Origin of the sequence: Paenibacillus andongensis (assembly GCF_025369935.1) — a bacterium.
In the GTDB taxonomy this organism is placed as follows: Bacteria; Bacillota; Bacilli; order Paenibacillales; family NBRC-103111; genus Paenibacillus_E; species Paenibacillus_E andongensis.
In genome coordinates this window covers 2,244,730-2,475,415 of the sequence record NZ_CP104467.1, presented here as the reverse complement: position 1 = coordinate 2,475,415, position 230,686 = coordinate 2,244,730, and the positions used below count along the sequence as shown (strand labels likewise).

General features: G+C 44.5%; 176 protein-coding genes, 8 pseudogenes and 1 other annotated feature (2 of these 185 running past the window's edge). Of the genes and pseudogenes, 18 read left to right on the top strand and 166 right to left on the bottom strand.

Features of this window, described 5'->3' with window-relative positions; all coding sequences use genetic code 11:
- The 9 genes from NYR53_RS11130 to NYR53_RS11090 form a co-directional block, all read right to left on the bottom strand.
- Window positions 1-72: the 5' portion of an extracellular solute-binding protein gene (locus NYR53_RS11130; RefSeq protein ID WP_261305220.1), read on the bottom strand. 1,530 nt of this gene lie to the left of the window's left edge; the window shows 72 of its 1,602 coding nt (coding positions 1-72); the start codon lies at window positions 70-72; its stop codon lies off the left edge, out of view.
- Window positions 73-134: 62 nt separating this feature from the next.
- The gene (locus NYR53_RS11125) at window positions 135-1,010 is read right to left on the bottom strand and encodes a carbohydrate ABC transporter permease (protein WP_261305219.1); all 876 of its coding nucleotides are present in this window, start codon (window positions 1,008-1,010) and stop codon (window positions 135-137) included.
- A gap of 23 nt (window positions 1,011-1,033) precedes the next feature.
- The gene (locus NYR53_RS11120) at window positions 1,034-1,930 is read right to left on the bottom strand and encodes an ABC transporter permease (RefSeq protein ID WP_261305218.1); all 897 of its coding nucleotides are present in this window, start codon (window positions 1,928-1,930) and stop codon (window positions 1,034-1,036) included.
- Between the two features lie 179 nt (window positions 1,931-2,109).
- On the bottom strand, window positions 2,110-3,813 hold the full coding sequence (locus NYR53_RS11115; protein ID WP_261305217.1) for a sensor histidine kinase: 1,704 nt from the start codon (window positions 3,811-3,813) through the stop codon (window positions 2,110-2,112).
- Window positions 3,810-5,360 (bottom strand): response regulator transcription factor, encoded by a 1,551-nt coding sequence (locus NYR53_RS11110; protein ID WP_261305216.1) that lies wholly within the window; start codon window positions 5,358-5,360, stop codon window positions 3,810-3,812. Before NYR53_RS11110 ends, NYR53_RS11115 begins: the two co-directional genes overlap by 4 nt.
- A 162-nt stretch (window positions 5,361-5,522) precedes the next feature.
- The gene (locus NYR53_RS11105; protein ID WP_261305215.1) at window positions 5,523-5,711 is read right to left on the bottom strand and encodes an FIMAH domain-containing protein; all 189 of its coding nucleotides are present in this window, start codon (window positions 5,709-5,711) and stop codon (window positions 5,523-5,525) included.
- Window positions 5,712-5,948: 237 nt separating this feature from the next.
- Window positions 5,949-7,517, bottom strand: a complete 1,569-nt coding sequence (gene pckA, locus NYR53_RS11100; RefSeq protein ID WP_261305214.1) for a phosphoenolpyruvate carboxykinase (ATP) — start codon at window positions 7,515-7,517, stop codon at window positions 5,949-5,951.
- Between the two features lie 26 nt (window positions 7,518-7,543).
- Window positions 7,544-8,680: an MFS transporter gene (locus tag NYR53_RS11095; RefSeq protein WP_261305213.1), complete on the bottom strand. Its 1,137-nt coding sequence runs from the start codon at window positions 8,678-8,680 to the stop codon at window positions 7,544-7,546.
- An 18-nt stretch (window positions 8,681-8,698) separates the two neighbouring features.
- A complete protein-coding gene (locus NYR53_RS11090) occupies window positions 8,699-10,009 on the bottom strand; it encodes a CitMHS family transporter (protein WP_261305212.1) in 1,311 nt (436 codons plus the stop codon).
- 442 nt (window positions 10,010-10,451) lie between these two features.
- On the opposite strand from NYR53_RS11090, the gene NYR53_RS11085 reads away from it, so the two are divergent.
- Together NYR53_RS11085 and NYR53_RS11080 are read left to right on the top strand one after the other, a co-directional pair.
- Complete coding sequence (locus NYR53_RS11085) at window positions 10,452-12,047, top strand: ATP-binding protein (RefSeq protein WP_261305211.1); 1,596 nt, start codon at window positions 10,452-10,454, stop codon at window positions 12,045-12,047.
- 13 nt (window positions 12,048-12,060) lie between these two features.
- Window positions 12,061-12,753 (top strand): response regulator, encoded by a 693-nt coding sequence (locus NYR53_RS11080; protein ID WP_261305210.1) that lies wholly within the window; start codon window positions 12,061-12,063, stop codon window positions 12,751-12,753.
- Between the two features lie 223 nt (window positions 12,754-12,976).
- Here NYR53_RS11080 and NYR53_RS11075 read toward each other — a convergent pair whose 3' ends face one another.
- The 5 genes from NYR53_RS11075 to NYR53_RS11055 form a co-directional block, all read right to left on the bottom strand.
- The gene (locus tag NYR53_RS11075) at window positions 12,977-14,320 is read right to left on the bottom strand and encodes a NosD domain-containing protein (RefSeq protein WP_261305209.1); all 1,344 of its coding nucleotides are present in this window, start codon (window positions 14,318-14,320) and stop codon (window positions 12,977-12,979) included.
- Between the two features lie 12 nt (window positions 14,321-14,332).
- Window positions 14,333-15,856 carry a glycoside hydrolase family 32 protein gene (locus NYR53_RS11070; protein WP_261305208.1) on the bottom strand — a complete coding sequence of 508 codons (1,524 nt, stop codon included), beginning with the start codon at window positions 15,854-15,856 and terminating at the stop codon, window positions 14,333-14,335.
- Window positions 15,857-15,882: 26 nt separating this feature from the next.
- Window positions 15,883-16,728 (bottom strand): carbohydrate ABC transporter permease, encoded by an 846-nt coding sequence (locus tag NYR53_RS11065; RefSeq protein WP_261305207.1) that lies wholly within the window; start codon window positions 16,726-16,728, stop codon window positions 15,883-15,885.
- Between the two features lie 15 nt (window positions 16,729-16,743).
- Window positions 16,744-17,625: a carbohydrate ABC transporter permease gene (locus NYR53_RS11060; protein ID WP_261305206.1), complete on the bottom strand. Its 882-nt coding sequence runs from the start codon at window positions 17,623-17,625 to the stop codon at window positions 16,744-16,746.
- 69 nt (window positions 17,626-17,694) lie between these two features.
- On the bottom strand, window positions 17,695-19,074 hold the full coding sequence (locus NYR53_RS11055; protein ID WP_261305205.1) for an ABC transporter substrate-binding protein: 1,380 nt from the start codon (window positions 19,072-19,074) through the stop codon (window positions 17,695-17,697).
- 198 nt (window positions 19,075-19,272) lie between these two features.
- On the opposite strand from NYR53_RS11055, the gene NYR53_RS11050 reads away from it, so the two are divergent.
- Entirely contained in the window at window positions 19,273-20,154 is an 882-nt protein-coding gene (locus tag NYR53_RS11050; protein WP_261305204.1) for an AraC family transcriptional regulator, read from the top strand.
- Window positions 20,155-20,429: 275 nt separating this feature from the next.
- Here NYR53_RS11050 and NYR53_RS11045 read toward each other — a convergent pair whose 3' ends face one another.
- The 19 genes from NYR53_RS11045 to NYR53_RS10955 form a co-directional block, all read right to left on the bottom strand.
- A complete protein-coding gene (locus NYR53_RS11045) occupies window positions 20,430-22,490 on the bottom strand; it encodes a methyl-accepting chemotaxis protein (protein ID WP_261305203.1) in 2,061 nt (686 codons plus the stop codon).
- Window positions 22,491-22,507: 17 nt separating this feature from the next.
- Window positions 22,508-23,485 carry an ABC transporter permease gene (locus NYR53_RS11040; RefSeq protein WP_261305202.1) on the bottom strand — a complete coding sequence of 326 codons (978 nt, stop codon included), beginning with the start codon at window positions 23,483-23,485 and terminating at the stop codon, window positions 22,508-22,510.
- Window positions 23,482-25,038, bottom strand: a complete 1,557-nt coding sequence (locus tag NYR53_RS11035; RefSeq protein ID WP_261305201.1) for a sugar ABC transporter ATP-binding protein — start codon at window positions 25,036-25,038, stop codon at window positions 23,482-23,484. Before NYR53_RS11035 ends, NYR53_RS11040 begins: the two co-directional genes overlap by 4 nt.
- Window positions 25,039-25,143: 105 nt before the next feature.
- Window positions 25,144-26,139 (bottom strand): substrate-binding domain-containing protein, encoded by a 996-nt coding sequence (locus NYR53_RS11030; RefSeq protein ID WP_261305200.1) that lies wholly within the window; start codon window positions 26,137-26,139, stop codon window positions 25,144-25,146.
- Between the two features lie 442 nt (window positions 26,140-26,581).
- Complete coding sequence (locus tag NYR53_RS11025; RefSeq protein WP_261305199.1) at window positions 26,582-28,357, bottom strand: sensor histidine kinase; 1,776 nt, start codon at window positions 28,355-28,357, stop codon at window positions 26,582-26,584.
- 13 nt (window positions 28,358-28,370) lie between these two features.
- The gene (locus NYR53_RS11020; RefSeq protein ID WP_261305198.1) at window positions 28,371-29,975 is read right to left on the bottom strand and encodes a response regulator; all 1,605 of its coding nucleotides are present in this window, start codon (window positions 29,973-29,975) and stop codon (window positions 28,371-28,373) included.
- A gap of 38 nt (window positions 29,976-30,013) precedes the next feature.
- Window positions 30,014-31,021 carry a substrate-binding domain-containing protein gene (locus tag NYR53_RS11015; RefSeq protein WP_261305197.1) on the bottom strand — a complete coding sequence of 336 codons (1,008 nt, stop codon included), beginning with the start codon at window positions 31,019-31,021 and terminating at the stop codon, window positions 30,014-30,016.
- A 428-nt stretch (window positions 31,022-31,449) separates the two neighbouring features.
- Window positions 31,450-32,424 carry a LacI family DNA-binding transcriptional regulator gene (locus tag NYR53_RS11010; protein WP_261305196.1) on the bottom strand — a complete coding sequence of 325 codons (975 nt, stop codon included), beginning with the start codon at window positions 32,422-32,424 and terminating at the stop codon, window positions 31,450-31,452.
- 148 nt (window positions 32,425-32,572) lie between these two features.
- Complete coding sequence (locus tag NYR53_RS11005; protein WP_367618668.1) at window positions 32,573-33,121, bottom strand: sigma-70 family RNA polymerase sigma factor; 549 nt, start codon at window positions 33,119-33,121, stop codon at window positions 32,573-32,575.
- A gap of 82 nt (window positions 33,122-33,203) precedes the next feature.
- A complete protein-coding gene (locus tag NYR53_RS11000; protein WP_261305195.1) occupies window positions 33,204-33,353 on the bottom strand; it encodes a hypothetical protein in 150 nt (49 codons plus the stop codon).
- A 133-nt stretch (window positions 33,354-33,486) separates the two neighbouring features.
- Window positions 33,487-34,638 carry a glycoside hydrolase family 88 protein gene (locus NYR53_RS10995; protein WP_261305194.1) on the bottom strand — a complete coding sequence of 384 codons (1,152 nt, stop codon included), beginning with the start codon at window positions 34,636-34,638 and terminating at the stop codon, window positions 33,487-33,489.
- Window positions 34,639-34,659: 21 nt separating this feature from the next.
- On the bottom strand, window positions 34,660-35,676 hold the full coding sequence (locus NYR53_RS10990) for a zinc-binding alcohol dehydrogenase family protein (protein WP_261305193.1): 1,017 nt from the start codon (window positions 35,674-35,676) through the stop codon (window positions 34,660-34,662).
- Window positions 35,677-35,692: 16 nt separating this feature from the next.
- Window positions 35,693-36,574: a carbohydrate ABC transporter permease gene (locus tag NYR53_RS10985; protein ID WP_261305192.1), complete on the bottom strand. Its 882-nt coding sequence runs from the start codon at window positions 36,572-36,574 to the stop codon at window positions 35,693-35,695.
- Between the two features lie 11 nt (window positions 36,575-36,585).
- Complete coding sequence (locus NYR53_RS10980; protein WP_261306330.1) at window positions 36,586-37,488, bottom strand: ABC transporter permease; 903 nt, start codon at window positions 37,486-37,488, stop codon at window positions 36,586-36,588.
- A 140-nt stretch (window positions 37,489-37,628) separates the two neighbouring features.
- The gene (locus tag NYR53_RS10975) at window positions 37,629-39,260 is read right to left on the bottom strand and encodes a type 2 periplasmic-binding domain-containing protein (RefSeq protein WP_261305191.1); all 1,632 of its coding nucleotides are present in this window, start codon (window positions 39,258-39,260) and stop codon (window positions 37,629-37,631) included.
- A 204-nt stretch (window positions 39,261-39,464) separates the two neighbouring features.
- The gene (locus NYR53_RS10970; RefSeq protein ID WP_261305190.1) at window positions 39,465-41,849 is read right to left on the bottom strand and encodes a helix-turn-helix domain-containing protein; all 2,385 of its coding nucleotides are present in this window, start codon (window positions 41,847-41,849) and stop codon (window positions 39,465-39,467) included.
- 376 nt (window positions 41,850-42,225) lie between these two features.
- Window positions 42,226-43,911: a glycoside hydrolase family 36 protein gene (locus tag NYR53_RS10965; protein ID WP_261305189.1), complete on the bottom strand. Its 1,686-nt coding sequence runs from the start codon at window positions 43,909-43,911 to the stop codon at window positions 42,226-42,228.
- 148 nt (window positions 43,912-44,059) lie between these two features.
- On the bottom strand, window positions 44,060-44,443 hold the full coding sequence (locus NYR53_RS10960) for a cupin domain-containing protein (protein ID WP_261305188.1): 384 nt from the start codon (window positions 44,441-44,443) through the stop codon (window positions 44,060-44,062).
- A gap of 31 nt (window positions 44,444-44,474) precedes the next feature.
- Window positions 44,475-46,364 carry a glycosyl hydrolase family 95 catalytic domain-containing protein gene (locus NYR53_RS10955; protein ID WP_261305187.1) on the bottom strand — a complete coding sequence of 630 codons (1,890 nt, stop codon included), beginning with the start codon at window positions 46,362-46,364 and terminating at the stop codon, window positions 44,475-44,477.
- A gap of 126 nt (window positions 46,365-46,490) precedes the next feature.
- Between NYR53_RS10955 and NYR53_RS10950 the strand changes: the two genes are divergently transcribed.
- Complete coding sequence (locus NYR53_RS10950) at window positions 46,491-46,661, top strand: hypothetical protein (protein WP_261305186.1); 171 nt, start codon at window positions 46,491-46,493, stop codon at window positions 46,659-46,661.
- A gap of 6 nt (window positions 46,662-46,667) precedes the next feature.
- A complete protein-coding gene (locus tag NYR53_RS10945) occupies window positions 46,668-46,850 on the top strand; it encodes a hypothetical protein (protein ID WP_261305185.1) in 183 nt (60 codons plus the stop codon).
- A 136-nt stretch (window positions 46,851-46,986) separates the two neighbouring features.
- Here the strand turns inward: NYR53_RS10945 and NYR53_RS10940 are convergent, their stop codons facing one another.
- The 8 genes from NYR53_RS10940 to NYR53_RS10905 form a co-directional block, all read right to left on the bottom strand.
- Window positions 46,987-48,483, bottom strand: a complete 1,497-nt coding sequence (locus NYR53_RS10940) for an extracellular solute-binding protein (protein ID WP_261305184.1) — start codon at window positions 48,481-48,483, stop codon at window positions 46,987-46,989.
- A 56-nt stretch (window positions 48,484-48,539) separates the two neighbouring features.
- On the bottom strand, window positions 48,540-49,412 hold the full coding sequence (locus tag NYR53_RS10935) for a carbohydrate ABC transporter permease (protein ID WP_261305183.1): 873 nt from the start codon (window positions 49,410-49,412) through the stop codon (window positions 48,540-48,542).
- Window positions 49,413-49,442: 30 nt separating this feature from the next.
- Window positions 49,443-50,300, bottom strand: coding sequence for an ABC transporter permease (locus NYR53_RS10930; RefSeq protein WP_437180172.1), 858 nt, complete (start codon window positions 50,298-50,300; stop codon window positions 49,443-49,445).
- A gap of 502 nt (window positions 50,301-50,802) precedes the next feature.
- On the bottom strand, window positions 50,803-53,079 hold the full coding sequence (locus NYR53_RS10925) for a helix-turn-helix domain-containing protein (RefSeq protein WP_261305181.1): 2,277 nt from the start codon (window positions 53,077-53,079) through the stop codon (window positions 50,803-50,805).
- A gap of 126 nt (window positions 53,080-53,205) precedes the next feature.
- Window positions 53,206-54,036 (bottom strand): carbohydrate ABC transporter permease, encoded by an 831-nt coding sequence (locus tag NYR53_RS10920; protein ID WP_261305180.1) that lies wholly within the window; start codon window positions 54,034-54,036, stop codon window positions 53,206-53,208.
- A gap of 2 nt (window positions 54,037-54,038) precedes the next feature.
- On the bottom strand, window positions 54,039-54,935 hold the full coding sequence (locus NYR53_RS10915; protein ID WP_261305179.1) for a carbohydrate ABC transporter permease: 897 nt from the start codon (window positions 54,933-54,935) through the stop codon (window positions 54,039-54,041).
- 103 nt (window positions 54,936-55,038) lie between these two features.
- Window positions 55,039-56,370 carry an ABC transporter substrate-binding protein gene (locus tag NYR53_RS10910; RefSeq protein ID WP_261305178.1) on the bottom strand — a complete coding sequence of 444 codons (1,332 nt, stop codon included), beginning with the start codon at window positions 56,368-56,370 and terminating at the stop codon, window positions 55,039-55,041.
- 103 nt (window positions 56,371-56,473) lie between these two features.
- Window positions 56,474-57,475 carry a Gfo/Idh/MocA family protein gene (locus NYR53_RS10905; protein WP_261305177.1) on the bottom strand — a complete coding sequence of 334 codons (1,002 nt, stop codon included), beginning with the start codon at window positions 57,473-57,475 and terminating at the stop codon, window positions 56,474-56,476.
- 185 nt (window positions 57,476-57,660) lie between these two features.
- Between NYR53_RS10905 and NYR53_RS10900 the strand changes: the two genes are divergently transcribed.
- Window positions 57,661-58,401, top strand: coding sequence for a helix-turn-helix transcriptional regulator (locus NYR53_RS10900; RefSeq protein WP_261305176.1), 741 nt, complete (start codon window positions 57,661-57,663; stop codon window positions 58,399-58,401).
- Window positions 58,402-58,418: 17 nt separating this feature from the next.
- On the opposite strand, the gene NYR53_RS10895 is transcribed toward NYR53_RS10900, so the two are convergent.
- The 5 genes from NYR53_RS10895 to NYR53_RS10875 all read right to left on the bottom strand — a co-directional run bounded on the left by NYR53_RS10895 (window position 58,419) and on the right by NYR53_RS10875 (window position 64,273).
- Complete coding sequence (locus NYR53_RS10895; RefSeq protein ID WP_261305175.1) at window positions 58,419-59,471, bottom strand: Gfo/Idh/MocA family protein; 1,053 nt, start codon at window positions 59,469-59,471, stop codon at window positions 58,419-58,421.
- Between the two features lie 13 nt (window positions 59,472-59,484).
- Window positions 59,485-59,865 (bottom strand): cupin domain-containing protein, encoded by a 381-nt coding sequence (locus NYR53_RS10890; RefSeq protein WP_261305174.1) that lies wholly within the window; start codon window positions 59,863-59,865, stop codon window positions 59,485-59,487.
- Between the two features lie 307 nt (window positions 59,866-60,172).
- Window positions 60,173-60,334: a hypothetical protein gene (locus NYR53_RS10885; RefSeq protein WP_261305173.1), complete on the bottom strand. Its 162-nt coding sequence runs from the start codon at window positions 60,332-60,334 to the stop codon at window positions 60,173-60,175.
- 238 nt (window positions 60,335-60,572) lie between these two features.
- The gene (locus tag NYR53_RS10880; protein ID WP_261305172.1) at window positions 60,573-61,571 is read right to left on the bottom strand and encodes an aldo/keto reductase; all 999 of its coding nucleotides are present in this window, start codon (window positions 61,569-61,571) and stop codon (window positions 60,573-60,575) included.
- Window positions 61,571-64,273 (bottom strand): UxaA family hydrolase, encoded by a 2,703-nt coding sequence (locus NYR53_RS10875; protein WP_261305171.1) that lies wholly within the window; start codon window positions 64,271-64,273, stop codon window positions 61,571-61,573. Before NYR53_RS10875 ends, NYR53_RS10880 begins: the two co-directional genes overlap by 1 nt.
- Window positions 64,274-64,554: 281 nt before the next feature.
- Here NYR53_RS10875 and NYR53_RS10870 point away from each other — a divergent pair, with 281 nt between their 5' ends.
- Window positions 64,555-65,457 (top strand): helix-turn-helix domain-containing protein, encoded by a 903-nt coding sequence (locus NYR53_RS10870; RefSeq protein WP_261305170.1) that lies wholly within the window; start codon window positions 64,555-64,557, stop codon window positions 65,455-65,457.
- A 98-nt stretch (window positions 65,458-65,555) separates the two neighbouring features.
- Here NYR53_RS10870 and NYR53_RS10865 read toward each other — a convergent pair whose 3' ends face one another.
- The 23 genes from NYR53_RS10865 to NYR53_RS10755 form a co-directional block, all read right to left on the bottom strand.
- Window positions 65,556-66,281 (bottom strand): LutC/YkgG family protein, encoded by a 726-nt coding sequence (locus tag NYR53_RS10865; protein WP_261305169.1) that lies wholly within the window; start codon window positions 66,279-66,281, stop codon window positions 65,556-65,558.
- On the bottom strand, window positions 66,274-67,794 hold the full coding sequence (locus NYR53_RS10860) for a LutB/LldF family L-lactate oxidation iron-sulfur protein (protein WP_261305168.1): 1,521 nt from the start codon (window positions 67,792-67,794) through the stop codon (window positions 66,274-66,276). Before NYR53_RS10860 ends, NYR53_RS10865 begins: the two co-directional genes overlap by 8 nt.
- Window positions 67,791-68,519: a (Fe-S)-binding protein gene (locus NYR53_RS10855; RefSeq protein ID WP_261305167.1), complete on the bottom strand. Its 729-nt coding sequence runs from the start codon at window positions 68,517-68,519 to the stop codon at window positions 67,791-67,793. The genes NYR53_RS10860 and NYR53_RS10855 overlap by 4 nt, the downstream gene beginning before the upstream one ends.
- 350 nt (window positions 68,520-68,869) lie before the next feature.
- Window positions 68,870-69,772, bottom strand: a complete 903-nt coding sequence (locus NYR53_RS10850; RefSeq protein WP_261305166.1) for a fumarylacetoacetate hydrolase family protein — start codon at window positions 69,770-69,772, stop codon at window positions 68,870-68,872.
- Between the two features lie 28 nt (window positions 69,773-69,800).
- Window positions 69,801-70,574: an SDR family NAD(P)-dependent oxidoreductase gene (locus tag NYR53_RS10845; protein ID WP_261305165.1), complete on the bottom strand. Its 774-nt coding sequence runs from the start codon at window positions 70,572-70,574 to the stop codon at window positions 69,801-69,803.
- Between the two features lie 48 nt (window positions 70,575-70,622).
- Window positions 70,623-71,372: an IclR family transcriptional regulator gene (locus NYR53_RS10840; protein ID WP_261305164.1), complete on the bottom strand. Its 750-nt coding sequence runs from the start codon at window positions 71,370-71,372 to the stop codon at window positions 70,623-70,625.
- Window positions 71,373-71,807: 435 nt separating this feature from the next.
- The gene (locus NYR53_RS10835; protein WP_261305163.1) at window positions 71,808-74,042 is read right to left on the bottom strand and encodes a glycoside hydrolase family 88/105 protein; all 2,235 of its coding nucleotides are present in this window, start codon (window positions 74,040-74,042) and stop codon (window positions 71,808-71,810) included.
- A 10-nt stretch (window positions 74,043-74,052) separates the two neighbouring features.
- On the bottom strand, window positions 74,053-75,852 hold the full coding sequence (locus NYR53_RS10830; protein WP_367618639.1) for a hypothetical protein: 1,800 nt from the start codon (window positions 75,850-75,852) through the stop codon (window positions 74,053-74,055).
- A complete protein-coding gene (locus tag NYR53_RS10825) occupies window positions 75,791-76,786 on the bottom strand; it encodes a sugar phosphate isomerase/epimerase family protein (protein ID WP_261305162.1) in 996 nt (331 codons plus the stop codon). The genes NYR53_RS10830 and NYR53_RS10825 overlap by 62 nt, the downstream gene beginning before the upstream one ends.
- Before the next feature lie 13 nt (window positions 76,787-76,799).
- On the bottom strand, window positions 76,800-77,672 hold the full coding sequence (locus NYR53_RS10820; protein WP_261305161.1) for a carbohydrate ABC transporter permease: 873 nt from the start codon (window positions 77,670-77,672) through the stop codon (window positions 76,800-76,802).
- Between the two features lie 26 nt (window positions 77,673-77,698).
- Entirely contained in the window at window positions 77,699-78,595 is an 897-nt protein-coding gene (locus NYR53_RS10815; RefSeq protein ID WP_261305160.1) for an ABC transporter permease, read from the bottom strand.
- Between the two features lie 98 nt (window positions 78,596-78,693).
- Entirely contained in the window at window positions 78,694-80,307 is a 1,614-nt protein-coding gene (locus tag NYR53_RS10810; RefSeq protein WP_261305159.1) for an extracellular solute-binding protein, read from the bottom strand.
- 364 nt (window positions 80,308-80,671) lie between these two features.
- Window positions 80,672-81,937, bottom strand: a complete 1,266-nt coding sequence (locus NYR53_RS10805) for a helix-turn-helix domain-containing protein (RefSeq protein WP_261305158.1) — start codon at window positions 81,935-81,937, stop codon at window positions 80,672-80,674.
- Window positions 81,938-81,967: 30 nt separating this feature from the next.
- Window positions 81,968-82,906 carry a cache domain-containing protein gene (locus NYR53_RS10800; RefSeq protein WP_261305157.1) on the bottom strand — a complete coding sequence of 313 codons (939 nt, stop codon included), beginning with the start codon at window positions 82,904-82,906 and terminating at the stop codon, window positions 81,968-81,970.
- Between the two features lie 437 nt (window positions 82,907-83,343).
- Window positions 83,344-86,454, bottom strand: a complete 3,111-nt coding sequence (locus NYR53_RS10795; RefSeq protein WP_261306328.1) for an S-layer homology domain-containing protein — start codon at window positions 86,452-86,454, stop codon at window positions 83,344-83,346.
- A 131-nt stretch (window positions 86,455-86,585) separates the two neighbouring features.
- On the bottom strand, window positions 86,586-88,292 hold the full coding sequence (locus NYR53_RS10790) for a type 2 periplasmic-binding domain-containing protein (protein ID WP_261305156.1): 1,707 nt from the start codon (window positions 88,290-88,292) through the stop codon (window positions 86,586-86,588).
- A gap of 6 nt (window positions 88,293-88,298) precedes the next feature.
- Window positions 88,299-89,363, bottom strand: coding sequence for a response regulator transcription factor (locus tag NYR53_RS10785; RefSeq protein WP_261305155.1), 1,065 nt, complete (start codon window positions 89,361-89,363; stop codon window positions 88,299-88,301).
- Window positions 89,360-91,162 carry a sensor histidine kinase gene (locus NYR53_RS10780; RefSeq protein ID WP_261305154.1) on the bottom strand — a complete coding sequence of 601 codons (1,803 nt, stop codon included), beginning with the start codon at window positions 91,160-91,162 and terminating at the stop codon, window positions 89,360-89,362. The genes NYR53_RS10785 and NYR53_RS10780 overlap by 4 nt, the downstream gene beginning before the upstream one ends.
- 249 nt (window positions 91,163-91,411) lie before the next feature.
- Entirely contained in the window at window positions 91,412-92,908 is a 1,497-nt protein-coding gene (locus NYR53_RS10775; RefSeq protein ID WP_261305153.1) for a response regulator, read from the bottom strand.
- Window positions 92,905-94,572, bottom strand: a complete 1,668-nt coding sequence (locus tag NYR53_RS10770; RefSeq protein ID WP_261305152.1) for a cache domain-containing sensor histidine kinase — start codon at window positions 94,570-94,572, stop codon at window positions 92,905-92,907. Before NYR53_RS10770 ends, NYR53_RS10775 begins: the two co-directional genes overlap by 4 nt.
- A 99-nt stretch (window positions 94,573-94,671) precedes the next feature.
- Complete coding sequence (locus tag NYR53_RS10765) at window positions 94,672-95,490, bottom strand: carbohydrate ABC transporter permease (protein WP_261305151.1); 819 nt, start codon at window positions 95,488-95,490, stop codon at window positions 94,672-94,674.
- Window positions 95,487-96,425 carry a carbohydrate ABC transporter permease gene (locus NYR53_RS10760; RefSeq protein WP_261305150.1) on the bottom strand — a complete coding sequence of 313 codons (939 nt, stop codon included), beginning with the start codon at window positions 96,423-96,425 and terminating at the stop codon, window positions 95,487-95,489. The genes NYR53_RS10765 and NYR53_RS10760 overlap by 4 nt, the downstream gene beginning before the upstream one ends.
- Window positions 96,426-96,492: 67 nt before the next feature.
- On the bottom strand, window positions 96,493-97,824 hold the full coding sequence (locus NYR53_RS10755) for an ABC transporter substrate-binding protein (protein ID WP_261305149.1): 1,332 nt from the start codon (window positions 97,822-97,824) through the stop codon (window positions 96,493-96,495).
- A 759-nt stretch (window positions 97,825-98,583) separates the two neighbouring features.
- On the opposite strand from NYR53_RS10755, the gene NYR53_RS34430 reads away from it, so the two are divergent.
- The gene (locus tag NYR53_RS34430) at window positions 98,584-98,739 is read left to right on the top strand and encodes a DUF3973 domain-containing protein (RefSeq protein WP_367618667.1); all 156 of its coding nucleotides are present in this window, start codon (window positions 98,584-98,586) and stop codon (window positions 98,737-98,739) included.
- Window positions 98,740-98,933: 194 nt separating this feature from the next.
- Here the strand turns inward: NYR53_RS34430 and NYR53_RS10750 are convergent, their stop codons facing one another.
- From NYR53_RS10750 to xynA, 3 genes are all read right to left on the bottom strand, one after another.
- Window positions 98,934-101,057 (bottom strand): bifunctional metallophosphatase/5'-nucleotidase, encoded by a 2,124-nt coding sequence (locus NYR53_RS10750; RefSeq protein ID WP_261305148.1) that lies wholly within the window; start codon window positions 101,055-101,057, stop codon window positions 98,934-98,936.
- 295 nt (window positions 101,058-101,352) lie between these two features.
- Complete coding sequence (locus NYR53_RS10745; RefSeq protein WP_261305147.1) at window positions 101,353-102,186, bottom strand: formylglycine-generating enzyme family protein; 834 nt, start codon at window positions 102,184-102,186, stop codon at window positions 101,353-101,355.
- Between the two features lie 273 nt (window positions 102,187-102,459).
- Window positions 102,460-103,095, bottom strand: a complete 636-nt coding sequence (gene xynA / locus NYR53_RS10740; protein ID WP_261305146.1) for an endo-1,4-beta-xylanase XynA — start codon at window positions 103,093-103,095, stop codon at window positions 102,460-102,462.
- Window positions 103,096-103,750: 655 nt separating this feature from the next.
- Here xynA and NYR53_RS10735 point away from each other — a divergent pair.
- Window positions 103,751-105,286: a glycoside hydrolase family 43 protein gene (locus NYR53_RS10735; RefSeq protein ID WP_261306327.1), complete on the top strand. Its 1,536-nt coding sequence runs from the start codon at window positions 103,751-103,753 to the stop codon at window positions 105,284-105,286.
- 171 nt (window positions 105,287-105,457) lie between these two features.
- On the opposite strand, the pseudogene NYR53_RS10730 reads toward NYR53_RS10735, so the two are convergent.
- From NYR53_RS10730 to NYR53_RS10600, 26 genes and pseudogenes are all read right to left on the bottom strand, one after another.
- Window positions 105,458-105,753, bottom strand: a pseudogene (locus tag NYR53_RS10730) (RNA polymerase subunit sigma-70); the annotation flags it as partial.
- Between the two features lie 73 nt (window positions 105,754-105,826).
- The gene (locus NYR53_RS10725; protein ID WP_437180143.1) at window positions 105,827-107,302 is read right to left on the bottom strand and encodes a protein adenylyltransferase SelO; all 1,476 of its coding nucleotides are present in this window, start codon (window positions 107,300-107,302) and stop codon (window positions 105,827-105,829) included.
- 35 nt (window positions 107,303-107,337) lie between these two features.
- On the bottom strand, window positions 107,338-109,362 hold the full coding sequence (locus NYR53_RS34340; RefSeq protein ID WP_290428993.1) for a dipeptide ABC transporter ATP-binding protein: 2,025 nt from the start codon (window positions 109,360-109,362) through the stop codon (window positions 107,338-107,340).
- Window positions 109,363-109,379: 17 nt separating this feature from the next.
- Window positions 109,380-110,273, bottom strand: coding sequence for an ABC transporter permease (locus tag NYR53_RS10710; protein ID WP_261305144.1), 894 nt, complete (start codon window positions 110,271-110,273; stop codon window positions 109,380-109,382).
- Between the two features lie 39 nt (window positions 110,274-110,312).
- On the bottom strand, window positions 110,313-111,239 hold the full coding sequence (locus NYR53_RS10705; RefSeq protein ID WP_261305143.1) for an ABC transporter permease: 927 nt from the start codon (window positions 111,237-111,239) through the stop codon (window positions 110,313-110,315).
- Window positions 111,240-111,260: 21 nt separating this feature from the next.
- Window positions 111,261-112,913, bottom strand: a complete 1,653-nt coding sequence (locus NYR53_RS10700) for an ABC transporter substrate-binding protein (RefSeq protein ID WP_261305142.1) — start codon at window positions 112,911-112,913, stop codon at window positions 111,261-111,263.
- 32 nt (window positions 112,914-112,945) lie between these two features.
- Window positions 112,946-114,280 (bottom strand): LLM class flavin-dependent oxidoreductase, encoded by a 1,335-nt coding sequence (locus NYR53_RS10695; RefSeq protein ID WP_261305141.1) that lies wholly within the window; start codon window positions 114,278-114,280, stop codon window positions 112,946-112,948.
- Between the two features lie 134 nt (window positions 114,281-114,414).
- Window positions 114,415-115,305 carry a LysR family transcriptional regulator gene (locus NYR53_RS10690; protein WP_261305140.1) on the bottom strand — a complete coding sequence of 297 codons (891 nt, stop codon included), beginning with the start codon at window positions 115,303-115,305 and terminating at the stop codon, window positions 114,415-114,417.
- A gap of 364 nt (window positions 115,306-115,669) precedes the next feature.
- A complete protein-coding gene (locus NYR53_RS10685; protein ID WP_261305139.1) occupies window positions 115,670-116,869 on the bottom strand; it encodes an MFS transporter in 1,200 nt (399 codons plus the stop codon).
- A gap of 84 nt (window positions 116,870-116,953) precedes the next feature.
- Window positions 116,954-117,436, bottom strand: coding sequence for a thioredoxin family protein (locus NYR53_RS10680; RefSeq protein WP_261305138.1), 483 nt, complete (start codon window positions 117,434-117,436; stop codon window positions 116,954-116,956).
- Window positions 117,408-117,575, bottom strand: coding sequence for a hypothetical protein (locus tag NYR53_RS10675; protein ID WP_261305137.1), 168 nt, complete (start codon window positions 117,573-117,575; stop codon window positions 117,408-117,410). Before NYR53_RS10675 ends, NYR53_RS10680 begins: the two co-directional genes overlap by 29 nt.
- 25 nt (window positions 117,576-117,600) lie before the next feature.
- On the bottom strand, window positions 117,601-118,659 hold the full coding sequence (locus tag NYR53_RS10670) for an LLM class flavin-dependent oxidoreductase (protein ID WP_261305136.1): 1,059 nt from the start codon (window positions 118,657-118,659) through the stop codon (window positions 117,601-117,603).
- A gap of 28 nt (window positions 118,660-118,687) precedes the next feature.
- Complete coding sequence (locus tag NYR53_RS10665; protein ID WP_261305135.1) at window positions 118,688-118,903, bottom strand: hypothetical protein; 216 nt, start codon at window positions 118,901-118,903, stop codon at window positions 118,688-118,690.
- A gap of 20 nt (window positions 118,904-118,923) precedes the next feature.
- Complete coding sequence (locus NYR53_RS10660) at window positions 118,924-119,091, bottom strand: hypothetical protein (protein ID WP_261305134.1); 168 nt, start codon at window positions 119,089-119,091, stop codon at window positions 118,924-118,926.
- Between the two features lie 233 nt (window positions 119,092-119,324).
- Window positions 119,325-119,888 carry a suppressor of fused domain protein gene (locus NYR53_RS10655; RefSeq protein WP_261305133.1) on the bottom strand — a complete coding sequence of 188 codons (564 nt, stop codon included), beginning with the start codon at window positions 119,886-119,888 and terminating at the stop codon, window positions 119,325-119,327.
- A gap of 146 nt (window positions 119,889-120,034) precedes the next feature.
- Window positions 120,035-120,664: a hypothetical protein gene (locus NYR53_RS10650; protein WP_261305132.1), complete on the bottom strand. Its 630-nt coding sequence runs from the start codon at window positions 120,662-120,664 to the stop codon at window positions 120,035-120,037.
- Window positions 120,665-120,708: 44 nt separating this feature from the next.
- Window positions 120,709-121,173 (bottom strand): DUF5662 family protein, encoded by a 465-nt coding sequence (locus tag NYR53_RS10645; protein ID WP_261305131.1) that lies wholly within the window; start codon window positions 121,171-121,173, stop codon window positions 120,709-120,711.
- Between the two features lie 106 nt (window positions 121,174-121,279).
- Window positions 121,280-121,539, bottom strand: a binding site (T-box leader).
- Between the two features lie 177 nt (window positions 121,540-121,716).
- Window positions 121,717-122,214 (bottom strand): hypothetical protein, encoded by a 498-nt coding sequence (locus NYR53_RS10640; RefSeq protein ID WP_261305130.1) that lies wholly within the window; start codon window positions 122,212-122,214, stop codon window positions 121,717-121,719.
- A 361-nt stretch (window positions 122,215-122,575) separates the two neighbouring features.
- Window positions 122,576-123,526 carry a DMT family transporter gene (locus NYR53_RS10635; protein ID WP_261305129.1) on the bottom strand — a complete coding sequence of 317 codons (951 nt, stop codon included), beginning with the start codon at window positions 123,524-123,526 and terminating at the stop codon, window positions 122,576-122,578.
- On the bottom strand, window positions 123,523-124,230 hold the full coding sequence (locus NYR53_RS10630; protein WP_261305128.1) for an ABC transporter ATP-binding protein: 708 nt from the start codon (window positions 124,228-124,230) through the stop codon (window positions 123,523-123,525). The genes NYR53_RS10635 and NYR53_RS10630 overlap by 4 nt, the downstream gene beginning before the upstream one ends.
- A complete protein-coding gene (locus tag NYR53_RS10625; RefSeq protein WP_060647834.1) occupies window positions 124,227-125,012 on the bottom strand; it encodes an ABC transporter ATP-binding protein in 786 nt (261 codons plus the stop codon). Before NYR53_RS10625 ends, NYR53_RS10630 begins: the two co-directional genes overlap by 4 nt.
- A complete protein-coding gene (locus tag NYR53_RS10620) occupies window positions 125,009-126,286 on the bottom strand; it encodes a branched-chain amino acid ABC transporter permease (RefSeq protein ID WP_414858780.1) in 1,278 nt (425 codons plus the stop codon). Before NYR53_RS10620 ends, NYR53_RS10625 begins: the two co-directional genes overlap by 4 nt.
- Before the next feature lie 19 nt (window positions 126,287-126,305).
- Window positions 126,306-127,292, bottom strand: a complete 987-nt coding sequence (locus NYR53_RS10615; RefSeq protein WP_261305127.1) for a branched-chain amino acid ABC transporter permease — start codon at window positions 127,290-127,292, stop codon at window positions 126,306-126,308.
- 95 nt (window positions 127,293-127,387) lie between these two features.
- The gene (locus NYR53_RS10610; RefSeq protein WP_261305126.1) at window positions 127,388-128,608 is read right to left on the bottom strand and encodes a branched-chain amino acid ABC transporter substrate-binding protein; all 1,221 of its coding nucleotides are present in this window, start codon (window positions 128,606-128,608) and stop codon (window positions 127,388-127,390) included.
- Window positions 128,609-129,386: 778 nt separating this feature from the next.
- On the bottom strand, window positions 129,387-130,094 hold the full coding sequence (locus NYR53_RS10605) for an RDD family protein (protein WP_261305125.1): 708 nt from the start codon (window positions 130,092-130,094) through the stop codon (window positions 129,387-129,389).
- Window positions 130,095-130,317: 223 nt separating this feature from the next.
- Window positions 130,318-130,848 (bottom strand): GrpB family protein, encoded by a 531-nt coding sequence (locus NYR53_RS10600; protein WP_261305124.1) that lies wholly within the window; start codon window positions 130,846-130,848, stop codon window positions 130,318-130,320.
- Between the two features lie 167 nt (window positions 130,849-131,015).
- Here NYR53_RS10600 and NYR53_RS10595 point away from each other — a divergent pair, with 167 nt between their 5' ends.
- Window positions 131,016-131,138: a hypothetical protein gene (locus NYR53_RS10595; RefSeq protein WP_261305123.1), complete on the top strand. Its 123-nt coding sequence runs from the start codon at window positions 131,016-131,018 to the stop codon at window positions 131,136-131,138.
- Between the two features lie 77 nt (window positions 131,139-131,215).
- Here NYR53_RS10595 and NYR53_RS10590 read toward each other — a convergent pair whose 3' ends face one another.
- The 8 genes from NYR53_RS10590 to NYR53_RS10555 all read right to left on the bottom strand — a co-directional run bounded on the left by NYR53_RS10590 (window position 131,216) and on the right by NYR53_RS10555 (window position 136,632).
- On the bottom strand, window positions 131,216-132,442 hold the full coding sequence (locus NYR53_RS10590) for an RNA polymerase sigma factor (RefSeq protein WP_261306325.1): 1,227 nt from the start codon (window positions 132,440-132,442) through the stop codon (window positions 131,216-131,218).
- A 5-nt stretch (window positions 132,443-132,447) separates the two neighbouring features.
- The gene (locus tag NYR53_RS10585; protein WP_056626071.1) at window positions 132,448-132,798 is read right to left on the bottom strand and encodes a YciI family protein; all 351 of its coding nucleotides are present in this window, start codon (window positions 132,796-132,798) and stop codon (window positions 132,448-132,450) included.
- A gap of 357 nt (window positions 132,799-133,155) precedes the next feature.
- On the bottom strand, window positions 133,156-133,605 hold the full coding sequence (locus NYR53_RS10580; protein ID WP_261305122.1) for a GNAT family N-acetyltransferase: 450 nt from the start codon (window positions 133,603-133,605) through the stop codon (window positions 133,156-133,158).
- Window positions 133,606-133,795: 190 nt separating this feature from the next.
- Window positions 133,796-134,065: an HAD family hydrolase gene (locus NYR53_RS10575; RefSeq protein WP_261305121.1), complete on the bottom strand. Its 270-nt coding sequence runs from the start codon at window positions 134,063-134,065 to the stop codon at window positions 133,796-133,798.
- 244 nt (window positions 134,066-134,309) lie between these two features.
- The gene (locus NYR53_RS10570) at window positions 134,310-134,537 is read right to left on the bottom strand and encodes a hypothetical protein (RefSeq protein ID WP_028554780.1); all 228 of its coding nucleotides are present in this window, start codon (window positions 134,535-134,537) and stop codon (window positions 134,310-134,312) included.
- A gap of 217 nt (window positions 134,538-134,754) precedes the next feature.
- On the bottom strand, window positions 134,755-135,393 hold the full coding sequence (locus NYR53_RS10565) for a cell wall hydrolase (protein WP_261305120.1): 639 nt from the start codon (window positions 135,391-135,393) through the stop codon (window positions 134,755-134,757).
- A 278-nt stretch (window positions 135,394-135,671) separates the two neighbouring features.
- Window positions 135,672-136,010, bottom strand: a complete 339-nt coding sequence (locus tag NYR53_RS10560) for a hypothetical protein (protein WP_261305119.1) — start codon at window positions 136,008-136,010, stop codon at window positions 135,672-135,674.
- Between the two features lie 142 nt (window positions 136,011-136,152).
- The gene (locus NYR53_RS10555) at window positions 136,153-136,632 is read right to left on the bottom strand and encodes an SDR family NAD(P)-dependent oxidoreductase (protein ID WP_261305118.1); all 480 of its coding nucleotides are present in this window, start codon (window positions 136,630-136,632) and stop codon (window positions 136,153-136,155) included.
- A 390-nt stretch (window positions 136,633-137,022) separates the two neighbouring features.
- Here NYR53_RS10555 and NYR53_RS10550 point away from each other — a divergent pair, with 390 nt between their 5' ends.
- Window positions 137,023-137,439, top strand: coding sequence for a VOC family protein (locus tag NYR53_RS10550; protein WP_261305117.1), 417 nt, complete (start codon window positions 137,023-137,025; stop codon window positions 137,437-137,439).
- Window positions 137,440-137,518: 79 nt separating this feature from the next.
- On the opposite strand, the gene NYR53_RS10545 is transcribed toward NYR53_RS10550, so the two are convergent.
- Both NYR53_RS10545 and NYR53_RS10540 read right to left on the bottom strand, forming a co-directional pair.
- Window positions 137,519-137,944 (bottom strand): SRPBCC family protein, encoded by a 426-nt coding sequence (locus tag NYR53_RS10545; protein WP_261305116.1) that lies wholly within the window; start codon window positions 137,942-137,944, stop codon window positions 137,519-137,521.
- Window positions 137,945-138,020: 76 nt separating this feature from the next.
- Window positions 138,021-138,977 (bottom strand): sigma-70 family RNA polymerase sigma factor, encoded by a 957-nt coding sequence (locus NYR53_RS10540; protein WP_261305115.1) that lies wholly within the window; start codon window positions 138,975-138,977, stop codon window positions 138,021-138,023.
- Between the two features lie 458 nt (window positions 138,978-139,435).
- On the opposite strand from NYR53_RS10540, the gene NYR53_RS10535 reads away from it, so the two are divergent.
- The gene (locus NYR53_RS10535; RefSeq protein ID WP_261305114.1) at window positions 139,436-140,320 is read left to right on the top strand and encodes an AraC family transcriptional regulator; all 885 of its coding nucleotides are present in this window, start codon (window positions 139,436-139,438) and stop codon (window positions 140,318-140,320) included.
- 44 nt (window positions 140,321-140,364) lie between these two features.
- On the opposite strand, the gene NYR53_RS10530 is transcribed toward NYR53_RS10535, so the two are convergent.
- Window positions 140,365-141,537, bottom strand: a complete 1,173-nt coding sequence (locus NYR53_RS10530; RefSeq protein WP_261305113.1) for a glycoside hydrolase family 88 protein — start codon at window positions 141,535-141,537, stop codon at window positions 140,365-140,367.
- A gap of 487 nt (window positions 141,538-142,024) precedes the next feature.
- Between NYR53_RS10530 and NYR53_RS10520 the strand changes: the two are divergent.
- A pseudogene (locus NYR53_RS10520) lies at window positions 142,025-142,249 on the top strand (DDE-type integrase/transposase/recombinase); the annotation flags it as partial.
- A gap of 418 nt (window positions 142,250-142,667) precedes the next feature.
- Here NYR53_RS10520 and NYR53_RS10515 read toward each other — a convergent pair.
- From NYR53_RS10515 to NYR53_RS10405, 23 genes and pseudogenes are all read right to left on the bottom strand, one after another.
- Complete coding sequence (locus NYR53_RS10515; protein ID WP_290428992.1) at window positions 142,668-143,342, bottom strand: ABC transporter ATP-binding protein; 675 nt, start codon at window positions 143,340-143,342, stop codon at window positions 142,668-142,670.
- Between the two features lie 81 nt (window positions 143,343-143,423).
- A pseudogene (sigK, locus tag NYR53_RS10510) lies at window positions 143,424-143,936 on the bottom strand (RNA polymerase sporulation sigma factor SigK); the annotation flags it as partial.
- Window positions 143,937-144,190: 254 nt separating this feature from the next.
- Window positions 144,191-146,455: a glycoside hydrolase family 2 TIM barrel-domain containing protein gene (locus NYR53_RS10500; protein WP_261305112.1), complete on the bottom strand. Its 2,265-nt coding sequence runs from the start codon at window positions 146,453-146,455 to the stop codon at window positions 144,191-144,193.
- 175 nt (window positions 146,456-146,630) lie between these two features.
- Window positions 146,631-148,925: an FAD-dependent oxidoreductase gene (locus tag NYR53_RS10495; RefSeq protein WP_261305111.1), complete on the bottom strand. Its 2,295-nt coding sequence runs from the start codon at window positions 148,923-148,925 to the stop codon at window positions 146,631-146,633.
- Window positions 148,926-149,008: 83 nt separating this feature from the next.
- The gene (locus NYR53_RS10490; protein ID WP_261305110.1) at window positions 149,009-150,562 is read right to left on the bottom strand and encodes a type 2 periplasmic-binding domain-containing protein; all 1,554 of its coding nucleotides are present in this window, start codon (window positions 150,560-150,562) and stop codon (window positions 149,009-149,011) included.
- Window positions 150,563-150,642: 80 nt separating this feature from the next.
- Complete coding sequence (locus NYR53_RS10485) at window positions 150,643-151,503, bottom strand: carbohydrate ABC transporter permease (RefSeq protein ID WP_261305109.1); 861 nt, start codon at window positions 151,501-151,503, stop codon at window positions 150,643-150,645.
- On the bottom strand, window positions 151,497-152,357 hold the full coding sequence (locus NYR53_RS10480) for an ABC transporter permease (protein ID WP_261306323.1): 861 nt from the start codon (window positions 152,355-152,357) through the stop codon (window positions 151,497-151,499). The genes NYR53_RS10485 and NYR53_RS10480 overlap by 7 nt, the downstream gene beginning before the upstream one ends.
- Window positions 152,358-152,667: 310 nt before the next feature.
- On the bottom strand, window positions 152,668-154,257 hold the full coding sequence (locus NYR53_RS10475; protein ID WP_261305108.1) for a cache domain-containing sensor histidine kinase: 1,590 nt from the start codon (window positions 154,255-154,257) through the stop codon (window positions 152,668-152,670).
- Window positions 154,258-154,463: 206 nt separating this feature from the next.
- The gene (locus NYR53_RS10470; RefSeq protein ID WP_261305107.1) at window positions 154,464-155,996 is read right to left on the bottom strand and encodes a response regulator; all 1,533 of its coding nucleotides are present in this window, start codon (window positions 155,994-155,996) and stop codon (window positions 154,464-154,466) included.
- A gap of 221 nt (window positions 155,997-156,217) precedes the next feature.
- Entirely contained in the window at window positions 156,218-158,119 is a 1,902-nt protein-coding gene (locus tag NYR53_RS10465) for a cohesin domain-containing protein (RefSeq protein WP_261305106.1), read from the bottom strand.
- A gap of 40 nt (window positions 158,120-158,159) precedes the next feature.
- Complete coding sequence (locus NYR53_RS10460) at window positions 158,160-164,390, bottom strand: golvesin C-terminal-like domain-containing protein (RefSeq protein ID WP_261305105.1); 6,231 nt, start codon at window positions 164,388-164,390, stop codon at window positions 158,160-158,162.
- Between the two features lie 357 nt (window positions 164,391-164,747).
- A pseudogene (locus tag NYR53_RS34620) lies at window positions 164,748-164,858 on the bottom strand (hypothetical protein); the annotation flags it as partial.
- A 170-nt stretch (window positions 164,859-165,028) separates the two neighbouring features.
- Window positions 165,029-165,541 carry an alpha-amylase family protein gene (locus tag NYR53_RS10455; RefSeq protein ID WP_367618638.1) on the bottom strand — a complete coding sequence of 171 codons (513 nt, stop codon included), beginning with the start codon at window positions 165,539-165,541 and terminating at the stop codon, window positions 165,029-165,031.
- Between the two features lie 68 nt (window positions 165,542-165,609).
- Window positions 165,610-166,950, bottom strand: coding sequence for an alpha-L-fucosidase (locus NYR53_RS10450; protein ID WP_261305103.1), 1,341 nt, complete (start codon window positions 166,948-166,950; stop codon window positions 165,610-165,612).
- A gap of 37 nt (window positions 166,951-166,987) precedes the next feature.
- Window positions 166,988-167,896 (bottom strand): carbohydrate ABC transporter permease, encoded by a 909-nt coding sequence (locus tag NYR53_RS10445; RefSeq protein ID WP_261305102.1) that lies wholly within the window; start codon window positions 167,894-167,896, stop codon window positions 166,988-166,990.
- Window positions 167,897-167,926: 30 nt separating this feature from the next.
- The gene (locus NYR53_RS10440; protein ID WP_261305101.1) at window positions 167,927-168,844 is read right to left on the bottom strand and encodes an ABC transporter permease; all 918 of its coding nucleotides are present in this window, start codon (window positions 168,842-168,844) and stop codon (window positions 167,927-167,929) included.
- Window positions 168,845-168,924: 80 nt separating this feature from the next.
- Window positions 168,925-170,655: a type 2 periplasmic-binding domain-containing protein gene (locus NYR53_RS10435; RefSeq protein WP_261305100.1), complete on the bottom strand. Its 1,731-nt coding sequence runs from the start codon at window positions 170,653-170,655 to the stop codon at window positions 168,925-168,927.
- Window positions 170,656-170,779: 124 nt separating this feature from the next.
- The gene (locus NYR53_RS10430; protein WP_261305099.1) at window positions 170,780-172,429 is read right to left on the bottom strand and encodes a response regulator; all 1,650 of its coding nucleotides are present in this window, start codon (window positions 172,427-172,429) and stop codon (window positions 170,780-170,782) included.
- Between the two features lie 4 nt (window positions 172,430-172,433).
- The gene (locus tag NYR53_RS10425) at window positions 172,434-174,185 is read right to left on the bottom strand and encodes a sensor histidine kinase (RefSeq protein WP_261305098.1); all 1,752 of its coding nucleotides are present in this window, start codon (window positions 174,183-174,185) and stop codon (window positions 172,434-172,436) included.
- Window positions 174,186-174,452: 267 nt separating this feature from the next.
- The gene (locus NYR53_RS10420; RefSeq protein ID WP_261305097.1) at window positions 174,453-175,541 is read right to left on the bottom strand and encodes a peptidylprolyl isomerase; all 1,089 of its coding nucleotides are present in this window, start codon (window positions 175,539-175,541) and stop codon (window positions 174,453-174,455) included.
- 77 nt (window positions 175,542-175,618) lie between these two features.
- Entirely contained in the window at window positions 175,619-175,987 is a 369-nt protein-coding gene (locus tag NYR53_RS10415; RefSeq protein WP_261305096.1) for a hypothetical protein, read from the bottom strand.
- Window positions 175,956-177,944 (bottom strand): right-handed parallel beta-helix repeat-containing protein, encoded by a 1,989-nt coding sequence (locus NYR53_RS10410; protein ID WP_261305095.1) that lies wholly within the window; start codon window positions 177,942-177,944, stop codon window positions 175,956-175,958. Before NYR53_RS10410 ends, NYR53_RS10415 begins: the two co-directional genes overlap by 32 nt.
- Window positions 177,945-178,391: 447 nt before the next feature.
- The gene (locus NYR53_RS10405; RefSeq protein ID WP_261305094.1) at window positions 178,392-179,255 is read right to left on the bottom strand and encodes a helix-turn-helix transcriptional regulator; all 864 of its coding nucleotides are present in this window, start codon (window positions 179,253-179,255) and stop codon (window positions 178,392-178,394) included.
- Between the two features lie 141 nt (window positions 179,256-179,396).
- Between NYR53_RS10405 and NYR53_RS10400 the strand changes: the two genes are divergently transcribed.
- Entirely contained in the window at window positions 179,397-181,415 is a 2,019-nt protein-coding gene (locus NYR53_RS10400) for a beta-galactosidase (protein ID WP_261305093.1), read from the top strand.
- Between the two features lie 466 nt (window positions 181,416-181,881).
- Window positions 181,882-182,166, top strand: coding sequence for a MerR family transcriptional regulator (locus NYR53_RS10395; RefSeq protein WP_261305092.1), 285 nt, complete (start codon window positions 181,882-181,884; stop codon window positions 182,164-182,166).
- 376 nt (window positions 182,167-182,542) lie between these two features.
- Here NYR53_RS10395 and sigK (NYR53_RS10390) read toward each other — a convergent pair whose 3' ends face one another.
- On the bottom strand, window positions 182,543-183,112 hold the full coding sequence (gene sigK, locus NYR53_RS10390) for an RNA polymerase sporulation sigma factor SigK (protein WP_437180142.1): 570 nt from the start codon (window positions 183,110-183,112) through the stop codon (window positions 182,543-182,545).
- Between the two features lie 354 nt (window positions 183,113-183,466).
- Between sigK (NYR53_RS10390) and NYR53_RS10385 the strand changes: the two genes are divergently transcribed.
- Window positions 183,467-184,363: a helix-turn-helix domain-containing protein gene (locus NYR53_RS10385; RefSeq protein WP_261305091.1), complete on the top strand. Its 897-nt coding sequence runs from the start codon at window positions 183,467-183,469 to the stop codon at window positions 184,361-184,363.
- Window positions 184,364-184,530: 167 nt separating this feature from the next.
- Here NYR53_RS10385 and NYR53_RS34615 read toward each other — a convergent pair.
- The 17 genes and pseudogenes from NYR53_RS34615 to NYR53_RS10295 form a co-directional block, all read right to left on the bottom strand.
- Window positions 184,531-185,712 (bottom strand): annotated as a pseudogene (locus NYR53_RS34615) (galactose-binding domain-containing protein); the annotation flags it as partial.
- Window positions 185,649-185,813: a hypothetical protein gene (locus tag NYR53_RS10370; protein WP_261305090.1), complete on the bottom strand. Its 165-nt coding sequence runs from the start codon at window positions 185,811-185,813 to the stop codon at window positions 185,649-185,651. The pseudogene NYR53_RS34615 and the gene NYR53_RS10370, both read right to left, overlap by 64 nt.
- Window positions 185,814-186,116: 303 nt before the next feature.
- Window positions 186,117-187,574 (bottom strand): annotated as a pseudogene (locus NYR53_RS10365) (OmpL47-type beta-barrel domain-containing protein); the annotation flags it as partial.
- 186 nt (window positions 187,575-187,760) lie between these two features.
- Window positions 187,761-191,537, bottom strand: a pseudogene (locus tag NYR53_RS10360) (DUF5695 domain-containing protein); the annotation flags it as partial.
- A gap of 586 nt (window positions 191,538-192,123) precedes the next feature.
- Window positions 192,124-192,993: a carbohydrate ABC transporter permease gene (locus NYR53_RS10355; protein ID WP_261305089.1), complete on the bottom strand. Its 870-nt coding sequence runs from the start codon at window positions 192,991-192,993 to the stop codon at window positions 192,124-192,126.
- Window positions 192,990-193,913 (bottom strand): carbohydrate ABC transporter permease, encoded by a 924-nt coding sequence (locus NYR53_RS10350; protein WP_261305088.1) that lies wholly within the window; start codon window positions 193,911-193,913, stop codon window positions 192,990-192,992. Before NYR53_RS10350 ends, NYR53_RS10355 begins: the two co-directional genes overlap by 4 nt.
- Window positions 193,914-193,985: 72 nt before the next feature.
- Window positions 193,986-195,398, bottom strand: a complete 1,413-nt coding sequence (locus tag NYR53_RS10345; protein ID WP_261305087.1) for an ABC transporter substrate-binding protein — start codon at window positions 195,396-195,398, stop codon at window positions 193,986-193,988.
- 152 nt (window positions 195,399-195,550) lie between these two features.
- Window positions 195,551-197,527, bottom strand: coding sequence for a glycoside hydrolase family 127 protein (locus NYR53_RS10340; protein WP_261305086.1), 1,977 nt, complete (start codon window positions 197,525-197,527; stop codon window positions 195,551-195,553).
- Between the two features lie 247 nt (window positions 197,528-197,774).
- Window positions 197,775-198,008 carry a hypothetical protein gene (locus NYR53_RS10335; RefSeq protein ID WP_261305085.1) on the bottom strand — a complete coding sequence of 78 codons (234 nt, stop codon included), beginning with the start codon at window positions 198,006-198,008 and terminating at the stop codon, window positions 197,775-197,777.
- Window positions 198,009-198,359: 351 nt separating this feature from the next.
- Entirely contained in the window at window positions 198,360-199,244 is an 885-nt protein-coding gene (locus tag NYR53_RS10330) for a phosphotransferase (protein WP_261305084.1), read from the bottom strand.
- Window positions 199,245-199,529: 285 nt separating this feature from the next.
- On the bottom strand, window positions 199,530-200,648 hold the full coding sequence (locus NYR53_RS10325) for a Gfo/Idh/MocA family protein (protein ID WP_261305083.1): 1,119 nt from the start codon (window positions 200,646-200,648) through the stop codon (window positions 199,530-199,532).
- Between the two features lie 117 nt (window positions 200,649-200,765).
- Window positions 200,766-201,059: pseudogene (locus NYR53_RS10320) on the bottom strand (ROK family protein); the annotation flags it as partial.
- The gene (locus tag NYR53_RS10315; protein WP_261305082.1) at window positions 201,058-201,183 is read right to left on the bottom strand and encodes an ROK family protein; all 126 of its coding nucleotides are present in this window, start codon (window positions 201,181-201,183) and stop codon (window positions 201,058-201,060) included. The gene NYR53_RS10315 and the pseudogene NYR53_RS10320, both read right to left, overlap by 2 nt.
- A gap of 30 nt (window positions 201,184-201,213) precedes the next feature.
- On the bottom strand, window positions 201,214-202,704 hold the full coding sequence (locus NYR53_RS10310; protein WP_261305081.1) for a glycoside hydrolase family 32 protein: 1,491 nt from the start codon (window positions 202,702-202,704) through the stop codon (window positions 201,214-201,216).
- Between the two features lie 79 nt (window positions 202,705-202,783).
- Window positions 202,784-204,385, bottom strand: a complete 1,602-nt coding sequence (locus tag NYR53_RS10305) for an ABC transporter substrate-binding protein (protein WP_261305080.1) — start codon at window positions 204,383-204,385, stop codon at window positions 202,784-202,786.
- A gap of 48 nt (window positions 204,386-204,433) precedes the next feature.
- A complete protein-coding gene (locus tag NYR53_RS10300; RefSeq protein ID WP_261305079.1) occupies window positions 204,434-205,315 on the bottom strand; it encodes a carbohydrate ABC transporter permease in 882 nt (293 codons plus the stop codon).
- 17 nt (window positions 205,316-205,332) lie between these two features.
- Window positions 205,333-206,268 (bottom strand): ABC transporter permease, encoded by a 936-nt coding sequence (locus NYR53_RS10295; protein ID WP_261306319.1) that lies wholly within the window; start codon window positions 206,266-206,268, stop codon window positions 205,333-205,335.
- Between the two features lie 546 nt (window positions 206,269-206,814).
- On the opposite strand from NYR53_RS10295, the gene NYR53_RS10290 reads away from it, so the two are divergent.
- Window positions 206,815-207,858: a LacI family DNA-binding transcriptional regulator gene (locus NYR53_RS10290; protein WP_261305078.1), complete on the top strand. Its 1,044-nt coding sequence runs from the start codon at window positions 206,815-206,817 to the stop codon at window positions 207,856-207,858.
- Window positions 207,859-208,084: 226 nt separating this feature from the next.
- Here NYR53_RS10290 and NYR53_RS10285 read toward each other — a convergent pair whose 3' ends face one another.
- The 5 genes from NYR53_RS10285 to NYR53_RS10265 form a co-directional block, all read right to left on the bottom strand.
- Window positions 208,085-208,546, bottom strand: coding sequence for a sugar-binding domain-containing protein (locus NYR53_RS10285; protein ID WP_261305077.1), 462 nt, complete (start codon window positions 208,544-208,546; stop codon window positions 208,085-208,087).
- A gap of 257 nt (window positions 208,547-208,803) precedes the next feature.
- Entirely contained in the window at window positions 208,804-209,997 is a 1,194-nt protein-coding gene (locus tag NYR53_RS10280) for a cytochrome P450 family protein (RefSeq protein WP_261305076.1), read from the bottom strand.
- 14 nt (window positions 209,998-210,011) lie between these two features.
- Window positions 210,012-212,489, bottom strand: coding sequence for a glycoside hydrolase family 3 N-terminal domain-containing protein (locus NYR53_RS10275; RefSeq protein WP_261305075.1), 2,478 nt, complete (start codon window positions 212,487-212,489; stop codon window positions 210,012-210,014).
- 15 nt (window positions 212,490-212,504) lie between these two features.
- Entirely contained in the window at window positions 212,505-212,690 is a 186-nt protein-coding gene (locus NYR53_RS10270; protein ID WP_261305074.1) for a hypothetical protein, read from the bottom strand.
- A 49-nt stretch (window positions 212,691-212,739) separates the two neighbouring features.
- The gene (locus NYR53_RS10265) at window positions 212,740-213,237 is read right to left on the bottom strand and encodes an MFS transporter (protein ID WP_261305073.1); all 498 of its coding nucleotides are present in this window, start codon (window positions 213,235-213,237) and stop codon (window positions 212,740-212,742) included.
- Between NYR53_RS10265 and NYR53_RS10260 the strand changes: the two genes are divergently transcribed.
- Entirely contained in the window at window positions 213,222-213,416 is a 195-nt protein-coding gene (locus NYR53_RS10260) for a hypothetical protein (RefSeq protein WP_261305072.1), read from the top strand. The genes NYR53_RS10265 and NYR53_RS10260 overlap by 16 nt on opposite strands.
- Before the next feature lie 95 nt (window positions 213,417-213,511).
- Here NYR53_RS10260 and NYR53_RS10255 read toward each other — a convergent pair whose 3' ends face one another.
- The 11 genes from NYR53_RS10255 to NYR53_RS10205 all read right to left on the bottom strand — a co-directional run.
- On the bottom strand, window positions 213,512-215,800 hold the full coding sequence (locus NYR53_RS10255; RefSeq protein WP_261305071.1) for a glycoside hydrolase family 3 C-terminal domain-containing protein: 2,289 nt from the start codon (window positions 215,798-215,800) through the stop codon (window positions 213,512-213,514).
- 44 nt (window positions 215,801-215,844) lie between these two features.
- Entirely contained in the window at window positions 215,845-217,398 is a 1,554-nt protein-coding gene (locus NYR53_RS10250) for a GH35 family beta-galactosidase (RefSeq protein ID WP_261305070.1), read from the bottom strand.
- Window positions 217,399-217,471: 73 nt separating this feature from the next.
- Window positions 217,472-217,732, bottom strand: a complete 261-nt coding sequence (locus tag NYR53_RS10245) for a hypothetical protein (protein WP_261305069.1) — start codon at window positions 217,730-217,732, stop codon at window positions 217,472-217,474.
- Window positions 217,662-218,339, bottom strand: coding sequence for a DUF4982 domain-containing protein (locus NYR53_RS10240; RefSeq protein ID WP_261305068.1), 678 nt, complete (start codon window positions 218,337-218,339; stop codon window positions 217,662-217,664). Before NYR53_RS10240 ends, NYR53_RS10245 begins: the two co-directional genes overlap by 71 nt.
- 181 nt (window positions 218,340-218,520) lie before the next feature.
- On the bottom strand, window positions 218,521-221,046 hold the full coding sequence (locus tag NYR53_RS10235) for a glycoside hydrolase family 3 N-terminal domain-containing protein (RefSeq protein WP_261305067.1): 2,526 nt from the start codon (window positions 221,044-221,046) through the stop codon (window positions 218,521-218,523).
- A 594-nt stretch (window positions 221,047-221,640) separates the two neighbouring features.
- On the bottom strand, window positions 221,641-221,901 hold the full coding sequence (locus NYR53_RS34710; protein WP_261305066.1) for a hypothetical protein: 261 nt from the start codon (window positions 221,899-221,901) through the stop codon (window positions 221,641-221,643).
- 3 nt (window positions 221,902-221,904) lie between these two features.
- Window positions 221,905-224,379: a glycoside hydrolase family 3 N-terminal domain-containing protein gene (locus NYR53_RS10225; protein WP_261305065.1), complete on the bottom strand. Its 2,475-nt coding sequence runs from the start codon at window positions 224,377-224,379 to the stop codon at window positions 221,905-221,907.
- Window positions 224,380-224,518: 139 nt separating this feature from the next.
- Window positions 224,519-227,146, bottom strand: coding sequence for a glycoside hydrolase family 3 N-terminal domain-containing protein (locus NYR53_RS10220; protein WP_261305064.1), 2,628 nt, complete (start codon window positions 227,144-227,146; stop codon window positions 224,519-224,521).
- A 205-nt stretch (window positions 227,147-227,351) separates the two neighbouring features.
- Entirely contained in the window at window positions 227,352-228,908 is a 1,557-nt protein-coding gene (locus NYR53_RS10215; RefSeq protein WP_261305063.1) for an ABC transporter substrate-binding protein, read from the bottom strand.
- Between the two features lie 48 nt (window positions 228,909-228,956).
- Complete coding sequence (locus tag NYR53_RS10210; RefSeq protein WP_261305062.1) at window positions 228,957-229,853, bottom strand: carbohydrate ABC transporter permease; 897 nt, start codon at window positions 229,851-229,853, stop codon at window positions 228,957-228,959.
- 17 nt (window positions 229,854-229,870) lie between these two features.
- Window positions 229,871-230,686, bottom strand: the 3' portion of a protein-coding gene (locus NYR53_RS10205; RefSeq protein ID WP_437180141.1) for an ABC transporter permease. The gene runs 105 nt beyond the window's last position; the window shows 816 of its 921 coding nt (coding positions 106-921); the start codon falls outside the window, past its right edge; its stop codon occupies window positions 229,871-229,873.

Below are 230,686 nucleotides of genomic sequence, written 5' to 3'. Positions count from 1 at the left end.
CTGACCGGTACATGCGGTCAGGATCACAAGCGTAACTGCCATAATACTGCCTGCTAACGCTTTCTTCTTCATTGATTCACGCCCTTTTTATATTGTGTATTTATTGATAAAGGCTTCCCCTGTCCTACAACGGATTAACCTTTAACAGCCCCCAGCATAATACCTTGGACGAAAAACCTTTGCACGAACGGATAAATGATCAGCATAGGCAAAATAGACAAGATCACGATAGTCGCATACAATTCTCTGCCCAAATGCTTCGTCGTATCCGTCCTGTTGACCAAAGCCTGCATAGAATCGAGGTTGTTTTCGAGCACGATTTTACGAAGCACGATTTGCAGCACCTGCTTGCCAGGATCCTTAATATAAATCATGGCGTCGAACCATGCGTTCCAATGATAAACCGCTACCCATAGCGCTACCGTTGCCAGAACAGGCTTCGACAAGGGGAGCGTGATCCTGCAGAAAATCGTAAAATAACCCGCGCCGTCCACCTTCGCTGACTCTTCTAGACTTTCCGGCAACGATCGAAAAAAATTTCTCATAATGAGAACGTTGTACGTACCGACCATGGACGGCAGCACTAACGCCCATATCGTGTCCAATAGACCCAAATTTTTGATTAGCAGAAAGGAAGGAATTAAGCCTCCGCTGAAGATCATGGTAAACAAGATGAACATCGTGATCGTTCTGTTAAGCGGCAGATCCAACTTGGAAAGAGGATAAGCCAACATCGAAGTAAATATGAGGCTTAGGGTTACTCCGAGCACCGTCCTCAGCAGCGTGTTTCCATAACCGGTCCACAAGCCTGTGAATTCCAGAGCTAGCTTATAAGCGGCTAAAGAAAAATTCTGAGGCACCAACATCAGCCCGGATGAATAGGCTCCCTTGCCTGAAGATAGGGAGATGACAATCTGATTCCAGAACGGCAGCAAGGTAACCAATAGGATTCCTGATACGAGCGCATACAGCACGATATCAAACCATTTTTCACTTTTCGTTTTCTTCATAAGCCCTCCGCCAGATGCCGGTTTTACCATAATGCATGCTCTTTTCCGCCCATCGTCTTGATAACCTGATTAACTGTTACGATCATGATCAAGGCAACGACCGATTTAAATAACCCTACCGCTGTTGCATAGCTGTACTTCATCTCGACCATGCCTTTTCTGTACACATACGTATCGATTATGTCCGAGACCCGGTATACGTTAACACTATACATATTGAAAATTTGATCGAACCCGGCATCCAGAATTCCCGCCATCGACAAAATTAACAGGATGGCCATGACTGGAGCGAGCATGGGGATCGTAATGTAAATAACCCTTTTGAATCTGCCTGCGCCGTCGATAATGGCCGCTTCATATAATTCACCGTTAATGCCCGAAATGGCGGCGAAATATACGATCGCTCCCCAGCCGAAGCTTTTATAAATTTCCGTCAATACGAGAATGAGCCGAAAATACTGTTCATTTCCCATAAACAAGACAGGATCCATCCCTAGCAGCTTGATAACGGAATTGACGAGCCCGTCTATCGAGAGGATACTCATGAAGATACCCGCCATCACCACCCACGAAATAAAATGCGGTAAATAAGAGATTGTTTGAGCTAATTTTTTGAACTTTGCACTGGCTACTTCATTCAACAGCAGGGCAAACACGACCGGAACAGGGAAGCCGAATATTAATTTGTAAAAGCTGATGATGATCGTATTTTTCAGCACTTGCAAAAATACTGGATCTGAAAACGCATACATAAAATGGTGCATACCAATCCACGGACTATACCATATCCCCTTCATAAGCTGAAAATCCTTAAAGGCCAGCACAGCACCATACATCGGAACATAATGGAAAAGGATGTAATAAGCTATCGCGGGCAGCATCATCACATACAGCACCTTATACTTCTTGAAGCTCCTCATTCTGCTGTCCAGAACGTCCACCTCCTTGTATTTATTGTAGAAGTTTCCGTTCACGCCGACAATTTCAGATTCTTTAGATATGCTTCAATAAATTTGGAACATTATCCGATCGAACGCAAAGGAACGCGCACCGTAGTAACGCTCCATGCATGCGTGTCTTTCATTCGGTCGTGTTCGATTCACATGCCGGGCAATGGCTCCTCTCCTTTCGGAAAGCGAACGGTCATTACTGTTCCTTTCCCCAGGGTGCTTTCAATCGAGATACCGTACTCTTCGCCGAAAAACAGCTTTAACCGGTCGTTTACATTTTTCAACCCATAGCCTCTGGATTCCCGAGACAACACTTCTCGCGCTTTCTCCTCCGTCATGCCGACTCCGTTATCCTCTACCGTGATCTCGATATACCCGTCACGGCTTCGTCCTGTTACCGTGATCGTGCCCCGCCCGTCCGTTTTGCCCGCGATCCCATGCTCGATACAATTTTCTACGATAGGCTGCAAAATCAAACTAATGGTCACATAACGAAAGATGTCTTCTTCAAAATCGTAATGAACGTCGAAGCTGCTTTCTCTCATTATCAGCATGATCTCCACATAGGATCTCATATTGACAACTTCTTCACGTACGGAAATGATAGTGTCCCCTTTGTTCAACGCCGTTCGATAAAATTTGGAGAGCGAGGTGACGATTTTGCTGATCTCCTCCTGTCCAGCCTGAACGGACTTCCACTTAATCGCAGACAGCGTATTGTAAAGGAAATGAGGGTTAATTTGGGATTGGAGAGCCTTAAATTCCGCTTTCTGTCGATCGATCTTGTTCTGATAACCAACCAGAATCAACTCATTTATTTTTTGCAGCATTTGTCCGAATCGATTGGTCAGTATGCCGAATTCGTCTATTGAATTGGAAGAGACGACGATATCCAAATTCCCGTTTTCGATCAGTTTCATTTTATGGATCAACCGTTTGATCGGTATGGTAAACATGTTGGAAAACATCCAAATCATCAGCAGCAGGATTAAAAAACATACGAGTACGATAATAACAGTCGCTTTAATGATGCTCGTTGCATTGATAGATACCTCATGAAGCGGAATAAAATAAGATAACGTCCAGTTCGGATGCTGAATTTGCTCTTCGATAATGAAGTATTCTTGATTTCCGATCTTGGAGGATTTGCCCATAGCCTCAAAAAGGGGGCGTTGTTTGAGGTAGGCGGAATTGCTGTAAACGACATTTGCATTCTTATCTCTTACGACGATACCGAAATTGTTCATTTCTTTGCCCTGCACACCTTCGAACATTTTGCTATAGGTAAGATTCATAGAGACTGTACTGGGATTTCGGAGCTGGAATATGTCCGGTATTTTCCTGGCTACGATCAAGTTTCCATCTTCCCAATACCATTCCGTATTAACGTTAGCCGAGGCGCTCCGGTACCAATTCGTTTCCGATACACGGCTGCTGTTTTGAATGAAATCGCCGTATTCCGGCAGTTTATTTTGCGTGTAAACGGTAAGCTGAATAATCTCCTTGTTCATTCCCTTAATCATGTTGAACGTAGGATCTAGGTAGCTTCTTAAATCATAAGATAAATTGGATACGTCCGTATAATCGTTATTGAATATTTTAAGGATGCCAGTATTGTACACAATGGAATCCATAATCCGGTTATATTGATCCGCCTTATAGTCCATATTGTCAGAAATCGTTCGAATCGTCTCTTGTATTCCCTGTAGAGCCTGTTTTTGGAGCAATAACTTAGACTGATAATAAGAATACAAGCCCAATACCACAATCGGGATCACAATTAGTAATATATAAGAGAAGAACAGTTTTTGCCTAATAGAAGCGAATTGAAAATTCCGGTGGGCCCGCTTCATTCTACTCTCTCCCTATACTTTGCAGGGGTAAGACCATAATAGTTCTTGAATAAAGTACAGAAGTAAGGCAAATTGGAGAACCCCACTTCTTTACTGATGTCAACGATCTTCATATTCGTACTCCTCAAGTAATGGCTGGCTTCCTTAAGTCTTATGCTTGTAATATATTTGACCATACTTTCACCTGTCTCTTTCTTAAACAGATGACTTAAATAGCTTGGGGACAAATGAACACCTGAAGCGATCGTGTCCAAGCTAATATCCTGATTGTACTGTTTGGCGATAAGGTCAATAACTTCCTGGATCACTTTACGATTCTGGTCGATATTGTCGCTAGTCGTATCGGAATCTTCATTATCGAGCAAAGCGTAAATAATCTTCTTGATGTCAGCGGGTGTCCGAATTACATACACGTCTCGAATGACACTTTGAAATTTATGAGCGTGTATGGGGTAATTTGCGCAAATTTCTTTTATAATCTCCACGCACATATGCTTGACGTAAATACTGGAGAAATGATTGTTATCCTGAAGCTCGTCAAAGAACAAGGAGATGTGCCTCTTCCCTTCTTTGAGGTTACGAAGTCGAATCAAGCACTTTATATCCTCCAAATCCCGGTTTATGATTGAGGAAGGATGCTCTTCCTTAACAAAGAACTGATCCGCGAACAATACACTGCCTTCCTCACGACCGAATAGATGATAATCAAGCATTGTCTCCATATCCGCATAGGTATCATGAAGATCCTCTATCTTGTTTATCGATCTGCCGAATACGATCCACGCGGAGGTCATGTCATTATTCGTAAAAAACTGCTGCATCCGGTTGCCAATCTCCAGCAATTCGGAATGTACGAGCGTATGGTGAGATTTTAACAAGATCACGCTTTGATATTCGTTCAGATTGACATGGTCATATGGCGTTTGGATCATGATGCGCAAATCGTTCTCCAGCCGATAGGCCACCCAATCAAATATTTTGAAGTTCGCTTGGATCAAGATCAATTGGAAGCAGTTATATTGGTAATCGAAATCGGATTGTCGCATTCTTGTCTTCATCGGCACATCGACGACTGCCCCATGGATGAGATCCAGCATGATTTGTTCCTTCTCGTATTTGATACTTCGATGATAACCCGCGAGCAGCTTCTCTCTTCTTTCTTTCTCTATTCTTCCGGCTTCGCACGAACTGAACACTTTTCGAATGACGTCTATAAACTCTTCGATGTCGACTGGTTTTAATATATAATGCTCCACGCCAAGCTCGATGGCTTTCTTCGCATATTCGAATTCGCCGTATGCGCTGGAAATGACGATTTTCAACGATTCGTTATGCTTTCTAAGCGATTTCACCAAGCTTATTCCATCCATGATCGGCATTCTAATATCCGTAATCAGTACATCCACTTCATGCTGAAGAAGATAATCAAGCGCCTCTTTACCATTTTGAGCTTCGGTAACGCTAACATTAAAGTTGTATTTGGAGAGCAGAAATTTGATCCCGTCACGTTCAAATTTTTCGTCGTCCACGATCAACACGTTAAACATTGGAATCCTCCCACTCTAATTAATGTTTTCTTTCGTTTGCACACGTATAGTCCAATTAGAAAGTGGCTGCCTCAATGGCAGCCGTTCTAAGTCCAGAGAGCAAAAGCATCCGCCAATCCGGGCCGGATGCTTTTGTGTATGTATTGCACGATGCTGTATTGTTTACTTCGCGGACCATTCTGTGATCAAAGCATTGGCGTCCGTTCTGAGGACGAACATCACGGCTTCGGAGACATTATTCGCCTGCGGCTTGTTATTCAGGTGCTTCAGAAAGTCCTGCATATGTTTGGCCGCATTGTCCTTGTCGCCTTTGTCCAATTGATGCAAAGCCAGGTTCAAACTGTTGCGCATTTAATTCGGGAAACGCTTTCAACAATCATTATAATGAATTGATGAAATTTCAAGTATAGATTTATTTATGATCCTCATGTCATTTTTTACGGTTTTAACCCTACTGGAAAAGGGGAACGGCGGTCCTAATTAAGAATCCCCATTTAAGGATCATAACGAGAGAAAGGCCTAACATCCCAAAATGACGTTTGGGGTGTTAGACCTCTTTTCTTGTAAATATGATTTATAGAAATACAGTTAATCCCTTTTACTTGGACCGGCAGCAATGATTTCTTTATCCACATTGAAAAATTTCTCGAAATTACGAGTAAATCGATCAGCAAGCCCCCAAGCGGATTTCTCATATGCTTCTTGATCCTGCCAAGTATCGCGGGGAACAAGGACATTGCTTGGTACCCCCTCCACGAAATCGGGACAAAGCACACCGAAGATAGGATCGGCTGTAAACGTCGCTTGCTCGATACTTCCATTTAAAGCAGCGGTTACCATGGCACGGGTGTAAGTTAAATTCATCCTCTTTCCTACACCGTAGGGACCGCCGGACCATCCCGTGTTAACTAAATACACATTAACTTGGTGCTCCTCAATTTTATCTCCCAATAACTTTGCATACACAGTTGGATGGAGCGGAAGGAAAGGAGCCCCAAAGCAAGTGGAAAATGTCGCTTCCGGTTCCGTTACTCCTCTCTCCGTACCTGCCAGCTTCGACGTATATCCTGACAAGAAGTGATACATCGCCTGTTCCTTCGTCAGCTTCGAAATAGGAGGCAGCACACCAAAAGCATCAGCTGTTAAGAAAATGATGACGCTCGGATGACCCGCCTTCCCTGGGATGACCGCGCCAGGAATGACATCGATCGGATAAGCGGCCCGCGTATTTTCTGTTATCCGAGTATCGTTATAATCCGCTCTGCCTGTTTCTGGATCCAGGACGACATTTTCTAAAACAGAACCATAACGTATAGCCTGCCAAATTTGCGGTTCCTTTTCTTCGGATAGATTGGCACACTTGGCATAACATCCGCCTTCAAAGTTAAAGACCCCTTGATCGGTCCAGCCATGCTCATCATCCCCAATCAACCCGCGGTTTGGATCAGCGGAAAGCGTCGTTTTCCCCGTTCCGGATAATCCGAAGAATAGGGCCACATCGTCTTTCTCTCCCACATTTGCTGAGCAATGCATGGGAAGAACGTCACGGAAAGGGAGCAAATAATTCAGAACGCTAAAAATCGATTTTTTCATCTCTCCTGCATACTCGGTTCCCCCGATGAGAACCACTTTCTTTTCAAAGGAAAGGCAGATAAACGTTTCAGAGCGCGTACCATCCACTTCTGGATCAGCTTTTAGGCCAGGTAGTGCAATCACCGTGAACTCCGCAATATGGGTTTGCAATTCTTCCTCTGTCGGACGGACAAATAGCTGCCGAACAAATAAATTATGCCAAGCATATTCGTTCACGACGCGAATGGGTAACCGATACTCCGAATCCGCCCCGGCATAGCCGTCGAATACGAACAAATCCTTATCTGACATATAGTCTTGCGCTTTTTGGAATAGCCGCTCGAACTGAAACTGTGAGATGGGTTGATTCACAGTCCCCCAGTCGATGTGATCCATGACAGAAGGTTCTTGGACAATGTACTTGTCTTTAGGAGAACGGCCCGTATATTTCCCTGTGTATACTTGTAAGGCTCCTGTGGAAGCAACTACCCCTTCCTCCCGTTCCAATGCTGTTTCGACCAGCTTGGATACGGACAAATTAGTAAATACGGTACCTTTTTTCAACTGCTCCAATTTGGCTTCCATCCTCATCAATTCCCTTCGTTATTTATTCAAACATTGCTCGGCTTGTCTCTAGTTAGAAGTGCACCTGAGATCAAAATGGCGCCGCTCATAACAAAAACAGACACTAAGCCTCCCCAGCTCCCGACCACCCCGAAAATCATCGGAGCGATCAATTGGGAAAGCCGATTAGAAGCTAATCTCAATCCAAGCACCTCACCCGTTCTATCCTTGGGTGAAGCATTGTAAGTCGTGGTCATCGAAAGCGGCTGCCCGCAGCCTAGGCCGATCCCCATCAAAGCGCTCAGAAGATAAAATCCATAAACATGTTCGATAGCAGGAAGGAGCAAAAAGGAGAGCCCGGCTGTCAGAATTGAAGCAAGCAGCACCCATGTCCGGCCCATAATGACTGTAAGCTTAGACAGAAACAAACGAACAAGAATCATAGCCAAGCCTTGTATGGCGATAATCCAACCGATTTGCGAGGTAGATATGCCTGCACGCTCTGCAAGCAATGGAAAATAGGCTACGAAAATGTCCCGCGAATAAAGAACTAAAGCGCTGGAAGCAAGCGCTTTTCGCAGCATAGACACTTTGAGAAGCGATAACGAACCCGACATACCGGGAGCTACGTCGGTACGCTCCTTTCTTCGTACAGCTGGCATATAAAAAGAAAATAGGAATGGCATGATACCGATGACAGAGGCAGCAAGAAACGCAAGGGAGTAGGAATATTGTTCCGCCAAATACCCTCCAATGACTGGACCAATGAAACCGCCCCCCGCTACGAACATGCTGAATACACTAAAGTAATGGTCTCTATTCTCTTTGGTAGCAGCATGTCCCAGAATATTTTGCAAAGAGACAATCAGGAACACATGGGATACGCCAACAATGATTTGCGATGCGTAAAGGGAACCTAATGTCGGCAAGGCAAACGGCAGCGCCATACCCACGGCTGTTCCAACCGTACCTAGCAGAACCGGCAAACGATCTCCGATCCGGTCGGCAATTTTACCGACATGAATAGCAAAGATCAGAGGCAAGAACGCATAAGCCGCCGTCAGCATCCCGATATCGAATGTTCCCGCACCAAGGCTGGAAGCATATAGGGTGATCAGCGGCCTCGTGATATTCAGCATAATCTGAAACCCTAGTACTATGAGGAGAACTGTTTTTAACACCATCTATATTCTCCTTCTACATTAAAAAGCGATAATTCCGATCACAAGAGCTGTAATCAGCATAACAATGGTTGTTCCAATGGCCCATTTTAAAGTAAATCGTTGATGATCTCCAAAATTCACTCCCGCAAGTCCAACGAGCAGATACGTCGATGGCACCAAGGGACTGAGCAGGTGCACAGGCTGTCCAAGCAAAGAAGCGCGAGCCATATCCCCTGCTTCAATGCCATAAGCGGCTGTTGCCTTCGTAATCAGAGGCAGAATACCAAAATAAAAAGCATCGTTGGACATGAAGAACGTAAACGGCATGCTAATGATTGCTGTAAAGATCGGCATATGCGGTCCCAATGCATCAGGTATCATAGCAACCAGCGTACCTGCCATCGCATCGACCATTTTCGTACCTGTAAGTATTCCCGTGAAAATTCCTGCAGCGAATACCATTCCTGCAACTGACAAGGCATTGCCTGCATGTGCTGACATACGCTCTTTTTGTTCTTCCAGATTGGGATAGTTGATCATCATCGCAAGTGCAAACGCTATCATAAACAACACAGGAATCGGAAGGATATTCATAACTAAGGAAACAATCAGCGCCGCTGTAAGCGTAAAATTAACCCATAACAGTTTTGGACGTTTGTATTCCGGCACTTCAAGCGTTGCTGCGATTCGGAAACTTGCTATTTCTTCCTCTTTACTCAATGATTCGTGCGAATGCCCAAGTCTCTTACGTTCTTTTTTGCCAAGTATATAGGCGACGAACACGACCCACAAAACCGCTGTAATCATACACGGGATCACCGGAGTAAACACTTGGGATGCATCCAGATGCAAGGCGCTCATCACTCTGGCTGTCGGTCCGCCCCATGGAATGATGTTCATAACCCCGCTGCTTAACATGGTTACAGCCGTCAAGATTAACGGATTCATACCGAGTCTTCGATACAGTGGAAGCATAGCGGCAATAACGATCATGTAAGTGGTGGATCCATCACCGTCCAGGGAGACCAAGAGAGCCAGTACAGCAGTACCTACAACAATTTTAACGGGATCTCCTTTTACTGCCTTTAGTGTTTTGTCGACAACGGGGTCAAACAGTCCCGCATCGATCATAATGCCGAAGTACAAGATACCAAAGACTAGCATGACACCTGTAGGTGCAATCGATTTCACGCCTGAAAGCATGAGGTTGCCCAAATCGGAAGAGAAGCCACCTATTAAAGCAAACACAACCGGAATTAAAATAAGGGCGATCATAGCAGAAAGGCGTTTTGACATAATCAAATACATAAAAGTGGCGATCATTAGAAATCCTAATATGGATAAAAACATGATTTTACTTCCTCCTGTTTTCTAATTATTGAATCTGGAAATGATTCACTTATGCATATTCCCATTCGTGTGGGATGAACGAACCATTGGTCTCTTCTTCTAGCCTATAAGCTGGAAAAGAAGGATAACCGAACTCTAATAGATCCAAGCACGAGTTACATATCTCTTCCAAGTCTTCTACTGACGAAGATTCTTTTAAGCATAATCCGCAATAGTGCTTTTCTTTCATGATCATAGTCCCCCCTTTTTTTCTGTAAGCGATTACAAATAAAGCGCTTTAATTTCAAGAAAAAACGAATATTCCCTCTTGCTTGAATTTTTTTATTTTCTATCTACAATGAAGTATAGGTCAGGGACAAACATATTGAAATATTACGATCAATAACATATTAATCGTCATTAAAATCGTTTTCACAATAAACACAACGGAGGCTTTTCATCCATGCCAAGCTTGTCCTTAACCAGATTGAAACCAATTAAACTAAGAACCAAGATTAATTTACTTGTGCTTTTGAATATGGCTTTGGTCCTCATTTTGTTATTGTCTGCTATTTCTTATATCATTGTAGATCGAAGGTTCAAGGAAACCGGTGAACGGGCGCTCGTTTTGGCAAGAACTGTAGCGGGACTGCCACAAATCATGGAAGGTCTGCAAACTTCGCAGGCTGCCGCAATCCAACCTTTGGCTGATCTGCTTCGCAAACAATCGGGTGCCGAGTTTATCGTAGTTGCCGATAAGAACTTGATCAGATACAGCCATCCAAATCCCGAAAAAATCGGAAAAACACTGAACGCAGATGACCTGCCGTTGGATCAACATGTGTTAAAAGGACGAGAGATTCAAACGACATCTACCGGCAGCTTAGGATTATCGGTTCGAGGTAAAACACCTGTGTTAGATGCGGAAGGCAATCCCATTGGTTTGGTATCTGTCGGATTCTTGGTAAAAGACATTTGGAAAGATTTACTTTCCCTGCTCCTAAACATGTTTCTGATCGGATTCGCCGCTCTGTTCATTGGCCTTGTCGGCGCCTATCTGTTGTCGGGACATATTAAAAAACAAATTTTCAACATGGAACCAGGTGAAATCGCTTTCCTCACGCAGCAGCAAGCTGCAATCTTGGACTCTACCCGCGAAGGAATTATTGCTGTCAACAGCAAAGGGATCATTATGACATGCAACCGGGAAGCCAAGAAATTACTCAATATCGCGGGTGAGGATATCACGGGGCAAGCCGTTCACGAGGTACTTCCGCAAACACGCTTATTAGAAGTATTGAAAGAAGGAGCGGTGCATCAGGATGCGCCGATGATTGTGGGAAATACTTTAATCATTACGAATCGTGTTCCCGTTTATGCAAACGGAAAAATCATTGGTGCCGTAGCCACCTTCAGGGATAAACTTCAGCTCGATCAAATCGGTCAAAAGCTGGCTGATATCGGACAATATATCGATTCATTGCGAAGCCAGAGACATGAATTTATGAACAAGCTGCATCTCATCTCCGGATTGATCAAAATGAAGGAATATGAGATGGTCGAGGAACTCATCGAGGAAATCAACGAGGAACAGCAGCACTTGCTAGACTTTTTTCTTTCGAAGATCCATGATCCGGCAGTTGTCGGTGTTCTAATTGGAAAAATGCACCGTGCCAAGGAAAAGGGAATTCAGTTAATCGTCGATTCCGAATCGACCCTTCCCAATCCATGTCCGCATCGTGACATTATCTTAACGTTCATCGGAAATAGTATCGAAAATGCACTGGAGGCTTTATCTACCACTTACCCTGCTCGCGGGGCGATCATTGTTCAATTCCGAGAGGAAAAAGATCATATCTGTATCTCCGTTCAAGACAACGGTCCTGGCGTAGATCCTGGACTTAAAGATAAGATTTTTCAAGATGGGATCTCGACCAAAGGCACCGGCCGCGGCTTCGGACTTGCCTTGCTGTCAAAAATGATAAAATCTGCCGAAGGGCAGATTTGGATGGAAAGCACATCTTCGGGGGCTATCTTGCATGCCATTTTACCCAAATGAGGAGGATTTAAGTATGACAAACTCACCCTTTCGTGCACTGATCGTAGAGGATGATTTTCGAATTGCCAGAATGCATGGCAAATATATGGAGATGAATAGCGACTATACCTTAATGGGAATCGCCCATAACTATGAGGAAGCACTCGCCCAAATTACGAATCAACCGCCGGATCTGCTGCTGCTCGATGTCTACCTCCCCGACCATTCGGGAATCGAATTACTGCGTACGATACGAAGCCGAAACATTCCCTCGGACACCATTTTGATCACGGCTTCCAAAGAAAGCGATATCGTGGAGGAAGGACTCCGGCTCGGCGTCTTTGACTACTTGATCAAACCCTTTGATTTGGACCATTTACAGAACACACTTACCAAGTACGCCCAATATAAAAGACGTTTGACGCAGGCAACCGAACTGAACCAAGATCTGCTGAACGACTTAATGAAGCTCCGTGCCCCAAAAAGTGCGACCGGTTCACAGCTCCAAAAAGGGATTGATGAAAAAACATTAGAGCTGATTCAAACATGTATTCAAGACTCTACGGACCTGCAAACGGCCGAAGATATCGCTCAGTTAGCTGGCGTCAGTTTATCTACGATACGCAATTATTTGAAATACTTAGCAAAAGAAGGCATCGTTGATGAATTCCTTCAATACGGATCAATTGGCCGCCCGCAAAAGCTATATCGTATGAAAAGAAAATAGTCTGGTATTGGCGCGAACTAAGCGCATATAAAAACAGCATTCCAAAGTACCTTTGAACTGCTGTTTCTATTTTCTTTTTTGATTATTTCAGCACTTTCAGTATAGACACATATGATTATATTTTATAATAATTCTCGATACATCGAGCCGCAAATGTGTCGAGCTACCTTGAGTGCCTCTTTTATTTCCGGGCGATGGATTCGTACTCTGATCCGCTTATTATTTATGCTCCTGGCGTTGGAGTGGATCTGAATGCATTTACAGTCTTGTCCATAACAACCTGTGCATCACTTCCCGAATCAAGAATCGTATTTTGAAGCGATTCTTTTTCTACCAATACTGTTGTTACGGTAAGCGGCTCTGATGCTTCGGTAGTCAACAAAGCGTCTACTTGCGCAGAGAAACAAGAATCACTTATCTTGGCATGAACCTCCGTGGCAACAACATGATTATTAGAAATATAATTTCCATTCCCCGAAACAATACGTATGATTACAGGTGTTGCACCTACCGGCTTGATGTTCTGAGTATTAATTCCTTCAGAAAAGTGATTAGCAATTACAGAATTATTATTGCCACTGATATAGAGGAGACCATACAAATCATCTAAACCATTGTCTATTCCCAGAAAAGGAGTCCAAGGTTCATGGTCACGTAAAAAGTGATTTGAAGAAACCAAGTTTTCCGAACAATTTTCCCTGAATACCACCATTCCTGGATAAAATGAATGAAGTCTATTATTTGTGATACTGGAACGTGTCACACCATCAAAATAGATACTGCTCGCACCTCGTGGAAAAACATTATTCGCTGTAATCAAAAGTCCACCAAAATTTTGAGCGTAAATTGAATATCCTTTAAAACCGGCTCCTATCAAGTTATCGGTTATTTTTGAAGCCTGTCCCCAACCTCGTAGTTCTATACAGTTACCACATTCAGCTATGAAATTATCATGTATAGTCAGTGCATCTGCATGATAAATAGTAATTCCATGCTCTAGATACACAAACCCCATGCCTGTAATCCGAAATGAGTCACAAGCACTTGCAACATAAATACCCGTTTTCCCGTTAGTGTATGTGTTTTCCGGATTTGTTTCTCCTGAACCATTTTCAATAAAATGCAAACCATCCATACAAAAGTCAGAAAACTCTACCGAACTTATTCGGGGATTTCCACTTCGTTCAATATAAAATGCAGCTCCTTTATATTCCTCGTCATTTACTTCTAGGGGAATATCTACGAGTATGCGACTTCCTCCCGGCCACAATTCATGCAAATCCGCCCATTCATTCTCAGAAGTATTAAAACGAATACTCGAAGATGTAAACCCGTGTCCAGAACCCATAATTTTAAGATAACTGATGTCTATAACTACTTGACTGCCAAGATGATAATCTCCCGGTGGAATATAGATAACCGCACCTGGCTTTCCGCCTTTACTCACATCAGTGTCCGTTTGCCTACTTTTAATATCTGCTATAATGCTATTGATTACCTCACCAATATCCTCATACGGATTACCGACAGGCCACTCTGTTACGTCGTAATAATTTTTACTAGCCATAAATAAATTCTCCTATCCATTTAGTGTGCCGTCTGAGGAACATAATTTCCAAATATCGATTGAATTCACGTTTACCGAATTCCCAATTGCAAACAGATCCACAAAAATACTTGAAGGGTCTGGATAGACATTATTGGTCATAGCTACTCGATAATTGTCTGTGAACACTTCTATGACACATGTGTCAATAAAAATATGGAAATTCAGAATCTCACTATCGGAGAAGGTGTCCAGCTTTGCCGATGGAATCCCTTCACTCCATCCGTCTGAGTTGGTCCGATCAAAGCGAAGTTCTTTGGACTTCGTATTGTAAATTAATAGGGTCTGCTGCTTTCTATCTTCGGAAGCCCTTAAAATAAATCCAAACTCTTCCGCAACACATCCGGCCAATTGAAACTCTGCCTTAATTTCTAGGCAATCACTTCCGACGTAATCAGGCAACAGCGATGTTCCTGGGATAACTTTCACATTCTCATAATGATATTGCTCTCTCCGGAGTAACTTCAACTCTTCAACAGGCGGGAATCTCAATCTTCCATCTGCATCCAGTTCTACCGTTCTTGGCGCCGACATCGCTCCGCACCAGTTATTTTGGCTGGTTGGACCGAAGTTTTTAAACCAACGCATCCAATCCCATGCGTTGAGCCAAGCAATGATAACTCTTCTACCCTTATCATCGAGGAACGATTGGGGAGCATAATACTCGTAACCGTAATCAACATCTCCCATAACGTCCCAGTTAAATTTACCAGTCTGGTAATCCATATCACCGACGAGATAAATAGTTTTTCTATCCCCCATGCCCATAGGCGAGAACATCAGGACATAACGTTCACCCAGCGGGAAGAAATCGGGACATTCCCACATCGTCCCCATGGTACCGTCACTTTCTGCTAACACGCCGATATATTCCCAATGCCGCAAATCCTGAGAGTTGTACAATAAGGCCTTACCTTTTCCATCTTTACTTGAGCCGACAACCATATACCAAATACCGTCATGTTTCCATACCTTCGGATCACGAAAATCAGCGGATCCTTCTTCCGGTGGGGATGGAATAACTGGATTCCCGGCGTATTTTTCGAATGTAATTGCATCTTCGCTGGTTGCCAAGCATTGAGTTTGAATCAATTGTCCATCACGAATAATAGTTCCCGTATAGAGAATACTCAATATTCCGCCATCATCAACGGCACTTCCGGAAAAACAGCCTCCCCGCTCGTGTAGATCATAGGCCTCACTTGGGGCCAAGGCGATCGGCAGGTGTTCCCAGTGAACCAAATCCTTGCTTTTCGCATGCCCCCAATGCATAGCCCCCCACTGGGGTCCATACGGGTAATGCTGATAAAACATATGATACTCGCCTTTAAAATAAATGAGTCCATTAGGATCATTGATCCAGTAGGCTGGCGCCATAAAATGATATTTTAACCGCTGGAGATCCTTACTTACGAAATCCTTTATTCTGGCAATAGAGTGCTCGGCATTAAGCAATGCATCTCGGTGAGAGATTGAACCTTTTCTTGTTAACTCCACTATAATCCCCTCCGTGTTTCTAATCTCTATTCCTTCACGGCACCCATCGTCATTCCGCTAACAATGTAATTTTGCATAACAAATGAAAATAGCATGACAGGCACGCTAAAAAGGGTTGCCGCAGCCGTCATGGGTCCTAGATCCAAACCGTAGGCTGTTAAAAACTCAGAAATTCCCACTGGCACGGTTTTAGCCGAAGTGCTGGTTAAAAGTAAAGCGAACAAGAAATCATTCCAAGAAAGCATAAAGCTAAAAATTGCGGTTGTTGCGATTCCAGGCAGCGAGATCGGCAAAATAATACGGATAAATGTTCCAAACATTCCGCATCCATCGACACGCCCGGATTCATCAAGCTCTTTTGGCAAATTGTCGAAAAAACCAATCATCATCCATATGACAAAAGGAATGTTTATGCTAGTGTAGACTAAGACTAGTGCTAATTTTGTATCCATTAAACCTAATTGCCCAATAATACGGTAGAGGGGAATTGCAACACTGATCAGAGGCGTCATACGCACCCCTAAAGTAAACAGCAAAAACAAATTCCCGAGCTTCGATGAAAACCTGGTTAAGCCATAAGCAGCTAATGATCCCAGAAAAACACTCAATAGCGTCCCTGCCAATGCGGTTAGAAGACTGTTAATAAAATATTTGCCGACGGTCAGTTGATGAAACAGGGCATTATAATTGGATAAAGTAAAAACGGAAGGAAACAACGACGGATTTGTGGAGATCACTTCCCTTGGCGGTTTCAATGAAGATAACACAAGGTACGCATATGGGAATAAAGTAACAATCAAAAAGATACATGAGATAATGAGTACAAATAACCCGGCAACTCTAGATTTTTGTTTACTCATGGTTATAACCATCTTGCAGCCTCCTTCCTATCGAACCGCTTTCTTAGTTGGATTCCAGAATTGTTTAAAAAAGAATGAACAAATGGCCAGCAAAATAATCATAAAGATGACAGCCATTGCGCTTGCATAGCCTTCTTGATTGTATCTGGCTACCGATTTATAAATTAATGTACTTACTAACGAAGAGGACCCGCTAGGACCGCCTTGTGTCATAACCCAAATAATATCAAATGATTTAGCTGCATCAATGATACGTATGATAACTGCAACGACAATGACCGGTTTTAAACTCGGCAGCGTGATATGCACGAAGTTCTGAAACTTATTGGCTCCGTCAATGCGCGCCGCTTCATATAAACTTTCAGGTATTCCTTGTATACCCGCTAAAAGTATCAACATCATAAAGGGTGTGGTAAGCCATACGTCGGCAATCATACAGGAGATTAGCGCGTACTTGCTGTCAGATAACCACAAGATACTTTGAGGAGTCTTGACCAAACCGATTTTGTATAAAATGACATTTAAAATGCCAAATTGGTCGTTCAGCATAAACTTCCATATTAACCCGCAAACCAAAGGCGAAATCATTAACGGACTCAGTAGTAAAGTCCGAATGATGTTGGCGCCTTTGAACCCAGTACTCAGCAAAAGCGCAAGGATCATGCCTAATATCAGCTCAATGGCTACTGCGCCAATGACATATTCGATCGTATTAAACAAGGATTGATAGAAGGTATCCGAAGTGAGTGCCTTAGTGTAATGGTGTAAACCTATAAATTTGGAAGGATCGTCATCGTCAAAAAAGCTGTCTTTAAAAAGCAGCAGCATCGGGTAAACAAAAAACAAGATCATGAAAACGAAAGCTGGTAAAAAAAATAAGAAAGAAAACTTCTGATCCCTTGAAGTCATATCCATCATCCTTCTGCGAGAATTGAATGCGGTTAAAAAGGGGCTTGAACGTAAGCCCCTTTCTCCCGTTTATCTGCCTTGTATCTCGTTAATTTTCGCTGCTGCTCTGTCTAATGCTGCTTGCGGAGTTTCTTTTCCGGAGAGTGCTAATTGAATCGCAATGACTAATGCTTCATTTTCGATTTCGTTCCAATGTGGCATTACCGGACGATTCTGAGTTTGGCTGGCAGCCAGCGTAGTTTCAAGCGCTTTCAGATGTGCATATTCCGGTTTTTGGCCGTATTTCTCAAAGACCGATTTTCGTGCAGCCACACCCAATGCTTTCATAAACAATTCATTTTTTTCGTAAATAAATTTCACGTATTGTTTTGCAATATCTTGCTTTTTGGACGTGCTCGGGATCACTTGATACCAAGGTCCAGGTACAACACCTACCCCGGAATCTCCGGCAATCATCGGCGCTGCTCCCACTTTCCCCGCTACTTTCGATTTACCAGGATCGTTAGAAGGGACAAAGAAATGAGCCCACTCCAGCATCATCGCCATTTTTCCATTCCAAAACATTTCAGAAATTTCAGAAGAAGCCATGTTCAGCGCACCTTCTGGTGCAGACTTATCTTCACGCAAAATCTTTGTTTCAAACTCCAGAGCTTTTACATACGGCTCCGAGTTGACTAAGGCTTTATTATCTTTGCCTATAACTAGCGGCTTGGCTCCTGCTTGCGCTGCATGGTCCAACCAACTGGCAACCGAATCCCCGTTATTCATTCCTAATATGCCGGTACCATACAGATCAGTTGTCCCATCATTATTCGTATCACGGGTAAAGAACTTGGCGACATCCCTGTATTGCTGCCAATTCGCAGGCGGCTTCAACTCATATCCATATTTAGCCTTAAATGCGTCTTGTTCCTTCGGATCATTAAACAGATCGGTTCGATACAGTAAAATCTTTGAATTCGTCCAAACTGGCATGCCCAGAATTTTACCGTTTACTTTACCGCCATCGACTACATTTGGCACAAAATCATTTTTAACTTCGTCCGTCATGATGTCATCCATAGCTACCAAGTTTTTGGCCAAAGCAGGAAACCACAAGATATCGATCGTGGCAACATCGTATGCTCCTGAGTTCGCTTTCATTTCTACGTTCAATTTGTCGTAGACACCGATGTAGGGAACCGTCTCAATTTTCACTTCATAGCCGGTCTTTTGCTTGAATTCTTCCGCGGTCTGGGTGGCGACCGTATTAGCCGGACTTCCCCCCTCAACCAAAACCGTTATGGATTTGTCCGACGAGCCAGACGTTCCTTTCTCAGAAGTCTGTTGTCCTTTATTGGACGCAGAGCTTTCAGGGTTCTTTTCATTACTGGAACAGCCAGCCAATATCGCTGAAAAAGACATACACAGTACAAGAACAGCAGATAATAATTTACCTTTTACTTTCATGAAAAACTACCCCCTTATAATTATCGATCCATGCCAAAATTGTGTTTTTGGAAAACGCTTAATTTTCTTGGTAAAACGTTTTCTTTTCTCAGTTAAACGTTTTCTTTTCCACAAAACCAATGATATACTAATATTGAACCATTGTCATTGGCTTAAATTATTATTAATTTGTCAAATATTTTGGTCGGAGGTGATTACTTGAACTTACACAATCTGTCTCCTTATTTACGAATTGCTATGGACAGCTATGTCTCATTTCCTTGGTATTTGGAGGAAAGGGTATTATTTGACTATGAAATCCTTTATCTCAAAGAAGGCAGATTAAAAGTTACTGTAGAGGATGAGGTTTATTTTGGGGAACCGGGCGACATATTTTTCTTTCGCCCCAAACAAAGGCATTCGATCAGCAAAGTTGGAACAGATCTAGTTCGGCAACCCCATTTGCATTTTGATTTGTTCTATCAAGAAGATAGTCCCGATGTCAAAGTTTCTTTTAAAACATTTGAAAATATGACGAACGATGAAATGAAGTGCTTCAGAAGCGACGAGATTGACAGATTAACGATTCCTCTAGCTAGTCATATCCGGTTGCGGCATCATTTAGCTATCGAGAAAATACTTTTTGAAATTATAAGAGAATTTCAAATGAAGCTGCCATTTTATGAATTGAATATTAAGGGATTGTTTATTCAATTATTCACCGCATTATTGCGTGAAAACTATTGGAACAAAAACCCTCACTTACTTTCTAATATCAATGAGCTGGAGCAAGTCCGAATTTTCTTAAAGCATAACATTGGTCAAAAAGTGACTTTGGATGAACTGGCCAAAATATCCGGAATCAGCAAGTACTATCTGATCACCCTGTTTAATCAAACGTTTGGGATGAGTCCTATCCACTATCACCAATTAATGAGAATAGAAAAAGCAAGAGAGATGATCCAGTTCACTGAAGAACCTTTAAAACGAATTGCGGAACTTATCGGATTTCCGGATATTCATTCCTTCAGTAAAGCGTTTAAAAAAATAGAAGGCGTTAATCCTTCTTTTTATCGAAAAAAGAAAACATCTAACTCATAATTACATACCGGGGACGTGGAGATGCCTAACCTTATCCACCATAGAAGGGGCAAATATCCTGCGAATGAGCGAACATTGGACACAAATGTGCTTACATAAAAATAAAAAAGCCTGATTTCTCAAGCCTTTGCTGAATAAATTATGTAGGCACTTTTATTAACCGCTTCTAAGTATGAATAAAAAGGCAGTCTGTAGCTGAAGGCAGACCACCTAATGATGATAATTACACAATTTCATGTAGCGCATTGATCTCCGATAAAGTTGGGTAACATTTACTAATTTTTGAGTTTAAAAGCAGCCACAGATTGCTGTAATCCCTTAGCCATATGCGCTAATTCATTGGAATAAGACGCGACTTCTTGGATTGCCGCCGTCTGCTCCTCGGTAGTCGCCGATATGTGATTTGTTGAGCTAGCCGTACTTCCGTATAAATAAGAGACGGCTTCCATGTTTTCAACCATTCTGTGCATCTTCATTCGAATCATTTTTATTTCATTGGCCATTTCGCCCGATTGCCCGGACACCCCGTCGACTACAGTAAGGATGGTTGTAAAGGAATCACCTGCCTTTTTCGTAAGCAATTCTCCTCGTTGAACAGATTCATCGCCTTCTTCCATCGCTTTCACTGCTTTCGAAATCCCCTCTTGGATCTCCAGGACTAAGGCCTCGATCTCATGATTCGATTTCTCCGAGTTTTCAGCGAGAAGACATATCTCACGAGAAATGACCGAAAATGTTTTTCCATTCGCTCCTGCATGCGCTGCAATAATGCCGGCATTTAAAGCTAGCATTTTCGTTTGCTTGGCAATAGACGCCAGCAAAGTCATGATATGATTGATCTTTTGGGATTTCTCTTGTAGGTCTCGAACAATGACAACCGAATCCAGCGAATTTCGTGATATCAAATTAATTTGATTGATAGCTTCGGCAATATCCGCTTTGCCTTCATGGGCCATTTGCAGTGCATCTTTCGCTGAATGGCTTGCAACTTCTATGCTTTGCGTAATTTTCGTGATATTAACAAACATGTCTGTTGTTGCTTCAACAGCTTCATCGGTTATTGAAAGTTGTCTACTCGTACCACTCGCTACCTCTTGAATCGATTGCGCTACTTCTTCTGTTGCTTTCGCGGATTGTTCCGCATTTTCGGACAATAGAAGAGAGGTATCAGATACGCTTTTGGCACTATTCGATACCTGAGAGAGAATGGCATTTAATTTACTTGCCATACCATTTAAATTTGTACCCATTTGACCAAATTCATCGATCGTTTTTACCGCAATCGTTTGGGTTAAGTCCCCATTGGACATCGATTGAGACAGCCTATTAACTTTCTTAATGTTATTCGTAATGGTTAAACTGTAGAAATAAATCACCATGATCATAAAACAGATCAGAACAATGATAATCAGCAGCGAGACCATAAAATAATGGTTTACACTTTGGTAGAGCTCCTCCTCCGAGATGACAATCGCCAATTTCCATGACGTATTCGGAACCGTCTGATAATAAACTTGATTGATGCCATTATCATCGCTAAAAACGGCTTTCCCCTTGGTATTCAACAGTATTTCTTGACCAATTTGCGCCAAGCTCACATTAGGGTCATTCATGATTTGGTGATTCGTTGAACTTTGGTAATCCTTATTAGCAATAAAGTTCCCATTACGATCCAGCAAAAATGCCCATCCATTTTTCCCAACACGAATATCTGAAATCTTCTGCTGTAAGTTGGTCAAATTGATGTTGGCTGTAACAACCCCTTGAAATTTGTTGTTCGTATAAAAGGGTACTGCCGTTGTTAAAATCATAGCGTTGGCATTCGCATCAAAAAATGGATCTGTCCAAACCAATGTTTCCTTTGTGTTTTTCCCTAGGAGATACCAATCTTTTTCGGGATAATTATATTCTTTCGTATCATAATCATTGGAAAACAGGATGCGACCATTATCTCGATAGGCATAGGAACTGTAATATTGTAAATAATTTTTATATTGATAGGGCTCATACCAAATCCCGACACCAAAGGTATCAGGATTGGTCGACAATAAGCCTTGAATAATTTGAAAATATTTGCCTTTATCAATTTTGTCACCAACAGGTTCAATGGTACGTGCTAAGCTTTCAGGAATTTTACTGTGCGCTGTTAATATGGTTTGCATATTATTAATTGTTGAGTTTAATTGATAGGCCATTTTGTCTTGAATTTCTGCGTTAATGATATTTTTGGAATAGCTATAACTTAACCCCGACAATGCAAACATAGATAAAATTAACCATGGTAGAATCGTGACTAAGGTGCGGGAACGAATGCTTCGGAAACGGAATTTTACCATATTAACAGCCCTTCCTTTTACTTATCGCTGCGTAAACGATCTAATAGCACTGCAAGTACGATAACAATACCTGTTATAACGGTTTGCCAAAAGAAGCTAACATTCAAGAGCGTCAATCCATTTCGAATGACACCCAGGATTAGCACACCGATAATCGTCATCTGAATGCGACCAATTCCTCCTGATAGGCTCGTTCCGCCTAGCACAACGGCAGCAATGGCATCTAGCTCAGCCATGCTTCCTGCATTCGGCTGACCAGAAATCAAGCGCCCCGCAAGCACTACGCCGGCTAATCCAGCACATAATCCACTAATGGCATACACATTAATCAAGGTTTTTTCAACCTTAATTCCTGTTAATCTCGCAGCTTCTTCATTTCCCCCGATGGCATAGATATGTCTGCCAAACATCGTGTATTTCAGCATAATAAATATGACTAAGTAGACAATGAGCATAATGTAAATGGGTGTTGGTACCGTTAGGATCTTCCCTGACCCAAAAAACTTAAACGACTCCGAAGTTAAAATGGTAGGCAACCCTCCGCTAATGACATAAGCAGCGCCTCGGATATAAGTCATACTGCCTAAAGTAACAATAAAGGATGGCAGTTTGGCTCTTGCCGTTAGAAAACCATTGATCCAGCCTGCTGCATACCCCACTGCAAGGCCAACCAGCATCGCGACATAAGGGTTAACGCCTTGTTTGGAAAGCAAGACAGAAACTACGCCTGAAAGTGCGATCGTTGACCCTACGGATAAATCGATCCCGCCAGTCAGAATAACGAGCGTCATACCCGCTGCAAGAATCCCGTTGACGGATGATTGCTTCAATATGTTGAGAATATTTCCTGCATCCGTGAAATTAGGTGCAAAAATAGCAAGAATAATACAAATTGCAACCAATACAATTAGCATACCTAATTGATTCCATATTTTCCTCAAGGATAGTCCGTAATTGTGTTTTTTAGTTACTAAAGCTTCCATTCCAGCACTCATTTGATCTCCCCCGTTGCATAGTACATGATCTTTTCTTGCGTCGCGTCTTCCCGCCCAAGGTTTGCCCGTAATTTACCCTCATGCATAACAAGTATGCGGTCACTCAGCGCTAATATTTCCGGCAGCTCAGAGGATATCATTAATACAGCGAGGCCATTTTTAGCTAATTTATGAATTACTTTATGAATTTCTGTTTTGGCACCAATGTCTACCCCTCTTGTCGGTTCATCTAACAAAAGTACTTTAGGCTGAATGGACAACCATCTCGCAAGCAGCACCTTTTGCTGATTTCCTCCGCTTAAGCTGACTACCTTTTGTTCTTTATTTGCCGTTTTAATCCCTAATTCTTTAATATACTGGTCGGCTTCCTTGCCTATTTGGGACCAATCCAGAAGAGAGGCCTTTCGATATCTAAACATTTCTGCCATCATCATATTTTCTTTGACTGACATATTTAGAAATAGCCCCTGTTCCTTACGACTTTCAGGAACATGAGCAATGCCATGTCGCATAGCATCCTCAGGTGAGGAGATCTTCACCGAAACACCGTTAATGAGAATTTCACCTGCTGATATATCCGATAAGCCAAATATCGCCCTTACTAATTCCGTCCTTCCAGCCCCTACCAGACCTGAAATTCCAACAATTTCTCCGGAATGGACCTCTAGCGAAATATCGTTCACATTTTTGTTATCAGATAAACCTTTAATCTCTAAAACCGGCGTTTTACCTTTAATCCAGTTCGTATGTGAAGGCGGTTTTTGAAATAAATCCTTTAATTCACGACCGACCATAGTCTTCACGAGATGCTCCGGGTTGGTTTCAGTTATAGGAATGGATGTAATCCACTCTCCATCACGCAAGATCGTACAACGATCAGAAATTTTGAAGATTTCATCCATACGATGTGAAATGTAAACAATCGCAACACCTTTTTGCTTTAATTCATTAATAATAATAAACAGCTTATCTATTTCTTTGTGGGTTAACGAAGCTGTGGGTTCATCCATCACCAGAACTTCTGCTTCTATAGATAGGGCTCTCGCGATTTCCACCATTTGTTGTTGGGCGACACTTAAGGTTGAGACATATGATCTAGGATCTAAATCAGATCCGATTGATTTTAATAGGAATTGGGCCCGTTCGTGAACTTTCTTCCAGTCCACCATACCAAACTTATTTTTCGGAAATTTGGTTCCCATTAATACATTCTCACCGATGGTTATATTCGGAGAAAGATTAAGCTCTTGATGAATGACACTGATGCCTTTGTCACGGGCCTCCATGGCATTATGCCATGTAATCGATCGACCTCGGTATATAATCTCGCCTTTATCTGGACGGTGAATCCCTGCCATAATCTTCATCAGCGTTGACTTACCCGCTCCATTCTCACCCATTAAGGCATGCACTTCACCCTTGTGAAGATCAATGTTTATGTTTTTTAATACGTTAACCCCTGAGAAAGACTTGGAGATCGCTCGCATGCTTAGCACTTGTGACGACGTTTCAGAGGAATTATTCTTCCTAACTCCGGCTTGTACAGCTTCCATGTTCTCACTCCAACCCAATTATTAGTTTATATCTATAATAGGACGATTGAATTCCAGCGATGTGGTTCCCCCTGGAGGTAACCATATCGCTGGAATGATTGGATATTACCAGCCTTTATAGTCTTTTACGTTTTCTGTCGTAATGAAATCAGTTGGAAGTTTAATTAATGGTTCTACTTTTTCGCCAGCAAGAACTTTAAATGCCGTTTCAACCGCAATTGTAATCATATTAAAAGGATTTTGTGCGGAGCTTCCAACATAGCTTTTGTTTTCTTTAAGTGTAGTCACAGCATCCGGAGATCCGTCCACACCAACGATAAACATTTCCTTGTCGCGACCGGCTTGCTCTGCAGCAATTTTGGCGCCAATACCTGATGGATCATTAATAGCAAATACCGCGTCGATTTGTCCTTTACCGTTTGCTTGTAAAATGGTCTCCATCTTAGCAAGCGATGTTTCACGATTACCGTTACCATTTTGATTAGCAACTATTTTAATTCCCGGAGCTGCTTTGAGAGCTTCATTAAATCCTGCAATGCGGTCTGTTACAGCGGATACCGGCGGACCATCCAATACGGCGATATTTCCTTTTCCATTCAACCGTTTAACCAAATATTCACCTGCTATTCTTCCTGCTTGAACGTTATCGGAAGTTACACTCGCATTAACGCCGCCTTCCGAAATCGTGTCGACTGAAATGATTGGGATGCCTGCTGCTTTAGCTTGACCTACTGCTGCTGCAATCCCTTTGGTATCTACAGAGCTTAGAATAATCATGCTTACTTTTTTGGTAATAAAATCTTCGATTTGAGCGGTTTGTGTAGCCAAATTATCTTCTGCGCTAACGGCGATCACTTCACCACCGTGTTTCTTAGCAGCTTCAGCTGCACCTTTTGACATTGCTACGAAGAAAGGATTGCTTAAGTTTTGTACAGTCAGACCGATAACAACCTTTTTCCCTGGTGCCGCTGCTTTAACTGTACTAGCTGATGTTTCCGCTGGCGCCCCAGTTGCTGCTGAGGGTTTTGTTTCCACTGCTTTACCACAAGCCGAAAGTGCAAATACAACAAAAAGCAATAAGATCATTTTCATGTTTTTCATATTCAAATTCCTCCGAATGATAGGTGATTTTTTAAAATAAAGTTTGGCGAACGATAGGAAGATATGTGATAATTAACGTGTAATTGTTTTTCTATGAACATGTTTTAGAGTCCAATTGTCTACCACGTTTAGCGACACAGTTAGCCAATTGTAAAACTCTTTAGCATGTTCTTTTCTCCCTCCTTTTTTTTGGATACAACCAAATCCCCCAAATGAAGTCAAGCATGATTGGCACTAATCACTTACCTAAAACCTCACCTCCCTAAAAGAGTAGATGTTTGTTTTTTGTGTCTTCATCATACCTTCGATAAAAACAAAAAATAATAGAAAATCCTCTTCTAACTGTTGAAATTTTTCTATTATGCATCCTTTCGTTGTCTGAATAGAATAAAAAGCCCAAGCCTGATGAAGCTTTCAGGCTTGGGCTTTATTTGGATGGGATCTATTCAATGACTGGCAGCCAAATCTTGACGGTTGTTCCTTTCCCTAGTTCACTCTCGAATTGCAGGCCATATTGATCACCAAAATGCAGCTTGATTCTTTGATCCACATTTCGCACACCTATACCGCTTCCTTTCACAGACATCGGTTCTTCTTGGTACATATTTTCGATCTCCTCCTGCGTCATCCCAATGCCATTATCTGTGACTTGCAGAAGAATGTTATTCTCCATTCGTGTCCCCGTTATTTGAATAAGACCAATCCCCGTATTGTTTCTTATTCCGTGATAAATGGCATTTTCGACAAGAGGCTGTAAAATTATTTTGATCACTTTGTAAGAAAGGATGTTCTTATCCACATTGATATCAAAATCCAATTTGGATTTATAGCGCATTTTTTGGATCGTCAAATAATTTTTGATATGTTCGATTTCGTTTAAAATAGAAATTAATTCTTGACCTTTATTAATACTTAATCGGAATAACTTAGCCAAGGAAGCCGTCATTTGGATAACCTCCTTCGACTTCCCGCCCTCTGCCATCCATATAATGGAATCCAACGTATTATAAAGGAAATGAGGATTAATCTGAGCTTGCAGCACTTGCAGCTCACTCTTTCTTTTTAGCTCCTGTTCCTTTACATTTTGCAGCATCAGCTCTTTGATTTCGGTCGTCATGCGATTAAATCGATTACTCAAATGCCCGATTTCATTTGAACTTTGAATATCGACCTGAATATCGAAATTCCCCCTTTCCACCTCTTTCATCGAACTTTCAAGATGTTTAATTGGTCTTGAAATACGTAAAGATAGAATAAAAGAGAGGACCACCGCAATGATAAGAAACCCTATCCCCCCAACAAAAGTATAGGTTTGCAGCTCCAGCTTATTCGAAACCAGTTCGTCCACATAAGTAACCCCGACAATTTTCCAACCAGTGCTTTGCGAGGTTTTAATCGTGTACATTCGGCTATTTTTACCCTCTGAAGTCACGAAGCTGCTGCCTGGTGTATGCATGACCTGAGAAATCAATTCTGTTTTCTGATTATCTTTAATCTTCTGTTGGTCGGGATGATAAACAATGTTTCCGTCTGCATCCACGATGAAAACATATCCCCTATTTCCAAGCTTAATCTTATTGCAAATATCATTGATGACACTATAGTTCAAATCTACTAGCAGAACACCGAGCTTTTCATCGCCAACATCACTGCTTAGTTCACGACTTAAGGAAATCACTGAATTATAGTCGTTAAGTATCATATTTTGAACATGTGAAGAAGAAATAACAACCTTCCCCTTCGCTTCAATTGCCTTCGTATACCAGCTTTGTTCCACAGGATTGACTTGTGGATTCAGTTTAATCTTTTCATTGTAAGGGATGATCTCACCATTCGTGCCAAAAATAAGAACGGATGAAATATCTTTTCTTGTATTCAACACGGTATTCAGTTGGAAGGATATTTTCTGTTTCAAGTCTTCCTTACTGCTTGACCCTAGAAACACCTGCTTCAATAGATACTCTTTAATATCATAACTGGAAAGCACCATACGTGAAATATTATCCATATACGTGATGTAGCTATCGATATTCGAACTTGCTTGTCCCATGAGTTGATAGGTATAGTCGCGTGAATTTTTCTTCACGGCAGCGGTGGATAGATTATACGACATCCATGCAATCACGATAATTGTGATCACAATTAAGCATGAAAAAGTAACAGCAATGGTAGATTGGATACTTTTGAATCGATAATAGCGTATGAGATTCTTGACCATGTTTTTGCCCCTTCTACACCATTTTGCGATACAAAGTTGGGGTCATACCCGTTGCTTTTTTGAAAATGACATTGAAATAATGAGGGTCCGTATAGCCGATATGATTTGCGATCTCATACGTCTTAAAATCTGTACATTTCAGCAATTCCTTCGCTTTTTCCACACGAATCCGAGTTAGATAGCTGATGAAGGTTTCGCCGGTATGGTTTTTAAAGATCAGGCTAAAGTAACTTGTGCTTAGAACCAGATACTTACAAACCATATCCATAGATAAATTTGCATCCGCGTAATTCTCTTTAATATAGTCTTCCGCCCTCAAAGCTTGTATCTTGCTAAAGTTGTTTCTTGTTTCAAGGATCATATTCGTGGTTCGTGAACAATAATGCTTCAACCAATCTTCCACTTCATCCAGCGTTTTTAGCCCATATATTTCAGTCAATGGGCTTACAGAGGAGCTAGGCATAGGTACACGAATATCAAGCTCATCTAAAATATCCAGAATAGCAACGATAATTTGCTGGATGTGGATATAGCAACGATCCATAGGCAGATACGATTCCTTAAGATTACCAATAATTTTCTCAACGATGTTCTCGGTCTCCTGCTGCGTCCCTGACTTCAGACCAGTGATGAGCTTTTTTTCCCAATGTTTATCGTAAGGAATGCTCTCACCGCTTCCTCCTTCCATATCGCCAGCATGAATAATTCGATTTTTCCCTAGGAAAAATCGATAATCCAGAGCAGATAATGCCCTCTTATACGAATGATGAATTTTTTTGAGAGAAGCGCATAGATCTCCTACTCCAATGGACACTGTAAACTTCAGATACTCTTTTACCGATAGGTTGATCTCTTCGAAAATGCGAACTGCCTCGCAATGAAGCGTTTCTTTATTTTCGCCGAAGAGAATGACAATTGTTTTTTCATTATTGTTTTGGAACACGATTCCATTCGCTTTTCTTGCAATAATTTCCCCGCTTATATTACATACTGCAAAATAAAGCAATTCGCTCTCGCTTTCGGGATAAAATCTTTGCAGCTCACCATGGTCGTCTACATCAATTACACCGACGACATAATGACTTCCGGATAACCCAATTTCCAAATAGGCTAGCTTATCCTCAAGATTACTTTCCCGGAGTTCTCCTGTAACCAGTTGATTCAAGAATCGCTCTCTGACGAGCGGCAAACTCTCTCTAAGCTGCTGCTTAAGCTTGCTTAAATCCTCCACTTTACGATTCTCATCATCAAGATCCGCCTTTACTTTGGAGAGAATGTGGGATAATTCTTCCGCCGTATTCGGCTTTAAGATATAGTCATGCACCTTCAGCTTCAAGGCTTGCTGCGCATATTCAAACTCATCGAAACCTGTCAGAATAATAATTTTGGTACGGGGATAATGCTCAAAGAGATAGCGCGACACTTCTAAACCATCTACCAAAGGCATGTTGATATCCGTTAATACGACATCAGGTTGAAGTTCTTCTAAGGCTAGGAGCACCTGCTGACCATTCTCAAAGTCCCCCACTACCTCAAATCCCAACTCCTGCCAGTTTAGGTTATCCCGTATTCCCTCTCTTACGTTATCTTCATCATCTGCAATGATTAGTTTATACATACACGTCTCCACTACGCATTCATATTTTAAGAAAATTGTTACCAGCCTTTGTACGTTTCTACATTATCTAACGTGATCAAATCGACAGGAATTTTAATTAACGGTTCTATCTTTTCACCTTTAAGAACTTTAAAGCCTTCATCCATCGCCATTTTAATCATATCAAAAGGATACTGTGCGGAGGTTGCAACAAAGCTTTTCTTTTCTTTTATCGCATTCACGGCATCAGGGGCTCCGTCTACACCAACAATAAACATCTCTTTGTCACGATTTGCTTGTTCGACCGCGATTTTAGCACCAACGCCTGAAGGGTCATTCGTTGCAAATACAGCATCGATTTCCCCTCTTTTATAGACTTGCAGCACGGTTTCCATCATGGTAACTGACATTTCACGATTGCCGTATCCATTTTGTTGAGCCACTATTCTAATTCCAGGAGCCGCTTTAATGGCTTCTTTGAACCCCGCGATACGATCCGTTACAGCAGATACTGGAGGACCATCAATAACAACAACATTACCTTTGCCGTTCAAACGCTTAACAATATATTCTCCTGCTAATTTTCCAGCGAGAAAGTTATCTGAGCTGACAACCGTGTTCACACCACCATCTGCGCCTACGTCAACGGCAATGACAGGGATTCCCGCCGCTTTAGCTTGACTAACAGCGCCTGCTATACCTTTGGAGTCTACCGCATTTAGCAAAATCACACTTACTTTTTTTACAATAAAATCCTCAATTTGAGCTGTTTGTTTAGCCAAGTCCCCTTCAGCACTTACAGTAATTACGTCAACACCGTGCAGGATAGCACCTGCGGTAGCGCCTTTAGACATGGCAATAAAGAAGGGATTGTTTAAATTTTGCAAAGTAAATCCAACTACAACTTTTTTCTCTTTATTTGCAGGTTCTACTTCTCCTGTTGCTACAGGTACTATCGTTGCTTCTTCGTTTTTTGAAGGTTCAGAAGTTCTACTTGAAAAGCATGCTGTAAGCGCAAATAAAAGCAATGTAACAAGTACAAATGATACTACTTTTATACTTTTCATTTAATAACCCCTAATATTTTTTATATTCTATTCGACAAGGTTCCCTATTTCACTTTGATTAATATTAACAGAATAGTTTTTAAATAGGAACATTTTCACTCTGCGGTTGAATAAATCCAGACCACCCATGCAGAAAATAAAAACCTCATTTTGCAGGATTTTTCTTGTCGTTCGTATGTTTCAATACACAACCCAGTTAGTGACAAGAAAATCCCAACAATCATTCCAAAGGCGTCATTCAGCGACATGAATATCCCAATAATAAACAGTTTGGTTTATATGAGCTTTTTCCTATTTCCCGTAGCCAAAGGCTTTATATCAGCGTTACTGAGCGCAAACCTGCTACAACTCATTTACATCATTCACTTAACCCACTCCCTTTTCTTGTAGCATTGAAACGTTTCCACTTTTTCGGAAAACAATCCCCGCTAAGTCGTCTCACCGGCTCTATATTCAACAGGAATTCGGTACGTCTCTTGCTCCAGCGTTTCTCCTTCCATTTTGCGAAACAGCAACTTTACTGACATTCGGGCCATTTCTTCGACCGGCTGCCGGATCGTGGAGAGAATCGGATGGAACAATTTATTGTCCTGGATGCCGTCATAACCTATAACTTTCACGTCATCGGGAGTGCGGATTCCATATTGCTTGGCGGTATCGATGTATTTGGCGGCAAACAGATCCGTAATGGCAAATACGCCGTCTACATCCCGGTGCACTTTGGCTTTGAAGAAATTCTCGAAATACTTCTTATGATCCAGAACAGGATCGGGCTCCTCATAGACAATATGCTCGATTCCCAATGACCTGGCTTCGTCGATAAAGCCTTCTTTGCGAAGCATGGTTTCACTGTAAACGGGAGTGATCGATCCGAGAAAGGCCGGTTTTTTCGCGCCTGCTTTCAATAGCTCGCGCAAGGCGATGCGTCCGCCGGTATAATTATCCGAAGTGACGCAAGTGATTTTTTTGGCGAAATGCCGGTCGATGCTAATAATCGGGATATCTGTGCTGACGCTCTCTTCAATGTCGTTGTAGCTGATCCCTATTATTCCCGCCACTTTGTTCTGATTGAGCATATCGAAATAATATAACTCTTTGTCGGGCTTGCCACCGCTGTTGCAGAGAATGAGCTTGAAGCCTTCACGGTCGAGCTCGTCCTCGATATAGTAAGCGAGCTCCGAGAAAAACGGATGCCAGATGCTTGGAAGCAGTAGTGCGACCATGGTCGATTTTTGCATTTTAAAGTTTCTTGCCACTTCGTTTGGTATATACTTTAATTTCTGGATAGCGGCTTTGACTTTTTCCCGCGTTTCGGGCTTTACCTTTGAATGATTATTGATAACCCGTGATACAGTGCCAACTCCGACCCCGGCCAAGTCTGCAACATCTTTGATGCTAGACACTTGATCACCTCCAATGATACCGTTTTCATTATTTCATGTTTTCAACATAACACATACGTGGAAACGTTTCAATGAGGTTAAAAAACATTATCCCCAATCGTCGCAAACTAAAACGGTTGCCGTTTGGCACCCGTTTGTCCCTTCATTTTCACTTGTTCCTCCGGACCTTTGAATTGAATCGATCAACTATCGGCTGCTGACCTCCCGATTTCCGCGACTCATAGGAGCGGCTAATCCCCAGCTCCTTCGCTATCTCCCGATGTGTCCGCTCCTCGCCGCCGAGCTCTAACCCGAACCGTCCAACGACGACTTCCTTCTCGCGATCGTCCAAGATTTCCAGATTACGATAGATTTTGCTCTTCTCTATCTTGAGCTGAACCTTATCCACCACATCATCTGCCTCCGTGCCAAGGATGTCGATCAACGCAATTTCATTCCCCTCTTTGTCCGTTCCGATGGGATCATGCAAAAAAACATCTTTCCTCGTTTTCTTCAGCGATCTCAGATGCATCAAGATCTCGTTCTCGATACAGCGTGCCGCAAATGTGGCGAGCTTGGTCCCTTTGTTCGGCGAGAACGATTCGATCGCCTTGATCAATCCGATCGTCCCGATCGAGATCAAATCCTCGAGATCTTCTCCTGTGTTATCGAATTTTTTGAGGTTGTGTACTCGAAGCAACGTAGTTTCTAATTCTATTGCAAAAAGTGTACATTCTCATCGTTCGCGGATCGTTTTCATATAAAGCCCGCCGAAAAGTTTAAAAATATCAAGTGTTAGATCAAGGCTGATTCCCAGCTTCTTCAACCGGTTCAGCCCCGATAACAAGCCGTTGTTTGATTTTGAACCATTTCAGAATTAAACGATGAATTTCCTTGCTTACACACAAAAAATGCAGCCACAAATCGCAAACTGCGATAAGTTGCTGCATGTCATTACACACAACCTGCAAGAAGGCGTGGTAACGAACAGTTATGGTGTCAAATGTAAGCGCCCTACCCAGACGGCAAATTGCCTACATGATTGTATTTTTTTATATTTCAGTCCATTTTTTGCTCTCGCAATTAAAACATGTTCTTATTCCAACCCATTAATTTAGCGATCGCTTCTAAATAATAATAATCACCATAAATCAACGATACGTTAATATTAGATCCTAGCGGTTTGTGCCCCGTGCCTTGAAGCAAAATGGCTTGGTGGTCTGGCTGATCCCAAGTGGAATAATTGTGCGTCAGGGACCGGAGGATATCCTTAGCCTTATTTATATATAGCTTGGCTTGTGAGGCAGGCACATATTTAGAAATATCGATTAACCCGGAAGCCGCAAGTGCTGCAGCTGATGTGTCACGGGGTGCCTCCTCCCGGTCATCGACGCGGAAATCCCATAAAGGGATATTGTCTTCTTCCAAATTGGCCACAAAGAAGTGGGCCACCCTCTTCGCCGCATCCAAAAATCGAATTTGGCCTGTCATGCGATACATGGCGGAAAATCCGTACAACGCCCAGCCTGTTCCCCGGCTCCAAGCCGATCCTGCCGCGTAGCCTTGACCGCCAATTTCACGGATAAATTCACCCGTTTCTGGATCAAAGCAGCAAATATGACAAGAAGAACCGTCTTCGCGGATAAAATGCTTCAACGCCGTTTCGGCATGAGCCATGGCGATATGTTTAAATCGTGGATCCTTAAGCTCTTCGGATGCCCAGAAAAGCAGCGGAAGGTTCATCATGCAGTCAATAATCGCCCATCCGGTATTTCCTTCATGCCATGCGCCGGGAATCGTATTCCAAGCCCGTATGAAGTTGCCTGCGATATTAAACCGTCCTGCTAAAAAATTAGCCGCCTCGAGACCGATCCGTCTGGCATCTGCATCGCCAGTCAGCTTATATTTAATGACAGCGGTCGGCAAAAACTGAAACCCTACATCATGGTACAAATTCGACGGCTTCACGAAATGCTCTTCGATGTTCCGGTCCCAATGCCATGCCGCTTGCTTGTAATGCTCTTTACCGGTCATATCATACATAATCCACAACATGCCGGGCCAGAAGCCCGATGTCCATGCGTCGGTCGGATTATTGTCGTAAATTCCGTCGCCTCGGGCTACATGCGGGCTTTTATCCCCAATTTGCACCATCATGCGATCTACTTTCGTTTGCAAATCGCTCCAAAGCTTGTCAATGTCGAAACTCAAATTTCCATCTGAAACTTGCTGCATATATGCTCCCCCTGCACGTTATTAATCTAATTGAACCATCGCTTTGATAACCCCAGACTCCGGCTTCAGCCAAGACTCGTACGTGTCGATCATGTGATCCAAGTCCACACGGTGTGTAATAAAGGAATCCGTATCTATGCTGCCGCTCCGAATACTTTCCATAACATATTCGAAATCTTCACGTGTTGCATTACGGCTGCTGAGAATACTTAATTCGCGCTTATGGAAGTCCGGATCGTCGAATGAAATTCTGGATTTGACAAGCCCCACATAGATTAAGCGGCCAGTGTGGGCGACATATTGCGCTGCTTGCTCCATCGATGATACATTGCCGGTAGCATCCAAAACTACCGTCGGATAATCGCCCTGCGTAATTTCCTTAATCTTCGCTGCGGGGTCGTTCTTCGCGCCTACGACATAATCTGCCGGGACCCATTGCTTGCAATAGTCAAGTCGGTCCTCATTGATATCGAGAGCAATCACTTTGGCTCCGGCTAATTTAGCGAATTTCATAACACCGAGCCCGATAGGTCCTGCACCGATGACGAGCACGTATTCGCCTGGCACAATGCTTGCTCTGCGCACGGCATGAGCTCCGATACAAAGGCATTCAACAATCGCGGCCTGTTCCGGCGTTAGGCCGTCCGCTTTAAGCAGTAAGTTCGTCGGAACGGCCATATATTCGCGCATCCCTCCGTCCTCGTGGACACCTAGAACGTTCAAGCTGGTGCAGCAATTCGTTTTTCCTTGCCGGCAAGCTACACAGGTTCCGCAATACCGATAAGGCATAACGGTGACCAGATCCCCGCATGTTAAATCCGTTTCGTTGTCTTGGATGTCAACGATCTCCCCCGACAACTCATGTCCCAGAATTCGTGGGTAAGTGAAATAGGGCTGATTTCCTTTATAAGCATGGAGATCCGTACCGCAAATCCCGATTCGCTTAATTTTAACTAGCGCCTCACCTTCCCGCAGAACCGGTCTTTCCGTTTCCGTCATCACTAACCGATTTGGTTCTTCACAAAGAATCGTTTTCATTCCCAATCACTCCTTATCAGCCTTTTAATGCTCCTACCATGACACCTTTAACAAAATATTTCTGCAGGAATGGATAAATACATAGAACAGGCAAGGTTGCTACCATGATCGTCGCGTATTTGATCGTTTCGCCGATTTGCATGCGATCCCCTGCCGACGCCCCGGCAGACATCGTATCCGTAGAATTGGAGATGAGAATTTCCCGTAGAATGACTTGAAGCGGAAATAAATCTCTATCTTTCAAGAATATCGAAGCGTAAAACCATCCATTCCACTTTTCAACCGAATAATATAGAATCATCACAGCAATTACAGGCATGGACAGCGGAAGAATAAGACGGAACAAGATGGTGAAATGATTAGCTCCATCGATTTTCGCCGACTCTTCCAACGTTTCAGGAATCGCCATAAACGAAGTGCGCATGATAATGAGGTTAAACGTATTCATGGCGAACGGAATGATCGTAGCCCAGAGTGAGTTGACCAAACCTACACCTTTGACAATCAGATAAAGCGGTATCAAGCCACCGTTAAAAAACATCGTGAACACAATAAAAATAAGAAATGCCTTATTCCACATGACATTTTTGCGTGAGAGCACGTAGGCTCCCAAAGCTGTCATCAACACGTTAATGCTGACTCCGACAATTAGAATAAAAAGGGTATTTTTGTAGCCGGTCATAATGCCGGGGTTAGTAAGCACGCTTTTATACGACTCCAGATTAAATCCAAGCGGTCTCCAGAGAATGCCCTTATGTGTTAAAAAGTCATTGCTATCGCTTAAAGAAGCAAAGGCAACATAAAGGAGCGGATACAGAGTAACGACCATTAGCAGAATCAAGCCGATATATACGAATACATCAAAGGATTTTTCACTCAAGCTTCGTTGCTGCATCATAAATGTGTCACCTACCAAAGGCTGCTTTCGCTGAATTTTTTACTGAGTTTGTTCGCCGAAAGCAGAAGAATTAGATTAATGAGTGAGTTGAACAGACCGACGGCAGAGCTATAGCTCCAACCAAATTCAAGTAATCCTTTTCGGTATACGAAGGAGGAAATAACGTCGGCCGTATCGTAAGTTGCAGGATTATATAACAAAATGATTTTCTCAAAGCCTACGTTGAGCAAGTTCCCCATGCGGAGAATGAACATGATCATAATCGTCGGCATAATACCTGGAATCGTAATGTTCCAGATCTGCCTCCACCGTCCAGCCCCGTCCATGCGAGCCGCTTCATACTGCTCTTGGTCGATTCCCATGAGTGCGGCAATGTATATAATCGATTCCCACCCTACTTTTTGCCATATTTCAGATAAAATATAGAGCGGTCGAAACCATTCTGGCTTTTGCAGCAGCGCATGCCCATCTCCACCAAACATCATCGAAAACCAGGAATTCAAAATTCCACCGCTGTTCGTAAAATCCTTCACCATGCCGCAAATGACAACCAGTGAAATAAAATAAGGCATGTATGTCACGGATTGGGCAATACGGCGAAATGTTTGATGACGAACTTCGTTAATGAGAAGCGCTAAAATAATCGGAGCTGGAAATTCAAAAAGTAAAGAATAACAGCTGATGACTACGGTATTTTTCAAGATTCTCCAGAAATAATAAGAATGAAAGAATGACATGAATTGATCAAATCCTACCCAAGGGCTCCCCACGATCCCTTTCATTGGGGAATATTCTTTAAAAGCAATGATCGCGCCGTACATGGGCCCATAGTGAAAGATGAGATAAAACGCGATGACTGGAATCATCATGACATAAAGGTATTTGTTTTGAGCAAAATCTTTGGCCGTTCTCATCGTAAAGGTTTGCTTTGCCTGCTGGTACGCATTCGTTCTCGCTTGCAGCACTTTGTCCATCTACTCATCCCCATTCCGCTGTGATACTTGTTGGAGGCCGGCGGATTCTACTTCTCCGGCCCTCCTTCACACTCTTTCTATTAGCGTTTGTTATAGCGGTCCAATGCCGCCTGTTGGATTTGAAGCGCTCGGTCTAACTTCAAGCCCTTCATTTTTTCCACATACTTGTCAAAATTGTCCACAGAATCGCTTCCAAGAATAATTTTGAGTGTCATCTCATCGACTAATGTGTTAATATCCGTCATTGTCTTGGCCAGCTCAGTGCTTTCTTCCGGGGTTGCCGTAATCGGTGGAAGTGTATACTTGTCTGCATCCGTTTTCTGCCATACAGTAATTGCGTCTTTCTGCTGAGGAATCGTTAAATACTGCTCGATGTATCGCTTATCTTGAACGAATGGTCCGAAGTAGTTCGCCTTGGTATACAACGAGAACGCTTGCGACGGCGCTAACTTATCCGGATTTTTAAACAAGATATCGGTATATTTCGGATAACCATTGTCCATGCTGAAGCTTACGCCCGAAGTACCGAAGTTGAATAGCATATGCCCCTGCTCGGAGTATCCGTAGTCAAGCATTCTTACGGCAAGCTCGGCATTTTTGGAGCCTGCTGAGATGGCAACCATCCCTTGGAAGGAATAAGGGTAATCTTTTTGGCCAAATTTAGGCGTTTCACCTTTTTTCAAAGCCGGGTACTGAACGCCGACAAGGTTTGCATTCGGGTTCTTTGCTGTCAGAAGCGGCATCCACTTGCCAATCCCACCGCCTGCGTTACCGATTGTGGCTCCTGTTGCACCCGAAGCTAAATTGGCATCAATATTTTTACCGTCCGTCGATGCAATGTTCTTATCTAACAACCCTTCCTCGTACCACTTACGGAACGTAGCCAGGAACTGCTTATACTCTGGCTGAGCAGGTCCGAACTTCACTTGGTTGTTATCTAAATAGAAGAGACGCTGAATGCCGAAGGCACCGATAAAAGCGCCATTATAGATTTGCTCGAACGCCCTAGGGACACTTTGGAAGGAAAGCGGAGCTGTTGCACCCTTTTTCTCCTTAAATGCTTTCAGGACATCATGCCATTCATCGATTGTTGTCGGAGCTTGAATTCCAAGTTCATCCAACCAATCCTTACGGATGACCGGCCCTTGGTAAACGCGAAGGTAATCATCCCCGCGGAGGAACGGGAACCCATAATAGCTGCCCGAATCGGTTTTCACCATTTTATCTATTTCAGGATGTTCCTTTAAATACTTCTTCAAATTAGGTGCATACTTATCGATTAGATCGTTCAGCTTGAGAATGTAACCATCATTAATCGCTTTCTCAGGCCCTCCGGGAAACTGCATCCAGTTATACTCGATCAAATCCGGCAAATCTCCTGAAGCTAACATAACATTGAGTCCTTCTTTGGCTTGGTTCACAACAGGTGAAGTGAAATTTAGCTTAACGCCGGTTTGCTTTTGCCATTCTTGAACAAAAGGAACTTCAGCGAAGTTCGGCTTGACGCCTACCAACGTGCTTGGCATTTCCGCCCAATAACTTAGCTTCTTGTCTGTTTGAATCGGATATGTTGTATTCGTCGTTGCGCCATCCTTCTGGCTGGATTGTACGGAAGACGAATCTTTGGGACTTGCGCTGGAGCAAGCCGTAAAGATGCTGCTAAACACAGCGCTTACTAATAGAACGGAAGCTATACGTTTTGTTTTCGACACATTTGTTTCCCCCTAGTTGATAGCAATTTGTGAAGCGCTTAGAACGCTACGTTAATTATTGTAGGATAGTCGGCTGCTGTTTAATATCTTCCATTTCAGCATTTGAATAACCAAAATCGCGAAAACCAATCAACCATTTCGACAAAAAGATAAACAAAACTTCCAATTGCACATATAAAAAGAAAAAGCCACCCGATTGGCAGCTTAAGATTCGCACATTTCCTTGAATTTACCTGGGGTAATCCCTTCGTATTTTTTGAAAGTTCGAATAAATGTATTCACATGACTGTATCCGACAGCAACAGCCACATCAACAATTTGGCTATCCGGTTGCTTTAGAGCTAGTTTCGCCCTGTCGATCCTTATCTTATTAATATAATCCAGCAAACCTTCCCCGGTCTGTTCTTTAAACAATTTGGATAAATAAGCTGCCTTCATTTCAAAATGATCGCCAATCATCGTAATATTTAAATCATTATCTTCATAATGGGATTGAATATACACACAAATGTTTTCGATTAACGAACGAAGAGTTCCCTGCCGTGTGTGCTGTATGTTTTTTTGCCTCACCTGATATGCATGATCACAAACTTGCTTTAGAATGACGATGATTTGTTGATGCATCGTTTGAATCGTACTGCACTGGGTAAGCTCCTCCATCCAATTCGGATTTGCCTCCATCAGACTATTCTGGATGTCACCAATTTCCTTGACCGCTTTCATCATCGTGCTGACCAGATCAAACATGAGACACTTGGCTAAAGGAAGAGCAATCACTTGGTTATATACATTGTTGTTTATAATTTCATCCAACGTTTGCTTGGCCTTATCGAAATCGCCCACTTTTACATTATTGATCAGCTGCTGTTCCACTTGAAGCGGATATTCATAGCCTGCTCCTGGTTCTTTAGGCGCATTCAAAGCAATATCCTCGTAAGAAATAATGCCCTTGCTTCCTACAACGAGTTTATATTCCAGAGTATCCAGCGCTTCCGTATAAGCTTGCGAAATGCCCGCTATCGAATGGTGTACACGGCTAATTGATACAGTCAAAGGAATTTTGTAGTTCATCTGTAAAAAATTTTGAGCCACCGAGGCGACTCGCATTAGCTCCTGCCCTTGCTCTTCCGTTGTTCGTTCCCTTACATTGATCAAACAGGCCATCATATCTTCCACTTCAGTTACATAACCGTGATCGTGTTGGTTCGATATCTCTTTAACGACATTTGCAATAATGAAATACAGCAGCTTGCGTTTTTCCGCCATATCCTTGCCTTGTATGAATTCGAAGAACGACGAACTTTCCTCTTCCTCTAAGCTGAAAAGCAGTACGGCGAATTGATCCGTGTCGAACTGCAAATCAAAGGCAGCTAGTGAATCGTCTACCGTAATATAAGGATTTAATCTGCCTTTTAACAGCCGTGATATGAAGTGAGAACGAAGGATATCATGTTCATGCTGGTTTCGGTTCGCCATTTTATCCATCTCGTCAAACGTCCGATTAATCGCCTGTTGGATGAACTGCAGCTCATTATTCATTTTACCGACCGGCAATCCTCCTTTATCGGTGAAAGAGCGCGTTAACCTGCGGATTGGACTATAATTTTTTATTAATAGAACTAGAGTTAGTACTAGTCCGGCAAAGAAACTGATCGCAATGCTGGTGTATGTCAATACGCGTACTTGCTCTGCTTTTACCCAATAAAGGCGGCTCGGTACGATAGTCATATATTTCATTTCCGATTGATCCGATTGCTGATAGAAGACTTCATACTTTTCCCCGCCGTTCACAAAGTAGAACAAACCTGAAGATCCAGTCATTTTATCGTATGGAAAGTCTGCAGGCAGCGGAATCGATACATTAGAGTTGGAAACAAGCACCTGATTTTCTTTATTTAGAATGAGTACATTTCCTTGATTAAAAAGCTGAATGTTTTTGACGGAGTCGAGAATCCTGGACTGGTCCATCATAATGACATTCGTTGCAATGGACTTCTTGCCCACATTGGGATAACTGCTTATCAAAGCTACCGTTTTCTCCAAACGTCCCCCCTCGACTTTGCGGTCTAACGCAATGAAATGTTGGGTGTTGTACTCATTCAGCATAGAAAGCCATTGATCGTAAGTGAGTACACCGTCCTCATGCAGTAGTTGAAAGGCTACTTTATCTTCTCTTTTCACGCTGGGCATAAGAACCTCATGGTCGGACGCGAGATAAATATAGAATTCGTCCACGAAAGGATACGAGGATTGATATGATTTTAAATCTTGTGTGATTTGATAGACGTCATAAGCATTCTCCATCGGAAAAAGCTGCCTCTTCCCGGAGTACAGCAGCTCCTGAATTTTAAGGTTCCACGACAATTCGAAATTCAATCGCTGCATGTTCTTCAGCTGATGGTCCATCGAATCCTCAACCTGCTTCAAAAGCGCATTATTCGCTTGATGAATTTCATTCTCTAACGTTTGTTTGGATTGATTATAAACGAAAATACTCATGACAATCGGGAGCAGCAGCACTGCTGCATACGATAAAAACCAGGTCAAAACAATGCTATGACGATTAAACCTTAGTCTCCGTAACAACAAACAAATTCCCTCCCACACTAGTTGGCATACAAATTCTCATTGTAGACGAGAGTTGTTAATATAGGATAGATCCTTTAAACATACAAATTATACTTCTAAACTAACTGCCAGCATAGTTAAAAGTTTTGGTGTGATGCAAGATTCCTTAGGCCTACTATTGATCCGACCTTCCTCACTACTCTCGTTTGTCAAACATTTGCACTGGCAGCGCCCCTTCCTTATTACCACTTCACTAATAACAAATCAAGGCACACATAAATAAACGAGGATGCCTTTAGGGGCATCCTCGCGTTGTTACACTTTAAAGCGTTCGATAAGCCTTTGGAGTCTTTCCGCCATTTGAGGGTGATTTTTCCAATAACCTTTATAAGTGGCTCTAAACCTTATAATAAAATACTTTGGCACAATGAGGTTCTAAATTGTTAAGTTTCAGCGCATTCGTGTAGGTACCTATTTCCTCATCAGTCCAAAAATCGTAAACCCGATAGCTCCCGTCCAAGCTGAGTCCGATATCTTTAGGCTGATCGTCAAAGTTGAAGGCGCAAATGACATGACGATGCTCCAATTCGATTCGTCCAATCGTATACGTGTCATCTTCAAAGCGGGCGGCTTTGCCCGTAGGAGGCAACAACTTCTTCAATACCCGTATATTTTTCTCGGATAAAGCTGGGATTAAATCTCCGCTGAGGATCATCCCGCCGGATGCCAGAATAACCGCTTTATGGAATTCGAATTCTTGTTCGGAAAGGGCCGATTTCTTCTCCATGACTTCGCCGCCAAGCGTCTGTTCATGAAACGTTACTTGTTCAAGGACAAGGACATCCGGATCGTTATACCACAACATGTCGTTCTGCCAGTTCCGTGGAAAAAGTTCTTCCGCGTTGCCGCTGACATGTTTCCAGTCCCGTGCAATATCGTTGGTCACCCGGTTCCCGTGTACCAAGCCAAGAAGCGGCCAGAAAGGAGCATTGCACCCAAGAATAAAGCTGTCGTGCCCGACTTCATCGATAATCGCCTTCATTCCACTGCGAAATGCTTCGATTCTTGTTGCCTGTTTGTCGTAACGGTATCCTGGCAAGGCGCCGTATTGCAGGAAATCCAGCTTGAAATAGCGCCACCCCCATTCATCATGCATACCCCTGACAGTTGACCGCAAATAGTTTAGGGCTTCAGGATGCGTCCCGTCCAGCATATACCACTGCTTCTCTGGCCGCTTCTTTTTCTGACCGATTCCATTGAACGGCTTGCCTTCCTGATCTTGAACAAGCCAATCCGGATGCTCAAGCATTAGCTTCGACCCCGGTTCTACGATAAAGGGAGATATATAGCCGGCAGCTTCAATCCCGGTCGCCCGGATGCCTTCACTAATTGTTTTGACGTCCGATCCAAGCGTGACACTCGGTACTAAGAAGTCGCCATCAGCTGCTGCATAGCCCCCGTCAATTTGTATCCGATTCAGTTCAGGGATTCGCCGGACCATACTGCGGGCATTCTCGTAAAGTCCCTCTGCAGTCATGGGACGCAGGCAATAATAAGAACACCATCCCGTAGGAATTTCAGGATACAGCAGGCGGGGGTGGTTCCGATTGAGGCTCTCTGCCAATTGTTGAAAAAGCAAATCGCGATCTGCTCCGGAAGCAAACATGAATTGCTCCAACTCCCATGACTCACCGGGTCCCAGCTCCAAGTCTTCGGTATCCATAATCACTTCGAGATATGAATTTCGGAATCGAAACTCGCCGGAAAATCGGTTGCATGAGGTAAAGGCAATCAACATGTGCTCCTCATGACGAGGAGACAAGGCCAGAAGATTGTATACCGTCCATAAGTTCGCATGAAACGGAGTTTCGGGGATCCGGAAGAAGTCCCGATCTTTTCCGTAAGCCCCGATCACATAGGGCGAAGAAAGCGTCCCTCCGTATTGAGTCAGCATTTGAAAGCCTTCACCGTAAAATGGCGTATCGGGGGCGAAAGGCATCTCCCCGGAAAAAAGTACGACCTCTCTAATCCGCAGTGAATGATCGGACCGGTTCACAACTTTAGCGTTTAGAAGATGATTCACCCATGATTTCTCCAGGATACCACACGTTCGTCAGCTATTGTACAATCGGAAAGTCTGACACTGGCTTTGAGGTTCTTCAAATCATCTAAATACAACATATGGTTACACCTCTCTCAGCGCTTCTTCCAAGGTAACATACTTCTCTTCCTCACTTATCTACGTTAAATTGATTTTTGTTGCGTGACGGTCCGGCATGGCACCAAACGACGACAATAGGATCATCCACACTTGAAATGAGGTGATGGTCCTCTCCCGGCTCAATAATAACGATATCTCCCGTCTTTACGGGATGCATGATGGAGCCTGCTTGTTCTTTGATTTCAACCTCGCCCCTGCCCTGCATGATCAGGAAAGCTTCGCAATCTTCATGCACGTGATAGTCGATGCCTCCCGGCCCATCGTTGGTATGAGCGCGTGCTCCAGGCTTCTCGAAGGCAAGACCTCCATTAGAAATGTAATCCCCAGGCATGATATCTTTCAAAATATGTCCTTCCGTAACATCGGCAAGTTGCTGTAAACGATACGTTTTCATTTGAAAATCGCTCCTTTGAATGGAAATGTCCTTATTCTGTTGCGTTAAAGCTGTACGTCTCACCCGCTGCGGTGTCAAACTCAATCAATGAACCGTTCCAAGGATCGCGCAATCGGCACATACCGCCGAGCGTGGATTCAATCCTAATCGACTCGACAACACCTTTGCGAATTGCGGACGTCACTTTAAAGCCTCCGTGACACCAGAGCGAGAACTCCGCGTCCCACCCGTCCGGGATGGCCGGGAACACGCGAATGACCGGCTCTTTGCCGGGAACGCCCGGGTGGCTTTGACAGAGCGCTAACTGCAAGCCGTGCGCCACATTTCCTAGCCTTTGCGCGCTGACGGCGTTAACACCCTCCCGTACCGTCAGCCGATTGTCGTAATATTTGATTTTCCCTGTATCGGCATAATAGCAGTACTCACGATCGGCATTCACGCATTCCAGCTGTGCCAGTACTGCTTGTTTAAAGGCTTCGGCCTCTCCCATACCGGCTAGCATGACGGAGACGGATGACATCTCGCTCACCGCCTTGCTCCAGTCTCCTCCCAGCATATCCCGTTGAAAGGCGAGAGTGGCTTTGCCTGTCCGGAACCAATCCGGATTTTCTTTCTCAGTTTCTAAGGAACAGAGAATAAAATCCCGCATCGGATCGTTCGAGATGTCCCGATGATCGTCCAGCACCTGCCCGAGCGCGCCGACCCAAATGGCCTCTTCGCCTTCTTTGGTTCGATAGACGGCCTCCGGATGATCGCTTCGCGGAAGCGGAGCGAGGTTCAGGTAAAACTCTTCCCACACCGGACGCATGTCCCGATCAGCATCCAATAGTTCAGCAGCTTTCAGCAGCACCGGCATGATTCCGTGAAGCACCGACATCACTTGAATCGTATCTTTACCCCCGATGTACTTCTCGCCGCTAATCGTATTGGACATATGGTATTTGCCATCATCTTCCTTACGCATGTGCGGATAATTGCGCAGGAATTCCGCGGCTCCTTTGATCATCGGGTATGCCCGCTCTTTCAACCATGACCGGTCTTTGGTGAATTCATAATAAGTCCAATAATGAAAAGCGATGCCGACGATATTCCAGAACATGTGGGTCGTGGAGCCGAAGGGGCCCCAGCCCTTATCGGAGTAGACCAGGTTTCCGTCCACCCATTTTTCATGTCCCTTCCAGTTCCAACGGCTCTCATGCGGATGCTTATTATACGCGTATTGCTTGAATCTTTCGGAGCGTTCCTCCCAAGGCTTGCGCAGCAAGTAAAGTTCTCTCAGCTCGGAAGCGATATCTTCGGGCAGTTCATCCACACCGTTGAACCACACGGTTTCGGGGATATAGATCCCCTTGCTGCCCCACTGCTGCTCCGCCGCTTTGGCGCACGAATCGTACATGCCCGAATACATGTCGAAGTAGGGCTGCATCAATTCATTATGGCCTGTCGGCAGAAGCGCATTGTAGTACAGCCTGAGGTTGCTCCACCACTGCATCGCTCCCCAATGCCTAAAATCCCCGCGCGGGCTCAGCAGCATGCCGCCAAAGTTGGGGGGATACTTTCCGCCCCTGGAGTTCGCCGCCATCAGATACACATAGTACGTGTAATGCTTCTCCACAAATTCGGCGCTGCCGTCATCACTGCTTAAACGGATGTAGGATTTTTGCCAGAACTCGTTCCACCAAAGCTTATGCTCCTGCAGCAATCGCTCATAACCCGTTTTTCTTGCCGCTTCCAACTGATTGACTGCCGCAGAGATGACATCCTCGTTCTCATCGAAGGTGGCGCTGCTTGCGACGTAAATGTCAAATCTCCCCGTTCCCGGTTTGACGCATAGGCGCATTTCCGTCTCATTCGGCTGTCCGAGCACTTTGCTAACCCTAAAATCGGTGACCGGCGCCCTCCCGCCGAGCTCATCGTTCATCCGGATGATCCCGTCGCGGCCGGAGATGCCGACCGCGACCGCCGAAGAGCAGTAATAGCTGCCCTCCCTGAATTCCTGCTTCAAGATCATAACGTCCTTGTGCATGATGAGCTTGGAAACCGCCGAATGACTTTTCGTCGCGACTTCCGCCGGCCGAAGCATCTTCAGCTTGATGTTGATGCCTTGCGGGCTCGCCCTTCCATCTTCGACTTTGATGGCGAACACATCGCTATGGTCATAAGCGAACGCTTCGAGACCGACTCCGTTACCGCGGATGGAGGCCGTCGCATCGAATAAGCTTAAATGCTGGCGTACCGATCCGTCCTGAAACGCGTCTTCCCCGTAATCCACAAAATCGATGTCGACGAAGCCGCAGGCGTAGCCATAATCCAAATGCCGTTGATTGAAGCTGTTCGTAGAGCGGTCATTGGCATACACATCGACGCGGTTCACTTGCAACTTCACGGCCGACGGCGATGTCCATAGCAGGCTTCCCATTCGACCGTTACCGATCGGAAGCCCGCCTTCGCTTCTTTTGACCGTGTGCTCGTAATGCAAATCTCCGCGAGACACAAGCTCTCGGTCATTCATCAATGATTTCACGCTCCAATTGCTATTTCTGTTATTTCTTGTATTTGTTGTACAGCTCGGTATATTCCTTCATGACGTCGCCGCCGCCCGACTGTTTCCACTTGTCCAGCTCTTTGTTCCAGCCCGCTTCGTCAATAACGCCCATGATGAATTTGATTTTTGCGTCGTCGATGATTTTTTTGTTCGTCGACAGCTTCTTCTTGTTGTCGTCGCTGAGAATGAGTCCGCTCGATGCGTCCGCAACGCCGTACTGCTTGATTTCCGCAAGCGTATCCATGGCCTCTTTCGCCAGCGGCGTTCCGTTGTTGATCAAAATACTCCGCATGGCGAGGTGCTGGAGCGGCACGACTTCCTTGTTGTATTTCGTATCGTCCAAAATTTTCTGTACGCCGTTCTCTTCCTTGAAATGAACCCCGTCAATGCCGAGCAGAACCGTCTTCACCATCTTGTCGTCGGCCATCTTGTCGAAGAAGCTTAGAATCTTCTTCAAATCGGCTTCCGTTTTAACGCTCGACTTCGGGAACATATACATGCCCAGGTAGCCGCTGCCCTTGGCAACCCGCTTTTGGCCGGTCGTCGATACGAGCGCCGGAATGATGTGAACGTCTGCGCCAGGCAGCGTTTTGCCAAGGCCGACGAACGTTTCGCCGCGGTAAGCTTCGATGATGTTTCCTCTGATGCCGATTTTCCCGTTGGTCCAATCCTCCGATACTTTGGCGCCCGGCACTGTGGCAAAATCTTGGTTGAGGAGCTTTTCGTCGTACAGCTTTTTCATGAATTTCAAGTAGTCCACAAATTCCTTGGTCATGAAATCGGGAACCATCTGGTTATTGATATAACCCCAACCGGACGGCGCGCCGAACATAAGCGGGAACGTGTAAGTGCCCAAATCTTTATTTTCGGTGATGCCCCATGTGTTCTGCTTCCCGTCTTTATCCGGGTCGTTCGAAGCAAACGCTTTTAGCACATTGTAATAATCGTCCACGGTTTTAGGCGGCTCTTTGATCCCGACATTGTTCAGCCAATCCTTCCGGTAATACATGACGATCCTTTCCGGATAACGGCCCCGGTAAAGACCGTAGATTTTGCCGTTGATCCGGGTATTGTTCAGCGTATCTTTATCCAATTTGCTTAGGTTCGGATAGTCCTTCAAATAGGGCTCAACATCCCAGAAGAACCCGCTTTGCGCGGCGCTGACGATGACTGTATCCTGCGGATTGACGACAAGCATCGCTTGCGGCAGGTCCCCGGATGCCATCGATACATTCAATTTATCTGTATAATTGGAGTTCAGCACCCATGTGATATCGAGCTTCGTATTCGTCTGCTGTTCGATGTATTTCACAACGGGGTTGTCCGCTGTCGGGGGCTCTGCCGTTTCAAATTGGCTCATCATTTTGATTCGAAAAGGCGCTGACGAATCCGTACTGCCCGCTGCAGATGGATTGCTGCTTCCGGAACATCCAGTCAAAGCCGCGATAAGCAGTAACGAGACCGCAGGTGCTATTCTCTTAAACCCTGTACTCATAAAGCATAACCTCCATATTTGTATTGAAATGGTTTTCCGCTTCCGAGCCGTCTTTCCTATTCTTTTACGGACCCGAGCAGCACGCCTTTCGCAAAATGCCGTTGCAAGAAAGGATATACAAGCAGGATGGGAACTGTGGATACGACTGTTACACCCATTTGGATCGTTTTCCCCGGCGGAATCACCCCCTCGAAGTTGTTGGCGGAATCACCTATGCCGGTTTGTGACAAAAGGACGATTTGACGCAGCCATACCTGGATCGGGAACTTGCTTGCATCATTAATATAGAGAAGAGCGTTTAGAAATTGATTCCAATGCCCGACTGCATAGAACAGTGTTAATGTCGCAATCGCCGGCATCGACAGCGGAATCACGATCATGAACAAGATCTGTGGATCGCTAGCGCCGTCGATTCGGGCCGAATCCTCCAGTTCATCCGGCAGCTGAGCGAAAAAGTTTTTCAATATGATCAGATAAAAGGCACTAATGGCCCCGGGAAGCAGTAGTGCCCCATAAGTGTCGAGCAATCCTAGATTTTTCACGACCAAATAGGTCGGAATCATACCTCCGCTGAACAGCATGGAGAAAATGACCATCAGCATGACCGGCTTGCGTATCCTTAGCCGTTTATTGGCCAAAGGAAACGCCATCAAGGCGGTAAGCACAATGTTAATGGCCGTTCCAGCAACTGTGATGAAAATCGTGACCCATAACGAGTGCGGAATCGTATTCGTGCTGAAAATGTACCGGTAAGCGGCGAGTGAAAACGTCTCTGGGATGATCACAAAGCTTTTCTGGAGAGCTTCCTTGGGAGCTGCGAACGAGCCGGTCACGTTGAGCAGAAACGGAACGACAGTAATCACGGCCATCAGAAATAAAAGAAAATAATTAACGCTATCGAACAGCTTACTGCCCCATGATCTGTACATATCTTTGCCCTCACCTCCTCTCCTGTAAGCTTAGTAAATGCCTTCTTCCCCGAATTTTTTGGCCAGCCGGTTTGTGAGCAAAACCAAAACAAGTCCGATCACTGACTTGAACATGCCAACCGCCGCACTGAAGCCGAATTGGCCGCCTAAGATCCCCACCGTGTATACGTAGGTGTCGAACACCTCCCCGACTTCTCGGTTGAGCGTATTCAGCATCAGATAGATTTGTTCGAAGCCGGTATCGAGAAACGATCCCAGCCGCAGAATCAACAGGATGACGATAGTGCTTCGAATCGAAGGCAGTGTAATGTGATATAGCTGCCGCCAGCGGTTCGCCCCATCCATACGGGCCGCCTCATAAAGCTGAGGATTGACGCCAGCCAGCGCCGCCATAAAGATAATCGTTCCCCATCCCGTCTCTTTCCATATGACTTCCAGGGTGACCATCGGTCTAAACCAACGAGTGCTGTCCAGAAAATGTACTTTCTGGAATCCGAGGGACTGCAAGATCTCATTGACAATACCGTTCTCGATCGTAAAGAAAAAGTAAAAAAAGCTAACAACAATAACCCAAGACAGAAAATGCGGAACATAAACCAGCAAAACGACAAACTTCTTGAACACTTCATGCCGGACTTCATTGAGCATTAGCGCGATAATGATAGGTAATGGAAAAAATAGAAAAATGTTGTACGCCGCTAGGATCGCGGTATTTCGCAACAGCATCCAGAAATCGGGACTTGTGAACAACGCATGAAAATGAGCGAAGCCTACCCACTCACTTTTGGCGATTCCGAGGAACGGCATGTAATTCTGAAACGCAATGACCAGCCCCCACATCGGAACATAACGGAAAATCAGAAAATAAATTACACCCGGCAGCAGCATGAGATATAACCAATAGTCCCTTTTGACTTCCTTTAAGAACTTACCCCATACCCCTTCCGTCTTGGCGACGCTACGATGACGATTATTCTCCGCTATCTCTGTCAGCGCTTTCAATAGGATACCTCCCATCTCGTGTTTGATAACGCTAAGGTACTAGAGGGGGAGGCAGATTGTAAATAATCCGCACCGCAGTTCTCTACTGATCATTCTGTTTCCCCGGTTTTCGCGGATAATCTCGAACACAGTAACGAAATGATTATCCAAAAAGTCCCCCCAAAAGTCTTCGAAGTTAAATCCGATTACTTTTGGGGGAGCCTCCTCATATGAGAAAACCTCTATCGAGGCCATTCAAAGATGAGCGACCGCGTTTAGAGGTAGGTTTTATCGCCAAATAGAAAGACGTTTTCGGGAACCGAAAACTTATACTTTCCATTGTGGTCAAAAAAAACGCGCATGCCACGCGCTCATTCGAGAGCGGTCGGCCTGCGCTGTCCACGGTGCTTCACTCGTTATGCTTCACCAAATGATCTCGGTACTGCTTAGGCGTAATGCCTTCCATCTTCTTAAAATAACGAATAAAATTTTGCGAATTGCTGAATCGCAGCTTTTCAGCGATCTCCTGAATTTGATCATCAGTCTCCTCCAGCAGTCTTCTCGCCATATTCAGCCTATAATGGGATAAATAATCGCTAAAGCTGCTCCCCGTTTCTTTTCGGAATATTTGCCCCAAGTAGTTCGGGTTATAATGAAGACGGGAAGCGCAGGCTTCCAACGTCAACTCGGAATGGTATTCATCATGGATGATCTGAATCAATGTTTTGATGACATTCCTCTGCTGGGACTCGCTGCGAGTGAGCATTTCCTCCAAGATCGGTTCCACGACCTGACTGTATATCCAAGTCTCCATTTCTTGGACGGAAATCTGCAACAGCTGATCCAGCTTCTGAAAAATCGGTTTTTCTTTGAACAACGAGATGAACATTTCATCTGATTGATACGAAATTTTGATCAAATCCATCAGCAAAAGAAAAATAAACATGGAACAATACCGATAGCCATAGTGACCCGAACACATTTCCGTAATGATGTTATGAAGCGTGCGCTTCGATTGCTCCACGTCAGCGAATTTAATCGCATCGATTAATTCTTTCACCATATAACCGGGGTATTTACCGGTGTGGCCCGATTCGTTCACATCAAAATCGGAAGCATACAGGATGGCCTCTTTGCCCTGAGTAAACCTTGATTTTAACGCATCCGTTGCCTCGCCAAATGCAGTAAAAGCTTCTACCGGTTGGTAGAACGGACGGCTGATCCCAATGCTTACTTGAAGACGCAAATACTGCTTGACGACCTGCTGGATAGAACGAGACAGTAAATAAAGTTCCTCCTTGAAAGCGTCAACATTTAGATGCTCAGTGCCAAGCAGAACGACTTGCATATGATTCATAATGACGGGATTCAGCACTAACAATTCCGAGGCGGTTTCGCCAAGCATATTTTTTACGGCAAATAATAAAAGATCGCGGTCCGTATCCGAATAACCGGTATCTGTTAATGTATCGATCTGCACCGTGAGCACACAAAAATGGTTCCAGTCTGTATCAGGGCCGAGGGTACTTTCGATTTCCTGAGGCTTCACTTCACCTTGAAACAATTTATAAGCAAAAAAATCGTTCAACTGATTCTTTTGAATATGTAACTGGCCTTTGAGCTTCAGGCTGTCCTGAAAAAAAGCATGCATCCGATTATTCATATAATCCATTTCGTTGCTTTGCAACTGGACATTCAATTTATCCGAGGAGTTGATTGCGACCATATGGTACAACCGTTTGATAGGAGAGTATAGTCTTCGGGTACCGTAAAAGGAAAGAACGAAAAATACGCTAATCACAACAAAACCTGTGATAAAAATAAATAGGCCGATGAACCGGGAGTTTTGCTCGGCCTCTAAAGTCGATACCATCGATAAATAGGTCCATTTGTATTTCTCTGAATGCCGAAAGGTGAACGAATATTTAGATCCATTGATTCTGGTTAAGAAATTACCTTGGGGGGCTTGCTGCACTTGCGATTGCGTCATTTGGGCAATCTGGTTCACGTCTTGATCGCGAAGGTCATACTGCGTTATGTTCCGAATGACTTTGCCCTTGTCGTCAATCATCGTCATTTCGCCTAAATCTTTGCTCGCCATCAACTCACGAAACAAATCGATGCTCGAAATTTTTGTTCTCACGATCCCCTGGAATCGGTCAAATGCTGAAAAGGGCACTTTCAATGTGTACTGGAAAAAATCAGAATCCGCCGATTTATTCCATGTTGAGCCTGAAACGACTTGCCTAAGTTGATTCATTTCTTCACTGGTGTATACCTCGGTTATCGGGAGTACCCCGCCATTTCGTAAAACCCACCCTTTTTCTATATTAATAATTTCCAGACTGTTGATGATCGAGGAATGCGAATATAAAGAGCTAATCTCCGCCACCGCATTTTTAACCTTGACATAATTGTCAAAACTGATCTTAGCAAGGTCATCGTTCAATATGCTTGTAAAGCTCGGAAGCAAAGTAAATTGGATGATGGCGCTTTCAACGGATTGAAAAGAATTTTCCAACTGAAGCTGCGTCTGAAGGAGAAGCTGTGCATTTATTTTGTCGATCTTCTCGTTAATTAAGCCGCTTGTCTTGTAAAAGGCAATGTAACCGAGAATCGAAACGGCGATGATGACCAGTACGATGTTGAAGAAGAGCAGCTTTACGAAGTAACTTGTCCTTCTCATGATCATCCCCCTTTTCGAGATAACATTCGCATTGTAAGAATCTTCTATATAGCTAGTATCATCCCCTGCAATAAAAACAAAAAAAACCGCGTTTAACGCGGTGATTTATGAGATAAATTTCTGATTCTATCCTTTAATTCCACTAGCGGCAATGCCGCCGATCAAATATTTTTGGCCTATGAAGAAAATGACCAGGGGTACGACGGTCACTAAACTTGCGATTGCCATTAAGTTGTTCCACTCGGTCAGGTAACTGTTCCGGAACAGATTAAGTCCCAGCGTAATTGTATAATTTCTTTGGTCGTTTAGGAAAATAAGTGGCCCCATAAAATCGGTCCATGCATGCATCACTTGAAAAATAGCCACAGTCACAAGGGCAGGAGAAACAATCGGCAGCAGAATCCGCCAATAGACTTTGAAGGTGCTGCATCCGTCGATAATGGCTGCCTCATCAAGTTCATAAGGGATCGTTAAGAAATATTGCCGGAGCAGAAAAATATTAAACGCTGAGCCGAAGAAGGAAGGAATGATCAAGCAGCGCAGCGTATCAATCCAACCCAACATTTTAAATTCCACATAGAGCGGAATGAGCGTCACTTCGTAGGGGATCATCATGGAAGCAAGTAGTATGGCGAACCAAACGTTTCTCCCTTTAAAAACGAGCCGTGCGAAACCGAAAGCGACAATTGAGGAGGAAATCACGGTTCCGAGCGTCGTCAATACGACAATGATTACTGTATTTTTGAGAAACAGATTAAACGGGGCAACCGTCCAGGCTGCCTTGTAATTATGGAAAATGAAATGTTCCGGTATCCACTCAGGCGGGAATACGAATATGGCTCCCGGCTCCTTGAGCGAGGTCGACACCATCCAGATGAAAGGGATAATGAATGCGAGCGACGATACAATAAGGAATGCATAAGTTACACTTTTACCGAAGATATTCATGCGATTCATCACTAGCCCTTCCTCTCTGCCTCGTAGTAAACCCATGAGCCCGCCGTTTTAAACACCAATAACGTTAATACCGCGATTATGATGAACAGAATCCATGATAGTGCAGCCGCATAACCCATTTGCAGATCCTGGAATGCTTTATTGTAAATATAGAGCGCATAAAAATAGGTCGAATTCAGCGGGCCCCCTTTGGTCATCACATAACCTTGCGTAAACGTTCGAAACGCACCGATAATCCCCATAATCAAGTTAAAAAAGATCGTAGGCGTAATCATCGGTAGCGTGACCGTCCAGAACTGCCTGAACTTCGTGGCGCCGTCAATGCTGGAAGCATCGTACAACAGATGCGGTATATTTTGCAGTCCAGCCAGAAAAATGACGATTCCCCCGCCCGAGCCCCACACACTCATCATGATTAATGAAGTAAGCGCCCATTGCGGGTCCCCGAGCCAATCCGGACCTTTAATGCCTACGAACGATAAAAAATAATTTAATATTCCGAAGTCAGGTTGCAGCACCCACATCCACAAAACAGCTACCGCAACCCCTGTAATGACGGAAGGCAAATAAAACAAGGTCCGAAATATGCCCATGCCCTTTAATTTCAGATTAAGTAATAACGCCAAAAGCAGTGATACAACCAGCCCTAAAGGAACCGAAACAATGGCATAGGTGATCGTAACCTTGATCGATTTCCAAAATAACGGATCCAACGTAAACATATCGATATAATTTTTGAGCCCGATAAAAACGGGTTTATCGAGCAAGCTCCATTTATAAAAACTGATGATCAACGAAAAAATTAATGGACCGAGGGAAAAGGCAATAAATCCAATGATCCACAACCCAATAAAGCTGAAACCTTCAAACTGTCGAATTGTTCTTTTCTTCCGTTTCATCTGCTCACCGCTTTCGGCTCAATTAAATATCTGTATCCGTAGCCGCTTGTATCAATAGCTGCTAAATCGCAGCTATCGATACAAATTGCGGCAGATTACAGAATTATTTACCGACTTGCAAAGTCGTTTTTATTTCTTTTACTGCGTTATCCAAGGCCTCCTGCGCTGTCATTTTCCCTAAAATCGTTGCTTCCATGGCATTGACGAGTTTCGCATCGATCTTGCTCCACTCCGGGGTAGTATAATAGGAAGGTGTTACCGTCGCATACTTAATCATCCCGAGGAATGGTTTTAAATAAGGATCTTCAGACGTCTTCAGGTCTTGCGCGATCGACGGCATCTCTGGAAGACCGAAGCCTAGCTTGACGAAATCCGTCTGGCCTTCCTTGCTGCCCATATAGTTGGCGAATTTGAATGCCGCATCTTTATTCTTGGACGTTTTGGAAACGACAAATCCACTCGTATGCATGACACCAACAAGCTTGCCGTTCTTACGGGGCATCATCGCAGTGCCAAAGCTAAAATTGCTCATTTTCTTAAAGTCGTTCAACGGCCATAATCCGCTTTCGAACATGGCCACCTTGCCCGTCTTAAACATCTCGGTTCCACCGCCCATCGTGGTAGACGCCGACGGGGACGGCGATACTTTGTACTTATTGACCAGATCAGCATACCACTGTAGGGCTTCCGCCGTTTGCGGCGAATTCATAATACCGTCGACGGTTTTACCGTCATCACTGATTAATTTACCCCCATTGGTCCATACAAACTGCTGCAGTGTGTACGTACCTTTGGCCTCGTTTACGAAGCCGTACACCCCGTTGCCGGTAAGCTTCTGTGCGGCACTCAAGAAATCGTCATACGTCCAATCGTCTTTCGGATAAGGAACACCGGCTTTGTCGAACAGAGCCTTATTGTAGAATATAGCTCTGGTCGATGGAATATTAGGAATGGAATACAGAACGCCGTTCACCTTAGAAGAGTTGAAAATCTCGGGGTAATATTGTTTCGGATCAATCTCACCGCTTTTGATATGAGAGTCCAAAGGCTCTACAGCCCCTTTGTCCACGAGCTGCGGATAGTTCCACCATAAGAAGACGTCTGGAGCGTTGCCGGCGGCAAGTGACGTGAATATTTTCTGCTCGTAGCTGTCCGGTACGGACTCAACCTGTACTTTAATGTTCGGATATTTAGCCTGAAAACCGTCCACGACAGCTTTGTATGTATCCAATCGACTTGCTGTATCCCAGGTCGAGAAACGGAGGGTCACATTCTCACTCGCATCCTTGGTGTCGGTTTTTGGGATATCTTTCGCGGAGTTGTTATTGGATTGACTTGTGTTGCTAGATGGGCTTTCCGGAACTGCTCCTCCGCAAGCCGCAGCAGTGAGCAAAATTGCCAGACTAATTGAAACCGTTGTCATTTTTTTCAACATACGTTTTTCCCCCTCAGATTGGTAATTTTCGGGCTGAAACCTGGCATCCAACGATATTTTTGACTTTCTTCCCTTGAAGATCACCCCCCAACCGAATTTCCTTTCATGTAAATCTGATCCTTCTTTCCTCTTTTATCGACTCGACCGCCCTACACGCAATTTCCCAGCTATGCAGATTATCGCCTATATGGGTCATCGGTTTACGTCCTTCTCGGATCGAGTTAAGCATCTCCACCAGCGAATACTTTAATCCCGTGTAGGTCATATCCGGCAGCGGAATACGTTGTCTGGACCCATCCAGTCTTATGATACAGGGAGTATCGTCATACGATTCGATTGCACCCTCACTGCCGATAAGACGAAAATAGCCGTGCCATGGCGTATCGGTTCCACGATTGATAAAGCTCCCGTAGTAGTGAACCATCACTTCAGGTTCGAATCGGATAATGGCGGAAACGGACCCATTGCTGTCGAGAAAATTCCAGGATGGACTCGCGCTTTCAGCGTAGACGGATACCGCATTGGCACCTAGCAAATACCGCATCAAATCGAAATGATGAATGCACATTTCTTTCATAAACATCTCTTCCATTTGCTTGCGCCATTCGACGAACGAGCTGGATGCGGTATGGTTTCGGGCGAATAACCATTCTACTTCTTCTATGCGGCCGACGACATTGGAATCCACAGCGGCTTTGACCGCTTGAATAGTGGGATTCCAGCGGTAATTTTGGCTGATCATGACATACTTTCCGCTTTTATCGGCAACGTCAGCCATTTCCACAGATTCGCTCCAATCCAGAGAAATCGGTTTTTCCATAATGACATGGAGTCCCGCTTTCAGCATATCCTCCATAATTTTTTTGTGCGTGCCGGGAGGAGTGACCACCACCGCGATGTCCGCCGTCGTTTCCTGAAGCGCCTTATTGTAATCCGTATAAGCGGGGACAGGTTTGCCCCCCAGCAAAGACCGAGCCATTTCCAAATTGTCCACGCTCATATCCACGATCGCGCCCAACTCGACATCTTCCATGGAGAGGATCGTTTTGATCCAGTGCAATCCGTGCAATCCTGTACCGATTTGAATGATTCTGGTTTTATCCATGTTTTTACCTCGCTTTCCATTCACTTCAGTGATAGAGCAATAGTTAAGCGTTTTCAAAAAGTTGCTTATTCAATAACAGCCCGCACTGGAACCAAAACAATTACAATAATGACGACTTGACTATTTGGGTTATAAATGATTGAATTATTTATGAAAAATCGATACCTAAAACCGGAGTGATGTATATGGAGATCATAGCAATGCATTACGGGAAGCACTGCGTTCCAGATTGGAAATGGCATGTTCCCGTCGGTTGTCATCTAGGGTTTACCTTGTGGAGTATTTGGGGTGGAGAAGGTCAAATCAAGCTAGGCAAGAACTGCTATAAATTAAGCATCGGTGATGTTTTTTTTATCAATTATAAGAAGGAGGTCGACGCTTATCAAAATGAACTTGCCAGTCTCGATGTACGTTATATAGATTTTACATTGCGAAATCCGGATATCTTGTGTGACTTGCCTGAGCATCATCATTTTGATCAATATCATTTTGTACTAGAGCTTTTCAATCGCTTTCGTTTATCCGAAGAAAGAAATAACTTGACGCAAATGGAAATATGGCTGCAAGCACTTATTACGGAATATCAAAATTTAACGCCAACATCAGTCGGAGCGTATACAATAAAAATGGATGAGCTATGCCGCATGTTTCAACAACATCCACAGCGGCAATACGATATGAGCGAACTTGCCCAGAACTTTTCTCTTACGACAGATCATTTTATTCGCATTTTTAAACAGGAACGCGGCGTTACGCCCTACGCCTATCTGCAGCGCTGCAGACTGGAAACTGCCAAAACTCTGTTGCGCATGTCTACTCTCAATATCACGGATATTGCGAGCAGTTGCGGCTTTTCTGATATCTATAATTTCTCTCGTTTTTTCCAGTCAAAAACGGGAATGTCTCCAAGCAGATTTCGTAATTGAATTGCTTCATCAATTAATTATTCGAGTTTGACCGGCGTGCCATTTTCAGCGCTTAAGTAAACCATATCTAACATTTGAGTGATCTTAAGTCCCTGTTGAGGTGTGCACGGTACTTCATCATCATTGATAATGGCATCCAGAAATGCTTGCCGAACATTCGGCATCTTAGAAATCTTCATATCTTCTAAAGGAATGTCATGGACTTCTCCGCCGATTTCCAAAATCACTTTATTGCTTGCAGCCTTACCATCTCCAACTACTGTATGCAGGACCGCACCGCCCTTGGAGCCATATATTCGTGTTGTAATCACCTCGTTCTCACGATTGCTCGCCCAGGATGCTTCCAATTCAAGCATAACCCCGCCCGTCATACGAAACATAGCTACCCCCATGTCTTCGAGCTCGAAATTCTGAATACCTTTGCGCTCAGCCTCGTCCTTGGAGACCTTGCAAAACGTGTTTCCTAGTACCCATTCCGGATCGGGGTATCCGCAAAACCACATAGCACGGTCAAGCACATGGACGCCAAGATCAATGAGAGCTCCGCCGCCGCATACTTCTTTTCCAGATGAAAGCGGATACCACCATGGCACTCCTCGTCTTCGCTGCCACAGCGTCCGTACATAATAGATATCGCCGAGCTTGCCTTCGTCGATCACGGATTTTAACGTTTGGCTTTCGTGTAGAAAACGCTGATTGAAGTTGATCATCAACTTCTTGTTGTGCTTTTGAGCGGCCTCAAGCATTTTTCTCCCTTCTGCCGCATTTCTTGCCATAGGCTTTTCACACAGCACATGCACGCCCGCTTCCATCGCCTGAATGGAAAGCCTCATATGCAAAAAATTTGGGACTGCGAGGCTAATCGCATCCAGATTTTCCTCTTTTAGCATCTTATCGAAATCCGTATATTTTTTTGAAATGTTATATTTATCGCCTATCTCTTTCAGTCTTGATTCATCAACGTCGCACAACACAATTTCTTTAACGGTGTCGCTGTTGGCGTAATCTTTAACATGACTTGCTCCTACAGTTAAGCCGACAACACCTACTTTAAGTTTTCTGTCGCTCAAGCTAATTCCCCCATTATTTTATTGCTGAAGCATATATCACGATAATTCTTAAATCCTCGGGACCGTTATTAATAAGACCGTGGCTTCCATTTGCACGGCAGACGCTTATATCGCCGGCTGACATCTCGTATTGGTTGCCGTCAAGCTCCATGATTCCGTGACCAGAAATGCAGTAATACCACTCTTCCATGGGAACATCGCTGTTATGCTGGTGATAGCCGAAGGTAGAACCTGGCGGGATAATATCATCATGAATGAATTTGATGTACTGCTTATCGCTTGATGACACCGCTTGAATAATATCCTTTAGCTGAAAAGGACCTTCGCCGCCATGGCAATTTTGACGAGTCTCATACGCTTGTGACTTGTTTTCGATAAAATCCGTTGTTTTCATAAAGTAACTCCTTTTCAAACATGAGTTGTTTAAATATTTTAGCTAAATTAATCATAGGCTTGACAAACTGGATTGTAAATGTAAAAAGGCGATCATCATTTATGAAAAATCGATATGAACTTGTTTTTGGTTTTCAATTAAATCGTAAGGGCGAACATTTCTTGTTAATTTCGGAACAATGATTTAAACGCAAGTTGCAACTTTATTTCGTATTACTGCCCGTCCCTCGGTTTAATCCTGCTCTGCCAGTTTACGTTATAAAAAACAAAACCGGCACCCCAATCGGAGCACCGGTCCTTCCATCCAATTATCCAACCTCACTCAACCGCCGATACCGATTTTCTTCCACATGCTCCTGCCCATAACCATCAGGTCCCACATGACCGCCAGGAATGAAATACAATTTACCAGTGCCATTGCTCCAGAATTTACGGCTAAAGTCAAGACCTAGTTGGAATGTTGGTGTCATCACATCTTTTCCATTTGTCTTTGCTGCTGACTACGCACTGTGCTTCAGCTATGCACTTTCGCCACCTCAACGGTATGCTGGAGACTTTCACTCCTTAGTCGGCGCGCTGCCAAGCGCACCTAAAAAATCCCGCCCCAAATACATTCTCTTTGGGACGAGATTATTGTTCCAACGCAATGAATCACCCGGGCAGTTCGGTTATGAATCGATCTAGATGATCATGATCTATTCCCACCTACTAAGCAAATCGATTCTCTTCGGGATCTTCCGTATCGTAGCCAAAGGCTTCAAGCGCCGGCCACAGCTCAGGGGCAATCGGGTAATTCGCGAGCTCCAACGTCTGGGCTACCCGTTCCGGTTTACTCATGCCGACGACCGTACTAGCGATCCGCGGGTCACGAAGCGAGAATTGAAGTGCTGCGGCAGCAAGCGGAACATTGTATTCAAGGCACACCTTGGCGAACATTCGCGCTCTCTCCAACATTTGTGGCGGAGCTTCGCTATAGGCATAACGTGCGTATGCATCCGGTCCTTTGGCCAATATGCCACTACCATAAGGAGCGGCGTTAATAACCGCCACGCCCATACGATTCGCGACATCAAGCAAAGGTTCGGCAGCCCGATTGAGCAGCGTATAGCGATTGTGGGTTTCAACGCTACTAAACGCTCCCGTTTCGACATAACGAATGAGCATATCGATCGGACCGCCGGAAATGCCGATGTGATCGATGACTCCCTGCTCTTGAAACTTTTGCAGTACTTCTAACGGTCCGTCCGATCCCATCACATTTTCGAAGGTGGTATGTTCTGGATCGTGGATGTAAACATATTGTAGACGGTCAAGTCCTAAGCGTTCGAGACTTCCTTCGATGGAACGTTTGATCTGTTCGCCGCTGAAGTCGCCAGTCTTAAGGTCGCGGTCGGCTTTGGTGGCCAACACATAACCTGCGGGAAGACCACCATTCGCTTGAATGGCCTTGCCGATTCGCCGTTCGCTCTCGCCATCGCCATATGCGGCAGCCGTATCCAGAAAGTTGATTGGGCTTTCAAAGGCGGTGCGCAACGTCACCAATGCTTGTTCTTCCGATGTGCTGTATTGAAAGGTCTCTGGCATATCCCCGAGCGGAGCGGCTCCAATACATAGCGGTGATATGAGTAGGCCAGTATTGCCAAGCGGCCGTAGAGATAACAATGCGTTCGCCATAGAGTGTTCCTCGCTTTCTGATATTGTCTGCATTATAACGACACACCCAAAAAGCCCCGTGTCATTTGAAAATCGATATTACCTTGCTGATAGAGACGCGGCACATAAGTATGTTCCAGAATTTCTTTGCTGCGCTCGAGAATATGATTCACCCATAAGCTCGGGTTGCCTTCGAGGACCAAATCGACATCTTGCTTATGGTTATTCTGCACAGCCTGTTCTGACGTCACTTGCAGCATGGGGACGAAAGGATGTGTTTGCATCGGACGATCACCGATCAGCGCAATTATTAATTCTACACCTGTGGCAGCGAGTCCAGTAATCGTCTCTACCCCATGCGTTGTTGGAGTCTCCATAATGTGGAAGCCGTTTTGGCGGACGTGTTCCCCGTAGGCAATAGACGGGCGAACTTGAGACGTGCTAAATAAATGATGACTGAACGCATCTTCAGCAAGCAATCCGCTGTTTTCGGGAACGACAACCAAGCCTCCGGCCCCGACAATCATCTTGGTTAGTAACCCCAGCTGCTTGCCGGCATCTTTGTTAATGGCGCCAACGCTTACGATCCCGATGCGCAGCCCTTCCAGACCAACTGTCACCTTCTCCGCAGGATCGGCCGTAACCAATCGATCGGCGAACCAGGTCTCAACCTTCTCGCTCACCTTGGCAATTCCACCATCGAGCTGGATGCTGGCATAACCAAGACGGCTCGCATCGACACCCATCACATCCATCTTATGGCGCATGTAATCGTTATGCGTTTTCTCACAGCCATGCTCCAGAAGCAAACAATGCTCTACCATCGGGTGCGTAATATAGCCGATCATCGTGCGGGCAAAAAGTGATTCGGCTGGTCCCCCCGAGGTGCCGCAGCCTTCCGTGTGCGCCAATGTGACAAAGCGCGAGAGCTCGGGCTGCCCTACTCTTTGCTCGTTCAGGCGCCGAGTGATCATCCCCGCTACCTGTCCGGCACAAAGACTGGTCGGCACGATCAAGCCGATATTGCTACTTGACTGCCGATTCCGATGCCGAGTAAAGGTGAATTGGATCGGGCTAGCCATTTTTGCAGCATTATCTTCAATTTCGATCGGTACTCCTGTCGGTACAGGAGTGTGAAGCAGCGTCTCCAACTGACTCGCATCGTTCTGTTGCCAGTTGCGCCAAATTTGCACTTGGGCATGGCCTGCCTTCTCGCCGACGCTTCGCTGACCAGAGGCAATTTGGAGCGCCAACTCGAATACCTCTTGTCCCAGCTCATCCATCGACTTGCCTTCCAGATACTGCCCCGCGTTCACATCCATATCGTTCGACAGCAATTGGAAGCGGCGAGTTGTCGTGACCACCTTAACCGTAGGCACATATGGAAAGTTGGTAATTGAACCATTTCCTGTTGTAAAGAAGATCATGTTGCAGCCTGCGGCTACCTGTCCGGCGATGCTCTCCAGGTCATTGCCAGGGCTATCCATGAAGTAATAGCCGCCATCCTTCATGAGCTCCCCGTACTCAGTTGCATAATCAATCCGCGTTGTCGGGTCTTTCTTCATAGCGGCGCCTATAGATTTGAGATAGATGTTGTACAAGCCGCGATACATGTTGCCGCCTGACGGGTTACCTTCCGCACTGGTGCCGTGCCATGACGTGCGCTCCTTAAATCGGTTCACAAGTTCCAGAAATTTGCGCGCGGTTTCTACGTTACGTACCTTCGACAAGACATAGGGCTCCGCACCAATCAACTCATCCGTTTCGGCAAGACTAGCCGCACCGCCGTAACGCACCAACTGTTCTGAAACCCAACCGAGCAGTGGATTCGCAGATACTCCGGAAAATGCATCCGAACCGCCGCACTGCAAGCCGATTCGCAAGTGGCGAATGGATTCAGGCGTCCGCTGCATTGTGTTGACCGTAGACAGCCATGCTCGGACTATCGCTTCACCTTTAACCAGCTCCTCTTCAAAGCTGCCTGTGAGGGACACGAACTTATGCAGCACTTCATCGATCGGATAACTATGCTCGCGTGCATAAGCCTCAACCATCTGATTCGTGATCGATTCATTGCCATAATCGACAACCAATACCGCTCCGACGTTCGGGTTGACCATGAAACCTGCGAGCGTCCGCAGCAGCAAGTCCACATTATTCGGCTTCTCTGTGCCGCCCTCCGTGTGAGCGACGGGAACGATTCCATCTATATTCGAACCGTTCTTCCACTCGCCTTGCAGACGAGAGGCAAGCTCATTCACGTAGCTTCCCGTGTGAGAAGTGGTACCCAGCAGTACGATGTAGTTCCGGGTGCCAACCCCGCGATCTTCATGGCGGCGATATCCCATGAAAGTACGCGTATCCTTAAAAACCGGCGATGCCTCAGCCGGCTGGAAGTTCTCTTCATCAAGGATATATGGAGAAACTTGATCAGCAAAATTGGGGTCCGCAGGCACCGCGAATGCCAACTGGCGCACACTGAGCGCTTCCCGTACTGTTTCGTTGACCACATAGTGGCCGGGCTGAATCGGTTTAAGCGCGACGCCGAAAGGCAAATGCCACGAAAGCAGATCTTCGCCAGGTGCAATCGTTTTCACTGCAAATCGATGACCTTCCATAACCGTATAATCCAGGGTAAGGAACTGGCCTTCATACGCAATGACGGTACCGGAGTTCAATTGCTGAATCGCAACAGCACAGTTATCCCCGGGCAAGGGAAGTCTCGCTACTTCTTTAAATTGGTAAACGACGTCCATCGATGACTGGCTCCTTTAGTGAGATTTTCCGATCCATCCAAATACTGCGTTGGGTTATGATAGATTATATTGAGATTCTTCCAGGTTATTGCTGTTTAAACAACAATATTCTCGTCCAGTTAATGCGCTTTCAGGCAAAAGTCTCTGTATAACTCCACACCTATTATTGTACCAAGATCATGGCATTTGTTAATTCTTTACCTTTGCAAAAACATACTCTATTTTGATATTCTATAAATAAGATAAACAATGAAGTGTGATCATCTAGGGAGGATTCGGAAATGCAAAAACCGTTTATAAAGAACTTTACTAACGACGACCTCCTGCCATTTGAAATTGTATTTAAGGACAAAAAGACACCAAATCGTGAACTACCGGAACATCTTCACGATCGCTTTGAATTGGTTTATGTTTATAGTGGAAAAGGTACGTTTTTCTTAAACCAAATGCTCTATGAGATGCATGAAGGAGACCTCTTCATCATCCCTGGCAATACCATTCATCAGGCATTGCCAGATGCCGAATCTCCAATTACGGCCACTGCTGTCTTTTTTGATCCGCAATTGATTGGACATTATTCAGCAGGTGATTCGTTTACGAATATGCAAGTTTTTGAGCGAGCCCGGAAATATAAGAGCTATAAGCTTGTTGTCCCAGCAGCCATGCGCCCTCATCTTGAAGAAAAGCTCAAACAAATGCATGAAGAATTGGAACAACACGAAGCTGGTTTTAGATACGCAGTTCAGCTACATTTAAATAGCCTTCTGATCAGCATTAATCGTTTGATATTAAAAGAATCCCATCATCAATTGGCTGCGTCCGATGTCGGCCCCTCCTGGTTACGAAACATCCTTCAACACTTAGATCAGTTTCACACTGACCCCATCGCTGGACTTTCTTATTTGGCTAAGCACACTTCAGTCTCAGCTGCTCATTTATCCAGGGTGTTTAAACAATTAACCGGGATGAACATCACCGACTACGTGAATGCCAAGCGAATTTCAACTGCAAAGGAGCTGCTTCTAACTACCGACTTAGGTATTGATACGATCGCCCACAATTGCGGTTATGAGAGCTTACCTTATTTTCATAAGTTATTTAAGAAGTTTACTGGCGTTACCCCGGGCCAATATCGAAGAAAAGTAATTAAAGAAATTAGTTTTCAAGTAGACAACATGACATAAACATGTGAATGTATCTCAAGAGCAAATGATGGTTATGGTACAAAGCTCTAAGGATATGCCGATTAACATGAATAGCTCCCTCCCGAATGAGTAGAAAGTTATCCTATAATTAGTGCATAAACAATCCCTGGCCCATGCACGCCAATGGTGAGATCATTCTCGATATCCGCCGAACGGCTTGGCCCCGAAATGAAATGAATACCCGCAGGCAAATTCTCTCTTCCGGCAAGATCAAAATTAATGAGCGTTTCCCCGAGGCGTGTCCCCAATTTCTCCACAGGAATAATGGCCATTAATACGGTAGGAAGAAGACTAACCGACCTACCTTTTGCCCGGGAGGAAAGAACTGTCATCGATCCTGTATACGCGGTTGCATAATCAACGAACACAATGCCAATATCCGCTTCTGCGGCACGAGCCTTCCAGTCCTCATCCTGATCGTGATTCCATACCGTCAGCTTCGCATCTGGCAGCTCTTTTTCCAGATCAAGGGCGCCAAGCTCCGGCTGATCCTGCCGGATGATGTATTTTGCACTCGTCTCCAGAGCTTTGCTCACAATGAACGTTTTGGCGTCTTCCATCGTCGCCAGCCTGACCACATGCCCGCCGGCACTTTGAAAATTTCCCGTAAACCTCTCAATGCGCTCTGCAATCGGCAATTCAAATGCGTTCCAGAAGTCAGGCGCTCCCCGAAACGGATGATTCGGTTTCTCGGTCACTCGCGGTCTTCCAAGCTTGCCGGCAATACCGTTCATAAAGGCTTCTTGCTTTACCCGCGATTCCGCTTCAAGCTGATCCAGCCATTCCTGATGCGTATTAGCCATGCGTACGGCCTCCTTCGCCATTCTCTCGTTCATTCACGATCGCTTCCATCCGCTTCCGAACGGCCGGATCCATCTCCTGCAAGCCATGTCGAATTTCCTGTTCCAGCGTCCCCCATTGATCTCGGAATGACTCCTTCGGCAAGCTCGGCGCAACCCTGTACGTGTTCCAGCCTTTCAAAGGGCCCAGCTTCGAACGTATTTCTCCGTTTCGGACAACAAGCTTTTGCCCTATTTTGCCAAGCTTCAAAACACGTTTAAACCGGCCGGAGCTTCCCATCACCGTCGCGAAGCCCTTCATCCCGACAGATTCCAACAAATTGCCGTGTCCGCTCTCCACCTTGCGGCGGCGTAAAGAAACAAGCATATCGTGCAATGGAATTTTGACCGGACATGCTTCGTAACAGGCGCCGCACAAGCTCGAGGCACCCGCGATATCATCCCACTCGGCTACGTTTTTCTTTAAGGCCGGCGTTAAAACAGCACCGATTGGACCACTGTAGGTTCCACCGTAAGCATGGCCTCCGATATGCCGATAGACGGGACAAGCATTCAAACAAGCGCCGCAGCGGATGCAATTGAGCAATTCCTGGAACTCCGGATCACCAAGCTGGAGAGAACGTCCATTATCCACAATAATGATATGCATTTCCTCCGGACCGTCGGCATCCAGCTCTCTTCTTGGCCCCGTTATGCCCGACATATAGACGGTCAGCTTCTGACCGGTCGCCGATCGAGGCAATAAAGTGGCCATCACCTCCAGATCAGACCAGGACGGAATGATGCGTTCCATACCCATTAACGTAATTTGCGTTTTGGGAACCGTCGTTACCATGCGGGCGTTGCCTTCATTCTCAAAAAGAACCATCGACCCCGTCTCCGCAATCGCGAAGTTACAGCCCGTCATTCCGATGTCAGCCTCGAGAAACTTCTCCCTCAACTTCTTGCGAACGAAACCCGCGAGAATCGAAGTATCCGGCGGCAGCGACTCTCCCGCTACTTCAGAAAGCAAATCCGCGATCTGATACCTGTTCTTATGAATGGCCGGGATAATAATGTGGGAAGGCGTTTCGCCGGCAAGTTGAATGATATACTCGCCAAGATCCGTCTCAATAGCTTCCACCCCGATCGATTCTAGAGCATGATTCAAGTGGAGTTCCTCGGTTACCATAGACTTTGATTTCACAACGGACTTGGCAGCCTTGCGCTCGGCAATAGCCAAAGCGATTTTCACAGCTTCCGCCGACGTCTCGGCGAAGTGGACATGAACACCATTGGCACGAGCGTTATCGGCGAATAAATTTAAGTAAAAGTCCAGATGGGCGATCGTGTGCAGCCGGATTTGTCTTCCTCTTTCCCGCCACTCATCCCAATTGCCGTGTTCTTCCGAGGCATTCTTCTTGCCGCTACGCAATCTCTCGGTCGTGAAACGAACCGCTTTGCGCAAAAACTCATCATTTAACGCCAGGTCCGCTCGTTCTTTTACCGTTTTGGGGGCCGTATGCGCCGTGCTCATGACCGAACCACTCCTTCATATAACAACTCAGCCAAATGCATGACCTTAACGGGCTCATTGCGATGACGCAGATTGCCGGCGATATTCATTAAACACGCCATATCCAGACCTACTAGAATTTCCGCTTCCGTTTCTTTCACATGGTCTACTTTCTCCATTACCATAGCTCCGGAAATATCCGCCATTTTCACAGCGAAAGTACCGCCAAACCCGCAGCAATCTTCAGCAAAAGGGAGCGGCACAAATTGTAATCCATTCACATTTTTTAACAGCTCCATCGGCTCATCCTTGACGCCAAGCAGCCTGCTGCCGTGGCAGGACGGATGATAGGTGACTTTATGCGGAAACACCGCGCCGACATCCGTAACACCAATTACTTGAACAAGAAACTGAGTAAATTCATATGTTTTCTTTTGAAGCTCTAACGCTTTATCCAAATAAACGGGATCATCTTTAAAAAGATTTGAATAATGATGAATCATATAAGTACAAGATCCAGATGGAGAAACGACAAAATCGCTATCTTCAAATGCCTCTAAAATCGTTCTAGCCGTTGTCCTCGCTTCATCCCAATACCCGCTGTTATAGGCCGGTTGGCCACAGCACGTTTGAATTGTAGGGAAATCCAATTTAACGCCGTATCTGGCTAACAGCCGGGTCATCGCTTCACCAACCCTGGGGTAAATGGCATCACTTAGGCAAGTAATGAATAAGGATACTTTCATGATGCACCTCTCTTGAATGATGTGTTTCGGTTGATATGAGATAAACCTCTTTCGAAGTCTTTCGGAGATGAACGACCGCGATTCGAGGTAGGTTTATTTGCCAATAAGAATTTCGTTATCTGACCAAGTCGGGAAACTAATAAAATTCTTATGTGGAAATAAAGAAAATCACTCCTTAGTGTTGTTGGAGGATTTTCTTTATTCTCGCGAAGTGCTATTCTCTTAACATTAATGTTCCATATGATCATCCGGCTAGCGGCTTTAACTGTAAGCGTCCAGGTTATCAGACGTGCGTTCATACATTCAATCGGACCAACCAAGACTGGTCCGATTCCTTTACTGCATCATAATTAGGCTTGTTCGTTTACCATCCGGTTGGTCAAAGATCCGAGCTTCTCGATCTCGATAGTCACAACGTCGCCGTCCTTCAGATACACTTGCTTATCCTCCGGATACCCAAGAACAACCCCTTCTGGCGTGCCTGTAAGAATAATATCGCCTGGCACCAGCGTCATGTGCTGAGAGATGTAGCTGACGATCTCATCGCAATGGAAGATCATATCCGAAGTGTTCGAGCTTTGACGGACTTCACCGTTCACGATGCAGCGGATAGACAAATCGTTCGGGTTGCCTACCTCATCCGCTGTGACAAGATACGGACCGAGCGGACTGAATCCGTCGCACGACTTGCCGAGCAGCCACTGATGAGTTCTCATCTGCAAATCGCGTGCGGACAAATCGTTGACGTTGCAGTAGCCGAATACGTAGTCCAGTGCATTTTCTTTTGCGACATACTTGGCTTCCTTACCGATCACGATAACGAGCTCCGCTTCATAGTCCACCTTGTCGGTCACTTTAATCGGCAGCGGGACGTCATGACCGTTCCCGGTCAGTGTATTGTTGAATTTGTTGAACAAAATCGGAAATTTCGGAATCGGCGCATTCGTTTCTTCCGCGTGCTTGCGATAGTTAAGTCCGACGCAGATCATTTTATTCGGATGCGTCACGCACGGACCGTACGTAATTTCTTCCTCGTTCAGGATGAAGCTTCCGCCGGCAGCCAGCGCTTCGTCCACATAAGCCTGCAGTGCGGATACCGCATCTACGCCCCCCTCGATGACCTGGTGAACGGTTGTCGGAACGCTGCCCTTCGCAGGCACACTTTGTAACGCTTTAGCAATATGTACAACACCGGTGTTTGTTTTTACGCCTAACTGCTGCAATCCGTTCTCAATAAAAGTTAGTAGTTTCATAGGATTATCTCTAGCCTCCGATTATAAATTAGCCGTTCTTGCCGAAGACAACTCCGCCGTCAATGTACAGCGGAGAGCCCATCATGAATTTCGAATCGTCCGATGCGAGGAAGAGCGCCGCCTTGGCCACATCCTCCGGACGAAGCAGATCGCCACTAAGTTGACGCTTTTTAAGCGATTCGTAGCCTGCTTCAATATCGTCGTAGGAGGTGCGTAAGTAATTTTCAACAAATGGCGTAAGAACAGTTCCTGGCATCAGGGCGTTCACACGGATCCCATAAGGCGCGTAATCAACCTGCATGGATTTCGTTAAAGCCAGCACGGCCCCCTTCGTTGCCGAGTAGGAAGCGCGGCGCGCCAGGCCGATCTCCGCGATACATGATGACATGTTAATGATCGAGCCGTTCTTCTGCTCCATCATATGAGGGATCACGTACTTGTTCGGCAAAAATACGCCGCGGATATTGATGTTGATCACACGGTCCCACGCTTCCGGCTCCACCTCGTGAATGGCGCCAACACCGCTAACACCGGCGTTGTTGAACAACACATCGATCCTGCCAAACCTTGCGATCACTTCGTCCACCATCGACTTCACCGATTCAGGGATGGTCACATCGGCTTGAATGAATACAGCCGAACCGCCCCCCGATGTAATTTCATCTACGGTTTCTTGGCCCTTATCCGCGGCCAAATCGTTGACGATAACCGTCGCGCCTTCCTTGGCGAACAGAAGCGCCGTTGCTTTCCCGATCCCTGAACCGGAACCGGTGATGAGAATGATTTTGTTCTGCAGCCTCATTGTGTTCAACTCCTCATTCAAATTTTAGTTTGGCTTACTCTTATTGCTTCAGGACTGTGACAACCTTTGTGCCAGTGCACGAATTTCATTCATGGCCAATTCCCGCTTCTGCTCCCAATCGTGCTTGAACATCGAACAGCTGATCGCGGCGACAACCCGCCCTTCTCCGTCACGTACCGGAGCGGCAACGCAACAGAAGCCCATCACTGCCTCTTCCAGATCGAACGCACATCCGGCTTCCCGTACGGCAACCAGACCGTGGTGCAGCACCTCCCGGGATCTCAGTGTATGAGGGGTGAGGCTGGGCGCAAGCTCATCTGCCGGATATAGTGCATCAAATTCAGCAGGATCGAGCCACGCAAGCATCGCTTTGCCAAGAGCTGTCGCATGAGCGGGCAGCTTCATGCCCGGCTCTGAAGAGATCCTTACAGGAGATGGCATCTCTTCTTTAGCGAGATACAATACATCGTGCTGCTCCAGCTTTGCCAACTGAATCGTCTCGAGAATAACGTGCTTCGTAACAGCTGCTTCCTTTCGAAAACGATCAATAAGACTGAACTGTTTAAAGAACGCGTTACCCCAAGAACCCAGTTTAGATCCTAGCGAATAGGTAGCATCATTTTCGCGAACAATCCATTCAAGCGCTTCCATTGTGTTCAGCAAAGTAAACATGGAGCTTTTGTTTATTTCCAATCGTTTGGATAAATCGATCAGCTTTAACTCAGAGGGCCGCTCGCATATTTGCATCAGCACATCGTTCGCTTTTTCCAACGCAGGAACCCAGTATTTCCTTTCCATGTTTCAGTGCCCCCAAGAAAATGGTTTATTATAATAAACCAAGGTTTTATATATTAACAATTTAATAGTATCATCTATTGTTTTGGGGTGTCAATGATTATCCGGTTCAGTTCCCGGAAAATGGGACACTTGTAATTGATGAAAATATCCACATAGCGTCAAGAGGGAATGGATTCCTACTATAAGGTCCTCCTCCGGTTTCAAAAATCAAAATAATGATACGCAATTATTTGAAATACTTAGCAAAAGAAGGCATCGTTGATGAATTCCTTCAATACGGATCAATTGGCCGCCCGCAAAAGCTATATCGTATGAAAAGAAAATAGTCTGGTATTGGCGAACTAGGCGCATATAAAAACAGCAGTCCAAAGTACCTTTGAACTGCTGTTTCTATTTTTTTTTTGAATAACTAATGCAATTAGAATCAAACTGTGTTTAAGACAAGTAACCCTTCAATTTCGCGACTTCCGTTCCAGCCAGCATCATAATACCAATTCCATGATTATCATTGGTTACAGTACGAAGATCCTCATTGTAGTATTCGGGATGAAACGCATATCTAGAGCCGCTGCACACACCGTGTACGTTGCCTTGGCGGTCTATGGCGATTCGGCTTAGACCGTTCCATGCTAAAAAGGCGGCCTCCGCATAACGATTGGGTTCGCGAAGCCAAGAAAAACGGACGCCCCGAGCAAAAGCATAGGCAAACATCGCCGTGCACGACGCTTCCAAATAGGTTTCTGAAGCATTCAACACCTGATGCCATAGTCCACTGGCCGATTGCAGAGCTAAATAACCTTCACACAGCTCATTAAAAAATTCGAGCAGCGCTGGTCGATCTTCGTGCGTCTCCGGCAAAACTTCCAAAACCTCCGTCAAGGAGAACAACACCCAACCGTTTCCGCGGCCCCATGGTATGCCTGTTGCACGCCCATACTTAAAATCATAAACATGGGACATAATCCGCTGCTCCGGCATGAACAAATAATTTCTAAATCGTAAAAACTGCTTTGCAGCTTCATCCAGCGCACGGGCATCACCCGATATTTCAGCGTAACGACGCAAGAACGGCGTACTCATGTATAAATCATCGGCCCACATGGTATCCGCTGAATATTCCCCCGGACACGTTCGGTAAAACGCTCCGTCCTCACGACGTTCCAACTTGTTCAACATAAAGTCCGCGATCCGGGAGGCCACAGGTAAAAAGGCGTTATCGGCGCATTCCCGGTAGGCTTCGAGCATAGCTGAGCCGAAGGAACCGCAGTTGTCGAGCATTTTCATCATAACCAGCTGCTGGTTGATAGCGGGAAAGCCATACTGCTGAGCGTCCCAGAGAGAATACTCGAACATATCCGTACATGCTTGAACGTGTTCCGTGGCATAACGAATCATGTCCGGTCTATGGAGAAAACGTCCTGTTTGAAGCAACCCGTAAATCGTAACACCGAGCGGATAATCCCAACGGGCATAGTTGGTCATTGTGCCTACAGTCCATTTGTTGCTCAGCATAGAGTTCTCATAATAAGGACGAATCCAGGCATGAGGAAGGTCCAGCCGCCAGTAAGCGTAGTTTGTCTTTTCCTTTACTTCTCTTGTTGTCGCATACAAACGGTCTGTTCGCTGCAAATCGCTTAGCTCGGGTTCCGCCTCCGCTTGGAACGGTCCGACATACAGCCAAGCCGCATCTCCTGATCCATGCACTTGATGGGGAGCATATAGATCAATGGGAGTGCCGCCTATGGAAGCCGTTAACGTATAACCCCAAACGCCTTCACCGCAAATGCTTTTCACAAGCAAATCGTATACTCCGTTAGATAACGGAACCTCAAGTGCATAATGTCCGGCACTATTTTCTTTCACCGTCTCTTTTCCGTTAATCCATACCGTAATGGGGCCCGAAGAGGTGATAACCATATTCACAGGATGGCTTCCGGCTAAATGCTGACGAAAACGGGTCCAAGCAAAAGCAAACTTGCCCGGCTCGCGGCCATACATTCTTTCCAAAGAAGGAAGCTCACGTTCTTCCTCGTTCCACTGGTACTCGGGAAACCAGCTTAGTCCGCTATTCTGTTCATAAGATAGCAGGTCAGGCAGCGCGGTTTCATCCAGAACCACATCCTTGTCCACAGGAGCGGAGAGTACCCATCCCGCCTTTCCTTGTCTTTCCTTAAACGGAGCCAGTACGCTCAATATGCGGACTTTGGCTTCATCCGATCCGATCAAACAGCCAAAGCCGGCAGGTGTATGCTTCATTTTGATGAACAAGGTGTTCCAGCCTTTTGTAAAGGTGATGTTCAGCTTCACGCTTGCGTCCGGACTCATCTCGTCTATGACATTGGAGCGATAGGTTAGACTGCCGTTAAAAAAGAAGCGGACCGGACCTAGGCAGCGGATGATGATATCCAGATTCCGCTCCTCATCGCTCCAAACAACGCCTGCACCATAGGCCCATTGCCCCGGCTTGGCGTTTGGAAACCGCTGGCTTAGGTCGATCTCATACAGACCTTCCTTATTTTGCAGCACACCTGATTGATGAAATGTACGGTAGACAAATCCGGCTTGAGGATTGGCCCCGATGTACCGCTGCGCCAGAACCTTCAGGATTTCGGCGGCATTGTCGCCAAAGCGGTAATGGGCGCTTTCTTGTTCGTGAAAATAAACAGTCATGTTATCTCTCCTAACCATTCGAAGCAGCATTCGGTGAAACCCGAATATTGAATGTATGATTGATCGGTGTAATCAGATTGACAAGCAGCATTTGACAGCCCCTCGGATAAACCATATTGCGGATGGCTGTTGACGAATGCTCAGAAGCAGCACCCTCTATTTCAATCCAATCCCCCTTATTCTCGTATCTGACGCTGCCATTACGCCACATGATTGTATCTTCACCGACGGGCTCACAGCCATCGGTATGCAGCGTCCCCTCCGCTCCGAAAAGAAAGACAACCTGTGTTAACACATCCGCCGGCTTGTCTGACCGAACACGCAGCGTCCATCCTTCCTTGGTCTCTGCCGCTTCAACGAATGTCTCATGCGTCTGTTCATGGGTCATGGACCGTGTGTGATGCGGGAGCAGGTACCACGGGCTTAGAGATTCCGATGCAGTTTCGGGAAGCTCCGCCTGCGGGACTGGGCCATAATAGCCCTTTTTCTCTTGCGCCTTCAGTAGGTATGCACCACTGCGCTCCTGCAGCTCCTTGAACTTGATCGTGCCAGGCTCAAAGTTGGAGCCTACTTGAATGCCTAGCAGTCTGGCATGGCCGTGACGTAACGCGAAGAAAGAGGTAGCCTCCGTCATGACAGTCGCACTGGTTTTGCCGATCCGGTGTCTAGCCACCGGGGCGCCGAATTCCGGGTGAAAGCTGCTGTGCGAGATTTTACCGTTATGACCGGCTTGCTCCATTTTGGATAAGTACAGGGAGCGATTGAAGTCGCCATTGATGATTTTACGGTATTCGGTAGGAAGCTCCGCCGGTTGCACCGAGTTCTCCCGCAAAGCCGGATGAAGCAATAGGTTTAGCATGGCGTTGTTCGGAAGGGCGCCCGGATGGGTAATCGCTTCGCCCGCCAAGCTGGCCATGGCCGCAAACAAAGGATCCCGGTCATGGACCGCCATAAGCTGATAAATGGAATAATAGTCGGCAAGCGTGAACTTTTGTCCAAAATCTTGACGTCCCGAATAGTCCGTCACGATCTCACCGTCAGGGTGAACCAAATACATCATCATCCTCAGATTAGCTCGCACACTCTCGAGCAGCTCCGGCCGCTCCAGATACCGAGCAGCATAGTAAAGATTAATGTCGCTGACCGCGTTATAAATACCGTTGCTGCGCTCCGTCCATTCTCCGTCCGGCGTGATGTCCAGCCCTTCGGACAACCATTCCGAAGCGCGTTCCTTGAGCGCCTCGATTCCGAAGATATCGTATAAGGACCCAAGGGCTGAGCAGATCACCCAACGGTGATTAGGCGTATGGATGCCGCCTGTTAGCAGGGCAGGAATCGTCCGCCCCAGAAAAAGATGAACATCGGCTGCAACGGACACGGCCGGCTGCCAGTCGCTTAACGTGAGCAGCTTGTAGATTTGGGATAGTCCTACCACGTTGAAAGCTGTGTCAGGTGGCGAATGATAGTTGGTCCAGCCTGGTGAAATGGTGCCGTCATCATGTTGGAATTTCAACATAAAACGCGTCAGTTTATTTAGTCGTTTCAACAGGACGTTGTCGTGATAATAAGCAGAATCCGGATTGATTATAGCAGCTGCCCATAAACCCATAATCATGAGAGAATTCGTATGACTGGGCCATGGGATCCCTGTTGCCGGATCAACAACGCCTCCGAAATAGCGGCTTTCGTTATCCATTACCTGACGATCGAAAGCCTCTTGCACCCATTGATCGTTAATCTTCACTAGCTTATGATAGACCATACGGTTTACCCTCTTTCTCCATGGACGCAAATCCTGTTTGCGCTTCAAGTTTATCCAGCAATATCCGATGACTCTGTTCAATATCCTCAGGTGTGCAAGCAGCTTTCAGCTCATAAACTTTAATCGGAGCTGCAGCTATGATAGGAAGGAACCTATCAAAATACGTCATATCCCCGCTATGCAAGTACGGGCACCAGTGATCTGACAGTTCGATCGTCTCATGGATATGGATACCTACGATTTTGCCAATCATCTCATTCGCTTCGCGTGCGTTATCGTAAAGTCCCATTCGTTCCATCATGATGCCATGCCCAATGTCATACCAGAGTCCAAGCGGCGCTCCAGCCAGCGTATCTATGATGGTATTGGCCTCTTGAAGTGTCGGTATTTGATTGCAGCGTGATCTGGTTTCAATACCGAATTGAACTTTGTAACCCCGTTTAACAGACTCGTTACATACTTCTTCCAGGCTTCTCTGAATGTTCTGTATATAAAATTCGATCAGCGCTTCCCGCCGCTCGATCATTTTCTTCCACAACCCGCGATAAGCGGACGAATCCGGCCCTTCCGACTTATAAATGGCCTTCAGCTCGTGATCAATATTGAAATCAAAGGGAACTTCACCTGGATGAACGACAACGGCTTCTGCGCCGTATCTATGGGCATATTCGGCGGAACGAAGGAGCAATTGAACGGCACGTTGGCGCCGCTGCTCGTCTTCGAAGCCGAGAAGGACCGAATCCGTTCCATAATCCGGATCGGCCACATGTGGAAATGTATTATGGACACTGGAAATGCTTATCTCGCCGCGTTCGATCATGGGCTCAATCGTCGTAAGCATGTCTTTCGTCACGTTATAATTCAGTTCTACCTTCGAAAAGCCAAGAGAACGAATCTCCTCGATCATTGAACGGCCGATTGCATGTTTCTTGATATTCCAACAGGTAGAGAATGAAAAAGGTGATTTATTTATCCGATTCATCTATTCTCCCCCTTTACTCTTTAACCGCGCCCAGCATAACTCCGGAAACAAAATAGCGCTGCAGCCAAGGGTAAACGATGAGAATCGGAACTGTAGAGAATATAACAGTAGCGGCTTTTAAGCTTTCTGGCACAACTGTCTGCATCTGGCTGCCTTCCAGTCTCATCAGGTCGTTGACCTGACTGTTCTGTATCATCTGATAAAGCTTCAATTGAAGCGGATAGAGCTCCGGCTTCGTAATATACATTAAAGCATCTTGAAATCCGTTCCATCTTCCCACCGCATAAAAAAGACTCAGTGTGGCCAGCGCCGGCATGGACAAGCGCAAGGTAATCCGCCACAGCATGCCGAAGTAGCTGCATCCGTCTATTTCCGCAGACTCTTCCAATGCCTTAGGTATGCTATTAAAGAAAGAAATGAGAATGATTAGATTAAATGCACTGACTAAACCGGGCAGCACTAAAGACCATACGGAGTTCAGCAGATTCAGGCTGCGCATTAAAATATATTCCGGTATCATGCCTCCGCTAAAAAACATGGTAAAAATGATGATCACCATGAGGATTGAACGCCCCTTAAGCTCTTTCTTCGATAAAGGGTACGCGGCGGCGATGGTCATGATCATACACAATACCGTACTTAACGCCGTCAAGAAGATCGTAAAGCCCAAGGAACGAATCATCGCCATATTCGTAAACACTTTCTTGTACGATTCCAAGTTCACTTCAAGCGGCCATAAGGAAACTTTACCGGATGTAATAGGTGTTGTTCCGCTCAAAGATACCGCAATAATATGGATAAAAGGAATAAGACAGAGCATTACGCTAACTGCCACGCATGCAATAAAAACTGTATCATATACCCGGTTTACTGCCCGTTCATTCATCGTACTGACTCCCCTCTACAGCTCACTTAAATAATGCCGTCACCCGTCAACTTTTTGGAAGCGAAGTTAGCTCCAATTAAGAAAATCAACCCTACGACGGCCTGAAATAATCCGACCACTGTGGCCAGTGTATACTGTCCGGATTCAAGTCCGACTCGATACACGAACGTACTTAAAACTTCCGAATAATCACGAACAATCAGATTTCCAATAATATACGGTCTGTCAAAGCCGATGGATACCATATTGCCTAGGTTAAGAATCAGAAGCGTTGCCACGGTTGTTTTGATTCCCGGCAGCGTGATATGCAAGATGCGCTTCATCCTTCCCGCTCCATCAACCTCAGCTGCTTCAAATAATTCCTTGTTAATTCCCGTTAGAGCTGCCAGATACAGAATCGTTCCCCACCCGGCGCTTTGCCATACCCCCGTTAATAGATAGGTGATCAGCCAGTAATTTTTATCCGATAGAAACGGGATGGATGGATAGCCCATACCGGTGATTATATTGTTAATCATGCCGGATTCATTGCCGAAAACTTGGTAAACGATACCGCCAATAATGACCCAGGATATAAAATGGGGAATATATAAAATCGTTTGGGAAAGCTTCTTAAACCATACGACCTTTATTTCAAACAGGATGATAGCCAAAATAATCGGTGCTGGAAAAGATACCAGAAGATCAAGAAAATTCAGCATAAACGTATTACGCAGCGCCTTGACAAAATCAGGATTTTTGAATACTTCCCGAAATGCCTCAAAACCTATCCAATCACTTCCGTTAATCCCTTTGAAAAAATTGAAATCCTTAAATGCAATTTGTACGCCATACATCGGTCCATATTTAAAGATGAAAAAGTAAACAATCGGCAATGCGACTAAGGCATACAGCTGCCAGTATCGTCGAAGGTATACGTTCATATTAGCTGCTTCCTCCCCTAAGACCCAATCTATTAAAATCAAAGGAGCGCCTACTTCACGCTCCTTTGATTTGGTGCAACCGCGGGCTTACCCTCCAGTTACTTTGTTTGCATTTCCTTCCATGCTGCTTTGCGTTCGTCAGCAATAGCTTGACCGCCGCTGGACATGTAGCCACTCATCATCGAGTCGAATGTAGCATCGAATTCACTTGGTTTCGCCATTGTTGCTTTTACGATCAGCTCTTCCTCTTTCGCAATCAATGTTGTTCCGTATTTGTTTTCAGCTTCAATCGGACGTGGCGAGATAATCTGTTTAATCCCGTCTGTGACAGCGAATTTAAGCACATTTTTAACATCGCTTTGATATCTTTCTGGGAAGTTTTTAATAAAAGCTGCGTCAGTTTTCTCTTGTGTATCAAGAACAAGACCGTTAGCGAGAATACCCATATCGCCGCCGCTGTACGTGTTGTTTTTAGCTTTAGCATCCACGTTGTCGATCACTGCCGGAATTCCATTAGCATCCAAATTGTAGTTCTGACCCTTAACCCCTTTAAGCATGGTTAACAGATTGTCGCCCGACGCCATCCAATCCAGATATTTAACGGCTTCGACAGCATTTTTGCTCGACTTCGGAATCATGATGTACATACCGTTCGGAGCATCGAGCGGCTTAGCGTGTTTACCGTCTTTATTGGTGTACGCATCCACTGGAGTCAGCAACGCAGTCGGGACGTTCTTCTTCAGAGCATCGTAAGTCCCATCGTTGTAGTAAATGTTGATGGTATCCTCACTGAAGAAACCAACTTTGCCGTTGGAAATATCTTTATTCAATGTTTCTTTATTTTTATCCAAACCGAAGTCTCTGCTCATCAAGCCTTCGTTGTACAGCTTGTTCATAAACCGAATGGCCTCCTTGAAGCCCGGATCCAGCAACGGAATTTCACGAATTTGCGTTTTCTCGAAGCGCTCTTGATCACTCATATTACCGATAAAGGACCAGATAATAGGCTCGTACTGGGCAGGGGCAATACTCATACCAAGAGGAATTACTTTGCCGCCTGTTTGTCCCGGATCTTTTTCTTTAAAAGCTTTTAATACGTTATAAAGTTCATCGGTCGTTGTGGGAGCCTTGAGATTCAATTTATCCAACCAGTCTTGACGAATGAAAGACGCATACTTGCCTGTTTCCGCTCGCTTCGCCGGAATCGCATACTGCTTCCCTTGGTATTTACCAACATTCAAAATTTCAGGTCCAAGGAGTTTGCTGACATTCGAACCGTATTGCTTCAACAAATCTGAAAGCTCTGTCAAACCGCCTTGAGACGCATATTTACTGAAAGTACCTTTATCGTATGTGACCACGATATCAGGAACATCCGTGTTGCTAGCCATCAAAACATTCAGCTTGGGTACTTCTTCACTTCGCGGCACCGGAACAAACTCAACATTAATATTGTTCGGCTTGCCGAAATTTTCTTTAACAAAGTTGGTTAGGAACGAGTTCGTAATCGTGACACCTTCCGGCGGATTGCCGCGATCCCAGATCTCCACTTTCAAGTTGCCAGCTTTGGCTGGAGCATTGCTGCTTGCCGGAGCTGCGCTCTGGCCTGCCTGCTCTTTCTTATCAGAAGAACAAGCGGTCAATACGGTCATGCCTGCAAATAACATGGAAAGACTTAGTACGGCGAACTTCTTCGTTTTTCTTTTTTGCATGAATGCCTCACCTTACCCTCTTTTTAAATTTGTCTTAGCTCTCCGAAGCCGACCCGTTTGTGGAACTGCCTCTGGAACACATTATTGCGCTTTTATGCTGACTTCGACAATAAACTAGTTTCACATGATAAACCTCAACCGTTTGAACCACGATGAAGGCGCGAATAAACTTTTTTCAAAATAAACCACAAAGGCATTCGTTCCTCATGATTAACCCAAGAACAACTAACGTTCCGGGAATAAATGTTTGGAAGCCGATATATGCCGGTATAAACAATTTTCCTGATAAACCAAAATGGCACAAGCTGGTCAAAAAAAAGCTTATTCCGCTCAGAATAAACTAACATTCTGGGGAATAAGCAACTTAATACTTTTTCTCTGTATTTTTCAACTTGCGGAAATCCCCAGGCGTCACACCAACAACTTTCTTGAAAACCCTGCCGAAAGTAATGGCGTTGGCATATCCCACATTCATGGCAATATCCTGGATCGTGTCGTTGGTGTTCTCGAGCAATGACTCCGCACGATTCATCCGGAGATGTACAAGAAAATCAACGAATTTCGTATTGAATTCTTCTTTGAATAAGTAGCTGGCATACTTTCCGGAAATTTGAAACCGGTCACTCAGATGCTTCAACGAAAGATCTGGGTTGGAATAATTGTTCTCAATGTACTTTTTGATTTCCTCAATCAAGGCCCTATAACTCTTAGATTCGTTCACCGATACATAAGTCTGGAATAATTCCGTCAACCAATCCGATACGATCCTCTGAACTTCATGAAGACTGGAGGCCTGTATGAGGGAAGTCCACATCTCCTCCCACAGCTTGCCTTTGAACTTGCTTGCCAAGTTCTCCGACAACTCTCCAACTTCTCGCTCCAGTATCTTCATCAAGGTCTCAAGTTGCAAGTGAATTTCTTCATTTCTTAAATTGTCATTGATAAAAGACTGAAAAATCGCATCCAATCTTATCCGCCAGCCATCCCCCGCCAATCGGAATTCACGAACGAATTGAGACATGGACTGAAAATATTGATATCTGTGATAGTGTGATTGTCCGGGCAGATCATCGCTCATCACAACGGCCTCCTGCCCAAGAGAGAGCTTATGATGAAGGGCGGAGCTAGCAGCCTGATACGAAGAATGGATCTCTTCCGGTTTCTTCACGACGGATCCGATACCCATCGTTAATGAAATACGCAGATGTTCATTGATCCAATCATGGCACTTTTCACCAACGGTTCTAAGAATAGTATTGTCAGGAGTATCCTCTTTAAAACAAACGATGGTTCCTAATTTGTCACTGCTTATCCACTCCATCCAGCCGCTCATGTGATGGTCATTAATGATTTCGTTCAATACGTTCATCACGGCGAATTTGAGAATATTTTGATCAGAGGGGGAGAAATTCTGTTGAAATTGACCATAGCGATTAAGCTCGACGATAAAAATAGTGAATCCGCAAGGGGTGACATCCCGGCCAAAGGGCTGCATGCTCTTCATACGTTCGCTTAAGTCCCCCGCGTGTTCCCCTTCAATTAAATCACGGAATAGTTGTCTGCGAAGGACACGTTCATTATTCCGGCGCTCCTTCTCATAATCGGTCGTCTGTTCAATCAGATTCTCCAATGCATAACTGATTACGGCAAGGTCGTCCTTCTAAGAGAGCTTAGGGTTATTATTTTGAAGTTGGAGGAATTGCAACCGATTCATCATCATTGTAATAGGCCGATAATTTCGCCTTGTAACGTAAAAGAGATACACCATTGCTCCAATTATGGTAGCGATTCCAATTACAATCCATATATAGGAGATCAAGGATACCCAGGAAAAAAGCTGACCGGCCTGAATACCGCTTTGGAAGGTCCAGTTCAGGTGTTCCGCATGAATGGTCGTGAGCACTTTACCCTTCTTCAAATAACCTTTGCCCAAAAATTCAAACACTTGGTTACCGCTTTCATCATAGACGTCGAGATAAGAAACATTCCCGCTGATGAGGTCATTGATCAATCTTTCCAATCGGTACGTGCTGACATTGACAACCATTAGCCCATCCTGGCCAAATGGAATTGGTAATGATCGGGTGAGAGAGATTACCTGCACCGGATTTTGCCCATTCGCTGCCGGATACTCGCGGACCTTACTCCAATCGCGACTTTCGGGCTCCTGCAGCCTTTTACGAAGGAAGTCCGAGTCAGCGAAAGCGTTAAGCTCAACCAGACCGCTCTGAGTAAGTACAATGTTACCCTGCTTGCGATAAATATAAATGGAATCAATTAAACCATAGTTTTTGACTAAGGTATTCATGCTGTTGACGACATCATAATAGCGCTCGTTCGACCTTGTATTACCGGACGGATAAAGAAAATCGTCATAGGAGTTCTCCAACTCCAGTTCTTGTAAAACCTTCATCTCCATCTCACTCATCGTGCGATCAACGGTATCCACAATATAGCTTGTCGATATGTGATTGGCTTTGGAAGTTTCACTTCTAGAAAGATCATTCACAACAAGAAATGACATGAAAATCAGCACTGTTATCGTCAGAAGGAAGATCGGCATGTAAGATAATAAAAACTTTTTTGAAAACGTATTCATTTTTAGTCGTCCTCCTTCTGATTATGTATTTGTTATGATTACGTTGATTATAAACTTAACGGGATTAAAATGTCTATGGAAATGGCTTGCTCATTTCACTGTGGGATAATCATAGATAATAATCCTAAGACGTGATAGGTAATCTGATTATTCATAGGGGGGCTGAATAAGTAGCCAATAATAACCTTGGCCACGAATCAATGTATCTTTAAATCAATAAGCTTGTTATTCTCATCCCACATAACTTCTCCACCGAACTATCCTGCCTATTAGCATTAACAGGCTGCCGATTACGCCGGCAGCCTGTTGTTGTTGTGCTCTCGTTTCCCGTCAAATAAGCATCTCGCAATGGCCGCAGGAGCTGGGATCGGAGATCTTTCTTCACAGTACAAAGGAGCTAAGCAGCTTGTATGTGCTTAACTCCTTTATCATTATTCTTAGTTAATAAATCCGGCATACTGCAAAAATCTTTTTAACATCACTACAGCTTCTGCACGAGTTGCATTGGCTTCGGCTACGAATGTGTTGTCCGTTTGACCCTCAACTAGACCAGCTCCCGTCACTTGTGCAACCGCTGTTTGGGCCCAGCTGCTGATGCTGCTACTGTCGGTGAATTTACCGAGCAGCTCTGTTTGTTTCCCGTTTACGCTGTAGCTTTTTCCTGCCAAATCCATCGCCTTGGATAGCATTATAGCCATTTGCTCGCGGCTGATGTTAGCATTCGGATGGAAGGAGCCGTCCTCAAATCCGCTGATCAAACCGGCTTTTGCCGCCTCACCTACGCTACCTGCAAACCAATCCTTGCCGTTAACATCCGTAAAAGCCGCCGTTGCATTACCGTTAAGCCCCAAAGCACGTACCAGCAACGAAGTGAATTCGGCGCGTTTGATCGTTTCGTCAGGAGCAAACTGAGAATCCGTCCGCCCTTTAACCAAGAGTTTGGAGGCCATCAGACCCACATCCGCTTTGGACCAATGGCTTTTCAGATCGTCAAAGGATTTGCTCGACTGAACAACAGTATAGATGCTGTTGCTGCGGTTCTTAATCATGACTTGAGTTTTGCCTCCTACGATTTGGAAGACTGCAGGGACAAAGGTCATTTCCCCGGTTGCCGGGTTATACAAAATGGCTGTCGCAGTGCTTGGATCTGTCGACTGATTAATGATAAGATTGCGAGTTACGTACGTATTTCCAAAATTGTTGATTTCCACTGTCTTGCCGCCTGAACTCGCCGTTATACTAAATTCGAAAACTTGCGCTTTAGATCCGCCAAGGAGGGAAACGCCATTATGTATCGCTTTTTGCGAAATTTGTTCGGCAACAGTTCCTGTCACCTTCTGTATGGTCACGCTGATTTGCACGTTTTTAGCGTCAGTCCCTAGCGTTTGTGCCACCTTCGCCGTATCGATGACCGATGTCGGTAAATGATAAGCTGTACCGTCGTCTTTTTGAATTGAAATGACCGATTGAGGAATGGTTTGTTTCGAATCGGCAAGAACGCTCATAGGCAAGTCGACTTTGGCGACATCGCCATTGCCGGTAACTGCTATCGTGATGCTTTGCTTGCTTGCATCTTTTCCATTCAGTGCGCTTATAGCCTTGCTTAACCAGTCGCTTTCAACTACAACATGATCCACATTTTGACCCGACGGGGACATTTCGTGTTTCGTTTCAGGATTGGATCCTGCTCCCTTTTCGCCTGTCGCTCCACCTGATGTTTGAGGCGTACCCGAGCTTGGGGTTGTTGCGTCATGGGTGACTGCTAACTGGATACTATCGGAATTATAGATAACCTTAACTTTATACTCGCTAGGCAAACCCGCGGTCTCAACCGATGAGAATTGTCCATACCGTTGATCCTTACCATGGGTTATGATAGTGACGACGCCGTTAGGAACATAATTACCCGTAAAATTCAGACGTAATTTCCCATTTGCATTTAAAGCACCCTTAATTTCGAGTAGATCATCTTTACCGTTAAGGTTGAGCTCAAAAGTACCATTGTCAGATTGTGTGTATGTTCCGCCGATAGTCATCTTCCCGTAAACATTTTCAACGACGGTTCCTCCGTTGTTCGTAACATCGCCGCTTCCGAAAGCCGTCTTCGAATCACCCTCAAGTGTTCCTTTGTTGATCTGTGTACCTCCGGAATAAGTATTGTTGCCCTGCAGCTTTAAAGTACCCGTTCCTTCTTTTGTCAGCTTTCCTGTACCGGAGATATCGTTACGCCAGCGATCCAACGCATGGAAACCGCCTTTGTTAGTATCCATTGTCACTGTAACGTCATTGACAAAAGCACCATAACCATCTGCAGCGGCAAAGAGATTAAGCCGTCCCCATCCCTCAGCATCATCAAGCAAAGGATAGCCTGATGGAAGACCAGTAGTAGCCAAAACCCAGCGACGTTGCGTGTTATCAAGGTAAGGCAGGCGTGTTTCCAGCAGGACTTCCGCTCCCTTAGGAACCACCATTGGGTTAGTCGTCGGATTTATCTGGCTAAATCCATATGTCAAACGTTCAGTATAATCCGTTTTATTCTTTGAGTGGTCGCTGAACCGATCTACCGCTGTACCGGTTTGCGTCAACAAATTCGCATGGGCATTGTCATAAGCAGCCTGCTTGATGGCTTGATTAGCCGGATCAGCCAAGGTAGCAGCCGCCAGGGACGTTGCCAAGACACGTCCTCCCATGACATCAAGAGGGGAGTGCATACCGCTTATAATCCGGTTGTTTCCAAGCTCCGAGGCACGGGTCAACAGTTCCTGAAACCTTTCAGGCACAGCATAGGCCAACGACAAAGCGGCGAGATACGAAGCATTGGTATGACCGCTCGGGAAGCCGCCGTCCGAGGCCGGAGTGCTGCTTTTTGCAGGAACCAGGGTAGGGACAATGACCTGCTCGCCAAGCTGACGCCACGGGCGAGGATACTGGTAGAAATTTTTGGATGGATTGCCTGATGCATAGGTGCCACGCAGCGTTCCGATCAGAGTGACCATCTTGCCAAGTTCGGAATTCTCGTCGCCAGCGGCATTGGAACCGTTGCCGTCGTCGTATTTTTTCGTTGTGGCATCAGCCGCAACGCCATTAATCGATGTGTACGTATTCGTAATGTTCCGATACACGTCGGTGAGTGATCCAAGACCTTCCGTGACTGAATAAGTTTGGTTTCTTCGATCATCCAAATAGGCCGCTGTTGCTTGATCAGCCGTGCGGGTAGCTGCGATATTGGCCACATACTGCATGTTAGCATCCAGCACAGCCGGGTTCAGCTTGGTTCCGTTTTTCCAGTAATACACAGCATCCGTAACTTTGTCACCAGGTGTCCAAAGCTTCAGAAACTCGGATAGCGTTCCAATGGCTGCGTTGGGTACCGTCGTATTAGACGACGTATTGGTTTTGTAATTATCTACAAAGTATCCCCAAGATGGCGGTGAAGCCGGAGTCACTGTTGATGGAATTGCTGCCGCATTCGCAAAACTTCCGCCCAAGGAACTAAGAAGTAATGGCAGCGATAATGCAACTGATAAATGTTTTCTTCCTACTTTGATCTTCAAATCGTATCCACTCCTGTAGTTTTTCTATGTTCAAACCTATTATAATTATCCAAAAAAAAAGAGCCCTTAATAATTTATAGATAGACCTATAAATTATTTGGGCTAATTTAAACATTTTGTAAACCTCATGATTGCATTTCCGCCATTTGACGCTTCACGATCTCCCAAATATCTTTGACAAGAAAGACTTGGTCTTTATTTTCTGCATACCATTGATTCATATAATCTTCAAGCTGCTTCCCGTTTGCTTTATTCCAAACAGCCTGTGCGTCTGCTATAGCTTGCTCCGGGCTGTAATGACTGCCGCTGATAATCGCTTTGACATAGAGATCCGATATTTCCTCGAGCAATGCCATTTGGATCATATTCAAACTGTTCGGAAACACAGGCATATATTCTCCCACCGTCAAGCCGGGATACTGCTTGCTTGGATCCAGATACATGTTTTGGGCGTTTTTATATATATCCAGAGCTTTCTTTTGTTCAGGAACTTCCGAGTTCAATTTGTTGGTAATATATTCGCACTTTTTATTAATTTTAGTAACAAACATCCGATAATCCGCGTTATAGCTGACCTCATTTTTTTCTTTATACGTATCCAATACGCTCGGACAGCCATACGCGTTTTTTTGCCAATGAACCCCTTCATCTCCAGCAAATTTTACCGATGTTTCCGGCTTCATCATGAAGTCGATATATCGCGCGTCAGCTTCAGGGGATTTCGTATGGACATTGATTACGGTTGTCATTTGAATCGGATTATTAATTGCGCCTGTGAACGCTCCCATGCTTGTTTTAGGATAAGCCATCGGTGCAATTTCTGCTCCCGGTACATTTTTCTTAAGAATAGCAAGGTCTGATATGGTAAACTCGGTCCAATTGACGCTTGGATTAATATAAATCCCGATCTTTCCCTTAAGAAAATCCTGCTTAGCTTTAGATCCGCTGCTATCGTGCATATAATCTTTATCAATGATGTGATGATCATATAAACGCTTCTTAAATGTAAGAGAAGCCAGTTCGTTTTCCCACTGACGTACTATGTTACCATCCTTAATCCCCCAAGAAAATTGAGTGCTTGATGATGAATCACCAAACATTTCGTTCAGAGCAGTCTCTGAATAATAACTAAGGTTTGTCCCATACGTATCATCCATTCCATCACCGTCCGGATCCAGTTCGGTGAAAGCCTTAGCCACCCTAAAAAATTCCTCTTGCGTTTTAGGCACTTCTAAGTTTAGCTTTTTCAACCAATCCGTCCGAATAAAAAAAGCATGTAAGGGATTAGCTTCATTCAGCTTCCCAATTTCATACAGCTTGCCATCCGATTTGGTGCCAGCTTTCTTTAACTGCGGATATTGCGTGATTAATTTCTCGTATTCCGGCATAAACTTCAAAACATTGTCTAAAGGCAACAATTGGTTTTGTTCATACAAGTTGTTACGAGTAGTTGTATTGTATTCGTTAATGATGTCTGGAGCTGAACCGGAAGCAATCAATTTCATCAGGATTTGCCTCGATTCACTTCGCTGGATGGGAACGAACTTTACGTGTACCGGTCCATTACGATCGATCCAATCGGTCCATCGATTTTCTGCGTAAGATCCCTCAGAAACCGGAATCATACCCCGGTCATAAACAGAAACCGTAATCTCATTTTTGGCTGTATGGTTGCCTGAATCACTTACATTATCATTAAAAAGTGTGTAATTAACTAGCACAACAGCCGCAGCAATAATAAACCCTAACGTAACTCCAATCCACAGCTTCTTATTCAGCATAATCGTTTTCTGATCCTCTTTTTCATCAAAATGATGGCTATACGTATCCATACACGCTTACATGGATATCGAATTGCGGAATTCCTTCGGTGACATTTGGTACTGCTGCCGGAAAACATTGGTGAAATAATTCGGTTCGTCGAAACCGGTAGCGCTGGCAATTTCTGATATTTTCATGTCGGAATTGCGCAGCAGCAGCGCCGCCTTATCCATACGCATGCGGTTTAAGTAGTTTTTAAATCTCTCTCCAGTTGCCTTCTTAAATAAAACGCTAAGGTAGCTTGGATTCATTTGAACGTAAGAGGCCACATCCGTCAAGCTGCAATCCTGTTCATAATGTTCTTCGATATATTTTACAGCTTTATCAATTGTATTTTTACTTTTCGATAACTGCCATCTTTGGAAGCAACTCATGAAGCTGTCACTAAGCACCTTTGTCCACACAAAAATTTTATCGGAAGTTAAATCGGTCATATCCATTGAAGTTTTGTTATACAGACCGCTCTCTTCGATATCCAAATAGTTCTGTGCAGTTCTTTGTAAGGCAACGGCCAATGACAAAGCTTCCAATTTTAATTTGTAATAAGGTAAAGGCTTAAGATAGGCTATAAATTGATCCAATACCTGCTGTAAAATACTGGCTTCTCCAGTTAATATGGCGGAAATGAACTGCGCCTCCAAATCCGAAATTCGCTTTTCCTCTAAGCTAAGCTCTGATTGCTGCTCTTGCTTCGAATGGCGCTCATTTAGCTTCAGAAAGGCTTTATGAAGCACATGACGAACATCTTGTTCCGAACACGGCTTTGTTAAAAAATCAAAAACGCCGAGCTTTACTGCCGCTTGTGCATGTTCAAAATTTCTATAACCGGTCAAAATAATAACGATAAGATCTGGATATTTATTCCGTAAAAGCGAGATGAAATCAATACCGTTCATGATCGGCATGTTAATATCCGTAAGCACCACATCCGGTTTGAATCGATCCAGCATCGGTAACGCATCTTCTCCGTTGCTTGCTTCGCCTACAACGATCCATTCAGGTTGATTGAGCTCAATCATTGTAACCAGACCTTTACGAAAATGAGGCTGATCCTCCACGATTATTACTTTACTGATTATCATACTTTAAACCCTTTCTTTTCAACGTTTCTGAATGGTAAAATGAGACGCATCTTTGTTCCACCATGCAGTACACTGTTAATTTCTAGCCTATAAGGTGCGCCATACATCAGTTTAATCCTTCTTATCACACTATTTACCCCAAGACTGTCTCGACCATCATTCCGATGCAGCGGAGACATGCCATCCACGCCAACAATCTTCGATATACGCTCCTCATGGATCCCGCACCCATTATCCGCTATTTCGATTTCCAACAGATCATCATTTCGAATGGCTTTAATTATCAATTTCTTATGTAATAATCGGTTGCGGAAAGCATGTACAAACACATTTTCTACAAGAGGCTGGAGCAAAGAACGTAATATTTCGCTTTCTTGCGCCTCCTCTTCCACCTCGAAAACTGTTTCTAATTCGGTTTCAAACAGCTCCGTTTGTATTTTGACATAGTTACGGACCTGGCCAATTTCATCCCTGAATGTCGATGGGATGTCTATCGGCATTAACGAGTATTTGAGCATCTCTGATACGGCTGTAACAAGAGAAGCTGTATCTTTGTCATTTTGCATATAAAGCTTCCAATAAATTTCATTTAAAATATTATGGAGGAAGTGTGGATTCAACTGAGCCTGCAGCGCTTTTAGTTCCGCCTTCTTTTCACTCAATTGTGTGAGATAGACTTCATTAATTAAACGCTCAACTTTTTCTGTCATCTCATTAAAGCTTTCTCCGATGTAGGCCAGTTCATCTCTGGATCTGATCTTAATGCGGGTATCGAAATTGCCGGAGCGCACTTTTTGAAGGCCGTTTACTAAATCTTCAAGCGGCCGAAGCAGTTTTTTACTTGCCAGCATAATCAGAAGGCTTATCACAATCACACTGATGACACCAGTGTACAAAATTATTTGTAAAATCGTCTCGTTTTTTGACCGGATCGCCACCAGGGAAGTGCCGCTGACAAGTGAAAACTTAAACGCCTTCGAGTTGCTTTGAACAAATAAATACTGGTCCTTGATTTGAGCATGATTCAAGGCTTTCAACTGATTGAGCTCTTCTTCCGACTTCAAAGCCACATTGCTATATAATAAATCGTTCGACTGATTAAACAAATAAACCTTTCCCAAGTCGTCTTTCGTTAACCCTTCAAGGCTGCTGGAAAAAAAAGTTTCATCTAGTAGGATGATCAGCATGCCATAAGTATGCAAAGAGCTGTCTTTCATCCACCTGGCGGAAACAATCGATGGCCTAACCCCGTTAGGCTCTACCGAACTCGGCAAAGGAAATCTTAACCATACCAAATCCCCGTAGGATTGATTGATCTTAGGAAGAATAGCTTGATAAAAGGTAGCATCCAGCTCGTTAATCGACGGCGTATTAAAACGAAAATAAGACGGGTTCCCCTTTAAATCAAACATATACAATCCCGTAATGTACGGCGCATCCAATTTGATTTGATTGATTATTTCTTTTATTTGTTTTTTTTCGTAGTAGGAGCGAAACGTATCATAGTTTCCAGCTGAATTGATTTCACTGATCTTATTTTCAATTTGAGGATTAAAAACGATTGACTGTGATATACGTTGCATTTCCTGCAGTTTAAGATCTAATTTGGCCAAAGCTTCTTCATTGGTTTGGGAAAACTGCTTGCTAATTTCTTTTTCAAATAAATCAAGGTTATAGTGGTATGTGAAATATCCAGCCGCGCCAAATGCTATCAAAATAATAATGGATAGGCTGATTATGAGCTTGATCTTAAAGCTTCTTCCGATTACGAGCACTATTTTTTCCCACAACCACATCATGATGGATGAATTCACCTCAAAAAACTAATAACTTCAATAATAATTGATCTTCATTAGGACAAAATTATCTCATTGTAAATTACATGTTAATGAAAGCGCCTCTTACCTCAACGAAAAAAGGAGCTGCCTCGCGGCAAGCTCCTCCACTATCGTATCCGTTAAGCTCATTACTGCTTTGATAATTTAATGATGAAACAAACGGATACCCGAATAGGTCATCACAATTCCATATTTTTGAAAATCATTTGATTAGACTTGACTCTTGCGGTAGTCAGACGGATAGCTGGAGCAATTTTCCACGAATAATTTTGTAAAATGCCTAGTGCTGTAATAGCCGACTTTTTCGGCTATTTGTTTTACCTGCAAATTCGTGTTAAGGAGCAGTTCCTTCGCTTTAAGCATTCGGATATTGGTTAAATACTTTACAAACGGGGTCCCCGTTTTTTTGTGGAACAGCATACTTAAGTAGTTCGCTGATACGTTTAGTTGATGAGCAATTTGACCAATACCAACGTCATCCATATAATGTTTTTCCATATATTGAATCACATGCTCGATTAAATCAGCTGTAACGGGCTCTCGCGGTCTTATTTCAAGCAGCTTGCTTTCTCCCAGTTGCCGCAGTTCTCTAATCACTTCGATGTCATCTGAGGATTCTGCCATGTTGATGCCAAGTGCATGAAGCATAAAAAGATGAACAGCAAGCCGTGTTTTATCCGCTGTCAGCAGTTTATCATTGAGCAGCAGTCCCTCCATGTCCCCAACAGCTGTTTGGTAATGCAAATAGGCCTTGAAGTGAAGATGCTGCTTGATCGAGCAAAAGAGATGGCTCATTTTCAATTTCTCCGGCACGCTAGCCTCTTCCGCCAATTCCGAATACCCAATTCGTCGTCCTATGCCGCATACCGCACGGAGACTGTTCCATTGCCCGAGCTGCCCAAGCTGTGCATTCAACTGATCGAAACCGTGACATTCGCCTGACTGGAGAATCGTTATAGCCAATCCGTCATTTCGATAACTCTCCGTAATACCCTCTAGTAAATCAAAAAAACGATGCACCTCTTCCCCAGATTGAGCCCCTTTCAAAGGGTCCCAAGAACCGATAACAGCTAGATCACCGTCAGGCAGTGATACCATAGCGAAATTCATGCCATAAACAAGATGACGATTCAATCGTCCACGAAGATCATCGTAGAATTGACTCGTTAGATCCGAAAGCAATTTGCCCGTATGGATGGAGTCGAACAAGCAGATAGCGCCAATAAACCATCCTTGAACGTAAACACTGTCAAGTTCTTCAAACTTCAACGTTGTGAGTCCGTTACAAAGGGCAAACAAGCTATTTTCAAATTGTTGATTATGCATTCGGATAAATTCCTTATTGTGCTTAGCCGTATTCGTTAGCGCTCTCTCTAAATCGACTGGGTTAACGGGCTTCAATAAATAATCAGATGCACCTAATTTTAGCGCCTCCTGCGCATAAGCAAAGTCGGAGTATCCGCTTAAATTGATCCACTTCGTACATGGGGAAATGGCTTTGCCCAGACGCATCGCCTCAAGTCCACTCATACGGGGCATACGGATGTCAATAATTGCTACATTCGGCTTATGCTCTTTGACCAAATCCAACAGTTCTTCGCCGTTAGAAGCTTCACCCACGAGGTGCCAAGAGGATTCCACATCCTGTATCATACTTCGAATGCTTGCCCGAATAAGGTTTTCGTCATCTGCTATAATTAACTTCATCCTCGTTTCACATCCTTTAGCGGAATGAGAATCTGAACGCTTGTCCCCCCATCCCTTTTACTTTGTAAGATCATGGAAGCGCCGGCAAAAGAAAGTTGTAAGCGCTCTCTAACATTGCGAATACCTAAACCTTCTTGAGCAATACTTGAATCAAAGCCCACTCCGTTATCTGTAATGCGGATCATTATTACCTCTTCCTCTTCACCCTTCTCTAATAATGTCTGAATTTGAATATCCATCCTTAGTTCACAGATATGATCACTTGGCTCTATACCATGAATGATGGCATTTTCGATCATCGGTTGCAGCAGCAGCTTAGGAATTAATATGGAAAGCGCATCCGGGTCACAGGAAATGTGCACTTGAATTTTATCGGCAAAACGAACCTGCTGCAGCCCGCAATACTTGTTGATAAAATCAATTTCCTCCTGTAATTGAGCCCAATCATTATGTTCTAAGGTGTAACGCAGCATTCCGCTTAGCGAAAGAATAGCCCGCTCCAGCTGCATGGTTTGTCCCGTCCGATTCAGTCCAATGAAACCATTTAAGGTATTGTACAGAAAGTGTGGTTGAATTTGTGATTGCAACGCCCGATATTCCGCATTCCGCTGGCCGAGAACGGCCTTATATTCACGATCAATAAGCTCTCCGAGCTTAGATATCATCGTATTCAAATTCATGCCTAACTGAGAAATTTCATCGTTTCCTCTGACTCGATAGAGGGTATTCATATCTCCGCGCTGAACGCGCTTCATGACCAGAATCATTTGCTTAAAAGGAGTCACGATCCAGTGGGATACCGTAAAGTACAAGAATAATGCAATAAGCAGTCCACTGGAAGCAAAAGCAAATCCCAACCAATATACCCGCTGCAAATGCGATTGGATGTAGGCTTCCGGTGAAAGAATAGCGATTACCCACTTGGATCGACTAATCGTTTCACGGACGACCGAATAGGGTTCTTTCACGTCCATGACCTTCCGATTACCCAAGGCGACCTGGCTCACCATATCCTGGGAAATGGCTTGATTGGCATAAATCAACTGGTTATTGTCGTCGAGGATGACCACGATCGATCCCTTGCTTAATCGGATGCCCTTCATCATTTGATCCAAAAGCACCGTGTCGGCATCCGCCATAATAATACCTAACGGACGACTGGAATCAGGGTCCTTAATAAGGCGGGCAACGGAAAAAACCTCCGCTCCCGCAGTTAAATAATTTTGCTTGTGCACACCTGTAAACGCTACGTTCCCATCTGCCTTCAGCGCCTTCATATACCAATCCTGCTGAGCAAACGGAAAGCCTTTCACGATTTGATCCGAGTAGCTGCCCGGAGGTGTAATATAAACAGTACCATCCATCGGCAGAAGAATGGTTCCTAGTATGTCTTTCCGCATGTTTTTCAAATAGTTGGGGAGCGTTTTATTCAGCATTTCTTCCGCTTCATATTGCTCGTAAGGGGTTAAAAGCTGCCACTGAAAAGTGGACTTTAATTTCAAAGCTCGCATGACTTCATTGTTTAAATAAGGCGTCACCGTCATTCGCTCCAGATCGTCTAAATACGTCTGAATATCGAATGTCAATGCCGTTAAAGTCCCCTCGAGCAGAGAGGACTCCTGTTCTTTGATTAAATTGAGATAGTAAGAAGGCAGTTTAATCACAATACCAACAATCGGAATGACAATGGTTATGAAAAAAAGAAGAGATAATCTAAACCGAATCGATTGTCTGATTGTACCCCCTCCTAAAGTTATCCACAGCTAGCCTTTAATCGCTCCGGAAGCAAGTCCTGAAACAAAGTAGCGCTGCAGAAATAAATACACAATCGTCATGGGAATCGCCCCCATAAAGGATCCAGCAGCTACCCAACCGACATTACTGGTATATTGACCAAAGAATGTTGAAAGCGCTACCGTAATGGTTCTCATTTCTGGCTTTTGCAGGAAAAAGATGGAAAACTGATAATCGTTCCAAACAGCAACGCCGGACAAAATAATAACGGTTGCCGTCACAGGTTTGAGCAGTGGTAAAATAACGGTGAAAAATAACTGGAACCGCCCCGCCCCATCGATCATGGCCGCTTCATCTAGGTCCCGAGGAATCGTGCTGATGAAGCCGGTGTACAAGAAAATAGTCATCGGCAGATTAAAGGTGATGAACAATAAAATAATTCCCCAGTATTGATTCATACCGCCAATATCTACCATAAATTTATACAAGGGAACCAAAATAGTCAATGGGGGAACGATTAAGGCAGACACGAAAACCGCATAAATAAATTTGTTCCACGTCGTTTGGCGGCGGGCAAGCGGATAGGCTGCTATGGAGCCGATCATGACGATCAGAATGACCGAAATGACGGTCACGATCATGTTGCTTCGAAAAGCATCTCCAAGATGAGCTTCCTTCCAGGCATCTCTGAAATTATCTATATACAGATACCCCGGCATCATCCATTTGGAACTTAAATCATCGAACGCTTTGAGGGAGGTGGTTATCAAAATGTAGAAGGGTAAAATATGCGCCAAACAAATGATAAGGGAGACGACCGTTAACCAACGCTTACCTTTCTTCTTCATGCGTTAACCTCCCTCTTTCTAAGAAATAGTAACGCTGAAATGCTCACGATGGAGATCATAATAAACATCAAAATGCCGATCGTTGCCGCATATCCGGCATCTTCGCGTCCAAAATAGAGCAAATACATAATAGAAGAAAGTGAGGCGGAGGCATAACCAGGACCACTATTAGTCAGCGCAACAATAACGTCGAACAATTTAAGACCGCCAATGAGATTCAGTACCATGCTGACCGTAAATGCAGGCGCAATGAGGGGCCATGTCACATGCATGAACCGCTGAAAGGCTCCCGCTCCATCAATGGTCGCTGCCTCATAATAATCTCTAGGGATCGACTGCAGGCCTGCTAAATAGAGGACCATCGCGATACCCAAATACTGATACGTATTGACGAAGGTAATAATCCAAACATTGAGATTCGGATCCCCCAATAAATTGGAAGGCTGATCATGAAACAAAAGAATGATGTCATTGATAGCCCCGCCTTGATATTGGAAAAAAAAGTACCAAATATATCCCATGATCAAGGAGCTAATGATAACCGGCAAATAAATGACCGTCCGGACGAGCCCTCGGGTTCGAATGTTCATATTTAAGAATAAGGCGTACAACAGACCAATGACATTTTGAAAAACTGCACTCCCAATGCCATATATCGCCGTATTGCGGATAACCTTAATAATTTCAGGATCTGTGAACATCCGGGTATAGTTGTCAAAGCCGATCCATTTGTAGTTTTGATTGTACCCATCCCAATTCGTAAAAGAGATTTTAATCCCTTTAAAAAAAGGATAAAAAATAAAGATGAAAAATAAAACGAGGGCTGGTATATAGAGCACATTCAATAAAGCTCCGCTGCGCACTAGGCGATTAAAGGTTGTTGATGATTTTTTTTGAGGACTAGCCTGTACAAGCAAGGTCCTTGATTCAGCCATAAGAACACCTTCCTCCTTCATGTAATAGGAAGAAGGGAGGGTGGTTGTCACCCTCCCTATCCCGCTACTACTGATTGCGCAGACGTAAATATTCGGATTTCATTTTGTCAGAAAATTGCTGTGGAGTAACCGTTCCTGCCAGTAAGGCAACACCGGTTTTACACATCACATCCCACATCCCGTTCGGCAGATACACCCGGTCAAAATAAGGGAATACGCGAATGCTTTCAAATTGTTTGTAATACTCCGAAAATTCATGTTTGGATTCAATGTTCTTCAGACCGGCAGGCAATTTAGTCGCGTTGGCGATTTTGGACATGTTCTCAGGCTTTGCAAAGAACGCAATAAGCTTCTTGGATTCGGCCAGATGCTTACCGTCTTTCCAAGCGCCCATCGTATATCGCTCGCCGCCGGAGAAGGATTGGCTATCACCATCTACCATTGATGTCAGCGGTGAAATACCAATTTTGGCGTTCTTATTGTATTTATAAACCTCATCCGCAAAGGATGGCGCTCCGAATACAAAGGCAACCTTCCCTTGTGCGAATAACTGCGGCATGTCGCTGTATTTAGCGGTTAGCACATCTTTATTGATGTAACCCTTTTTGCTCATATCTTGAAGCTTTTGAGCAAGCGGTGTCCACTTATTCCAATCAAACGTACCGTCAAGAAGTGTCTTCGCATCATTCGTTGCAGGACTGATGTACATCGATGTCGCATAGAGATCGGAGAATCCACCGATCATCCCATTATCCACACCCGACATGAAGAATGGCGTAACCGCTCCGCTGCTCGATGTTTTAATCTTCTCCGCAGCTGCCATTAATTCATCAAACGTTTTTGGCGGTTTAAGGCCATACTTGTCAAGAATTTCAGCATTGTAGGAGATGCCGTCTTTCGCTTCACTCATCACGAGTGCCTCGACTTTGCCATCCTTATCGGTGACGACGGGTTTAATCGTATCGGTCATATTTTTAGCCCAAGGCTCATCGCGTAAATCGGCCAGATACTTGCCGTACCGAATGATTGCCCAGCCATGCGTATCGAAAACATCCGGCAAATCATTTGCCGCCATTTTAACTTTCAGAATGTTCTCGTATTCAGCACCAGGGAATTGAAATTCGACGGCAACATTCGGATTTTCCTTCGTGAAATCAGCAGCAATGCCTTTCATCATTTCTTGATTGGGCAATTCGGATATCGTGCTGTATACCGTTAGTTTTATTTTATCCCCACTTGGTTTAGCCTCTGGCGTACTTGTCGTTGTTGTCGGTTTCGTTGTCGCAGCAGCATCTTTGTTGTCTGTTGATGTTACCGAGCTCGGTCGGCTGGAACAGCCCATAAGGACAATGGAGATCGTTAACATAATGGCCACGACACTTAAAAATGTTCTTTTCATTTTTACGAACCCTCCCTTTTCATAATTGACGTGATGGTACTGCGCAGCATCCAGCTGTACAGGTTGTATTTGTATCACACTCTTATCATATCAATTATGGTTGCGCTTACAAGTGTACTAAATCTACAGTGGAAGCGCTATTTTTCATGTGAGGATAAACAACGTTACCGCAAGCCAATTCCGCCATCAACCGTTAATTGTTGCCCTGTAATTGCTTGCAGGGATGAAAATTCTGATTTGACCAGCTGCCGATTATCTTGATCAGCTGCCTTTAAGCTATTTAGATTCAATTTTCATTAAAGTATACAGCTCGGTTCGTTGAAACAAGTAATTTTTTTTACCAAAAAAAGTAAACCAGAATCCTTAAGTTTCTACATTGTTTCGACGTCACCAAACGGGTAGGCTATCAGAATGTACATATTTTTCGTAAAATTATTTCGCAAAAAGTACGTCCTAACGCAAACGGATTATCGGCAGCAGCAGGAACACAAAAACTGTTGAGATTTCTCGCATCGGGCTCTTTGAAAGGGGGACAATAATACAATATCGTATTACTGTAGTGAATGTTGCAGAATTGTAACTGAAGACTATGTGATGTACTTTTTTATTACAGAATATAAGCGCATTTCAGGTTATGTTTATCATGCAGGTGTATGTTCCTTGATTTGCCCTTGATCGGAAGTCGCCCGCAATATTGGAGAAAGATTGCCTGTGAAACACCGTCGAAGGTTCAACTTAATTATTTATAGACAACGAATTATGGTATTACGAGGTGATCCAATGTACTATTGCATCCAGTGTAAAGAACTCCACTTGCGTTCTAAATCGAAACAAATATTAATTTTTAGTTCAGGGTTTCATTACATTAATTCAACTCTTTATAATGCAGGAGTTTGTAAGATTGAAAGAAAGTGAGCTTGTTTAGTTATGGAGACTGTGTACCCTTTAGTTCAATCATCTGGATAAATGGAATGGTTCAAAGCTCTAATACATAATAGCATTGATTGTGTTTATGGACAGGTGCAAAGCTAAAAAGGAAGCGACTAATTACCGCTGCCATCTTTGTATTTACTTGAATCCGGCCAAGCATATTCAAGGCTTGAGCTCTATTATTTCAGTTGTAACAATCGTTCGATGACAATCGCGGTTTGCACTCGGGTAACAACATCCCCTGGAGCAAGATAGGCATTTCCTTTTATATCAGCTTTACCGCGTACAAGCCCGGTGTAGGCTACAGCCTCCCAGTCGTTCTTTGTATGATTACTCAGAGCTTCTTTATCTGCAAATGCATCCAGCGATTTCAAAGATCCTACGTTCATTGGTTGTTTATTGATTACTTTTAATGTTTTTGAGAGAAGCATAGTCATTTGCTCACGAGTTAATTTTGCATTTGCGTCCAATAAGTCTGCTTCTTTAAGATCTGAAGACTTCAAATTTAGTGCTTTTCCAATTACTTGAGTAAACTCTCCAACTAACATTTCTTTTTCCGGTTGGAACTGCTTGCTGCCGTCGGCAAAGCCTAAAATATTCTTACTTTGCAAATCCATCACTGCTAGAACGGCTTCGAATGACTGCCCGTCTAAATCAGAGTAAAGGTTCTTAGGAGTATCCCCAGAAACCTGAATTCGCCCCTCAACTTTGGGAGCAACTGTACCTTTTTGTTGGATGAAATCAGCAACTACCTTCGATAGCACAGGTCCTGCATTTTTGTCTAACAGTACCTTGGAACCCTTCAGTACATCGTACCCGTCGCCACCCTCTGCAACAAAATCAACGACGGAAATTGCATAATGCTTCTTACGATCAAGAGGCTGACCATTCACTTTTACATCAAGTACACGAGCCCCAGGAGTCAGTTTAGGGTTATAAAGAAACTGAATACCGCTTACCTGTGGGAACCGACCAGCACCACTTTCGATTTGGCTTACGCCATTTTCAAGCGCTTGGTAAAGCTGATCCCCTGTAATATCCAGCTTTTCAACATAGTTGGTGAAAGGCATAGCATCCAAAATGTCTCTCTTGGTGAGTGGACCAACCGGGAAAATGCGTTCTGCGCGTATGCCTCCACCATTAATGATTGCTGCATCCGCCTTGGTATAATCCTTCATTGCGTCAGCTACCAGGTCACCGATAGCCGTTTCCTTTTTACGTTGGGACGATTTCATGACATCCAACTCGGTTTGCGTTGAACCGATTTGTATTTCAAGCTCTTTGCTTAGCTTTGAGTTATAGCTGTCCATTACAGCTTTAACGTTCGGATCCGGCTGGTAGCCTTCCTTAGCAACGTCAGTTTTTAGTGCGTATCGGTGATAATTAAAATCAGCTATTTTACCATTTTGAAAGTTAAAATTAATCTCACCAAGATATGTAAACTCGTCTCCAATAAACCAAAGCAGTGTGTTGTGAATTTTTTCTGGGCTATCAAATGTAAATGCTGCATGGTCACCGACAATTAAGTCTATGCCATCGACTTTTTCTGCAACGACTCGAGCATCCGGACTGGCTAAATGCGAAGACACAATAATAAACTCAGCACCTGCTGCCTTCATTTCCGGAATAATCTTTTTCATCGCTTCCACTGGATTTAACACGATAGCGTTCGGTCCCATAGATGTAATTTGTGGTGCTTCCTCGTTAATTAGCCCTGTTATTCCAATTTTGACTCCATTCACTTCTTTAATAATAAACCTTTTCGCTCCTGATTCCTTTGCAAAAACGTCACCCGATCGCTTATCTACAGCGTTAGCGCTGACCCAAGGAAATTGGCTTGCTTTCACCAACTTGGACAACTGATCCGGTCCCATGTCAAAATCGTGATTACCATATGTATCAACATCGAGCTTGCCTGCATTGAATGCGTCCACTATGGGCTGTCCCTGAAATGCAGAAGATAAAACTGAAGTGCCAAGATCATCACCGTTACCAATGAACAGAGAATTAGGCTTCTCAGCCTTGATTTTGTTCGCGATACCAAAATAGTTTGCAATATTATTTGGCTCTTTGGGATTCCCAAAGTTTCCGTGAAAATGTGTGTCGTGAATGATCGTAAAAGTAACTTGTGACAACGCATGCTGAGATTTTTCAAACGTCGGTCCTACAAATTCAGACTTCACAGCACTTGAATCTGCAGAACCACCATCATGAGCAAGAACTGTGACCGGAATAGATAACGATAGTAATCCTGTAAGTACCGTAACTAGTCCTTTCTTAGCATTAGACAGCGGATATCTCATGATTTCACGTCTCCTTCATCTTATAGAATAACTGATGAAATTGTACGATAGAATAATTTTCACTATATCATCAGATCGTGAAGAAATTGTAAAATTTGATCATGTTAGCCTCATGGCTTGTTTTGCATAATCATCGATTCTACTGTATCGTGGAACCGTGACATTGAATCGTTCGTATGTGAAATTGCAGCATTAAAAAAAACGCTCGTAGGCAATATAAATTTGCCTTGCGAACGTTTAGCTTGATGGTGTGCCGCCGTAACTTTCGATTATGCTTGGTATGTTTTGTTCCCGTTTACCGAACTACACGTAAACCTTGATCGGGGCCAAAGCCATTCGCCTCGAACTTGCCCCGAAAAGATAACTCATTGTTGCTAACGTCGCCGATCCAACCGCCGCCCTTCACAACCCGGAAAGAACCGCTATTACTCCCCAAGTCTCCGTACCAGTTCCAGCACCATTCCCTTACATTACCTGACATATCGTAAAGTCCAAACTCGTTGGGTTTCTTGAGACCGATAGATTTTGTTTTATTCTTGTTGTTTTCTATGATAGGCCAGTTCCATTCTCCTGATATGTATTTATCTCCAGCGTTTCTCCAATACCATGCTACTTCATCTGCATTATTGTTTCCGCTGTATGTGTAATTCTTGCTTATCTGACCTCCGCTTGCAGCATATTCCCACTCCGCTTCTGTCGGCAATCGGTAACCATTAGCCCCCTCATTGATCGTTACTGTCCATTTTATATTATCGTTATCACTCTTGTTATTCGGGTCTTTTTTATTTTTGTCTATATTGTAATACGGTTTTAAGCCCTCTTTTATACTCCTTTTATTACAGTACTCAACAACGTCATACCAGCTTACCATTTCTACAGGCAAATTGTCGCCTTTGAATTCTGAGGGATTACTTCCCATTACCTCAATCCACTCTTTTTGAGTTACCTCATATTTGCCGATATAAAAGTTCGATATTGTTACACTTTTTCCATAGTAATTGGACTTTGTGCTCACAAAAGTCCCGCCTTTGACTAATACAAGGCTATCATTCTTTTCAGGCCTTTCTTGCGAACATGCGCTGACAACAATTATTATTGCTATTAAAAGGAAAATTAATAGCTTTCTCATTGATATATCTCCTTTTAAGCTGATAGGAAAAGGTATAGACCGTGACGGCCTGAAACTCGCCTCCGGCAACGTCGAAGGCCGTTCGTCTGACGGGGAACGGCCTTCAACGCATCCGAATTGACGGATCAAACTGGAGGGGAACGGCCGTCGGCCGGACTCCAATTTTTAGCGATCAGTTTCCTCCATAATATATTTTATTTGGTTTCCCTCGAAGGCTGTCCTGGCCGCTCCCTTCACTCTTCTGAAAGGTAATCACTGCTTGCAGTTGATCTGTTACCACACCGTTACGTTAGAGCTCCCACTACTTTGATATCCTTCTGTCGCTAACACCTGGTAAGACCAACTACTCCCCAGATTCATTCCAACATTCTTCCATGCGTTAACGTGGTTGCTAAAAGTGATAGCGACGTTGCTCCCGGTCGCTCTCTTCGACTGTCGGACACTCCAGAACTGGGTGAAAGTTGCAGTGCCGTCAATGGAAGGTGCGTTAGTCCGCGTAGCCGTATATATGTCATATGTGCCGCCGTCACTGGTCACGGTACCTTTATACGTTCCAGTAGGTCTATAAGTGCCCCAGCTATCAACGACATAATATTCTATGAGTGAGTTTCTCGTCCACCCATAGAGAGTCAAATACCCATTGCCGGACGGCGCCCAGACGCCGGCATTGTAGTTTATTGTCCTAGATGGCGATCCGGTAGTCCAGCCTTTACCGACAACAAAATTCCCGCTATTTGTCCATGTAACACTGTAATTCCCGCCAGATCCATTCGTAGCATTTACTGTCCCACCACCATCGGTCCAATTTTGCCAATAGTCTGTCGCTGCATTTGAGGTTGCTGCAAACAAGCTAAAACTCATTGAAGCTGCCATAAATACCGTCAAGATTTTCTTATTAAACTTAAACATAAATTACCTCCTAAAATTTTTATTTGTCATTACTTGCCTACATCATACTACCTAAAGCAGTACATATCTTAGCTTGTGTCATATTCCGTGAAGTCCGATTGTAACCTCCTCCCCAAGAAGGAATTTTCTCTCGAAAATAACCTTCCGTAACATTTTTGTATAATTACAAGACAATTTCTATCTTGTTTAAGTACATTATAGAAAGTAAGCGCATACATAACAACTTACCAAATTAAAGAATCTCCCCCCTATTTTTTGATTCACCTTTAAATATACGGAAACCAAAAAAAACAGCCCCATTAAAGGACGGCTATGCACTTTTTACTTTGCTCACCATCGTCGACAAAATGTAAGCGTTCTCCTTTCGCAACTATTGTACGCCATTACTATATTTTGCGTAAAAATAAGCACTTTTTTCTTAAGGAAATCTATTTTTCAAAAAAAGAAAGCGCTCTATAATGAAGGTGCTTACCGACTTTTTACCAGATATGGTGAAAGGAGTGAATCTTTGGTCTTGCAATGAAGTACCTGCTGATGTCAATTATGCTTCTCTGATGCCATTAACAAACGGTCAATTAGCAATGGCGCCCAATCCTGTAGTGAACCCCCGTGCAAGCGGCAGGTAACGTTTTAAAATAAGGAGGAAAATGAAATGATGATCAAGAAATTAAATGCGCTTATATTAGTTTTTTCTTTACTGATCGGTTGTTTACCAATGACGTCTGCATTTGCTGCCAACAATGCAATTGCAAAAATTCCAGGTAATTCAAATCCACTTATGGACCATAAATTGGGGGCAGATCCCTTTGCGCTGGTCTATAATGGAAGGGTTTACATTTATATGTCAAGCGATGCGTATGTATATAATAGCGACGGGACTGTTAAAGATAATGATTTTAGTGCATTAAATAAAATCAATGTCATATCTTCCGCTGATATGGTGAACTGGACAGATCACGGTTCAATTCCGGTAGCGGGAGCCAATAACGTCAATAACGGCAAGGGCATTGCAAAATGGGCGTCACTCTCATGGGCTCCTGCTGCTGCGCGCAAAACTATAAACGGCAAGGACAAATTCTTCCTTTATTTCGCGAACGGTGCATCGGGTATTGGTGTGTTGACTGCAGACACTCCGATAGGACCATGGACAGATCCGCTCGGAAAAGCTCTTGTTACAGGCAGTACGCCTGGAATAGCCGGAGTTACATGGCTTTTTGATCCGGCAGTATTGATGGATGACGATGGTCAAGGATATTTGTATGTTGGCGGGGGAATACCCAATACTTCGGATCCGGCATCGGTTGCAAATCCCAAAACTGCCAGAGTTTTAAAATTGGGCGCAGATATGACGAGTATTGTTGGAAGCGCAGTAACCATCGATGCTCCTTACATGTTTGAAGACTCCGGAATTCATAAGTATAACGGCAAATATTATTACTCTTATTGCATCAATTTCTCCGGTACACACCCGGCCGCTTATCCGGCAGGTGAAATCGGCTACATGGTGAGCAGCAGTCCTATGGGGCCCTTTACTTATACAGGGCATTTCCTGAAAAATCCAGGTGCATTTTTCGGAGGCGGCGGAAACAACCACCATGCTGTATTTAACTTTAATAACCAGTGGTATGTCGTGTACCACGCACAAACTGTCGCTATGGCTCAATTGGGAGCCGGAAAAGGATACCGATCTCCGCATATCAATAAGCTTGTGTATAATGCGGATGGAACCATACAAGAGGTTCAGGGAGATATGACAGGCATAGCCCAGATCGCCAATCTGAATCCATATAATAGGACCGAGGCTGAAACGATCGGGTGGAATGCAGGTATCACAACTGAGGAAAGTCAAGCAGCAGGCGGACCGGTAAATAATCTTGATGTAGGATATATAAATAATGGAGACTGGGTAGCTGTAGGAAACGCTGACTTCGGTATCGGCGGAGCCAAAACGTTTAAAGCAAATGTAGCATCAGCAACTACAGGAGGCAATATTGAAATACGTCTTGACAGTGTAACCGGTACTCTTGTCGGAACACTACCTGTACCTTCTACAGGCGGGTGGCAAAACTGGAGGGAACTAACAGCTACTATCGGCGGTGCAAAAGGTGTCCACAAAGTTTTCTTTGTGTTTACCGGAACAGGTACAGGCTATTTATTTAATATTGATTACTGGCAGTTTACATCCAATTAACCATAGTTTAGGCCAAGAATGGGACTTGGGATGCCAACGTGGATTATTAGGGATTTAGACCGAAAAGGAGATAAATAAACGTAAACTAAATTCTTTCTTGTTTACAGCACTCATGAGCAAGATTCGTTCCTGATGTTGTTCGGGGGATTACTATTAATTCCCTGAACATCATTCACAATTGCCAAGCTCCAATCCAAACCTGCCCACCACGACCTCCTTTTCCCGTTCATCTAATATATCTAGATTTTATATATCTTCGACTCCTCAATCTTCAGCTGCACCTTATCCACGACATCATCGGCTTCCGTTCCAAGGATGTCGATCAACGTGATCTCGTTGCCCTCTTTGTCCGTCCCAATCGGATCGTGCAAGGATACATCCTTGCGCGTCTTTTTCAATGATCGCAGATGCATCAGAATCTCATTCTCAATACAGCGAGCCGCGAATGTTGCGAGTTTCGTCCCTTGGACAAATGCGCCAATCTAAATTTTAAAAACTCATTATTAACATAATCAATCAGAGAAGTATCTTTGTGCTTTATCAAGTACCGCAAAAGGTACGGTAACAATTTGTCGACAACACAGGAGGTGTTGCATATTCAACCTGCTCAGCGGAATATGCGTATGGGCTTGAAAGAACATCAAGCAGCCGCTCCATCACACTGTAGTCTCCTTGTACTACCGCGGATGTCAATGCTTCTTCTACCCGATGGTTACGCGGGATAATTGCTGGATTATTATTGCTCATTAGTTGATGTGAGAAAGCTTTGGCTTCCTGCTGTCTACTTAATCTAGCCTGCCATAGTTCATACCACTGCCTAAAATCCAGTTTGTCATACATGATCGTATCCTCAGGCCTATCCAAAGTTAAAGCGCGAAAAGTATTCGTATAATCTGCGCGATACGTCTGCATTAGATGGAGTAGCCCTTCAATCAGTGAATCATCCTCTGATTCTTCATTACATATCCCCAGTTTGGACCTCATGCCGGAGAGCCAATTAGAGTGATACTGCTCAGAAAAATCTGAAATCGCATCCTCAATAAGCTTGGCCCCCTGCTTCTCATCGTCATGCAGCAATGGTAGAAGAGTTTCAGCAAATCTAGTGAGATTCCATGCGGCAATGTCCGGCTGTTTGCCATAAGCATAGCGGCCTTCCGAGTCTCTGGAACTGAATACGGTCCCTGGTTCATAAACATCCAAGAATGCGCAAGGACCATAATCAATGGTTTCTCCACTGATCGCTATGTTATCCGTGTTCATCACTCCGTGAACAAACCCAACAAGCTGCCATTTGACAATTAATTGCGCTTGGCGCTTAATCACTTCTTGAAGCAGCGCTAGATAGCGGTTCTCAGCACCAGTAGCCTCAGGAAAATGTCTTAGTACTGTGTAATCAGCTAGCGCACGGAGCTCATCCACCGTGCCAAATTCCGAAGCATATTGAAAAGTTGCAAAGCGAATATGACTGGCGGCGACACGGGTTAGAATTGCACCAGATTGTTCAGTTTCGCGAAGGAAAGTCTCACCTGTTGAAACAACCGCTAAACTTCGGGTAGTTGGAATTCCTAAAGCAAACATAGCTTCACTTATGATATACTCACGCAGCATCGGTCCAAGTCCCGCTCGACCATCCAAATAGCGGGAGTATGGTGTTTTACCTGATCCCTTCAGCTGAATATCAACTCGCTCACCTTGGGGAGTCAACTGTTCGCCAAGGAGATGAGCTCGCCCATCTCCTAGCCTATTAAACTGCCCAAATTGATGACCCGCATAGGCTTGCGCAATGGAGAGTCCTCCATCAGGTATCTGGTTCCCCGCAAATATAGCTAAGCTATCACTACTTCGCAATGCTCCTTCATCCAAACCCAATGATGATGCCAATGGAGCATTCAATATAATTAACTTCGGAGAGCTCACAGGAGTTGGATTGATCTTGGTATAAAAGAAATTCGGCAACCGCGAATAGCTGTTGTCGAATTTCCATCCCGCATCGTTCTTTGCTTGTTTCTCTGACATCATGTCTCCTCCTCATGCAGCTTTACTACTACGATTTAAGGGTAATGGCAGGCCGTCCAGTGCCCTTCCCTGATTGGCAATAAGGCAGGCTGCTCTTCTTTACACTTTGCGGTTGCCGCTGGGCAGCGCGTGTGGAATCTGCAGCCAGACGGTGGATTCGCAGGAGAAGGGATTTCCCCTTCGATCTCGATCCACGCTCTTTTTTGCGAGGGATCCGTAGATGGTATAGAAGAAAGCAAGCCCTTCGTGTAGGGATGGGAAGGATGGAGAAACAGCTCCTCACTAGGTGCTATTTCAACCAGTTTCCCCAAGTACATAACACCAATACGGTCGGATAGATGGCGCACAATGTTTAAGCCATGGGCGATAAATAAGTAGGTTAATCCCAGTTTTTTCTGCAGATCCTGCATTAAATTGACGATTTGAGCCTGTACGGATACATCCAACGCAGATACGGCCTCATCAGCAAGGATAAACTTAGGATTGAGCGCGATGGCTCTAGCAATACCAATGCGCTGTCGTTGCCCGCCCGAAAACTCATGAGGGAACCGATCATACACGGAACGATTCAGCCCTACTAACTCCAATAAGTCTTCTACCTTGGTCCGTTTCTCTGACTTACTTAACGATTCATGGATATCAAAAGGTTCGCCAATAATATCGCCAACCTTCCAACGCGGGTTCACAGAACCGTACGGATCTTGGAAAATGACCTGCATATCTCGGCGTACGTCCTGCAGTCCTTTGTTCGAAAGTTTAGATAAATCTTTCCCTTCGAACAGAACCTCTCCCACTGTTGCCTTCTCCAGCTGCAGCAACACCCGGCCTAAGGTAGACTTGCCGCTCCCCGATTCACCGACTAAACCAAAGGTCTCGCCCTTCTTAATCGAAAAAGAAACATCTTCAACCGCGCGAATATAGGATTTCGAACGACTAAATGTTCCTTTCCCTATGGGGTAAAATTTACTTAACCCTTTCACCTCAAAGAGTGTCTCTCTAGTTAAAGCCTGATCGCCAACGACATCGGAAGATCGGTAATCTATCTTTGTATCTACAACCGCTGCATGTTGCTGCCAATCTGCACGCTCAACTAATTCTTCCGAGTACCAACATGCAGTAAGACGTTCATTCACGAAGCGTAAGGGAGGACTATCTTTCACACAGCGTTCGGTCGCATAAGGACACCTTGGATGAAATCGGCATCCTGATGGCAGATCCGATAGATGGGGAATCGTCCCTTCAATAGAGAACAATCGGGATGACCGATTGCTATCCATCGTCGTAATGGATCGAAGTAACCCTCTCGTATACGGATGATGTGGTCTAGCGAACAATTGCCCCACGCTTGCTTGTTCAACGATTTGTCCAGCGTACATCACGATGATTTTGTCTGCCATCTCTGCAGCAATCCCCAAATCATGGGTGATGAGAAGTATGGACATGTTGAATTCTTCTTTAAGCTCCTGCAGCAGGTGAAGAATCTGCGCTTGAATCGTTACATCAAGCGCAGTTGTTGGTTCATCCGCAATAAGCAGCTGTGGACTGCATGTAAGAGCCATAGCAATCATCGCTCGCTGTAGCATCCCACCTGAAAGCTCACCAGGATATTGGTTCATTCGGATTTCTGGCTCTGGAATGCCAACACGCTTTAATAAATACACAGCTCGCTCCCAGGCTTGTTCCCGATTTCCCTGTTTATGCTGGATCATCACTTCGGTAATTTGATTACCAATGGTAAATACGGGATCGAAAGCAGCCATGGGCTCTTGGAATACCATCGCCATTTTTTTCCCACGTAATGCCCGAAGATCATTCTGTGACAACGTTGTTAAATCATCGCCATCGAGTATGATTTGACCACCGGATATGCGACCATTTTCATAATCGATTAAACGCATGACTGATTTCGAAGTAACCGATTTACCACTGCCGGATTCTCCGACAAGACAAATGGTTTCGCCTACGCCAATTTTCAAAGAAATGTCTTGAATGGCCGTGAACGACCCCTTATTTGTTGTGAATTGTACACTTAAGTTGTCAATCTCAAGCAGTTGCTTCAACTTGCGCCACCTCCTAGCTATGCCCTTCTCTGCTTTGGATCTAAGGAGTCACGTAGTTTATCACCGATTAAATTAACGGATATGACGAATAACGTGATCGCGAGGCCTGGAAATGTACATATCCACCAAGCCATTGTAAGGTAACCTCGTCCTTGTGAGAGGAGCGATCCCCAATCGGGAATCTCTTTGAGTACGCCCAAGCCAAGGAAACTTAGCCCAGCACCGACCAGAATGGATGCACCTAAACCGATCGTGGACATGACCAAGAGTGGCGACCAAGCATTCGTTAGAACATGGCGAAAAAATATACGGAATTTAGACGCGCCTATAGACCGAGAGGCGGTAATGAAAGAGCGATTCTTTATGCTCAGAATCTGACCTCGCATGACCCTGGCATATTGCGGAATGGACGCTGCTGCAACAGCAAAGATCAGATTAAATAAATGAGGGCCAAGAGCAGCAGCTATGGCTAGAGCTAATAGAATGCCAGGAATCGTCATCAACACATCGATAATCCTCATGAAGATCGTGTCAATCACGCCGCCGATGTATCCAGATAGCGCACCGATACTTCCTCCAATGATGCCTCCTGCGAGTACAGAGGAGAAACCAATAATCAGGGAATCACGACTGCCATATACGACAAGACTGAATACATCTCTGCCAAAATAGTCCGTTCCAAACAAATGAGCTTTGCTTGGCGCATGCATGATTTGATCAGCGAGCATCGCTGTAGGGGTGTACGGAGCAATCCATTGCGGAAAAAGCGCACATCCGATAATAAACAAGGCCACGATCGCTGCTAGATAAACCAGAATTTCTGAAGCATTAAATGATCTGGGTATCTTTGTGATTCGAAGATGCCACTTATGTCTCAGCCAAATAGTTCTTGTAGAAAGAACATCTTTCATAGTCACCCTTCTCCTCTCCAATATGCTTTCATATCCGAATTATTGTGTTCGACGAACCCGTGGATCTATGAATACATAAGAAATATCGACTAGCAAATTTACGATGACGTAAATGATGGCTGAGAAAAATACCACACCTTGAACAACAGGCAAGTCTTTGGACATGATGGCGTCTGCGAGAATTCGGCCAATCCCTTGTCTCGAGAAGACGGTTTCGATCACAACGGTACCCGCCATCAAATCTCCGATATGAATGCCAATGATGGTGACCGCGGGAATTAAAGCGTTGCGAAGCGCATGTCGGTACATTACTAATCGTTCAGATAGTCCTTTCGCGCGTAGTGTCACGATGAAATGCTCATTGATGACTTCCAACATCGAGTTACGTACCATCCGAACGATAAATCCAGCTCCCACAAATCCAAGTGTAAGTGAAGGAAGGACAAGTGTAATGAGCCCCTTTGACCCCATTGCTGGGAACCAGCCTAAAGATACGGAAAAAATGAGAATTAACAGAATTCCGGACCAGAACGTCGGCATTGATATACCGAACAACCCGACTATTCGAGCTAACACATCGATCCATCGATTGCGATGTACGGCCGAAAGAACACCAAGCCCTACACCAATGATCGTAGATATGAGCGTACTAGCTAAAGTGAGTGCCAAGGTTGCTGGGAGATGCTTAAGAATTTTGGGCAACACAGGTTCACTGTTTAGTAATGATTTACCGAAATCTCCTTGGATCATAGCCATAAAATAGTGCCCAAATTGGACATAGAAGGGTTCATTCAGTCCGAGCTGTTGTCTTAAATTTGCAATCGCCTCTGGTGTCGTGGAGGAAGGATCCACCATAGAAAGCACAGGATCTCCCGGTAGCACATACAAAATACAAAAGACAAGGATTAAGGAACCAAGAATGACCAGCAATGAAACTACAAGCCGTTCCGTTAATATCCTGTTCATATCGATTAGCTCCCTGTAGCGTTATTTTTGAATAAACGTATCATTAAAGATCGGGTATCCGAGCGAATCAAATTTTAAACCTTTAACAGTCTTCGATGCCGCAACTGTATAAGGGAACACATAAATAGGAATGATGACTGCATTATCGATAATGGATTTCTGTACTTGTTTGTACAGTTCCGCACGTTTCTTATCATCAGGCTCGATAGCCCCTTGTTCCAGCCACTTATCCACTTGTGGATCTGCAAGGCCTGGAAGACTTGGTCTAGCTTTCGGATCGCTTGTGTGATAGAAGGCGTAGAGCGCATTGGGATCCGAGTTCACCTGGCTGTTCCCATAGATATCATAGTCACCTTTAGTAAAAATAACATTGGCTGTATCCTTCGTAATTTCGACTTCAACAACAATCCCCACTTGCTTCAATTGCTGCTGAATAATGACGGCAATATCATTTCGTTTCTCACGGTTAGGTGATCCATCTACATAATGCAAAGTAAGCTTCTTGTCTTCTTTTACACGAATGCCATCTGCGCCTTTGAGCCAACCGAGTTCGTCCAATAATTTGTTCGCTTTAGCAAGATCAGGTTTAATCCCATTTTCTAATGAGGCATCATAACCGAAAACACCAGGTGATAAGGGTGACCAGGCACGTGGATAAGTCCCTAAATAAAGTGTTTTGACAATCGCATCCACATCAATCGCTGATTGAAGCGCTTGTCTGGCCTTCACCTCACCCCAAGGCGCTTTTCGTTGATTAATAAATAACGTATAGGGCAATCCATTGGTATTCACTTGGTGAACTTGGATACTGGAATCTGACTTCAACGAAACAATATTTTGCGGGGGAATCGTCTCACCAGCAAGAACTTGCTTACTTTGAACACTTCCGATTCGAGTCGCTTCTTCAGGAACAATACTAAATGTAATTTGGTCCAAATAAGACTTCCCTTTATTCTCCACAATTTCCGGCGCCCAGTTATAATCAGGACTACGTTTAACTTGAATGGAAGCATTCTCTTCCCATTTCACAAATGAGAATGGACCTGAACCAACCGGATTTTTACCAAATTGATCCCCATATTTCTTGGCCGCTGTTGGTGAAACAATCCCAAGTAACGCTTGACTTAGGTTACCTAGAAATGCTCTAGATGGTGTCTCGAGATTGATTTTTATCGTGAACTCATCAACGACTTCCGCAGATTTATAGGGTTTAAGTAAAGCTACTGAATTGGCTGCTTTCGTTGCCGGATCGAGAATGCGATCATAATTGTATTTCACAGCTTCTGCATTAAATGGCGTCCCATCTTGGAACTTTACGTCTTTACGTAATTTGAACGTGTAACTAAGACCATCAGGAGAAACCGTCCATTCGGTGGCTAGCCACGGTTTAATCGAACCATCAGGTAATTGAACAACCAAACTATCATAGATGGTTCGAAGCACCCTCACTGCTACGGCAAGCCCGCTGCGATGCGGATCTAGGGAGTCAGGGGAAGTTGCCAGCGCATAAGTAAGCTCTCCGCCAACTACCGCCGTTTGTTTGCCCTCTTGCTTCGGCGTTGCTGATTGCGAGGCATCCGAACTGCCATCGTTTGTTGAACCACAGCCTGTTAACACGAGGACAATGGCTAACGATAACGCACTAAACTTGATCCATTTCTTTGATCTATTCATATCTAACGCTCCCCCTTGATTAGTCCATTCAATTAGTTACTTACAGTCTCTTTCACATAGCGATTTGTTGGAAAAGGAAGCCCCAAATTCCCTCTAAGCGTATCCGACTCATATTCAGTTCGATAAATCCCACGTTCCTGTAGAATAGGAATGACCAGATCTACAAAATCGCTCAAACCATTCGGAACGCCTGATCCAACTATAAATCCGTCTGCTGCGCCGCTCTCGTACCATTCTTGTATGCGATCTGCAACTTGTGTTGGGGTACCTATAAATAAAGGTCTTGGTGTTGCGGATTGCAGGGCAACTTGACGAAGGGTTAGCCCTTGTTCCTGCGCATTTTGTTTAATGCGATCCGTCGTGCTTTGGAAGCTGTTTTTACCCAACTCACCTAACTCTGGGAAAGGGGCATCCAGGTCATATTGTGTAAAATCATGGTGTTCGAAGAAACGTCCCAGATACGCTAGTGCTTCCCCAATCGTCACCAAGTTGGCTACTTCCTGGTATTTACGCTCCGCTTCTTCTTCTGTAACGCCAATGATTGGTCCAATTCCAGGCATGACGACTATCTCATCGGGATTTCTACCAAAATTAGTGGCTCTACTTTTCACATCTTCATAAAAGCGTTTCGCATCCTCCACCGTCGGTTGACCTGTAAAGATCGCATCAGCCTCCTTGGCGGCTAAATTTTTCCCATCCTCCGATGATCCCGCTTGGAAAATCACCGGTCTGCCTTGCTTCGATCTACCAATATTAAGTGGTCCCTGCACGGAGAAAAATTCACCCTTATGATCTAATCGGTGGAGTTTATCCGGATCGAAGAATACCCCCGATACTTTATCTCTCGTGAAAGCATCATCTTCCCATGAATCCCATAATCCTTTGGACACCTGTAGATATTCAGATGCAATTCGATAGCGCTTAGGATGATCCGGATGTTCCTCCAGCTTCTTATTGTAGTTCAGCGCCGAGCCCTCCAGCGGGGAAGTAACCACATTCCAACCTGCTCTGCCATCACTGATATGATCGAGTGAAGAGAATTGTCTCGACACCGTGAACGGTTCACTGTAAGACGTAGATAGCGTACCTACCAGACCGATCTTGGAAGTTACGGAAGCCAGTGCGGATAAGATCGTAATCGGCTCAAACCGATTCAAGAAATGGGGAATCGACTTCTCATTGATGAATAGTCCATCTGCGATAAATAGTAAGTCGAATTTACCAGCTTCTGCTTTCTGTGCTTGCTCTTTGTAGTACTTGAAATTCACACTGGCATCCACAATCGCATCTGGATGTTTCCAAGACGACATATTGCCACCAACTCCATGAATGATAGCCCCAAGTTTTAGTTGTTTTTGTTTCGGCATCGTAATTCCTCCTTCATTCAATTAACAATAATTCCTATTGATTTAATTGGTATTAAACTTTGTACTTACTGTATCACCGGCTTAAAAGTCGGTCAATCGTAGATAAAGATGTTCTATTAATGAATAGAATTGTTCTATCTAGCCGTTTTTTTCCAATCGAATTCTTGCAACGCATCCAGAAACAAGTCGGAAAAATCGAGGGATTCTTTCAATGTAATAAGAATGGTACGTAAAGAGAGACCTCCCAATGCCTGAATATCAATAGGTACAAGACGTCCCTCTTTCACTTCTTGACGAACACACAGTTCCGGTAGAAAGGAAATCCCCAGGCCTTTGGCCACAAGCTTCTTGGCTGTTTCCAAATTATCAATGTGGTATTCGATTTGTGGAGGATGATCCAACGTTGCAAAAAGTCGATGGATCTTCACCCAATCCAGTGATCCGCACTCAAAAAAGACTAGTGATTCGCGACTTACATCTTGAATAGTCAAAGGTTTCTTTTTCACAAAAGGATGGCTAGGATGGACGAAAAGGCGAATAGGATCCTCGTAGAAACCCAATATGTCTACATGTGGATGAGTTACATTTCGGACAAAACCGATATCGATTTCTTTATTCAGAAGCATTTCCAGAATGACCTCTGTTGGAGCCGTTGTTAATTTGATTTGAAGATGAGCATATTTGTTTTTAATCCACGGAAGAATTTCGGGGATTATATAATTGGAAACAGATACGGTACAACCGACTCTGAGCTCATTGTAATCCTTATTGACATGTTGAAGCTGTTGCTTCCCCTTCTTATAGCTTTGGAGTATTTGCCCCGCAAAGGGAAGAAACTGCTTTCCTTTATCTGTCAATGTGAAATTTCTACCTTCTCTCTCGAATAGTAAGGTGTTCAAATCACGTTCCAACGATTGAATTCGGGCTGTAACGGAAGGCTGTGACAAGAACAAAGCATCCGCTGCCTTGTTGAAACTGTTATAATGAATGACATAGACGAAAGCTTCGATATTTTCAATATTCATTTGCCCATTACTTCCTCTCCAACATACACATCATTAAGAACTTCGAGAGTACATTGTATGTAAAACATCCAAATAAATCTGACTCGTATATTGATTAGCCATGGTCACAAAATTCAAAACGCGATCAAGAGTCCAAGGTTGATCTAACGTGAATGTCCAATCTATTTTCATAAGAACTCCTCCTCTAAGTTATAATGAAAAAAGGAGACACAATCATCCCAATTAGGATGAAGTATCTCCAGTTATCTGGTTGATTCCGATAATTCCGATTAATTTACTTGTATTTAAATTATAGTGACTCAAACATCCTTTTGTCAACGGTCGACATCATAAATTTTCAAGTTTTCTTTGATGAAAATGACCTTCATCCGAGCAACTTCTGGTCCGTATGCTTAGCATAGCCCACCTTCCTCTTCCATGCAGCTCCAAGCAGAGTTACTCCTGTCAGGAGGAATACGAATTGAATGCCAAGCCAGCCCCCCATGAACCCACCTAGTAAGGGGCCAACGACAATACCGAATTGACTTGACGATTGGTTTAAGCTCACAGCTCTTCCGCGGAAATCCGCTTCTGTATATTTGACGATAAGCGCATTTAGAGCCGGAAAAACAGCAGCAAAAAACAAACCATAACTGAAACGAAGAATGCCAAAGCCAATAAGATGATGAACGCCGAGCTGCAGCAGATTGCCAATACCACCGCCTATCAACCCAATGAACAATACCTTCTCATAACCGATTCGCCCGCCGATGATCCCCCACCGAGGACCCATAATGACCGTGGCTACACCCACAGCTGAGAAAACAATTCCCGAGCTCAGAGTCGCTTTATCTACACTTCCGCCGATTTGCACGACATAAAGTGTCAGCAGCGGCTCCATAATCATAACTGAAGTAGAAACTAGTAAAGTTAGCCCAAATATCCCCATCAGTTTGGTGTTACGAGCCGCATGTTTAAGATCCTTGAAGACACTTATACGAGCTTCATCTAGTCGCTTATGAACTTCTTTCACGCCTACAAGTACGATAAGAGCAGAAATTAACGTAATAAGGCCCGAGGCAACGAAGCACACTCGCAGTCCCATCCAATGACTCAGTACACCTCCGACAAGCGGACCAATAATTCCTCCGGCTGCCGTTGATGTTGAAATCACACCCAGCGCGTATCCGACGTGCTTCACCGGTGTATTCGTGCCAACCAAAGCGATGGAAGCAGGACCAAAGCCTGCCATAAGTCCTTGAAAAATCCGCACAAGAATGAAAGTGAATAGATCATAAACAAAATAATTGGCGAAATGAGCCAAAGCTAAGCCAATACCTGAACGAATTAACATAGGTTTCTTCCCAAATTTATCGGCTAGCGACCCCCAAAATGGCGCACACAACCCACTAATTAGAAAGCTAATGGAAATGGAAATACCTGACCACATTTCAAGCCTATTCTGAATACCCAGATCATTTTTCAAGAAAATTGGAAAAAACGGTACAGATAGGGTATATGCGATATGGCTAATAAATAAACCCAGCCATAAAATATGCAGATTGCGTTTCCAATAGCGTTCCATTTGTCACTCCTTTTGTAACATCCAAGCATGAAAAGAACCTCACAGCGGATGCTGTAAGGAGATTAGGTAGCTAAGATCAACTCACTAGCCTAGTATGGAGCGGATGATTTGGATGATGGCCGTCTTTTCCAACTCACGCGCTTGAGGGCGCTGTTCCTTTAAATAATCAAATAACGCTTTCCTCACGTCTTCATCGACCTCGGCAAGTGCTTTTCCTTCGCCTTCCCATTCGGGATGGGATTCCCAAAACTCATCGATCCAATCGCGGTTTAAATACGTAATTTGGTCCGGACGTTCAGAGAAAAACCCTAATTCCTCGCCCGCTCCGTTAAAAAACACATAGGTTGGAATATGATTGCGCCCATCTGCGTGCAGGTAAGCGGCAGCAATATCTTGATTGTCTGGGTCTCGTGGTAAAATATGCAGTTTCAATTTACCCGTCACTTGTTCGATTTTGCCAAGTAGCGGTAAATTCGCTACCACATCCCCACACCAGTCATGCGCAAGTACTAGAACATCCACGCGTTCGGTAAGCCCGTCAAAATAAGCTATTTCCTGTTCGGTCAAATATATAACGCTCGAAATTCTCATGCAGTCTCTCCACATTTAACTTTGCGTTGCTGACAAATTGCTCGTACGTTACGGCATCTTGAAAGGCTTTCGCTCTTCTTTCCTTCGAAATCCCTTCTGCTTTCTGAATGCTCATTGTGACATCCCTCCAGAAATGGTTTTCATACCGTTAATCCCACCGGTGAATGGTTCCATACTGTACTTGGAATCTCTCGTCGCAAAACAGGTGCAACCTCGGTGGCAAATCGCTCCATCTGTTCGCGCTGCTCAGTTTCGGTCAAGCCATCTACACTGATACTGACCACTTGATGCCCGTAGGCTTCATAATAATTCAGGATCTTCTCGATCACTTGATCTGGACTGCCAATCAGGACTGGCCCATTCTTCACATTGTCCTCCAGATCTTTGAAAGGCGAATTGTTGACCTGAGAGGCCGCCGTTGCATGGAACGCATTGTAATAGGGACGAAAGCGCCCAATCGCTTCTTCCGTGGTGTTAGCCAAATACAAGCTTCCAAATCCTGAGCCTACAACGGCATGTTGCGGATCATGGCCATAAAATGCTAATCGCTCACGATAATGATCGATTAACGCTTTGTATTTAGCTTGTGGATGGAACGTATTCGAGGAGAAAATCGGTTCACCATATTTCGCAGCCAACTCCGTTGACAATGTACTTGATGCACTGCCATGCCATACGGGGATAGCATGCTGAAAGGGTCTTGGCTGTATAGTCACATTGTCCAATGGCGATCTGTAGCGCCCCTGCCAGGTTACATTCTCTTCATTCCACAAACGCTTCAGGAGTGCATAACGTTCCGCAAGAGATTCCCACTGTTCTTCTTCTGTAATTCCGAATAGAGGGTAGTGCCTGGGGTCGTTACCTTTACCAATGATCAATTCAATTCTCCCTCCTGAGAGATGATCGAGTGTAGCATAGTCCTCAGCAACCCGCACAGGATCGAGTACGCTTAGGACGGTAACCGTTGTAAGCAAGCGAATGCGAGAGGTTCTCGCAGCAATTGCGGTCAAAACTACCGGTGGCGAAGATGAGATAAACGGTGCGCCATGCCGTTCCCCCACACCATAGGCATCAAAACCGAGTTCTTCGGCAAGGACGGCCTGTTTGAGCACGTTCTCAAACTTCTGATGGGTTGTCAACGTTTCCCCGCTTACAGCATTCGGTATATTCATCATTAGGCTAAATAAAGCAAATTTCAAGGTATTCAATCCCCTCTCTAGAGCTGGCTCAAAATAATGGCACCCTGTATTTATCCCCTTTTTCTGAATAGAGAATGGCTTCTGAGCTATATAAATCAACTTGCATAAGGGGTGTATGAATGTTCCCTAACGTTAGTTTATTGGTCTTTAATGCATGAAGCAAAGAAGGTATGTGTTTATGATCAGTACCGATTAAATTCACGCTCACCGTTTCTTGATTGAATAGGATATTGGTTTGGATCATAGGTTTTTTCCTCCTTATAATTATTGACCGTCTTGATTGGAGCTATAGGCAGAATTCCCTGAATTGTCGAGTCGAAATCCTTGATTCTCACGTTTCGTATACGATTCGTCCAACAGCTTTTTAAAATCAACCCAACGATCCACTTTATTTAACCTTGCAAGTTTTAAAGAATCCAATAATACGCCCATTTCATATCCACTCCTTTTTGAAAATAAAAATAGCATGGATTCAATGATCCATGCTTCCGGATGACCAGTCAGCTTGTTAATTCCAATTAATTCAATGTGTTTTATAAGTTTTAAATTAACATAGTTTCACATGATTGTCAAAGGAGCAGGTGCCTCATCGGCGATCTGCTCCCTAGTTGTTTGAGCTATCGTTTCCGTTAGTTCAATCCTGCTACTTATTGTACGATTCATTCCTAGTTTGTTTGAATATTCGACGCTAAATTTTTTCTCCTTGGGTTGTATAATTCAAAACCTTCCGTGAACCAGAATTCCTTAAGACCAATTTGGTTATATAGTTGAACTTCTTCTCGATAGATTGGATACATTCCTGCTAAGAAAATCGGTTTGCCTTCTGTAACTATTTTCTGTGATTCCTTATCAAGTCCGGAAGGAGAAAACACAAAGAAACCAGTCATTTCTGAATCACCACTTATCGGCTCATCTGAAGTAAATAGATCCCCGTATGAAAATCTCTTTACTCCTCTTCGTTCAGCGACTAAGCCGGCTATTGCATAACCCCAGGAAAGATCACTGGTTTCCACAGTTAGAATTAATTCAGGTTTTCCATTTATCCATTCATAATGGTCAACTTCTGAGAGTCCATAGGTAATAAAAGTCATCAAACCAGTTTCAGGTAAATCCCGATATATGAATAAATGCACAGGAGTACCGCCATCTTTTGTTTCGATTCTCTTTATTTGATAATTGTCACCAAAAACCTCTTCAATGTGATCCAGAAAAAGTTCAACGTTTTTCATTTTAGCTCCTTATTGGGTATTTCATTACCACGCTATAGTTATCCGTTAGAGTAATCATTAAAGTACGAGAATTGCACCTAATTAGCTCTATAATGACTGCTTATCCACGGCAACCCAGGTTGGAGCCATTGTTTCATAAATTCAAACTACAAATGTATTAGTTCATTAGCTATTATCATAATTCCATTATTTTTGATCTCTTTTAATTCTGTATTAAGCTTAAAGTTATTCAAATTTTTGATTGTTTTCGATAAATCTTTATTTATTATGGCTATTGGATTAATAGAAGGTAATTCACCATTTTGAACCTTCCCAATACTAATTGGGCTTCCATCCATCTCTAAGCAAGATTGAATTATTTCAACCGGGCTTTGCTCCCAGAGATCTTGACATAAATCAATAATTGGCTTGATTTGCCCCTTCCTAAATTGCCACTCACCTTCATCAACTAGGATCTCATACTCCGGTATTATTATAGATAAACTAATTTTGTCGTTTCTGTAGCCCCAAAACATTCTCATATGAGTATATAGTTCACTTGTTAATAATAATTGTTTGTAATTATTACTAACGTGCTCGTCGTAACCAAGAATAAACTTCTTCTCAAGTAATAGTTGATTCCAGTCAATTATTTCGAGCAAAGAATTACTTTCACTATTCCAGTAACCATACTTGAATGGGAATTTAGAAAAGATGAGTGAACAGATTCGATCAATAAAATTCTTGTTTAACGATTTATAAGAGTAACCCACTTCAACTGAAAAATATGGTGGCATTCAAGTGCCTCCTTTTATCAAATGTTATTGAACTAAAGTGTCCGTTAATTCAACGGTCTATTAGTTCGTTGAGGGGATGTTATAAGCTCAAGCTCTCTTTTTGTATCCGGATGGACTACTATGCTATCTGTAAGGTTAAGAGTAGACTCTTTTACTTTTTTTCCCCATTTCCTTGAAAAGGAACGCCAGTCACATACCATTTCAATTACATACTTCTTTGGCATGGGCAATGCCTCTTTTGTGTTGGGGTTAATAACCCAATATTCCCAATGGTGCTTATTCTTTCGCTGGTGACGAAGCCAAGCATATTTCCAATTCAGTTCCTCATCCAAATCCAAAGGTTTTCCGGAATAAAATTTCTTTGCATAGGGAAAAAACTCAGCCGGTGAAAATTTCGAAAAATCATGAATAACTCCCTGAATGTACAAGCCTTCCTTCCAACATTCAATCAAAACGTTGATTTTGTGATTCATGATATATAAGAAATAACTCCAATAAGCTTTCATCATCGTATATATTTCTCCTCTCCAGAATAAATTTCATTCAGCTTGAAAGAAATCATATTTTTAAATTGTTCAGAGAAAACAAAAAGAATCCCACCTCCAAGAACGATGTCTTGGGGACGAGATTCGTCGTGGTGCCACCCCAGGTTCACTAATCCGTCATCAGATTAGCCTTTTCAAGTACGGCATGACACTCCATGATTATACTCTAGCTCTGTAACAGGAGCTCCTGTCACACCACCTCCTGAGCAAATTCAGGTTCCGATGTGATGCTCAGTGACTTGGTTCAACAAGGTATCCTTTACTCCTTTTCAGCAACCGGAGCTCTCTGTAAAAGTACGCCTTGTTTACTCTTCACATCATCGCATTTGTTTAATATTACCAGTGAAATGCTATGTTTGTAAATGCAAAAGCCTTGAAATTATCCTGCTCATTAGCGTAGAAAAGGCAGCCGGTTGATTTCCAGCTGCCTCGATGTGGTCTGTATTCCGCTATCGTTTCCCGTTAGAAAATTAAAAGAGGTAACTGCAACAAAAAAGTCACCTAATGTTACCTGTTTGTTCCTATATCATTTTTGATTAGATTTACTAATTGCTCAATACCACTGTCTGGGTCAGTGCAATAATAAATATAATTGTAATTATCAAATACATCTAACTTCCACCAAAGCCAATGAAGTCTTGATTTGTTTCGTATTTCTGGCTTGGATACAACAAAAAATATCCTTCCTTTATCATCAACAAATAAGTCTCTACCCTTATCAGAATTATAGGCAAATCTAATTGTCTTATTAGCTGAATCTGCTTCTTTAATGGAAATTATTTCAACATTTTTATCCTTATTTAGTTCAAAGTATCTCTGTAAGAGTGCTTGGTTCTTGTAATAAATATCACTTTCATAAAAGTAAAAAGTATTTGCACCTCCAAAATCAGCAAATTTCATTGTAGATGGCACAATAGTTTCAACTTTGTATAGTAATAATCCTATGGCTAATAGTAGTACGGCAATTATAATAAAGAGGTACTTTCTCAATATCATTGTAATCACGCTGACCCTTTTCCTTTAAACTGTTCTTGCAATTAGATTGTTCAAATAAAATTCAGTCATCAAAATAGACGTAATTTAAGGGAAGTAGTTGCTATAATTTATTCAACTCTCCTCCGTTACTTCAACAAACAAAAAAAGAGCTGCTATACACACATAGCAGCTCCTCCACTAAAGTTCTGCGTTAAATTTAGTCAGCTAACCCGAAATACTTAAATCTTTTTTATCACAAGTAATTATGTTTACCCCAGAGTGATCACTTGTTTTTTAATGCTTTCGAACAACTGAACTCTTTTCTATCCCGAAAACTAATACTTTCGTTAATTCACAAAAAATGGAGAATCGTTCTCCATTTCATTTGAATCTATTTACCTTCCTTAGACATTAAACTATGAACGATCATCCCGGTTACGACACAAATAATACCTGTCCAAGACAGACTAGAAGGAAATGCCGCATCGAGTATCACTAATTCGCCAATGACTGTAAAAATGATTTCTCCGGCTTGAGTCGCTTCTACAGCAGCCAGTTGATGTGCGGATCTTTTTACCATTTCTGTCGCTTTGAAAAAAAGAACTGTTGCAACGACTCCCGAACAAACGGCTACTAGAGCAGATTGGCCGATTTGCCCTGCGCTCGGTACGCCAGCATGAACCAAAGCACAGAGAGAAAGCAATATCCATAATGGAAGGCTGGCCAGTGTCATGCCAAGAACACGCTGGTAGGTATCCAGCCGTTCTCCGCAAATCTCCATCATCTTACGATTGCCAAGCGGATAAGCAAAAGCTGCTAGAAGAACAGGCACCACGCCTAAAAGCGCGTCTTTTATGGAGAGGTGGCCGTCATGATCCGTCTGTATAACAATTACCCCAAATAAGATGATGAGAGAAATCAACAGACCTCTTAACGGGGTTTTTTCCTTTATCCTAATAGGCCCACCCTTTGTTACTATTACCTTGCTGAATAATGGAGCAATTAATGAACCCGCAATAATGGTTACCTGCCAGGTAGCCGCAATCAACCACCCAGGACCGTAGGCAGCGGAAAAACACAGCGGCACATAAAATAATCCGAATCCGACCATGCTCCAGCCCATCCATACCCCTAACTGCTTTCTCATATCAAAAAGCAAGGCCCGGAGATTTCCCCTAATCCAGACAATCAACAATAGGATAGGAAACATGAACAGATAACGAAGCGAAGCGCTCCATACCCAGTATCCGCCGGACAGCTCCATGGACCGGTTCATGATGAAAGAGAAGGAGAAAAAAAATGATGCCATTATGCCGTAAAGCATCGGAAGAAATGGTTTCATCCTGCTAGATATGCTTCTTTTACTTGATCGTTGACAAGCAATGTTTTTGCGTCATCCTCCAGAATAATTTCACCGGTCTGTATGACATAACCGCGATGGGCGATTTGCAGCGCTTGGTATGCGTTTTGTTCTACGAGCAGAATCGTCATCCCTATTCGGTTCATCTCCTGAATGATTTCAAAGATTTGATCCACGATGACGGGGGCCAATCCCATCGATGGTTCATCGAGCAGCAATAGCTTAGGTTTCATCATGAGTGCACGGGCTATGGCAAGCATTTGTTGTTCGCCGCCGCTCATGGTGCCACCCGCTTGGTGCAAGCGTTCTCTCAAACGTGGAAAGTAATCGAATGACTGTTCCATACGCTCTTTTATCACTTTTTTATCTTTAACTGAAAATGCGCCCATCTCCAGATTCTCCTTAACAGTTAGCTTTGGGAATATACGCCGGCCCTCCGGGACATGAGCAATGCCTTCCATCGCCGTTTGATGAGGCGGCCAAGCCGAAATATTACGCCTATCAAATAAAATGGAGCCTTCCGTTTTTACCTGACCGCAAATGGATTTAAGTGTTGTGGATTTTCCCGCTCCGTTGCAACCGATTAACGTGACAATTTCCCCTTCATTTACATGCAGTGAAATTCCCCTTAATGCTTGAATACCTCCATAGTAAGCATGGACCTCTTGAAGCTGCAGTAAGCTCATGATTTCACCTCTTGACCTAGGGCATTTTTACCTAAATAGGCTTCGATCACACGCGAATTCGAACGAATCTCATATGGGGATCCTTCAGCTATCTTTTCACCGTGATCCAGAACTAGAATGTGATCAGAAATCTCCATAACGAGTTTCATATCGTGCTCAATCAATATTATCGATACGTCCAGCTCCTGTTGAATGCTTCGAATAAGCTCGGTTAGTTCTTTTGTTTCACGCGGATTCATTCCTGCGGCGGGTTCATCCAGCAGCAGTACTTTTGGTTTAACCGCTAGCGCTCTCGCGATTTCAAGCCGCCTTTGCGCTCCGTAAGAAAGGCTGTTTGCATTTTCATTGAGATGAGGCTCGAGACCAACATATTGCAATAGTCGGTATGCTTCATCCATCGCATTTTGTTCCTCAAGTCGAATTTTAGTAAGTCCGAGTAAAGTGCTTAATATTCCTCCTTTTAAATGAATATGCATGCCGACCATCACATTTTCAAGAACAGTCATATTCCCAAACAGTCTAATATTTTGAAAGGTCCGGGCTATGCCCTTTTCAGTAATTCGATCAGGCTTAATCTTCACAATTGATTTGCCTTCCAATTCGATTTCACCCTCATCAGGCGCATAAATGCCGGTGATCATATTGAAAAACGTCGTTTTTCCGGCACCGTTCGGACCGATAACAGCAGAAATTTCACCTTTTTGAAACTCAAATTGAACTCCGTTAACGGCAACCAATCCGCCAAATCGTTTGAACAAATTATTAACACGCAAAACGGTCATTGGGCGATCCCTCCGCTTTGAGGATTTACTTTCTGCACGGAAGCTGATGAAATTCGTTCCTGAATCAGCTTTTCGTTCACTCTGCGATTTTTCACCGAAATCAATCCGTTTGGCCTAAAGACGGCAAAGAGGATGAGAATGGCTCCAAAAATAAACCTCTGCATCTTGGATGGAGATAAGGCAGATGGAATGTGGACTACGCCTTGCAGTGTTAATTGATTTAACCAATTGGTAAATTCCGTAAGCACCTGCAGGTTGAGAATCGTAATAAGTGCAGCTCCAAGTATAACGCCAGGAACACTCCCCATTCCTCCTAAAACAACCATGACCAAAATCGTTATGGACTCAAGCAATGTAAAGCTGGAAGGATCAATAAACGTTTGTTTGGCTGCGAAGACGACTCCCATCATCCCGGAGAAGGAAGCTCCCACAGCGAACGCTGTCAACTTCGTGCGAATTAATGGAACCCCCATGGATTGTGCGGCAATTTCATTCTCTCGAACTGCCTTCCAGGAACGACCCATTCGAGAATGTTCAAATCTCTTTACTCCTAAAATCACAAAAGCCAAGATCGCTATCACAATGAAATAAAATTGATGAGGATGCGTAAATTCAAATCCGAACAGATTTGGAGGCTTGATCGATGATATGCCCTTTGCGCCGTTCGTAATGTTAACAGGCTTCTCCAGGTTGTTGAAGATGATGCGGATCATTTCCCCGAAGCCCAATGTCACGATAGCGAGATAATCTCCTTTCACCCTAAGGACGGGCAGGCCGAGAATGACTCCGAACAGTGCAGCCATAAAGCCGCCTACAAAAATAAACAGCCAAAACGCAGAGCCCGAAAGAGGAAACAAATCACCTGGAATGAAGTGATTCGCCTGTGCCGTAGAGAAGATACCATATGTATAAGCTCCAATCGCGAAAAAAGCGACAAAACCCAGATCCAGAAGCCCAGCAAAGCCGACCACGATATTCAGCCCGAGCGCCATTGCGATATAAATCCCGCTCTGCGTTGCAACTTCCATATAAGATTCGTAGGCGGGACCTCCTGATGAAGCAAACGGAATAATGAGAATTAATAGGATACCGCCGATGAACCATTTGACTTTACTTGTGAATGAAGTGTAGTAAAGCAACAGCAAAGATGCCAGCAATAATAAAAAGGCGATTACCGATTTAGCCGTCATATATACACTTAGTGCTGTAACCGAGACAAGAAGGACAAGTATCAGAGCTTGCATTTTCGAGTTTTGCGCTAATGCCTGTTTCATTTTATCCATGATGGGTCACCTACACTTTCTCTTTGACGGCTTTGCCAAACAGACCTTCGGGTTTGAATATCAATACGATGATTAGAATCATAAAGGCAAACACATCTTTATACTCCGAACCGAAGCTGCCATTCGTCAGTAAGCCAAGATTAGAAGAAGCGAACATCTCTAATATCCCAATGACCAGTCCACCAAACATTGCACCCCGAATGTTTCCTATACCTCCAAGCACTGCGGCCGTGAACGCTTTCAACCCTAATATATAGCCGATAAATGGATCGATATTACCGTACTGCTGCGCAAATAAAACCCCTGTAGCACCGCCTAAAGCTGATCCGATGAAAAAGGTCAGAATAATGATTTTATTCACGTTAATTGACATCAACGAAGCCGTTTCACGGTCTTGCGCTACCGCCCGCATGGCCACTCCCCATTTGGTACGATTGATAAAAAAATCAAGGCTGATCATCAACAAAACTGCCACTACGATGATGATGATCGTATTGGTTTTCAAAGAAACGTCTCCGAGCCATGATCCAAGAGAAGAAGTGCCGATGGTCAAATTTTTATCGAATAACGTAATACCGCTTATGATGTAGTTTCCTGTTCTCAATTCGGTTATAAAGCGAACGAGATCTTGAACCACGAAGGAAACACCAATCGCGGAGATAAGTGAAATCAGCTTGGGCGCTTTTCGGAGAGGCTTATAAGCAATTCGTTCAATTCCCACCCCTAACAATCCCGTAAACAGCATGGCGATAGCGAGGATTAGAACGTATGCAACCCATCCCGGCATACCACTAAGCCACCCTGTAGATTGAAAAAGGAACAATACCCCTGTCCCGACGAATGCCCCAGTCATAAAAATCTCGCCATGTGCAAAATTGATCAATTCAAGAATACCATATACCATGGTATATCCTAAGGCAACGACCGCATAAATAGCTCCTAAAGCAAGCCCGTCGATCAATACTTGGGGGAGTGAGTGCAGGATGTTTAGGATCATGAAACTTCTCCTTTCGCAGGTGGATAAACCGTAAAGAGGTATATCAATAAAGCACATACCTCTTTACTTTAAGTTGAATGATGTTGAAATTAGGTTTACTTCCCTACTTCAGAAATCATGGTACCCGGATATTTCGGACCTTCAAATTTGTAGATAAATACTTTAGCGTATGTATTGTCGCCTTTGCCATCAAAGGAAACCTTCGTGGCAACACCTTGGAAGTCTTTGGTGGCGCGCACCGCATCACGAACTTTTTCGCGGACAGGCACTTTTCCACCGTCTGCGCTGCTCGCAGTTTTAATGCCGTTAAGAATGATAGTCATACAGTCATATGCGTATGCTGAGTAACCGTCTGGAGCTTTGCCGAATTTGGCTTTGTATTGATCGGCCCATTTCATGCCATCTGCCGTTTTGGTAATATCGGTTGAGATGGAAGCGTACAAGGCGTCTTTTACTTTATCACCGGCTACATCAACCAGGCCTTGAGTATCCCATCCGTCAGCACCCATGAAAGGAGCCGTAATTCCTTTGTCGCGTGCTTGTTTGATAAGCAGACCACCTTCGGCATATAATCCTCCGAAGAATACAAAGTCCGGTTTCTTGCTAAGCGCAATGTTAAGAACTCCGTTGAAATCCTTCTCTCCTATGGTAATCCCCTCATAACCGACAATGGTTGCCCCTTGCTTCGTTGCTGCGTCTTTAAACGCTTCTGCCAAGCCTTGACCGTAGGCAGTTTTATCTTGAATGACGAAAATATTTTTGGCTTTCACTGTTTTAAACGCATAATCAGCCGCCGCAGGACCTTGGAAATCATCTCTTGCAACGATTCGGTTCACGACCTTCAGATTACGGTCGGTTACCTCCGTTGCTGTATTGGACGGCGAAACCATGACAATATTGTTCTTCTCGTAAACGACTGAGGAGGGGATAGCTACGCCTGAGTTCATATGTCCGACGATACCGAGAATCGATTGATCAGCACTGATGATCTCGGCATTGGCAACGCCTTTCTTTGGATCTGCTTGATCGTCATAAGGGACCAGCTGCAGTTCAAAACCCAGCTTGTCAAATTCCGCTTTATGGTCATCCAAAGACATTTGAGCACCTAGCTTAATAGCTTCCCCTTGAACGGCGCTGCCTCCTGACAAAGGGGACTGGGTCGCAATTTTGATGACGCTCTTGGTGACTGCGCTGCTAGGTTTAGTCGTTTCTGCAGTTGAACTTGTGCTTGTACTTGTGCTTGTTCCGCACCCTACCAACAAACCCATGGCAAGCGCTGATACTGAGATCATAAGAGCCGTTTTCTTCAAAATCATGAAACAACCTCCTCAGATAGTTTGATACGCAAAAATACCGATATCGCAGCATTCAGAACTTCGGTTAAGAGACGAAATTCATACAAAAACTACTCAATCGGAATTTTTAATAACATGAACCTTACATAATTATAATAATGAAATCGGAATTTTATGTCAATATACCTAACATAAATTAGACACATTCCAAGAATTAATGCATTACATGTTATATTTCACAACATATAAAGTTATATATTTTTCATTTATCGACAAATTCAACCTTACTATTCCAAAATTAATATACCACCTCACGAATCCGCCATTAATAATTAAATATTGACAAGCTATTAGCTAGAATAGCTGAATTACCTTATTGAGTCTTTGATCTATTCAATATACAAAAAGGCATTCACCCATTTGAGTGAATGCCTTTTACATCAAAACTTCAAGACTTTCTTCCGATTCTCCTAGGCGGTTGTCTTCAAGTGGCATACTTCTCCAAATATTCCCATTATCCTGCCCTTTAGCTTAATCGTTGCCCCTTAACAACTTACGTTTCATTCTAATTTAACCTGGTGTTGAGAAGGGTTTTCAGTTACGTATAACAATACAAGTTCTTGTCATCATTCGGCAAACGATATATGTTCTTGTCACACATAATTCCTGTTGGAGGTCAAGAAAATATATTGTTTGAACCCAAAGTACCGACCAAAGAAAAGCCTTAAACAATGAGTGTTGACATCATTGGCACTTTAATAAGCTTCATTCTCAGCCCCCTTAACTATCCTACTCGCTATTACCCGAAAAAGTAGTAGTACACAAGTCCAGCTACTATAAGAAAATTTAGAGCTTCAAGCCAAAATGAAGTAGTCCGATGAGATACAACAACCTTCATTTCCCGATCCCATGTAGTCTGTCGCAGTTTTTTCTTCAATGTTTGATAGCCACACGCATACGTAATTAAATAAATTATTGGAACGCCAGCGGCCTCCCCACGCCACCAAACAAGAAAGCTTCTTTTGCAAGCTTGTCGTAAAGAAAGCTTAGATCCATCTGGATTTCTTACCTTTACCCCGAATATAAATTTGCCTGGGGTTGTTCCCACTTTGGACAGAAGCAGAGATTCGAGAGGTATCCAGCCCAGCAAAATAATCATTGCCATTACGTATTCCTCTGTCCCCGACACTAACAATGGCCCATACATGATCCAATCCATAACTTGAGTAACAAATGGCATGGACAAACTATCTAATACTTGAATTAAACATACACACAACAAAGTATCCAAATATCTAGCCCATAAACGGAGCCATGGTCTAACATGCGTTTTTTCTTCATTCCAATCAAATTGAGTATATATTTCGGCTGCTAACCATTCTCCGAACTTGTGTTTCCTTAGAAGCGTACCTCTCTTAATTTGCCCTGCACTGATTAGATCCCTAATTTCCTCGGCAGTAAAAGGACCGTATTTATCCTTTTCATGTTTATAGAACCATTCAATCAAATTTTATCGTCCTCGTTCCTCTATCCTCATTATTCATGCACCGAATGACATAAATCATGATATAGTGAAACATTATTTTTCTTTTATAGCCAGAGGTAAATAAATACTTTTCATTAGGGGTTCTTGTTGAATTATCCGTCCCGATAGTTCAAAAAGGCAGCCGATCACAGTCCGGCTACCTTCATGCTTTATTGATTGAACTATCGTTCTCAGTTAGTTCAACCTAATGTGATTTTCCTTTACATATATCAATTTTAGCCTTTTCAATTATTTGTGTTATAAAGGGATGTTTAGCTTTCGTATATGCCGCTCTATCATTAGGATATTCTTCAGCAAGCTTCTTCTTCAAATTACAGTATTGTATTAATACATCTAGATGAGTTTTTAAATAATCTCTAAACAAAATATTATTATTCCAATCTTCACCACCGAATTTATACATATGAAGATGATGTGTACCAGCACCTCTTTCACCTTTTCTAAAAAACCTTCTATTGGGAAGTTCCTTGTGAAAAACGTGCTCATAGTTAATTTTATGTAATGGTCCAATGAATTCATCTACCTTGTTTAAATCACTTACTCCAACCATAAAATCAATAATCGGTTTTGCACCTAATCCTTCTACTGATGTACTACCAATGTGTTCAATTCCAAGGATTCTATTACTTAATACTTCTCTTATTTTCATAGCTTCTTTTTGAGATTGAAAAAACCAATCCGAGCTATACTCCTCAATAATTATGCTATTCTCCATACACGCCTCCAGAAAAATGATTATTTAATTTATTTTAACACTTTTTCATTTCCTTGTGATTGAACATAACTGCCCGATAGTTTAATCATAAGTGAGCAAAAAACTTTAGTAAATCGTGCTATCTTATGCCTGCTGCGTCGGTGATCATAAGCGGGTGCAAATTATCCATGGCACAGCCGTCAACGATGCGTGTTGTTATCGGATCAATCTCACCGAACGAAATCGGCAAAACATCTGAAGTTAATATTGAAATGAAACTTGATGCCGTAACTATCGTGGAGCCCGTGTGAATATGTCAATCGCATTTTGAGAACAAAACAAAAAAAGATCTGTCCCTGGATTTATACATCCATGACGACAGACCTGACTACTCACATTCTCCAGCTTGCTTCTCCAGAAACTCGCGGATGGAGGGATCCATGCACAATCCGATGGCGCGGCTGTACGCGGCACGGGCTTGTTCGAACCTCTGCATCCGCTTGAACAAATGGGCGCTTAGGGCCCAATAAGGTTGATAGCTCTTGACCGCATCGGCCGGCACTTCTTTCAGCAGCGCCATCCCGATTTCGGCCCCACGCGCCTCAGCAACGGCTGCCGCCCGGCCGACGATTGCGCCGATCGTTGGCGCGATACGTACGAGCCCCTCGTACAGCAATGCGATCGCTTCCCACTCCGTTCGGCCAGTCCAGGCACGCTGGGCGTGCACGGATTGAATCGCCGCTTCAAGTTGGAACCGCCCGATGCGGTTTCCTTGCGCAGCAACACGAAGGCAATGTTCCGCCTCCTCGATCATCATGACTGACCAACGAGAATGATCCTGTTCAGTTATCGGAACATAGTCACCTGCCTCATTGCGCCGCACATGGCGGCGTGCTTCGCAGTGCAGCATAAGCGCCATTAATCCCAGCGCTTCCGGTTCTCCCGGCATGAACCGTAAGATCAGTCTTCCCATGAAAATCGCTTCTTCGGCCATTCCTTTCCGGCGTGGATCTACACCTGCCACATCATCCCAGCCGCTTCCATAGGCTGCATAGACAGCTTCAAGTACAGCTTCAAGGCGCTCAGGCCATTCGTCCTTCCCAGGCAAGTCGAATATAATGTCACCGCTTTTCAGTTTCGCTTTCGCGCGGGTAAGCCGCTGCCCCATCGTTGCAGGCTTAACAACGAAGGCAGAAGCAATGCGGGCTGCGTCAAGGCCAAGTACAGACTGGAGCATGAGCGGTGTACGCACGGCTGGATCAATTTCGGGATGGGCGCAAATGAACAGCATCTTGAGCCGTTCATCCGGAAAAGACGCTTCGATTTCGGACCATTTCTGCGTATTTTTCGCCATTGCGATCAAAGTCTGTTCCACACCAGCATGCACCCTGGCATGCCGGGTACTGTCGATCAGTCTGCGCTGCGCAGCAGTAAGCAGCCAGGCCTCGGGATTATTTGGCACTCCTGTCGCAGGCCATGATTCAAGCGCGGCCAGGAAAGCGTCGGCAAGCGCATCCTCCGCTGCGGCTAGGTCACGCCAGCGCACAGCCAGAAAAGCAACCAGACGGCCGTAGGAATCACGGGCCGTCTGTTCAATCAGTTGATGAGCATGCATGGTGCTCATAACGAAACTGGATGCAAGTTAGGGCGAACCTCAACCGAGCTACCGGGACAACGTGCTGCCCATTCCAATGCGGTGTCCAAATCTGGTACGTCGATGATCATCAAACCGCCAAGATGCTCCTTGGTTTCGGTGATCGGGCCATCCTGAACCAGCAATTCACCACCCCTGAGGCTAAGCGTGGTTGCGGTTTCGGGGGCCTCGAGACCTGCACCGTTTACAACAATGCCTGAATCGAGCATCGCTTTGACATAATGGGCCCAGCTTGCGGCATATGCCTCCTTGTGAATCGGATCTTTTCGTTTGGCGAAATCCTCCGTCGTTTCATACATTAACAGTGTGTAATTCATGGTTTTTGCTCCTCTCAACATTCATAATGGGGCTGTTTCATGTCTTCACTATAATGACGATCCAGTTCGATGGATTTCTACATTATGCGAAAATATTTTTTTGAATGTCAGATGGCCCGATGTCGCTTGCTACCATTTCTGCTCCGGAGCATACCTTTGTTATTAAATTTCTCGTCATTCTATTATGTTAAAATAATATCACATATTGGGGATATCCTATCTGTTATTTGAATGAAGGGCTGCCTCGGCAGCTTTTGATATTGAACTATAGTTCTGCGTTAGTTTAATAACATATGCCAAGGATTGAATTACCTGATCTCTATATAATATCCGTCAGTTTCTATATGCTCTTCAGGTTCAGATATTTCCCTCTACATTCACAGACATGTAAACGTCTATGAGATCCTCACTTTCAACTTTAAAACCAAACCGTTCATAAAGACGTTTAGCAGAGCTTCCTTGTAAAACATTTAATGTTACACGTTTTCCTTTTACATCATTTTGTTCAAGCAATTTTTTTAATACATGACTACCGACCCCTTTACCTTGGTAATTGGGATAAATATAGAAATGTTCCAATAAATAACCATCTAACGTTGGTTTAAGAGCTACGCAGCCAACAAAAGAAGAATCTGACTCAATAATCCAAGTGTGATCTGAGTCAAATGAATTACGGAAGCGTTGACGAACCTTCTCTTCATCAAACCTTCCTAACCTAGTTAAATCATTTCGTAGTACAATTGCACGTAAATTAGCAATTGTCTCAACATCGGAATTTTGGGATTGGCGAAGAGTAATCTGTTTCATTTAACGTAACAGCTCCTTTATTCTTTTTTAGACAGCATAGAGGTTGAGCCCCCTTAAAAATCATTGAAATTATTTATTTTAAGGTCATTATGTCCTTCGCATATTATAGCGGTTTAATAAGGGCGTATCTATGTAGTCATTTGTAAAACTAAGATATTAACATTGGATAGCTGCCCGTTAACGGAACAGGCTACCGAGAATAAATCTGCGGTAGCCTGTTTTGGTATTTTATTGAGCTATCGTTCGCTATATTAATTGCAGGAAATTTCATGCGCAGCTGGTCCCAGAACCCCTCCTCTGGTATCCTTCCAGTCCATAACTCTTCACGCATTTCCTTTCTTAAATGAAAAAGCATTTCATAAGGTGTATTCGACTCTTCCGAAAGTTCTTGCCAAAAATGAGGAGAAAAATTGGTAGCAAGTACGCCTGCAACATCGAGAATTATTTCTTTATTATCCACATTTAGCAACCTCCACCAACACGTTTCAAACATATTCGACTTATGCGGTAAAAACACCTCTTGTGCAACATTACTGCCCAATAGCTTAATGAGGCTGCCACTCGTTTTCGCGGCGGCAGCGTCACTTTGTAGTTTATTGAAGTAACGTTCAGCGGTAGTCCTGGTTACTGGTCATTTGCCAAATACTTACCCGATAAGTTAAATCTCATCTCACAACAGCTGCAGGCTTGCCAGAACAACAATTCTAAACGTACTGCTCCGGTAATGCTTTAATAATCTCTTCATATTTTAGAGCGATAGTTATTTCCAAAATATGAACTGGATTTTGATGAGCGTAGGCTAACAGCAGTTCTTTATTGAACTCGTCATCGTTCATTTTCAAGCTTTTTCGAATTAACTCCATCATTGCTTTTTGACTTCTCGTATTTAATTGCTCAATTTTCTCCACAGCCAATTCAATTTCACTCTCCATAACTACACTCCTAAGTCAGATTCGTTTGAGTTCTAACATAGTAATTCGATGTTGTTCCGCGCTTTGTGGCTTGCAGCGTTGTGTATTCCGTAGGGACTAGCGACACCGTCGAATCCGCCATAAATCATCTAAATTAACCATTTTATGAAATTAAGAATTATATTTAAACAGCAAAAAAAGCCGCGATATTCGCGACTTTTTTCATTTGTCCCTACTCTTAAAGGGTAAATACGTGATTACCAATGGTAATCTTGGCGGGTCTTTTTTTGCTCCAAGATGCCTGGGCAATATCAGGATTGTAAAAATAAAGGGCTCCAGTTGTTGGATCCAAACCATTCAAAGCGGCTTTTGCCGCGCGATAGGCTGACAAATTTGGTTTAAGGTTAAACTGACCATCATCAACGGCTGAAAATTGACCTGGTTGATGAATAACCTCAGTGATGGAATCAGGAAATTTTTCGGACTGGACTCGATTAAGAACGACAGCTCCCACGGCAACTTGTCCTAAAAAGGACTCCCCTCGGGCTTCGGAATGAATTATTCGCGCCAATTCGTCCAGCACCGACTGTTTGGGTGAAATCGTATTTTTTAGTTTAGACAAAGTTAAGGAATCGGCTTCACCATCAACTGACAAGCCATAGCCGGCTTGAAATTTCTTTACAGCATTCTTAGTCTGGTTACCGTAGTAACCGGTAATTCCTGTTTTAAAGTAACCGAGTGCGCTTAATCGTTCTTGCATATCCAGTACTTGGTCACTTTGTGTGCCTTGTCCTAACGATTGAGCACCGACTGGTGCGGCTATCCCCATTACACCAAGGGAGCAGACACAGATAAGAGCTTGTAGTTTCTTCTTCATGTTCAAGATAACCTCCTCTTCCTTTTACGCGCCGCATATGGCAACGAATGCAGCATTACAAATTTAGGGGTGTTGATCCGACTCAAGATGTCGCCTAACACGCTCAAAAAATGGGGAACAGAACCAAGCTGTCCCTATAAACTTCGGGAGAAACACCAATTAAGAGTCGCAAATCACAAAAAGGAGCTCTGCCAATTTACTAGCTTCTCCACTATCGTTCTCAGTTAGCTTAGTGCAATTCCTCACAATATAATTATAAATACCTAAGTAATATCGGATTATCCTTTTAGATACTTTTGATAAAAACCATAGTTTGTCCAATACTCAATTTTATCTACAATTGCTTTTGTATTCCTACTTTCAAAATATTCTAATGGTTTTTCCCAATTATAATCATTAATTAAGAATAGTTTATAAGTACCGTTTATATTGCTTTCTGGATACCAACCTAAATCGAGAACAAGATTATATTTACTATTGGTAAGTTGCAATAAATCTTCAACAAAATATGCACCAAAATCATTGCAATTATCAGGTTCGCATTCATAAAAGTTATTTAATTCTACTGTCCATCTTCCCATTAATCTTAATGGTTGAATTTCATATGTTTTATTCATAAACTGCACCTCTTTAATATTAATTTCTCTTAGTAGCTAATATTTCCTACTTCCATTATCCTGAGGGAGTTGAGAAAACGGCAGCCTTTCGCGGCTATTCCATTAATTCAATACGGCTTGGAAAAAAATAAGTGGCAGATTTTCATCTACCACCGCTAACGGTAATGGTTTCTCCTAAAATATAATTAGCAGCATCTGATGCAAGGAAGCAGATGACTTCTGCTATTTCCAGTGGAGTTGCAGCACGTTTCATTGGAACGGAGGCTACTAATCGTTCGAGACGGTTTTCATCAGGGGCAAACTTATCATGGAATGGCGTTTCAACCATTCCGGGGGCGACTCCATTTACAATAATTCCATGTTCAATAAACTCCATAGACATTCCAACTGTCATCGTATTTACCGCACCTTTTGTTGAGGCGTAGTGGATACTTTCGCCTGAACCACCAATACGAGCTGCTGCTGAAGAAAGATTAATAATTTTGCCACTTTTTCTTGGAATCATGTCTTTTAATACCGCCTGTGAACACAGAAGGATGCTTTTTACATTTAATGCGTAGGTCTCATCCCAAAGTTCCTCGGTCATATTCATGAATGTGCTCTGCTTAATACCGATAAGCAAAACGTACGATTAGTGAAGAGAACAGGAGAAATGTAAGCATGAAAAAGACATTTAACCTAATACTGAAATGGCGACGGTTTCGAACTTTTCTTTCGTACTTCGGTTTATCATTAATTTCCATACCGTTCCTCATTCCGTCACTCGATACCCACCCATTAATTGTCATATATTCAGACGAATTCCTTTTTAGAGAGGTTCAATCTTTATCCCTGCACAATAAGAATAAGCAACCTTACGGGAATGGCGGGTATCCGAACTCAATTCCAAGTTATTTTTCAAAAATTTACGCTTCCGAATCCATGAGACCGATGAATTCCCGGATCGGCTGTCGTCTATATAAACGAAGGCATAAATGAACACAAACTAATTTGACGAAGAGGTGTTTTGAAAATGGCATTAACGTCCGCATTCACGAGCTTCAACCTGCCTGTAAAAAACGTAGAACAATCAAAAGCGTTCTTCACCGGACTCGGATTCGAGCTCAACCCGCAATTCCCCGAGAACGAGAATTCGGTAGCCATCGTGATCGGCGACAACCTGCAGATCATGCTGATCAATCAAGCATTCTTTAATACGCTCACGGAGAAGGAATCCGTCGATACGAGCAAGTATGCGCAGATGACGATCGCATTGGCCTTCGAGAGCCGGGAAAAGGTCGATGAAATCGTGAATACCGCGGTCTCCTTGGGCGGGAAATTGCACGCTGAACCTGAAGATCATGGGTTCATGTATCATTGGGGCTTCGTGGACTTGGACGGCCATCTGTGGGCCATTAACTACATGAACATGGATGCGGCACAAGGTTAAGGCTAACGGAGAGCACGCTCGTACTAGGGTTCAAAAAGAAAGACGCCGGGCATCTTCCCCGGCGTCTTCTTCGCGATGATTAGTTTTGTTCGGTATAGGCTTTGAAATTGTCCATGATCGCTTGCCAGCCTGCTTGCTGGAACTCGACGGGATTGGAGCTTTCCGCGTCGAACGTTTCAATGACCTTCGTCTCATTCCCTTGATCGACGAAAGCAATATCCACTCTTCTTCCGTCTTCCATGGTGTAGCCGATCGCCTCATGCCGATTCACGACATCGTAGACGCCGCCAAAATCAAAGCCCATGCTGCCATCCTTCGCTTCCATCCGTGTCAGAAACTTGCCGCCGACCCGCAGATCGTTTTCGGCTCTCGGCGCATGCCAGTCCTCGGACGCTTGATTCCACTTCGTGATGTGATCCGGCTCGGTCCAATAGCGCCATACCTTCTCGACAGGGGCTTGAATGACGACTTGCACGGTTACTTTCGTCGGTTGACTCGTTTCCATTTTAAATAGACACCTCTCTCATGATATTCGTCGTTTGGTTATTCTCAATGATATAGACGTAAGCCAATGACGAAATTCATTGGTCAATTCGCTCAGGCAGCCCAAATCGCGAAAATAATGGCGTATGAATGAAGTTTTGAACGTGCAGGATTTGATTTTCTTTGGTTTCGATGACGTGGATGCCCCAGGGTACCAGGCCAGAGCCCTCTTTGCTCGGCATATACTGGGCCAACGCCGGATAACCGCCATTCACCGTAATGGGCACAAATCGCGAACCTTCGCAATGCCAGCGAGTAAGCGAATAGAAGGCGGACAAATCTTCCTTGCCTCGGATCCACATCTCGAATGGCGGCATCGACATGCAGCCTTCCTCGTGGAACAACGCGACGAGCGCAGCAATATCGAATTGCTCGAAGGCCTCCACATACCGAGACAGCAGCTGCTGCTCCGGTTGAACGTCCATGCTGCTGAGCTCATCCGAGCGAAGCTGCGCCCGGCCCATCGTCTCTCGGGCTCTTTGCAAGGCGCTGTTCACCGCTGTCGGCGACATCGCCAACGTTTCCGCGATCTGCTTGGAGGACCATTCAAATACATCCTTCAAAATGAGTACCGCGCGCTGCCGCGAAGGCAAGTTCTGCAGGAGAGCGATGAAGCACAGTTGAAGGGTATCTCTGCGGACGAGCCGATCCTCCGGATTGCCCCCAAAGTCGGGAGACGGCCAGATCCAGGCAGAGTCCGGCAGCGTGTCGCGCGGCTCGACGATGGCGACGGCCGGGTCGAACAGGTCAACGGGAAGCGCGCGGCGTTTGGATTGTCTCAGCTTGTCCAAGCACAGGTTGGAGGCAATCCGATAGACCCAAGTTTTGAACGAGGAATCCTGTCTGAACGTGCTCCAGCTCTGCCAGACCCGAATACTCGTCTCCTGAACGGCATCGTCCGCATCGTCCATGGAGCCTAGCATTCGGTAACAGAACGAGGTTAAGCCCGGCTTCAAGCTTGCAAATAATGGTTCGTCAAATGCGGTCTCGTTCATCGTGGGCCTCCCTTACTGATCTCCCCGAAGGGTGGTACCTTCATTATATGCAATGAAGCGGACAGCCTCAATCCGAATAAATAGGCAGGATTTAGTACTAATGGATAAAATTGGGAGAGTTACCTATATTGGGACTAGCCAACAAGATTGCCGACGCATTGATCTGCAAATATACATTGGCCCGCAAAAAAAGAGTACCGGAAACAAAGGTTCCGGCCTTTAATATAACAGCCCCGCCGCCTGCCGCGAAGCAATTGTTAATCGCTTGCTGAATGGCTTTTGTGTCAACGGTTATGCCATCCCTTTGGCACCGTATTCCTTAACGTCATATAAATCCTGCATAACTCTCTCTCCTTTTTATTGGCGCCTCAATCAAATCCATCACACTTTGTTGCTAGTTTAATTTCTCAATCCGCCTTGCTATACTATATGGACTAAACTCGATCTAGACGGAGGACATGATGAACTATTTATTCGAACCTGTTCAGCTGCAAAATAGACCTTTATTATACGGTCCGACAAGCCGTTCAACGACATCTTATCCGGGTTTTTACCACTGGCACCAGTGCTGCGAGATTCTTTTTATCCATCAAGGCAATGGATTTGTAATCGCTAATCAGAAGACTTTTGAAATGCGCCCAGGCATGATGTTTTTCTTCCAACCCTTTCAACTTCATAAAGTTTACGCTAATGTAAGCGAGGCCACACCATATGTACGGACGATTATGTTTTTTGATCCTCATTACTTCAATCGGGCACTGCTTCCTTTTCGGTCTCGGCACGCTATTTTTGAGCGGCTATGGAAAAGCGTACGGCATTCCGAGCCACTCGATTTTCAGCCCCGACTCGGCTTTCTGGAACAAGTTTTCGCGATGTACAATGACAGATACCAAACAAAAAATGGTCTCGACGAAGAGGAAGACATGACGATACTGCTTCTCCACATTCTTGAGGCCGCTGCTTTCACTTGCCCGGAGACCCGGCAGCAGAAAGACACTGCGATCGAGGTTCGTCCTTTTTCTTATGCTGAACGGATTATGGACTGGGTTGAAGAACATTACGCCGAAGGGATTCATCTGGAGGCGATAGCAGAACGGCTACATCTCTCCAAGTTCTATATTTCCCGGTTATTCCAACGGGAGACCGGAGGCAATTTGTCAGAATATATTACGGCAAGAAGGATCAAGCAGGCATGCCGACTACTGCAGAACTCCGAATATTCCGTAGAACGGATCTCCGCAGAAGTCGGATACCCTAACGTCTCCTATTTCATCCGACTGTTCAAAAAAGTTATTGGGACGACACCACTTAAATACCGGACTGCATCCCGAGAACTCGAATAAAGATATGAACCTCCAATATGAGGATGGAGCCAGCCGGAGTGAGCCTACCAGAGATACAAGTCATTGCCCTTTAACTTGAAGATTGCTTCCATGAAATAATAATCACCATAAATAATCGGGTGATGGTGTTTCTTCACATGATACGACCCGGATCCGTATTGAACAATGGCGTCCGACGCTTGTGTCCAATCGCTGCGCTTATCGACCGCTATGAGCAGTTTAACCGCTGCATCAATAAAGAGGCGCTGCTCATATGTGCCGACGACCTTCGCAATCTCGATTAACCCGCAGGCTGCAACAACAGCTGCCGTATCGTCTTCCAGTCTTGGTTCTACCGGCTGTCTGAAATCGACCGGAATGACGCCATCTTCCGGAATATTGGCCATGAAATAATGCGCGATTCGTTTTGCCGTCTGTAAATATTCGTCCTTCTGCGTATGAATATAGCTCATCATAAACCCATACAATCCCCAAGCCTGGCCTCTGGTCCACGATGACCCTTCTTCATACCCTTGGCCGCCATAAGTACGAACAACGCCACCATGTTCAGGATCAAATTCCACAATATGATTGACAGAGCCATCCGATCTGACAAAGGCATCAATCGCGGTATCTGCATGCTTCATCGCGATTTGCTTAAAGCGGGGATCCTTCGTTTCTTCCGAAGCCCAGTAGAGAAGCGGAATATTTAACATGCAATCAATAATAGCCCAGCCTCTCGTATCCCCCTCCTGCAAATCGTTCCAAGCCCGGATAAAACCGCCGGCCAAGTTGAACCGTCCAGCCAGAAGGTTCGCCGCATGCAAGGCACGTTTTCTCGATTCCGGATTCTTTGTCAATCTATAATTTGCTACACTTGTCGGCAGCCACATAAACCCGACATCATGGTGCAGCCCATAGTATTCCTCAAAGCACCGATCCAGCTTTTCTTCAGAGATCTCCGCGATTTTTTTGTATTCCTCTCTGCCGGTCTGGTGATACATCAGCCACATCATGCCACCCCAAAAACCGTTAGTCCACCAGTTAATTCCATCTGCCAAGTCTCCCGTCGGGTTTTCTGTTGCACGGTCGTCATATGTGCCATTTACCGTTGTATAAGGGATTTTAAGCTTGGATTTTACGCTAACCCATTCCATTTTAGCTTTAAACTTGCCAATGACGTCCTGTAGCCATTGCTGATCGTTTGCTTGTAACAATTTCTCATTACCTTCTTTCATCACATCGATTTGTTCTTAGTTCAATTATAGCCCGTTGTTAATAGCTAATGTTGCCGTAAATAAACCAAAAATGTTCCTTTATTGCACTATACGGCTCCACAATAAGAGAAAGCTTAGGTGTGCTGGATTTGACGCTTGCGAATTATATAAAATGAAGACTTCTCACTAACTAGAAAAATTGGTGCTAGAGGGCTCCTACTATTATCATTGTTAATGAAGAAAATAAAGGGGTTAAAATCGTTGGTGGTCGCCCTTTAAAAAACTATGTTGCTGGGCTAAAGAGAGTTCTAAATGCAGAAGAACAACAACCAAAACAACAACTATCTCTTTCTAACTTACTCGAAAAAGAGAAGCTTCTGTTTTAAAAAGAAATTGAAGTTATGTATGATGTTGAAACATCGGATCTTACTAACTTTATTGGGAAAGAAACACCGGGTCGTTATTGAATTCCTGGAAATAGTACCTGTATGAGTTGTGGTGCAAAACTATTGAAATGATGAGCGAACGAGGATTAAAGATTTCTCATACAACGATCATGAGATGGGTCCATGAATTTGGATCCGAAATCGACAAATGAATCCGTCCCTTTTTGAAACCTACAAACGATTCTTGGAGGACTGACGAAACCTACATCAAAGTCAAAGGTCAGTGGAAGTATCTATACCGGGCAGTTGATTCTATGGGGAAAACCATTGATTTCATGTTATCTGAAAAATCGTTAAAGGGAATTGAGGCCTTGCATATGATAAGGAAAGGGCAGGCCAATGATAATTCGTCTGTCCTCTCTGCTGTTGAATGGCTCAATAAGATATTTGGTTTAGTGGCATAGACAAAGTATAGTTTGTCGGGTAACTGTGAACTTTTTTAATCCTTGCACCAGAACCAAAAAAGCTATGATAAATTTTCATTATAGCTTGTGACCCGACGAGGGTCATGAATGTTTTTATTGCAAAATCCCAGTTGGGTATTCGCCCGTAGCTGGTTTACCAGCCTTATCCAATCGCATCAACTCCTTCTGACCCCCCTCTCGCGCTTTTGGACGATGGAAGCGCTTTATCTTCTGCTTACAACAAGAAAAACAAACCGGAACCCCCTATTTCCCAAGGAGTCCTGGTCCCATTCTTCACCAACTAAACGCTCTCCAACAACCGCCCATCCCGAAACCTTACAACTCGCTTCGCCTGCTGCGCGATCACATGATCATGCGTGATTAAAATAATCGTCCGACCTTGATCATTCAATCTCGTGAAAATATCCATGATCTCAATGCCCGTCTTCGAGTCCAGCGCCCCCGTCGGCTCATCCGCCAAAATAATGTCCGGATCTCCCGCTAACGTGCGAGCGATCGCCACACGCTGCTGCTGTCCGCCGGATAACTCCGAAGGCATATGTTTCCTTCGATCTATTAAGTCCACTGCTTCCAACGCCTTCATAACAAGCGGCTCTCGTTCCTTCCTCGTCATTCCCCGATAAATCAGCGGCAACTCCACATTCTCGTACGCACTCAATCTTGGAAGCAAATTAAAGCTTTGAAAAACAAATCCGATTTTCCGATTCCGAATCTCAGCCAACTGTGCATCCTTCATCTGGTTAATCGCCTTGCCATCTAGAACATACGATCCCGTATCTGAGACATCCAAACAGCCGATGATATTCATCAGTGTTGATTTCCCCGAGCCTGACGGGCCCATAATTGCGACAATTTCTCCTTGTTCAATTTCCAAGGTCACAACGTCGAGCGCACGTATGGTTTCCCCACCCATCACATATTGCTTACAGACATGATCGATTTGAATTATGCTCATACCATTCTCCTCCATTTAGCGATCCCAAGATCCCAAACAATGAAGAAATGCGATTCATCAAATCTACTGTTACCTGATATCTTACCGCTTCGCCTTATAAAACTCATGATACAGCTTCATGAGCGCCCTTTTCTCAATCCTCGACACATAGCTGCGACTGATTCCCAGCTCCTTCGCAATCTCCCTCTGTGTCCGCTCTTCACCACCAAGCTCCAACCCAAACCGGCCAACGACGACCTCCTTCTCGCGATCGTCCAAGATTTCCAAGTTCCGATAGATTTTACTCTTCTCTATTTTGAGCTGTACCTTATCCACCACATCGTCGGCCTGCGTGCCGAGGATATCAATTAAAGTAATTTCATTTCCCTCTTTGTCCGTTCCGATAGGGTCATGCAAGGACACATCTTTCCTCGTCTTTTTCAGCGAGCGTAAATGCATTAGAATCTCGTTCTCGATACAGCGAGCTGCAAAAGTCGCGAGCTTAGTCCCTTTGTTCGGCGAGAACGACTCGATGGCTTTGATCAATCCGATCGTCCCAATGCTAATCAAATCCTCCAAATCTTCCCCTGTATTGTCGAATTTTTTGACATTGTGAACTCAAAGCAACGTAAATCCTGTTCACAATGCCCAGCAGCTCTTTCGATGTTGGAAGAGCGGGGCTTACATATCGCTCATACAGCGATCATGCGATGGGTTCATGAGTTTGAACCGGAAAAGACAAGCGAATTTCTCCCTATTTGAAGCCGAATAATGATTCCTTTTCTTTCGGGCGCTTCACCACACAATCAATCGGAAAGGGCAGGTTGAATGTAACTACCATTCGTCTGCCCTCTCTGCAGTTGAATTCATTAATAAATTTTTCGCTGTGGAACAGGAACGATTTGCGCTTGCAGCGCCCCCGATCGAATTACCACCTCAGCAGTTATCCCCCCCTTCACCATCGCTATGCAGCGAATTGTCCCTGGCGTTCTGGTTGCCTGAATATACACTGCGCCTCTGCCAGCTTCCAAGCTGAAGGGATTCTCACCAATCAATCTCGCTGGACCCTCGATATGGAATGAAACCACATGATGAGCAAGCTGCAGCGTCTGCCCTTTGCTGTCTCGCAAAGCAACTACTACTCGGGTGCAATCTGCACCGTCTGCGATAAGCTCGAGATCGTCCGCCTGTAGGACCAAGTGATCTGGAATACCCATCGGAAACAGCTCATGCTCGGCTACTGCGATACCGCCGATTTTGCCAACAACCTTGAGACTCGTTAGCAGACTCGATCCCCACTCCCACCAACTGCAGCCTGTGAACATAATCGGCGGATGGGGCAAGCTAGGATAATTCACATAGTCGGGGCGCTCTGAGGCAACCTTAACCCCATTAATAAATAAATCTGCTTCTTCACAATTCGAAAATACAGGAACGACATCCCGAAAGTCCTCATTAAAGGACGGGATCAAATAACGGGCAATAAATACGACAGGCTGCTTGCTAGGTTCCTGCTGACTGCTGTAAAAATGTGCGGCAAACTTCGGCAGTCGGAAAATATCACAGACGCCATGATAGCAAATGCGATCACCGGAACCGAAATCCTGGTGCGTATTATAATCGAAGGCACACCATCCAGCTGCTCCTGCTATGTGAGGAACGCCGTATTGCCCATTCTGAATACGAGCATGACCAAGCGCGTGTTTGATTTGCCGCTCCACACTGTCATACGACTTCGTCGGATACATATGCCCCATATATTCCGTAATGAGATACGGCGAATGGTTTGGCTGCAGGATTTTCCCTTCCCGATTGCGTGAGAAATCGTTGTACGTAAAAACATCTTCCAGAAACTCGCTGTCTTGTATGCAGCGCACGCCACCAGTAGCCCGTGATGGATCCAACTTGTGCGCAAGCGCATTTGTCCGCAAATAGAACTCAGTATCGTCCTGAGACTCATTGATACGAACGCCCCACAAGAAGATCGAAGGGTGATTGCGATCACGTACGATCATTTCCTCCAGCTGAACTAGCGCCTTGTTCTTCCACTCCGCATCACCAATGTATTGCCAGCCTGGCAGCTCCTCGAACACAAGCAAGCCAATCTCATCACAACGATCAAGAAACGAGGGATCCGCTGGATAATGAGAGGAGCGAACGAAGTTGAGCCCTAACTCCTCTTTTAAAATATCCGCATCTTTGCGCTGCCCCCTTTCACACATCGCGCCTCCCAAATACGGGAACATCTGATGGCGATTCAAGCCTCGCAGCTGGAGCGGACGGCCATTGAGATAGAATTTCCCGTCCTTACGGAACTCGGCACTACGTATACCCACCCTGGTATTCAGAACATCGTTTTGGGCGCTATCCACCCCCGTGTCACACAAGGACGTCCTCACTACATACAAATAGGGATCGTCGATGTTCCACAAATGCGGGTTTTTCACGTGCAGCGTCAGCTGACTCACTTCTGTTTCCCCGGCTTCCGCGATGATTGGCGTGATGACTTGCTCAATGACTTTACCCAGGGGAGAGAGCAATGAGGTGTGCAGCATAAGTGTCCTCGCTTCACCCCGATTGTTAATCCGAAATGTGCCATCCATCGAAGCTTCCTGTGCAGTCACATCTTTCCACTCATAAGAGGCCCACTCGATATACACAGCGTTCGTTACGATAAGTCGGACATTCCGATAGATGCCACCGAACAGCATATAATCGACCAATCGCCCTTCCGGCGGGATATCTGGTCTACGTGTCGAATCAACTCTGACAGCAATCACGTTGGATTCCCCACATATAACCCATTCGCTTATCTCGAATGAAAAGGAAGTATAACCCCCTTGATGCTCACCTACTAAGGCTCCATTGACATAAACCTCCGTTACAGACATCACACCATCGAACTCCACAATTAGACTTTTCCCCGTCCAGTCCGCAGGGACCTCAATGTGACGCCGATACCAAGAAACAAACTGATAGTCCGATTCGCTAAAATAGTGATGAGGAACTAGTTTATTGGTATGCGGGAGATTAACCTCCTCGAAATGATCATCTTTATAGTTCTTGTGTTTGCTTTGCGGCTCATCCTGGGCACAGAACAACCACTCCGTGTTAAAATTAAAAATCTGTCTCATAGGCTTAATCCCTTTCTTTTTAGCAGTCTTCCCCTTATTAAATCGCACAAAAGGGCATATGCAAGCGTGTGAAGAAAGCGATCCAATCACGAACGTTGCATATGCCGTTGTGCTAGTTTATCAGATCACAAGCTTATTTCTTGATATTCGTCGGCCAGACCTCTTACAGATGGAATCAAGCTTGGTAGCAACGAATCTCATAGATAGCTGCCGACGGATCCCCATTGGTTGTATCAATAACGACACGCAGCTTTTGGGTTAGAACAGGCTGTTCCAGCGTATGACGGCAATGACGTTGATAATTCCCCTTTACCTCAAGCACTTGCTCCCACTCACCGTTTACAAATGCCTCAAGGCGGTAATCCTTCGGACACTGCGGATCGCGATGGAACGGAGCATACCCATGATATTCCCAAAGGATGTTGCCGGGGAACGTTAGCTCAATCTGTCCAATAGATTGTTGCTCTTCCCATTTCAGTTCAAGCCACTGAGGAAGCGACTCACTCGAATCAGAACGCCATAGGTTCGTAAAACGATAAGGACGCGTTACTCCGTTGATAACGTGCTCAGGACTGTACGCGTGCTGCGGAGGGTCCACTCGGAAGCTGCGTGTCGGCCCGTTCCAATCCCGTCGCATCTTTCCTTGGCCCATTTCATATGCACATGTATGACCTGGCACAATCCCGTCCCCGCAATGCCATGCAATTTGTGGATTCGCAAGTAAATCCAAGCGAGCATAGCTTCCTGACTTCAGCCCATCTGCTTTACTCAGCTGCACATCCCAATCAATCCATTGATATTTCCCTGGCATGATGTGCAGTTCTGTTGTGGCAATCGGCGGGTTCGCTTCGCAACGGTAATCCCAAATATGATCAACTGGGATGATTTTGGATTCAACGATTTGAGGCGTATCGCTCATATTCGTCACACAAACAGAAACCCGATTCAAGACTCCTTCCGAAATAGCAATCCATTGACCCTTCCGCTGATGGAGAATCTCTCTATGATGCCCCAGTTCACCAGATTGGAGCAGCTCCTTGTTCACTTCAGAGCCGCAGCAAGCCGCTTGGCTGCTAGCTGTAACGCTCGCGTTGCGTGCGAGATCTAGCTCGTCTTCGTTCTCCGTATTCAGCAGGAAGCAGCCGTCGCGCAATAACGTTTGCTTGACTTCACGGATTGCCTGACTCGGCAGGTCAGCAAGCGCTAAACCTCTTTGCAAAGCAATGGCTGCCGAGGTTCCAACTGCCTGCCCAATAAGTGCCGTCGTCGACATGACACGGACCGTTCCCAACGCTGCATGCGTCACACTTACATTGCGTCCCGCCATCATCAGATTATCAATATCCTTGGCAATCGTGATCCGAAGCGGAATGCCATAAGGACCGCAATAGCTCTTAATCGCATATTCACTTGTTTCCGTGTATCCCTCCGCACTTGCGGGCTCGGCTGTCGGCGCGAGCAGACCGCCTGGCGTATGCAGATCAATGAACCAACCGCCAAAGGCTATCTCATCCGGAAATACCGTTTTGTTAGCCGGATCGTGTTCGGTCATAAAATATTGTCCCATAATGCGGCGGCTCTCCCTTTTACCTGGCACCTGCCCGATCCAGTCCAGCGCATAATTGGCCGCTTTATCCTTCATCTCCGGATCCTTGTTTTTAATCCAGTCCCATATGCCAAGGACATGACGCGTCAATTCGTGCCGAATATTCTCGGAATCGTAAATGGTATTCCACGGTACGCCGATCTCGATCCACCAGTATCCTCCATGCAGACTTTGAAAAGGCCTACCCTGCTTGTAGAAGTAATCCGGATCTTCATGCTTGACCGCCCATTCCGGCGCTTGAAACGGAACCGGCCGCCCCATATCCTTGGCCCTGAAATGAATGGAATTGCCCATCGTATCTTTGCTTGCCTCGAGCGGAGCATGCGGTTCGTTAAATTCATCTAGAGCCTCTGTACCCCACCGCCATTCGCATCCAGCCTGATCGGCGACAATTCCATCGCCTGTACAGTCGACAAAAATTTTGCCTTCGATCGTAATCTCCGTTTCCGCATTGGCCACCCGCGCCACAACAGCGCTGATGGTACGGTCACTGCTTTTCAGCACGGAGACGATAGAAGTATTTAAGTGAAACGACAAATTCGGCGTACTCATCGCCATATCGTACATCGTCATATCCCAAACGCTATTCGTCCAGCCGTTCTCAAGGATCGGTGCGTGGTTGCGCGCGCGCTCTTCGATGAGCAGTTCCGAAATGATGCCGGTTTCTCGCGCATATGCATGAAAAGCAGCCGCCCCGTGTGGCGTAACGCACACTTCCGAGGAACTATTTCCACCAAAAACCGGACGGTCCTGGATGATGCAAGTTTTTGCTCCGTGCCTAGCTGCCGATACCGCCGTGCAGAAGCCCGCCAATCCACCGCCGCAGACAACCACATCGTATTGTTCCTGTTTATTAACTGTCATCTTCTTAGCCTCCGATTTTCTTACGATGAACATGTAAGGAGGGAAGGAACAAGTCCCCTCCCTCCTTACATGCAAATTATAAATTAGTTTGTATAACCAAGTTCTTTCAAGCGTTTTTGTGCTGCATCCAAATACAGATTATATTTGAATTTCGTTTCCAAATTCTTCAAGAATTCATCGTATTTATCCAACGGGGTTTTACCGTAAATAAATTTAGACAATTCTTCTTTAATAAATCTGGTGGCATCAGCAGCCATAAAGTCCGCTGGCGGGTTAAGCAGACCATTGTACGCTGTCAGTCTCGGCTGTTTCTGCACAAAGTCAATCAACGGGGCTTGAGTAGGAAATTTCGTTTGCAGGTACTCAGCTTCAGGACGACCTGTCATTTGGTAGAGCCATGTATAAGCCCCCTCCTTAGCCAATAAATCTGTAGGAACTACTTTTTCGCCATTTAACGTATAATGCCGTCCCTCCACGCCATAACTGACCAGACGATTGCCCTCTTTGGAGGATACGTAATTAATGTATTCAAAAATTTTATCTAGTTTGGCCGTATCCTTCTCTAATGCTTTGGGAATTCCAAACAAAGTAAAGGATGTTCCTTTTCCTGTGGAAACATCATACTGGCCACCCGGCCCTTTGGGAGGTGCAATCTGCATCCATTCTGCCTTAGGATTGACCTCCTTGATTTGCTTCGCAGGCGCATCCTTCGCTAGATCTGTCCATGAAAAATTACCCATTCCTGCCTTGCCTTGAATGGCTTTCTGAACATATTGCTGACCCGTGGACGCAAGCAATTCAGGGTCTACAAGCCCTGCATCAATCATTTTTTTAATGAAAGCTAGCGCGTTTTTCATATTGGGATCATAAAGTGAGCTTACCATCTTCTTATCTTTTACATAGATTTCCGGCAAACCGTTGTTCGGAATAGGAGAGCCTACGCCAAACGCTCCATAAATAACGGTGAAGGCATCAAATCCTGATCCCGTAATCGCATAGGTATCCTTCTTGCCATTTTTATCAGGATCATCATTCGTAAAGGCTTTCGCAACCGCATACAAATCATCCAACGTAACAGGTGCTTTCAAATTTAAATTATCCAGCCAATCTTTGCGGAGCCAATAACTGTTGGAACTAACACCCGGTTTCTTGGTAATGGTGTATAGCTTTCCGTCTACCTTATCGTTATTCAGTGTATCCTCACCAACAAAGTCAGCAAACGGTTTCAACTTGGTTTTCAAGTAGGGGGTTAGATCTATCAAACTATCCGTCCCAACACTTTTAAGCAGGCTCTCCCTATTCAAGATTTGATAAACATCCGGAGGAGTCCCGCCAGCCAAGCGAACATTCAACTGGTTCTGATAATCTTCATTTGTAGCCGGAGTCGTTAAAATAAGGTTTGTTCCTAATTTTTTATCCAATTCCGTCTTGACGAAGTCATCGCTAGAAGGAACATTCGTGCCCCACCCTACTTCCATCCATTCAATTTTCACTGGTGCTGCTGGTGCTTTGCTTGTTGTTGGTGCATTAGTTGCAGCTGTTTGGCCGGTTTCTGCCCCTTTAGAGCATCCGGCCATGATGACAACAACAGGAAGCGTCATGGCTAGAACCTTTGTTAAGCCCCTTAATTTCTTCATCTTGATCAACCCTTCTATTTTTCTTATTTATTGAATTTGACAAGCATCGGTCACGAAAACCGCAATATCTTATCAAAATATCAACCCTTAATCGCGCCAAGCATCATGCCTTTTGTAAAATATTTCTGAATAAACGGGTACACCATAATCATCGGCGCACTTGCGAAGATGACCACCGCCATCTGCAGCGTAGCTGAAGGCAATGTTGCCTCAGGATTTTCAAAAGCCTGATTGGACTGCAATAAGATGGATCTTACAACGATCTGGAGAGGTTGAAGCTTAAGCGGTGTCACATACAAAATCGCCTGAAAAAATTCATTCCAATGCCCAACCATATAAAATAGGCTCACGGTCATGATGACCGGCATGGACAGGGGTACAATAATTTGCATTAAAATCCTTAGCTCTTTAGCGCCATCTATATTGGCTGACTCAATTAGCTCCTCCGGCAAGCTTTCAATAAAGCTTTTTACAATCAATACATTAAAACTCCAGATCGCTCCTGGGATGATCATGGCCCATACACTGTTCAGCAAACCCAAATATTTAACGGTCAAGTAGGATGGAATGATTCCTCCGCTAAAAAGCATGGTGAAAACAATCATCAACAAGAAAAAACTACGACCAGGAAGCTTTTTTCTACTTAGTGGATAGGCCAGCAGTACCGTTAGAATCATATTAACAATCGTGCCTACTATTGTAATAAAGAGAGTTATTCTGAGCGCATCAGGTATGCGCGGCATCGAGAACAGTTCCTTATAAGCCATAAAAGTGATAGTTTTAGGTATTATGACAAACCCGCCATTTTTCAATAGCTCTGAAAAAGGGGTGAGTGAAACCGATAAAACATACATTAGCGGGAAAAGGGCTGTAATGCCGACTGCTATTAGAAAAATAAAAACGAAGCCGTCAAAAATCTGATCTCCTTTCCCCCTTACCATATGCCTTCACCCCATTTTTTAGCGATTCTATTGGAAAGCAAGACCAATGCACAGCCAATGATAGATTTAAACAAGCCAACTGATGCGGCCAAACTAAAATTCAACTGTTCAAGACCTGTCCGGTACACCCATGTATCAATAATATCTCCCACTGAATAAACATAACTGTTGTACAGGACATAGACCTGTTCAAATCCTGCATCCATAATACTCCCAAGTCTTAAGATTAACAGTATCGTGATGATGGACCGTAAATTAGGAAGCGTAACATGCCAAATGAGGCGAATCCGTTTGCAACCGTCCATCGTTGCTGCTTCATATAGGGAGGGATCGATCCCTGCGATTGCGGCCAGATAAATAATAGCTCCCCAACCCATGTTTTGCCAGATGTCAGAACTGACCAAAATGCTTCTGAACCAATTTTCCGATGTCAGAAACGGAATGGCTTTGCCGCCGGCTTCAACAATCCATCGATTGAAAAGGCCGTTATCCTGTGATAATAAAGCTATTAAAATACCATAAATAATAACCCACGATAGAAAGTGCGGCATATAGCTCAATGTTTGTATGAATCTTTTGAACCATGAAATTCTGCATTCGTTAAGCAATATCGCCAAGATAATTGGTGGAACCATTCCGAATATGAGTTTAAGAGAACTAATCAAAATCGTATTTGTCAGCAGTTGTGAAAAATACGGCGAACTTACAAAAACCTCAAAATACTTATACCAAGGATCAGCCCAAGGGCTCTTTAAAATGCCTTTCGTAATGTTGTACTCTTTGAAGGCAATGATAATCCCAAACATGGGCATGTACTTAAATATCAAATAATAGATTAGTCCAGGAGCAAGCATGAAATATAAAGCTTTATATCTCCATATATTGAGCAAAAATTTACTAAATACAAATTTCCGATTAACCGCGTTAGTCTGTTTTATTGCTAAGTCTTCCTGCATCTCGCGTTCCCTCCATATGACTACTTTCAAGCCTCAGGCTTTCCTAATAAATCGCTTTCATTCACATCCATTCTAGCCCCATATCTCTACCGGCAACACCTGGAATTCAATTTCTTTACCTTATTATATCGCCCCTGCCATGCAGACAGATATACATAAAACCTTCAATTATGTTCTAGATTTTGTCTTGATCAAAATGGAAAAACCGTCAGGCATAATTGCTCTGACGGTCATGATCATCTTTCATAATGGGCAAATCGATACGGACAATCGTCCCCCGATTCATACGGCTTACAATATGAAGGCCGTATTGTTTGCCAAAGTAAATTTGAATCCGTTCATGCACATTCATGATGCCAATACTGTTAAACCCATCTCTCAGTTTCCTGTCTCTACTGGAAATCAACAGCTTGCTGTAATGCTCCTTCTCCATGCCTATTCCGTTATCAATCACATATATTCTCACTGTGTTTTTTATCATTCTACCGCGTATTTCAATGCTGCCGGAGCCTTTCTTTGAAAGCAGACCATGAAAAATGGCATTTTCCACAATGGGCTGCAGTGTAAGCTTGAGAACCTTGCATCTCATTAGTTCCGGATTGATATCAAAATGACAGGTGAATGTATCGCCATATCTGGTTTTTTGAATATTCATATAGCTGTTCAAAGCTTCTATTTCTTCTTCGAGCGCAATAAACTCATACCTTTTGTCAAAGCTGTACGATAATAGATTGACAAGTGAACGAATCGTATCCCGGACTTCCGTATTCCGCCCCTGTTTAGCCAAACTTCCGATACAAGCTAATGTATTATATAAAAAGTGTGGCCCTATCTGGCTTTGCAGCATTTTTAACTCATATTCTTTTTTCTGCACTTCAACTTCTCTAATCTCATGAATTAAAATATGAATCCGGTCCATCATGGAGTTGTAGCTCCTTGCAAGCTGTCCGATTTCATCTTCACGGTTCATTTCAATATTGGATAATCTCCCATATTTGGTGACAGCATTCATTTTATGGACAAGCTTACGTATTGGATTCGTAAAATAATAGGAGATCAGAAAAGAACCAAACAAGAAAACGATAATCCAGAGCAGAGCCGTCACTTCGAAATTGTGATACAGCTTAGAAACGTTCATATTCAAGATGTTTTCATTCATTATGAAAGATGTTCGCCAGCCCAAATTATTTCCTTTCGAATTCGCAACAATAAAATTCTGTGCGCCAAATTCGGTTCGATTGATACCATCGCTCATCTGCTCGATGTTTGAAATAAAATCGCCTTGAATCTTTGGTGGAAAAATTCCTTTTTCATACGGCAGCAGATCACTCTGAGGATCATAAACGATAGGCTCATTCGCTAGGGAACTTAACGTAATGGTCTGCCCACGGCTTGAAGCCATGGGAATGATTTTCTGATTCAAATACTCTAGGCTAATCTCAGCTATGGCCGCCCCTAAATATTTGTTAGCCTTACTCCTGACTGGAAACACGAAGGCCACTGTTCGATCCGATAATGCGGTTTCGTACGGTTCACTCCACTTCAAACCATTACCGCCCTGACTTCCCATTTCATTTAATTTGGACAGCATTTGATTTCCGTATATATCATAAAGTAATTGCTTGCTGCTAAAAACCTTTCCGTCTGATCGCACTAAATAAAGCGTTTTGATAAGATGGCCGTTCATTTCTCCATAATGCTGCAAAATATTTTGCGCCTCATCGCTTGTTCCGTTTTCAAACAGATCTTGCTGTGCTGAAATAAGCAGTAAAATATTTGTAATATTTTCCAGATACATATCCAAAAAGGTATTTGTCCGCAATACCATTAGCTTTGAGTCCTCAATCATCTTGTTTTCAAAGCTTTTTTTCGATATTCCTATGTTATTCCAAGAAATCATCATAAATATCGTGACGGTCAACAAAAAAAGCAATAAAAACTGTTTGGTTGCAATTCCATAGTTTCTATAGCTTTTCATAAAATACTTCATGCTCTTCATCTATCTCATCCCTTTTTAAACTCTAATGGCGTAACTCCCATCCAGTTGCGGAATACGATCGAAAAATACCTATAGCTTGGGATCCCAACCTGTTCAGCTACCTCATATACTTTTAGATTCATATTTTTCAGGAGAAACGCCGCTTTTTCCATACGAAGCCGAGTCACATAATCATTAAATGACTCTCCGACCTCTTCGCTAAATAAACGGCTTAGATAAGACGAGCTTAAGCCGACTTCTTCAGCTACAGAAGAGAGAGTGAGCGGCTGGCTGATCTTCTCCCGTATGATCTTCCCGGCAAGGCGAATTTCCGGACGATACCTTTCTTCCCCACTGAAATTGATATGTATATCATGAATCAATGCAGTAATCATTTCATTGAGTGTTACAGTCTGGAAGATGTGCTGAGACAATATTTCATCATCGTTAAAATCGCCAAGCTCTTTATTCCATAAGACATTCCATCTATGGACCAATTTTTTAAGCTCATTCGGCAGGATACGATGTTCTTTCGCCCAATTGAAAAAGTCTCCATCTATAAATGCGGATAACCCAACCTGATCCCAAATCACCTTTTTCATCTTCTCTTCAATCGTTGCAAGGGCCTTTGGCTCAATGACATGCGTACCTTCTGGTTTCCCCAAAAACACGCGGGTGCTGCTGTCGTAAAAATAAACATTTTTCCAAAGGTTCATTTCTTGAAACGCTTGATTGAATTGTTCAGGCTTTTCCACATCATCGCTAATAGAGGCATAGATATGAATACACTCAGCTTTATGTAAGTGAATATTTCCCAGTTTCTGATTCATATCAGAAATGACCGCTTCAATCGTTTTTATCATCGTTAGACTATCCTTGCTTTGATTTCCAAAATAGACAAAATGCTCACCGATATCTACGGGCACCCATGTAAAATCATGGTCATAGCTCCCGAGTACATGCCGGACTTCGCGATCAACAAATAACCAATCACCATGCTTGGCTTCAACATAAAACCGCACAATACGGAGAGGAAACGCAAGTTCAAGCCCATGATCCGCCAAGCTTTTATATACTTGCATCGTGGAATCGTTGTGAGTCAGCAGTTGTCCCAACAGCTTGGATTGGTTCCACCTGTTTTCTTCCTTTTTCTTCGTGTTGTACGATTTTTCCTTTTCAATCGCACGTCGTGCCTCTACAAGCGTTTGTTCCAATTCGCTGTCATCCATCATGACTTTAATGACATATCCAATCGCCCCTAGCTTCAACGCCTCTCGCGCATACTCGAAGTCACTGTGGCAGGTAAGGATAACGACCTGAATCTGTGGGAATTCCTTCTTTACTGTTCGTATTAATGCCAGTCCATTCATAACGGGCATCGTAATGTCGGTTATGATCACATCGGGTACATATTTCCTGCAAAATTCAAGCGCCTCTTCTCCATTGCCAGCTTCACCTACAAGCACTGCACCGCGAGCTTCCCAATCATACATTTGCAATTCTTGGCGAATGGGAATTTCATCATCCACAATGAGTACGCTTAAAACATGATCATCCATTTCAGGGTCTCCATTCATCGGGATAGGATATCACACTCAAAATGCTTTCTTAGAATTTGAGAAAGCCCCAAAGGATTTTGGGGCTTTCTCAGCTGAAATGATTATTCTTTAATCATAGAGCCTGTATTCGATCAGTGCAATAGCTCAATTAGTTATTGCCGGATTGATCATGCGGCACAGTTACGGTTACAGATGCAGCCGTTTTGTTGAACTCCATATTTTTACATTTGGAATACTACCGTTGGATTTGTGGTGACGTTATTTACACTTTCCTTGTACGTTACCCCATAAGTCATCCCGAAGGTATATGTGCCGGACAACATTTCCTTGCTGATCTCACCGCCGCTTGTATTGCCGATGATCCGCCAGCTTCCTGCATAATATTTCACAGATCCGCCGTCGATCAGATTCCCTTGGCTATCCTTCAGCTGTACCTTGACTTTAACCGTCTGGAATACGACCACTGCGTTTGTTCCGGTATTTTGCACAATTTCCTTGTACGTTCCTTCATACGTCATGCCGAAGGTATAGGAGCCGGACAACAATTCCTTGCTGATCTCGCCGCCGATTGCATTGCCGATGGTCCGCCAGCTTCCTGCATAATACTTCACAGATCCGCCGTCGATCAGATTCACTTGGCTATCCTTCAGCTGTACCTTGACGTTAACCGTCTGGAATACGACCACTGCGTTTGTTCCGGTATTTTGCACAATTTCCTTGTACGTTCCTTCATACGTCATGCCGAAGGTATAGGAGCCAGACAACAATTCCTTGCTGATCTCGCCGCCGCTTGTATTGCCGATGGTCCGCCAGCTTCCTGCATAATATTTTACAGCACCGCCATCGATCAGATTCCCTTGGCTATCCTTCAGTTGCACCTTGACGTTGACCGTCTGGAATACGACCACTTCACTTGTTCCTGTATTTTGCACAATTTCCTTGTACGTTCCTTCATACGTCATCGCGAAAGTGTAGCTTTTATTCGGTAGAGATTTGCTTACCGTTCCGGAAGCATCGGTTACTCCAAAATCCTTCCATCCTCCATCATAGTATTTGACTGTTCCGCCGCCGAGCGGATTCCCGTTGCTGTCATTTAGCTGGACTTTTACAGCTGTTGCGGCAAGAGCAAAGCTGAGATTCTGAGGAAGCTCAACATTCCCTGCTTGATCCGTTGACTTATAAATCAAGTTATATTGGCCCTGCTTGTCGAACGTAACAGCCGACGTATAAAACTGCCATGTTGTCCCGTTATTCAAACTGTACTCTGTTTTCGCCACACCCGACAAGTTATCGGTGCCGGTCAATGTTACCGTTACCGGATTCACGTACGAGCCATTTGGTCCATCCGGCCGTAGAGGCGATACGGCTGCTGCAGTAACAGGCACTGTTTTATCGATATTGCTTACCACATAGTTCGTTACATTCGATACGTTGCCTACGGCATCCGTTCCTCTTGCATACACGGTGTCATTATCGGAAACGAGTACTGGGGCGGTGTATGCTGTCCATGCGCCAGCGCCCACTTTGTATTCCTTCACCGCTGCGTCAGACGGATAGCTGATCGTTACGGTTACATCCGTGTTGGTCGGCGCCGTAATATTCGCTGCCATGGTTGGCGCTGGCAGTTGAACACCGACACTAAAGGCAGTCTGAGTCTGTGTACTGGACTGAACCTGTAACAGATTACCATCTACTGCTATAATTCCACTTAATCGTATTGTCCCTATCCCGCTCTTCAACACTTTAAAATCGATCTGACCTATGGGTTCGGTTTTTGTAAATTGAACAGGGGCTTTATTTAATATGTCATAGGTCAATGCACCATTGGTTGTATCTACGATCGCTCCTCCAAAGGATTCGTACGACGGGGACAGTACAAAACCACTTCCCTGCAAATTTAACAGGCTTGCATCATAATTCAGCGTAAATCCGACCCCATTCAGGTCGAGAATATTCTGTCCCATTATGGTTACCTTTACGGTATCGCCTACGTAATAGCTGGTTTTGTCGGTCGTCGCTATAATTGAAGTATTATTCTGTGCATGGACTTTATGTGTATCCATCACAGCTGCCGTGCCTAATAGAAACATTAGCGCCAGAAGCATTGCCATTAATTTCCGCACAGTACTACCTCCCCTTTTTATTATTGCCATTCTGTGCATTTTACCTTTGACTTCTCAGTAGGATGAGTCTTTTATACACATAGACCATATCCACGATGTCGATCTTTCCGTCCATATTCATGTCTAGTCTCGGGTCAAAATGACTATCGGTGCTTGTCATTCTCAAATGATTGGCGATATTGCTTAGCACCTTTACATAGGTTTGTTCGTTGATGATGGCATCTCCGTCTACATTTGAATTGGCCAGTATGAAGCTATCCTGGTAATCATTCTTAGCAAACGTAAAGCTGCCGTCTTTCTTAGCTATCGCGCTTTCCTTGCGAACTTTAAATATGGCTTTGCCTGTTAGCTGTTTTCCCTTGAATTTAATTTTCAAAAGCTCGACGCTGCTGCCAAGTTGCGGGTTGATCTGATTGTTCAGGTTCAATTTAATGTTAAGGAGACCGTCCGCACGATAGACATTTGAATAGACCGAAGCTGTTACACCAAGATTAGCCAACTGGTCGCTCAGGACAATATCAGTTGTCTCAACGTCAAACAAGCTATTATCGTAGGAGACGCTAAAGTTTCCACCCCATACAGCTGTCGAAGTCATCAAACGAACCGTTGTTTCTTCCCCTGCTTCCATGATCTTGGCTTTATTGTCAAAAGAGACATAGAGTGGATTCGTAACAATCACATTCAACTTCATTGTATTGGTCAAGCTGTCTGTTGACGAATTGCCGGCTGCGTCTCCAGCTGTTACCTTATAAGAGTAAGAGGTGCTAGGTGACAAGCCTGTTACATCATAACTATATACACTTCCCTGGACGGTTTGTATCAAGGCCCCATTTTGATATATTTTGTAATTGGTTACACCAACATTATCGGTTGCCGGCGTCCAGTTTAAAGTAACGCCATTATAGGTCGCATTGCTGACGGTTAAACTACCTCCTCCGTTCCATGAAGGCAGCTGTAAATCTTGAGGGGTGGCCGGCAGATAAAATCGGATCGCATCGGCTATGATATTGCCATAGCTTGATTTATCAGTTAACTCCACATACCCTGAAGTACCTGGAACTAAATGATGCTTCCCAAGCAAGACCCACTTCCCGCCTGGGACAACCCTTTCATCAACCGTATACAGCTTGCTGCCTCCGCTATAGTAGACCGTAAATTGGGCTGCACTTGGACGGTCGCTGCTGCCATCAGGAAGCCAGTAGTACACTTCATAATCGCCTTCAGTAGAGATGGTTGGCGTCCATTTGACTTTATGCGTTCCAGTGCCATCAGCCGAAATGGTACTATAGTTTGCACCGTATTTGTTAGGCTTACTTGTACCAAGATTCCACGTTCCTGTAGCTGTCGCACTAGTATTGTCTATGATGATTTCCACTGGCTCCGTGACAGGTGGAGTCGGCGGTGGTATCTCTGGTGTCACGGGCGGTGTGCTGTTAGGAAGAGCAAATTTGATGGCGTCGCCGATCACGTAACCGCTTGCGTTATCATTCAGTTCCACATAGCCGCTCGTCCCTTCATCAAAGAAGAAGCTGCCGAATAAAACCCACTTGCCCCCTGGGGCAGTTTGATCCACATAGAACACTTGGTAGTCGCCGCTGTAATTAATGGTAAACGGTGCCGCATTCGCTCTGTTGCTGCTGCCGTCAGGGAGCCAGTAGTAAACGTCGTAATTGCCGCTCACCGGGATATACGGTTTCCAGGTTAATTTATTGGCGCCAGCTCCGTTCGTCGCGTTAACGTAACCATCCGAATAATAGTTGGGGTTAAAGCTGGATGACGTCCATTTCCCGGTGCCTTGCGCATCGCTATCATCCATAATGATGCTTCGCATCACGAACTTGACAGCATCACCTACAATGTTGCCTGTCACATTGTCGGTAATTTCAACATACCCCGTGGTGCCGCGCTTAAACGTATACGTGCCAAGCGAAACCCACTGTCCGCCGGGTTTACTCTCATCCACTGTGAGAGCTTTGCTCGCTTTGCCATCGTAAACCGTAAACGCAACGTTCTTCGCCATACTGCTATTTCCATCTGGCAGCCAGTAGTACGCCTCATATTCGCCTGACGCCTGAATAGTCGGTCGCCATCTCATCTTATTGGCGCCTGCTACGCCTCCGGCCACAATAGCATAATCCGCGCCATATTTGTTGGCATTTGTAGAAGCCGTGCTCCAGGTTCCCGTAAATTCCGCACTGCCGTTATCGATAGTGATCTCCGTTGCCGGTTTCACAGGTGCAGGCGGAACCACCGGGGGCGGAGTTGTTGGGGGTACAACAATCGGAAGATCAATGGGATAAGCAACAAGCTCAAAAGCAAACCCCTTCGCCGTATCCAGGTTAATGGAGATATGCTGCCCGCTCACCTGGACAGGCATTTCCTCCAGTCTTGCACCATTCGTCGCCAGCTTGTAAGCCTTAAACTTCGTCGGATCGAGCGTTGTTGTCATACCGAATTCGGCTGTACCATATTTGGCAAGTGTCGGCAATGTCCCTTTTACATAGGTCCGTTTGTTGGCATCCGTCAGATCTTGAATCGTATCTTCCGCGGTCGCTGCCACGTCGGTGGTATAAATGGCCAATATTCTCCCGCTTTTGTCGAGCGGTTGATCATCAAGCGAAGCTGCGGATACGGTTCCTTTATCCACACTTGCCTTTATGGATATAGGACCAAGCTCGAATAAGTTGTTGTTCAACGTTCCTGCGGCTCCAATTACGTAAGGGGTATGGATCAGGTAAGTATTTAAATTAAGATCAAAAATAAGCTCCCCTGTGTCCGAAACCAGTTTATTTTGATTGAGATTAGAGAGCATACTGTTTTTCAGATTGACATCATCAATAGCATTAATAAACGTCTCCGCAACCTGCTTTAAGGTCATGCTTTTCGTAATGGATATCTTATTCTGGGCAGGAATATTACCGCTTGCGATCTGTTCCGGCGTAAGCTCAGGCGTAATTTTATAAATGGCATAGGGTTCTTCAGGCTTATCCGCATACACGGTAACTATCTTGAACAGATGCGGAATATACATTCGGTTACTTTCTGAATCTTCATTTTCCGTTGATGCCGCATGCGTTTTGATCGATGTCTTATCCCTGACAATGACAAATTTAGGCTCGCTTGCAGTGATATGACCTTTTCGGAAAATCAGGTTGCTTTGATATTCCGACATCGTTACCAAGGTATCTGTTGCAGAATCAAATGAGTTTACACCACCTAAAGGACTTTGCTGAACAGCTTCTTTGACATTGGTCGCAAAATTAAACCTGTTCAGCATGTCCCAGCCATTATAAGCACCTGTCGAGGCGACGATCATTCCAAGGTCGTCTCTGCCTTTGGTCGGAAACTCCTGATTAAACTCGGTTAATGCAAAAGGCTTCTGGTATAGTTGCCCAAGAGCAAGACCCGGAATATAATTTTTAAAAATCGTACTGCCATATTGCGGCACATAATTAGCCTTTGATTCCGGAGCAAATATCATACTGTAACGAGGGTGTGACCCCGGGGCAAAAGAAAATGCGGCTCCCCTGCCATCCACAAGCCCATTATATAAATGTGTTTCATGGATATCCGCCTGAGTCCGCCAATAGTTGGCCAAAGAATCATTAATATAGTTTATTCCTCCGATGGGTGCCTTTACTCCAATTACATTCTTAAGGTACGTTTTCATTTCATTATAGGAATTAAAGGTTTTTTGTGTGAAATACTCGGCAAGGTCATCACGAATGCTCGGATCCGCATCCCAAAACGAATCTGGAAATGTTGTGACAGCCGGATGTCCTTTAGCAGCAAGAAACGTATTAAAGTCTGCAAGTAACCATCCCTTTACAATTGGGTTTTTAAAATTAGCATTATAAAGCAGAGATTCATTCATGGGAGACAGCCCCATCAAGATAGGATCATCCTTCAAGGCAAGTCCGGTGTACGGATTAACATGAGTAAGCCACTGCTGAGCAAATGATTGCCAAATCGTTTTGGCATCCGGAAACAGCGTTGCCATATATTTGGCAGCGAATGAGCCGTAGACGCTTAGGCTTGGAACACTTGAGAAATCCGCATACGCCAAAATGTCGACATCGATATAAATGCCTCGTGCCTTCAGCAAAGAAATGAAGTACTCGAAATTATCCAGTTTGGTCGCATCCAATGTAACTGTCGTGGAAGTCGGCTTCACCATAATTCCCTTTGCCCAGTCATACGCTTGGTCTATGGAAGAAAACCGCACCACATTATATCCCATAGCAGCAAGCCGGTCGGCGATAATAACCATTTCGGCCTTAGTTGGATCCGTACCATAGCTGCCGTTAAGATTGCCGCCATAGAACTTTATTTTATTATTGGGCTCATTTGTAAAATAATAATCGCCATTCCCATCGATTTTCACGAAGCCTTTCGATCCGGCAGGGCCGCCATTCATTCCCGACAGATCGAGGGCGCTTCCGGATACGATTGCCGGAGTGGTATCGATCTGACTCCATGCACTTTCGTAGCAACCCATGTCAAATCCGCCGTTATTAGGTGCTGGAAGACTATCCAAGTCTTTAGTCAAACCCATATCTCCCCCTGCATTTACAGCCGGAGATGAGGCAAGCAAATGAAAATCCGATTTCTCCACCGAAACAAACTGAGGGTCATTGGATTTGGAATGGCTTTCTTGCGATTTGTCAAAAGAATAATATCCAGCAGTATTGCCGACAATATGCGCGAAATCATATACCTGGGATGCTCCGTTTTGTTTCCAGTAAACCGCATTGCCTGAAGATCGGTAAATAAGGTTATAATCAGACGCGAAGTTGGTAAGCGCTGATCCAGTGTCCAGATCGACGGCAACGGCATAATCGCCAGAATTTAATGCAATAATGTTGTTTTTTACCTGTAAGTTATCGAGTGTTGCCGCACCGTATACGTTGAGTCCCAGCGCAGCTTCTTTTCCCATACTACTTGTAAATTTGGAATTTGCGATTGTATTATTGTATATTTTCGATCCGCCGATACTGCCGTTTTTGTTTTCCAGCATAATACCATGGCTTCCTGAATCAAGCGTATACATTTTCCCCGTATCGGAAATGAGGTTTCCATAGATATTATTTGCAGTGGAGTCGCCAAATTCAGTCTTAAGGTGTATTCCTGTCCGCCAAATACTTGATATTTTATTATACTTAATGATGTTCATATTGGAAGAATTAACCACAACACCCGTACTATTCATACTTCCTCTGGCATTGGTTCCGCTCTTCCCTTTATAGAAATCCCTTCCAATGTCGTTAACTGTATTGTAATCAATGATATTATTTGAAGGCTTCGAAAGGGTATTGGTCCCCCCAACCTCAATTCCTGTAAGTTCGCCATCATCCGTGCTTAACTTCCCGATGCCGCTGACTTTATTATAAGTGATAGCGCTACCAGTGGAACCGCTTTCAATCCAAATGCCTCTTGAATTTATATCATACACATTATTGTAACTTAACGTAATGCTTGAGGAACCGTTTACTCTAACGCCCGCTCCATCTCCAGCATGAATATCGTTCCCTTTTACAATCACATTTGTACTACCTGGTGCGATGTAGCCTACCTCATCCATGCCTCCTGTCAATTCAAGGTTGTTTACCTCCACATAACTTTGGGAATTTGAATCAAATGCTCTCGTTGGTCCTGTCACAAGTTCCGTCATATTCTCGCTGGAAGTTCCTTTTGACGGTTTATAGTAGATATAATTATTGTTTAAATCTAGCGCCCATGAACCGTTTGCAAGATAACCTTTAACAGGGCCAGGCAGTTGTGAATCCTGCATTTTACCCTTTAATCGTCTACCATTTTCCAAAAGTATTGTTTTGGAAGCAGTTGCAGCCGGCAGCGAAGAATAATACTCTCCGTTTGCATCAGGCCCAATCCAGACTGCTATTGGCGTTGCTCCAGAAATTTTCGGTTTGGGCAGTGTGGTAGAGCCGTAGGCATCGAAAACAATATGACTTGCATTCGTACCGGAGCTTGCAGGTTTTAAAGTCGAGCCATACCAAATCTCTCCTCTTTTGAAAAGCACCTTATCGCCCGGCGACAGGATTTGGCTATTCACCCGGTCCATTGTCCGCCATGGTGTTTCCGTTCTCAAACCGTCATTGGCATCATTTCCAAGCGTTGCATCAACGTAATACACGATTCCGCTGGGGGCCACTTCCGCCCTTGCCGGTTGAGCACCGCTGAATAGCAACGCATTTGAAGCGAATATAAGGATCATTAACCATGATAATACTTTCAATTTTGACCTGCTCATTTATACAGCCTCCTTATAAAATTTCCGATGGGATCGGTCTATAATTCCTTACTACACAAAAATAAATCACCCCTTTCCATAAAACAAAATTGCCGCTTTTAGCTTAGATAAAGTGAACCGTGCGAATTCGATTGAAATCGCTTTCAATAATTATTCTTCACTTATTTTATCACCCAAGAATTGAACTTCGGTATACACAAAAATACAATAAATGTACCAATTCTTGTTCTGCTTCAGCATTTATCGTGAAACAGCCCGACTCGAAAATTGTTAGTTGCACCTTCGATTGTTGTCTTAGTCATCGAGTGGAGTGAAAAAGAGGATGAACGAGCTTTCGCTCATTCACCCTCTTCTGATTTAATGGGGTACAAATTTAACAGCATCCGCGATTACGAATCCTGTTGTCCCTGTATTGCTAATCACCACATTACCCGATGTCCCTGCATTGAATGTGTAACTTCCTACTAAGTTCCACTGTCCTCAGTTTGGTAAGAATGGTTCCGATCTATTCATAGTTCAGCTGGAATCGATTCTATGTCACTGAACATCTCGTGAGACAAAATGAAAAAAACGACTTCCCATGTCTGGAAAAGTCGTCTAACTTCTTAATAGTAGCGTTTAGTACGAAGGCCGATGATTTAACGCTTCCTGTACCAAGGAAGTCTACCTAATGGTACCTCAATTTGCAGGTTTACAGGTCCCTTCACGATACTACCGTCATCTCCTATCCAAGTACCAAATGGGAACATCACAATTCGTGTCCTCATACCCTTCACTACAACGGGTGCAACAAGTAGAGAGCTCCCCAGCATGAATTGATCTTGGATGGTCTCCATGCCTTCTTCGGGAAATTCATAAGCCATGTGACGTAGAATCGGCTCTCCGGTGATAGCTGAGTGCTTGGCAAGATCCAGAATCTCTGAGCCGAACTGCGCATGAAGCTTGGCTGCCTCTACACAGTATCGCAAATGCTCGTCATCCAGAACCCGCCAAGGTGCCGCAGAGAACTGCATCATAGGAAACAACGCAGAGCACTTGGCATAACGAACAAATAATTCCGAGTCCAATCTGGCCGAGGTAAAATTCGTATATTCGCCTCCACCGATCATATCGGGGCATGTATAGGCATAGCCAAGAAGACCTTGCGCCAAGCCGTCAGGGATTAATGCATCAAGCCCATTGCCTTGCCATTCATGATTCTTATCCCCTATTCCATGTGTTACAGACCGTCCGCAAGCCCGTAAGCGTCTTGCTCTACCTCGGTCACACCCTCCCATGTTATAGGATCTGCAAAATGCAGGGCTATGATGGTATCGATCGAATCCCTGCCTTCCACGGGAACCGATATTTCGATCGCCATCTCTGTCTCTTCCACAATGGCATTATTAGAAGTAATATTTTCCCATGCGGCGATAGACTGACTCAACTTAGGCATAACCAATTTTTCGCTAGGCCAATCGATAATGTGAAGATACACAATATTTTGCGAATAGGTTGCTCCTCCCCATTCCCCCGGAATGAACGGCCCTCCACGGGTTTCATACAACGTATATCCGTAACGCTTTAGCCAATCTCCCGCCTGCCTGAGCAAAGCAATTTGCCGATCCTCTATCGCACCATCCCCTGTTGGACCGACATTCAATAAATAGTTTCCGTCGCGGGTAACCGTATTAATAAGATGGTGAATGCACTCCTGCAATGTCAGCATGGGCGCATTGGGGATATAGCCCCATGACTGTGTCAAACAATCGTTGGAGTCCCATGGTTTATCCGTTCTCATGCCGCCAATTCTACGTTCCCGTACGTGAAAGTCTCCTTTCCAACCAGAACGATTATTGATCATGATACCGGGTTGAAGCTCACGTACCATCGCATTTAATTTCTCCGACTCCCAGAAGTAATTGACTTTGAAATAGATATCGTCCGTGGCAAAGTCATCATTCCTGTACCAACCCTTCTCGACTTCCCAGTTAATGCCCCCATGCGCGAGCCATTCCCCGTCATACCACAGGATATCGATTTTTCCGTAACCCGTCATCAACTCTCGGATATGCTCCCAACACTGCTCTTTCATTTGCAGCGCACTTTCCATATACATCTCCGGAAAGAAATATCCGGGAAAGCGCCAATCCATTGGCGAATAATACAATCCGACCTTGAGACCCTCAGCTCTGCAAGCTTCCACGAATTCTGCAACCAAGTCTCTTCCGGCAGCCGAATTCACACTATTGAAACTGCTAGCTTTACTGTCAAATAGGCAGAATCCGTCGTGGTGCTTGGTTGTCAAAACCATATACTTCATGCCGGCTTCTTTCGCCGTACGTGCCCATGCTTTAGGATCGAAACCTTTAGCGTCAAACTGTTCTGCTAGACTGGCATATTCCGATACATCCATGCGTTCGTTAAACATCACCCATTCGCCTCTGCCAAGCAGTGCATATAGGCCCCAATGAATAAACATCCCGAATTTCGAATCGCGAAACCATTGCATATCCGCTTCAGATAGCGGAGGAACTTCAACTGGAACATAATTTTTCTTCATTTCATGAAGCAATTTCACGCTTAATCTCTCCTATTTACCTATTTTTTCTTCGCTCTTAACCTTTAACGCTGCCCAGCACAATTCCCTTGGTGAAATACTTCTGAAGGAAAGGATAGATGACCAAAATTGGCAGCGCGCTTACAAATATTTCCGAAGCCTTGATCGACTTTGAATTCAAATTAGCGAAAATCTTGATTTGATCTGGCGTCATATTGGAAGTATCAGGAACGGTAAGCACAGTATATAAATACGTTTGCAGCGGATAGCCTTCCTTATTACTCATGAATATAAAGCCGTCAAACCAGTTATTCCAGTGAAACACAAAGGCGAACAGAAGAAGCGTGGCCAAGGAAGGCTTGCATAAAGGCAGCAATACTCTTACAAGTGTTTGAAAGTGGCCGGCCCCGTCCAAATAGGCGGATTCCTCGATCTCTTTTGGAAGACTTCGGATAAAATTCATCATGATTAAGATGTGGAACACTTGTACTGCCGGAACAATAACAAGGGAACCCAAATTGTTGTATAATCCAACCCATTTCACTACCATAAACCATGGAATGAGGCCGCCGCTGAACAACATCGTAATAAGGAAATACCAGATAAAGAAAGGCCGGCTGCGAAATTCGCTCTGTTCTCTAGATAACGGATAGGCGGCAAGAATGGTGCACACCATCATCGCTATAATACCGAGTACTGTTCTTTCTATAGAAATCCATAAAGACCTATAAAAATCCACATTGCTCAAGATATAACTATAGGGCTGGAAAGTAAATCCTTTCGGCCATAAAAAAACTTCCCCTGCGGATACGTAGGTGTTGGAGCTGAACGACATGCAAAGTATGTTCCATAAAGGTACGAGACTGATCAGTGTACCAATTGCAAGCAAAGAATAGTTGGAATATACGAACAGCTTCCGGCCAAACGATTTGTTTTCATAACTCAATACTGCATCCGAATGGCTCATCTTCATTCCCTCTCCATCGGCCGGCAGTGTCTAGAAAACACGATAACCGGTCCATTTATTAGTCAACCAGTATGATACGGAAATCATCAAAAAAGAAACGATGGATTTAAACAATCCCACAGCTGTCGCAATGCTGAATTGCCCCTGCTGTATGCCTTGCCTGAAAGCGTAGGTGTCAATAATGTCGCCGGATGAATAAACAACCGGACTGTATAAATTCAGAATTTGATCCTGACCGGCGTTCAAGATGTTGCCCAGACTGAGAATGCCGACCAGTATCACCATGGGCGTTATAGCGGGAAGCGTTAAATAGATCGTCTGCTTCCACCTTCCCGCGCCATCAATTACAGCAGCTTCGTACATCGATACATCTACCGACGTCAGCGCCGCCAAGAATATGATTGTGTTATAACCGATTTCCTTCCATAAGTCGGAAACCACGACTGCATACGGAAATTGACTCGCCGTACCGAAGAAGAATGTCGGATGCGTTATTCCGATTTGATTCAGAAGATGATTGAACGCACCGTCTTGCGGCGAGAAAAAATCAAGCAATACGCCTCCCACAACGACCCAAGAAAGGAAAAAGGGCAGGTAAGTAATCGTCGTCGCCAGCTTCCGAAACCAATTCTTTGCAACTTCATTTAAAAGCAGGGCAAAAATAAGCGGAACGAGGAGCTTCACAACGATTTTCAAAGCCGAAATGAAAAACGTATTTGCAATCACGCTCTTTGTGTCCGGCGATATAAATAAAGTGCGAAATACGTCCAGTCCGACAAACCTGGAATGGATGAGCGAATAGAGGAACCCGTGGCTGGAAGGCACGAAATCCTGAAACGCCATGACGATCCCTGCCATCGGGATGTAACTGAATACAAAAACTAGAATTGCCGGAATCATAATCATTACATATAAAGGTAGTTCTCTTTTCATCTGCGATCTTTGCACGGTGTCTCCGCCTCCTGCATTTAGCGGTAATATGAAGCGGGAAACCGCAATTGCCTAAGCAACTCCCCGCTTCTAACAGCTTATTTTACTTCGCTTTGAACATATTTCAAAATTTCCGATCCGCCTAATTTATCCCAGTTTTCTGCCGTTTTATCCCACTCATCAACTGATGCCTGACCGTAAATGATTTTCGAAACCATTTCCTCGGCCATTTTCTTGTACGTCGGAACTTTTGAAACCATCAAGTCACTAGGAACTTTGAAGAAGGCATTCTTCAATATGTCCTTCTCCTGAACGTCTTGGAAATAGTATTTCCCTGCAGAACCGTCAGCACCGCTGTAATTTTGCCATGCCGTCCATCCATTCACATAGGTCGGATCTTTTTCAAATTTCTGTTCGTCGTCGTAGAACTGCTTTTGCTCGACATTCAGTTTCGATGGATCCTTGGCTTTGATCGCTGCGGATACAGCCTCGTAATCCTTAGATAGCTTGTACGGATCATTTACAACAAACGGTGCGCTTTGTACGGAATTGCCGAGATTATTGGTTTGATCCGGATTGGCGAAATGGACGGGATCTGCTTGAGCACCGTAAACTTTCTCCACATACCAGTTGATCATCTTCACGATAGCTTCCGGATTTTTCGCATTCTTGGAAACGGCTACGTAGACGTTCCCCGGGCGATACCCATACGGCTGTACCGGCTGTCCGTCACCGGAAGGCATACCAACAACAATCCAATCCGCTTTCGGATCTTTAGTTCTCAGATCGGGCAGCGGCCATAGAGCTTGCCACCAGCGACCCGTGAACATGCCTACTTTGCCTCCGGTAATATCTTGAGCCAGCTTGCCGCCAGCATCGTCAGTACCAAAGCCCTTGTCTAAATCCCCTTTTTTGTACATATCCTGAAGCAACGACAGCGCTTGCTTCACCCCAGGCTTGCTGCCCGACCAGATCACTTTGCCCGAGCTATCTTTCTCATAGAACAAGGAACCGTCAAACCAGTCGCCAGGCTGAGCATGGAACATTTCGAACACGCTATCGGCGCCGCCCCAGTCCTTTATCAGATTGTCCTTGCCGGCGATGCCGAATCCGTAAGTATCCGCTTTGCCGTTTCCGTCGGGATCCCCATTTGTGAACGCGTCAGCGATTTTGACGAAATCCTGCACGGTTTTTGGCGGTTGCAAATGAAGTTTGTCCAGCCAATCCTTGCGAATCCATAGCGATTTGATATCCGCTCTTATTTCACTAGCTGACAAAGGCAGCAAAAACTGTTTGCCGTCTTTAGTAATCGTTCCATTCATTACGGTGCCGCCGTCGTTGTAAAGAATTTTCTTCGCTTCCGGAGAAAGATATTTATCAAGATACGGCTTCAGGTCCAAAAGTTGATCGCCTTTAATCAAGGTGCTTGCTTGCGATCCCGTTATTTGCGGCAACAGATCTGGAAGATCGGAGGAAGCGATGGACACGTTCATTCTGTTCTCGAATTGGCTAGCATCGGATGTCCAAGCATACTTTATGTTGACACCTTGGTCTTTGAGAAAATTGGTCCAGGAGTTGTTTTCGAGCGATTGTCCATCCTGGTACTTCATGTTTTGATTCGTGCGTTTTACCGTCGTGATGGTAATAGGTGTGGTGTACTTACCCATAGGATCCGCTGCAGCGGAAGTAGGTGCAGGTTGCGTCGTAGACTTATCCGCCGCATCTGTAGTTTTGGAACTAGTGCCCCCGTTATTGCTGCATGCACTCAATCCCGCAAGTGTCAAGCTGGCTGCAAGAAGAAAAGAAACCGTTCGCAGCTGTTTTCTCATGTAAATCCCCCCAACTGAAGTATAAAAGTAGCTTACATGTTTTAGTATAGATTGAATGCGTTTTCATCTCTATTCGCATCTTTTTACCTTTTTAACGTCTTTTGACGTATTCACAGCCGTTTCGCTAATAGGAAATAAACGACTCTCTGAATTCCTGCGGAGTTTGCCCGACAGCGTTTTTAAAAAAGCGAGTGAACGATTGTTGAGAATCATACCCGACTTCCAGCGAGATTTCATGTATTTTTTTCGTACTCTTCTTCAGTAAATCTTTGGCCTTTTCGATTCTTTTATCCGTTATATAGTCGGATACATTCCGATCCGTTGCTTGTTTAAAGAGCCTTGACAAATAGGATGAATTTAAATAAAGGAGACCTGCCAATTGGGTCAGAGAAAGGTCTTCGTGCAAATGTGCGTCAATGTATGTCTTTAATCGGGAGATCGTATCCACCTCGCTCTTGTTCGCTTGTTCCGTCTGAAGCGCAAACAACGCCTCTGCAACACGCAACAGATACTCCGCTGCCGCATTCCAGCTCGAATGATCGTCCGTCCGGAATAGCGGGTGCAAATCGATGCTTTGTTCCATGGCCTCTGCCAATTCAAAACGGTTCATATAATGGGTCAGCAATACCGCAGTACGAAAATAGATTTCGATCGCCGACATATCATCCCGGCTTTGCGCTTCGCGTACATGATCCAAAAGCAGTTCCAGTGCTTCGACGAATTCCCGCTTCCGCCCCAGCTCCAGATGCTCCTCCAGCAACTTGAACTTCCCTATCTGTTTTAAAGCATTCTTGCTTCCGCCGGACCGTTTCTGCTCCGTCAGCGGCAGCGACCGATCACACAAAATCATTTCCGCCCCCATACCGATCCGGTTGTTCAGCATCTGCTTAAGCATCCTATACACTTCGGATATTTCCATAAATGGGTGGAAATCTCCACTCATTGCAAAAGAAACGGTTTCCTCGAGAGAGCTCCTAGTTACCAATTGCAAACATTCCAATGCCCCAGTCACCAAGTTGACAGCTTTTCTCCTATCGGAAGCCTCCGTTTCCGGGGGTACTTGTATGAGCCATACGGAAGTAGCATGTTCAGCGATAAATCCGAAGCATGAAAGAGTTTGAGGAAAGTAGCTAGCTGCAAGTGCCTGAAGTGCACAATGGCGATCGTTCCTGTCAACGGCGCTGGCTTTGGGCGGCAGTGAATCAAACCTACCGATGACCATGAAGGTAGGTCTGGTTGCTGATAACGGAATTTCAAGCTCCTTCAAGTGCTGACCCACTGTTTCCGGAACATCATAGTAGCCATAAAGGCATTCTTGCATCATCTTATTCTGAAGGAGGGGCCGAGAGGCTTCTATTTGTCGAGAGGCTTGCTTCATGAAATCCGACAAACGATGGCTTTCCTTAATTTCCTGCAGTACCTCCCGAATGGTACCGACAATTTGCTCGTCATCCGCCGTCTTCAGCATAAAACGCACACCGCCTTGCTGTATCGCGGCGTAAACATAATCGAATTCTCTATGCCCTGTCAGAAATACAACACGGCAGGTGGGCCAGTTCGTCGTTATTCGATTCAGCAGCTCTAGCCCGCTGACGCCGGGCATCTTGATATCTGAAAGAACGATATCTATCTTAGCAAGATCCAACCATTCCTGCGCTTCTTTGGCCGAATAAGCCTTATATACCTCCAACTCATCCGACATTGCCTGACGGAATAGGTCCACCAGCATATCCGCAATTAAAACTTCGTCATCCACGATCAATAGTTTATACATGGGTTCATTCTCCTAACTCCGCTTCCATGGGAATCGTTAAGGTTATTTTTAAGCCGCCAACCTCGCTTCTCCCAAGGCTTAGGCCGTTTTGCCCGCCGAAACGGTACAGTAATCTCTTATGAATGTTGAGGAGTCCTGTGATTTCATAAATCGCCTCAGAATCGGATAATTCTGTTTGCAGTCTTTCCAGCTTTTCATCCGTCATCTGCTCCCCGTTGTCTTCTACGATGATGTGGAGTGCACTCGTCGTCTTATGAAAATGAATGGCGAGCAAGCCGTTCTCCTGCTTGTCTTCAAGGCCGTGCTCGAAAGCGTTCTCGATAATAGGTTGAAGAATCAGCCTAGGCACCAGAATAAATTCGAGGCCGTTTGGAAGCTCATCGAACCGGACACGAATTCGGTTCGAGAACCGCATCGCCTGAATTTCAACATAGGTTCTGGCGTGCTCCACTTCCCTTTCCAAAGGAACCTCATCTGAAGAGCTCCGCGTCACGAATTGAAAATAGTTGCCCAAATGACGCGAGAATAGTTCCGCCTCCTCGTTATATCCGTATTTAATCCACCTGTGGAGGACAAAAAAGCTGTTATATAAAAAGTGCGGATTGATTTGTGTTTGCAGCTGCTTGAACTCCGCTTGCTTCAGCAGCAACCCCTGCTTGTACACTTGGTCGATCAAGGCGTTGAGATTGCCGATCATGGCGTTGAATCTGGTGAATATGTGACGAAACTCATCCTTGCGGCTGTGCTTGATTTCGACTTTCATATTGCCGATTTCAACTTGATAGAACGCTTTAACCAATGTCGTCAGCGGCGCATGAATAAATCTATATAACAGCAAGGCGAAGAACACAATCACAAACAAAGCAGTCATGGAATACAACCCGAACATCCATCGGTAATGGTTGATCTTCTCGTACAGTTGGTCGACCGTCACATATTTCACGATGGTCAAGCCCCACTGCTTGCTAATGCCATAAGTAAGTGCATACTGTTGCTCGTCTATAGAAGCTGGTTCATAACTGGAACCGGCGCCCGAGTTCCGGTTATCGCGATTCCGAACGTACGACGGCAATGGATCGGCCTCAGTTTGGGATTCATCAACAAATACGGCGATGCCCGGCTTCCCACCGATTAGAAACGCGTGGCTTCCCCTCTGGGTCTGCAGTTCATGCAGCATTTGCCGTATGTCACTCTCGGACAAAACGATTGCAATGACTGCAGAAGGTGTTTGAGAATCCTCCGTCAGGACCAAAGAAGATGAAGCGAGTAACAGCAATTGCCCGTTTACATGATAAAGCTGCGCGTGAGGCTCGGCAATGATGGCATGAATGAGCCCTTCATCGGACTCACTCATATTGTCAATGATTAAATTGCTGACGTTTTTATGAAGCACAGTCAGAAGCACTTTCACCTCGGTTACATACCTGCTGCTGGATTTGATCGCAACGATTCGTTCCTGAACGCGCTTCAAGTTCATATCCCTCTCATAATCGGACAGATTCGTATTAGCAACCTCCAACGCATTCAGACTCGTATCGTTAAACAGATCAAATTGCAACAGTCGGATCCGCTGCAACTCCCTGTCCAAATTATCTCTGTAAAAATCCACTTGCGCTTGGGACGATGTTGTGATGTCTTCTTTAACTGCTTGCAAGCCCCAATTATAAACACTATAACCTAAACCGAGGAGCGGAAATAAAACAGCGAGAAAAACGAAAACAAGCCTTGCATAGATCGAATGCCTCGATGTTTTCATCCTGTAAAGCAGATTGTTCATTCGCATTTGAAAATAAGCCGCCCCCATTGAACATAGAGTTTTTGTTTTACATCATATCACTGAAACATGGAATTGTCGTTGCAAAAGAGAAAAACGGCAGACCATGAATGCCCCCTTTTCGTTCGCTACTACTATTGCCATAGACCTGTTGCTCAATTCTATGCAAAGCCTATTCTCAATTAATCAAATCCCCTACCAATCAATGCAGTTATCTGCATGATCCCGGAGGGGATTAACGTTTCTTTATTAAAATGTTACTCTGTCAAATACGGCTTCATTTTTCTTTATGACTGCACTATCAGACAGTGTACGGATGTATTGGTTCAGTTTTTCTCTCAATAAATTCGCTTTAACACTATCCTTCATATCGCTAAACGTACTATAACCCGAATCTTCCCTATCGACACATTCGATGATCTCAAATGTACTGTCCGTTTTAAATGCTTTGCTTATCTCACCAGGTTTCAACTTCTCTGCTACATCGAAAGTTTTCAGCAGCGTAAGATCACGCTTCGGAAAGTGAGACGGATCGAATGTATACGGAATAAGTGAACCGTCCTTATTGAATGCTTTGGCAACCGCTTCAAAGCTCTCCCCATTCGTCAGCCTTTTTTCCGCTTCTTTAATCATTTTTCCAGCTTCATTTTCATCTAGAACCGTCTCTCCGTTTGCAAAAAAACGAAGCTCAATCTTTAGGATTTTTATTTTGTCAGGAAGTTTATAGTTCTTAGCTTTAGTTTCTTCATAATATCGTTTCAGATTATCATCGCTAGTGTCTATTATCTTTTCTTTTTCCAATTGTTTAGTCACAACGTCATCATTCTTGCTATCTAAAACAGTATAATACTGCATCAAGTCAATTTTCTCAGGACCGTAGATTGTTTCTTTTTTTGCTACCTTAGATTTCCTATCTGCGTTTTCTCCATTAAGACCTTTTAGAATCGCTGAATAATCGGTATCAGAAATTAATCCATTTTTTTTGTGAAGGGAAAGCTTTACTTTTCTTTGGACGATTTCCTTTAATGCCGTTTCCCTTAAAACAGCAAGTGGATTTTGCCCTTCAACGCTGCTTTGCCAGAAATCATCATTGTCAATGTAATCGTGTTTTTTAGAGAACTCCATAAAAACGCTAGCCTTCAGTCTGATCATGGTATCTCTCAGTTCCATAACCGAAATGGGTTCGTTATTAATAGAAACTGCGGTCTCAGTGTCCTTAAGCCCCGGTTGTCGCATGAAGATATAAACCGAAACTGCGAAGCTTATCAAAACTACAGCAAGAAGGGCCCTCTGGAACCGTTTGCGCTTTAAAATAGGGATCGATCTCTTTCCAGCCATTTCATCCACCGCCTGTAAATATTAAAATTTCAGTCAAACAGGGCTGAAAGCCTGTTTGACTGAAATGGAGTCATCGCTTAATTCTTTGTGAATGATACATCATCCATATAAACAAATGGATAATTGCTGCCATTATCGACTTGCGTCCAGAAGCCAATCGTGCATTGTCCGTTCGTCACATTAATATTGGATACGGTCACCTGTTGGTAACTTGACGAGTCAGGAATCGCTGCAGACAATGTGCTTCCGCCAAAGTCTTTGGCCTCCAACTGACTGGCGGTGAACCCGTTTCCGCTTCGTTTTGCCCAGCCACTCAAGGTATAGGTGCCGTTGGCTAGTCCTGTAAACGTGCGGTAGGTGTAAACATTCCAGCTTCCCGTCTGACCGTTGTAGTGTGTCAGGTGATAGGTACCGCTATGGGCCCCTCCGGTACTTTCGGTATACATAATAATTGGTGCTTGCACTGGATTTCGTTCCCGTTACGCGCACTTTCAGCGTATGCTGTCCACTGGACAGGACGCCGCTATGGTACAGCGTAACACCGGTAGTACGGTTGCTCAGATAAGTGTCTACTATGGTCTCCGGTCCATTGTCGATCGAAACGGCAGCTTGGCCTTGGTTCGTGTCGGCAGAGCCTACCCATTTAATCTCTGTACCGTTAAACGGAATTTGGAAATAATTGTTTGCACTAGAGGAGTAATGATCTCCCGACGTGCCTGTTGTCCAGCTTCCTGAATATTGGAACTGGTTGTTGCTTGTGCCAGTTACTGTATCTTCAACACTTGAAAGCGTTGCGGTATCAATGCCTGATCCTTCGTAAGCGCCCATGTTATGCGTGCTTCCTAAGGCATTACCATAATAATCGCGGGTACCGATGTTCAAGCCTTCCGAAGAGGCAAGGTTAAGCCCTGCAGAAAGCGCTGGGGAACCTGTCTTCAGTTTATAGGCCGTAACGGCAGTAAGATAGTTGGAACTGATGATTTTTTCACCGTTGCCCGGATTGACGAGCATCGGATCTGCGTTCTTACCTACGAGGACGTTATTAATCTTTTCCTTTCCGGTGCCACTTACCCATGCCGAAAAGCTTGTATAACCATTTCCAGCGAAACTGCCGTTGCTCTGCCACCAGATATTTCCTGAGTATGTGCCGGCGGTGGAGGCGGGATCGTCTTGTAAGATCTTTGTGCCTGTCGTCTGGAAGATATTGTTGTGGAAGTGTACGCCAGACATGTCCGTTGGATTCGATGGTGCGTTCCAATCTTGTACGTTGAGGACAGAACTAGCTGAATAGATGGTGTTGTTATAAAACTCAAAATTAAATTTCGCATTATTAGGTTTGGAAGCTACTGCAATCCAAATAGGGCTAGGCCAAGCATGGTTATCAAGCTCGCTAATATTATACCGGTATACAAGATTGCCTGATCCTCCGTCCGTTGGCGAGTATGAAGTGAAACCTGGCCCGTAGTTGGAGTATGAATAGGTATATTGCTGCGTGCAGTTGTTGCCGTCGATGTCAAAGGCGCCGCCGTCTGCCCCGACGTTGGTCGTGTTTTTAAAGGCCAAGGAATTTTGGATTAAACAACTGTTTGCAGACCAGAAGAAGATGCCTTCCGGCCCGTTGCTGTGCCCGGTCGGCTGGTCCCATCCGTTATAAGAAGCTGAGCTGTATTCGATGGTACTATTCGTGACGTACATCAAGATGATTCCGTCGCCCGTCTCATTTGTAGTTTTCGAAGGGTCTCCGGGATTATTATTGGCTACGCTGTTTCCTACGTAAATGTGATCGCTCATTTGGGTCCATGAGGTCTCTTCTGAAATGATGCCGGCTCTTCCGTTATCATGCGCATTTACATAGGTGATATCGATGTGATCTGATGTTATAACCCTTACGCCGGCATACTGAAAGCCGCTGGCATCCGAGTTAGTAACACTACAATAGTGACAGGATGAGAAGTCTACACCTTTGCCGCCCGAATTCCCTGAATTTCTTCCGTTTCCGATAACATTGATATTTTTAATGTCGATCCCCGTAGTGCCACTAATTGTGATCGCCGACCCGGTTCCGCCATTGATGGTAGCCCTGCCGCTGCCATAGGAGTCAACTGTCACTCTCGTAGTGCTATTGCCCCCATCGCTGCTGTTGAACTGCAGGTTGCCACTGAAGGACGACCCACCCTGGAAAAGGATTGTATCGCCAGCGGCAAAATTAATACCGTTCACCTTGCTGATCGTCTGCCACGGAGAACTTGAGCTTGTCCCGGCGTTGCTATCATTACCGCTTGGACTTACATAATAAGTCGTTCCTGCTGCATATATGGCGGCAGGCGCGCAGAAGACACACAGGTTGAATACAAGAAATGCTGCTAAAACAAATTGAGCTTTGAATACCTTAAACATTTTCATCTCATCCCCACATCTCAGACTTTTACTGCGCTTTGCGAAGCTTCATCGCAACTTGGTTATGTATAGATCGCCTCGCATTCTTGCCGTTCTTCGCCTCATAACTGTATTGAGACAATCATGAGACAGGAGAACAACACATTGAAAAGAGCAATTATTAAAAATTTAGAGCAGCTTCTTAGCTTAACCTTTGATGCATTGAAGTGCCCATAGATTCAAGAATAGCATGTAAGCGTTTTCGTTTCTATTCGCATTTCTTTACTTTTTTAACGATTGTTTGCCTAAGTAACTATCAAAAATCAATGGTATGATGCTGCCTCTTTGATATTTGTTTCTACATTATTCGCTTTTCTTATCAAGAGCCATTCGAGAGAGCAATTAAACCTTCATGAATGGCATTCACGGTTTCAACTGAAGGTTTAGACTTTTCTTGTGCTATCATTTATCAGATCAGGTTTCACTTTTGCTGCCTATCGATTGATTCATACCTCGCAACGCCCGGAATTGCTCCGGTGTAACTCCCTCGGCCAGCCGAAACCTTCGAATAAAATAAGAGCATTGCGAGAATCCCACCCTTTCTGAAATATGCTTCACGGTCCAATCGGTAGAGGACAACAACTCCTTGGCTTTTACCAACCGGCTTTCCAATAAAAATTCGACTGGCGGTTTCCCCATGACCTGATGGAATTGCCGGCTAAAATAATAGGGGCTGTAGCCTGAAAATGCGGCCATTTGTTCCAGTGTCAGATGTTCATAGCACTGTGCGCTGATCCAATCGGCTGCCTTCAGCATCGTTTGCCTCAATCCTCTGGCCGGAGCTCCGAATAAATCCTCGCCATTTTGCAGCAATTCAACGAGAATTTCATACAACAAGACAGATATCTGCGTCTCCTGCTCTTGTATGAACGACTCTCCGTGCGCTAACAAGCTATCTAACAAACCAAGCAATCGCGCGCCCCCTTCCCAATTAAACAGCCACACTTTTCCGCCCATCTTCCCTTCAAATAGAGCGTGCAAGCCCACACCAAAGAAATGCACCCACTGTATATCCCATGGATCTTCCGCATCCGAATGGTACTCTTGAGGCATTTCCGCTCCGTAAAGAAAGCCTGTTCCTGCGGTAAGCCTCACTTTCTGGTTCCCTTGCACCACGTATCCCGTACCGCTCACAACCACATGCAGATTGTAATAGGGCATCTGAGAGGCTGTTCTTTTCTCCCTGTGATTCGTTTCCTCATAATAATGTCCGAACGACTCCGGATAGCAAATATACCGGCTGAAACGGGGATGCGGCAAATAGTGGTTAATCCTCATAGTTCCTCCTGAATATCGCAAAATAATACTACATTTCGCAAAAACATGTGATTTACCATTCAATTTTTAAAGAATAAAATGTTTTATAGGCGCTATTATATCAACAAAATAATACTATTCATAGTCTGAAAGGATGTGCCAATGATGTGGTTTGGCGTCGATTATTATCCGGAACATTGGCCTGAGGAGCGCTGGCCTCTGGATGCGAAGATGATGCGTGAAGCGGGAATGAACACCGTGCGGCTGGCGGAATTTGCATGGGCGTTGCTGGAGCCTGAGGACGGCTTGTACGATTTCGCATGGCTCGATCGGGCGATCGAAGTGCTAACGCGGGAAGGCATTCAAATTATATTAGGAACTCCTACGGCCGCTGCGCCCAAATGGCTGATGGATAAATACCCGGATATGTATCCTGTAGACATCTACGGACTCACCAAGGGTTTCGGAACGAGAAGACATTATTGCCCCAATAACAAAATTTATAGACAATATTCCGTACTTATCGCAAGAAGGATGGCCGAGCATTACAAGGATCACAAGCATATCGTCGCCTGGCAGATCGACAATGAATTTGGAGGAGCATGCTATTGTCAGAGTTGTCTACAAGCCTTCCGACTGTGGGTGAGGAACAAATATGGCACGATTGATAAGCTTAATAAAGAGTGGGGCACGGTATTCTGGAGCCACACTTACCGGCACTGGGATGAAATCATCCTTCCCGCTTATTCGTCTAGCGATGGCTTCAGCCAAAATGCCGGCGCCCAGCAGTTGCTGTCCACGCCGTATAATCACAATCCGGGACTGTTGCTAGATTACCAGCGCTTCTTCTCAGACGCAACGGCGGAATACCAGCGCCTGCAGATCGAGGAAATTCGGGCTTGCACCAACTTGCCGATTACCCATAATCTGATGGGACACTTCAGTGAGCTGGACTATTTTGACCTTGCCAGGGATCTGGATGTCGTCTGCTGGGATAACTATCCAAACAATATGTGGGGCAAATCCTCCTACACCCAAGTGTCGATGGCCCATGATTTAATGAGGGGACTGAAGAACAAGAACTTCTGGATGATGGAGCAGCAGAGCGGTCCCTGCGGTTGGCACATGATGGGCGACACGCCAGAGCCCGGACAGCTCCGGTTATGGACCTACCAGGCGGTCGCGCACGGAGCGGAAGCCATGGTCTATTTCCGCTGGAGATCCTGTACGGTGGGCATTGAGCAGTATTGGCACGGCATTCTGGACCATGATGGTATCGGCCGCAGAAGGTACAGGGAAATCAAAGCTATCGGGGCGGAAATATCAGCTCTCAGCGGTCTACTCGTTGGGTCTGATAATGTAAGTTCCGCAGCGCTGATCAAGTCTTACGACAACTTCTGGAGCCATCGCGGACAGCCGCATAATGTGAATTTCAATTATAACGGACTGCTTGACGCCTATTATTCGGCAGTCGCCAAGCAGCATGTGAACCTCGACGTCACCAGTGTAGAGAGCGACTTCTCCAAATACAAGCTTGTGATGATGCCGGCGTTCAATCTCGTAACGGAAGCAATCGCAGCGAAATGCGAGGCTTATGTCGAACAAGGCGGCGCTCTCGTGCTTACCTTCCGCTCAGGCACCCGCACATGGAACAATCAGATGACCACGCTGACGGTTCCCGGCTTGTTCAAGCAGCTAGCCGGGGTAGAACTGGAAGAATTCGATTCCGTCAATTTCGGCAGAACGGTCCGCGTTCAGAGCGCTTTCGGTGAAGGCACCGCCTCCGTCTGGTGCGACGTATTGAAAACCGATGGCGCAGAGGCCATAGCGACGTATGCCAGTCATTATTATGCGGGCGAAGCTGCGGTAACCGTCAACTCGTTCGGGAAAGGCCGCGTCTACTATGTGGGATGCGACCTAGATGAAGCAGCATTGGGAGCCTTGACGGAGCTGATTGTGAAAAAGGAAGGCATCCCCACCACCCTGTCTGTTCCGACCAACGGGCTTGAAGCTATCGAGAAAGTGAAGGACGGCCAGGCCTTTCTCATGTTGCTGAACCACAACAATGAGCATGTGGAGTGTCCGCTTAACGGCATCTACGAAGATGCAATGAACGGTACAAAAGTGAAGGACCGCATCACCGTGGCTCCTTACGGCGTGCATGTCTTATTGAAGCGATAATCAACTAGGCCAAGACATGCAAATAGGGCCTCAACCAAGCAGGTTCGACTGCGGGTTGAGGCCATTTTGCCATTGCCACTGTTCTTTTAGGGAACCAAGAGTAATCCGTTTGTGTTGCAAATAATAAAACTGCCAAGTATACCCTTACTTTATTGGATAAACTATGAAGCCAATCCAAACAATTTATTGAGAAAAATGATCTTCAAAAGCTTGATTTATCAAGGACCGTTTGCAAAATTAGTGAGAAAAACAATTACTTGCAGCATAACTACCAATACTACCAATTTTTCATAATTAGTGATAATATCCACTGCACTCGAAATGTATAATTATGCAATTATCGTGTATGCAATTTTTTTATAAAAAAACAAAAAAACCGCTTGTTGAAAGCGATTCTTTGGAAGAACTTATTTAAGTTTGTAGCTTAGCTTATTTAGATCTATTCGAATGTCTAAAATCAACGGGCTTGTCCATCAAAGATATTAAGCAATATATGGATTGGCATGAGAAAGACGATGCTACTTTACAAAAAAAGCGTGATCTATTTTATGAACGTCTTGAAGTTGTAAAAGAGATGATGAAGGACATAGAAAAAACATTGGCCATAATCAAATATAAATGTTGGTATTATGATACGGCATTAGCCATCGGCTCGGAAGAATCTCTAAAAAAATCGGTCGCCGGAGGAATTACCGGAGGAAATACAGGAATTAGCGAAAGTCTTCTTTGGTTGATTCTGAAACTAAACTAACGACAAGCCTGCGCGTCGTCCGTCTATTTCTTGTCTACCATGCGCTTTTATCTCTGTTATATAGATGTCGTAAAAAAACTGACTCCATAAGCTCAAATCCGCGACATCACTCTTTTCTATAGTCACTGTGCAAAAGCGCCGCTGTTGTCTGCAATGACGGTACTTTGTTATAAGTTGGCTCTCTTTTTCGGTTTTAGTAGTACATTGAATAAGGTAAACCTTTAGCCAGCGACCTGGTAATGCAAAAATGCGGTACAAGAAGCTTTTCTTGTATCGCATTTTTTTGCTCATTTAAACCCACTGCTGCATGTTTAATCAAATTGTAGGCAAAGAAAATCAACCGACCTCAAATGTCATTTTAGACAAGCCATAGCAATCATCGCTTCGCCTTATAAAACTCATGATATAGCTTCATCAGCGCCCGCTTCTCAATCCGCGACACATACGAACGCGAAATGCCCAGCTCTTTCGCAATCTCCCGCTGTGTCCGCTCTTCCCCGCCAAGTTCCAGCCCAAACCGCCCGACAACAACTTCCTTCTCGCGATCATCTAAAATCTCTAAGTTCCGATAGATTTTGCTCTTCTCAATCTTCAGCTGCACCTTATCCACGACATCATCAGCTTCCGTGCCGAGGATATCGATCAAAGTGATCTCGTTCCCCTCTTTATCCGTGCCGATGGGATCGTGCAGGGACACATCTTTGCGCGTTTTCTTCAGCGAACGCAGATGCATGAGAATCTCGTTCTCGATACAACGAGCCGCGAATGTCGCGAGCTTGGTCCCTTTGTTCGGCGAGAACGATTCGATCGCTTTGATCAATCCGATCGTCCCGATCGAGATCAAATCCTCTAAATCTTCTCCTGTATTGTCGAATTTTTTGACGTTGTGAACACAAAGCAACGTAGATTCCCTACTCGATAGCGGAAAAAAGGCAGCCGAACTCACTGCTACCCATATCGTGCACCTCTATATCGCATATATATAAACCGGAGAAGCTTTGCAGAGTCCTGAAGCAGAAAAGCGAGATAGGCACCGAACTGAGACGCGCGTACGACCCCAAACGTCTTCTTCCATGTGTTGAATCCTTGTTAGTAATCAAAAAGGAGGGGCGCCAAGCCCCCCTACCTCTCACACCTCTTTTCCCCGTTACATGTTCAATTCGTTCTCTCCACTTCCTCACCAAGAAATCAAAAAAAGCCAAAATCCTATTGAAAATGCTTTAATAAAATAACTTTTTCAAGTAGAATTGGTAGTAGCCAAATATATTTTTTAAAAATATAAACCTACTGAGGTACTGATATGAAGCCACAAATTCTCCATTTCATTGCCCCTCCAATACCTTACTTCCTAGATTGCGGAAACGCTTTCTATTCAGAAGGAGAACGGCACATTTCAAGATCTAATATTGGGACATTTGATTTAATTGTTGTTACCAAGGGGGCCATATCGATTGGAGAAGGTTCGCACGAGTGGGTCGTTAAGCAGCGCGAAGCCGTTATACTTCGGCCTGATCTGCATCACTACGGGACGGCGCCCTGTGAGCAAGAAACAGAAATCATCTGGATTCATTTCCACACTTATGGCGCCTGGGGCGAATACGAGGATATGAATGCTTGTCTAGAAAATCAAACAATTTTGATTGAAAATCACAAAAAAAGCGCATTTCTGAATCATGCGGAAGTTAACTCAATTTTCATACCCAAATTTACAAAATTAACACAAAAGTCATTTGAAATTTTAGAGTATTTCTTCCAATTAGAGCAGGAGTCTCGCTCGCTTCGCAACTGGCGTAAACAAAATACGTTTCAATTATTTATGCAGCATATCAACCGTGAATTAATAACGACAACGGACATGACCGCCTTTCATTTGGCTGAGAAAGTCGAAGTGTTCATTCGCCAAAACTATACCAAAAAAATATCGAATGCTATGCTCCAGGAACAGTTGAATTACCATCCTAATTACCTAGCGAAATGTATGTTAAAGGTATTCGGTATGACACCGAATGACTATTTGCTGCAGTATCGCATTGAACAATCCAAGAAGCTTTTGATTCAAACGGAATGGTCGATGACCCGAGTTGCGGAAGAGTGCGGCTTCCAGCATGCTTCTTATTTCTCCTATTGTTTTTCAAATAAAGAAGGCATCTCACCCTTAAATTTTCGCAAAAATTTCACCGGAAAGCCAAATCAATAACCAAAGAACCTTCAGTTCCACGTTTGACGCGGAGTTGAAGGTTCTTTGATTCCCGCTGTTTGTTTTAAGACAAGCTTTCTTTTACCCAGACCATCATCTCACCGGCACCGCAAATGCAAGTTGCCGCCGTTGTCCATTTCTTCCATGCCCGAACAGCCCAACTATTCTTACGTACCGAAAACCTTCCACGACTCAATACCTGTTGAAAACGTAGATTTAGCTGTAATATTTACGCGAATCTTGGTCGTCGACACCGGAGTGAAGGTCGTCGTATTATACTGATTGGGCAACAGACCTAATCCGGACGGACTAGCAACATTGACCCAAGCTGTGCCGTTCCAATACTGAATCGTATAGGAAGCAGGAAGATCGATGCCTTGATCGTCATCAAACCAATAAATCGCTGTGCTGGAGAGATTCTTAGCTGCGGAGAAATCCAATTGCACCCACTGCGTCGTACCTGGGTTATCCCAGTTACCATAGACAGAGTGTCCTCTGTCATTCGAACTTGTTGGCGTATACCCATCATTCAAACCAGCCAGACTTTCCCATGCAGATACGAAGGATGTCGTGGCTGTCCCTTGAGGAGCAACGTCGGTAGGTCCTGTTGATGTGCCAACTTGCAGCTTAATATCATACGTTGCATTCGTTCCAATACTAAGACTTACGACCGTCTTAGCACCGCTTGTCGCATTTACCGTGCCCGTTACAGCATTGTTTACAAGCACATTGTACGTACCAGCAGGAAGACCTGTAAACGTTACTTTCGTAACATGAGCGGATGATGTCGTTACATTTTTCAACGTAAAATTCACATCGTTTTTAGCTGTGGCCACAATCGCTGACGTATATTGATCTCTTTCAAGTTCCATAGAGAATTTCTCGGTAATCAGATTTAGACGTTTGTTTAAACCATCTTTAGGGGTAATCGTGTATTTCCCGCTATTCAGCGTAGCATCTGCTCCATAGCCATATAAACCAAAGATTGGATCCACGGAAACATCTGCACTTAATACTTTCAATGCCCCGAATAAGCCTAAATCAGCTTCACCGCTCATTCCGCGCCAACCGTTGAATAAAGGTCCGACGTCTAGTCCAAGTGCGCCATAATTCCCTTTATTAGCTTGATAAGTCCAGGAAACGGCTCCAATATTGGCAGCGTCGCTGCTAATTTGACCTGAATTAATCGCACCGACATTCGCTATCTTGGCGGCATAGGATAACCGTTGTTCCGTCTCTGGGTTGGTTGAATTCGAGCGAATCCAATCGTCCATTGCATAACCGGCTAACGAGGTGCTGTATTGGAAATTCCACCAATTGTCCCCTGTAATCGTAACGGGCTGATCCCATATTCCTCACCAAAAAGCAACTTGATGCGCGTGTGAACATTCGTCATCCCCACTCCTTTTGTTTCAGATTTCAAGATGGATTCCACCTTTTCATTGCTCATCCCCATGCCATTATCACGAAGGAAAAACTCTTTCCTTATGATGGCTTTCCATGACCCTATTCCTGTTGAAAAGGCAGCCTTCGCTTGTATGTTCTACTTGTTGTTCATACTTTCCGCACCGTTGCTCACAGTATGGCCTGATCGTCCATTTCGAGCTATGGATTGAATGTTGATGGACAAAAAATGCTCCCCCAAGACGTGGGTCGTCTTAAGGGAGCGTGCAAATTACTATAACTTTAATAAATTATTAATGACTTGTGCGGCCTCTAACATGACTCATACTGAAAGTGATTCTCCTAAAACTTATTTCTTATTTATTAAAGCTTGAGCATCTCGAAGCAAGTATGTTGCAGCTTCGCTTGAGACATGCTTACCCGCTTGTGCCTGTACCTCGCTCACGAAACTCTCCACATTGCCTTTATCCAATTTCTTTTGCAAGCTATTGGCAATTCCTGCATTATCAATCCAGTTATTCTTGGTAAATCGAGTGATCAATGCCTTTAAAGCGTCAATGCTTGTCGACGTCTGAAACGTCACTGTTACGCTAGCGGTGTTCCCAGCTAAGTCGCTCGAAACCACATTAAATGTATGCGTTCCAAGAGGCAGCGTATAAAGTGGGATGGTCGTTCCTATCTGGAAAGAATACGTATCCAGCGTTACAGTAGTCCTACTGCTGTCAACTCCCGACATGCCGTCGTTCAGTAAAAACATAGGCAAGATATCCCCGGCATCGCCAAGGTTACTATTTCCCACTAATCCAGAAATGCTGATTGTTGGTGCAACTACATCCAGGTTAAAGCTGACTGTCTTCGCGACTTCTACGTTGCCCGCATTATCTGACGAACGGTAGCTCAGATTATATTTTCCGTCCTGATTCATGGTAACGGGTCCCGTATATGTCTGCCATGTTCCCATGCCATTTAGATTGTACTCCGTCTTTATACCTGATTGATTGTCGGCAATCAGGTTTACCGTAACCGGATGTACGTACCATCCGTTCCGTCCATCCGGCTGAGACGGCGTTAGAACTGCTCTCGTTGCCGGTATGGGGCTAGTGACCGTTACGTTCGATACAGCTTTAATCGATGTTCCATCCACTTTGCCATATACCTGAAATGTACCGCTCTGTGCATACTGCGACGGATCAATCGCATCCCAACTCACATCTACGGTACCCTGACTTGCGTTTTCGTAGATGACCGCAACCGTATCAGGCAACGCCGGAGCTTTGCCGATTGAGGTTGAAATCGCAACAGGCTGAACGCTTTGCACATCTTTACCGTCATAAATAGCCTTAACTTGCTTGGCTGTCATGGCGCCATTATAAATCCGGAAATCGTCTAACGTTGCATTCAGTTGCGCGCCATTGCCATAGCCGGATACGCCGATTTTCTTAACATCAGAAGCAGCGGTAATGGAATTAAGATCACCGTCCATATCAATCTCTTGTGCGATACCATTCTTGTAAATCGCCGCTGCCTTGGTCTCCGAATCGAAGGTGAACACGACATTGGTCCATTCGTTCAAAGGAAGGAAATCATCCGGCGCCGATTTCACAAAGAAATTGCCCGTTCCGTCGACCATAACCAAGCTGGACACATCGCCGTTATATGTGACGAAAAATCCATTGGCCGCATAATCGTTCTCCGGCTTGAACCATAACAATATGTTCTCATTGCTGCCCATGCTTGCCGTCCGTTTAATCCAATAGGACAGCGTAATTTTGCTCGGCTGCAAGTCTTCGCTCCTGCCTAGGTCTACATAATTTCCGCTTGTGCCGCTAAAGGTTAAAGCGCCGTTCTGATGGCCACTCGGTTCCCAGGCCAGCGATCCTTTCGTCGTTCCATCATGTCCGTTACCTGAAGCGTCGGCAACGCTTCTGCCGTTTGTCTCATCGAAATTGTACCGTGCAACCAATGAAGGGAACGGATCCAATTGGACTCCTGTTACAAGAATATTCGCTTTTGTCTTCAAAGTCGTTGATCCGACCACAGTACCCGTTACTGTGAATGAATTACCTTTTGTAGCATATCGGGCAGGATCGATAGCGTCCCATGAAACTGGAACATCAATGGTGCTGGCATTTTTCAAATGAGCGGTTACGGTTTGCGGTAATTTCGGAGCCACTTTCTCCTGTGTAGTCAGATTGACTTCATCCAAGGAAACAATATCATCAAAAGGCGGAGCCGCAAGTGAAGCGATTTCCGCTGCACTAAGCGCACTGCTGTAGATTCGGAAGTCATCCACGATGCCATCCAAATAAGGATCGGCGAACTGGGATTTTCCGATGTAATTATTGATCGTTTTCCCTAAGCTCGAAGGATCCAGAGTGATGTTTGTGTTGATTCCAACCTGTACGCCATCGACATAAAGAATCCCAGTTCTTCCGGAGAGAGTGAACGCAACATGTTTCCATACGCCGGTAGGGAGAGCCGGTGCATTGATTACCTGTTCTTGACCCGGCCCATTCCCGGTCGTTGTTATGCCAAACTTCATCCCTCCTCCGCCTACTTTCGGCGACAGGTACATATACGTATTCGTTCCGCTTCCGAAGTCGAATATTCTTGCATAGTTACCCAATTTGTTTGCCTTCACCCAAGTTACAATCGTAATATCATGTACGCGACTCAGGATGCTCACAGGCATTTTTACATAACTATCCGTGCCGTTTAATTGCAATCCGTTGTCTTGCTTGCCTTGAACCCACGTGGCCGAACCTTTCAGAGCTCCATCCATGCCATTGCCTGTTGAATCGGAGGCTGTAGTTCCACTTGTCTCATCAAATGAATAGTTTGCGATAACCGGAGGCAAGGGCGGCGCAGGCGCTACCGTCACTTTAACGGTATCTTCAGAAGAAAGTTCCGAGTCGCTTACTTGCAGCTTGAATACATAATCCCCGGCAGTGGAAACGGTTGCCGTCGTATTCAATGCAGCAGCGTCAGCAAACGTTGCCGTACCTGGTCCACTTACCAAGCTCCATGCAGCTGTTAACGTGCCGACAGGAAGATCATCGTCGCTAGCCGTTCCTTTTAAACTAATATCGTCCGGCAAAGTAATTGAACTATCGGAACCCGCATTCACGATCGGAGCTGTATTTGCATCCTTAATTCCTTCTTGCAGCTCAACAGTATAAGCTACTGCCGATCCGGCATTAATCGTAAGCGTTGCTTGAGAGCCATAGGCATTCAATTTACCTTGATGCACACCATCGACTAAAATATCGTAAGTCGCTTTTTTAAGTCCCGTGAACGCAATTTTTGTTTGATGCTGTGTGCCAGGCGTTACGTTTTTCATGCTCAGCTTAACGTAGTTCTTGCTCTTCGCGATTGCGGCATTCGTAAACTGATCTCGATCCAGCTCTAAGTTAAGCTTTTCGGTGATCAGATTAATACGCTTGAATACGCCGTCTTTTGGCGTTATGACGTAGTTTGAGCCGTTTTCCGTTACATCTGCGCCATATCCCGTTAAACCGAAAATCGGATCCATGGCCACATCGCTGCTCAGAATCTTGATCGCTCCGAACAATCCTAAATCGGACTCACCCGTCATCCCTCTCCATCCGTTAAAAAGCGGGCCGCCATCTAATCCCATAGCGCCGTAGTTTCCTTTTTCCGCTTGATATGTCCATGAAGATGCGCCGATGTTCGCAGGGTCTGAGCTAATCTGGCCTGAGTTAATCGCACTAATATTGGCAATTTTAGCAGCGTAAGATAGCCGCTGTTCTACCTCAGGCGTTGCGGAATGATGGCGAATCCAGTCATCTATCGTATAGCCGGCGAGTGAAGTCGAGTACTGAAAGTTCCACCAGTTCTCACCCGTTATCGTAACCGGATCCGCATAATAATACCAGACCGGCATTTGTCCGCGATCGGCCCTTGTTTTTGCAATAATTTTGCTCATCATCGTCGTATTGTTGTTCATTTTGGCTAACGTATAGACCGCTTCTTCTCCGGTATTATCGTAGCTGTATTCCGAACCGTACGGATATGTCGTGTTTTTAAAATTGTTATACTTCGTAGCCATCTTAGCGATGAGATCATTCGCCTCAGCCGTGAATCCCTCATCCTGCAGGGCTTTAATAATATCAGGCGTCGTCAGTTCGCCCATAAGACCTGTCTCCCAGTTGTACGCAACCGGCCCGTCGTATAAGGCTTTGAAAATGTTATATGTCCGCAGTAGATATTCTTCTTTCGTATGCTTGTAAGTGACAAGATCCGGATACATTTTAGCAATCTTATACATGCTGAAGTACGTATTATAAATATGAGGGTAAGCATAGCCACGATACGTCGGCGTTGTGTTTGGCTGATTCATTAAGAAATCCGGAACCAAATAATCCTCATGATGCCCATTCATCAGATTGGTCCAAACGGCTGTCTCCAGATAGTCATCGAGCGCACTCACTTCCGACGCAATCGGGACCTGCGAGTTCTTTTCGGCTAAAAATTGTCCGTGCGTTAATCCCCAGTCATCGCCCCATCCCCAATAACCGTTAAATCGGTTTCTAGTCGTTTTATTTTGCATCATCCAATCGTCAAAAACCTTATCTCTAATCGTTCCCGGATCATTGTACTGCGTCTTTTCTACCATAAAAGTGGCATGTCTCTGCAATGCGGCATCAATAGGCTCAATCGCATAAAACTGCAGGACGGTTTTTTCCCCGTTTCCATATTGAACTGTAATATCATTCTGTCCAAGATGCCCCAGGGTGAGCTCGTATATCTTATGATTCGTATCTACCGTATTCAGATAATTGACCGTTGTCTCAGATGGATACTGTGCGGTAACGGAAGTGATGTCTTTGAACGTATGCAAATCGATCTTAGCCTTCATGTTGGTTGCAAAAATCATCCCCGGCACAACGGTGACATCTACGAGCCCTTCGTCATAGAGCTTGGCTTTCACATCGTTATCGTCAGCTGTTTTAAAAAACTTAAAAGCATAGGTCTTACTCTCGTTCGGAGCGAGAATCAGGCTTGTATTCGGGAGGTACCCCTTGTTGGTACTCTTGATCACGTTGGAATGAATATAGTAAACATTCAATCCTTCCACCCAACCTGCCGAATCATTGGTCCAGTTGCTGCCCGGATGCTCCTCACGCTTCCAGCGGTCTTGATATTCAAAGCCGGCGCCGGTCGCTGTATCAGGAACCATAAGCAAGGAAGAACCGATGCCGCTCGGTCTTTGAATCGTGATATACGAGCTGTTATTTCCAACAAACGAATGATTCAAAACTCTAGTTTCATAAATGCGGTCATTCGGCGCCTGCCATAATTCATTAAACGGCAAAGGAAGGCCAAGATCCCCGATCTCTAGCGTCTGGCTGCTCGTGTTTTCAACAGAAATGGTCCATTTGATGTAATCGTCCACCAAAGCATACTTTTCAATAACTTTAAAATTTCGGATTCCTTCTGGGTTTGAAGCGTTTTCATAGGTGACGGTAATTTCATTCCCATTCTTCGTTATCGTTCTTCCGTCATCAGACTTGCTTGTCCAAGCCTTCGTCCACTCCCCGCTTCCAAGCTTGTATGTAAACATCAGTTCCCCGAGCCATTGATGATCGAGTGTATTCTGGTTTGGCGCGTTAGTGGGATTCATCACATATTCCGTCGGGAATACATCCCCTTTTAACTTCAAAGAGGTGATTTCACCATGGGTTCCTGTCTGTATCTCAAAAATATCATTGGACATACTGTCCGCAAGAGATTCGGCAGATACCGACATCGGCAGGAGACATAAGAAGATAATGACAGCAAAAACAAGCTCGAATTTATACCGAACCGATCTCTTGATTTCCGTTACTTCCATCTGGTTACCTCCAATTCGAATTTTGTAATCCCTTTCGTTAACTTCATGGCCTATGGGTCTACGCCCCTCCTCTCCAAATACGAACCAAAAAATAATATTTCTAAACCATAAAGAAAGCGCTTATAAATTATAACGCGATTATCGAGGAATGAATTACATAATCACAATCACTTTTTTAGAAATTTCACACTCAAACGTCTGTTCTGCAGTCTGGTATAGTTGAGCGAAGTCGAATTTTCTTCTATACATTACTGGCGGCAAGGAATTGCTTCAAATTTATATTAGCTGGATTAAAAATAGCCTAAAATCGTCGATTTTAGGCAAGTACATTGTTCAGTGCTTTCCATAAAAAGGACGGTCTACCGGACTTTTGGCTGCCAGAATTGATCAATATGCCTAACATGCATATCCTTTCAATGAAAGAACGCGATAATTGAGTAGATCAGCATGATCAAGCGCGATCGAATACTCATCTTCGCATTGCTTCCTCAAGGCATCCGGACTAATTTTTCATTCCGGTCATCGTGATTCCCTCTACAAAATACTTCTGACCTATTAGGTAGAAAATGACGCCTGGAGCAAAGGACAGGCACGTAGCTGCCATCGTCATCGACCAATCCTGCTTTAATTGACCTTTAAAATTGGTAAGCCCCAACGCTATGGTGAATTTATCGCTCGAATTAATGTAAATCATCTGTTGGAGCAAATCATTCCATAAGCCGATGAAAATAAACAAGGCGACGACGATCATAGCGGGCTTGATCGCTGGCATAATAATGCTGAACAAAATGCGGAAGTACCCAGCGCCGTCAATCGTTGCCGCTTGGTCGAGTTCTCTCGGTATGGAGAGAATGAACTGCCTGATCAAAAAGATATTAAAAGCGCCGCCGCCGCAAAAATACGGCAAAATCAATGGCAGATAGCTGTCATTGAGCCCCAAACCTCGTGTCCATCCAATGTAGAGGGGAATGAGCGTAACCATGGCAGGCAAGAGCATAGAACCGACACAAAGGATCCAGATCAATTGTTTACCCCTAAACCGCAACCTCGCAAAGGCAAATCCGCACAAGGTGGCCGTGAACGTTCCCGCCAAACAGGAAGGAACGATAATGATCATTGTATTCCATAAGTATTTCCAAAATTTGAATACCTTCAATGTTTTTTCATAATTGGAAAACAACCAATTGTTCGGTAAGAGAGATGGCGGATATTTGTAGATCTCGGGATTCGTCATTAGTGACGTGCGGAATATCCACCAGATCGGGAATAGCACGATGAGGGCAAATACAATGACGACTATAAGCGTAAGCACGTTCATCGTTCGTTCACTGCGTTTTTTGCTCTTAAATGTGGAGTAAGCGGCTTCGCTCATTTATCGTCATCTCCTTCGGAAAAGATCCACCGTTTCGACGTCTTGAACAAAACAGCAGTAAAAGCGGCGAGAATAGCGAAAATAATAAAGGTCGTCGCGCAGGCATAGCCTAGCTTGTAATTGACGAAAGCCTGATCATACATCAGATAAGTCATGAATCGGGAAGAGTTGCCGGGACCGCCATTGGTCAAAGCAAGGGCTGGCGTAACGACTTGGAGATTGGCGATCAAGCTCAGCAACAGGTTGTAAAAGATGATCGGCGTCATACAAGGCAAGGTGATATGCCGGAAGCGATTCCATCCGTTTGCACCATCCATTTCAGCCGCTTCGTGATAGACGCTCGGAACGCTCTGAAGCCCAGCCAAAAAAATAACGATTAAGTTCCCCGACAGCCAGACTGCAATCATTGAAAGAGATGGGATTACGTAATTAGAATCTGCGATAAAGAGAACTTTGTTCAATCCAAGTTCGGAGAGGAGATAGTTAAAGAAACCGAAATTCGCCTCGTAAAGCCAGGACCATCCTACGTATATAGCGGCAGCAGGCAAAACGAAAGGCACATAGAAAACAGCTCTGAAAAAACCTCTTGCTGGAATTTTACGGTTCAACAGCATCGCGATGAAAAGTGAATAAATCATGCTTCCTGCTACGGATAAAAATGCGAAGTAGAGCGTCGCTATTATTGAATCTTTAATATAAGGATCGGTGGTAAATAGCGTGATATAATTGCTGAAGCCGACGAATTCAGGGGTTTTTAGCCCTGTCCAATTCGTCATACTAATTCCCAACACACCGAGAAGAGGCAGATAGGTAAGGAAGATCAGTCCAAGTATTGCTGGAATTAAGCATATATAAGCAACTCTTGCCTCGCTTGAATGAAAGCGGGAACGGCGCTGCTGAGGTTTATTAAAGGTTTCCATAACTTGCCCCCCACCTCAAATTTGAAGGATGACCGCCGCTTGCATGTTCTTGGCGGTCATCCTCCTTATACGTTATTTTTTGCCTTTATTGGCGGCTTTCAAAGCTTCGAGATTTTTGGTAATGGCGTCCTTGGCGGTCGTTTTTCCGGTCCAAACATCCCCCAGAGTCGATCCCAGCAAGGTGTTAAAATCCGTCGTATGATTCGTATAGAACCAGGAAGCTGGTCTCGCAGCTGAGGATTGTGCATAATCGACTACAGCGGACTTGTATTCGTTATACGGAGGAAAGTTCTTATTGTCGACCCATTTATGAGTAAGCGTTTCATCCGTATACCACTTTTTCAGCGTTGGCATCCAAATGCCCGATGAGATGAGTCCCCAGTTGTTTTCTTCGGCTGTGTACCATTTAAGCCATTCCATAGCTTCTTTTGGATGCTTTGTCTGGGAGAATACGACATTGGCACCGCCCGTGTTAAGTGTTACCTTTTCCTTAAAGTAAGGTAATACGGCTACGCCATATTTCAGTCCTGCATCCTTAGCTGCATTCAAGCTAGTTCCTACGTTCCACGCGCCGTTCGTAGCCATGGCAACCGTTCCTGCGATTATAGTACGCTGAATGCCATCATCGGTCTGTCCCACGGACAACGGGGCAACATGGTCTTTCAAGTACAGATCCGCGACTTTCTGAATCGCTTCCATACTGGCGTCTTCCCCGATTCTCACCGCTGTGCCGTCATTGGAATAGAAACCGCCGCCATTGCTAAGCACCCAGGCTTCCAATTGCCATGCCAGATTTTCGACGGATGCGCCATACTGAACGATACTCTGCGCATTAAAGCCAGCTTCGTCAGGATGTTTGCCATTCTTGTCGACCGTCAGCTTCTTGGCCGTTGCTACGAATTCGTCCCATGTCCATGCTTTATCCAGTGCGGATGGAGGATAAGGTACCTTCGCTTTGTCGAACATGTCTTTGTTGTAATAAAGGAGAAGGATTTCATTGGCAGCGGCATAGGCAACGGTCTTGCCTTGATATTTGTAGGCTAGACTATCAAGTGGCTTGCTTTCACTCCCACTGTACATGGCACTTACATCATTCAGCATGCCATCGGAGGACCACTGGATGACGCCATCCTCTTTCAATATCCCCGTATCCGGCAATTGACCTGCCGTTGCCTGCGTATTCAATTTCGTCATGTAGTTTTCCCATGGAATCGCTTGCACTTTTACTTCAATTCTGTTTTGGGAAGCATTAAATTTGTTCGCCGCTTCTTGGGTTTTACTTCCTTCCTCCTCGCTTCCCCACATCGAATACGTAATCTTAACCTTTTCTTTGGAAGGAGCCGTCGTCGTCGCAGGTGCTTTTGAAGCTGTTTCTCCCGTTGGCGATGCGTTTGGATTGTCGTTATTCGTGGAGCATCCAGCCATCATGCTTAAGATCAAGACCATAGATACGCTAAACATGAATCCTTTTTTCATTGTTTTCATATTAACCCCTCCATCATATATAATTCGCCGTCACTCCGTGATTCCTCCCGCGTTGGCAGGGAATATTTCATCTGACTGTAAGCACTGTTATCGTGTCGTTTGCTCCCTTCCCTCCTTGACCAGAGTCAACTATTGATATCTGTCCTTACACCTCATGAGGGTAAAACCGTATTTTCCCTGATCCACACTCTCATCTCGCCGCTTCCCCGGTTCGCCCAAGCAAAGTAAGGGATGAATCTGGCGGTCGTCGCCTCTAAGTAATCCTCGTCTTTCACGCGGTAAAGTCGATCCTTCCAGCCCTCGTCTTGGATCCGATAAGCGGCTAAATCGATGGTAAGCAGTCCGCCTAACAAGCTGCTATCAAAGCTAACTTGATCTTTGAAGCCCGGATGGAGGATCAGCTTATGTAGCCCTTTGCCATTGTCAGCTTCCTCCAGACAGTACACCATCGGCCCTCGCTGGATGGCGACCATGCCTACGGTCTCTCGAATTTCCGGATTGCCTTTCATCGGACTAACGTTCATCGGTAGAACCAGTTGGACGATATCGCCAGCGTTCCATGTCCGTTCGAGATGAAGATATCCGTTAAACAAGCGCATCGCGGATTTCGCTACCTGTTGCCCGTTAACCTTGACATCCCAAGACCCACACCAGCTTGGTATCCGAAGAGCCAAGGAGAAGGTTTTGGGCTCATCCATCGCCAGCTCGAATCCGATGTTACCGTTCCACGGCAGCTCGGAATGCTGGATGAGCCCAACGGCGCTGCCATCCACATCCACCGTGACTTGACTCCCAATATATAAGTGAGCATAAAGGGCATTCCCCTGGAACGAGTAGATATAGCTGCCGAGAGAGGCGAGCAGCCTAGCGATATTAGGCGGGCAACAAGCGCATCCGAACCATCGCTGCCTTTCCGTCTTCACGTGATCGAAATTCCGATTCTTACCGCTCGCTTCAGGCCATGCTTCCAACGGATTTACGTAGAAGAAGTGCTGTCCATCGCGAGACATTCCGCCAATAACGGTGTTATAGAGCGCTCTCTCCATGACGTCTGCGTATTCGCTTCTCGGCTCGATCTGAAGCATGCGCTGGGCAAAAAAGATGAGACCGATCGATGCGCACGTCTCGGCGTAAGCCGTATCGTTCGGCAAATCGTAATCGAGCGTGAATGACTCGCCGTAAGACATCGAGCCGATCGATCCCGTAATGTACATCCGCTTGTTCACGATGTTATTCCAGAGCGCCCGGCACGCCTTCAGCAACTCCTCGTCTCCGGTCGCTGCAGCGACGTCGGCCATACCCGTGCACATATATACGACCCGCACCGCGTGACCTTCAGCCGTCTGCTGCATTCGAATCGGGAGGTGCGCTTGGCTGTAAGATTTGTCCTTGGCTATCTTCAGCGCTTGGAAATGAGTCTCGCCATTCCGGCGATCGAACTCTAAGTCGTAGAAGTGGGGACTCTGCCCTCTCTCGTCCAAGAAGAACTTCGCCAACTTCATATATCGCTCATTCGAGGTGGCTCTGTAGAGCTTCATTAGCGCTAGCTCGACCTCTTGGTGCCCGTCATAACCTTTGATCTTCCCATCTTCTGGCCCGAACGTCGCATCGATGCAGTCGGCCAGCTTGCAAGCCACTTCCAGAATCTTGCCCTTCCCCGTTGCCTTCTCATAGGCGACCGCCGCTTCGATCAGATGACCCGCGCAGTAGAGCTCGTGGCACTCTGCGAGATTCGTCCATCTGCCTGCCACTTCTTTGAGTGTAAAATAAGTATTCACGTATCCGTCCGCATGCTGCGCCTTGGCGATCAGATCGACGACTTCGTCCGCTACCTTTTCCAGATCGGGATCTGGCATTTGCTCCAAAAGATAACCTACGGCTTCGAGCCATTTGGCCACGTCACTATCTTGGAACACCATGCCGTAGAAGTCGCCCTGCTCCAATCCGGCAGCGATTCTGAAATTCTGGATGGCGTGACTCGGCTCGTTACCTTCGATTCGGTCATTAAGCGCCTCCCACTGGTAAGGTACGACAACATCGCGAATTAATGAAATATAAGGGGACCAGAAGTCATCCTTGATTATCATGTTCTTCAATTGAACGGGTGTAGAGATAGACAGATTACTCATCAAGTATGCTCCTTTACTTTAAAAATTCCGCCTTCGAATGAAAGCGCTATTAATTATAATACATGTGATACCGTGATATTAATTATGGATTTTCAACCACTTTTTTAAAAATTACAACCAATAGAAAATATCCCAAATGAGCTCTCCGATCGGTTGTGGTGCAAAGCTCTAATTCATGATAACGTAATTGATAATGAAGTCATGGGGGTGTCCGATAAATACCATTTTTGCCCCTAAGGCCAGAGCTTTAAAGATATCCCCCCGTACCGGATCCCGCTGTCGAACATAACGGGAACGCGTGCCCCAAGCCTACGAACGATAAAAAATAATTTAAAATCCCGAAGTCTGGTTGCAGCACCCACATCCACAAAACAGCTACCGCAACTCCCGTACCTAGAGCAAAGGCTGTAAATCCGATGATCCACAACCCGATAAAACTGAAACCTTCAAACTGTCGAATCATTCTATTCTTTCGTTTCATCCGCTCACCGCTTTCGACTCTATTGATATAGATTGAATCGGGACATGGGATCATTTACTAAATTGCCCGCCGGCCGACATCTCGTATTGGTCGCCATCAAGCTCCATGATTCCGTGACCAGAAATGCAGTAAGATCATCAGATTACCCCATAAACAAATAGCTCCTCGTTGAATCACCACCTCTTTATTTGTGATAAGGCTTAGCGCGCTGTCTGTATTTACAAGTTTAAAGGCCATCCTTTGCGGGATGGCCCTTTCTTTGTAGAACATACATTAGTAACTAACATATCCTTTACTTAAAGTTAGTCTTCATTAAGTTATTAATAAAATGAAGTGAGAGCATCTACATCATTATAATTGATAAATCCCGTGTTCTATCCGCTGGATGCAATATTCGGCAAACTTGTAGTAATCAAAGTCATGGTGACTCTCCTCTTTAGTAATTCCACTGTAAAACATCCCCCACACTACCTCTCGAACCATCGACACGAATTTCATGTCCTGAAAAATGTGGAATGTTTCCTCCTCGAAATATCCGAAGTATAGCTTTAACCACTCACGCTCATCTGTTTCACTGAACTGATTTGTAAACGGAATGAGCGTCAATTCGAAAAACACATCTCCGACTCCCGACAACTCCCAATCAATGATTTGCAACTGTTGACCTGTATAAATCATATTGCATAAAAAGGAATCATTGTGACAAAATTTGCCGTTATATTCTTTGTCATCGCTCCTCGTATGCGCGATTTTCTCTACTCGATGCAAAATTCTGTTTAATCCATCAGGATGCTTGACTTGAAACTGATCTGCGCCTTTCAAATATCCATAAATTAAATCGTAAGGCGAACATGTTCTACCTTGACCTTCCATACGATGTATTCGTTTGAAGCGATCCATAATCATTTCTTTGATATGATCGCCTTTCAAATCATCTTTCTCAAGCACTCGACCTTCAATAAATTCCGTGACTACAAATTGTTCTGGATGATTATCGGAAATCACTCTGGGAGCAAATCCTTCGCGGTTTGCCTTCTTCATCACTTCTACTTCAGAGCGGCGCGTCAGGTTCAAATACTCGTTTTGTCTGCTATTGATGCGAAGAACATATGTACTCTGTTTGGTTTGTATCTTATAGGTCTGATTGCAAAGCCCACCTCTAAAATTTTCAAAATGTATGAATTCATGGTTTAGCTCCGGTACTTGGCAAATAATTTCTTCAGCTTTACTGTGCAACAGGATCCACCCCGCATCAAATATTCACTTAACACAAAAGATTATGCTGCCTGTGCAAGGTGCCAACCGGCGAAACCTGTAGCCGGATATCCCTCCTGCATTATTCGACCCTTCATTCAGATCATCCATGGGGTGCTATATTTTCGTCGCCAAAACAACCCTTTCCCTTCTGCCCCCTCCCTGAGCAACCAACATCCAATGATTTCTTCCTTCTCGCCGCTATGAATTGCCAACAATTTTTGTGAAATATACAGGTAGCGCAGATTAATGTGTTTCTTGTAAAAGCTACTTTTTGAAAGATTTCATTTCCTCGATCACCGAATCTTCATATGCGTGCATTTTTCCGTTGATGATGTCTTGGACATTAACCGGTTCGCCAATTGTAGCTGACTCCAATGCCGCAAATACCACGCCTAAGGCTTCAAGCCCCCGTTCAGCGCTCGAGATCGGCTCCTTATGATCCATAATCGCCTCCCATAATTCCACATAAGAATGAGCAAACGGATTTTGCACCGTATCGGGTGCAAAACGCTCTATGATTTCAGACATTGGGATGATACTTCCGTCTTCTAACGCCGCATGTTTGCCGGGACGGAAGCAACCTTTGCTGCCGTAAATCCATACCCCGCCTGTTCTTTCCCCATGCGCAGCAGTACTGCACATCCAGTGCCCCAATCCGCCGTTTTCAAAACGAAAAACCGTTACCGACGTATCTTCGCCACTAGGACGTATAATGGTTTCCCCGTCGCTCAACTCTTTCTCAAAAATTTCCTTATATGAAAACACTTCTTTAATAGGACCGTTCACTTCAGTAAAAAAATGAGTGCGATGGACACCATGATCATTAATCCATCCGGCTCCCGCTCTTCCTTTCATATGACGCCATGCCGTTCCGGCAAAATATTTACGCCCAAGTGTAACGGTCGCGTAGTCCATAATCATGAAGATGGAGCCGATGATACCCTTTCTCACCGCTCTTGCCATTGCAACATTGTCAGCTCCCAATACGCTTGGTTCAGATAAAGTCATAACTTTGCCGTACTTTTTCGCATCCGAAAGCATCTTCCGTCCAAAGGAAGGAGAAATTGCCAACGGCTTTTGCATTTGCACATGTACTCCCGCAGCAAAACAATCTTCCGCAACGATATGATGCAAATCATGATCCAGCAGGACGGATACTGCATCTAATCGGCCTTCCTCCAGCATCCTGCGATAATCTGTATATACTTCGGGCCGCTTTCCGAGCCGACTTTCCACTTCAGCTGCAAACACCTCAGCCCGATCCTGCCTAAGATCGCAAACAGCGGTTAAATCAAACGTTTCCTTGCCTTCATTTTTTAATTGTTGCAAACCTTCCAAGTGTGCAGTTGAAATAACTCCGCAACCGATGAATCCAAGTTTCATTAACGTAACCTCCGAATAGTAATTGTTTTTAATTATCTTTGTATATCTAAAGGAAAAATACCTCCACTATGACGAATAGCTAGAGGTACTTTTCGGTATTTTCTTGGTATCGCAATTCTAAATATCCAAGGCTTGCTTAGCCAAGGCTAGGGCACCGCAAAGGCCAGCGTTGCCGCCTAGAGCGGGTTGTACAATGTAACTATCGTTGTCCTCTGAAAAAGCCGGATGCTGTACATAGCCGTTCAACAGTTTACGAACTTGTTCGCGTATAAGCGGGAATAAGCGGGACTGGTTCATAACACCGCCGCCGAGGATGATTTTCTCCGGAGAAAGTGTGAGAATGTAATTGACCAGCGCCTGGGCAATATAGTAACTTTCCATTTCCCAAGCAGAATGCGTATATCCAAGTTCAAATACCGAGCGTAGCTTCTGGTGTCGTTGTTGGGATAGAGATCCGGTCAAGGATTTCACCATCTGCCGTACCAATCCCGCATACGAACTTTGTCCCGCCGCCTTCGATAGCACCTAATAACAATTCGATTCCCTCACAATCATCGTCACTTTGTTATACTGTAACTGCCGAATATATCGAATTCAATGAATGAAGTGCTAGAGAAATGACCTTGGCCTTTCCATCAAGCACATACAGTTCCAAACCTGTACTGGACGGATCCGGAAAAATTTGATCGGTAATCACCGTCTCCCCGTCATTCGCAAATACTTCAACGGAGGAATTATCGACAAAAAGATGCAGCTTGAGCCGTCCGTTTTGAAGCTCCATTTGTACATCATGCTTACAAGCAAAAGCATCATGAAATCCGCATTCACCGGAGTTACATCGATCAACAAACAATGTCTGCGTAGCGGTATTGTAGCCGACTACCGTTTCTTCCCGCTCCGATTTCCTTAGCTTAAAACCGACTTCCGATGCTTCACCTAAATCGATTTCACATTCGAGCTCATAGATGTCGCTTTGCGCGTCCGAAAGTATATTTTGACCGGGGTTAACTGTAACCTCTTCCCAAATCCGCTCTTCTAACCGAAGCTTCTGCAAATCCGTTACAGGCTTTTGAACCAAGCGGATTCCAGATGGCACCTGCCTCAGGGATAACACCCGAGGCAGCGTCATCGCACTTCTCCAATTGGTTGTCGGGGTAAGATTTGCATATTTCCAATTGCTCATCCAGCCGATAAACAGTTTTCCTTTATCCGATCTATGAACATCCGACCATGTTACACCGGCATAGTTATCTCTCCCATGATCTAACCATAATACGGTTTCAGGAGCAGCATCGTTCGTAAATGTACTTCCGTCAAAGCTCCCAACAAAATATTGTGTCCTTGAGCCTTCAGCCATCTGTGGATGATCTCCGATGCTGACGATCAGTATCCATTTCGTTCCTTCAGCATGACCTTCTATCGGTAGCTCTATTAAGTCCGGACATTCCCATACTCCGTCGTGTGAGCCCTCTGCGGCACCGAACTCACTAGCAAAAGACCATTCCTTTAGATTGGAAGACGTATAGAAATGAACACGGTCTTCCACTGCAAGCACCATGATCCACTGCTGCTTTGAAGCTTGCCAGAATACTTTAGGATCCCGGAAGTCCGTTATTTGCTCGTTGCACAACACTGGATTCCCCTCATACATCACCCACGTTCTGCCTTTATCCAAACTATAAGCAAGGCTTTGCCTTTGTCTCGGACGATCGGAATCCGGATAATGGTCCGCATGGGTAAAAATAGCAACCAGACCGGGCTTACCGGAGAAGAATCCGCTTGTATCCTCCCAATCCACCACTGCGCTACCTGAGAATATGAAACCATTTTGATCTGGTTTTAACGCAATCGGGCGATGCTCCCAATGGGTCAAATCCGTACTGATCGCATGTCCCCAATGCATCGGTCCCCAGGTTGTACCTTCTGGATAATGCTGATAAAACAAGTGATATTCCCCATCGAAATATACCATTCCATTTGGATCGTTCATCCATTTAGCCGGCGGCGTAAAATGAAACTGTGGCCGGTACTTTTCTCTATACAGAATAGTTGACATCTCTTCCACTCCCTCTATTTTAAAAAAAACGGAGCGTAACCTTCATACTCGATCCACTCCGGCGATTTTATAACAAAATTTATTTTTTTACGTTTCTGTCGTAACCTACTTGTTTAATCTTCAACCAATCTTGTAGACCCAGACGGTCCAATTCTTTTAAATAACCAGCCCATTCAGCATCAATTTTCCCATTCTGAATCCACTCGGTCCGTTTTCTCAGTACATAGGCAAACATATCTGTTTCAATCGCAGAGAGTCGATCCAATTCTTCCAGTGAGAAGAACACTTTTGGATAAATATTTTTAGCCTTCATGTCCGGGACCATCACTTTTTTCATTAGGTCCAATCTCCATGCCGCATCGTCTGGCTTCGTCGTAACATTGCCATAGTAAGAATCCAAAATCGCCAATGGTCCGCCAACAAAGGTTTTCTGTCTCAATTCCCAAGGAGACGTTCCGTTCAACGGTAAATGTTTCAGCATTTTTTTAGATTCATCGAATTCAAAGATATTTTGCTGCGCTTTATCCCCATATGTGCCCCAGTTGTTTTGTACGGATTGAGTTGGATCGTATAGGGAATCAATCCATTTTGCCGTTGTTTCGATATTTTTATTTGTTTTGGTGATAACCATTCTTCCTCTATCGAAGCCCATTCCGTTCGTTCTCGTTACGTTTTTCCAGCCATTCGGCCCTTCAAGCGCAGGCATAAGGTCATATTTATCATTCATGCCCGTAATATTTCCCTTATCCCATGTGAAGTACAAACCATAACGATTTTCTTTTCCTTTAGCTAAATAGGTATTCCAATCCTGCGTAGGCGCTTCAACATCCATTAAACCTTCTTTATATAATTCATTTAGAAACTTGACGCCTTCCTTAAAGCTATTATCAGCAGATGTGAAAATAACCTTTCCATCATCACTGACAACCGTATGGTCCCAGTTCTCACCCAGACCGAAGGAGCCGAATAAGAAAGCCAAGTCTTCTCCGCCGGTTTTATTAATGAAGGACATTGGTATTTCATCCGCTTTTCCATTACCGTTCGGGTCTTTTGTTTTAAAAGCAATCAAAACTTGTTTTAATTCTTCGGTCGTTTTAGGCATTTTCAAGCCTAACTTATTTAGCCATTCCACATTAATCCAAGGAAAATCGTCGACCGAATGGATACTTTCCTTACCCGCGCCCAGCTCCTCAATCCATGGGAATGAATAAATATGACCATCTGGGGCCGTAATCATCGATTTATATTGCGGCGCTTTCTCCAAAACCTTTTTGAAATTTGGCATTTGTTTTTCAATAATGTCATCGAGCGGAATAATGGTTCCGTCCTTTGCCAATTTAAGCAAATCGTAGTCACCCAAGGCTGCATCGAAAATCGCATCAGGAAGGTCACCGCTGGCAATCGCTAAATTTCTTTTCTCCGCAAACGAATCCCACGGATAGTTTTCCCAATTAATGTGTATTCCCGTCTTTTCTTCTAGACGTTGGAATATTACCTTTTTATTAGGATCTTCGGGAGCTAGCGGTGAACTTTGTGTCATAAACTTCAAAGCGGGTTTCGCTGTTGTACCTGGGGCAGCGCTTGATGCTGCCGGCTCGCCTGATTCTTTGCTGCTTGTGCACCCCGTTACTGCCAATAATGCCGCCAGAGAAATGAATAATGCCTTTTGGGAATGTTTCATAAAAATAACCCTCCTTTTTTTTGGAAAACCTATATGCTTGCCGATCCATTATTTTAATGAACCGACCAAGACACCCTTTTCAAAATACTTTTGGAAAAAAGGATACATAACAAGTAACGGTAGACTGGAAATGACAATGGACGAATACTTAATGATCTCAGATAGCCGTTTCAGTTCTGCCATAGCCAATTGGTCCGCAATCATGCCAGGATTTACTTGATTCTGAATTAAGATAGATCTTAAAACCAACTGTAGAGGCAGCAAATTAGCACTCTTCAAATAAATTAACGCGTCGAAATAAGAATTCCATTGACCTACGAATGCATATAGAGCTAGTACGAAAATAATTGGTTTAGATAGAGGGAGAACAATCTTAAAGAAGATACGCACCTCAGATGCGCCATCGACCTTTGCTGCCTCGTTCAATTCATTCGGAATTCCACTAAAAAAGGTCCTTGCCAAAACAATATTCCAAACATTTACAGCCGTTGGTAGGATGATCGCCCATACTGTATCTAACATTCCCAAGTTTTTTATCACCAGATAGGTTGGAATTAACCCGCCGCCGAAAAACATGGTGATGACAAACAGGATTGTAAAAAACTTTTTACCTACGAAACCTGCAACCGATAAAGGGTAGCCGGCAAAAATGGAGACAACGACGGTAACAAAAGAAAATGCGACGGAGTAAAAAAGAGCATTTACAAACCCCCGGATCATCGCATGATTCGATAAGATGACTTTATACCCTTGAACACTATAATCCGCAAGATGGAAGGAGATCCCTTTATTTAACAGTGCAGTCGGCTCCATAAACGATGCCACGACTACATAAATTAAGGGAACTACAACGATCAATACAGCAAAGAACAATAGAATGTAATTGATAGTCAGAATAAAACGGTCCAATCTAGTAGGCTTAAAATTCATACGGCATCTCCTTTCTTTTAATAGAGGCCTTCACCTTCATTTAATTTCTTCACGACAACATTAACGAGGATAAGTAAAACGACATTAATAACGGAGTTAAATAGACCAACCGCTGAGGAATACGCGTAATTTCCTGCTTGCAAACCAATTTTATATACATAGGTTGGAATGATCTCTGAAGTCGGAACATTCATTGCCGTTTGCATCAAATAGGCTTTCTCAAATCCAATTGCCATAATGCCGCCGGCAGCTAAAATGAATACGATTGCCATAACCGGTTTAATCGTAGGCAAGTCTATGTGTTTTATTCTTTGCAGCAGGTTAGCTCCATCAATGGTTGCAGCATTATGGAGCTCAGGGTCAACACCGGCTAATGCAGCTACATAAATAATCGATGACCAGCCCGCTCCCTGCCAAATGCCAGATAAGATATAAAGCGTTCGAAAATAATCCGGGTCTGACATAAAATTGATAGGATGGCCAGTAATCAGGGTTAGAATCTTATTAATCGGCCCTACCGGCGATAAGAAGACGAATAACATCCCGACAACAACGACAACGGATATAAAGTTTGGCGCATATAAGACCAATTGAATCCTTTTTTTAACGCCAGCTTTGCGCAATTGATTCAGCATAAGCGCTAATAAGATGGGGACCGGGAAACCAAGTATGAGTCCGTAAGCACTAAGTTTCAGCGTGTTCATGAAAATAACTTCAAAATTGGGTGAGGTTAAAAACTTTGTAAAATTCTTTAATCCCACCCATTCACTGCCAAAAATCCCTTTGCTCGGACTAAAGTCTTTAAAAGCAATGACCGCCCCGTACATGGGCACGTACTTAAATATGATCGTCAGGATGAAGGCTGGTGCCATCAGTAGGTACAGAAAAGGATTTTTCCTCATAAAATCAATTTTACTTATAAATGTATTACTTCTTTGTTTAACAGCTCTCATGTCGACCTCCGCAACTTCTTGCAAGACAGTCCCCCCTAACTCAATATCCATAGAATTATTCATTTGCACAATATTTTGCATACAATCGTAATTTCTTACATGCGAACCCTTGTAAGGAAGGGCTTACATTTTTTTGTTTTATCCTATCAGCCACAATTACAATTTACACTCAACGCTAAATTTAGTCAACAAATTTTTAAATAATTTTGTTCATATGCAAACTATATTAAGTGCATTTTCACACTTCAATTCGACAAATCCGTTTTTTTTCACGCATTATTTTCCATTTTTAAAGATAAATCTGATTTACTGATGTATTTTTTTAATGAACTTAAATTCATTTGCACAAATATAAATGTGCATTTGTTTATATAAATTAATTTAAATGCAGTCATATCCCCACTTTGCAAATGCACTAATTATTAGTTGTATATTTGTTCATTTGTAACTTTACGAATTGACATTATATTTGTAATATTATACATTTAGTTTAAAACTAATCATTCATGATCTGAGGAGTGATGTTGTTCGCAAAGGAGTAAGCACATGAGTAAAGAAAAAATCACCATACAAAATATCGCGGACTCTTTGGGGCTATCCAGGAATACTGTTTCTAAAGCTCTAAACGGCAGTGAAAGTATTCCTGCAGAAACAAGAAATAAGGTATTAAAACGTGCGATTGAATTAAATTATAAACAATTTGCTCTAATCGATACGGACACGTTAACCACAAAAAATACGGGCAACATTGCACTTTTAACGTCAAATATGCCGAGCAATAGTCATTTCGGCGCATCATCGCTAAGCGGGCTTGAGAAAAAAATCAGTTCCGATGGTTTTAATCTATCCATTCACATTGTTCGGGAATCGGATATTTCTTCTTTAGTACTGCCTAATAATTTCGATGCTAAAAAAGTGGACGGAATCGTTTGTATTGAGCTATTTGACAAGAAATACACCCAATTAATCAATTCCTTGGGCATCCCAGCCATTTTTATAGATTCCACAGCGGATATCTTTTATCCCGAACTTCATGCAGATATTATTCTAATGGAAAACGAACAAAGTACTTTTTATTTGACAAAGAAATTAATTGATAATGGTTATACAAACATTGGTTTTATTGGCGATTACAATCATTGTAAAAGTTTTAATGAAAGATGGGTTGGATTTAATAAGGCATTACTAGACTCTCACTTACAACTCGACCCATTATTTTGCATAGTTGAAGAAGATCGATATATTGCGGATCCTAAATGGTTAGAGAATCGGTTGGATAACATGAACAACTTTCCGACTGCATTTGTTTGTGCGAATGATTTTATTGCCATTAACGTGATGAGGATATTAAAAAATAAGAATGTACAAATACCAGAGGATATTGCTATTTGCGGTTTTGATAACTCTCCTGAGTCGCAGATCGTAGAACCTCATTTGACAACCGTCCATATATTCAGAGAGGAAATAGGAATTCTGGCTGCTGAAATATTGTTGTCCAGGGTTGAGAACCCTCTCAAGCCTCCTCAAATTACTCACGTTCAAACGAAGCCGATATTTCGCGAATCTACGGGTAATTTAAACGAATCATAATTTATAAAATCATAATCAGAAAACCTGAGGCTGCGCCTCAGGTTCTTTGCTGTTCTATGCGATACTTTTACTTTGGACTTCGGAGTTGTTTATTTAAATATATTTAGCGGTTATCACACGATTTCAAATACGGATGCTATCGGTTTTCACCCCACATCCATTTCATTTTTTTGTACTAATTCGAGCTCCTTCTACCCTCTTTCCCAACTCGTTTCTCAATTCGGTTTCATACCCATCCTTCGGGTAGATTCGTCTTAAAACTAAACATCTCTCGAAAGCTGCCATGATGATCAGGTATCTCAAATGTCATTACATAACATCCGGTGAGATTATCTTCTGGCACATGGGGAGGATTAAAAACATATTCATTCTTTTTAAGCTGAATTTCATGATGGGAACCCTCCCCCTCCTTACTAAAGGTATACAGAGTATTGGTATACACAGGCTTTCCATATCCGGAAAGCTCCCAGTTAGAAGGGACTAAAACAGAATCCGACATGGATACATCGTTGTCAGGAGGATAAAATTCATCTTTCACTGCATCAGGAGATGGAAACAATTTGAACTTCCAGGATCCATTGAGGCAGTACACATACTTTGAGTTTTTACGTTCACCGCTTAACACCTGTTCCACGGGTCTTTGTTTCATAGTTTTTGAGAAAATTACTTGTATCTTATCCAGCTTCAATACTTAATTTGTTGAAAATCTTCATGATGACCATGCTTCTCCCAGGACCTTACCCCAATGCGGCTTTTTAAGTTGGATACGCTGTTTTTTTTAGGCTTAACCTCTTCAGATGGAGAACTCCCGGCTTCAAGCGTGCCTCTTTGCACGCCATACCGTAAGTGCCCGCATCGTGCACTGAACCACTGCTACCGCTTCTTCATGATTCAGGAGCTCTCCATTTCATCCCCTATATGATGATCTATCTACTATTGTTAAAGTTAGAACAAGACAGGGATCTCCTCTACACCTCGTATAATCATCCCTGGACGCCATGTCAGGTCATCGCTAGCCGTCTTCATACGCAGTTCAGGCATTCGGCGAAGCAGTGCGCCGATGGCGATTTCGCCTTCCAATCGGGCGAGAGGGGCACCAAGGCAGTAATGAATCCCTTTACCGAAGGCGATATGGTTATTCACATCCCGGGTGATATCAAAAGTATCTGGCTCTGCGAACTGCTCACTATCGCGATTGGCCGATGCGATAGAAACAAACAGCATCTCGCCCTTGCGAATACGCTTGCCTCTCAACTCCAAGTCCTCCGTAACCCATCGAATATTACTAACTTCAGCAGGGCCGTTATAGCGTAGAATTTCTTCAATTGCAGAATGAATAAGTTCAGGTTGACTTTGCAGCTTTTCCTTCTGTTCCGGGTGTTCCAATAAAGCAATTATGCCGTTCCCAATCAAATTCACCGTCGTTTCATGACCGGCGATGATAAGTACGAATACTAACGCGTACAACTCATGCTCGGATAAGACATCCCCATCGTCCTCTAAGCTGATCAGATCACTGATTAAATCCTCCTGCAGATGATTGCGTCTTTTTGCAATCAAGTCCTGCAAGTAATCAACGAACGCCATCATCACGGCATCGCTTTGCTCCTCGAGTTGCGGATTATTAAATCCTTCCATAATTACATTCGACCATTCTTTGAATTTGTCTTGGTCTTCGATCGGTACGCCAAGCATTTCGCAAATCACCATGATCGGTAGCGGGAAAGCGAAATCTTCGATTAGATTCATTTCCCCCTTGTCCTGTACCAAATCGAGGAGCTCATTGCTGATCTCTTCGATACGCCCCCGGAGCCGTTCGATCATTCGCGGCGTGAACGCCTTTTGAACCAACCGCCGCAAGCGGCGATGGTCGGAAGGATCCACGCTTAGCAAGTTGCGGGATATGATCTCCCTGTGCAACGGCCCAGCTTGTCCATTGTTCTCAACCATATATGGAGAGTTCGTCACGAATCGCGAATCATTCAAAACATCCTGAGCGTCGTCGTATCGGGTGACAATCCATGCATAGTGTCCGCTCGGTAAGAGAAATCGGTACACCGGATCTTGATCGCGAACTTTACTGTAGGCAGGATACGGATTTTGAATAAATTGTTGATTTAGAAAATCAATTTTCGACATGAGGATTTCCTCCTTTAATGATTCAATATTTTTCTTACAGTTGCTTTGGAAGAGAACACTTTTCTTTCAACAATCATTTTTTCACCTGTAATATCAAAGGCACCCTTTAATCGAATATCGTGGGATGAAGCACCAATGAACACTTCAATCTTCCCAGGCTCCACAACCTGGTCCATATTTAGATCATGGAAAGCCAGTTGTTTCATGTTCACCTTGAATGCAACTTCCTTTGTTTCATGAACTTCCAAACCAACCCGGGCAAATCCAACAAGCTGCTTCACAGGCCTTACAACACTGCTTACACTATCCCGCATATATACCTGTACAACCTCATCTCCATCACGAGGTCCCGCATTTTTGAGCTTAAATTTCAAATTCAATTCCCCGTCCGCCTCAACCGTGCTGTCCAGTTCCAATTCGCTATACTCAAATTGTGTATAGCTTAATCCATGTCCAAATGGATATAACGGTGTATTTTTGTCGTTATCGATATATTCAGCCCAATTGTTAATTTCCGCATAAAAAGGTAATCTACTGTTATACATGGGAATCTGACCATTATCTTTTACAATCGTCACCGGTAGTTTTCCACTTGGATTGCTTTTTCCTGTGAGAGTGTTCACAATAGCTTGAGCACCTGTCTGTGCAGGAAGCCAAGCGTAGAGGACCGCTCTGCTTTTTTCACTTATTAAAGGTGTTGATAACGGTCTGCCATCGACAATAATGGATATAACTGGTTTATTAAGCCCAAACACCTCTTCCATCATTTCCAACTGCGGTTTTTCAAGATCAATGTTCATATTATCCCTGTTTTCTCCACAGGTTGCTTGCGGATCTAACATGCTTTCTTTGCCACCTAATACAGCAATAACAATATCCGCCTGCTCCACAGCTTTTTTTACTTCTTCAATGCCACCACTGATTGGTGTTCTAATTTCGCAGCCTTTTACATGCAGAATATTTTCTTTTCCAAATTCATTTTCCAGAACTTCCTTAACAGATTTACAATTGGGATAGTAGGTTTCAACGAACTCTTCCGGAGATCCATATTTATCTTTATCTGAAGAAGACATGTTTTGCTTAATCATGTCCATGATAAACTTTTTTTGTTCAGGTGTCGGCTCATCGTCAAAAGTAATGCCGTATGCATTTAACGTTTCTTTATGTTCAGTAATCGCACTGGCGTATGCCATTTTTAGCATGTTATCTTCTTCAGATTTATCAAAGTCACTACTTTTTGTACTGGCTGAACCAACAGATGAGTATCCGCCAAAGAAATTCGGTTTGTTGTCCGAGGTGGGCCCTATAACTGCTATCTTTAAATTCTTTTGCAGAGGCAGGATATGATCTTCATTTTTCACCAAGACAATGGATTTCTCTGCAATTTCTTGAGATAATTCCTCGCACTCTGGTTTACTTATTTCTTCATGAAAACTACCATCTTCATATGGGTTTTCAAATAATCCTAACTTGAATTTTGTTTCAAGAACACGTCTTACGGAACGATCTATATAAACCTCTTCAATTTCTCCCGATCCAACAGCATCCACCAAGTACTGGTAACACGAGTTGCCGGGTTGTTCAACATCTATTCCAGCTGTGAGTGCCAGGATTGCTGTCTCTTTGGCGTCTTTTGCCACTCGATATCGTAAATTTGCATGCGTAATACTGCCATAATCAGATACAACCAGCCCGTTAAATCCTAGCTTGTCCCTTAGAATGTCTATAAGCAGCCATTTTGAAGTAGCCACCGCCTGTTCGTTCAATATGCCATAACTATTCATGATAGCCTTCACATCTGACTCATGAATTGCCGCTTCAAATGGGAAACAGTACGTATCCAGCAGTTTTCTTTCAGCTATTTGCTGTTCCCCGCCATTTCTTCCACCTTCGGCATTTCCATAACCGACAAAGTGCTTGGCTGTAGCCATTACTTCGTCATCGCCTTGCAATCCTTTGACAAAAGAAACACCCATTTGAGCAACCAAATAGGGGTCTTCTCCGTAAGTTTCACCGATTCTTCCCCATCTTGGATCTCTTCCCAAGTCAAATAGAGGGGAATGGACAGCTTTAAAACCATAGGCCATTAATTGTTTTTTGACTACCTCACCCATTTTTTGAGCTAAAGCAGGCTCCCAGGTTGAAGCAACATTAAGAGACTGTGGAAAAGTAGTTGCACCCGGTATTTGCGCCCCCGCTATTCCTTCACTATGAACCAGCGCTGGAATCCCTAATCTCGTTTCCTCGATAAGAAATTTTTGAATGCTCTTTAAGGTCTCCATATCCTTCAGATTGTCACCAGTTAAGGAATCATTTAAATAACTGATTGTCCCAATTCCATCTTTTAATCTTTCTTCCTTGCCGTCATGAACACTGTCTCCCCCATAGGAATTTGCGCAGTATAATTGTGCTACTTTTTCTTTTAATGTCATCCTTCCGAGTAAATCTTCCACTCTTTCTTGAATAGGTTTGCTTGCATCTTTATAGATCATCTTTCTTCCTCCTACTTAATGAATTTGCATCATTTTTTTCTCCGCACCTTTTCTACTCGCCAGCTTAATCCTCCTGATCAGAGGGGTCAACAACAGACCCGCTGCAACAAAAACAAGAGACCATTTGAATACGATCTGCAGCGAATCCACAAGGGAACCCTTCATAACCGGAATAATGGTATCGGCCAGAGCCCGCTGCATCTGAGCAATGGTATCCGGACTGAGAAGGGCGGAAAACAATTGCTGCGGATTATGGTGTGATGATGGATGATAACTGACCGTCCCCCTCCTCCATGGGCTTCAGAACGGGGACGAGCCGTTCCGTTAAGTACCTCCCGGAGTAGAGATTCATCACCGCTCCTAATATGGTCATTCCAAAGGTTCCGCCGATTTGCCGGAAGAAGGTACTGGAGGATGTGACGATGGCCAGGTCTGACTGCGGATAGGTCTCCTGCAGCGCCAATGTCAGGCCGGGCATAATCATTCCCATCCCTAATCCGAGAATAAACATATAGACAGAGGTCATGAGTTGGGTCGTATGGATATCCATCTGGGCTATGAATACGAACCCCACCGCCATAATCAACAAGCCGATGGCCATCTGGAGCCGGATACCCATTTTCTCAATCAATAGACCACTTGCTATACTTGCAAGAATCATGGTGACGGTGAGCGGCATCATAATCATCCCGGTTGCGGTAGGACTGACACCGAGAATACCTTGCATGAACAATGGAACGAACATCATCGCTCCAACATCCCCACGCTCATCAAGAAGTCGATGCTGTTAATGATCGTAAATGTACGGTCCAAGAAGAAACGCATAGGAAGAATCGGATCCTGCGCCCGGTTCTCTACCAAGACGAACAGAATCAGGAACAAGATCGAGAGGGCAAACAAACCGATGATCCTGCTATCGCACGATAACGGTAGAAGTAAGCATATAGGAGGTCAATAGCCAGGCCATGAGCCCCAGCCCTCCCAGTTCCCCGATTATCCGAGGCATATCATTTTCTATGTTCTTAATAGGTCCGCCAATCATCCTTATTGATTTCTTCCAATGCAGTATGAAGCTCGTCATTTGTGTAATCGGGAATAACAAAACACAGGGTGTTTATAGGCAAAGAAAATAGCACATTGGCTCTACTATCAGTCCCATCTGCTTTTTCCATATCCGTATCTTTGGCAAAGCCTAACTTTTTGGAGCCCTCTATAAAGCGTGGTTGAATGGTTTCCCAATACGCAGCGCCCTTTGGAATTGAAATTAAATCTCCGATTGTAGAGAGTTCGGTAAGCTTTCCAATAAAAAGTTTTACCCCATTTACGGTTACAGTTTGTTTGAGTAATTCGTCATGCGCATTTTTGCCTATTACGATGTCGTACTTTCCGCTTTCAACATGCCATCCGTTTATTTCCATATTCCAATAAGCAAACGAACGCTTATCAACAACAAAGGTAACCGCTTTTGTTTCACCAGGCTTTAAGTTTATTTTACTAAAACCTTTAACCTCTTTTGCCGGACGGATGATGACTCCTTTATGAGGCGCAACATACAGCTGCACAACCTCCTTACCTTCCACATTACCTGTATTGGATACATCGACACTAATAGTAAGTGTCTCCGTTTCAGAATCCAACTCAGAATGACTTAGCTTTAAGTTGGAATACTCAAATGTGGTATAGGACAGTCCGTAACCGAACGGGAAAAGCACATCGCATTTTCTGGTCTCATAATAACGGTATCCAACAAACACGCCTTCACGGTATTCTTCAATATCATTTTCACCGGTATAGAAAAGGTAAGACGGATTATCCTCCAGCTCCTTGGGGAAAGTTTCTGCTAATCTTCCCGAAGGGTTGACCTTACCATATAAAATGTTTACGTTAGCAGCACCTACAGCATCGCCGCCAAGATAGGCCTCTACGATTCCTTTTACCTTGTCTGCCCATGGCATTTCTACAGGTGCACCGTTGTGAAGCACAACAATGGTATTGGGATTGACCGCTGCAACAGCCTCGATGAGTTCGTTTTGGCAAGCCGGCATTCTCATATGAATGCGATCGTAGCCCTCTGACTCAAAGGACTCTGGAAGGCCTGCAAAGACTACCGCTATATCGGCAGCCTTTGCCGCTTCAATCGCCTCCGCCTGAAGAGCTTCGTCTGTCCGTTCCTCATTGTCCACATAACCTTGGGCGTAGGTTACGTTTGCGATATCCCTAACCGCATCAAGCGCCGAAATGACTTTGTATGATTTGATGTGCGAGGACCCACCCCCTTGATATCGGGGAGCCTCGGCGTATTTTCCAATAAATGCAACCTTCTTTTTGTCGGGAAGAGGCAGCACTCCCTCATTTTTCAAAAGCACGATGGATTGCTCCGCCGCTTGTTGTGCACAGGCAAGGGCCGCTTCAAAGTCGCGTTCCTTTTTCAATTTCACCTCTTTAGCACGGTATGTGACTTCAATAATGCGCTCACAAAGCTTGTCTAGCTGCTTTTCGTCTAGCTCACCGGACCGGACCGCTTCCACTAGCTTATTATCATGATTGGAGTCAGACGGCATCGTAAGAGCAGTTCCACCCTTAGCCGTTTCGATCCGATTGTGAACAGCGCCCCAATCCGAAACCACAAAACCGGTAAATCCCCATTCCTTATACAACATATCCTCAATATACTGATTATGCTCGGAGGCGTAGGTTCCGTTAATCTTGTTGTATGCAGCCATAACGGTCCATGGTTGTGACTTTTTGACGACGATTTCAAAATTCGTTAGGTAAAGCTCTCTCAGAGTACGCTCATCAGCGTTTGCTGAAGAGGTTACACGCCTATATTCTTGGGAGTTAGCGAAAAAGTGCTTTGCACTCGTACCAACGCCCTTGCTTTGCACACCATTGATATAGGCTGCACCCATCTCTCCGGTAAGTAACGGATCCTCTGACATATATTCAAAATTCCTGCCACATAGCGGGGATCTCTTGGTGTTAAGTGAAGGGCCGAGAATAATATCCACACCTTCAGCCAGACATTCCTCTCCTAATCCTTCGCCAACCGCTTGAGCCACTTTGGTGTCGAAACTCGAAGCGATCAAGCAGCAAGCAGGAAAGCAAATAGCGGGTCTGGAGTTAAATATGTTAAGATCCTCACTCTTTTTTGGTTCAATCCTTAAACCATGAGGACCGTCGGCTAGGTGAAGTTTTGGTACTCCGAGACGGTCAACGCCTTTCGTAAACCAGTTATCCAAGCCGGATGTAAGTGCCGCTTTTTCTTCAAGCGTCATTTGTAATACGATCTCTTTAAGCAATTCCTTTTCCAAGAAAATCTTCCCCTTATAATCATTGTCGAAGACAGTTGGATCGTTCATCGGTATTGATACACTTCCACGCGGAGTGCAGAAGGATTGCTGCCGACCGTCAATCCGTAAGAGGCTTCGTCCCCGTTCAGAACGCGCCCCCGGAGCCATTTGTCTTGAACAAATGTTCCTTCCTCGACGAGAACGTAACCCACTTGGGAAGCATTGTCCTGCTTGGGCAGAAATTCGATCGAAAATCCGATACCGGCCATTATAAATTCGTTATCCGACACTTCGATTACGAGGCCACCTGATACCGGTTTCCCTTCCTGCTTGAGCTTGTAGGTTACTTTCAAATCATATTTAGCGAAAGACAATATACAACCAGGCTCTTGATTCTGAAGAAATCCCGTCATTTTCCCTGTTCCACGGTACTTCTGAATGATCCCCAACATATTGCTGAGAAGCTCGTAGCTGCGTGCAAGATATGGGCCTGTTCCAGTTGGATTAAAGGCGGAAAAGTCGATGTTGAGAGTCATCAACATACCGAAATCGATATCATCACCGTATCCAAAGGATGGGGCTAAAAAGTCTTCAATGCCAAATGGCGAGAAACACAAGGCATTATATTTGCCAAACGCATAAAATACGTTCGCCACCGACGCGGCATCTCTTCTAGCTTCGGGAATAAACAGCGGGTTGTCGTTCCTCGTATACTCCTCACAAACCTCAGCAAAATTAGACACATAAATATCTGGCGCATACAGACAGATTGTCGGAGCCGTCGCCTTCCAGATCGGCATAACCTTTGCAATCGGACCCCCGCTAGGGTAAGACCCGGGGGTCCATGGGAATTGCTCCAACCATGCATTTACGAACATCGGAAGAGGGTATTCTTCAGAACCGGCGCTTGCGATTCGTTCGACGGCCCGAGCATAATGAAAGGCCATGAAGTATTCCGCCGCATCATCCGCAAACGCCTCCTTCCACGTCCCTTCCTTGCCAAATATCGCTCCTAATTCATCGGGGATCGAAAGGTTGAATTGCTCGTTCGCATGGTCGGAATAGTCCCGGTCGCTGCCCAGGAATCCGATTTCGTTTTCCACTTGAACCATAATGACGGTATGGCGATCGCCATCCACCTTCTTCAGATGAGCCATGAAATGCCTGAAGGCAGTCGCATCCGCTTCAACGGCTTTCTCGCACATTGGCGATATCGTATCGGAAGTTGCTTTATTCAGATAAACGGCACGGAAATAGGTTTCGTAGTCCCTTTTTGCCCAGCCTGGAACATAAGTGGATTTCCCATTCTTCCATAATCCGAACCATAGTAGCACCAATCGCACGTTTTCTTCCCGGGCTTGTTCAATGATTCCATCTACGAGTTGAAAATCGAATTCCCCCTGCTTCGGTTCGATCAGCTCCCAATAGACCGGTACGATTACCGTATTCAAGTGTAATTCTCTGAGATGCGGCCAAACCTTATGCTTCATATAGTTCAAGTCTGAAGCACTGGAGTTATGGATCTCACCTGCTAAGGCAATATAGGGATTACCGTCAACATACAGATTAAATACACCATTTTCATTCTTTAATTGTGGCATCAGGCCAAATTTGCTCATCAACTTTCACCCTCCATTTGATAATTTGTTTGTAGCTCTTCCTGCAAATTGTTCATAGGATTCGCTCCGAAATTCAATGCGCGCGGATAGACACGGTCTGATTGGTGCAGCCATCCGCCGTAACCGTCACGGCGATCATCCCCGCACCGGTTGGACGCACAACCGCCAATGCTTTCCCGTCAAAGGTGGTATGCTCATCATCGAAAAATGGTTCCTCGGAATCGGGCTTAGCGCTTCCCAATCCCTGCAGCAAGCCTGGTCCCTCAACCTTGACCGCAACCTTCCGGTCGGCGGTGTTGTACAGATTCCCTTGCTCGTCCACCAAGCTGATCATCACGAAGGCCAGATCGATGTCCGATGCGACAATGTTCATCCGGTCGGCATTTGCTTTCAGTACAACGGCACCGCTTGCCGAACGGAGTTTCATCCGGCCGGATTCTTCCCCCAACGTAAGCCACCGCCGTAACTTCTCCCGCCTCGTAGACCGTATCGAACTCCGCTTTGAAACGGTTCGCTTCTCCTGCCACAGCTTTCCCTACCGATTTTCCATTCACCAACAGCTCGACTTCTTCCGCATCGGCATATACTTTCACTTTGATCGGTTGACCCTCGTGTCCCTTCCAAGACCAGCTGGAGATGGAATCGCTCCAGCCCCAACTCGATAGCGTGGCTTTTCGGGAATAAGGCTCGGGACGCTGAACAGCAATATAAGGCATCTTGCGGAGACCGAATACGATTTCGCGGTAATACGATACCGGCTTCCTATTGCCGATGATATCATTGTCACCGACCCAGGCCGTTAGCCAAGGATACGTAATTTGAATATAGAACGAGGGTCCTTCCAGATCGTAATGGACTCTTCCGACGCCCGCTTCCCCCAGGTAATCCCAGCCTGTCCAGGTAAAATCGCTGATCAGATGGCTGTTCCCACATGGAATCATGCGGCAACGTAACCGGTTTCGGAGGTTTCTTGCCCGGTGCCAGCTCCGAGAAATAGCTCGTTCTCGGGCCAACCGTCCAGTCGGCATTAAAGGAAGTTCTAATCAAAGAATTCGTCTCCTTCACTATTTCGTAAAATTTGGTAACTCGTACCAGTCCCTACTGAATACTAGGCTCAAGATATTATAGAAGCTCGAATGCCGCTTCTTTCACATCGTGGGAACTCGATCCGATAAACACCTTGAACTCACCCGGTTCTGCACCGTGCCTCATATCCGCGTTCCAATAAGCCAAATCCGCTTCGGTAATACTGAAGCGGATTTCTTGCGCTTCGCCTTCGGCTAATGCAACCTTTTTAAACCCTTTCAGCTCTTTCACCGGACGGACCACGCTGCCGCAAAGGTCCTGGATGTACATTTGGACGGTTTCCTCTCCCGCAACCGTCCCGGTATTGGTAACCGTGACGCTGGCGACAATCGTTTCCAAAGGTGTCATCCGCGATCGGGACAATCGTATATCCGAATACTCGAAAGTCGAATAGCTCAGACCGTATCCGAAAGGATATAGAGGCTCATTGCCGCCGTCTATATATCTCGAGAAAAATTTCTGACCCTTATTCCTTTCCGTGACAGGTCTCCCCGTGTTGAAATGGTTGTAGTATACCGGTACTTGACCTATCTGAGCGGGGAAGCTCATCGTCAGCTTGCCGGATGGATTATAGCTGCCGAACAGGACATCGGCTATTGCATGCCCGGCTTGGGAACCCAGAAACCACGTCTCTACGATGGCATCGACATGCCGTTCAAACCAATCCAGTATAAGAGGCCGACCATTTGTCAGAACTAGAACGGTCGGTTTGCCTAACTTAACAATGGCCTCCGCCAGTTCTTGCTGCACCTTCGGCAAATGAATGTCCATGCGGGATGCCGCCTCACCTGACATTTCACTGCTTTCTCCGAGCGCAAGAATGACGATGTCCGCCTGTTCCGCCGCCGCAAGAGCCCTCTGCAGGCCTCCTTCAATCGCTTCTTCAACCTTGCAGCCTTCTTCGAACATGAGATGCGCTGTCGGTATTCCTTGCTCATCAATCCCTTGCCGCAGCGTAACGGTTTCTTTCGCATAACGGGACCACTGCCAAGGTCCGAGCAAGTCTTTGCTATCGCCGAAAGGTCCGATCACCGCCAGCTTCCGTTCCTTGTTGGCCAACGGGAGAACGCCGTTATTTTTCAGCATGACGATCGACTTCCTCGCCAAACTCCGGCTTGCCTCCAAATGCGCCGGATGGAAGTGGTACTCCTTCTCTTTCTCCGGACGAACGTAACGGAACGGATCGTCCATAATACCGATTTTATATTTCAATGTCAGGATACGTCGTACTGCTTCATTTACTTGTTCTTCCGAAACGAGACCTTGTTCGATTAATTCATGCAGATGGTCGTAAGACCGGGTCACCATTTCAATATCAAGCGTGGCATCGAGGGCTTTTTTCGCCGCTTCTTTGCTATCTTTCGCATTCCCATGAGCGACGATTTCATCAATGGCACCGTAATCGGATATCAAGACCCCGTCAAAGCCCAGCTCTCTTCGCAGCAAATCGTTAAGGAGGTAACGGCTTCCAGCCACCGGAACTCCTTGATAAATATTAAAGGAATTCATGACCGAACCTGCGCCGGCTTCGATTCCCGCCTGGAACGGCGGCAAATAAACATTGCGGAGCGTGCCTTCCGAAATATCAACGGTATTGTAATCCCGGCCTGCTTCCGCAGCTCCGTATGCGACGAAATGCTTCAAACAAGCAATGAGCGTTTCCGGATTAAATACGCTGTCCCCCTGATAGCCTTCTACTTGAGCTTTGGCTATCAAGCTTCCCAAATACGAATCTTCTCCCGCACCTTCTACAATGCGTCCCCACCGCGGATCCCTCGTAATATCCACCATCGGGCCATGGTTATAAGTAATACCGGAGGCACTAGCTTCTTTCGCGGCAATCGCGCAAGCTTCTTTGATAGCTGCGACATCCCAGCTGCAGGACCAAGCAAGCGGCACAGGAAAAATAGACTGAAACCCGTGTATAACGTCAAAATTAAATAATAAGGGAATGCCGTGCGGGGATTGTTCTACGGCGATTTTCTGCAGTTCGAACACACGGCGGCTGGTAATGGCCGACAGAATCGAGCCTACCCTGCCTTCCGCAACCAGCTTCTCAGGCGGCTCAGACGCAACGTCTGCTCCAAGGGAGAGGTTCGTAGACATACACTGACTCATTTGACCGATTTTATCGGTGATCGACATCTTGCCGATCAGAGCTTCTACGGCTTGTCGGATCTCTTCATCGTCACGCTGCTTCACCTCGTGCTTCCTGTAAGGAGCCAGCTCAGCAATGAGCGTATCTTCGAGGGATGGGCCAGGTCCTTGAGCGCCTTTCACGAAGAATGCTTCCGAGTATGGCAGCTTAACTCTGCCGTGGAATTCCTGGTCGTCGAAAGTTAAATCAAATTCAATTGGTTCATCGGGTACAAAATGGGATGATCCTCTAGCCTGCAGCACATTCCCTTCAATCGTCAACATGTTGATCCCAATAGGAAACGGAAACGGCTCCACTAGAACGGATAATGCATAGGTTTCTTTTTTTTCGATGACGAACTGCATTTTGAGAGTGGATTCTGGTGTTTGATGCAGGAAATGCCAAGTGCCGATCATTCTAATCATCTGCCTTTCTATATGTGAAATTGACGCTCGGGCCCCATTTCAACTTTCTTATTCAAGTTTATAGGAATCCAATTGCTCGATATATAGCTCGATCTAAAGGTCGGATAATTGAATCTTAACTTTGCTATATAGTTGATGAGTTCGTCTCCCACAACAGTTTCCACTCGTTGTACAGAAGTAGAGTCAATAGAGGAATCGTTAATCCAAAAAGACTGCCAAACAGACGGCAGTCCTAGTACACGTTATTATTCCTAGCCTGCCCGACTTAGCAGCCGGGCGGACTTAAGCCAAGGTGCTGTGCTCGCCTACCTGTTCTGCCGCAACACACGAGGCCCCGAGAAGCGGGCGCCGGTCTTCAAGAGGTCATGAAGACCGACGTCGAATGCCTCTGAGCAGCCAACGTCGTTCTACGAGGGCGTGACGGTGACAGAAACCTGCCCACTCGAGGTCGGTAGAACCTTGAGGTACATCGCACCCGGTGACGACACGACTCGTCCGTTCGTAACAGAAACTGTGTATCTGCCGGGCGCATAGTAGGCGGGTACGACAATTATCTTTGCAGAGATTGATCACCTGAAGACTGGTAGAGGTACGTTAGGACGCGGGTCTCATCGTCGAACGAGTACGAGACCCGGGTGCCTGCCGTGGCCTGGTCGTACGGCCTGATGAGTAGGGCTTACGTAACTCCGTGAGATGCCGAGCTCCTTCGCGGTCTCCCGTTGCGTCCGCTCTTACAGCCCGCTTCGAGCCATTGCCGGTCTGGAAGCTTTCTATCACTTTAATTAAACCAATTGTACCGATCGAGATTCGCGCGCCTGCATATCTATCCGCCAAATACGTTGCCCTGTCGTTCAATTTTTACAGTTCAGTAATCGTTACCTTCGACGAAAATGCCTTACGTTCAACAATAAGTTTTTCACCTATAATCTCAAATGAACCTTTTAATCGAATGTCCTGAGATGAAGCACCTATAAATACTTCCATCTTCCCCGGTTCCACAACTTGATCCATATTCAAATCATGAAATGCCAACTGTTTCATGTTCACCTTGAACGCAACCTTCTTTGTTTCATTAACATCCAAGTTAACCCGAGCAAATCCAACCAGTTGCTTCACAGGTCTTGCAACACTGCTCACTCTATCCCGGATATAAACCTGAACAACCTCATCCCCGGCCACCTGTCCCGCATTTCTCAGCTGAAATGTTAGGTTCAATTCTCCGTTTACCTGAACCTTGCTGTCGTGTTCCAAGTCGCTGTATTCGAATTGCGTATAACTTAATCCATGTCCGAATGGATATAACGGTGTATTCTTGCTGTTATCAATATATTCAGCCCATTCATTAATTTCAACATAGAGCGGCAATTTGCTGTTATACATTGGAATCTGACCTGCTTCTTTGAGTATGGTCACCGGCAGCTTTCCGCTAGGATTCATCTTTCCTGTAAGGATATTCACAATGGCTTCTGCTCCAGACTGAGCCGGAAGCCATGAGTATAAGACCGCTTTACTATTTTCGCTTACACTAGGCGTAGCTAATGGCCGACCGTCTATTACAATTGAAATAACAGGCTTATTCAGCTTAAATACTTCTTCCATCATTTCCAATTGAGCTTTTTCAAGACCAATGTTGATGTTATCTTTGTTTTCACCGCAAGTAGCTTCAGGATCTATCATGCTTTCTTTGCCGCCCAATACGGCAATGACAATATCCGCCTGTTGTACCGCAGCTTTTACTGCTTCAATTCCTCCATCTATAGCCTTTGAAATATTGCAGCCTTTGGCGTGCAGTACGTAATCTTTCCCAAAGTCCTCTTCCAGAGCATCTTTGACAGATTTACAATTCGGATAAAACATTTGAACAAATTCTTCATTCGTTTTATAGACTCTCTTCGAGGAAGCATCAGAAGCTAAATTCTCCCTGATCATATTCATGATAATTTCTCTTTGTTCAGGGGTTGGCTGATCGTCAAATTCAATGCCAATCGATTTTAATGACTCTTTATTGTCGGTAATGGTCCCTGTATAAATTAATCTTAGGAAGCTGTCTTCTTCAGATTTATCGAAATCACTGCTTCTTGTGCTAGCGGATCCAACGGAAGAATATCCTCCAAAGAAGTTGGTTTTGGTGTCTGATGCAGGGCCGATTAGCGCTACTTTCAGGTTCTTTTTGAGCGGCAACATAGCGTCCTCGTTTTTTACCAATACCATTGATTTCTCGGCAATCTCACATGATAATTTCGCATTCTCCGACTTTTCGATTTCATAGAAGAAATCGCCATATTCATAGGGATTCTCGAATAGTCCTAATGTGAATTTGGTCTCAAGAACACGTCTTAGGGAGATGTCAATTAATGCTTCTTCGATTTCGCCTGACTCAACAGCTTCCACCAGATGCTGATAGCATTGGTTCCCAGGTTGTTCTACATCCATTCCAGCTTTGAGAGCAAGAATGGCTGCTTCTTTAGCATCTTCTGCTACTCTATAACGTAATTTTGCATGCGTGATACTTCCATAATCCGCTACAACCAGCCCATTAAATCCTAACTTATTTCTTAAAATGTCTGTAAGAAGCCATTTGGACGTAGATACAGCCTCGTCATTTAGAATACCATAACTATTCATGATCGCTTTCACGTTCGCCTCATGAATGGCAGCTTCAAAGGGGAAGCAATAACTATCCAACAATTTTCTCTCGGCTATCTGCTGTTCTCCGCCGCCTCTTCCCCCTTCGGCATTTCCATAACCGACAAAGTGTTTGGCGGTAGCCATTACTTCATTATCACCTTGCATACCTTTGACAAAAGCCACGCCCGTTTGTGCAACTAAATAAGGGTCTTCCCCGTAAGTTTCTCCAATTCTTCCGAACCTTGGGTCACGCCCCAAATCGAATAGCGGGGAATGTACGGCCTTGAATCCATATGCCCTTAGTTGTTTTTTGACCACCTCGCCCATTTTTCGGGCTAAATCCGGCTCCCAGGTCGAAGCAAGATTAAGAGACTGTGGAAAGGTAGTCGCACCGGGGATCTGCGCCCCCCCTATTCCTTCACTATGAAAGAGCGCCGGAATGCCTAATCTCGTTTCATCAACAAGAAATTTTTGTATGCTTTTTATCGTTTCCTTATCCTTTTTATTATCACCTGTGAGAGAATCATTTAAATAACTTATTGTCCCAATTCCATCTTTTAATTTTTCGGCTCGGGTTTCATAAACGGACTCTCCACCATATGAATTTGCACAAGTTAACTGGGCTACTTTCTCCTTCAACGTCATTCTTTCCATTAAATCTGTGACTCTCGCTTCAATAGACAAACTTGCATCTTTGTAGCTCATTGTTCTTCCTCCTATTCATCATTGCTTGTAACGAAACAGCTGAACGTTCCCTCGCCGTTCATAATTTGTTCAGAACCATCAGGCAGCCTGACTTCCGCTTGGATGCCTTCAAGGACGCTAATGTCTACTTTGAATACATTTACAGCACAAGCTCGAATGACGCTTCTTTCACATCGCGGGAACTTGAACCGATATAAACTTTAAAGTCCCCAGCCTCAGCTTCATATTTCATATCCGAATTCCAATAAGCCAAATCCTCTTCTGATATGTTGAAACTGATCTCTTGTGCTTCGCCTGCAGTTAATGTTACCTTTTTGAATCCCTTAAGCTCTTTGGCTGGACGGACAACGCTGCCGTAAAGGTCCTGAATATACAGCTGAACGTTCTCCTCTCCCTGTTGGGCTCCTGTGTTGGTCACCGTTACACTAGCGATGATCATCTCTGAAGAAGTCATCTTTGTTTGGGATAATCGAATATTCGAATACTCGAAGGTCGTATAACTCAGTCCGTAACCGAACGGATACAAAGGATCATTGGAACCATCAATATATCTCGAAAAGAATTTCAGATGCTTATTGCTTTCCGTTACAGGTCTTCCGGTGTTAAAGTGATTGTAATAGACGGGCACTTGACCGACTTGAGCGGGGAAGCTCATCGTCAGCTTGCCGGATGGATTGTGATTGCCGAAGAGCACGTCGGCAATGGCATGCCCTGCTTGAGATCCAAGGAACCATGTCTCTACGATGGCATCGACATTGCGCTCGAACCAATCTAGCACAAGCGGCCTGCCATTCGTCAACACCAGCACTGTTGGTTTGCCAACACGAACAATGGCCTCCGCAAGCTCCTGTTGTACCTTCGGCAGCGTAATGTCCATGCGGGAAGCCGCCTCGCCAGACATTTCACTGTTCTCTCCGAGGGCAAGAATGACGATGTCCGCTTGTTCGGCCGCGGATACCGCACGCTCCAGTCCCCCAACAATCGCCTCTTCAACCTTGCAGCCTTCTTCGAGCAATAGCTGTGACGCAGATAAACCTTGTTCTTCCACCCCTTGCCGGAGCGTAACGGTTTCATTCGCATATCTGGACCACTGCCAAGGCCCGAGCAGATCCTTGCTATCACCGAAGGGACCGATTACTGCTATCTTCCTCTCCTTGTTTGCAATCGGAAGTACACCGTTATTTTTTAATAAAACGATGGATTTCTGTGCGAGACTCCGACTTGCTGCTAAATGATTTGGATGAAAGTGGTACTCCTTCTCCATCTCTGGCCGTACGTAACGGAATGGGTCGTCCATAATGCCGATCTTATACTTCAATGTCAGGATACGCTTCACCGCTTCATTCAGTTGTTCTTCCGTAACGAGACCTTGCTGAATTAATTCATGCAAATGATCATAAGAACGGGTCACCATTTCAATATCCATCGTTGCATCAAGGGCTTTCTTTGCCGCTTCTTTACTGTCTCTTGCATTCCCGTGCGCTACGATTTCATCAATGGAACCATAGTCGGAAATGAGAACTCCGTCAAAGCCTAGCTCTGTTCGCAACAAATCGTTGAGGAGGTAGCGGCTTGCTGCCACCGGAACTCCTTGGTAAGTATTGAACGAATTCATTACCGAACCAGCGCCGGCTTTAATTCCCGCTTGGAACGGCGGCAAATAAACGTTGCGCAAGGTGCCTTCCGAGATATCTACCGTATTATAATCTCTCCCTGCCTCAGCAGCTCCGTATGCGATGAAATGCTTTAAACAAGCAATAAGTGTCTCTGGATCATCTAAACGGTTCCCTTGATAGCCTTCGACTTGTGCTTTGGCAATAAGACTTCCCAAGTAAGGATCCTCACCTGCGCCTTCCACGACGCGGCCCCATCGCGGATCCCTCGTCACATCAACCATTGGGCCGTGATTATACGTATTACCGCTGGCAGTAGCTTCTTTCGCGGCTATTGCGCAAGCGTCTTGGATGGATTCCAAATCCCAACTGCATGACCAAGCAAGGGGTACAGGAAAAACCGTCTGAAAGCCGTGAATGACGTCAAAGTTAAAGAGCAATGGAATACCATGCGGGGATTGTTCTACTGCGATTTTCTGCAGTTCGAACACGCGGTAGCTATTTATAGCGGCAAGCACTGAACCCGCTCGACCTTCTGCAATTAATTTCTCCGGAGACTCAGATGCAACATCTGTTCCAAGTGAGATATTGGTAGACATACACTGACTCATTTGGCCAATTTTATCTGTAATCGACATCTTGCTGAGAAGAGCTTCTACAGCTAGACGGATATCTTCACTATCCCTCTGCTTCACATCCTGTTTTCGATAATGGACTATTTCGGAGATAAGGATATCTTCGAGTGTCGGACCAGGTCCTTGCGCACCTTTCACAAGAAACACATCCTGATAAGGTAATTTGATCTTGCCATCGAACTCCCGCCCTTCAAATATCAATTCAAGCTCAACCTGTTCATCCGGAATAAAAGACGTCTCACCCTTGGCCGAAAGAACATTTCCTTCAACCTTTAATGTGTGAATGCTGATTGGGAATGGAAATGGCTCCAAGACAATGGATAACCGATAGGATTCTTCTTGTTTCTCAATGTCAAATTTCATTTTAATCGTGGATTGTGCGGTTTGATGCAGAAAATGCCAAGTACCGATCATATTATTCAACTCACTCTTCATATTATTGGAATAACTCATTAACCGCGCCGATTGTTGGATAACAAGTGAATGCTGCTCATAAATTGAATCATCATTTTTTTGCAAGCTTAAGGGGTTTAGATTGTTCGACTATCTACAGAATCGCGTCTTGTAACTGCTTCCCAAAAGACTTTTCGTTGTTCATTCACCGACTTTTATCAAATAAACCGGTCACGTGTATCATGACAGAGACCCGCAGCATTCAACCGCTGCGGGTCTCTGTCTCCCTTACGCGACTGTCAGGCTAGACAATCGAGCAACATGTTTTTATTTATGGATGACTTGCCTTGTAAGCATCGATTTGCGCTTGCAGGTCCTTCACCACTTTGTCCAAACCGGCTTTCTTGGCAGCCGATTCAAATTTCGCATAAGCGGTTTCGTAATCGATCAGACCGACGTCGGCCGGATTCATATACTGTTGGACGAGATTCTGAATCGCCGCATTCTCGTTCTTCACATTCACGTCACTGTATACGAAGTTTCCTCCATATGGGTAATCGTGTGCGACCAACCGAAAATCTTTCAATGCTTTGACGATTTCGTCTGGCGATTCGACGCTCCATCTTTCATTCGGTCCGCGCCAACCCCAAGGGTCATTCGCTCCCGGAGGATACTTAGTGGAATCTGCAAGCGCTTTGAATCGGTCGTCACCGACAGGCTCCCAATGCTTACCTTTAATTCCGTACCAGGTCAAATCCGAGTAAGCCTTATTCCACTTCAATAGGTCTAGGAACATGAGTGCACGCTCAGGGTTTTTGGAACGAGCGTTGATGGCGACTGCATTTTGCATATAACTAGAAGGAGGGACGTTTAACGCCGGGATATATATTTCAGTCTTCCATTCCGGATGGTCTTTATCAACTTGCACGGCTATATTTGAAATCTGATCCAGTGACGAGAGTGCCGCGGCAGATTTCCCTGCCTGATACAACTCAAATGATTTTTCTTTTTGAGACAATGCATTTTTCGAAATTATTCCGGCTTTCTGCCAGCGGAACATCGTGTTCGCAAAGTTTTTATATTGTTCGCTTTGGTAATACAACGTAGCTTGCATTCCTTCTTTACTGAACATGTTCCAGCCTACAGCAAAGTTCGATGGTGCTTTTCCTGAGGTATATGCTTGCAGATTGGAATCGAATTGCCACTTAAAGTACTCTTCGGTTGGATTATGATAAGCAAAGGGGGTAATCCCTTGATCGTTCTTGGCAATCGCCGTTAAATAGGCGTCTAACCCTGCCATGTCTTTAACCGGAGGCACCTTATATTGTTCCCTTAAATCTCCTCGCAGCATGAATGCTGACGCGCCAAGCTCCTGCACCGATTGCGGCACAGCGTAGACCTTGCCATTAACTTTGGCTTGTTCCCAAGCAACTTTCGGCGTTTTCTCCCAAGTAATCGGCGCATTCTTGGACAGAAGGCCATCAGTCAACTCCAAAAACCCATTCTTACCGGCATAACCTTGATAATCTGTCCAATTGGAGGCGTAAATCAGATCGAAATCCTCTCCTGCGGAGAAGAGTAGAGGATATCTCTGCGCCCACTCGCCCCATGTAAAGTTCGTAACTTCGATGTTCGCATTGATATCTTTCTTCGCCATTTTGCTTAATTCCTGATAGACAAGATCTGCATCAGCCGGCTTGTCCCCGAGCAGAACCATCTTCAGCGTGGTTTCTTTCAAGGTGGAATCCCCCTTGTCCGGCTGGTATGCGTTCTTAGACGGACTGCTTGTCTCGGAATTGCCATTGTTTCCATTGCATGCTGATAAGACAACCGCACAGAGCATAACAACTGCCACCGAATTAAACCACTTGCTCCTTCTATTTTTCATATTGCCCCTCCTATAAGTAATAATTTATGTTAAACCGGAGTACCGGATTCAACCTTTCACAGCGCCTAAAGTCAGCCCTTTCACGAAATATCGCTGGATGAACGGATACAGAAAGAGGATTGGTCCAATGGTGATTATGGTGACCGCCATTTTAAGCGAGTTTTGCGGCATGCCGCTCAAGTCGACGGATGCTCCACCGCCAGATAGTTGCATAACTCTTCGCAGTTGGTCGGAGTTCGTGACCAGATTGTAGAGAAGCGACTGCAGTGGTCGCAAATTCTCATCCGAGATAAACAACATGGATAAATACCAGTCGTTCCAATAGTTCAGGGCAACAAAGAGCGTAACCGTCGCAAGCACAGGCTTGCTTACGGGAAGGATAATAGAATTGAATATACGGAATTCGTTCGCCCCATCCATAAATGCGGATTCGCTTAACGCTTCCGGCACTCCTCGCATGAACGCTTTCAGAACAATGATGAAGAAGACATTAAGCAACGAAGGCAGAATAAGTACAAGCAAATTATCTTTCAAATGCAAGTATTTGATGATCAGGATATACCAGGGAACCAGACCAGCGTTGAATAGCGTTGTGAAGAAAAAATAGAAAGCCAAGCCGTTCGCTATACGGAAATTGCGCTTATGAATGACATAAGCCGTCATAGCCATCAAGTATACGCTCGCTATTGTACCGATTACCGTAACCATTATCGTAATGCCGTAAGCTCTCAGAATGATCCTCGGGTCTTTAAGGGCGACCTCGTAAGCTTTGAGCGTGAAGGAAGACGGGAATAATGTATATCCGTTACGTACAATTTCCTGTTCATTGGTGAAGGAAGAAGACAGGACCATTAGAAATGGCACGATGCATATGATCGCAAAGGCTCCAAGCAGTAGATATGATATGATGTTAAAGATCACGACATCCGCAGTTGTTTTTTTCAAGCTGTTACACCTCCTTTTTAGAAAAGCGAGTAATCCTTGTTGTATCTCTTGACCATATAATTCGCTAGTATGATTGTGACAAAACACAGTATCGATTGGTAGAAGCCGGTAGCTGCCGCCATGCCTTCCTCCCTTGTTGTTAGCAGGGATCGGAAGACGAATGTGTCGATAACATCGGTCTTGTCGAACAGCACACCGTTGTTCTGGATAAGCTGGTAGAACAAGCCGAAATCTCCTCGGAAAATGTTCCCGATCGCAAGGAGCACCAGGATTACGATGGTTGGGATAAGAAACGGCAGGGTCAGATGCCAAATTCGGCGGAAAACATTCGCCCCATCAATTTCTGCAGCTTCGTAAATTTCGCTATCCACACCCATAATTGCAGCCAGGTAGTAGACCATCCCGTAACCAATAGACTTCCACGCACTGACAAGGACGATCAAGTACGGCCAGTAACCTGGAGAATTGTAAATGTCGATAGTTCCAGATCCGTTCGATCGCAAGAAGCCGTTAATGATACCCGAATCAAAATCAGCAAATCCGTTGACCAGTAGCCCTACGGTTACCCATGATACGAAATAAGGCAGAAACAGCATCGACTGCGTAATTTTGCGAAACCACTTGCCCGCTATTTCCACAAGTGCAATTGCAAGCACGATCTCTAGAATGTTGTTAACAACGATAAAAGCGATGTTGTACAAAAAGGTGTTGGTCGTCACAAGCATGGCCTTTCCTGATATGAAGAAAAACCGAAAATTGTCAAATCCCGTCCAAGGACTTCCTAAAATACCGTCTTGGTAGTTGTATTGCTTGAAGGCAATAACCAATCCGGC

Bases quoted from the DNA above. Each gene is read 5' to 3' on its own strand.
- NYR53_RS10270 (WP_261305074.1), bottom strand. From the start codon at position 212,690: ATGCAGCGGGCTCTGGCCGATACCATTATTCCGGTTATGAAGGGTTCC.
- NYR53_RS10735 (WP_261306327.1), top strand. From the start codon at position 103,751: ATGATCAAGAAATTAAATGCGCTTATATTAGTTTTTTCTTTACTGATC.
- NYR53_RS10405 (WP_261305094.1), bottom strand. From the start codon at position 179,255: ATGAGGATTAACCACTATTTGCCGCATCCCCGTTTCAGCCGGTATATT.
- NYR53_RS10930 (WP_437180172.1), bottom strand. From the start codon at position 50,300: ATGCTGCTGCCGGGTGTAATTTATTTTCTGATTTTCCGTTATGTTCCG.
- NYR53_RS10475 (WP_261305108.1), bottom strand. From the start codon at position 154,257: ATGTATCTGGAAAATATTACAAATATTTTACTGCTTATTTCAGCACAG.
- NYR53_RS10915 (WP_261305179.1), bottom strand. From the start codon at position 54,935: ATGAAACGGAAGAAAAGAACAATTCGACAGTTTGAAGGTTTCAGCTTT.
- NYR53_RS10300 (WP_261305079.1), bottom strand. From the start codon at position 205,315: ATGAATTTTAAGCCTACTAGATTGGACCGTTTTATTCTGACTATCAAT.
- NYR53_RS10495 (WP_261305111.1), bottom strand. From the start codon at position 148,925: ATGACAGTTAATAAACAGGAACAATACGATGTGGTTGTCTGCGGCGGT.
- NYR53_RS10245 (WP_261305069.1), bottom strand. From the start codon at position 217,732: ATGATCAGCTTGGTGGACGAGCAAGGGAATCTGTACAACACCGCCGAC.
- NYR53_RS10600 (WP_261305124.1), bottom strand. From the start codon at position 130,848: ATGGAGAATAGCATAATTATTGAGGAGTATAGCTCGGATTGGTTTTTT.
- NYR53_RS10755 (WP_261305149.1), bottom strand. From the start codon at position 97,824: ATGAAAAGAACATTTTTAAGTGTCGTGGCCATTATGTTAACGATCTCC.
- NYR53_RS10560 (WP_261305119.1), bottom strand. From the start codon at position 136,010: ATGAATAAAACATATGAAATTCAACCATTAAGATTAATGGGAAGATGG.
- NYR53_RS10545 (WP_261305116.1), bottom strand. From the start codon at position 137,944: ATGGAAACGAGTCAACCGACGAAAGTAACCGTGCAAGTCGTCATTCAA.
- NYR53_RS10910 (WP_261305178.1), bottom strand. From the start codon at position 56,370: ATGTTGAAAAAAATGACAACGGTTTCAATTAGTCTGGCAATTTTGCTC.
- NYR53_RS10985 (WP_261305192.1), bottom strand. From the start codon at position 36,574: ATGATGCAGCAACGAAGCTTGAGTGAAAAATCCTTTGATGTATTCGTA.
- NYR53_RS11090 (WP_261305212.1), bottom strand. From the start codon at position 10,009: ATGTTTTTATCCATATTAGGATTTCTAATGATCGCCACTTTTATGTAT.
- NYR53_RS11065 (WP_261305207.1), bottom strand. From the start codon at position 16,728: ATGGTTATAACCATGAGTAAACAAAAATCTAGAGTTGCCGGGTTATTT.
- NYR53_RS10325 (WP_261305083.1), bottom strand. From the start codon at position 200,648: ATGAAACTTGGATTCATCGGTTGCGGAGTTATTTCAACTGCACACTTG.
- NYR53_RS10815 (WP_261305160.1), bottom strand. From the start codon at position 78,595: ATGAACGTATACCTTCGACGATACTGGCAGCTGTATGCCTTAGTCGCA.
- NYR53_RS10875 (WP_261305171.1), bottom strand. From the start codon at position 64,273: ATGGACGTCGTTTACCAATTTAAAGAAGTAGCGAGACTTCCCTTGCCC.
- NYR53_RS10485 (WP_261305109.1), bottom strand. From the start codon at position 151,503: ATGGTAAGGGGGAAAGGAGATCAGATTTTTGACGGCTTCGTTTTTATT.
- NYR53_RS10725 (WP_437180143.1), bottom strand. From the start codon at position 107,302: ATGTCAGAGAAACAAGCAAAGAACGATGCGGGATGGAAATTCGACAAC.
- NYR53_RS11080 (WP_261305210.1), top strand. From the start codon at position 12,061: ATGACAAACTCACCCTTTCGTGCACTGATCGTAGAGGATGATTTTCGA.
- NYR53_RS11115 (WP_261305217.1), bottom strand. From the start codon at position 3,813: ATGAAGCGGGCCCACCGGAATTTTCAATTCGCTTCTATTAGGCAAAAA.
- NYR53_RS10590 (WP_261306325.1), bottom strand. From the start codon at position 132,442: ATGCATGCTCATCAACTGATTGAACAGACGGCCCGTGATTCCTACGGC.
- NYR53_RS10960 (WP_261305188.1), bottom strand. From the start codon at position 44,443: ATGAAAACGTATCGTTTACAGCAACTTGCCGATGTTACGGAAGGACAT.
- NYR53_RS10335 (WP_261305085.1), bottom strand. From the start codon at position 198,008: ATGAAACGAAAGAATAGAATGATTCGACAGTTTGAAGGTTTCAGTTTT.
- NYR53_RS10825 (WP_261305162.1), bottom strand. From the start codon at position 76,786: ATGAATCGGATAAATAAATCACCTTTTTCATTCTCTACCTGTTGGAAT.
- NYR53_RS10685 (WP_261305139.1), bottom strand. From the start codon at position 116,869: ATGGAACGCTATTGGAAACGCAATCTGCATATTTTATGGCTGGGTTTA.
- NYR53_RS10840 (WP_261305164.1), bottom strand. From the start codon at position 71,372: ATGGAAAGGAAATACTGGGTTCCTGCGTTGGAAAAAGCGAACGATGTG.
- NYR53_RS10850 (WP_261305166.1), bottom strand. From the start codon at position 69,772: ATGAAACTACTAACTTTTATTGAGAACGGATTGCAGCAGTTAGGCGTA.
- NYR53_RS10425 (WP_261305098.1), bottom strand. From the start codon at position 174,185: ATGAAAACATCGAGGCATTCGATCTATGCAAGGCTTGTTTTCGTTTTT.
- NYR53_RS10790 (WP_261305156.1), bottom strand. From the start codon at position 88,292: ATGGATACGTATAGCCATCATTTTGATGAAAAAGAGGATCAGAAAACG.
- NYR53_RS10695 (WP_261305141.1), bottom strand. From the start codon at position 114,280: ATGCCGAAACAAAAACAACTAAAACTTGGGGCTATCATTCATGGAGTT.
- NYR53_RS10905 (WP_261305177.1), bottom strand. From the start codon at position 57,475: ATGGATAAAACCAGAATCATTCAAATCGGTACAGGATTGCACGGATTG.
- NYR53_RS10350 (WP_261305088.1), bottom strand. From the start codon at position 193,913: ATGGAAACCTTTAATAAACCTCAGCAGCGCCGTTCCCGCTTTCATTCA.
- NYR53_RS10215 (WP_261305063.1), bottom strand. From the start codon at position 228,908: ATGAAAAATAGAAGGAGCAAGTGGTTTAATTCGGTGGCAGTTGTTATG.
- NYR53_RS10480 (WP_261306323.1), bottom strand. From the start codon at position 152,357: ATGCTTGCTCCTGGACTAATCTATTATTTGATATTTAAGTACATGCCC.
- NYR53_RS10580 (WP_261305122.1), bottom strand. From the start codon at position 133,605: ATGAAACAGATTACTCTTCGCCAATCCCAAAATTCCGATGTTGAGACA.
- NYR53_RS10690 (WP_261305140.1), bottom strand. From the start codon at position 115,305: ATGAATATTGAAAATATCGAAGCTTTCGTCTATGTCATTCATTATAAC.
- NYR53_RS10305 (WP_261305080.1), bottom strand. From the start codon at position 204,385: ATGAAACATTCCCAAAAGGCATTATTCATTTCTCTGGCGGCATTATTG.
- NYR53_RS11105 (WP_261305215.1), bottom strand. From the start codon at position 5,711: ATGCGCAACAGTTTGAACCTGGCTTTGCATCAATTGGACAAAGGCGAC.
- NYR53_RS10615 (WP_261305127.1), bottom strand. From the start codon at position 127,292: ATGATCCTAAACATCCTGCACTCACTCCCCCAAGTATTGATCGACGGG.
- NYR53_RS10890 (WP_261305174.1), bottom strand. From the start codon at position 59,865: ATGAAAACAACGGATTTTATCGAAAACAAGTCACAAGCGTATGAGACT.
- NYR53_RS10370 (WP_261305090.1), bottom strand. From the start codon at position 185,813: ATGAGCAATGAAAAGGTGGAATCCATCTTGAAATCTGAAACAAAAGGA.
- NYR53_RS10490 (WP_261305110.1), bottom strand. From the start codon at position 150,562: ATGAAGAAATTAAGGGGCTTAACAAAGGTTCTAGCCATGACGCTTCCT.
- NYR53_RS10810 (WP_261305159.1), bottom strand. From the start codon at position 80,307: ATGCAAAAAAGAAAAACGAAGAAGTTCGCCGTACTAAGTCTTTCCATG.
- NYR53_RS10820 (WP_261305161.1), bottom strand. From the start codon at position 77,672: ATGAATGAACGGGCAGTAAACCGGGTATATGATACAGTTTTTATTGCA.
- NYR53_RS11060 (WP_261305206.1), bottom strand. From the start codon at position 17,625: ATGACTTCAAGGGATCAGAAGTTTTCTTTCTTATTTTTTTTACCAGCT.
- NYR53_RS10860 (WP_261305168.1), bottom strand. From the start codon at position 67,794: ATGAGCACGGCGCATACGGCCCCCAAAACGGTAAAAGAACGAGCGGAC.
- pckA (WP_261305214.1), bottom strand. From the start codon at position 7,517: ATGGAAGCCAAATTGGAGCAGTTGAAAAAAGGTACCGTATTTACTAAT.
- NYR53_RS11015 (WP_261305197.1), bottom strand. From the start codon at position 31,021: ATGAAAAGTATAAAAGTAGTATCATTTGTACTTGTTACATTGCTTTTA.
- NYR53_RS10980 (WP_261306330.1), bottom strand. From the start codon at position 37,488: ATGAGAACGGCCAAAGATTTTGCTCAAAACAAATACCTTTATGTCATG.
- NYR53_RS10500 (WP_261305112.1), bottom strand. From the start codon at position 146,455: ATGAGACAGATTTTTAATTTTAACACGGAGTGGTTGTTCTGTGCCCAG.
- NYR53_RS10920 (WP_261305180.1), bottom strand. From the start codon at position 54,036: ATGAATCGCATGAATATCTTCGGTAAAAGTGTAACTTATGCATTCCTT.
- NYR53_RS10855 (WP_261305167.1), bottom strand. From the start codon at position 68,519: ATGAAAGTATCCTTATTCATTACTTGCCTAAGTGATGCCATTTACCCC.
- NYR53_RS11000 (WP_261305195.1), bottom strand. From the start codon at position 33,353: ATGCAGCAACTTATCGCAGTTTGCGATTTGTGGCTGCATTTTTTGTGT.
- NYR53_RS10925 (WP_261305181.1), bottom strand. From the start codon at position 53,079: ATGAGAAGGACAAGTTACTTCGTAAAGCTGCTCTTCTTCAACATCGTA.
- NYR53_RS10540 (WP_261305115.1), bottom strand. From the start codon at position 138,977: ATGAACGAGACCGCATTTGACGAACCATTATTTGCAAGCTTGAAGCCG.
- NYR53_RS10310 (WP_261305081.1), bottom strand. From the start codon at position 202,704: ATGTCAACTATTCTGTATAGAGAAAAGTACCGGCCACAGTTTCATTTT.
- NYR53_RS11030 (WP_261305200.1), bottom strand. From the start codon at position 26,139: ATGAAAAACATGAAAATGATCTTATTGCTTTTTGTTGTATTTGCACTT.
- NYR53_RS10235 (WP_261305067.1), bottom strand. From the start codon at position 221,046: ATGATTAGAATGATCGGCACTTGGCATTTCCTGCATCAAACACCAGAA.
- NYR53_RS10625 (WP_060647834.1), bottom strand. From the start codon at position 125,012: ATGACCGTTTTGCGTGTTAATAATTTGTTCAAACGATTTGGCGGATTG.
- NYR53_RS10400 (WP_261305093.1), top strand. From the start codon at position 179,397: ATGATGTGGTTTGGCGTCGATTATTATCCGGAACATTGGCCTGAGGAG.
- NYR53_RS10620 (WP_414858780.1), bottom strand. From the start codon at position 126,286: ATGAAACAGGCATTAGCGCAAAACTCGAAAATGCAAGCTCTGATACTT.
- NYR53_RS10565 (WP_261305120.1), bottom strand. From the start codon at position 135,393: ATGAAGAAGAAACTACAAGCTCTTATCTGTGTCTGCTCCCTTGGTGTA.
- NYR53_RS11040 (WP_261305202.1), bottom strand. From the start codon at position 23,485: ATGAGTGCTGGAATGGAAGCTTTAGTAACTAAAAAACACAATTACGGA.
- NYR53_RS10650 (WP_261305132.1), bottom strand. From the start codon at position 120,664: ATGCCACCATATTTTTCAGTTGAAGTGGGTTACTCTTATAAATCGTTA.
- NYR53_RS10385 (WP_261305091.1), top strand. From the start codon at position 183,467: ATGAAGCCACAAATTCTCCATTTCATTGCCCCTCCAATACCTTACTTC.
- NYR53_RS10585 (WP_056626071.1), bottom strand. From the start codon at position 132,798: ATGAATTACACACTGTTAATGTATGAAACGACGGAGGATTTCGCCAAA.
- NYR53_RS10420 (WP_261305097.1), bottom strand. From the start codon at position 175,541: ATGGCTGGAAAGAGATCGATCCCTATTTTAAAGCGCAAACGGTTCCAG.
- NYR53_RS10530 (WP_261305113.1), bottom strand. From the start codon at position 141,537: ATGAAAGAAGGTAATGAGAAATTGTTACAAGCAAACGATCAGCAATGG.
- NYR53_RS11095 (WP_261305213.1), bottom strand. From the start codon at position 8,680: ATGGTGTTAAAAACAGTTCTCCTCATAGTACTAGGGTTTCAGATTATG.
- NYR53_RS10250 (WP_261305070.1), bottom strand. From the start codon at position 217,398: ATGAGCAAATTTGGCCTGATGCCACAATTAAAGAATGAAAATGGTGTA.
- NYR53_RS11045 (WP_261305203.1), bottom strand. From the start codon at position 22,490: ATGGTAAAATTCCGTTTCCGAAGCATTCGTTCCCGCACCTTAGTCACG.
- NYR53_RS10290 (WP_261305078.1), top strand. From the start codon at position 206,815: ATGAGTAAAGAAAAAATCACCATACAAAATATCGCGGACTCTTTGGGG.
- NYR53_RS11025 (WP_261305199.1), bottom strand. From the start codon at position 28,357: ATGGTCAAGAATCTCATACGCTATTATCGATTCAAAAGTATCCAATCT.
- NYR53_RS10515 (WP_290428992.1), bottom strand. From the start codon at position 143,342: ATGAGCATAATTCAAATCGATCATGTCTGTAAGCAATATGTGATGGGT.
- NYR53_RS10950 (WP_261305186.1), top strand. From the start codon at position 46,491: ATGACTTTTCGTCGCGACTTCCGCCGGCCGAAGCATCTTCAGCTTGAT.
- NYR53_RS10660 (WP_261305134.1), bottom strand. From the start codon at position 119,091: ATGGGCGTATTATTGGATTCTTTAAAACTTGCAAGGTTAAATAAAGTG.
- NYR53_RS10800 (WP_261305157.1), bottom strand. From the start codon at position 82,906: ATGAATACGTTTTCAAAAAAGTTTTTATTATCTTACATGCCGATCTTC.
- NYR53_RS11110 (WP_261305216.1), bottom strand. From the start codon at position 5,360: ATGTTTAACGTGTTGATCGTGGACGACGAAAAATTTGAACGTGACGGG.
- NYR53_RS10785 (WP_261305155.1), bottom strand. From the start codon at position 89,363: ATGATAATCAGTAAAGTAATAATCGTGGAGGATCAGCCTCATTTTCGT.
- NYR53_RS10765 (WP_261305151.1), bottom strand. From the start codon at position 95,490: ATGAAGAAGAAAGGTAAGCGTTGGTTAACGGTCGTCTCCCTTATCATT.
- NYR53_RS10260 (WP_261305072.1), top strand. From the start codon at position 213,222: ATGGAACGAACATCATCGCTCCAACATCCCCACGCTCATCAAGAAGTC.
- NYR53_RS10635 (WP_261305129.1), bottom strand. From the start codon at position 123,526: ATGAAACCATTTCTTCCGATGCTTTACGGCATAATGGCATCATTTTTT.
- NYR53_RS10845 (WP_261305165.1), bottom strand. From the start codon at position 70,574: ATGAGGCTGCAGAACAAAATCATTCTCATCACCGGTTCCGGTTCAGGG.
- NYR53_RS11020 (WP_261305198.1), bottom strand. From the start codon at position 29,975: ATGTATAAACTAATCATTGCAGATGATGAAGATAACGTAAGAGAGGGA.
- NYR53_RS10415 (WP_261305096.1), bottom strand. From the start codon at position 175,987: ATGTATACCGAAAGTACCGGAGGGGCCCATAGCGGTACCTATCACCTG.
- NYR53_RS10280 (WP_261305076.1), bottom strand. From the start codon at position 209,997: ATGTCGAAAATTGATTTTCTAAATCAACAATTTATTCAAAATCCGTAT.
- NYR53_RS10665 (WP_261305135.1), bottom strand. From the start codon at position 118,903: ATGATCCAAACCAATATCCTATTCAATCAAGAAACGGTGAGCGTGAAT.
- NYR53_RS10945 (WP_261305185.1), top strand. From the start codon at position 46,668: ATGCTGGCGTACCGATCCGTCCTGAAACGCGTCTTCCCCGTAATCCAC.
- NYR53_RS10645 (WP_261305131.1), bottom strand. From the start codon at position 121,173: ATGATGAAAGCTTATTGGAGTTATTTCTTATATATCATGAATCACAAA.
- NYR53_RS10595 (WP_261305123.1), top strand. From the start codon at position 131,016: ATGGCACAGCCGTCAACGATGCGTGTTGTTATCGGATCAATCTCACCG.
- NYR53_RS10995 (WP_261305194.1), bottom strand. From the start codon at position 34,638: ATGCAGCAAGTTTCAGATGGAAATTTGAGTTTCGACATTGACAAGCTT.
- NYR53_RS10655 (WP_261305133.1), bottom strand. From the start codon at position 119,888: ATGAAAAACGTTGAACTTTTTCTGGATCACATTGAAGAGGTTTTTGGT.
- xynA (WP_261305146.1), bottom strand. From the start codon at position 103,095: ATGTTTAAGTTTAATAAGAAAATCTTGACGGTATTTATGGCAGCTTCA.
- NYR53_RS10275 (WP_261305075.1), bottom strand. From the start codon at position 212,489: ATGATCTATAAAGATGCAAGCAAACCTATTCAAGAAAGAGTGGAAGAT.
- NYR53_RS11055 (WP_261305205.1), bottom strand. From the start codon at position 19,074: ATGAAAGTAAAAGGTAAATTATTATCTGCTGTTCTTGTACTGTGTATG.
- NYR53_RS11125 (WP_261305219.1), bottom strand. From the start codon at position 1,010: ATGAAGAAAACGAAAAGTGAAAAATGGTTTGATATCGTGCTGTATGCG.
- NYR53_RS10900 (WP_261305176.1), top strand. From the start codon at position 57,661: ATGGAGATCATAGCAATGCATTACGGGAAGCACTGCGTTCCAGATTGG.
- NYR53_RS10410 (WP_261305095.1), bottom strand. From the start codon at position 177,944: ATGAAAATGTTTAAGGTATTCAAAGCTCAATTTGTTTTAGCAGCATTT.
- NYR53_RS10460 (WP_261305105.1), bottom strand. From the start codon at position 164,390: ATGAGCAGGTCAAAATTGAAAGTATTATCATGGTTAATGATCCTTATA.
- NYR53_RS10700 (WP_261305142.1), bottom strand. From the start codon at position 112,913: ATGAATAGATCAAAGAAATGGATCAAGTTTAGTGCGTTATCGTTAGCC.
- NYR53_RS10265 (WP_261305073.1), bottom strand. From the start codon at position 213,237: ATGATGTTCGTTCCATTGTTCATGCAAGGTATTCTCGGTGTCAGTCCT.
- NYR53_RS10445 (WP_261305102.1), bottom strand. From the start codon at position 167,896: ATGAGCCATTCGGATGCAGTATTGAGTTATGAAAACAAATCGTTTGGC.
- NYR53_RS10295 (WP_261306319.1), bottom strand. From the start codon at position 206,268: ATGAGAGCTGTTAAACAAAGAAGTAATACATTTATAAGTAAAATTGAT.
- NYR53_RS10675 (WP_261305137.1), bottom strand. From the start codon at position 117,575: ATGAGCATTCAGAAAGCAGAAGGGATTTCGAAGGAAAGAAGAGCGAAA.
- NYR53_RS11075 (WP_261305209.1), bottom strand. From the start codon at position 14,320: ATGGCTAGTAAAAATTATTACGACGTAACAGAGTGGCCTGTCGGTAAT.
- NYR53_RS10435 (WP_261305100.1), bottom strand. From the start codon at position 170,655: ATGAGAAAACAGCTGCGAACGGTTTCTTTTCTTCTTGCAGCCAGCTTG.
- NYR53_RS10885 (WP_261305173.1), bottom strand. From the start codon at position 60,334: ATGACACCAACATTCCAACTAGGTCTTGACTTTAGCCGTAAATTCTGG.
- NYR53_RS10570 (WP_028554780.1), bottom strand. From the start codon at position 134,537: ATGGAGAGTGAAATTGAATTGGCTGTGGAGAAAATTGAGCAATTAAAT.
- NYR53_RS11035 (WP_261305201.1), bottom strand. From the start codon at position 25,038: ATGGAAGCTGTACAAGCCGGAGTTAGGAAGAATAATTCCTCTGAAACG.
- NYR53_RS10535 (WP_261305114.1), top strand. From the start codon at position 139,436: ATGATGAACTATTTATTCGAACCTGTTCAGCTGCAAAATAGACCTTTA.
- NYR53_RS11120 (WP_261305218.1), bottom strand. From the start codon at position 1,930: ATGAGGAGCTTCAAGAAGTATAAGGTGCTGTATGTGATGATGCTGCCC.
- NYR53_RS10935 (WP_261305183.1), bottom strand. From the start codon at position 49,412: ATGTACAGATCATGGGGCAGTAAGCTGTTCGATAGCGTTAATTATTTT.
- NYR53_RS10775 (WP_261305153.1), bottom strand. From the start codon at position 92,908: ATGAAGTTAATTATAGCAGATGACGAAAACCTTATTCGGGCAAGCATT.
- NYR53_RS10470 (WP_261305107.1), bottom strand. From the start codon at position 155,996: ATGGATGATCATGTTTTAAGCGTACTCATTGTGGATGATGAAATTCCC.
- NYR53_RS10340 (WP_261305086.1), bottom strand. From the start codon at position 197,527: ATGAGTAATCTGTCTATCTCTACACCCGTTCAATTGAAGAACATGATA.
- NYR53_RS10750 (WP_261305148.1), bottom strand. From the start codon at position 101,057: ATGAGATATCCGCTGTCTAATGCTAAGAAAGGACTAGTTACGGTACTT.
- NYR53_RS10955 (WP_261305187.1), bottom strand. From the start codon at position 46,364: ATGAACGATGAGCTCGGCGGGAGGGCGCCGGTCACCGATTTTAGGGTT.
- NYR53_RS10780 (WP_261305154.1), bottom strand. From the start codon at position 91,162: ATGATGTGGTTGTGGGAAAAAATAGTGCTCGTAATCGGAAGAAGCTTT.
- NYR53_RS10355 (WP_261305089.1), bottom strand. From the start codon at position 192,993: ATGAGCGAAGCCGCTTACTCCACATTTAAGAGCAAAAAACGCAGTGAA.
- NYR53_RS34430 (WP_367618667.1), top strand. From the start codon at position 98,584: ATGGTATTACGAGGTGATCCAATGTACTATTGCATCCAGTGTAAAGAA.
- NYR53_RS10705 (WP_261305143.1), bottom strand. From the start codon at position 111,239: ATGAACAGGATATTAACGGAACGGCTTGTAGTTTCATTGCTGGTCATT.
- NYR53_RS10630 (WP_261305128.1), bottom strand. From the start codon at position 124,230: ATGAGCTTACTGCAGCTTCAAGAGGTCCATGCTTACTATGGAGGTATT.
- NYR53_RS11085 (WP_261305211.1), top strand. From the start codon at position 10,452: ATGCCAAGCTTGTCCTTAACCAGATTGAAACCAATTAAACTAAGAACC.
- NYR53_RS10865 (WP_261305169.1), bottom strand. From the start codon at position 66,281: ATGGCTAATACGCATCAGGAATGGCTGGATCAGCTTGAAGCGGAATCG.
- NYR53_RS10240 (WP_261305068.1), bottom strand. From the start codon at position 218,339: ATGATTCCATGTGGGAACAGCCATCTGATCAGCGATTTTACCTGGACA.
- NYR53_RS10430 (WP_261305099.1), bottom strand. From the start codon at position 172,429: ATGTATAAACTATTGATCGTGGATGACGAAGTTTTAATTGCGGATATG.
- NYR53_RS10760 (WP_261305150.1), bottom strand. From the start codon at position 96,425: ATGGCTGAATCAAGGACCTTGCTTGTACAGGCTAGTCCTCAAAAAAAA.
- NYR53_RS10990 (WP_261305193.1), bottom strand. From the start codon at position 35,676: ATGAAAACGATTCTTTGTGAAGAACCAAATCGGTTAGTGATGACGGAA.
- NYR53_RS10880 (WP_261305172.1), bottom strand. From the start codon at position 61,571: ATGCAGACAATATCAGAAAGCGAGGAACACTCTATGGCGAACGCATTG.
- NYR53_RS10745 (WP_261305147.1), bottom strand. From the start codon at position 102,186: ATGAGAAAGCTATTAATTTTCCTTTTAATAGCAATAATAATTGTTGTC.
- NYR53_RS10550 (WP_261305117.1), top strand. From the start codon at position 137,023: ATGGCATTAACGTCCGCATTCACGAGCTTCAACCTGCCTGTAAAAAAC.
- NYR53_RS10345 (WP_261305087.1), bottom strand. From the start codon at position 195,398: ATGAAAACAATGAAAAAAGGATTCATGTTTAGCGTATCTATGGTCTTG.
- NYR53_RS10610 (WP_261305126.1), bottom strand. From the start codon at position 128,608: ATGATTTTGAAGAAAACGGCTCTTATGATCTCAGTATCAGCGCTTGCC.
- NYR53_RS10835 (WP_261305163.1), bottom strand. From the start codon at position 74,042: ATGACTGTTTATTTTCACGAACAAGAAAGCGCCCATTACCGCTTTGGC.
- NYR53_RS10225 (WP_261305065.1), bottom strand. From the start codon at position 224,379: ATGAGCTACAAAGATGCAAGTTTGTCTATTGAAGCGAGAGTCACAGAT.
- NYR53_RS10870 (WP_261305170.1), top strand. From the start codon at position 64,555: ATGCAAAAACCGTTTATAAAGAACTTTACTAACGACGACCTCCTGCCA.
- NYR53_RS10710 (WP_261305144.1), bottom strand. From the start codon at position 110,273: ATGAAAGATGTTCTTTCTACAAGAACTATTTGGCTGAGACATAAGTGG.
- NYR53_RS10940 (WP_261305184.1), bottom strand. From the start codon at position 48,483: ATGAGTACAGGGTTTAAGAGAATAGCACCTGCGGTCTCGTTACTGCTT.